Consider the following 229,090-nt stretch of genomic DNA (forward strand, 5'->3'; position numbering starts at 1 on the left):
TCCGCGATCACCATTTTTCTTATCGGCGCAGTTGAGGCCGTCCGAAACGCTTGGCGTCGCAGATGCGCTGAGCCTGCGTATCCCCTCGGCGCAGGCGGGTCCGCCAGCATCACTGCCTTATCGCCTGGGAGCGGCGACCGACCGGGCGCACTGGGGTCAGCATTGGCATTCCTAATCGTATGGATAACACTGCTCTCCTACCTATTCTCCCGATTTTTCGTGCCAATGCTCGCCCGCTTGATACCCCAATACGACCACGAGCCATTCGTACTGTTCCACCTAATCGACATTCTCTCAATCCTAAACGAGCCAAACGCCAAGATTCTCAGCTCACGTCGCCGATCGCGCCTAGCCGTCAGACTCCTCCGGGTCGGCCGCTCGATGGAGAGCGGGCTATTCGGGTCGCGATACATCTTCCAGAATGTGAATGATGATATTAGGCAGCATTTCACCCTCGCCGGCCTACATTTCTCCGAGATGGCAGGTTGGGTGACAGTACCTCAGCCGAGCACACGACGTGACATAGAAGATCAAATCCTAACAACGCTGGCAGCAGTCTTATCAGGCAATCTACACAAGCTGCCCATGGCTAACAAGGACTCGCTTCTCGTCGATAGTGGGCCAAGATGGAATTGGACATCACTATTGCGACGAATAATAGCATCTTTCGCTCCCGCGGCGATCATATTTCTGGCAGACGGCATGGGGCTTCTTCCAATTGAGCTACGACAGTGGCTGCTGACCGTTTCTATCCTGACTCTTGCATTGGGCGTGGCAGCTACCTTCGGATCCGGACGGCACACTGCATTCCTTACGGCGGTAAACTCTGTAGGCGCCGGGACGGCTGGAAAGAAGTGAGATCTCTCAGTGAAGTGCGGCGATCAAGATCAGCTCATGCCCCCGACTCAGCTGAGAGCGCGCCGCCACCTGACCGTGAGACGCCGAGCAAAGTCAGTCGACTCGACTAACTTCAACGACTCAGTCGAGGCCGGTTGTGTAGCAGTCGTGTAGCAACGGCCTCTGCTGCAGCTGCACGGCAACGGTCCTGTTCGACGTCCCACCGCAGGTGGCAGCCGACCTCACACCGTCTGCCAGGACTTTGGGAGCGAGGGGCCGTGGGTTCAAATCCCGCCACCCCGACCACTAGCGTCGGACCCGTGTTCGACGGTTTCCAGCGGCAGCGCATCGATACCGGCGAGGCGACCATCGCGGTCGCGCACGGGGGGTCGGGGCCGCCGGTCCTGCTCCTGCACGGTTTCCCGGAGTCGTCGGCGATGTGGCACGCGGTGGCGCCGCAGCTGGCCGACGACTTCACCGTGGTCGTCCCGGATCTGCGCGGGTACGGGGAGTCGTCGCGGCCGCCGTCGGGGCCCGACCACGCCGGCTACTCGTTCCGGGCCATGGCCGCCGACCAGGTCGCGGTGATGCGCGAGCTGGGGCACGAGCGGTTCGCGGTGGTGGGGCACGACCGGGGCGCCCGGGTCACGCACCGGATGGCGCTCGACCATCCTGCGCTGGTCGAGCGGGCCGCGGTGCTGGACATCCTGCCGACCCTGCACGTCTACGAGAACGTGGATCGCACGCTCGCCACCGCCTACTACCACTGGTTCCTCTTCATCCAGCCCGAGCCCCTCCCGGAGATGTTGATCTCCGGCGACCCGCTCCGCTACCTGCGGATGCTGCTCGGCTCGTGGGGCGGCAGCACGGACCACTTCGCCCCGGAGGCGCTCGCGGCCTACGAGCGGGCGTTCGCCGATCCCGAGGCGCGGCACGCGATGCTCGAGGACTACCGGGCCGGCGCGTCCGTCGATCTCGAGCACGACCGCGCCGACCTGGACCGCCGCGTCGACGTGCCGTTGCTGGTCATGTGGGGTGCCCGCGGCGTGGTCGGGAACCGGCCGCAAGATCCTGTCGACGTGTGGCGGGAGCGGGCGTCCGACGTGCGCGGCGTCAGCATCGACGCCGGGCACTTCCTCGTCGAGGAGCGGCCGGCGGAGACGCTGGCCGCGCTGCGGGAGTTCCTCAGCGCAGCGGGGTGAGCGCCCGACGGACGGCCGCCGTGGTGCGCTCCTCGTCGCCGGTGGCGAGCAGGTCCAGCAGCGCGCCGCGCAGCACGGCGAGTGCCGCCGTGGCCGCCACCGGGTCCGCCCCGGTGTCGCCGAGGATCGCGAGCCAGTCGGCGACGCTGCGCTGCGCGTAGCCGCCCCACGCCCCGTCGGGTTCGACGAGCGACCGCCCGTAGCCCTCGGCCCACAGCCGCAGGAGGTCCCGGTGAGCCGGGGCGGCGAGCCAGGACCAGATCCGCCAGGCTGCCTCAGCGGCGCCCCCGTCGCCGTCACGCACCTGCTGGACAAGCGCCACCTCGTCCGCCCGGCTGCGTTCCAGGAGGGCCTGCACGAGCCCGTCCTTGGAACCGAACAGGAAGAGCAGGACCCGCGGGCTGGAGCCGATCGCCTCCGCGAGCGGCCGCAGGGACATCCCGCCCATCCCGTGCTGCAGCACGTAGGCGTAGGCGAGCTCGAGCAGTTCGGTGCGCCGAGCGGAAGGCGCTTGCGGTGGAGCCGGCACGGGGCCATTCTGCACTGAAACACTTGTTTCAGTGGAGTGGCTCATGGGTGACGTGCGGATCAGGGAATGGGGAGCGCCGGGCGATCTCGGCTGGGTGGTGATGGCCCACGGCGAGCTGTACGCCGCCGAGTACGGCTTCGACGCCGGCTTCGAGCGGCACGTGGTGCGGGCCGTGGCCGAGATCGCCGGACCCGCCGACCGGGCACGCCAGCGCGGCTGGATCGCCGAGCTGGACGGGCACCGGGTCGGCTCGGTGGTCTGCACGCCGTCGGACGCCGGCCCGGAGGTCGCCCAGCTGCGGCTCCTGCTGCTGCACCCCGATGCCCGTGGTCTCGGGGTCGGCGGGCGGCTCGTCGACACGTGCGTCGCCTTCGCGGCCGGCGCAGGCTACCGGCGCATGCGGTTGTGGACCACCGACGTGCTCACCGCGGCCAGGGGGCTCTACGCGAGCCGCGGCTTCCGCGAGATCGCCCGCGCGCCGCACGACGGCTTCGGCGTGCCGGTGACAGGGCTGGACTACGAGCTGGATCTGGCAGTCTCGCTCGCGTGATCACGACCCGGCAAGCCGAGCTCTTCGACGACGACGCGCTGGTCGTGACCGACGACGCCACCTGGAGCACGCTGACGTCGCCGGCGCCGCACCCGGGCAGTCCGCGGTCGTTCTTCGCCCGTACGCCCGTCGAGGACGTCATCGTGGGCGAGCTGGACGGTCGGGTGGTCGGGTTCGTGGTGCTGCGCAACGTCTTCGGCGACGCGCCGTCACACCAGCACGTGCTCGAGATCAACGGGCTCGCGGTGCACCCGGACGCGACGGGCCACGGCCTCGGCGCCGGCCTGGTCGAGGCGGCCGTCGCCGAGGCCGAGGCACGGGGTGCGCGCAAGGTGACGCTGCGGGTGCTCGCCCACAACGACCGCGCCCGGCGGCTCTACGCGCGGTGCGGGTTCACCGAGGAAGGCGTCCTGCGCGAGGAGTTCCTCCTCGACGGCGCCTACGTCGACGACGTGCTCATGGCCCGGTTCGTCGGGTAGGCGCTCAGGCTGCCACTCCCCACGGCTGCCGTTCGAGCATCGGTTCGGCGCAGTCGGGGCAGGGTTGGGTGGTCGGCTCGGCGGCAACCGCATCGAGCTCCAGCTCGGCGTCGACGCCGCAGCCCGGGCAGTGCCACCATCCGGTCGTGTCCGTCGTCTCCATGCGAGCCACGGTAAATCACAGGTCTGTCATTTTCACGCACCCGGACACCACAGTAGGCTCTCGTAACGCCACTCCGATGTCGTACGAGTGGTCAGGCGGGGCGGTGGCGCACGATCCCGGGCACCCCCAGTGCGCGGTCGTGCACGTGCGCACCTGCGCTCGACACCGCCCAGACCGGTCACACCCTCCCGTGACCGGTCCCGGGTCCACGCCGGCGGTGCCAGTCGGCGTGGATCCGGTCATCCACGCTGGCAGGACGGACACCAGAACAGGTTCCGCGCAGCGTGTTCGGTGTGCGCCACCGGCGTGCCGCAGACCAGGCACGGCATCCCCGCACGCCGGTAGACGTACACCTCGCCGCCGTGCCGGTCCTTGCGCGGAGCCCGCCCCTGACGGCGGGGGTCGTGCTCCTTCTCCACCGTGTCGATCCGGCCGCGCCGCACACCGTCCTTCATCAGCGCGACCAGGTCGGCCCACAGCGCGTCCCACTGCTCGCGCGCCAATGCCGTCCCGGGCAGCTGCGGGTCGAGCCGGTGCCGGAAGAGCGTCTCCGCGCGGTAGACGTTGCCGACCCCGGCCACCACGGCCTGGTCCATGAGCAGCGTCGCCAGCGGCGCACGCGAGCGCGACACCCGTGCCCACGCCCGTTCCGGGTCGGCGTCGCGGCGCAGCGGATCGGGGCCGAGCCGCGCGCGGATCACCCGGGCCTCCGCCGCCGTGAGCAGCTCGCAGGCGGTCGCGCCGCGCAGGTCGGCGTACGCGGTCTCGCCGACCATGCGCATCCGCACCTGGCCGCGCGGCTCGGGCGCGGGCGCCGGCGCCTCGTCGAACGTGCCGTAGAGACCGAGGTGGACGTGCACCACCCGGTCGGGCGCGTAGTGGTGGAACAGGTGCTTGCCGTGCGCCTCCGCCCGCTTGAGCACCATGCCGTCGACGGCGGCGGCGCCCGCTGCGAACCGGCCCTGCGGGCTCGAGACGGCCACCGGCCGGCCGCCGAACAGCGCGCGGTGCCGGCGCGCCAGCCGGTGGAGGGTGTGCCCCTCCGGCATCAGCCGGGGATCTGGTCGACCGGCAACGCCGGCGGCACGCCCGTGCGCTCGTACTCGGCGAGCAGGTCGATGCGGCGCTGGTGGCGCGGCTCGTTCGAGAACGGGGTGGTCACGAACGCCTCGACGATCGCCGTGGCCTCCTCGGGCGTGTGCATCCGCGCACCGACGGCGACGACCTGCGCGTCGTTGTGCTGACGGCCCAGCGTCGCCGTCTCGACGCTCCAGGCGAGCGCGCAGCGGATCCCCGGCACCTTGTTCGCCGCGATCTGCTCGCCGTTGCCGGAGCCGCCGATGACGACGCCGAGGCTGCCGGCGTCGGCCAGCGTGCGGCGGGCCGCCTCGACGCAGAACGGCGGGTAGTCGTCCTGCGCGTCGTAGGTGGCCGGGCCGACGTCGATCGCCTCGTGGCCCAGGCTGGTCAGCTGCGCGACCAGGTGGGCCTTGAGCTCGAAGCCGGCGTGGTCGGAACCGAGGTACACGCGCACGGCAGGAAATCCTGCCCTACGCGGTGGTCGGGCGTGTCGGGGCCCTCAGCGGCGCCCGCCGCCGAGCAGCCCGCCGAGCAGCGAGCCCAGGTCCGGCATCCCCTGCTGCGGCTGCGGCGCGGTGCCCCCGCCGCCGAGGCCACCGGCCAGCACGCCGCCCAGCAGCCCGCCGAGCACGTCCCCGATGCTGCCGCCGGCCGGGGCTCCGGCGGGAGCCGCGGCGTTGCCCCCGAGCAGCTGCTTGGCCAGCCACGACATGACGATGGGGGCGAGGATCGGCAGCAGCTTGGCGATCAGTTCCTGCCCGATCCCGGAGCCGCCCTGGCCGATCCCGCCGAGCTGCTGCACGACCTGGCCCTCGTTGGCGCCGAACACGTGGCCGACGATCTTCTGACCCTCGCTGGTGTCGACCTGCGAGAGATCGACGCCGCCGTCGACGAGGTCGCCGCTGTGCTGCTGCACGGCCTCGGCGAACGAGGCCGCCCCACCCGGGTCGGCGGTGTTGGCCTGGATCCCGCCCAGCAGCGCGGGCACCGCGGCACGCGCCGCCTGCGCGGCGGTATCGACGTCGACGCCCAGCTGGCCGGCCAGCTGCTGCATCGGGATCTGGGACAGGATCTCGTCGACCGGACTCATGGCTGTCTCCTCGCTGCGCCACCCCCATGGCGGCGGACGCGAGGGAGCGTACTGACCGGTGGTTACTCTCGGCCGATGGCCACCGAACCCCGCGTGCCCGACGCCGCGGGGATCGTGCTGGCCGGCGGTCGATCCACCCGCATGGGCACCGCGAAGGCGGCGCTGGAGTGGCACGGCTCGACGTTGCTGGCACGGGTGACCGGGCTGCTGCTCCGGGCAGTCGCGGGTCCCGTGGTCGTCGCGCGGGCCCCGGGCCAGCCACTGCCGCAGCTACCCGGCGCGGTGGAGGTCGTCGACGACCCGGACGAGGGGCTCGGTCCGATGCACGGCATCGCGTCCGGGTTGGGCGCCGTCGCCGCACGGACCGCCCGTGCGTTCGTCTGCTCGACGGACCTCCCGCTGCTGCACCCGGCGTTCGTGCGGGCGGTGCTCGCGCGCCTGGGTCCCGGCGTCGACGTCGTCATGCCGCAGGCACTGGGGCACCCGCAGCCGCTGGCTGCGGCCTACCGGACGGCGATCGTCGGCCACCTGCACGGGCTGCTCGCGGCCGGCCGGGTCCGCCCGGCGCGCGATCTCACCGAGCTGCGGGTCGAGCGGCCGGACGCGGCCGTGCTGCTGGGTGATCCTGCGCTCGCCGCCGCCGACCCGCACCTGGACTCGCTGCTCAACGTCAACCGGATCGAGGAGTACCGGGCGGCGCGGGCCCGTCCGGCCCCGCTCGTCACCGTCCTGACCAGCAGCGGGCCGGTCGAGGTACGGGCGGCGACGCGGGGAGCCGCTTCCGCGGCCGTCGGCTGGGCGGTCGACGACCCCGACGCTCCGCTCGTGCCGGGCGACGTCGTGGATCTCCACGGTTGACCTGAACCTGACTTCAGCTCCTATCTTCTGTCGCGAGGACGCACGCCGCAAACCCGACCGGAACTGTCGGGGTATCGCGGCATGCTCACCGATGAGTTCGGGACGGCCGGCAGGTCATCTCCGGCGAACCCGCAGCAGGAGGCAGTCAGATGAGCATGGAGATGGTGGCGTGGCACTCGATGTACCACGCTGCGAACGCGCAGGAGGAGAAGCGGCCGTTCTCGCGGGCCACGCTGGCGCGGATCGGGCGGTTCGCCCGTCCGCACCGTCGGCTGATCGCGATGTTCCTCCTGGTCAGCGTGGTCGGCGCTGCGCTCGCGGTGGCGTCTCCGATCCTGGCGGGGCAGGCGGTCGACGCGATCGTCCGCGGCGGCCCGATCGAGGCCGTCGTCGGCATCGCGGTCCTGATCGCCGTGATCGCGGTGGCCGAGGCCGGCCTCGGCGTCCTGCAGCGCTACCAGTCGGCCACCCTCGGCGAGGGCCTGATCCTCGACCTGCGCACGGCGGTGTTCGACCACGTCCAGCGCCAGCCCGTCGCATTCTTCACCCGCACCCGCACGGGCGCGCTGGTGAGCCGGCTCAACAACGACGTGATCGGCGCGCAGCAGGCGTTCAGCGGCACGCTGTCCGGCGTCGTGGGCAACATCGTCACGCTGGCCCTCACGCTCGGGGTGATGCTCAGCCTGTCCTGGCAGGTCACCGCGCTCGCGCTGGTGCTGCTGCCGATCTTCGTGCTGCCCGCGCGGCGGATGGGCAGCAAGCTCGCCCAGCTCGAGCGCGAGGCCGCGGCGCACAACTCGGCGATGAGCACGCAGATGACCGAGCGGTTCTCGGCGCCCGGCGCCACGCTGGTGAAGCTGTTCGGGCGGCCCGCCGAGGAGACGGCCGAGTTCGTCGCCCGCGCGGCCCGCGTGCGCGACATCGGCGTGCGCACCGCGATGGTGCAATGGGTGTTCGTCTCGGCGCTGACGCTGGTGTCGGCGCTCGCACTGGCACTGGTCTACGGGCTCGGCGGCTACTTCGCCCTCACCGGTGGCATCGCGGCCGGCGACGTCGTCGCGCTGGCGCTCCTGCTCACCCGCCTCTACGCGCCGCTCACGGCGCTGGCCAGCGCCCGGGTCGAGGTGATGAGCGCGCTGGTGAGCTTCGAGCGGGTCTTCGAGGTGCTCGACCTCGCGCCGCTGGTGGCCGAGCCGGCCACCCCGGTCGACCTGCCGGAGGGTCCGCTGTCCGTCGAGTTCGACGCCGTGCGGTTCGCCTACCCGTCGGCGGAGAAGGTGTCGCTGGCGTCGCTGGAAGACGTCGCGCGGCTCGACGACCGCGGCGGCGAGGAGGTGCTGCACGAGGTGTCGTTCCGTGCGGAGCCGGGGCAGATGATCGCGCTGGTCGGTTCGTCGGGCGCCGGCAAGTCGACGATCGCGCAGCTGCTCCCCCGGCTCTACGACACCGACGGCGGATCCGTCCGGCTCGGCGGGGTCGACGTGCGCGGCCTCTCGTTCGACGACCTGCGCCGGGCGGTCGGGCTGGTCACGCAGGACGGGCACCTGTTCCACGAGTCGATCCGCTCCAACCTGCTGCTCGCGCAGCCGGAGGCCACCGACGAGCAGCTGTGGCACGCGCTGGAGCGCGCGCGGCTGGCAGAGCTCGTGGCGTCGCTGCCCGACGGGCTCGACACCGTCGTCGGAGAGCGCGGCTACCGGCTCTCCGGTGGCGAGCGGCAGCGTCTCACCATCGCGCGCGTCCTGCTCGCGAACCAGCGGATCGTGGTGCTCGACGAGGCCACCGCACACCTCGACTCCACGTCGGAGGCGGCGGTGCAGGAGGCACTCGGCGAGGCGCTCGACGGGCGCACCGCGATCGTCATCGCGCACCGGCTCTCCACGATCCGCAGCGCCGACCAGATCCTCGTGCTGGAGGCCGGCACCGTGGTCGAGCGCGGCACGCACGCGGAGCTGCTCGCCCGCGGCGGCCGCTACGCCGAGCTGCACCGCACGCAGTTCGACCAGCCGTCCACCTCGGAGGTCGCGCTGGCCGGCGCCTGATCGTTCCAGCGATCGCTAGCGATTGCTATGCTTTTGCGGTGCCGTCGGAACCGGACCTCACGGCGATCGCCGCCGCCCTGCGCCAGGTCGGCCGCAGCCTCGGCGCCCTCGCGGACGCGCTGACCGGCGCGGCCGGCGAGCCGACCCAGGACGAGCGGTACCGGGCCGCGATCCTCGAGTGGGGCGATCGCGCCCTCACCGGGCCGGAGTGCATCGCCCTGCTGCGGCGGCACGGCTTCGCGCCGCAGGCCGTCGGCGGCTGGGTCAAGGGCGGCTGGATGGAGACGGGCGCCGACGGGTTGCGCCGGATGACCGCCCGCTCGCGCGAGTTGGTGAGCGGGACATGACGGAGCCGTTCCGCCTGCGGATGGCCGTGCGCAGCTACGAGCTCGACCCGCAGCTGCACGTCAACGGGGCGGTGTACCACCAGTACGCCGACCACAACCGGTTCGAGTGCGTCCGCGCCGCCGGGGTCGTGGTGGACGACCTGATCGCCGACGGCATGGGTCCGGTGAACCTGGAGACCACCATCCGGTTCCTGCACGAACTGCGGGGCGGCGACGAGGTGGACGTGACGTGCGCGTTCGGCTGGGGCTCCGGCCGCACGCACACGGTCGAGCACGAGGTGCGGCGCACGGACGGCGTGGTGGCCGCCCGGGTGCGCACGGTCAGCGGGCTGCTCGATCTGCGCAACCGCACGCTGGTAGCCGATCCGGCGGCGGTGTGGCGTTCCCGCGCCACCCGTCCGGAACTGCTCGGGCTGACGCCCTGACGCGGGCGCGGTGCGGCGCAGACCTCGGCACTACGGCCGGACCTCCGTGTCCGCCAGCACGGCCATCGCGGCGTTGCGGCCGTTCACCCCGATGACGCTGCCGCCGGGGTGGGTGGCCGCGCCGCACAGGTACAGCCCGGGGATACCGGTGCGCGGGGTGAACCGGCGGTCGTACATCTGGTCGGGCAAGCAGTCGCCCTGGAAGATGTGGCCGCCGGCGAGGCCGATGCGCGCCTCCACGTCCGGCGGGCCGAGCACTTCGCGGTGCACGATCACGTCGACGACGTCGGGGGCGAACCGCGCCACCTCGGCGAGCGCGGCGTCGGCGATCTCGTCGCGCCGGCTCTCCCAGGTGCCGTCGGCGAGCGTGTAGGGCACGTACTGCGCGAACACGCTCATCACGTGCCGGCCGTCCGGGGCGAGCGTGCGGTCGTAGAACGACGGGAAGTACACCTCCGCCCACGACGGGGCGGGCTCGCCTGCGACGGCCCGGCCGAACGCCGCCTGGGTGGCGTCGATGCCGGTGGTGATGGTGGTCATCGCGCGGTAGGGCAGGTCGGCGCCCTGCGCCGCCGGGAAGACGGGGAGTCGCTCCAGCGCGCAGTTGATCTTGATGACCGGGCTGCTGCACTGCCACGCGTCCACCCGATGCTGCCAGGCGGCCGGTACTTCGGAGCACAGTGCGGTCGTGGTGACGGGGTCGGCGTTCGACACGACCGTCGCGGCGCGGATCAGCTCGCCACCGGCCAGCCGCACGCCCTCCCCCGGCTCGATCGCCGCGACCGCGACCCCGGTGGCGAGCACGGCGCCGTGCTCGACCGCCGCGTCGGCCAGCGCGAACGACACCCGACCGGTACCGCCGCGCACGTACCCCCACCGGCCGGCGTTCAGCGTGCCCAGCGCGTGCATCGCGTGGACGCCTGCGGTGCCCGGGTCGCGCGGTCCGGCCCAGGTGCCGATCACGCCCTGGCCGTGGAGGGCGGCACGCAGCCGCTCGTCCCGGACGTGCTCCTCGACGACGTCCGCGATCGAGCGGTGCAGCAGCACGTCGAGCGATTCGGGGTCGAGGAGCTCGGCCAGCTCGGCGCGATCCGGCGCCGCGCCGACCCAGGTGTCGCGCGCCTTCGTCCGCAGCCCGGCGCGGATGCGCTCGAACAGCTCCTCGTAGGCCAGGTAGCCCTCGACGTCGGCCGGGGCGAGCGCGGCCACCGAAGCGGCGGCGTCGGTCCCCAGCGCGAGCGACGTCCCGTCCTCGAACGGGCACCACAGGCTGGGGTCGAGCAGCACCACGTCGAACCCGTGCCGGCGCAGATCGAGCTCCTCCACGACGAGCGGGTGCAGCAGCCCGACCACGTACGCGCACGGGCTGACCAGGTACTCCGGCTCGGGGAACGGCCGGGTCAGGGTCGCGGCACCACCGAGCTGCTCGCGCGCCTCCAGCACCAGCACCGACCGGCCCGCTCTGGCGAGGTACGCCGCGGCGGCGAGCCCGTTGTGCCCACCCCCGACCAGCACCACGTCCCACGTGCGGGCCGAGAGCTCGGAGAGGGGCATCGGCAGGCCGACGCGGCCCAGCACGTCGTGGGTGGACATGTGCCACGACGCTACCGGCGCCGAGTGAACAGGGGGTGCGTTCAGCACGCCGCGTAGAGCACGTCCCGCAACCCCGGGACCTGCGCCTCGCGCGCCGCGTCCCAGACCAGGCGCAGTGCCAGCTCCCCCAACGGCAGCGGCAGTGCCACCAGGGTGCCGGCGGCGAGCGCATCCTCGACGGCGAACCGGGGCAGCACCGCGATCCCCAGCCGCTGCTCGGCCCACGCCCGCATCACCGCGACCCCACCGGCGGGCACCCGCGCCACGGCCGGGCCGAACACCGCCTCAGCCGCCATGCGGAACGAACAGCCGGGCGCGTTGACCAGCAGCTTCTCGCCGGCGAGATCGTCGGGCGCGAGATGGTCGCGGGCCGCGGCGGGGTGCCCCGGCGCGGCGACGAGCACCAGTGGAACGGCGTCGACATCGATGAACGCGAGCGGCTCGGCCGGCACGCCGAACCCGAGCTCGCCGAGCGCCGTGCCGCTGTCCAGCAGCAGGACCGCGTCGAGCGCTCCCGCGGCGAGATCGCCCAGCAGGACGTCGCGGCGGGCCTCGGCGTGCACGTGGACCGCGACGTCGGGCCGCCGGGCGCCGAGCCGGTGCAGGACCGCGGGCACGCAGGCGGCGGCGATGGTCTCGAGCGCGCCGAGCCGAACGGCGGTCGCGGCGCCGCGGGTCGCAGCCGCGGCCTGCTCGGCGTCGGTGAGAAGGCGCCGTGCCCACGGCCGCAGCCGTTCGCCGGCCGCCGTCGGCGTCATGCCACGGGCGGCGCGCTCGAACAATGCGGTGCCGAGCCCGGCCTCCAGCGCGCGGATCTGCGCGGACACGCTCGACGGCGCCAACCCCAGCGCCACCGCGGCCTCGGTGACCGACCCGTGCCGCAGCACCGCCTCGAAGACGCGCAGCTGCCGCAGCTCCACCATTGCCCCCCTGCGGACCGTTCGGATTCTCCGAACGCAGCGTAGTGCCGATCCGGTGGAGCGGGCCGGGGTCCGCGGTGAGCCTGAGCGCATGCGCACGAACGTCTCGCTGGTCGGGATCTCCCTCGGGTACTTCATGGTCCTGCTCGACACCACCGTCGTGGCCGTCGCCGAACCGGATCTCGCGGTGTCGCTCGGCGCGTCGGTGCGCGGGCTGCAGTGGGTGACGACGGCCTACACCGTCGTCTTCGCCGCCCTGTTGCTGTCGGCCGGCGCGGTCGCCGACACCGCCGGCGCCCGGCGGACCTTCCGCACGGCCGTCCTCTCGTTCGGCGCGCTCTCGGCGCTGTGCGCGGCCGCGCCCACGGTGGAGGTGTTGATCGGCCTGCGCGCACTGCTCGGCGCAGCCGCGGCGGCGTGCGTACCGGCGTCGCTGGTGCTGGTCGCGCGGCTGCACCCCGAACCGGCCCGGCGGGCCCGGGCCGTCGCGACCTGGGCGACGATCAGCGGCTCGGCGGTCGCGCTCGGCCCGGTGGTCGGAGGTGTGCTCGTGGGGGCAGCGGGCTGGCGGGCGGCCTTCCTGGTGAACGTGCCGGTGGCGATGGCCGTCCTCGCGGCGACGGCCGGGCGGGCCGGCGAGCAGCGGTCGGCGCGGCGGATCGACCTGCGCAGCCACGCCGCCGTGATCGCCGCACTGGCCCTCGGCACGGACGCCCTGATCGCGGCGGGCGCCGGCGCGTGGGCGCACGCGGGTCTGAGTGCCGTCGGCGCAGCGGTCATCGGGGCGGTGCTCGTCCGCGTCGACCGCACGAGCGACGCGCCCGCGCTGGACCCGGCGGTGCTCGGCGTGCGCGGGGTGCCGGCCGGGCTGATCGCCGGTGCGGCGGTCAACCTCACCCTGGCCGGCACGTTGTTCGTGCTGCCGCTGGTGCTGGCCGGGCGGTTCGGGCCGCTCGGCACCGGGCTGGCCCTGCTGCCGATGACCGTTCCGTTCGTGGCCAACCCGCCCGTGACCGCCCGGCTCGTCGCCCGGCGCGGTCCCCGGCCTGCGATCCTGCTCGGGCTCGGTCTGCTCGCGGCCGGCACCGCCGCGCTGGCCGGCGCGGTGGCCCTCGACGCGCCGTACCCGGTGCTCGCGGCCGGCCTGCTCGGCGTCGGGTTCGGGGTGTCGTTCGCGCTGCCGGCGCTGGCCGGCTCGACCGTCTCCGCGGTGCCCGCCGAGGTCGCCGGCGCCGCCGGCGGGATGCTGAACGCCGCCCGCCAGGCCGGCGCCACCGTCGGGGTGGCGGTGATGGGCGCGCTGCCCGGCGGCGCGAGCTTCCTCCCCGCGACTGCCGCCTGCCTCCTCGCGGCACTGGTGTACGCGCGCGCCCGCCGGGAGACCACCGAACCGGTGCGGTGACACGGCGGGAGCCACCGCTCCGGTCCTTCAGCGTGGATCCAGCGACGGGCGAGCGCGACGTGCCGACCCGTCATGGGAACGAGCGCGAACCGATGCTGGACGTCGGTGTGGGGGCGCGCGGCGAGGCCTTGGAAGGAGATCCGTCGCGCCCGTACCGGACGAGGCTGGAGATGTCGACGACCGTCTCAGCGGCGCCCGGCATCCACCAGCCGCGACCGTCAGCCCTGCGTCTTGATGCCGTCCAGTGCCATGCCCAGGACTCGTTCTCGCTGGGCATCGTCCGCGAAGTTCGAGCTCGCGATGCCGTTGATCAGAAGACGTACATCCTCGAAGCCGACGTCGTTGCGGGCCTTCCCCGCGTCCTGGGCGGCCTCGAGCAGCGGCTCGCCGGCGCGATGGATCAGGGCGATGCACGCGCCGAACATCGGCGAGTCGAGGTTGAGACCCTCCACAACGGCCCGCTTGGTGGTGGCGTACCCGACGAACTGGCGCAGCCAGATCGCCAGCGCCTCCCACGGGTCCAGATCCCTCAGCTCGTCGGCGACGCGGGCGAGGGCTTCGACCTCGTCGACGTACACGGCCTCGAGCAGCGCCTGCCGGGTCGGGAAGTTGCGGTAGAGCGTGCCGATGCCGACCCCGGCGCGCCGAGCGATCTCCTCCAGTGATCCGTTGACGCCGTCGCCGGCGAAGACGTCACGAGCTGCGGCGATGAGCGCCTCGAACTTCTGTCGGCTGCTGGCGCGCTGGGGCCGGGTCACCGCGACCCGGGGTGTTTCGGACGTGCCAGGGGCAGTCGCCATGACGCCTTCCTCTCGACGAGCGCTTGCATGCGGAGGCACCCCTCCGCTACCTTCGGAGGCACCCCTCCGCGGAGGGGTGCCTCCACCTTAGTGGAGGCACCGGTCCCGATCGAGAGCGAGCCAACGCCCATGCGGACTGTCGGAATCATCGGAAGCGGTCGAATCGGCGGCACGGTCGCGCGGCTCGCCGTCGCGGGGGGCTACTCCGTCGTCGTCAGCAACTCACGGGGATCGGAGACCCTCGCGGACCTGGTCGCTGAACTCGGTCCCCGAGCTCGGGCGGCCACCCCTGCCGAAGCAGCTGAGGCCGGCGATCTGGTCGTGATCTCCGTGCCGGTGCGGGCCTACACCGAGGTGCCGGTCGAGCCGCTCGAGGGCAAGACCGTGCTCGACACGATCAACTACGATCCTCGACTCCACGGCCACATCGCCGAACTCGACGCCGCACTCGCCGACGCCTCGATCACCACCAGCGAAATGGTGCAGCAACGCCTGCCCGGGTCGCACGTCGTCAAGGCGCTCAACAACATCTTCTTCCACACGCTGCGCACCCTCACCCGCCCGAACGGGGCAGCCGACCGCACCGCGCTGCCGATCGCCGGCGACGACCCCGACGCCAAGGCGGACGCATCCCGGTTCCTGGACGCCATCGGTTACGACACGGTGGACGCCGGCCCACTCGCCGAGGGCTGGCGCTGGCAGCCCGGCACCCCGGCCCACGTCATCTACGCCGGGGAGACGGTCCAGGTCGCTGTACCCGGCAACGCCGCGAGGGTGCGCGGCGCCCTCGCCGCCGCAACCCGCTGAACCATCGGGGCCTCCCGAGCCTCGAGTCCATCCCGTTGAGGAAGGAACACCATGACCGACGTACCCGACGGGCCCCAGGTCTTCGGCGCCACCGATGACGAACGACGAATCGTCGAAACGCTCTACCGGGCGGTCGGAGGGGAGCCGGACCTCTTGGACGACATACTCGCCCCCGACTGGGAGGACATCCCCAGCATCCCCGGTCAGCCTCCAGGGCCGGAGGGCCTCAAGCCGCACATCAAGGAGTTCCACGCGTGCTTCGCGAACGCGCGGGTCGTCCTGCACGACGTCGTCGCCGCGTCGGGGCGAGTGGCCGTGCGCGGCGCGCTGACCGGCACCCACCGCGGAGAGTTCCTCGGCGTCCCCCGGCCGGCAGACCGAGTTCGATCACGATCCACGAGTTCCACCAGATCAAGAACGGCCGCATGGTCCGCAGCTGGCACCTCGAGGATCTTCATGGGTGGACTCGGCAGATGACCAGGGCCGCCGTTCCGACGGACGGCGGCGACGCCCCACGCCGAACCCGATCCGGCGCCGGCGGTGCCACCGCCGGCTGACCGCCCGCGATCGGTCGGTCCTGGCGCTGCTGGAAGCGCACCGCGTGCTCACCACCGATCAGGTCTGGCGGCTCTAGTTCGACTCGCTGCGCCGAGCTCTCTGTGCCTGTGAAACTGATGGGGTGGACACGGACGTTTTCCTGGCCGACTGCCCCGCCCGCACCACGCTCGACCTGATCGCGGGCACCTGGTCCGTCGTCGTGGTGTTCGCGCTGCGCGAGGGTCCGCTGCGGTACGGAGAGCTCCTGGAACGCATCGGCGGGATCTCGAAGAAGGTGCTGACGCAGACGCTGCGGCGCCTGGAAACCAGCGGGCTGGTGCGGCGACGCTCCATCCCCTCGGCACCGCCGGGCGCGGAGTACGCGCTCACCGACCTCGGCGAGAGCCTGCTCGAACCGGTCACCGTGCTGGCCCGCTGGGCCGAGCAGCACGGCGAGCAGGTCGCCGCGGCCGTCGAACGCACCGCGTAGGGCACCGGGTGGTTCCCCACGGCTCTGCATCCTCGTAGCCGGCATCGGGCACGCGCCCCGGGCCGGGAGGAATCAATCATGAAGATCGGCATCATCGGTGCGGGCATGATGGCGTCCGTGCTGGCCGCACGCTGGACCACCGCCGGACACGAGGTCATGATCGGTGCCCGCGACGTCGGACGGGCCAAGGCACTCGCCACGCGGCTCGGCCCGGACGTCCCGAGCGGCACCCTGCGCGAGGCCGCGGTGTACGGCGACGCCGCCCTCCTGGCGATCTGGCCCACCGGCGTGATCCCCGCACTGCTCGAAGCCGGAGCAGCGGACGGGACGCTCGCCGGTCGCACCCTCATCGACTGCAACAACCCGGTGGAGACCGGCAGCTTCACCCTCACCACGGGCGACATCTCGTTGGCCGAGCAGATCGCCCGGCTCGCCCCGGGCAGCCGGGTCGTCAAGGCCTTCAACCAGTGCCACGCCGACGTGTGGGCCATGGAACCACCACGGTTCGACGACCGCTCGCTGGTCGTCCCGATCGCCGGTGACGACCCCGCCGGGAAGGACGTCGTGTCCGAGCTCGTCCGCGACATCGGGGGCGAGCCCCGCGACATCGGGCCGCTCCACCGCGCCCGCCACCTCGAGGCCATGGCCGCGGTGGTGATCGGCCTCCTGTACACCGGGGCGCCGTCACGCACCGTGTTCAATCTGGTGGAGGCCTGATCGTCGCGGCACTAGCGTCGTCCCCATGATCGTTCGGGACGAGCACCGGCAGCGCGGGCATCGGGTGCGTTTGGAGTGGGGCGCGGAGGGCGTCGGGGTGCTGGCTGCTGACTGCGCGGTCGTGGTGGTCGTCGACGTCCTGTCGTTCAGCACCTGCGTCGATGTGGCGACCGCGCGGGGCGTCGATGTCCTGCCCATGCCGCGCCGCGACGCGGCCGCCGCGGAGGCGGCCGGCGCGGTGCTGGCCGGTCCGCGGCGCAGCTCGGGGCCGTCCCTGTCGCCGGCGTCGTTGCGCACCCTGCCGGGTGGGACGCGGCTGGCACTCCCGTCCCCGAACGGGTCGACGCTCTGCGCGCTCGCGGCGGCCACCGGCACGGCGACGGTCTTCGCTGGGTGCCTGCGCAATGCCTCCGCCGTCGCCGCGGCGGCCGCGGAGGTCGCAGGCGACGGCGCGATCGGGCTGGTGCCGGCCGGGGAGCGGTGGCCGGACGGGACCCTGCGCGTCGCCGTGGAGGACCTGCTCGGCGCCGCGGCCATCGCCGCCGCGCTCGACGGGCGCTCGCCGGAGGCCGAGCTCGCCGTGGCCCAGTTCCGCGCGGTCGCCGACCGGCTGCCCGCGGTCCTCGCCGAGCTGTCGTCCGGGCGGGAGCTCGTGGCCGACGGCTTCGCCGAGGACGTCGCGATCGCCGCGGCGCACGACACGAGCGACACGGCTCCGCGCCTCGTCGACGGCCTCCTCAGGCGATCATGACCCCATGGACGGGACGTGGATCGAGCTGGCGGACGGTGTGTTCGCCCGCCGCTACGCGGAGCTGGACCTGACGGTCGGGCTCGTGCTCGGTGAGGAACGGGCACTGGTGGTCGACACCCGCGGCGACGTTGCGCAGGGCGCCGAGTGGGCGGCGGCGGTGCGGGAGCGGACCGCGCTGCCGGTCACCGTCGCGGTGACGCACGCGCACTTCGACCACTGCTTCGGTACGTCGGCGTTCGGCCCGGTGCCCGTGCTGGCGCACGAGGGGTGCGCGGCCGCGATCGCCCGCACGGCGGACGCGCAGCGCACGGAGTGGGTCGGGTACTACCGCGACCGCGGCGACGACGCGACCGCCGACGCGCTTGCCGGTTCCGCGCCCGTCCTGCCGTCGCCGGCGCCGCCGCAGGTCGACCTCGGTGGACGGGTGGCCGTCCTGCGCCACCTCGGGCGCGGGCACACCGACCACGACCTGCTCGTGGACGTGCCGGACGCCGGTGTCGTGTTCGCCGGTGACCTGGTGGAGCAGGGTGCGCCGCCCGACCTCGCCGAAGCCGATGTCGCCGCGTGGCCGGAGACGCTGACGGCGTTGCTGGCGCTCGGGCGCGCCGTGGTGGTGCCGGGGCACGGCGACCCGGTGGGACCCGCGTTCGTCGCCGAGCAGCGCGACCGGTTGGCCGAGATCGCCGAGCTGCACGTCCAGGTGCGGAAGGGGACGCTCACCGTCGCGGAGGCCGCGCGCCGCTCGCCCTATCCCGGCGTGCCCTGGGAGTAGTCAGCGCCCGCCGAGGAAGCCGCCGATGATCCCGCCGACGCCGCCCGCGCTGCCGGCCTGCTGGCCGCTGCCGGCACCGGCGACGAGGCTGCCGGGCGGCTCCTCCGACGGCTGCACCACGACGAACCCCTGACCGGCGAAGCTCATGGTGTAGCCCTCGCCGGTGGTGCGTCCCAGCAACGTGCCGAGACCGAGCTGGTCGGCCCGGTGGAACCCCGTGGAGAGGCCGGCCGACCAGCAGACCGCCGCCTGCGGGTCGGCGTAGGTGGGCTGGTCGACCGACAGCACCACCGGCGCACCCTTGCAGGTGATCGCGATGTGGCCGGCGCCGGTGAAGACGCAGTTGAACAGTCCCGCGCTCGACAGCACGCCGGCACCCTGCACCCGGCGGATGTCCCACCGCAGCCCGGGTTCGAACGCCAGCACGTTGGCGCCGTTGATGGTGAGCCCGCCGTCGGAGCCGTCCAGGTCGATGACGAAGACGTCGGAGGCGGTGTCGGCGAGGAACAGGTCGCCGCGCCCGGTCACCTTCATCAGCGGGATGCCCTCGCCGGTCAACGCCTGCGCGACGAAGCGCCCGACGCCGCCGGAGCCGAGTGCCTCGAACGCCATCTGCCCCTGGTAGGCGACCATCGCGCCTTGCCGGGCGACGACCTCGCCGTTCAGGGCGACCTTCAGCATCTTGGAGTTCTGCAGAACCATCCCGGGCCGGTCGGCGGCGGTCTCGGCGTGGTTCGCGCCGAACAGTTCACTGCGCATCGGCCCAGGGTCCGGCCCGCGGGTTGCAGGCGCGTTTCACGCGCCTCCCGTCAGCCGGCGAGCGCGGCGATGAGCGGGCCCGGGTTGGGGTGCTCCGAGGTGCACTGCAGGACCACGGTGTCGGCACCGGCGGCGGCGATCGCGGCGACGAGCTCGCGGGCGCGGTCGCCGAGCGCCGGCGTCTCCGGTTCGATCTCCGCGAAGGTGATGACCCGCGGCGCCGGACGGCCGGCCGCCGCGGCGGCCTCGCGCACGCGCGCGGACTCCGTCGCGAGGTACTCCGTGTCGACGCCGCCGTCCCGGGTCACCAGCCAGGCGTCGAGCAGCACGCCGTCTCCCACCTCACCGGCGAGCGCGACGGTCTTCGGCCCGCGGGCGCCGATGACGACGGGCGGGGCCACCGGCGGTGGCCACGCCAGCCCCACGTCGTCGAGGTGCACGTAGCGGCCCGACACGGTGAGCGTCTCCCCCTGCAGCAGGCGGCGGACGGCGTCGGTGTACTCGCGCAGCAACGTCATGGGCGACTCGACGCGCGCCCCGACCTGGCCCATCCAGTCGAGCACCCCGTGCCCGAGCGCCGGGGAGAACCGGTTCGGGAACGTCCGCGCGAGCGTGGCGATCTCCATGGCGGCGAGGGCCGGGTTGCGCAGCGGCACAGGCAGCAACCCGATCCCGACGGTGATCCGCTCGCTCCACGCGAGCGCGGCGGCGGCCGTGGTGAGGCCGCCCTCGAAGAAGCAGTCCTCCCACACCCACAGCTCGTCGATGCCGGCCTGGTCGGCCGCGACGACGGCCTCCCGCAGCTCCTCCGGCGGCGACTGCGGACGGAACACCACTCCCACGCGGACGTCGGTCATGATCGCCACGCTAGCCGGTGAGCCGGTCGAGCGGCTCCCCCATTCCGAAGTCGAGGGCGTGTCGCGCGACCGCGGCCGGCAGCCAGAAGAAGCTGCGTCCGGCCCGGTCCCAGGCCTGCCGCACCGCGCCGACGGGCCGGACGTGGAAGCCGCGCTCGCCGAGCGGAGCCACGAACTCGACGTCGAGCCCGGTCATCGCGTGCACCTCGCGGACGACGGCGGCCGCCGGGTCCTCGCCGTCGCGCAACGGCCCGCCGGGCACCTGCAGGCCGGCTCCCCCGGCACCGGGCCGGTGCGCGAACACGAGCACCGATCCGTCCTGGATCACGTAGGCCTCCACCCGCGGGCCGACCGGCGCCGCCGGCAGCAGGCCGTCGACCAGCGCAGCGACCACGTCGTCGGTGGACGTGTCGGGGTCGATGGACGTGGTGAGCCGGTCGAGCAGCAGCCCGTCGAGCGCGTAGTGGAAGAGCGCGATCTCCGCGCGCCCGCCCGGCAACCCGGCGGCGACGTTGAACGCGACGTCGCCCTCGAAGTTGGCGCGCAGCCAGTCGCCGATCACGGCGGCGAGGTCCGGCCGCCGGCCGGCCTCCAGCCGCAGCTCGAACAGGGCGAGCGACACGTCGCGGTGCAGGGTGAGCCGCCGGACGATGTCGCGGATGTAGGCCGCGAACAGCTCCCGCGACGGCGGCAGCGCGCCGAGCTCGTCGAGCGTGGCCTGCTCGGGCGCGAGCCGCACGGCCATCCGGTCGGCGATGGCGCTGATCAGGGCCGGCCGGTTGCGGAAGTAGTTCGACGCCGTGCCGGTGGGGACACCGGCCTCGGCGTCGACCGCGCGGTGGGTGAGCCCGCGGGTGCCCTCCCGGGCGAGGACGCGCAGGGCCGCGTCGGCCAGCCCTGCACGCCGCTCGTCGTTGCGCGCCATGCGCTCAGCGTCGCACGTACTGGTTCGCGATCACCCCGCTGGCGAACGGCCGGCTCTCCGTCAGCTCGAACCCCTGCACCGCGTACGGGCGCTGCGCGAAGAGCCGCTTGCCGTCGCCGAGCAGGAGCGGGTTGACCTTGAGCACCAGCCGGTCGATCTCGTCGACGAGCGTCGAGGCGAGCTGCCCGCCGCCGCACAGCCAGATCCCGCTGCCGTCGGTCTGCTTGAGCCGGCGCACGAGCGCCACCGGATCCTCGTCGGTGAACGTGATCGCGCCCGGGTCGCCGGGCAGCTCCCGGTCGGGCCGGTGGGTGACGACGTACTGCTCCAGGTGCGGGTACGGGTCCGTGACGCCGTGCGGGAACCCGGCGGCGTAGGTGCCCCACCCCATGACGACGGTGTCGAAGCGGGAGTTGTCGGCCTTCAGCCCGACCATCTCGAGGCCGACGCCGGGCAGCGTGTCGGTCCACTCCGCGAAGATCCAGTCGATGTGCTCGCCCTCCATCGGGAACGCGTCGAACGTGTCGTCCGGCGCGGCGATGTAGCCGTCGAGGGACACGGCCACGAAGTAGGTCAGTTCTCGCATGCGAACCCTCCGAACAACGACTGCTGTAGTGGTTGGGCAAGAGTACGACAGCTGTCGTGGTTCGACAAGGATGAATCAGGAGGACGGGCTGGTCTTCTCGAAGCTCTGCAGGACCTGCCGGCCGTCGGGGCCGACGCCCACGACGAACCGGTACGGCTCCCGGCTGACGGAGCCGTCGAGCTTGGTGAAGACGACGAACGCGGTGACCGAGCCGTCGGGCTCGTGGCGGATCTGTTCCAACCAGACCCGGCTGAGGCCGCCGTAGAAGTTGTTGAACGCCGCCCGGCCGCCCGAGGCGTTCTGGGCGCTGGGGCTGAGCTGCGCCCACGCCGCGTCGGTGTTGCCCGGGAGCAGGCCGTAGTAGTTCTGCATGAACGCGACGGCGGAGTCCGCTGGGACGGGTGTCACCGCTCCCGACGTCGTCGGCGCGCTGGTGGCACTGGTCGCGCTGGGAGCCGAGGTGCTGATGGCCGGGCTCGGCGCCGCGGCCTGCGGCTGCCCTGCCGGCTGCTGCCCGCCGTTGCTGGCCAGCACGATGGCGGTGGCGATGCCGCCCGCGGCCACGACACCGGCGGCGACGGTCGCCGCGACCCGGAACCGGCGGCGCGACCGACCCGGCGTCGGCGCCGACGGCACCAGCGCAGGGGCGGCGAGAGTGGGCGGTCCCGCAGGGGCCGGCGCGGCCAGCGGGCGACGCGAATCGACCTGCAGCGTGTCCGGGCCGGACGTCGCGAGTCCCGTGCGGACGACGGCGGCGAGCTCGTCGCGCGCCTCCATGGCGGTCGGCCGCTTCTCCGGGTCGGGGTCGAGCAGCCGCAGCACGATGCCGGTGAGCGGACCGGTGCGCTTCGGCGGGTCGATGACGCCGGTGGCGACCTTGTGCAGCAGCGCGTAGGCGTTCTCGTTGAGCCCGAACGGGGGGTGGCCCTCGATGGCGGCGTAGATCGTCGCGCCGAGCGCGAACACGTCGGCGGCGGGGGCGGGGTCGGCGCCGCGGGCCACCTCGGGGGCGAGGAACGCGGGCGTGCCGGCGATCAGCCCGGTGCGGGTGATCTGCACGTCGTCGACGGCGCGGGAGACCCCGAAGTCGGTGAGCTTGGTGCGCCCGTCGTCGCCGATCAGCACGTTGCCCGGCTTCACGTCGCGGTGGATGACGCCGGCGGCGTGGGCGGCGGCGAGCCCGTCGGCGACGTCACGGCCGATCGCGGCGGCGGCGAGCGGGTCGAGGGTGCCCTGGGTCGCGATGACGGCCGACAGCGACTTCGACTCGAGGTACTCCATGACCAGCCACGGCCGGTCGTCGTGCACCACGACGTCGAACATCCGGATGACGTGCGCGTGCTGCAGCCGGGCGGCGATGCGCCCCTCGCGGTGGATGCGCTGGCGCGACTCCTCGAGCGCGTCGCGGCCGCCGGCGGTGGTGCTGGGGGCCGCCGCGGCCAGCAGTTCCTTGATGGCGACGGTGCGGTTGAGCAGCTGATCGGTGCCCCGCCAGACCGCACCCATCGCCCCGGAGGCGATGCGTTCGTCAAGGCGGTAGCGGCCACCGATCAGGGTGCGCTCGTCACTCTCGGCCATCCTGCCCAGGGTAACGAGCCCGCCTGAGAGAGCGCCGATCGGTCGCGGCCGGCTCACACGTGAGCCGTGCCACCCCTACCGGTGGATGGCCTTGACCTCGCAGAACTCCTCCACCCCGAACCGCCCCAGCTCACGGCCGTTGCCGCTCTGCTTGTAGCCGCCGAACGGGGCCACCGGGTTGAACGCCCCGCCGTTCACGGTGACCTGGCCGGTGCGGATGCGCCGGGCCACCGCCAGCGCGTGATCGGGCTCGCCGAACACGCCGCCGGACAGGCCGTAGATGGTGGCGTTCGCGATCGCGACGGCCTCCTCCTCGTCGGCGTAGGGGATCACCGACAGCACCGGGCCGAAGATCTCCTCCTGCGCGATGACGGCGTCCGGCGCGACGCGGGCGAAGATCGTCGGGCGGACGTAGGCGCCGCGCTCCAGGCCGTCGACGGGGCCGGCGCCACCGAACGCGACGGTGGCCCCGTCGGCGATGCCGCGCTCGATGTAGCCGTGCACGCGCCGCTGCTGGGCCTGCGACGACATCGGGCCGATCCGGGTCGACTCGTGGGTCGGGTCGCCGACGGCGTACTTGCCGGCCGCCGCCACCGCCAGCTCGACGATCTCGTCGTGCCGGGCGGCCGGCACCAGCATGCGCGTCCACGCGGTGCACGTCTGGCCGCCGTTGATCCAGGCGTTGGCGAGACCGAGCTTCGCGGCCGTGGCGAGATCGGCGTCGTCGAGGATCACGTTGGCGGACTTGCCGCCCAGCTCCAGCGCCACCCGCTTCACGGTGCCCGCAGCCGCGACCGACACCCGCTTGCCGGCAGCCGTGGACCCGGTGAACGACACCATGTCGATGCCGGGGTGGGCAGAGATCGCCTCGCCGACCACGGGGCCGGTGCCGTGCACGACGTTGAGCACGCCGGCGGGCAGCCCGGCGTCCGCGGTCAGGCGGGCGAACAGGTCGGCGGTGAGCGGCGTGACCTCGCTGGGCTTGAGCACGATCGTGCAGCCGGCGAGCAGGGCCGGGGCGACCTTCGCGACGATCTGGTGCAGCGGGTAGTTCCACGGCGTGATCGCGCCGACCACCCCGATCGGCTCGCGCACGACCAGCGAGTTGCCCAGCTCCTCCTCCCACGCGAAGCCGTCGGCGAGCGCCGCGACGCTGCTCGCCACCGCGTACGGCAGCCCGGCCTGCACCGTCCTGGCGAACGTGATCGGCGAGCCCATCTCCGCCGTGACGGTGGCGGCGATGTCGCCGTTCGCCGCCTTGATGCCGTCGGCGATGCGGGCGAGCGTCGCGGCCCGTTCGGAGACGGGGACGGCCGACCACTGCGGGAACGCCCGCTGGGCCGCGGCGACGGCGCGGTCGACGTCGGCGGCGGTGCCGGCCGGCACGTCACCGATCACGGTGGCCGTGGCCGGGTCGACGACGTCGATGCGCTCGCTCCCGGCCCCCGCCACCGCGGCGCCGTCGATCCAGTGCTGGACAGCCATCGTCTCCGTCATGCCCGCCATCCTGACATCCGTCACGGTCGGATCCGGCGATTCGGCCCGGGTGCGCGCGCGTGAGCAGGGCGAGGCTCGACCCATGACCGAGACGATCGACCGGCCCCGCACCCTGCGCCGCGTGGCGCCGGCCGTGGGCCTGTTCCTGCTGGCCCCGCTCGTGGCGGAGTTCCTCCTGGGGAACCTGCCGATCAGCATGCTGCCGGCGATGGTGCTGCTCGCGCCGCTGTACGGCGGCGGGGCGCTGCTGGTGCGCGAGGTCGTGCGGCGCGCCGGACGCGGGGTGCCGACGATGCTCGTGCTGGGCCTCGCGTACGGGCTGCTCGAGGAGGGCATCGGCACCCAGTCGCTGTTCAACCCGAACTACGCGGGCGTGCACCTGCTGGCGGACGGCTTCGTCCCGGCGCTCGGCATCGCCGTCCCGTGGACGGTGTTCGTGCTGACGCTGCACGCGGTGTTCTCGGTGACCGCGCCGATCGTCGTCGTCGAGGCGCTGGTGCCGGACCGGGCGCGGACGCCGTGGCTGGGTCGCGTCGGCCTGGCCGTCGCGGCGGTGCTGTTCCTCGCCGGGCTGGCCGGGACGCTGGCCCTGTCGCTGGCGATGGACCCGTTCCTGGCGCCCGTCCCGTCACTGGTCGTGGTGGTGGTGCTGGCCGCGCTGCTCGTGGTGCTGGCGCTGCGGCTGCCGCGGCTGGACCGCCGCCCGGGCACGGTTCCGCCGGCCTGGGCGGTGCTCGGCGCGGGCCTCGTCGCCGGGGCGGTGTTCATGCTGGTGCAGGCGTTGCCCGGGGTTCCGGCGACGCTGATCGTGCTGCCCGTGGAGGCGCTGCTCGCAGCCGCCGCGGTGACCCTGTCGCTGCGACCCGGCTGGACGCCGCGACACACCTTCGCCCTCGCCGCGGCCGCCCTGCTCACCTACGCCTGGCACGCGTTCCCGCAGACCCCGATCGTCCCGGTGGCCCCGGCGGTGGACCTGGTGGGCAACGCGGTGTTCGCAGCAGCCGCGGTGGCCGTTCTGGTGGCGGCGGCCCGGCGCACGGCCCAGTCCCCCGTCGAGAACGAAGTTGTGGCGAACTGAACCGATTCAAAATCACCGCAACTTCGTTCTCGACGCAGCGGCCCCCGCGTCACTCGTTGACGGGGCTCTCCGTGCGGGTTCGCTTCAGCTCGAAGAAGTGCTCGTAGCCCGCGAGCGTGCGGGAGGCGTCCAGCAGCTGGCCGGCCAGCTCGCCCTTCGGCACCCGGGTGATGACGGGCCCGAAGAACGCGACGCCGTCGATGTGGATGGTCGGGGTGCCGACGTCGTCGCCGACCGGGTCCATGCCGCGGTGGTGGCTCTCCGCGAGCTCCGCGTCGTAGTCCGTGCTCTCCGCGGCCTCCGCGAGCTCCGGCGGCAGGCCGAGCTCGGCGAGCGACTCCTTGATCACGACGTCGAGGTCCTTGTTGCCCTGGTCGTGGATGCGGGTGCCCATGGCGGTGTAGAGCGGTCCGAGCACCTCCTGGCCGTGGTCGCGGGCGGCGGCGATCGCCACCCGCACCGGGCCCTTCGACGCCTCGGTGAGGCGGCGGTACTCGTCGGAGATGTCGCGGTCCTTGTTGAGCAGCCACAGGCTCATCACGTGCCACGAGAGGTCGAGGTCCCGCACCTTGGCCGCTTCGAGGATCCAGCGGGAGGTCACCCAGGCGAACGGGCAGCGGGGATCGAACCAGAACTCGACGCGGGCACGGTCGGTTGTTGCGTCCGAAGTCGTCACAACACCTCCAACGTGCGTGAGCCTTCACATCTTCCCGAACCCGGTTGCCGGGCATCCCGGGCGCGGTCATGGTTGGATCGCTCGACGCGACCTGCACGAACGAGGAGACCGGTACCCGCATGGCCCCGCCCAACCTGACCCGTGCCGACGCCGAGGCGCGGGCGGCCCTGCTCGCCGTCAGCGACTACACCGTCGAGCTCGACCTCACCGACGGCGGCGGCAAGCCGGGCGAGCACACGTTCGCGACCACGTCGACCGTGCGGTTCACCTGCCGGGAGCCCGGGGCGTCGACGTGGATCGACTTCGTCGGCGCCGAGGTGCTGTCGGCCACCCTCAACGGCACGCCGCTGGACGTCTCCGACTACCGCGAGGAGGACGGCATCGCGCTGCCGGCCCTCGCGGCGGACAACGAGCTGAAGGTCGAGGCCACCGGCCGCTACATGAACACCGGTGAGGGCCTGCACCGCTTCGTCGACCCGGTCGACGGCGGGGTGTACCTGTACACCCAGTTCGAGACGGCCGACGCGAAGCGCATGTACGCCTGCTTCGACCAGCCCGACCTGAAGGCGCGCCACCGGCTGATCATCACCGCGCCCGCGGAGTGGCAGGTCGTGTCGAACTCGGTCGTGGAGACCACCGTCGACGCCGAGGGCGGCGCGGTCACCCGCATCTTCGCGCCGAGCGAGATCATCTCCACGTACCTGGTGGCGGTCATCGCCGGCCCGTACGCGGCGTGGCACGACACGTTCTCCGACCAGGGCGGCGAGATCCCCCTCGGCCTGTACTGCCGCGCGTCGCTGGCCCCGCACATGGACCACGAGCGGCTGTTCACCGAGACCAAGCAGGGTTTCGAGTTCTACCACCGCAACTTCGGCGTGCGGTACCCGTTCGGCAAGTACGACCAGCTGTTCGTGCCCGAGTTCAACGCGGGCGCGATGGAGAACGCCGGCGCGGTCACGTTCCTCGAGGACTACGTCTTCCGCTCCCGCGTCACCCGCTTCCTGTACGAGCGCCGCGCCGAGACCGTGCTGCACGAGATGGCGCACATGTGGTTCGGCGACCTCGTCACCATGCGCTGGTGGGACGACCTGTGGCTGAACGAGTCGTTCGCCACCTGGGCGTCGGTGCTGTGCCAGGCCGAGAACACCGAGTACACGCAGGCGTGGACCACCTTCGCCAACGTGGAGAAGAGCTGGGCGTACCGGCAGGACCAGCTGCCGTCCACGCACCCGGTGGCGGCCGACATCCCCGACCTGCAGGCCGTCGAGGTCAACTTCGACGGCATCACCTACGCCAAGGGCGCCTCGGTGCTCAAGCAGCTCGTGGCGTACGTGGGGCTGGACAAGTTCCTGGAGGGGCTGCGCCAGTACTTCGCCGCGCACGCCTTCTCCAACGCCACGTTCGACGACCTGCTGGGCGCGCTGGAGCAGGCGTCCGGTCGCGACCTGTCCGACTGGGGCGCCCAATGGCTGCGCACCACCGGGCTCAACCTGCTGCGGCCCTCGTTCGAGGTCGGTGCCGACGGCACGTACACCCGCTTCGAGGTCGTCCAGGGAGGCGCCCGACCGGGTGCCGGCGAGCTGCGCACGCACCGCATCGCCGTCGGCATCTACGGCGACGACGAGGGCGGCAAGATCGTCCGCCAGCACCGGATCGAGCTCGACGTCGCCGGCGAGCGCACGTCCGTCGACGCGCTGGTCGGGCAGCCCGCGGGCAAGCTGGTACTCGTCAACGACGACGACCTCACCTACTGCGCGATGCGCCTCGACCCGGGCTCGCTCACCACGCTGATCGACCGGATCGGCGACATCGCCGAGCCGCTGCCCCGCACCCTGTGCTGGTCGGCGGCCTGGGAGATGACCCGCGAGGCCGAGCTCAAGGCCCGCGACTTCACCACGCTCGCCGCCGGCGGGTTCGGCGCCGAGTCCGAGATCGGCGTGGTGCAGCGGCTGCTGCTGCAGGCCCAGACCGCGATCGCGTCGTACGCCGACGAGCAGTGGGCGGCCGAGCGCGGCTGGCCCCTGCTGGTGCAGTCGCTGCTGTTCCGGCTCGACACCGCCCGTCCCGGCTCCGACGTGCAGCTGGCTTGCGTCAACGCGCTGGCCAGCAGCGTGCTCTACGGCTCGGTGCTCGACAGCTTCCGCCAGTGGCTCGACGACCCCGAGAGCGGCCCCGACGGGCTCGTCCTCGACACCGACCTGCGGTGGCGGCTGCTGCAGGCCCTCGTCGCGCACGGCCACGCCCGCGAGGCCGAGATCGACGCCGAGCTGGAGCGCGACCCCACCTCCACCGGGCAGCGGCAGGCCGAGCGGGCCCGCGCGCTCATCCCGACGGCGGAGGCGAAGGAACGCGCCTGGGACCGCGCCGTCAACGACGACGAGCTGCCGAACGCCATCCAGGAAGCGATCATCTCCGGGTTCAGCCACCCGGCGCAGCGCGGTCTCCTCGGCGGGTACGTGGAGCGCTACTTCGAGGTCGTGGCCGAGGTGTGGCAGCGGCGCACCAGCGAGCGGGCGCAGTCGGTCGTGATCAACCTGTTCCCGTCGTGGGCCGTCGAGAAGTCCACCGTCGACGCCGCCGACGCGTGGCTCGCCGGCGACCACCCGCCGGCCCTGCGCCGGCTGGTGTCCGAGGGCCGGGCGGGCATCGTGCGGGCGCTCGCGGCGCGGGAGTTCGACCGGTCCTGAGGCTGCCCGGCGATCTGCAAATCCCAACCTGACCGCCGCCGTGTCACCATGCGTCACCAACCGGTGACCAGGGGGACGACGCAGGTGAGCGACGGCAGAGGAACGGTGCGTCAGCGCATCGTCGGCAAGCGGCTGCGCCAGATGCGCGAGGAGCGCGGGCTGACCATCGAGGCGGCCGCGGTGGGGCTGGAGATCTCGGCCAGTCGCCTCTCGCGGATCGAGACCGCGCGGCAGGGCGTCGAGGTGCACATCGCCAAGAGCATGCTCGACCTCTACGACATCGGCGGCGACCGCTGGAACTCGACGCTGGACCTGGTGCGCGAGGCGCGCAAGAAGCGGTGGTGGCAGCGGTTCCCGCTCGGTGCGCAGTACAACTACGTGCGGTTCGAGGCCGACGCCGTCCTGGTGCAGGAGTACGCGAGCGGGTACGTGCCGGGCATCCTGCAGGTGCCCGACTACGCGGTCGCCCTGTACCAGTCGTCGTTGACTCCGCGCACCCCCGAGGTGCTGGCGGCCGAGATCGAGCTGCGCATGCTGCGGCAGCGCCGGTTGTCCGATCCGGCCGACCTGCTCCGGTTCGTCGGCATCGTCGACGAGGAGGTGCTGCACAACCCCATCGGCGGGCCGGACGTACTGCGGGCCCAGCTCGCCCACCTCGTCGAGCTGGTCGCGCTGCCAACAGTGACCCTGCAGGTGCTGCCCAGGCGCTCGGGGGCGCACGCGTCACTCGAGTCCGGCTTCTTCGTGCTGAGCTTCGGCGACCTCGGCGAACCGGACATGGCGTTCGTCGAGCACGCGCTCGGCGCCCTCCAGCTCGACCGACCGGACGAGGTTCAACTGGCCCGCAACAAGTTCGACCAGCTGCGTACCATGGCGCTGGGGCCGGAGGAATCGCTGGCGCTGCTGCGGGAGGTCGCCGCGGCGACCTAGACGCGGAGGGACCAGATCGATGGACGTCGAACGGCTCGCCTGGCGCACCAGCAGCTTCAGCGGCGGCGGCGGCAACGGCGGGGGATGCGTCGAGGTCGCCCCGCTCCCGTCCGGCGTGGCCGTGCGCGACACGAAGGACCGCACCCGCACCCCGCACGTCTACTCCGGCCCGTCCTGGACCGCTCTCCTGGGCGCGGTGCGCGCCGGCCGCCTGTCCGCCTGACCCCACTCGGAGCAGGGCATTGCTCCGCTGAGTGACAATCGGTTCGCTGGTGGTCACCTCGGATCACTTGCCGGCGCACCTATCGGCTAGCGTTCAGCCATGGCCCCCACCGACCGTCGCGCCGACACCCACCGGGTGACCCGACCGTCACTCGGTCGGGCGGTGATGCTGATCGTCGGGACGTGGGTCGCGGCGGCGGCGTTCGTGGTGACGGTCGCCTCCGACACCCGCATGGGGCCCGTGGTGTACCGGTTCACCGCGACCCACGGGGTGCACCTCGGCGACGTCTACGCCACCCTCGCGTGCGCGATCGTGGCCATGCTGATCACGGTGTGGATCATCGTCGACCACATGGGCCGCAAGCGCCGGTGGGCGAAGGCGCAGAAGACGGCACAGCGGCGGGCCGAGCGGGAGGCGGCGGCCGCCGAGGAGTACGAGGAGTACGAGGCCGAGGACCGCCCGGCCGATCAGGCGTACTACGACGAGTACTACGACGACTACCCCGACGACCAGCAGTACGACGACGAGTACTACGAGGACGAGCAGCCGGAGCCGCGCCACGGGCGGCACGCGGCCGACCCCGACCTCGTCGAGACCGTCTACATCGAGCGTCCGGACGACAGGGGCGGCCGGCACCACCAGTGGAGCTGAGCTTCACCACCCGTCCTTGCGGGCCCGCGCCTCGTAGAGCAGCACCGAGGCGCTGATCGACACGTTGAGCGAGTCCGCGGCACCCAGCATCGGTACGAACACGGCGCCGAACCCGTGCCCGTACCAGGGCCGGGAGATGCCGTAGCGCTCGTTGCCGAGCACGATGGCGGTGCGCCCGGAGTAGTCGACGTGGCGGTAGTGCTGCGCTGGCTGATCCGAGGCATCGGTGTCGGCCAGGTACACGGTGAACCCGCGCTCCTTGAGCCACTCCGCGGCGTCGTCGGGCTGCTCGAACTCCAGGTACGGGATGGTGAGGCTCATGCCGTGGCTGCCGCGGAACACCTTCGGGTGCGTCATGCGGGTGCGGCGGTTGGTGAGCACCAGGCACTCGGCGCCGCACGCGTCGAGGGTGCGGATGAGGGTGCCGAGGTTGCCGGGGATCTCGATGCCGTCGGCGACGACGACGAGCGCGCCGTCCGACAGCGGCACCGTGTCGGGCTCCCAGAACGGCATCTGCGCCACGGAGACGAGCCCGTCGACCTTGTCGCGCTCGCAGATGCGCGCCATCGTCTTCTCGGAGACGCGGTAGGCGACCTCGGCCCGCGCGGCGAGCTCGACGCTGCGCTTGCGCGCCTCGTCGGAGTAGATGGCCTCAGGGCACCAGAAGAACGTGCGGACGGGCAGCCCGGCCTCCAGCACGGCGTTGCTGGCCCACAGCCCTTCGGCCACGAACAGCCGGTGCCGGTTCGGCGCCGTGTTCTTGATCAGCTCCACGGCCTGCTTGATCCGGGGGTGGGAGAGGCCGATCTGCTGCAGGTCGAGATCGGAGGCGGGCGCCGGCACGGCGGTCGAGTCTACGGACTGGTGCCCGGCGGAGGCGGTGTCGGGCCGGTGCGGGTCTGCGGCCCGCGATCGGGCGCAGGGGCCGAGGTCGGCGACGGCGGCGCGTCCGCGAGCTGCGGTGTGCCGTCGTCGGTGTTCGCCTGCACGTCCGCCCGCGCGCTCGGTTCGACGGGTCGGGGTGCCTGCGTCGTGGCCGGGACCGTGGTCTGCACCGGCGGCGTGGTCGCGCGCACCGACCGCTTGACCGGCGCCGCCGACGTCGGGACCGGGGTCTCCGTCGCGGGCGGGATCGCCGAGGCCGGGAACGTCGCGGTCACGGCCGGCCCGACGGCCGCGGACGTCGCCGGGCCCACCGCGTGGCCGCGCAAACCGCCGATGCCGGCGACCGCGATGTAGCCGGCGCACGCCGTGACCACGAGTGCCCCCAGCGCCACGCCCCAGCGGCTGCCGCGGACGGGTGGAGCGGGCCGCTGCGCGTACCGCGTCTCCTGCTCCACCAGGCCGTCCCAGTCGTACGGGTCGTAGCCGGGGTCCGGTGGCACGACTACGTGCCGGATCACTTCGGTGGGCGGGTCGAGCGCCGCGCGCTGCGCGGGGATGTGCACGGTCGCCGGGTCGGTCGGGAAGGAGATCGTGCGCGGTGCGCCGATGTCCGGTTCGTGCATGCGGTGCCGGCCGCCGTCGTCGGGTGGGGAGCCCATGACGTCCTCCTGTGCCGGCCGCGGCGGAGTCGGGGGGTCCGCGGCCGTACTGCTGCGTGCGCGCCTGCGGGGAGCTGGGGATGGCGCGTACAACCCATACATTCGCGGTGTGACCCGACGCGTTACCGGTTCGTCGCAGGTGGGGCCGTTCGTCGCAACGCGGTTGCCCCCACGCGCGCTCCGGTAGCGTCGGAGCGTGCTTCGCGAACGGCCGGACGGCGATCTCCTCCCCGCGGGCGTCCGGCGATGGGTGGCGCTCGCCGTGCTGCTCGCCGCGGCCGCCCTCGCCGTGCTCACCGTCCGCTTCGCCGGCACCGGACCCGACGACATGAGCCGGCTGGACCGGGCGCTGCTGCGGCCGCGGTTCCGGGGGCGCTCGGCGTTGGAGGCGCTGGTCTGGATCGGGGCGCCGCAGACGGTCGTGGTGGTCGCGCTCGTCGCGGCGGCCGTCGCGTTCTGGACGGGGCGGCGCCGGCTCGCCGCGCTCGCCGTCCTGGGCCCTGGCATCACCGGGGTGGCGACCACACTGCTGAAGCCGGCGATCGACCGCACCATCGTCGACGGCGACCTCGCCTTCCCCAGCGGGCACACCGCCGGAGCGGCCGCACTGGGCCTGGTCGCCGCGATCGCCCTGATCGGCGTGCTGCATCCGACGCGGCTGGGAGCCGTCGGCCTGCTCGCGGCCAGCGTCGTACCGGCGGCGATCGCGGGCACCGGCATGGTCCTGCTCGGCGCGCACTACCCCACCGACGTGCTGGGCGGCTACGCCACCGCGGTGACGGCGGTACTCGGCACGGCCCTGCTGCTGGACGCGCTGGTCCGGTGGCGCTCCCGCACTTCGCAGAAGTGAGGACCACCTCGCAGAGGTTGCAACCCCTGCGAAGTGGTCCTCAGGTCTGCGAAGTCGGTCAGCGGTGGGCGGTCGTCGGGTGGACGCGCCGCCGGCCGCCTGCCTGCTCGGCCAGCATGCGCAGGCCGGACAGCAGGCCGCCGTGCAGGTCGTCCTCCTTGAAGGACGCGATCATGCTCATCACGGCGAGCTTCGCGCCGCGGTCGGGCAGCCGCAGCCGCGCCTCCGGGCCGGTGACGACCTCGACGATGCGCTGGTCCGGGCTGACGGCGACGAGCACGGCGTCCGTCGGGTTCTCCAGCTGGTCGTGCAGCTGCGCGGCCCGACCGGCCGTGTCGGGCCCCAGATCGCCGAGGTACAGGCTGAACAGGAGGCCGGTCTCGCGGCTGGCCATCGTCAGCGCGTCGTCGAGCCGGGAGAGCTGCGACGGGCTGAAGGGCACGTCGGAGCTCGTCGGCTCCTGGTAGGTCTGGGCGGCGGACACGCGCCCGGACCCGGTGACCACCGAGCCGAACGGCAGGTCGGCGGGGTCGATCGTGGCCACTGCGTGGCCGTGCTCACCAGTTGCCACGAGCGCCTCCTCGGTCGCCGGTGCGGGGGTGCTCGGCCGCGGCGGGCAGCTGGGCGCCGGCCGGGTTGGCCGTCCACCACAGCGGCGCGTAGTTCCACGGGTCACCGGGGCGGTGCTTGGGGCGCCGGGCCAGCTTCGGCAGGGCGACCAGCAGCGCGATGACCACGTAGATCACGACGGGCGCCACCGCGAGATAGAGGATCGTCTCGAGCACGGTCAACGTCACGTGCGGAAATCTAGCCGAGGCCGCCCGCTCGACGGGCGCCGGGTCGTAACGGCCCGGCCGTGACGCGCGAGGTCAACGTCGGCTGGAACCGGCGCTCGAGAAGGACTCCCCATGAAGGTCGTGCTGTTCTGCGGTGGCTACGGGATGCGCATGCGCGACGGGCAGACCGACCTGCCCAAGCCGATGATGACCGTCGGTCCCCGGCCACTGCTGTGGCACGTCATGCGCTACTACGCGCACTACGGCCACACCGACTTCGTGCTCTGCCTGGGCTACGGCGCCCAGCACATCAAGGACTACTTCCTGACCTACGCCGAGACGGCGTCCAACGACTTCGTGCTCTCCGGCGGGCAGGTCGAGCTGCTCGGCTCCGACATCCAGGACTGGCGGATCACGTTCGTCCACACCGGGCAGGACTCCCCCATCGGCGAGCGGCTGCGCCGCGTGCGCGAGCACGTCCAGGACGAGGAGATGTTCCTCGCCAACTACGCCGACGTGCTCACCGACCTCCCCCTCGACACCATGATCGAGGAGTTCGCCGCGAGCAACGCCGTCGGCTCGCTGGTGGCCGTGCCGCCGCAGGCCGCGTTCCACTGCATCGAGGTCGCCGACGACGGGCAGCTGAACGCGATCCACAGCCTCACCGACCTCCCGCTCTGGGAGAACGGCGGCTACTTCGTGCTGCGCCCGGAGATCTTCGACCACCTGCCGGAGAACGGCGACCTCATCGCCGACGCCTGCACGCCGCTGGCCAAGGCCGGCCGGATGCTCGCCTTCCGGCACAAGGGCTTCTGGCACGCCGCCGACACCATCAAGGAGCGCGCCGCGCTGGAGGCCCTGTACCGCTCCGGCCGGTCGCCGTGGATGGTCTGGCAGCCCGGCGACGACCGGGAGCCGCTGCAGCCGGCCATGGCGGGCCTGACGGTCAACACAGAGCACGAACGCTGAAGGCCACCGCGCTACCTTCGGCGCAGCGCTGCCCTGGCCGCTGCCGCGACCGTCCTGGCCGCCGCCGGTGCGGCGAGCCGCAGCAGCGCGAGGTGCAGCCCCGCGAGCAGCAGCGCCTCGGCGGTGACGAGGGCGAGGCCCGCCGCCACCGGGTGGTCGGCCGCGCGGATCACCGTGCGTTCCAGGGTCGCCACGATCGCCGTCGCGACGGCGGCTGCGGCCAGCGGGCCCAGCAGCCGCGCGCCCAGCTCCCGCCCCGCGACGCCGACGACGTCGCGCACCTGCCACAGCGCCGTGGCCGCGACGGCCAGCGCTGCCGCGGACATCGCCAGCCCCACCCCGAACAGCCCGAACCGCACCAGCACCAGCAGCAGCCCGGTCGCCGTGACCAGCCCGACGACGGTGAGCAGGTACAGCCGCTGCGGCGCGCCGGCACCCTTCAGCGCCTCGACGGCCACGGCGGTCACGGTCTGGCCGAGCCCGATGCCGGCCATCGCCGTCAGCGCGACACCGGCGGGGCGCCAGGGCTCGCCGAGCAGCAGCACGGCGACCGACTCGCCCGCGGCGACGAACAGGCCCGCCAGCGGCAGGGCCATGAGCCACGCCCACGTGAGCGCCGACAGGAACCCGTCCCGGAACCGTTCACGCTCGCCGGCGATCCGCGCGAACGCAGGGAACAGCACGAAGGCGCCGGCCTGCAGCACGACCATGCCGGGCAGGAGCGCGATCCGCTTCGCGTAGCGGTGGAACCCGAGCGCTGCGGTGTCGAGCGCCCGCCCGAGCACGACGAGCTCGGCGGTCTCCCGCAGCCGTTCACCGAGCGTGGCGAGCATCAGCGGTAGGCCGAACCGGGCCAGCTCCCGCCACATCGCGACGGTGGGCCGGCCCCGACCGGGCCGCCAGCCGGCGAGCGCCCAGCCCAGGCCCACCCACACCGCCAGCTGCGCGTACGAGCCGACGACCAGCGCCCACACCCCGAGCCCGGCCGCGGCGCACGACACCGAGACGACCGCGAACGTGAGGACCGTCGCCGGGTCGACGACGAGCCGCCTGCGGAAGTCGAACCGCCGCTGCATCAGCGTGTCCGGCACGTTCGTGAGCGCGTGCAGGACCAGGCCGCCCGATGTCACGGCCGCGACCGTGCCCGCCGTCGCGCTGCCGAACAGCGCGCCGACCAGCGGCGACGCGGCCAGCACCGCGAGGCTCATCACGACGCCGCCGGCGAGGGTGGCCCAGAAGACGGTGTCGGCCGCGTCGTCGAGGTCGGCGTCAGCGCGCTGGATCAGCGCCTGGGTCAGCGCCCCCTCGCCGATGGCTGCGAGCACCGTCGTGAGCAGCGTCCCCGCCGCGAAGACCCCGACCTCGGCCGGGCTGAGCAGGCGGGCGAGCACGAGCGTCTGCGCCAGCCCGACGGCCTGGACGACGACGAGCGCGGCCGTCGACATCAGCGCACCCCGGCGCAGGATCGCGCCGAGCCGCCCGGCCGGTGGCGTCATGTGGTGGAACGCCGCATGCCCTGCTTGAGCAGGCCGCGGGCGCTGCGCACCGTGACCACGGCGATCCGGGTGATGCGCTGCTTCGCCGGGTGGATCCGCCGCAGCACCCCCGGCGCCAGCATCAGCCCGGCCGCCACGGCGGCGGGCCGCGCCGAGCGCCGCTGCGCGAACGCGTGCTTGGCGTGCTCCAGCGCCGCGATCACGTCGTCGTTCAGGAGCGCGGCGCGGGCCCGGCGCATCGACTGGTCGTAGCGGATGCGCCGCAGGGTGGCGGTCAGCGCCAGGTGGACGTCCGGCGCGTCGCTGAACAGGGTGGCCTTGCGGAAGGCCCGCTCGAGGTTCTGCTCGAACAGCTCGACCTGCTCGTTCGAGCGGGAGGACGAGTCCCGGCGCACCCGGTACCGCGCGAGGCGCTCGTTCAGCACGCGGATGTCGCAGCCCGCGATCAGCATGCGCATGAACAGCGCCAGGTCCTCCACCTTCGGGGTGTCGCAGGTGTACCCCCGGCCCAGCGCCCACGCGTCGGCGCGGATCGCGGCCGTGTAGTAGAGCACCTCCCCGCCCACCATCTCGGCGAGCGTGACGCGCCGGTGCAGGCCCACCTCGGCGGTGGCGCCCACCGACCGGCGGTAGCTGCGGATCTGGTCGTGCGTGTCGCCGTCGGTGAAGATGGCGGCGTCGATGCCGACGGCGTCGATCGACGGGTGGGCCGCGAGCACCGCGGCGGTGCGCTCGCAGAACTGCGGCATGAGCAGGTCGTCGCTGTCGAGCACCGCGAAGTACTGGCCCCTGGCGGCGGCCGCCGCGGCGTCGACGCCACCGCCGAGACCGCGGTTCTCCTGCCGGAGGAGCCGGATCCGCGGATCGCGGGCGTAGCGCTCGACGATGCGGACGACCTCGTCCGACATCCCGTTGTCGACGACGATCAGCTCCCAGTCCGGCAGCGTCTGGGCCAGCACCGACTCGATGGTCTCGGCCAGGTAGCGCTCTGTGCGGTAGACCGACGTCAGGATGCTGAAGAGCGGACGTCTCCCGACTGCGTCAGGCTCGGGCAACTCGCTCATCGTCCACGATCACCAGGCGATGCCGACGTAGTCGTCGGATCCGCGCCGGGCCGCGGCGTCGGGGAGCCGGACGAGGTCGACGACCGTCTGGTGCGGTTGGATGCGCGCCGCGGCCGCCGACACCGCGGCGGCGCGCGAGCCGATGACGCAGACCTCGGCGTGGGCGAGCACCGCGTCGGCGTCGTCGGTCAGCAGCTCCGAGATGTGGGGCAACCGCTTGTCCAGGTAGGCGCGGTTGGCGCCCAGCAGCCGCGACAGCGCCACCGTCGGGTCGTAGATCCGCACGTCGTAGCCCTTGCCGACCAGCCGCTCCGCGAGCTCGACGAGCGGGCTCTCGCGCAGGTCGTCGGTGCCGGGTTTGAACGACAGCCCGAAGATCCCCACCCGGCGCCGGTCCTGCGACGTGATCAGATCGACGGCCCGGCGCAGGTGCGCCTCGTTGGACTGCAGGACGTTGGCGAGCACCGGCACGTCGACGTCGTGGCGACGGGCGGTGTGGAGCAGGGCGCGGACGTCCTTCGGCAGGCACGAGCCGCCGAACGCGAACCCGGGCCGCAGGTAGGCGGGCGACACGTTCAGCTTGGTGTCGGCGAGGAAGACGTCCATGACGGCGTGCGAGTCGAGCCCGGCGGCGGCGCAGACGGCGCCGATCTCGTTGGCGAAGGTGACCTTCAACGCGTGGAAGCTGTTGTCGACGTACTTCGTCATCTCGGCGACGGCGAGCGGGACCCGGAACTGCGGGCCCGGCAGGCCCGCGTAGAGACCCATGACGAGGTCGCCGCTGCGCGGGTCGGTCTCGCCGACGACCGTCTTCGGCGGGGAGAGGAAGTCGCTGACGCTGGTGCCCTCGCGCAGGAACTCGGGGTTGAGGCACACCCCGAAGTCGACACCCGCCCGCTTCCCCGACGTCCGCTCCAGGAGCGGCACCAGCAGCCCCTCGACGGTGCCCGGCACCATCGTGCTGCGGTAGACGACGACGTGCCAGCCGTCCTTCTGCGCGAGCGCGGCACCGATCTCCTCGCTGGCCCGCTCGAGGAACTCGGTGGAGAGCGAACCCCCCGACCCGGACGGCGTGCCGACGCACACGAACGAGATGTCGGACTCGAGCACGGCGTCCGCCGGGTCGGTGCGCACCTGCAACCGGCCGGCCGCGACCGACTCGGCGACGAGCTCGCCGATCCGTTCCTCGACGATCGGGGAACGCCCGTCCGCCACGAACGCGGTCTTCTGCGGATTGGCGTCGACGCCGAGCACGGTGTGGCCGCGGGCGGCGAAGCACGCCGCGGACACGCAGCCGACGTAACCGAGCCCGAAGACGCTCAGCCGCGGCAGACCGGATGCGCTCATGCGGTGGAACTCGCGGAACAGGCGCAGTCGTTACCTCCCCCGCGCGGCGATCAGGTAACGGGCCTGCCCGGCACGTCGAGTGCCACCACAGGCCATGTCCACGGAGGGTGCCGGCACCGATGACGACACGTGAGTTGCTTCGCTGCGCGGTGCCCGTCGCGCGGTACTACCTGCGCCCGCTCCGCCGGTCGCTCACCACGTTCCGACAGTGCGAGGGACGCACCTGGAACGTCGTGCTGGGGCCCGTGCGGGTCTGCGGGCACGACGTCGTCCTGCGGACCCCGCGCGTGGCCGATGCGGCCGAGTGGCGGGCCGCCCGGCTGCGCGAGCGGCGCCGCATCGAGCCGTGGTGGGCGTCGGATCCGCGCAGCTGGGCCGAGCGCCACACCGACGCGGCGTGGGTCACCGGGTGGCTGCAGGCCCGGCAGCAGGCGCGCGCCGGCCACGCGTTCCCGCTGATCATCGAGGTCGACGGCCAGGTGGCCGGCGAGTGCGGGCTCGCCTGGATCGCGCCGCACACCGCGACGGCCGAGATGAGTGCCTGGCTGGAGGCCGGTTGGGGCGCACTCGGCGTGTCCGGGGTGGCGGGCGGGCTCCTCCTCGACCACGCGACGTCGGTGCTCGGCGTCCAGCGCGTCATCGCGCCGATCGCGGCCGGCAACCGCGCCGCGGCGTGGGCGGTCGTGCGTCTGGGCCTGCGCAAGGAAGGGCGGATGGCGGGCTACCTGGAGGTCGGCGGCCGCCGCCTGGACCACGACCTCTGGGCGATCACCGCCGAGCAGCTGCCCGAGGGCGGCCTGGCCGAGGCGATGCGCGCCGCCGCGGAGAACGCGCCGCGGACGCGCGGTGCGCGCGTCACTCCCGCCGAATCAGCCGGAACACCTGCTCCAGCGCCGTCCGGCTCGCCGTGATCTGCGCGGCGGCGCGCGCGAGCAGCTGGTCGCGCAGCGCGGGCGCCGCCTCCCAGCTCGTCCGCACCGCCTTCGTCAGTGTCTCCTGGAGGGCCGGGTCGTCCAGGTGCACCAGCTCGATCCCGCCCTCGAACATCGCGGCGAGGCCGAGGAACTTGTCGTCGTAGTACTCCGACGAGGTCAGCGCGACGACCGGGATGCCCTGGGAGAGCGCGAACACGGCCAGGTGGTAGGCGCCCGTCACGACCACCCGGCACCGCGACACCCGGCGCGCGACGTCGCGGGCGCTCACGAACGGACCGAGCGGCGGCACGACCCGCGGCGCTCCCTCGACGAGCGGCAGCGTGGAGCGCCGGTCCTCGGAGCGGTACTCGGAGATGATCAACGGGACGAGTCCGGCCGAGAGCTCGTCGGCGAGCGCGTGCACGCTCGCGCGGACGGCGGCCGTCGCGGCGACGCCCACCGGTGAGTAGTCCGCGACCCGCAGGCAGATGCCGAGGTCGGTGCCCGGCCGCGCGGTGCGCACGCCGTGCGCCAGCTCGATGGCGTCGTCGCCCGTCACGACGACCCGCTCCGCCGGGACACCCAGCTCGGCCAGCAGCGCGGGACCCGCGCGGCCCTCGCGCAGCGCGATGAGGTCGACGTCCGGCAGCACCTGCGCGGCGCGGGCGACCAGCGCGGGATCCACCAGCGGCCCGAGGCCCTGGCCGACCATCGCCGCCGGGATACCGCGCTCCCGTGCGGCGGCGAGCACGTCGAAGGTGCGCAGCGCCTGCGCCGGGTCGACGTCGGTGACGTAGCCGCCGCCGATCGCGAGCACCAGCGACGCCGAGCGCACCGCGTCGGCGACGACCGGGAGGAGCGCCGGTTCGGCCGGTGCCTCGCCGGACGCGGGCTGCTCCGGTGCCTCCTCCGGCGCCGGGCGCCGGGCCGCGAGGTACTCCGACAGGCGTTGGCGCAGCTCCAACCACCGCGCCGACGCCGGCCCCACCACCGCGGGCCCGAGCTTCGCCGCGACCCGCCAGAACGGCGCGGCCAGCCCCGGCAACCGCCCGTCGGACAGCGGGTGGACACCGGGCAGGTAGGCCACGAGCAGCGACGGCGCACTGGTGATCACGCTGATGGTGGCCAGCGGCCAGCGCTCCCTGATCCGCGCGACCGTCACCTCCAGCATCGCGAGGTCGCCGTTGTTGCGCAGCCAGTACTCGCCGTTCTGCAGCACCACCCGCACCCCCGCTCCGGCGTCGGGTCCGCCCGGTGACTCGCCGTCAGGCGACATGTGTGTCCTCGATTCCTCGCCGATTCCCGGGTGCGGGCTCCGCGTGTCCAGTCGTTCCGCGGAGCGCGGGAGTTAACCGCCGGACGCGCTAACGAACGTGCGCGCCCGGTCGAGTCCACCCCTGTGGTGCCGCCGACGTCGATGAACGGCCGCGGCCCCGCCATCGGGCCGGGTCTGCGGTGAGCACCGTCGACCGCCCGGACGCGCCTCCTGCTCCCCGGCTGGCGCAGCGGATCAAGCGGGTGGCCTGGGCCTCCGCGGCGGCGCAGGCACTCGGCGAGACGATCTCGCTGCTCCAGACGGTCGTGGTGGCGCGGCTGCTCACGCCGGCGGAGGTCGGGCTGTTCGCCGCGGGCACCGTGCTCACCGCGTTCCTCGCCGAGTTCACCGAGGGCGGGCTGCGCTCGGCGCTGGTCAACCGCGGCCACGAGGTGGACGAGGCCGCCGAGACCGTCTTCTGGGCCACCCTGTGCGGCGGGCTGGCGCTGTGCCTGGGATCGCTCGCCGCGGCCCCGCTGATCGGGCTCCTGTTCGACGACCCGACGGCCGGGTGGATCGCCGCCGTGTCGTCGGGAGGGCTCGTCCTGTACTCGCTGGCCAACGTGCCGGAGGCGTACCTGCAGCGGGAGTTCAGCGTGTGGCGGCGGCTGGTGGTGGGGCCGGCGGTCTCCATCGCCTTCGCCGGGGTCACGATCGGGCTCGCCGCGGCCGGGGCCGGGGTGTGGAGCCTCGTCGCCGGCAACTACGCCTCGTACGTGACGCTCGTCGTGGCCGTGTGGTGCCTGTGCGGCTGGCGACCGGGTCGGGCGCGACCGAGCATCCGCCTGTGGCGGGAGCTCGCGCGGTACGGGTTCCCGCTCGTCGTCGGGTCGTTCGCGGCGAAGGCGCGCCAGCTGGCCGAGTCGGTCGTCGTCGGCCGCTTCCTCGACGTCGCCGCGCTCGGCCAGTACCGGTACGGCCTGCGGATCGCCCGGGTGCCCACCAACGCGTTGATCGAGATCGTCGCGAACGCGCTCTTCCCCGCCTTCTCCCGCCTCGCCGCCGACCGCGACCGGCTCGCGCAGGCCTACCTGCGGGCACTGGGCTGGGTCACCCTCTGCTCGGCGCCGGTGTCGGGCCTGCTGCTGGCCATCGGCGAGCCGGCAGCGGTCGTCGTCCTCGGCGAGCCGTGGCGCGGCGCCGGGATCGCGCTCGTCGCCATGGCGGGGCTCGGCCTGGGCAAGGCGTTCGCCTCGGTCAGCGAGGAGGCCATCAAGGGCTCCGGCCGCACGTCGGTGATCAACTGGTTCACCGCCGTCGAGGTCGTGCTGGGGCTCGGGCTGCTCCTGCTGGTGTTCCCGCTCGGACTCGTCGGGGTCGGGCTGGCGATCTCGATGACGGCGCTGGTGGTGGGCGTGCAGTGCGTGCTGACCGCGCGTCGGGTGCTGGGTGTGCGCGGCCGCGACGTCGCGCGCGCGACCGTTCCGGCAGTGCTCGCTGCCCTGACCGCGGCGGTCGTGACGCACGCCCTCGACGCCCAGGTGCTCCACCCCGATCAGCGGTCGACGGCGCTCGGGGTGGCCTTCCTGCTCCTGGACGCGCTCACCTTCCTCGTCCTGTACGTGAGCGCGTTCACGATGATCATGCCCCGGACCGTGTCCGAACTGCTCGTCTCGCTGCGCCGGAGGCGTTCGCGCGGAGCCCACCGGTTACGGTCGAAGCGAACCGCGAAGCGAACCGGGTGAGGTGCTGCTTCGCCGGGTGGATCCAGCGCAGCACCGCCGGGGCGAGTCCCAGCCCCGCGACCACCGCGACGCTGCGTGCCGTGCGCCGCTGCCGGAACGCCGCGCGCGCCGCCTCCCGCGCCCCCCTTGTGTCGCCGTTCACGAACGCCCAGCGCGCCCGCCGCAGCTCCCGCTCGTACCGCAGCCTGCGCAGCCTGCGGTCGAGGGCGCGCAGCGTCGCGGCATCGCCCGACTCGACCGCCGCCTCGGTGTAGACGCGCTCGCGGCTGAGCTCGAACGCCTCGACGGTGCTCGGGTCGCGGGACGCCGAGTCGTCCCGCATCCGGTAGCGGGTCAGCCGCTCCGGCAGGACCCGCACGTCGTGGCCGGACCCGACCAGCCGCAGGAACAGGGCGATGTCCTCGACGAGGTCCGTGCCGGCCGCGTAGCCGCCCGCGGCGAACCACGCCTCGCGGCGGAAGGCGGCGAAGTACGGCACGACGTCGTGCTGCCCGATCAGGTCGGCGAGGGTGAGCCGGTGCTCCAGGCCCGTCACGCGGCGCAGGAACGACCGGGCCAGGTCCTGCACCTGCCCGTCCTCGAACAGGGCGGCGTTGCAGGACAGGACGTCGATCTCCGGGCGCGCGTCCAGCACCTCGCCCATCCGCCGGCAGAAGTGCGGCGCCAGCTGGTCGTCGCTGTCCAGCGGCACCAGGTAGCGGCCGCGGGCCGCCGCGGCGGCCGTCCGGATGCCCCCGATGAGGCGCGCGTTCTCCTGGCGGATCAGCCGGACCCGGGGGTCCGCCGTGTAGCGCTCGACGATCTCGGCGACGGTGTCCGACGGCCCGTTGTCGACGACGATCAGCTCCCAGTCGGGCACGGACTGCGCGAGCACCGAGTCGATCGTCGCGGGCAGGTAGTCCTCGCACCGGTACGCCGAGCACAGGATGCTGAACGACGGCCGCGCAGCATCGGCCGCCCCGCTGCCACTCGATGGGTCGAGCATTCGGGTTGCCCTCCGCCCGGTCGGGTTGGAACCCGAGATTCCTCGGTGGAACTCGACGCCCATCGGCCCGGTGTTACGCACTGCAAGCGGCTCAGCCGACCGCTGCCGCCAATGTGGTGGAAATGCGCCAGTTGTCCAGGTACATGGTGGCGGGCGTCGTCACCGTGGGGTCCCGGTACGGGCCCGTCTTGACGTAACTGCCCGCCCGATCCCCGGTTCCGGGGTACAGGGTGCCCGTCTCCGGCGCGTACCGCGGCACGACCAGCTGCCCGTCCTGCCACACCTCGACGAACCCGATCCGCGGATCGGTCGAGAACTTCACGTGCCACACCCAGTCGACCCACACGTCGGTGGTGACGGGACCGATCGGCACCGCGAAGGGGTGCGGACCGAACGGGTACCCGTACCCGCCCTCGACCTTGTACTGCGCGTCCTCCACGTACAGCGCGAGCGGCGGGGAGCCGTCGAAGTTCTGCTTGAACTGGGTGATCAACTGCCATTCCGGGTGCAGCGCGAACCCCTTCTGCAGGTACGTGGAGAACCCGAAGTAGAGGTCGTCGCCTTCCTTCAGATCACGGAACTTCGGCAGGAGCTCGTTGCGGGAACCGCAGCAGATGCCGTCGGAGGCGTCCGTCGCGCCCGTCAGCTGCAGCCGGACGGCGTACCGGCCACTGCGCACCGGGCTCGTCACCACCTTGGGCGGGGTGCCGCCGACGTCGTTCCACGGGCCGTCCTGGAACTGCGACAGGTCGCCGGTCTCCAGGTCGCCGACCCACAGCGGCGGCCCCGCCGGCACCGCCGCGGGCGCGACGGCGTGGTCGACGTCGAGCGCGACCGCCGAAGCGCAGCCCGACAGGAGCAGCAGCGCGCACGCACCCGTCGCCGCGATCGCCCTGACCCGCATCACCGACCCTCCCAGCCGACGGTCACTGTAGTGGCGCGGGTGGCCGGGCCGGTGTCGTTCACGTGACAGCAAGGGCACCTTCACGACGAGATCGGTCCTGAAGGGGGCCTCGCTGACACCACCGTTCGGGCCGCCTCGTCCAGGAAGAAGCGCCGGTACCAGACCTCGAGCGAGAGCAGCGGCCAGATCCGGGCCTCCTCGTTGGCGACGCCGTCGCGGTGGCGTTCCAGCAGCCGCAGGACGGCCGGCCGGTTCATCAGGCTGCCGACCAGCGAGTCCCGCGACGTCAGCAGGTCCCACGCCATGTCCTCGAGCCCGCCGCGGAACCAGGCGTCCATCGGCACCCGGAAGCCCACCTTCGGCCGGTCCACGATGTCCGCCGGGAGGTGCTGCCGGGCGACCTCCTTGACCACCCACTTCGTCACGCCGCCGCGCACCTTCACCGACGACGGGAGGCTGAACGCGAGCTCCACGAGCCGGTGGTCGAGGAACGGCGGGCGCAGCTCCAGCGACGCCGCCATCGACATCCGGTCACCGCGTTCGAGCAGGTTGTCCGTCAGCCACGAGGAGACGTCGGTGGCGAGCATGCGGCGGATCAGGTCGCCGTCGTACGGGCCGGCGGTGCGCGGGTGCCGGGCGTGCAGGCCGACGAGTTCCCGCCGTTCCGCGGCCGTGAACGGGGCGAACCAGCTGCGGTTGCGGTCGTCCTCGGTGGCCTCGGTCAGCGTCCGCAGCGCGATCCGGGCGCGGGCCGCGACCGGCGGCAGGCGCCGCTGCAGGGCGTCGGCCAGCGGCACCCGCACGCGGGCCGGGAGCCGGGCGAGGCGCGCGACCGCGGCGGCGTAGCGGTACTTGGGGTAGCCGGCGAACAGCTCGTCACTGCCCTCCCCGGACAGGACGACCGTGACGTGCTGGCGCGCGACCTGCGCGAGCCGGTAGACGCCGAAGTCCGACGGCTCCGAGATGGGCCCGTCGCGCTGCCACGTCAGCGGCTCCCACAGCTCGACGAAGTCGGCCGGCCGCAGCGACACCTCGTGGTGCCGCGTGCCCAGCACCTCGCTGACCCGGCGGGCGTGCGGCAGCTCGTCGAAGCGCGGATCGCCGAAGCCCGCCGCGAACGTCTCGATCGGGGCGCCGTCGCGGTGCCGCCGCATCAGCGCCACGATCAGGCTGGAGTCGACGCCGCCCGAGAGGTAGGCGCCGAGCGGCACGTCGGCCACCATGGCGGCCTCGACGGCGCGGTCGAGCGAGTCCGCGACCTCCCGCACGGCCGCGGCGGGGTCGGTCCCGGCCCGGGTCCCGTCGGGGATGGACCAGTAGCGCTCCAGCCGGGCCGTCCCGTCGGCGCCGACGCGCAGCCGGTGCCCGCTCGGCAGCTTCCGCACCCCGACGAACAGCGTGTTCGGCGCCGGGACCGAGCGCAGCGCCAGGTAGTCGTCGAGGCTCGCCGTGTCGACCTCCGGCCGCCGGCCCAGCGCCGGGAGCAGCGCCTTCACCTCCGACGCGAAGGCGATCATCGTCGCGTCGACGGTGTAGTAGAGCGGGAGGATGCCCAGCCGGTCGCGCACCAGCAGCAGCTCGGCGCGGTCCGCGTCGTGCACCGCGTAGGCGAACTGGCCCTGCAGGTCGTCGACGGCGGCGGCGCCGCGCTCGTGGTGCGCCGCCAGCAGCGTCTCGGTGTCGCCCGAGGTGCGGAACTCGTGGCGCAGGCCGGCGCGCAGGTCGCGGTAGTTGAGGATCTCCCCGTTGAAGCACAGGTGGGTGCGGCCGTCCGGGGTCGCCATCGGCTGCGTCGAGGACGCCACGTCGATGATCGACAGCCGGCGGTGCCCGAACCCGATCGACCCGTCCACCCAGTGGCCGTCGGCGTCCGGGCCGCGATGGGTCAGCCTGTCCGTCATCGCTCTGATGAGCGCGGGATCTACCGGCGCTCCGTCGAAGCGCATGATCCCGACGATCCCGCACACTCCGCGTTCCCCCCGTCCGACCCGCCCAGCGGGTCCCACGCGACCGAGCCGTCTGCCCGGGCGTCGATCCGCACCACCGTGTGCGCCCAGCGCACCTCGATGACCTCGTCCTCCAGCGTGACCGTCAGGTCCGCCGGTCCGGCTCCCGTGGCCAGCACCGTCGCGACGGCGGCGGGCAGCGCGACGCCGTCCGCGACCGTGCCGACGAGCCAGGCCGGGCCCCACGACTCGAACCGCGTCGACCACCAGCCGAGCCGCTGTTCCTCGTCACCGCGCACGGCCCAGCTCTGCACGGGCACGGTCGCCGCCGCCGTGATCGAGACCGTCGCCCCGTCCCGCGTGCCGACGTGGGTGCGCCCGTCGGTGCGCACGTCGAGATCGGGGTGCAGCGGCCAGGACGTCCGCAACCGGTGCTCGCCGACCCCGGTGAACAGGTCGACGACGACGGCGACGTCCGACGACGGCGGCGCGACCAGCCACCGGCGGTGCGTCACCGGCCGGTCGCCGTGCGCGTACCCGTCGTGCCGGGCGTCGACCACACCGCGGGCGAGGTCGACCGCGAGCACCGTCGTGACGGCCTTGCGCCCCCACAGGAACGGGCCGGTCGCCTCGGACTGGTCCCGGTCGTCGACCGACGCGGTGGCGTGCATCCGGGTGCCGCGGAACGCGGCACGCCACGCGGGATCGCCGTAGTAGCTGCCCGTGCCGGGGTCGCCGATCAGGTCGTGCGGGCCGTCGGCGAGGGTCACGGCCAGCGCGTCGGCGTGCCCGTGCGCGGCGAGGGCGAGGTAGCCGAGCGGGCCGACGTCCATGCAGATCCGCCGCGACCCGCGGCGCAGCACGACGAACCCGCCGTCGCGCGCGTACCGGTCTCCGGGCGGGGCCGGCCGGGCCGCCGGAACCGCGCACGCGGTACCGCCGAGCCAGGCCGCGGCCAGGTCCGCGCCGGCGGGCGCCTCGCCGGCCACCGCGGCCACTGCGGCGAGGTGCCGCCCGGGCGACGGCAGCGGGTCGGCGTGCAGGCGCAGCGCGAAGCCGCCGTCGTCGTCGCCGAAGCGCTGCGCGGGCTCACCAGGAGCCGCGATCGACCGCAGGTGCGCGGCGCTGCGCCGCAGGGCCGCGCTGATCGGGTCATCCGACCCGGCGCCGCGCAGCCGGCGCAGCGCCGTCGGCACGAGCAGCAGGTCGGCGGCGAACACCTGGTAGGCCGCCGACTGCTCGGCGCCCATGCCGTCGGGCAGGATCTGCCGCTCGGCCTCGCGCGCCAACGCGGCCGACGCGCGCGGTCCGAGGCGCTGCGCGACGTCGAGCTCCGGGTGCAGGAGCGCGATCGTCACGATGCCGACCAGCTCGCCGAGCAGGTGGTTGTTGGCCGAGCTGTAGAGCGAGCGCTCCCGCCACGACCGGTCCGCGCTGGCCGCCAGCATGGTGACGGCCCGCCGGTAGCGCTCGGGGTTCATGGCGGGGGCGTCCCGCAGCCCCTGCAGCGCGACGGCGACCGAGATCGCCCGGACGCCGGCCTCGAACCCGCCGCGCCACGCGATGCCCCAGCCGACGGGGTTCTGCTCGATGAACCCGTCGAGGTCCGCGAGCGCGGCCTCCGCGTATCCGGCGTCCCCGGTGACGAGCCACGCCTGCGCGAGCCACGGCAGGTGCTGCAACCGGTTGAGCTCCCAGATCCACTTCGGGTCGCCGCCTGCGGATCGGTGGTCGATCCGGCCGGCCGGCCGGTGCGGCCAGCGGACGCCGTGCCGGGGGTCGAGGTTCCAGTCGACGACGCCGTCGGGGTAGCCGACGGGTTCCTCGCCGAAGAAGCCGAACCGGTGCTCGCGCACCGTGTCCGCGGCGGCGACCACCGCGGCGACGTCCCGCGGGCACGCCGCGACCACCTGCTCGACGCGCGCCGCGTCCAGCAGGACCGGGCGCCCGGACCCCCGGCGGAAGCCGTCGTACGCGGCGGCCCAGCCGATCCCGTCCGACAGCACCGGGACGGGCCAGAGCCGGTCCCGCACCGGCGCCGCGTGCGCCCCGGCGCGGGCCCGGAGACGCCACGCCACCTCGCGCGGGCTCATGGCCAGCGCGCGCGAGCGGTACCAGGAGAGACGGTGCTGGACCGTCGTCCCGATCAACGGCGGGCCACCGCGTACACGGACGGCGCGGCGACCTCACGGACCGGTCGCCTGCCGAGCACGGTCAGCACCCCGGCCGGCAGCCGCGAGCCGTACTTGAACGCGAGGTAGCCCGCGGTCAGGAACTCCACGTCGGTGAAGTTCCGCTCCAGCATCCGGCGCAGCTCCGTCTCGGCGAACCCCGCGTGCGCGCCCAGCTCGTTGCGGAACCGGCCGCGCAGCCGCGCCGTCCAGTCGGCCGCGTTCCACCGCAGCTTGTCGCGCAACGACGAGTCGTACGAGCCGATGTAGCCGACGGCCCGGTGCCGGTTGGGCGTGCCCACGTAGATCAGCCCGCCGGGGCGCAGCACCCGCGCCAGCTCGACGAGGCTCGCCGGCGGGTCGGGCACGTGCTCGATGACGTGGTGGTAGAAGACCAGGTCGAACGACTCGTCGGGGAACGGGAGCTGCTGCACCGATCCCTCGACCAGCTGGAACCGGCCGTCGTCCAGCGAGGCGAGCGCGGGGTCCCACCCGACCGCGACGTCGACGCCGACGAGCTCCACGTCGAGGGTGTCGTAGATGTACTTGGCCTCGTGCCCGAGCCCGCACCCCGCGACGAGCACGCGGCTGCCGGGGGCGAGCGGGCCGCGCGCGGTCACCGTGCGGCAGAAGTGCTGCGCCCCGGCGTGGGTGTCCTCGTGCGCGGAACCCTGGTAGGCGGGCTCGACGGTCATCGGGTGCTCCTTCGTGCTCGGTGCGAGCCGCTGGTAGAAGTCGAGGAGGTTGGCGCGCGACACGTCCCACGACAGGTGCCGGGCCACCCGCTCGCGGCCGAGCGCGCCCATCGCGGCACGCCGCTGCGGATCGTCGAGCAGCTCGACGACCAGCTCCGCGAACGCCCGCTCGTCGTCGTCGGCGGCGTAGACCGCGGCCTCGCCCGCGGACACCCGGGCCTCGACGAGCTCGAACGAGACGATCGGCAGGCCCATCGCCATGTACTCGACGACCTTGTTCATCGTCGAGACGTCGTTGAGCGGGTTGCACGGATCGGGTGAGAGCCCGACGTCCGCGGTGGAGAGGCAGCGCTGGAGGAACTCGTCGGACACCCGCCCGGGGAACTCGACGACGTCGTCGATCTTCAGGTCGCGGGCCAGCTCGATCATCTCGTCGCGGGCGTCGCCGGCGCCCATGAAGATCGTGTGCAGGTCGTCGCGGCCGAGGTCGTGGCGCACGTGGGCGAGTGCCCGCAACGCGTAGTCCACGCCGTCCTGCGGGCCCATCACGCCGACGTAGGCGGCCAGGTGGGCCTTGCCCCGGCGCAGCGCCGGGTCCGGGTCGCGGGGCACGAAGCGGGCGAGGTCGGGGGCGCTGCGCACCACCTGCACCTGGTCGGGGCGCTTGCGACCGCGGGTGAGCGCGACCCGCCGATAGCTCTCGTTCGTCGAGATCACGCCGGCGGCCAGGGCGAACGTGATCCGCTCCAGCACCACCGCCACCCGGAACAGCCACTCCCCACCGCGCGGGAACCGCGACCGGAAGAGCTCCGGTACGAGGTCGTGGTGGTCGAACACGAACCGCGCCCCGCGTGCCATCAGCGGCAGCGCGGCGAGGAACAGCAGGTCCGGCGGGTTGCACGCCTGCACGACGTCCACCGGCCCCTCGCGGCGGACCCGCAGGGCGAGCCGCAGCGTGTGCCACAGCGCGAGCCCGTACTCGCGGACGTACCCCGCCGGACCCCCGGTCGCAGCGCGCAGCGGGTAGCGCAGGATGCGCACGCCCTCCAGCACCTGCTCGGGCTCGGTGTCGCGCTTCGTGCCCATCGGGCAGATCACGACCACGTCGTACCCGGCGTCGACGAGTGCCCGGCACTCCTGCCACACCCTGCGGTCGAACGGCACGGACAGGTTCTCGACCAGGATCAGGACTCGGGTCATCGCGCTACCAGCTCTTCCAGGAGGGCCGTGTAGCCCTCGACGGTCCGGTCGATCGAGTGGCTGCGCTCGGCCCGCGCGCGTGCCCGAGCGCCCATCGCGGCCCGCAGCCGCGGATCGTCGACGAGGTCGGCGAGCGCCGCGGCCAGCGCGTCGCTGTTCCCGCTGGGCACGAGGCGGCCCTCCAGCCCGTCGGCGACGAGGTCGGCGATCGCCCCGACGTCGGTGGCCACGACGGGGACGCCGGCGGCCATCGACTCCAGCACGATCAGCGGCGCTCCCTCGTGCACCGACGACAGGCAGGTCACGTCGAACGCGGGAAGCAGGCGGTCGACGTCGCGGCGGACCCCGGTGAACAGCACGCGGTCGGCGATCCCCAGCTCGGCGGCCAGCGCCTGCAGCTCCGCCGCCCGCGGGCCCTCCCCGACGACGACGAGCCGCAGGCCCGCGCGGGAAGGGGCGAGCGCGGCGACGGCGCGCAGCAGCACCTCGTGCGCCTTCTGCGGGCTCAGCCGGGCCACGATGCCGATCACCTGCGCGTCGTCGTCCAGGCCGAGCAGGGCCCGGCCGGTGGCGCGGTCGGCCGCGGCCGGGAGCTCGACGCCGTTGCCGATGACCACCTCGCGGGTCCGCCGCCACGGCCTGCTGCCGACGCCCTCCTGCTCGCGCAGGTAGCGGCCCTGGCTGGGGGCGAGCAGGACCAGCGCGGACGACAGGAACAGCGTCTCGACGTCGTGGCGGGGCAGCACCCGCCCGCCCACCGCGGTGAGGTCCATGTCGTGCGCGGCCACGACGTTCGCCGGCACCCCGGCCAGCCGCGCCGCGAGCCGGCCGAGGGTGAGCGCGGCGCGGTGGTGGTGGTTGACCAGGACGACGTCGGTGCGGTCGGCGCGCAGCGAGCGGACCAGCCGCGGCACGGTCGAGAGGTCCCACCGACCGGTGCGCTCCAGCACCTCGACGGGGACGCCGGCCGCACGGAACTCGTCCGCCAGCGGGCCGGCCTCGCGCAGGCACACCAGCCGCGGCCGCACGGCGTCGCGATCCATCCGGCGCAGCACGTTGAGCAGCAGCATCTCCGCGCCACCGACGAACGTCAGGTCCATGACGACGGTCAGCCGCACCGGCCGTCCCCGGCCGGCGGTGCGCAGGAAGGCGTCCTGCGCCGCCCGCACCGACGCGTCCAGGGAGAACTCCGTCTCCACCCGGCGGCGCCCGGCACGGCCCATCGCCTCGGCGCGGGCGGGGTCGCGGAGCACGTCCAGCAGGGCCTCCGCCATCGCCGCCGGGTCCTGCTTCGGCACGACCCGGCCGGTGACGCCGTCGTCGACCAGCTCGGGCACCCCGCCGATCGCGGTCGCCACCACCGGCACGCCTGAGGCCATGGCCTCCAGCACGGCCATCGGGAAGCACTCCACGGTGTAGGAGCCCAGCGCCAGCACGTCGACGGCGCCGAGCAGGCGGGGCACGTCGGCGCGCGAGCCGGCGAACACGACCGCGGCGGCGATGCCCAGCTCGGCCGCGAGCTTCTCCAGCCGGGTGCGCTCGGGGCCGTCCCCGATCACCACCAGCCGGGCCTCGGGCAGCTCGGCGAGCACGGACCGGGTGGCCCGCAGGAGCATCGCGTGGTCCTTCTCGGGCCGCAGCACCGCGACCACCCCGATGACGGGCGCGGCGACGGGGATGCCCAGCTCGGCGCGGACGTCCGCGTCCCGGACGGGCGGCCGGGCCGGGTAGCGGTCGGGTTCCACCCCGTTGTGGATCACGGTGATCTTCGCGTCCGGGTAGCCGAGCTCGTCGGTCATGTACGGGCGCTGCCCGTGCGCCACCGCGTAGTAGGCGTCGGTGACGGGGTCGAGCACGCGGTCGACCAGCCACCGCACCCGGCCACGGGGCTCGACGTCGCCGCAGTTGTGCACCCACACGACCGTGCGCGGCACCCGCGTCAGCGCGGCGGCGATGCGACCGAGCGCCTCCGCGTTGTACCCGCGCGTGACGACCACGTCGGGCCGCTCGCGCAGCATGATCCGGACCAGTCCCAGCAGCGCCCGGACCGGGTTGGTGCGGCTCCGCAGCGCCGTGGCGGGCACACCGAGCCCGGCGAACAGCTCGCCCTCCTCGCCGATGCAGACGAGCGAGGCCGTGAACCGGGCCGGGTCCAGCGCCGGCGCCAGCGTGGCCGCGTGCCGCTCGGCGCCACCGACCCGCAGGTCGGGGACGACGAACAGCACCCGAAGCGGTCCGCTGGTCCGCGGCTTCCGGCGGAACGGGTTCATCGGGCCCGCACCTCCTCGTAGAGGGCGTCGAAGCGCCGCCACACGACGTCGACGTCGAACTCGGCGAGCACCCGCTTGCGGGCCGCGGCGCCCAGCCGGGCCGCCAGCTCCGGGTCGGCGAGCACCCGGCGCAGCGCGTCGGTGAGCGCCTCGACGTCGTCGGCGGGGACGAGCAGACCCGACGTCTCGTCGTCGACCATCTCGGGGATGCCGCCCACGTCGCTGACCACGACGCACAGCCCGTGCGCCATCGCCTCCAGCAGCGCCATCGGCTGTCCCTCGCTGCGGGACGGCAGGACGAACACGTCGGCAGCGGAGAGCAGGTCGGCCACCTCGGCCGGGGACAGCCAGCTGTGCACCGACACCGAACCGGCGAGGCCGCGCTCGGCCACGAGTGCGCGGGCGCGCTCGTGCTCCCGGTCCCCCGCCATCGTCAGGTGCGCGCCGCCGAGCCCCTCCGCGGCCAGCGCCGTCCACGCGTCGAGCAGCGCGAAGGCGCCCTTGCGCTCCCCGATCTCACCGAGGAACACCACCCGCGGCGGCCCGTTCCGGGGCTCGGCGGGCGGGGGCACGTGCACGGCGTTCGGGATCGTGACGACGCGGGCAGCCGGCGCGATGTCGCGCAGGCGCTGCGCCCACCGCTCGCCCAGCGCCACCACGACGGCGGCCCGCTCCAACGTCGCCCGGACCGTCGCGCGCAGCGGTCGCGGCAGGCGGTCGTGGAAGACGTCGAACTCCGACCCGTGCACGTGCAGGACCACGGGCACGCGCACCGCCCAGGCCGTCCAGCACACGACGGCCTTGCGCACGAAGCTGCCGTACGACGACATGTGCACGTGGACGACGTCGGGCCGGCGGACCGCGAGCGCCCCCAGGTAGCGCACCAACCCGACGGCGAACGCACCGACCTTCGCGCCGACCCCGCCGTCGCGGTGCGTCGCGATGTGCTGCACGTTCCAGCGCGTCCAGAGCTCGGTGCCGCGCAGCATCCGCACGTACGACGAGATGCCGCCGCGGGTCTGCAGGCTGGTGGACACGGCCAGCGCGCGGCGGCGGCCCCTCACGGTGCCACCTCGCGGGCGCAGCGGTCGGCGACCCCCACGGTCGCTCCGATCAGCAGGAAGGTGAGCAGGTTCGCGAAGTCGAAGAAGCGCAGGTCCGCGGTGAAGCCGCTGACCACCCACGTGCCGAGCACGGTGACCGACACCAGCCCGAGCGCGCGACCGGCGAGACCGTGCACCGGCAGCCTGCGCAGGGCCGCCACCAGCGTCCTCGCGATGAGCAGCATCACCGCGAGCCACAGCGCCAGCCCGATCAGCCCGAGCTCGGTCGCGATGCCGAGCTCGTTCTCGTGGGAGGCGATCGCGTAGCCGCGGCGGAAGTCGGTGCTCGGTGTCCACTGCTTGTGGTGCTGGGTGTTGACCTGGGCGAACCGGCCGATCCCCCACCCGAGCAGCGGCTTCTGCTCGATCGCCCAGAACGAGGTGGCGATCGAGTTGAGCCGGTCGTCCACCTCGCCGGCCGACGCGACCCCGCCTGCGGTCCGGTCGGAGCTGGTGAACGTCGACCAGTTCACGCCGATGAACAGCAGCGCCGCAGCGAGCACGGCGACGAACCCGGCCCGCGCGCCTCGGCCGAACAGCGCGCAGAGGATCACCCCGACGCCGAAGACGAGCCACGCCGCCCGCGTCTTCGTGAGGTAGATGCCGGGTAGGCACAGCACCGCGCACAGCAGCATCAGCAGCCGCGGCCCCGGCCGGAGCGCTCGCTGCTGCGCCAGGAACATCGCCATCACGAACCCGGCCACCATCACCAGCCCGTTCACCAGCGGCTGGTTGACCACACCGACGGCGCGTTCGGGGTAGCTGGGGGCCGTGACGATGTAGCGCGGCCACACCAGCGAAGCCGGGCCGGTGAACTGGAGGATGCTGACGACCGCCGAGTACGCGGCCGGCAGGACGAGCGCGATCATCAGCCGGCGGACGCGGTCCTCGCTCTGCAGCAGCGCGCGGCCCGCCAGGTACGCGACGAACGGGATCACGGTGCCGGTGAGCACGAAGCGGTAGACCGAGATCGCCTCGCCGTTACCCGGCACCTCCGCCGGGTACTCGTGCGGCAGCACGGCCGACACGACGTTCCACGCCAGGTAGGCGAGCATCGCCGCCTCCACCGCCCCGAAGGGCACGGTGACCGCGCCCCGCTGGATCGCCAGGGCCAGCGCGACGACCAGTGCGCACAGGACGAGCACCATCGGCTCGGCCGGCAGCCCGGGCAGCTGCAGCGCCAACCGCATGAAGGACGTCACGACCAGCAGGGTCAGCGCGACCAGGGGCGAGCTCAGCGTCAGGCACACCGCGAGCCCGCCGACGACGAGCACGACGAGCCCGAGCGGGCCGCGGACGGGCGCCGCGAGGATGCCCACCGCGATCACGACGACGGCGACGCCGAGCACCACCGCCACCCGGAGCGGGCTGTCCCGGTCGACGGCGAACCTGCCCTCGAGCCGGGACAGGGGGAGGATCTCGGGCACGGCGGGCGCCCGGGTCCGGATGAGCTGCGTGATCATTTCGCGGCGGGGCGCCTGCCGTCGCCGTCCGACGGCGCCGGGCGACCGCGGGCGGCCGTCTGCCCGACGAGCCGGCTGTCGGGCTCGCGGGCGACCGGCTGCTCTTTGGGCCCGGTCACCGGCAGCGTCACGGTCTGCGCGTCGACCGCGACCGCGGGCCGCCGGTCGACGGACGTGCTCGCGGGTTCCTCCGGCACCGGCGTGGGCTCGGCCGGCGACTCCGGCCCGGTCGGGTCGTCCAGAACGGCACCGCCGGCGGTGACCCCGACCTCCGCGAGCAGGGCCACCGCCTGGCGCAGGTCCGCGATGCGCGCGCTGCCCCGTTCGACGACGAGCACGACCCGGTCCGCAGCAGCGCAGACGACCTGCGACTCCGGCGCGACCTCCAGCGGCGCGGCCAGCACGACGGTCAACGCGCACGCGCGCCGGGCCTCGGCGACGAACTCGCGCACGCGGTCGGGGTCCATCGCCCGGAACGGGTCGCGCCCGGCGAGGTCACCGGCCGGCACGACACGCACCCCGTCGGCCTCGGGCCGGACCAGGTCGGTGAGGCGTGCCCCGCCGGCCAGGAACTCGGCGAAGCCGCGGGGACCGGCGGCCGCCGCGCTCCGCACGTCGGCGCGCACGAGCATGGCGCCGGCGCGCCGCGCGCCCGCCGCGCCGGCGAGGCTCCTGGCGAACCGGGTGGCCGCCGCACCGGTGCCGACCCCGACGACGGCGACGACGCTCGCCCGCGGGCCGTCGGTCACGCTGAGCGCGTTGACCAGCCGGTCGAGGGCGAGCCGCCGGTCATCCGGCCGCTGCTTGCGGCGGAGCTCCCCGAGCACGGTCAGGTCCAGCCGGCGCAGGTCGTCCGTTCGACGCACCCGCCCGTCCAGCAGCGCGAGCGCGAGCGCCGCGACCAGTCCGAGGAGGAGCCCACCGACGGCACCGGTCGCCAGGTCGACGACGTGGTTGCGGCTCGTGGACGCGACGCCGGCGACCGGCTGCAGCCGCTTGAGGTGGTTCGTCGCGTCGGAGGAGATGTCGGTGATCCGCCCCTGCAGCGACCGGATCTGGTCGAGGATCACGTTGCCCTCGGCCGAGGTGACGCCCGGACTCTGCAACTGCTTCACCGCCTCGTCGACCTGCGCCTGCAGGTCCCGCACCTCGCGCGCGCGCTCGTCCACGAGGCTGTTGCGGATGTCGTCGCGGAACGTCTCGGCGGCGGTCTCTGCGGACTTGCGCGCGAGGTCCTCGCTCGGCGCGGAGGCCTCGATGTAGATGATCGGGCTCGCGGCACCCGTCTTCGCCGTGAGGACGACACCGGCCGGGATCTGCGCCGCGGCGCGCAGCGTCTGCTGGTAGGCGGCCTGGTTGAAGTAGTCGACGTAACCGATCGACAGCACCGCGTCCTGCTCGGGCGCGCGGTTCTGCGACTGCGTCGTCAGTGCCGCGGTCGCGCTCCACGACGTCCGTGCCACGACGAAGGACCAGTACGCCGACCCGGCCAGCGCCAGCAGCGCGACGGCCAGCACGATCGGCCACCGGCGCAGGACCGGAAGGACGTAGGGACGGACGAGGTTCACCGGACACCACCACGGGACGAGATGTCGTCGACGGACCACGGGGCCGCGCCCGGTCGAGCCCGGTGCCGCCCCTCACCCCCGCCGACCTGCCGAGGCACACGAGGTGCCGAACGCCGCCGGCCGAGCGCCATCGTGGGCCGTTCGACCAGGTAGTAGCTGAGCGCGCCGAGCACGATCGCCGCGGCGGCGGTCACCAGGAACAGCAGGTAGCCGCTGTCACCGAGGCCCCAGTCGTCCCACCCCAGGTGGTGGAAGAACGAGGCCAGCGGCTCGTTCCACAGGAAGATCCCGAAGGACACCAGGCCCAGCCACTGCATCGGCCGGCTGCCCAGCGCGCGGCGGACGGGGTCGGTGCGCTCGCCGCCGAACACCGCGGGGGCGACGAGGAGCACGGCCGCGGCCAGGCTCGCGACGTGGACGACGTCGCCGGGGCTGCCGTGCACGAAGCCGAGGGCGAGGAAGAGCGCCACCGCGGCGACCCAGCAGCGGTTCGGGTGCCGCTCGACGAGCTCGACCCACCGCGGTCGCGCCTCGGCGCGGCCCCACAGGATGCTGGCCAGCGCGAGCGCGAGGCCGCCCGCGAACCAGTCGACGTGCCCGAGCACCGACCACACGAGGAAGCCGAGCGGCCCGTCCCCGCGGTCGAACACGAACCGCCGGGCGAGGTAGGTGCCGACCACCGCGGCCGCGAGCAGCCCGAACTCCAGGCGCACCTGCTGCCGCACCGGCAATCGGCCGAGCACCCGCTTCGCCACGAGCGCGTAGACGGGGAGTGCGAGGTAGAACGACATCTCCACCGACAGGCTCCACGCCGGCGACAGCCCGTCGAACATACGGCCGGGCACCCACGTCTGGACCAACCCGTAGAAGATCCACCAGTCCTGCACCAGCACGGGCACCAGCTGCGGCAGCAGCAGCCCGAACACGGTGATGGCCACCCAGTACCCGGGCAGCACCCGCAACCCGCGGCGCACCAGGTACCCGGGCACGTCCGGGGCGCGGGTGCCGGCGAGCCGGGCGGCCGCGAACGGCCGGTACAGCAGGAACCCGGACAGCACGAAGAACACCGTGACGCCCATGTTGAGCTGCTGCCCGCCGTCCCACAGGGACTGCCCGGCGGCCGGTGCGTCGAGCTGGAGACCCGGCGAGTGGGCGTGGTAGCCCACCACCATCAGCGCCGCGATCGCCCGCAGCCCGTCCAGCAGCGGAAACCGGTGCGGCGACCCGACCGGCGCGCCGGCGACGCTGGGTCGCGGCGCGGCCTCGGTCACGGCAGCCGCCGCGGCGCGGCGAGCAGGCGGTGCGCAGGCGCCACCGGACGGCCCGCGAAAAGGGCCTCCGGCCGGCCCGACTCCAGCGCCTTCCGGTATGCGGACATGGCGCCGACGGCCGCGTCGACGGTCTGGTCGACGTCACGGTCGTCGTGCGCGGCGGAGATCACGTACGACTGGCCGAGCACCCCGCGCTGCAGGATCTCCTGCAGGAACAGCGTCCGCATCGCCTGCGACGGCGCGCCGTCGGCGTCGGCGGTGCGGAAGACCAGGCACGACGGCCGTCCGGTCACCGAGAGGAACTCGCCGACGCCCGCCTCGGCCGCGGCGGCGTTGATCTCCGCCGCGAGCCGGCGGCCCTGCCGTTCCATCACGCCGACGGGGTCGCCGGTGCGGTACGCGGCGACGACGGCGCGGAACGCGGCGAGCGAGACGGTCTCGGCCCCGTTCGTGCTGGAGAGCAGGAAGACCCGTGGCCGGTCGGTCGCGAGCCCGCCCAGCTCCATCAGCTCGCGGCGGCCGGCGAGCGCCGCGATCGGGAACCCGTTCCCCATCGCCTTGCCCCACGTGGACAGGTCGGGCCGGACGCCGTACACGGACTGCGCGCCGCCCGCTGCCCACCGGAAACCGGTGATCGTCTCGTCGAACACGAGCACGACGCCGTGCTGGTCGCAGAGCGCCCGCACCCCTTCGAGGAAGCCGGGGTCGGGCTCGAGCTGCCCGGTCGCCGCCTCCAGCACGACGCAGGCGACGTCGGCGCCCTCGGCGTCGAGCACGGCGCGCAGCGACTCCAGGTCGTTGTACCGGAAGGTGCGCACGAGCGACCGGACCGCCTCCGGCACCCCGGTGCGGATGGGCAGCGTGCCCACGAACCAGTCCTGCGAGGAGAAGTACGGCTGGTCGTCGCACAGCACGACGAGGTCGCGGCCGGTGGCGCCGCGGGCCAGCCGGATCGCTGCACTCGTGGCGTCGGAGGCGTTCTTGCAGAACTTGACCATGTCGGCGCCCGGGACCAGCGACAGGAAGTCCTCGGCTGCGGCGAGCTCCAGCTCGGTGGGGCGGGAGAAGGAGACCCCGCCGGCCAGCGCGTCCCGCACGGCCTCGAGCACCGGCTCGTAGCAGTGCCCGAGGGTGATCCCCCGCATGCCCATCCCGTACTCGACGAACTCGTTGCCGTCGACGTCCCACACGCGCGCTCCGCGCCCGCGGGACAGCACCGGGGCCATCCCCTCCGGGTACTGGTCAGAGCCTTTCGCGAACGTGTGCGCACCACCGGGTACGAGCTCGTGCAGTCGGGCCTGCATCGCCGTGGAACGGTCGAACCGGACGTTCACGAACGCGCCTCTCGTGCTGGTCTGGGGGTGGATCAGTACGCGCCGCGGCGGGTCAGCACCGCGCCGACGGTCTTCCAGAGGATGTGGGCGTCCAGCGCCAGGTTCCAGTTCTCGACGTAGCGCAGGTCGAGCCGCACTGACTGCTCCCACGACAGGTCGCTGCGGCCGCTGATCTGCCACAGCCCGGTGAGACCGGGCCGGACGAGGAGCTTGCGCTGCGCCGCCGAGCCGTAGCTGGCGACCTCCTCCGGCAGCGGCGGGCGCGGCCCGACCAGCGACATCTGCCCGGTCAGGACGTTGATCAGCTGGGGCATCTCGTCGATCGAGAACCGGCGCAGCACCGCGCCGACCCTGGTGACCCGCGGGTCGGCGCGCAGCTTGAACATCGGGCCGGCACCGTCGTTGTCGGCGAGCAGGTCGGCCAGCCGCGCCTCGGCGTCGACGACCATCGAGCGGAACTTCAGCATCGTGAACTCGCGCCCGTGCCGCCCGACCCGGACCTGCCGGAAGAAGACCGGGCCGCGGCCGTCGAGCTTGATGGCGAGCGCGACCGCGAGGAAGAGCGGCGCCACCACCAGCAGCAGCAGGAACGCGCCCAGCCGGTCGACCACGTGCTTGGCGAGCCACGACATCCCGGAGAACGTCGGCTTGGTCAGCCGCAGCAACGGCAGCCCGTCCACCGGTTCGACGTGCAGCCGCGGGCCGGCGACCTCCATCAGGCCGGCGTCGACGACCAGTTCCGCATCGCTGCCCTCCAACTGCCACGCGAGCTGGTGCAGCCGCTTCGGCGACCAGCCAGGGGTGGGGCACACCGCGACGATGCGGTGCCGGCCGGCGTTCGCGACGTCGACGACGGCGTCCAGGTCGCCGAGGACGGGAACGCCGAGGACGTCGGTGTCGCCGTGCTGGGCCCGCCCGGTGGGCGTGCACGCACCGGTGATGACCCAGCCGCGGGTGCCGTCACGGCGGGTGCGGTCGACCAGGTCGCCGACGGCCTCCGGCGTGCCGACGACGAGGACGGGCAGCACGCAGCGACCGCGGGCCCGTAGCCGGCTCAGGTTGAACCGGAGGACCAGCCGGCCGCCCACGGCCAGCACACCGGCCATCGGCATCAGCCCGAACACCCACGGCCGGGCGGCCAGCGCCTGCAAGGCCAGGCCGAGGAGACCGAGCAGCACCGCGCTGGTGACGACGGCCCGCAGGAGCCGGCTGAACTCCTCCGAGCCCTGCCCGAGGATCCGCGGGTCCCATGCCCGGCACGCCAGCAGGCTGCCGATCATCAGCAGCCCGGCCACGACCCCGACACCCGGGGACACGTAACCGAGCTGCGGGATGTGGCTGCCCAGGCCGAGCACGTAGCCGACGACGACGCTGAGGGTGATCGCGGCGAGGTCCGCCGCGACCGTCGCGGCGACGTAGCGGGACTCCCACCGATCGCGTGCCGGGACCACCCGGTCGCCGTGCACGACCGGCCGGGCGCTCGTCGTCGACTCCTGAGGAATCGCCGGCGACGAGCGCTGAGCGTTCAAGCCGAGTTCGAAAGACACGGATCCCCTCGCTGGTGCCGCAGGTACTGCTCCGAATGCCCTACTGCCCTGAGACGTGACGATTGGGGCCTCCACTCACTCGTCCGGGAATGTCACGGCGTTACGCGAGAAGAAGGCAGTCGGATCACCCCGGGATCGATCCACCGACCGCCCTGTCGCTCGACTTCGGGCAATGCTCTGCGCACCTCGGCGAGCAGATCGGGGACGAACAAGATCACCAGCTCAGGGGCGGCGGCGACCAGTTCCGCGGGGGACACGACGGGAACGTCCGTGCCGGGCATTCGACAACCGTGCTTTCCCGGAGAGGAATCGGCGACGGCCGGAAGCCGGCGTTTCGAGACACCGGTCAAATGGAGCAACGCCACTGCGCGAGATGCCGCACTGTATCCGTAGACCACCCGGCCTTCGGCACTGCTCGTGTCCAATAGGTGCCCGAGCGTGCTCGTCGATCTGTCGACCGCATGCTGCAGCCCCGCGAGCGCGTCGGGGTCCAGCACGCCGGCGGCCACTTCCGCGCTGATGGTGCGCTCGACCGAGGCGTCCACCGCGGCCGCCGCACCCCGCCTCGCGGCGACCAGGACGGTTCCCCCGTACAGCGGGAAGGTCCACGCGTGGGTGAGGGTCAGACCGCGGTCACGGAGCATCCGCTGTATCACCGGAGTGGAGTAGTAGGCGTAGTGCCCATGGCGTACCGCGTTCCACTGCTCGTGACCGACGATCGCGGCGAGGCTGTGGAACTGGAGGAGCAATAACCCGTCCGGAGCGAGCCGCGCGAGCGATGCGTCGAGGGCCGCCGCCTGATCGACGGCGTGCATCATGCCGAACACCCCGTCCACGAAGACGTCGGCGGCGCGCTCGCCCTCGGCGATCGGGCGGAGCCCGAGCTCGGTGAGGTTCGGCAGCCAGGTGCCGCCGTGCGGCGTCGCCCCCTCGGCGACGGTCGCGCCGGCGCGCAACAGGCCCGCGGCACGGAGCTCGGCGACCGCGTCGCGGCGCTGGCGCACCAGCGCGTCGGGCTCGTCGCCCTCCGGCCGCTCGGGCAGGTCGGTGTCGTCGGCGAGTTGGGCGAGCCCGCAGCCGGCGCACCACCAGAGCCGCAGCGGCGACATCGGGTCCGGGCCAGGATCGGTCACGATCGGGAAGCATTCGGATGCGGGCTGTAACCCCAGATCGAGAACGTGTTTCCCTTCCGTGGACCGGCAGTACCGGCACACGACGGCGCCCCGGGTAACGGCCGCCATAACGAATCCTCCTCCACACGCGACGAACGTCGCGTGGACGTACTCGCCAAGTCGCTCGACGGGGTCGTGGTGTTTCGCCCGACTCCGCATCGGGACGAACGGGGCTTCTTCACCCGGACATTCGACGCAGAGCTCGCAACCGAACACGGTCTGCATCCGGCGTCGTTCCTCCAGGACAGCCAGTCCCGGTCGCGTCGCGGCACGATCCGCGGCCTGCACGGGCGCGGCGGGCGCGGCGAGGCGAAGCTCGTCCGGTGCGCCCACGGCGCGGTGCTCGACGTGCTCGTGGACGCGCGCCCGCACTCCCCCACGTTCGGGCAGAGCCTCACGGTGACGCTGGACGACGAGACGTTCGACCACCTGTACGTGCCGCCCGGGCTGCTGCACGGGTTCCAGGCGCTCACCGAGGTCGCCGACGTCTGCTACCGGATCGACCGGCCGCACGACCCGGCCGAGGACCTCGCCGTGCGCCACGACGACCCCGACCTGGCGATCGCGTGGCCCCTGCCCGTCACGGCGATCAGCGACCGGGACCGCACCGCGGGTACGTGGCGCGAGCTGGTGGCGAAGCTGGGAGCACCGGCCTCGTAGGGTGCTCTGTGTGCCTGACGTGCTCCCCCTGATCGAGCTGGCCGCTCCCACCCTCGGCGAGGCGGAGCGGCACGCGCTGGCCGAGGTGATCACGAGCGGCTGGCTCACGATGGGCGAGCGGGTCCGGGCGTTCGAGACGGCGTTCGCGCAGCTGCACGACGTGCCGGACGCCGTGGCCGTCTCCTCGGCCACTGCGGCACTGCACCTCGCGCTCGCCGCGCACGACATCGGTCCCGGTGACGAGGTGCTGGTGCCGTCGATGACGTTCGTCGCCACGGTCAACGCGGTCGTCGCCGTCGGGGCGAGCCCGGTGTTCGTCGACGTCGTCGCGCCCGACACGCCGCACCTGGACCTCGCGGACGCGCGCCGCCGGCTCACCGCCCGCACCCGTGCGGTCGTGGTGATGCCCTTCGGCGGCTACGCGATGGACCTCACCGCGTGGCGCGCCTTCGCCGAGGAGCACGACCTCGTGCTCGTCGAGGACGCGGCGCACTGCGCGGGCACCAGCGCGCCCACCGGGGTGCACGGACCGGCCGCGTTCAGCTTCTTCACCAACAAGAACATGACCACCGCGGAGGGCGGGATGCTGCTCGTGCCCGACCCGGACCGGCGCGAACGCGCCCGGCGGATGCGCGCGCACGGCATGACGGCGAGCACGCTGGACCGCGACCGGGGCCGCGCGGTCGGCTACGACGTCGTCGAGTGCGGGCACAACTTCCGCATGGACGAGCTGCGGGCCGCGCTGGGGCTGGTGCAGCTGGAACGGCTCCCGGAGTGGAACGCGCGCCGCCGCGAGCTGTCGGCGCACTACCGCGCGGCGCTCGCCGCCGAGCTGCCTGCCGTCACCGTGCCGTTCACCGCGGAGCACCCGACCACCGCGCACCTGCTGCCGGTGCTGCTGCCGGCCGGCACCGACCGGGCCGCGGTGATGGCGGCGCTGCGGGCCGCCCAGGTCCAGTCGAGCGTGCACTACCCGCCCGTCCACCTGTTCACCGCGTACGGCACGGTCGACCCGGCCCGCAAGCTGCCGCGGACCGAGGAGTTCGGGGCCCGGGAGCTGACGCTGCCCCTGCACCCCGCCCTCACGACCGGCGACGTGGACCGGGTCGTCGCCACCCTCGGTAACGCTTTGGCGGTCCAGCACCGAGTTTGAGGCCGTGATCGAAGCGTCTCGCGGGGGAACGGTCTGTCGGCTGTGCGGCGGCACGGAACTGACCACGATGGTCGACCTGGGCGCCACCCCACCGTGCGAGCTGTTCCTCACCGCCGCCGCGCTGGACGCCCCCGAAGCGACGTTCCCGCTGCACGTGCGCGTGTGCGACCGCTGCCTGCTGGCGCAGCTGCCGCCCACGATCACCCCGGAGGACACGTTCACCGAGTACGCGTACTTCTCGTCGTTCTCCACGTCGTGGGTCGAGCACGCCCGCCGGTTCGTCGACGACGCGGTGGCGCGGCTCGGGCTCGGCCCCGAGTCGTTCGTCGTCGAGGTGGCGAGCAACGACGGCTACCTGCTGCAGCACGTCGTCGCCCGGGGCATCCGCTGCCTGGGCATCGAGCCGTCGGCCAACGTCGGCGCGGCCGCGCGGGAGAAGGGCGTGCCCACGCACACCGCGTTCCTGGGCCCGGAGACGGGCGCCGCGGTGGCGGCCGAGCACGGCCGGGCCGACCTCGTGTGCCTCAACAACGTCTACGCTCACGTGCCCGACCTCGTCGGCTTCACCCAGGGCCTGCGCGCGCTCGTCGCCGACGACGGCTGGGTGTCGGTGGAGGTACAGCACCTGCTCACGCTGGTGGAGCGCAACCAGTTCGACACGATCTACCACGAGCACTTCCAGTACTACACGCTGCTCACCGGGCAGCGGGCGCTCGCGGCGGGCGGGCTCACCCTCGTCGACGTCGAGCTGCTCGACACGCACGGCGGCTCGATCCGCATGTGGGCCCGGCCGGACGCGGTGGCGGGAGAGCCGTCGCAGCGGGTGCGCGACGTGCTGGCCGCCGAGGAGGCCGCCGGCCTGCACACCGTGGCAGGGCACGCCGGGTTCGCCGACGCCGTCGCCCGCATCCGCGACGACCTCGTCGCGTTCCTCATCGAGGCCCGGCGGTCGGGCCGCAGCGTCGTCGGCTACGGCGCCCCCGGCAAGGGCAACACGCTGCTCAACTACTGCGGCATCCGGCCCGACCTCCTGCGCTACACGGTGGACCGCAACCCGTACAAGCACGGCCGGTTCACCCCCGGAACCCGCATCCCGGTGCTGCCGCCCGAGCAGATCGACGCCGACCGGCCCGACTACGTGCTGGTCCTGCCGTGGAACCTGCGCGCGGAGCTCACCGAGCAGCTCGCGCACGTCCGCGACTGGGGCGGCGCGCTGGTGTTCCCCATCCCGCAGCTGGAGATCGTGAAGCCGTGAGCGCATGCTGAACCTGCTCCCCGAACACCTCGAGCGGGTCGTGGCGCTCGGCGCGCACTGCGACGACATCGCGATCGGGGCCGGCGGAACCCTCCTGGAGCTGTGCCGGGCCCACCCCGGCGTCGCCGTCACCGCGCTCGTGCTCACCGGCGGCGGCTCGCTGCGCGAGGAGGAGGAACGCAGCGCGCTGCGCGCGTTCTGTCCCGGCGCCGAGCTGGACGTCACCGTGCTCGACCTGCCCGACGGCCGCGTGCCGACCCAGTGGGGCCGAGCCAAGCAGGCGCTGGAGGAGCTGCGCCGCGGCGGCGACCCCGAGCTCGTCATCGCCCCGTCGCCGCACGACGCCCACCAGGACCACCGGGCACTGGCGCAGCTCGTGCCGACCGTCTACCGCGACCACCTCGCGCTGGGCTACGAGATCCTCAAGTGGGACGGCGACCTCATCCAGCCGTCGGTGTACCTCCCGCTCGCCGAGCCGGTGCTGCAGGAGAAGGTGACCAAGCTGCACGCCCACTACGGCTCCCAGCACGGCCGCGGCTGGTTCGACGCGGAGACGTTCACCGGGCTGGCCCGCGTCCGCGGTGTGCAGTGCGGGGCGCGCTACGCCGAGGCGTTCCACGTCGCGAAGCTGGCGATCGGCTTCGGCCGGGTCGCCGGATAACGTCCGCGCCGGCGAGAACGACCCGATGGGCGTGCGTGTACTGCTGACCGGACATCAGGGTTACCTCGGCACCGTCATGGCTCCGGTGCTCACCGCCGCCGGACACGCGGTCACCGGGCTCGACAGCGGGCTGTTCGCCGCGTGCGTGCTCGGCGACCTCGACGTGCCCGACGTGCCTGGGCTCGCGAAGGATCTGCGCGACGTCACCGTCGACGACCTGCGCGGGTTCGACGCGGTGGTGCACATGGCGGCGCTCTCCAACGACCCGCTCGGCTCGCTCGCGCCGGAGATCACGTACGCGATCAACCACCACGCGTCCACCCGGCTCGCGCGCCTGGCGAAGGAGGCCGGCGTCACCCGCTTCGCGTACGCCTCCACGTGCTCGGTCTACGGCGCGCAGTCCGGTGACGAGCTGGTCGGCGAGGACGCCCCGCTCAAGCCGGTCACGCCGTACGCGATCTCGAAGGTGCGGGTGGAGGACGACCTCGTCGAGCTTGCCGACGACCACTTCGTGCCGGTCTCGCTGCGCAACGCCACGGCGTTCGGGTTCTCCCCGCGGCTGCGCGCCGACATCGTGCTCAACAACCTCGTCGGCCGCGCCGTGCTGACCGGTCGGGTCACCGTGCTCTCCGACGGCACGCCGTGGCGGCCGCTCGCGCACGCCGAGGACATCGCCGGCGCCGTCGTGGCGGCGCTGGCCGCGCCCGCCGACGTCGTCCGCGGGCGGGCCTACAACGTGGGCACCGAGCGCAACAACGCCACCGTCGCCGAGATCGCGCAGGCGGTCGTCGCTGCCGTGCCGGGCGCCGAGCTGGAGATCACCGGGGAGGCCGGCAACGACCCCCGCTCGTACCGCGTCGACTTCTCCCGCGCCCGCGCCGAGCTGGGGTTCGAGGCCGCGTGGTCGATCCCCGACGGCGCCGAGCAGCTCGTCACCGAGTACCGCAAGCGCGAGCTGACGCAGGAGGCGTTCGACCGCCGGTTCACCCGGCTCGCGGTGCTCACCGACCGCCAGGCCGCCGGCACCCTGGACGCGGACATGCGCCCGCTCGGCTGAGCCACTCACACAGCATCGAATGATCATCGACGTCCGCGGCCGCGCGATCGCCGTCCGGCGGGCGGGCAGCGGCCACCCGCTCCTGCTGCTGCACGGCGCGCTGAGCGACGGGCGGGAGTGGCGGGCGCAGCTCGCCGGCCTCTGCGACGAGTTCGACGTGATCGCGTGGGACGCCCCGGGGTGCGGCGACTCTGCCGACACCCCGCCGGTGGCCGGCATGGCGGACTACGCCGACGCCGTCGCCGGCCTGGTCGGCGCACTCGGTCTCGGGCAGGTGCATCTGTGCGGGCTGTCGTTCGGCGGTGGCCTCGCGCTGGCGGTGTACGAGCGGCATCCGCGCATCGTGCGGTCGCTGGTGCTGGCCTCGGCCTACGCCGGCTGGCGCGGATCGTTGCCGCCCGAGGAGATCGAGGCGCGCCGCGACCGGCTGCTGGGCGAGCTCGCCCGCCCGCCCGCGACCTGGATCGACAGCTACCTACCCGGGTTCTTCGCCGGAGCGGTGCCGCCGGAGACCCTCGACCTGGTCCGCTCGATCATGCTCGACGTCCGGGCCGCCGGGATGCGTCCGATGCTCGACGCGTTCGCCGCGGCGGACCTGCGCGCGGTGTTGCCGACCGTCGCGGTGCCCACGCTGCTGATCCACGGCGACGCCGACGTACGCGCGCCACGTCCGGTCGCCGAAGCGCTCCACGCCGGCATCGCGCACTCCGAGCTCGTCCTGCTGCCGGGAGTGGGCCACGCGTGCAACCTGGAGGCGCCCGACGCCTTCAACGCCGAGCTGCGCCGGTTCCTCCGCACCGTGCCGTGAAGCGGCCGGTCCCGAACGACGTCACACAGCCAGTGCGGTCCTCACACATGCTGGAACGTGTGTGCGGACCGCACGCGGTGTGTGAGGTCAGTTCTTGGCGTTCTTCGCCAGCTCCAGCGCGTACTGCGGCATCCACTGCCCCGCCCGCGGCTCGCCGGGGCGGCAGTCGCCGTCGCTCTCGCCGACGCGCTTGACCCACAGGTAGGCGTCGACGAGGGGCTCGCCGGTGGCGAACGTCGGCGCGACGCCCAGGGCGCGGCCGGGCGGGTTGCACCAGCCGGGGCCGCCGTTGACGTCCCCGGGGACGCCGCCGTTGCCGTTGCGGCCCGTGTCGATGACGAAGTGCTTGCCGCCGAGCGCGGACGACAGCTCCTTGCCGAACTCCAGGTTGTCCTTCGTCTCCCGGAAGTTGGAGACGTTGAGGCTGAACCCGTCGGCGCGGTCGACGCCGCTGCGCTTGAGCGCGTCGATCAGCTGGTCGGTGTCGTCGATGAAGCCGGGGTTGCCGGCATCGAGGTAGACGGTGGCGCCGGCGTCCTTCAGCTGCCCGATCGAGTCGCGGATGAGGTCCAGCCGGCTCTCGCCCTTGCCGCACGAGATCGTCTGCGGCACCCCGTCGGGCTCGACGATGATCAGCGCGTTCGAGCCGCGCACGGCGTCGGCGACCTCCTTCGACCACTGCCGGTAGTCGTCGCTGTCGTCGGCGCCGCCGCCGGAGTAGCTGTTGCAGTCCCGTCCCGGGATGTGGTACGTCACGAAGTAGGGCCGCTTGCCGGCCGCCTTCGCCTTCTCGACGTAGCTGCGGGCCTCGTCCTCGACGTGGCCGGTCGGCTTGGTCAGCCAGTCCGGCTGCGGCTGCGCGGCGATCTTCGCGACGAGGTCGGCGTCGGCCGAGCGGCCCTCGGCGCGCCATTGCTGCACCTGCTTGGCGGCCGCCGTGTCCGGGTCGACGAACAGGGCCGCGGCTCCGTCCTGCGTCGGGCCGGCGGTGGTCGGCGCGGGCGCGGGCAACGGCTTCGGCGGGGTGGTCGGCGACGAGCACGCCGTGACGGACAGGGCGACGGCGGCGGCGAGCAGGCCGGCCCAGCGGGGAACAGCAGTCACGATCAGACCTTGGAGACGAGCCCGAGCGCGTAGTCGGGCATCCACTGGCCGGCGGCGGGTTCGCCGTCGCGGCACGACCCGTCGGACTCTCCGGGTCGCTTGATCCACAGGTAGGCGTCGACCCGGTCCTCGCCGGTCGACAGCGTCGGCGCCTGCCCGATCTGGCGGCCCGGCGGGTTGCACCAGGCGGGTCCGCCGTTGATGGTGCCCGACGTGGTGGGCCGGCCGTTGCCGTTGCGGCTGGTGTCGATCACGAAGTGCGTGCCACCGAGGACGTCGGAGATCTTCCGCCCGTAGGTGATGTTGTCCTTCGTCTCGTAGAAGTTCGCGACGTTGAGGCTGAACCCGTCGGCGTGCTCGACGCCGCTGCGCTTCAACGCGTCCGCGATCGCCCCGGTGTCGGTGACGAAGCCGGGGTTGCCCGCGTCCAGGTACACCTTCGCACCGGCGCCCTTCAGCACCTGCACGGCGTCGGTGAGCAGGCCGTAGCGCTCCTGCGCCTTGCCGCCCGCGCAACCGGACACCTCGTGCGGGACGGCATCGGGCTCCACCACGACGAGCGCTTCGGTGCCCTGGATCGCGCCGGCGAGCTCCCGGATCCACGCCGCGTAGTCGCTCGCGTTCTCCGCCCCGCCCGCCGAGAAGCTCTGGCAGTCGCGGTTGGGCACGTGGTAGGCCACCAGGTACGGCCGTTGACCTGCGGACTTCGCCTTCTTCACGTAGGCCGTGACCTGCGCGGCGACGTGCCCGGTGGGCGCGGTCGCCCACAGCGGCACCGGCTGGGCGGCGATGGCGCCGATCCGCCGGGCGTCCTCGGCGCGGCCCTGCGCCTGCCACTCCTGCGCCTGCAGGGCGGCCGGCGAGCTCGGATCGACGAACAGGCCCGTCGCCGACGGCAGCGGTTTGCCGGTGGGACCGGGCTCCTCCTGCCCCCCACCGCTGAGGACGGTGATCAACACGACGACCAGCGCCACCGCGATCGCTCCGGCCACGGCTCCGAAGAGCAGCGCCTGGGGTCGACGGGTCCGCACGGGAGGCGAGTCTTCCAGAGCCAGCCGGCGGCGCGGACGGCGGTCCGCGTCGTAGCCGGGCGCGTACTCGGGCCCGTAGGCGATCTCGGGCCGCTCCTGCTCGGCGTCCACCGCGCTGCGCTCGTGGCGGCCGTGCCGGTTGGTCATCGCGTGACCTGCACCCACTTCGCGATCGACGGAACGCCCTGGTCGTCCACCAGGAACAGCATGTAGAAGCCGGGCGGGACGATCGTGTCCTCCTTCGGCACCCCCAGCGTCAGGGTGCCGTCGGGCTTCTTCGCCACGTCGAGCGCGACGGTGCGCTGCTCGAGATCGGTGACGTGCGTGGCGGCGCTCGGCCGCACCAGGCGGGCCTTCGTGATGCGGGCCGCGTCCGGGCTGGACACGGTCATCGAGCCGCCCAGCGGCACCGTCTTCGGCGCGTCGGCGATCGTCGGCTGCGGCGACTTGAACAGGTACGCCGGGGTGAAGATCTCCAGGCGCTTCTCGAACGTCGCCGGCTTCAGGTCCTCCGGGTCGCGGAACAGCGCGTTGCCACCCATGGTCATGACCTGCCCGTTCGGCAGGAGGATGCCCTCGGAGTGGTAGTCCCGGCCGACCGTCGGATCCGCCGCGGGCGTGATCGTGTTGGTGTCGGGGTGGTAGATGCTCGCGAGGTAGTTCCAGCTGGCGTGCTTGCCCCGGTAGTCCTGGGAGCCGTTGGAGATCAGCAGCGAGTCGTCGGGCAGCTGGACGACGTTCGGGTAGCGCGTGGGCGCCGGCAGGTTGGGTCCGGGCTTGAACTCCGGCTTGGCCGCCTTCAGGTCGATCACGTCGATGCGCGCCGTGGACTTCGGCGACTCGCCGACCCCGCCGCCGCCGAAGACCGCCACCTTCTGGTCCTGCACCGGCCCGACGAACGCCGACCCGCTGGTCTCCATCAGGTCGGGGTCGCGCAGCCCGGGCACCGTGGTGATGGTGTTCTTCTTCAGGTTCCAGAAGGCCGGGTCACGGCCCTTGTCGGCCGGCCCGTAGCCGGCGTTGGAGCCCGAGTAGAACAGCACGTCCGGCGTCGCGGTCTGGAACAGCGCCGGGTAGGTCGGGAAGTACTGGTAGAGGTCCTTGCGCTCGGTCCAGACCTTCGTGACGGGGTCGTAGGTCTCGTTGTCGCCGTTGAGGATCTGGCCGACGCCGTCGAGCCCGGAGACCGACAGGATCTGCCCGTCCGGCAGCCCCAGGAGCGACGGGTACCAGCGCTTGTACTTCATGTCGCCGACCCGGACGTACTGCTCGGTGAACGGGTCGAACTCGAACGAGTCGGCGATCCCCTGGAAGTCCTGCTTGTCGAGGTTGAGCTTCTCGGCGAGCCCGTACAGGTTGTTGACGTCGAGACCTTCGAGACCGGTGATCGTGTACTGCGCCGGCACGTCGGTGACGCCGGCGGGGCCCTCGGTCTCCGACTCCACGAACACCTTGGTCTCGCTGGCCTGGACGGTCACCGGCCCGTTGGGCTTGCGCGGGTTCACCGGCACCTTCGCCGCCGGCGGCACCGAGAACGCGTTGGTGGCCTTGTACCGGCGCCCGTCGGGCGAGACGAACTCGGTGCCCTTGGGGAAGTCGTGGCCCTTGTCGGGGCTCTCGTTCTTCACCCGCATCGCGCCGGCGGCGAACTTCACCGCGGGGGGCAGCAGTTCGAACCGCTGCGTGCCACCCGCGACGAGCAGCTTGCCGTCGGGCAGGAACGCGTGCCCGGCGCAGAACATGTCGGCCGGGGTCGGAACGAGCTTCGTCTGCCCGGTGACCGGGTCGTAGACCAGAGTGCGGAACTTGCCCGCGTCGAACTGCTTCTGCTCGTTGCCCGAACCGGCGATGAGCAGCAGCTTCCCGGTCGGCAGCAGGGCCGCGTGGATGGCGTTGACCTGCACGTCCTCCGGCAGGTCGATGACGTCCCACCGGCCGTACTGGCGCTTGTACTCAGGGCTGTCGATCAGCCACTGGTGCTGCATCTCCTTCACGAAGGCGATGGCCGGCGGCACGTTCACCGCGAGCAGCACCACCGGCAGCACGATCAGCGCGATCATCTTGCGACGCTTGTTGAGCTGCCGCAGCAGCCCGCGGATGGCCTTCCTCACGCGACCGCCCTGATCTTCACGGTCCGCTCGGGATCGAGCTCGTAGGCCAGCTCGGGCGACAGCTCGGTGCGCGGGGCCGGCACGACACCGGGCTGCGTCTCGGGCTTGTCGAGCCACGCCAGCACCATCGGGGTGACCGTGATCAGCAGCGCCAGCGACGGCCACATCAGCACGTCGAAGTTGGCGTAGCCGAGCACGAACGCGGCCGCGATCGAGCCGCCGATCAGGGTGGCCCACATGAGGTGCCGCCAGAACGTCCAGACCGTGTCGGTGGTGGACGCGAGCGCCTTCGGCGTGACGACGAAGCGGGCGGGCCGGCGCAGGATCGTCGCGATCATGCCGGCCGCGTAGATCGGCGAGGTGAGCACCGACATGACCATGCCGCGCAGGCCCGGCGAGCCGTCCGGCTCGAACGGGCTGACGTTGTACTTGCGGTTGCGCACGTACACCCAGAGCTGGAACAGGGTCGCGTCGACGTAGAGGGCGAGCCACAGCTGCGGCGGCACGACGATGCCGGTGGCACCGACCGTCAGGTAGATCATCGCGTTGACGCAGCCGAGGATCCAGCCCACCGCCATCGACGGGTAGAACGCCGCGATCAGCATGTAGTGCAGCGGGCGGAACTTGCCCAGCCGGTGCATCCGCCGCCAGAACGGGCCGATGAGCAGCTCGAACGTGCCCCGGCACCAGCGCAGTTGCTGGCCGAAGTAGTCGCCCCACGACGACGGGCCCTCGCCGATGGCGACGACGTCGGGGGTGTAGACCGACCGCCAGCGCCCGCCCGTGGAGGGGTTGCGCCGCGAGTGGATGGCGAGGCCGGTGGCCATGTCCTCGGTGATCGAGTCGATGAGGCCGCCGACGCAGCCCAGCGCCTCGATGCGCACGGCGTTGTTGGTGCCGACGAGCATCGGCGCGCCGTAGGCGTTGGCCGCGCGCTGGATCACCGAGTGGAACGGGAACTGCTGCGACTCCGCGGCCTTGGTGACGAAGCGCTCGTCGTTGGCGTAGCACTGCGGGCCGACGACGTAGCCGACGTCCGGGTCGCGGAAGTAGCCCAGCATCCGCTCGGCGTACTCCGGCACGGGCACGTGGTCGGGGTCGACCGACATGAAGACGTCGTAGCGGTGGCCGTGGCGGTCCAGCCAGGCGTTGTAGTTGCCGTGCTTCGTCTTCGCCTTGAAGGCGCCCTTCTTGGTGTTGTACTCGGCGATGCCCTTGCGGCTGAAGTGCCGCACGCCCTCCGCCTCGCACATGGCCTTGACGCCGGGGTCGTTGCCCTCGTCGAGCAACCAGACGTCCAGGCGGCCGGGGTAGCGGATGCGCCGCGCCGCGTGCAGGGTCTGGCGCACCATCTCGACCGGTTCCTTGCCCGGCACGATCGTGGTGATGAAGGCCACCCGCATGCGGGGGTCGGGACGGACCGGGATGGGGTCGCGGGCCAGCAGCGTGGCCAGCGACAGCGAGAACACGTTCACCAGGCGCAGGCCCTCGACCAGCGCGACCGAGCAGAGCACGAACATGTTGGCGGCGTTGACCCACCAGCGGTACTCGTCGTACTCGGGGTGGTGCGCGGGCGCGAGCAGCCAGATGACGAAGCCGACCTCGAGCGCGACGTTCGCCAGCACCACCAGCATGGTGCGCAGCACGCGACCCCTGCTCTGCGAGCCGACGCGCTGGTAGGCCACGCGGTACTCGCCCGGTGGCGGCTCCGTGATCGGCCCGGCCAGCGTCGTGAACGCACGGATCCGGCCCGGCGTGATCGTGGCCATTCTGGTCTATCCCCCGTTGTCCCTCGTGTCTGCGGTGCGGCTGGAAACGCTCAGCCCCCCGCGACGGGCGGGAGATCGCGCCTTCGTCGTCGAACAGCCTCCACCAGACCGATCGCCGACACTTCCGAGCCTGTTACGCCACCGGCGGCCACCGGTCGCGTCGCACGGTGCGTGACCGGTGAGACCGTCCCCGAAGATGACCTCGCCGTGCCGCCGCACGTCGCGCATACGTGAAGAGAGACGCCGCGGAGCCGCGAAAGGTTGCCCCTGAGATCGGCGGGAGAGCAGTCCGCCAGGGCCGAACGGAGCAACTTGCATCGGCGCGGAGCCTCGCCGTCGCCCCCTCCTTGCGCGGCCGGGGGATGCCGGCGGCAGCGTCCTGACCAGCCGGAACACGCCTCCTTGGCGGGGCCGCGCCGGCGCGGGGAGGCGGCGGAGCGCGCCGCGGGCGGCCGCGGCCGGGCGCGACACGCCGCGCAGCACACGCCGAGTGATCCGGCCCACGGTCTGCCCCACGCTCCTACAACACGGGCGGCGTGCGGGAGGTCACGGTGAACCACCCGGTCCTCGCAGAGGTTGAGACGTCCTCGCAGAGGTTCGAACTCGTGCGAGGACGACCTCGGCTCTGCGAAGTCGTCCGGCCGCGGGTCAGGCGTTGACGAGGCTGAACTCGCCGTTCCGCGCGCCGGCGACGAACGCGGCCCACTCGCGTGCGGTGAACTCGAGCCGGACGCCCGTCGACGCGACCAGCGCCCGACCGCCGTCGGCGCCCGGCACCACGGCCAGGTCGCCGCCGGCCGGAGCGCCACCCCCGACGACCGCCGCGACGAAGGCGTCCCACGCGGCGCGGGCGAACCGGATCTCCGGGCCCCGGCCGTGCTGCTTGGAGTCGGCGACGAGCACGTCGTCGCCGTCGAAGCGGACCTCGACGCACTCGTTGCCCCCGTTGCTGAAGCTGGAGGTGAACCAGCCGTCAGCCCTGCGAGCGGCGTCGACGTCCGCTGACATCACATCTCCGTCTCCACCCGGCGGATCAGCGCCAGACTCTGCTCCCTGTCCAGCGCGACCTGGGCGCCGTCGTCCCAGGCGACACTGTACTCGCGGACGAGCGCCGCCCTGTCGATCAGTTCGGCGTAGGAGACGCTCTCCTGGTACAGCACCGCGGGCAGCCGCGGGCTGTCGAACTCGTAGATGTGGAAGGTGCCCGCGCCGAGCGCGGAGTACCGCGAGGCCGTGAAGGGCACGATCCGCACGTCGACGTTCTCGTGCGTGTCGATCGTCGCGGCGAGGTGCTGGAGCTGGCGCCGCATCACCTCCGGTCCCCCGACCTGCTGGCGGAGTGCCCCCTCGCTCATGACCACGGAGAGCCGAAGCGGATCCTCGCCGTCGAGGCGGCGCTGGCGCGTCATGCGCGCCTCCATCCGGGGCTGCAGGTCGGCCGATCGGAAGATCGGGTCGCCGCCGCCGAGCGCGTGCGCGTACTCCGTGGTCTGCAACAGGCCGGTGATGAGGAGGCTCTGGTGAGCCCGCACGGTGACCGCCCCGTGCTCCAGCCCGAACATGCGCAGCACGACCGGGTCGAAGATGGCCGAGTACTCCTGCCACCATCCGCGTAGCAGCACCTCCTCGCGCAGCGCGCGGAGCTCGGCGGCCTCGCCCGCCTCGACATCGTAGATCCGCAGCAGGGCGTTCAGCTTGTCCAGGCTCACCCGGGTGTTGCCGCGCTCGACGTCGGAGACGTAGCCCTGCGTGCAGCGGGCCCCCTTGGCGGCCGTCGTCGTGGTCATCCCGGCGGCGTCCCGGCACTGCCGGAGCCGCACGCCCAGCTCCCACGCGGCCACTACTGGCGAGTTCGCCATCGTCCACCTTTCTCCACCGATATCGATGCGGTACCCTGCTCGACCTGGCGCCGAATGAGGGAGAGTAACGCATGAAGTGCGGCGACGAACTGGACGAACCCGTGCTGGCCCCACGGCACCGCACATTCCTCCGCGCCGAGTCCCTGCCCCGGCACCTCCCCGTCGCGGCGGTCCGGCTGCACCGCCAGGTGCGCCGGCGCCTGCACGAGCTGGACCTCGCCGCCGAGCACGGTCGGGACCGCTGGACGGCCCAGGAGCTGCGGCGGGCCGCATCCAGCCTGCGCGAGCTGCTGGCCATGCACATGCCGTTCCACGGCACCCACTGCCCCACCTGCCGCAGCCGATGGGGCCTGCCGTCGCGCTGGCCGTGCCACGTCTGGCAGGTCGTGCACCACCTCCTCGACGGGACGCGTGCCGCATGACCGGGCCGACCTTCGTCTGGTTGGAGATCGCCGGACCCGGGCCCAGCGCGGGCCCCGCAACGATGACCATCGAGGACTGGCACCGCGTGATCGAGGAGGCCGCCGCGCTCGGCGTCGCGATGGTGCAGTTCATCGGGGGCGAGCCGGCACTCCCCACGCTCGCGGACCACGCACTGCAGGCCGGCATGGAGGTCGAGGTGCTCAGCGACCTCGTCCGCGTCCCGGCACGGCTCCCCCGGGTACGGCTCACGACCAGCTACTACTCCGACGAGCTCGAGGAGCACGAATCGCGCATCCCGGCAGTGCGGGCCGGGCGCGGAACCGGGCATCGACCGTCCGGTGTCGACGCGCTCTGCGGCGGCTGCGCACAGGGCAAGGTCGCGATCGGGCCGACGGGCGACGTCTGGCCCTGCGTCTTCGCGCGCTGGCTGCCCGTGGGCAACGTCCGGGTCAGCCCGCTGCAGGAGATCGTCACCGGGCCCGCCCTGCGCTCGACCACGGACGCGTTGCGCCGCGCGTTCGAGGAGCGGAACGCGGCACCCTGCGGCCCTCGTCGTGGCTGAGGACAACCGCTCACGCACACCTCCTGGTGCCCACGCACATGGTCGGACGTGTGCGTGGGCACGTCAGGTTGTGCGTCAGCGCAGTCGGCCGCGCGGAGCACCTGCAGGGTGGATTCTGCCGAGTGCGATAGTGGTGGCCGGCCGGGCGGCCCGACGGGCCGTCGTCCGGCATCCGCATCGCCTGCCGAGAGGACCCACCGCGTGACCGCCGCCGCGACCACGGAATCCACGCCTCCGCGACTCGGTGTCGCGGTCATCGGCGCCGGCTACTGGGGGCCGAACCTCATCCGCAACGCGCAGGCGACACCGTCGATGCGCGTCGAGTACCTCTGCGACCTCGACGAGAGCCGCGCGCGGCGCGTGCTCGGCGAGTACTCCACCGTGAAGGTGTCGACGTCGGTGGAGGAGGTGCTGGCCGACCCGGCCGTCGACGCCGTCGCGATCGCCACGCCGGCCGCCACGCACTTCGCCGTCGCGATGGCTGCGCTGGAAGCCGGCAAGCACGTGCTCGTGGAGAAGCCGATCGCGCCCACCTTCGACGAGGGCCTCGCGCTCGCGGAGGCCGCCGAGCGGCTCGGCCTGGTCCTGATGGTCGACCACACGTTCTGCTACACGAACGCGGTGGCGAAGCTGCGCGAGATGGTGCGCGGCGGCGAGCTGGGGCAGCTGCAGTACCTCGACTCGGTGCGCATCAACCTCGGCCTCATCCAGCGCGACGTCGACGTGCTGTGGGACCTGGCCCCGCACGACCTGTCGATCTTCGAGAACATCCTCCCCGACGACGTGAAGCCGGTGGAGGTCGCCGCCCAGGGCTCCGACCCGGTCGGCGCCGGCCGGGCCTGCGTCGCCTACCTGACGGTGAAGCTGTCCAACGACGTGCTCGCACACGTGCACGTCAACTGGCTGTCTCCGACGAAGATCCGCAACATGATCGTGGGCGGGTCGGAGCGCATGGTGGTGTGGGACGACCTGTCGGTCACGCAGAAGCTGTCGGTGTACGACTCGGGCGCCGAGATCAGCGCCGCGAGCCTCGACACCGAGGGCCGCGCGGCCACGATCGTCGCCTACCGCAACGGCGACATGGTCGCGCCGGCGATGCCGAACAACGAGGCGCTGCGCGGCGTGATGGCCGAGTTCGTGGCCTCCATCAACGAGAAGCGCGCGCCGCTCACCGACGGGTGGGCCGGCCTGCAGGTGCTCGCCACGCTGGAGGCGGCGTCGCAGAGCCTGGCCAGCGGCGGGGCGTTCGTCCCGATCCGCGAGGTCGCGCGATCCAACGGAGGTGAGTGAGATGACCGCCGCACAGCCGATCAAGGGCCAGCGGATCCTGGTCACCGGCGGGGCCGGAACCATCGGCTCGGCCGTGGTCGACCAGCTGGTGGCCGCGGGCGCCGCCCAGGTCACGGTCCTGGACAACCTCGTGCGCGGCCGCCGGGAGAACCTCGCCGAGGCGTTCGCGGCGGGCGGCGACCGGGTCGTGCTCGTCGAGGGCGACATCGCCGACGTCGACCTGGTGCGCAAGCAGACCGTCGGCCAGGACGTGGTGTTCCACCTGGCCGCGCTGCGCATCACGCAGTGCGCCGAGGATCCGCGCCTGGCGCTGGAGTCGCTCGTCGACGGCACGTTCAACGTGATCGAGGCCGCGGCCGACGCCGGGGTCGGCAAGGTCATCGCGTCGTCGTCGGCCTCGGTGTACGGGCTGGCGGAGGAGTTCCCGACCACCGAGCGCCACCACCCGTACAACAACGACACGTTCTACGGCGCCGCCAAGGCGTTCAACGAGGGCATGCTGCGCAGCTTCAAGGCCATGCGCGACCTCGACTACGTGGCGCTGCGCTACTTCAACGTGTACGGCCCGCGGATGGACACCTACGGCCTCTACACCGAGGTGCTGATCCGCTGGATGGAGCGCATCTCCAAGGGCGAGCCGCCGCTGATCTTCGGCGACGGGCTGCAGACCATGGACTTCGTGCACGTCCACGACATCGCCCGGGCCAACATCCTGGCCGCGCAGGCCGACGTCACCGACGACGTGTTCAACATCGCGAGCGCCACCGAGACCAGCCTCGTCGGCCTGGCCAACGACCTGCTCGCCGTCATGGGCTCGGACCTCAAGCCGGAGCACGGCCCGGCCCGCGCCGTCAACGGCGTCACCCGCCGGCTGGCCGACATCAGCCACGCCGCCGACAAGCTCGGCTGGCGCCCCACGCTCGACATGAAGTCCGGGCTGCAGGGCCTGGTGGAGTGGTGGACGGCCGAGACGGCCGCCGGGACCAAGCTGTGACCACGACGACCTCACACACCGCTGGGCCCCCTCACACACGTTCGAACGTGTGTGAACGGGCCCAGCCATGTGTGACGTGCGCCCGAGGAGGCGACCTGTGAGCGGGGACCTGCCCGTCATTCCCGTCATGAAGCCACTCCTCGGCGAGGAGGAGGCCGCCGCCGTCGCCGAGGTCGTCCGCTCCGGGTGGGTGGCGCAGGGGCCGCGCGTCGCGGAGTTCGAGAAGGCCTTCGCCGCCACCGTCGGTGCCGCCGAGGGCATCGCGGTGTCCAACTGCACCACCGGCCTGCACCTCATGATCCACCTGCTCGGCATCGGCGCAGGTGACGAGGTGATCGTGCCCTCGTTCTCCTTCATCGCGACGGCCAACTGCGTGCGCTACGTGGGCGCCACCCCGGTGTTCGCCGACGTCCAGGCGTCGAACGGCAACCTCGACCCCGCCTCGGTCGCGTCGGTGATCACGCCGCGCACCAAGGCGATCCTCGCGGTGCACCAGGGCGGGCAGCCCGCCGACATCCCCGCCCTCAAGGCCGTCGCCGGCGACATCCCGGTGCTGGAGGACGCGGCCTGCGCCGCCGGCTCCACGCTCAACGGGGAGCCCGTCGGCACCGGCGCGCTGCTGGCCGCCTGGTCGTTCCACCCCCGCAAGCTCGTCACGACGGGCGAGGGCGGCATGATCACCACCGACGACCCCGAGTGGGCCACCCGCCTGCGGCGGCTGCGCGAGCACGGCATGTCCGTCTCGGCGGCCGACCGGCACGCCGCCGGGAGCGTGAAGCTGGAGCAGTACCTCGAGACGGCGTTCAACTACCGCATGACCGACATGCAGGCCGCGATGGGCCTGGTGCAGCTGCAGCGGCTGCCCGGCATGATCGCCCGCCGCCGCGAGCTGGCCGCCCGCTACGACGAGCTGCTCACCCCGCTCGGTGTGCGGCCGGTGCGCGACCCGGAGTTCGGCACCGCCAACTTCCAGTCCTACTGGGTGGAGCTGCCCGCGGACGCCCCCTCGTCGGAGGACGTGCTGCAGTCCATGGCCGCCGCCGGGGTCTCCGGCCGCCGCGGGATCATGGCCGCGCACCTCGAACCCGCGTACGAGGGCCACCCGCACGTCGAGCTGCCCGTCACCGAGCACCTCACGCGCCGCACGGTGATCCTGCCGCTGCACCACGAGCTGACCGAAGCCGACCAGCACCGCGTCGTCGACGCCTTCGCGTCCGCGGTGCGCGTCCCCACCGGAGTGTCCCGATGACTGACCCCACCCCGATCCCGCTCGTCGACCTGGGCGCCCAGCGCGACCAGATCCAGGACGAGGTCGCGGCCGGCTGGGAGCAGGTCCTCGCCCGCACCGCGTTCATCAACGGGCCGGCCGTCGGCGCGTTCGAGCAGGAGTACGCGCAGTTCCTCGGCGCGAACCACGTGATCGGCGTCGGCAACGGCACCGACGCCATCGAGTTCGCGCTGCGCGCCCTCGGCGTCGGGCACGGCGACGAGGCGATCATCCCGGCCAACACGTTCATCGCCACCGCGGAGGCCGTGGCCCGCGCCGGTGCCACCCCGGTGCTCGTCGACTGCACCGACGACACCGCGCTGCTGGATCCGACCAAGGTCGCCGCCGCCGTCACCGACCGCACGAAGGTCGTCATCCCGGTGCACCTGTACGGCCAGGCCGCCGAGGTGGAGAAGATCAAGGAGGCCGCCCCCGGCCTGCCGATCCTCGAGGACGCCGCGCAGAGCCAGGGCGCCACGCGCAACGGGGTGCCCGCCGGCACCCTCGGCGACATCGCCGCCACCAGCTTCTACCCGGGCAAGAACCTCGGCGCCTACGGCGACGCCGGGGCCGTCATCACCAACTCCGACGCGCTCGCCGAGCAGGTCCGGCTCATCCGCGACCACGGCTCGCCGCGCAAGTACGAGCACACCGTGCTCGGCTTCAACTCCCGCCTCGACACGCTGCAGGCCGTCGTGCTCTCGGCGAAGCTCAAGCGCCTCGCCGGCTGGAACGCCGCCCGCCGGGCCGCAGCCGAGCGCTACGACACGCTGCTCAAGGGCGTCGAGGGCGTCGTCACGCCGACCGTCGCCGCCGGCAACGAGCCCGTCTGGCACCTGTACGTCGTGCGCGTGCAGAACCGCGACGGCGTGCTCGCGAAGCTGCACGAGGCCAAGATCGGCGCCGGCATCCACTACCCGGTGGCGGTGCACCTCACCGAGGCGTTCGCCGGCCTGGGCAAGGTCCGCGGCGACTTCCCCGTCGCCGAGAAGATGGCCGACGAGATCCTCACGCTGCCGCTCTACGCGGAGATCACCGAGGAGCAGCAGCAGCGGGTCGTCGAGGTCCTGACGGCTGCCGTCTCATGACGGTCAAGGTCCACCCGCAGGGGCTCTGCGAGTCCGACGAGGTCGGCGACGGCACCCGCGTCTGGGCGTTCGCGCACGTCCTGAAGGGCGCCGTCGTCGGCCGGGACTGCAACATCTGCGACGGCGCGTTCGTCGAGGACGGCGCGGTGCTGGGCGACCGCGTCACCGTGAAGAACGCGGTGCTGGTGTGGCGCGGCGTGACCGTCGAGGACGACGTGTTCCTCGGCCCCAACGTGCTGTTCACCAACGACCTACGGCCGCGCTCCGGCACCGCGTTCGGCCCCGACGACGTCGTGCCCACCACCGTGCGGCGCGGTGCGTCGCTCGGGGCGGGCGTCGTGGTCGTGTGCGGCACCGAGATCGGCGAGTACGCGTTCGCCGGCGCCGGCGCCGTGATCACCCGCGACGTCGCGCCGCACTCGTTCGTGGCGGGCAACCCGGCCGTCCACAAGGGCTGGGTCGGGAAGTGCGGCGCCCGCCTCGTGGCCGACGACGCGGGCGTGTGGCGCTGCGCCGACGGCGACGAGGCATATGTCCTCGACGACTCCTCTGGTCGACTTCAGGCGGTTTCGTCGTAGACTCCGGGCTTCCCCGCTCAGCGCAGCTCCCCCGGATCCCCCGCCCGGAGGTTCGTCAGTGAATTCCGTCGACGTCGTCGTGCCCTGCTACCGGTACGGCCACCTCCTCCCCCACTGCGTCAACAGCATCCTCAGCCAGGAAGACGTCGAGGTCCGCGTCCTGATCATCGACGACGCGTCCGGCGACGGCAGCGCCGACGTGGCGCGCGAGCTGGCCGCAGCCGATCCTCGCGTCGAGGCCCGCGAGCACACCGAGAACAAGCGGCACATCGCGACGTTCAACGAGGGCGTGCTCGAGTGGGCCGAGGCCCCGCTCACCCTGCTCATCTCCGCCGACGACGAGCTCAACGCCGGTGCGCTGCGCCGCGCCACCGAGCTGATGGACGCCAACCCCAGCGTCGCGTTCTGCTACGGCCACGCCCCGCGCTGGGAAGTGCAGAACCCGCGCCCGCAGCTGCGGCAGGGCGCGTGGCGGCCGATCGTCTACGACGGCCACTCGTGGATCAAGGGCCGGTTCGACGCGGCCTCGAACCCGGTGTTCTCCCCCACCGTGGTGGTGCGAACCGACCTGCAGAAGAAGGTCGGCGGCTACAACCCGAAGATGCTGCACACCTCCGACCTGGAGATGTGGCTCAAGCTCGCCCTGTACGGCGACGTGGGCTTCGTCTCCGGCGCCGACCAGGGCGTGTTCCGGGTGCACGAGTCGAACATGTCGAGCGACTACTACGACCACGACCTGGGCCTCAAGGACCTCCAGATGCGGTCGCTCACGTTCGAGGAGATCCTCACCAACCACGGCGACCTGCTGCCCGACGTGCCCGAGCTGGACCGGCTGTTCCGCCGCCGCCTGGCCAAGGAGGCGCTACTGCGCGCCGGGCGCGCCTACGATCGCGGCAACGGTGGCACGCAGGCCGTCGACGAGCTCGTCACGTTCGCGCGGGACACCTGCGAGGATGCGCAGCGCCTGCCCGAGTGGGGCACCCTGCAGCTGCGCAAGGCGGTGGGCCCGCGGGTCGCGCCGCTGCTCTCGCCGCTCGTGCTCACCGCGGTCGGGCGCAAGCTCCGCCAGCGCGGCCGGGACCAGAGATTGATCGACGAAGGAGTCTGACGGTGGGGCTGGTGGAGCGGGCGCGCAAGTCCGCGCAGTGGCGGATCGAGGCGGCGTGGGACCGCGCCTCGCAGGTGCGGGCGTTCGCGGAACGCCAGGCGATCGCGCGCACCACGAAGAAGACCACGCCCACCAGCCGCATCCTCTGCTACCACACCGTCGGCATGCCGAAGATGGGCATCAACGACGTCTCCCTGCGCCGCATGGAGGCGCAGCTCGCGGCCGCGAAGGACGCCGGCTACCGGTTCGTGCCGGCCCGCGAGCTCGCCGACGTCGACCAGGCCGTGCCCGTCGCCGGCGACATGCGGCTCGCGCTGACCTTCGACGACGGCTTCCGGTCGATCCTCACCACCGTGGCGCCGCTGCTGCGCGACCTCGACATCCCGTGGACGGCGTTCGTCGTCAGCGGGTTCGCCGACGGCCGCAAGGGCCACGAGGACTTCCTCGACTGGGCGGAGATCGAGAAGCTGGCCGGCGACGGCGTCACCATCGCCAGCCACTCGGTCACCCACCCCAACTTCTCCACGCTCACCCCGCGGCAGATCGTCGACGAGATCCAGCAGTCGCGCATCGCCCTGCGCGAGCGGATCGGCATCGAGACCACCGAGTTCGCCATCCCGTTCGGGCAGTCCGGGAACTGGCCCGTCGAGGCCCAGTCCGCGGCGATCGAGGCGGGCTACGACACCGTCTACGCGCAGTCGGTGGAGCGTCGCTCCCCCGGCACCGTCGCCCGCACGTTCGTCACCAAGTTCGACGACGACCGCATCTTCCGCGCTGCGCTCGCCGGGGCCTTCGACCGCTGGGAAGAGTGGTTCAAGGCCTGAGCAGCCTGCTTAGCGGCGGTCGTCCGGGCGGGCGTCGTCGTCCTCGATGTAGCGATGCCGGCGCGGCTCCTCGTTGACGGGCTGCGGGCCGCTGTCGTCCAGGTAGCGGTGGCGGCGCGGAACGGGCTGGCCGGCCGGCGGGCTCTGTGGCGGCATCGGGGGCGGCACCGGGCGCGGGAGCGGCTGTCCCGGCACGCCGCGCGGCGGCGTCGGGGGCCGCGGGCCGCGACCGCCGTTGGGCGGGGCCTGCCGCGGGGAGTGCCGGCCGGGAGGAGGCACGGGCCCACCGCCCTGCGCCCCGTTCCTGGGGGCGCCGTTCGGAGCACCGTTGCGGGGAGGGCCGTAGGGGCGGCCAGGGGGGCCCTGCGGGACCGGCCGGGGCCCGGGATCACCGTCGCCGGGCGGGACCGGACCGGCCGGTCGTCCAGCGGGCGGGAACGGGCGCGGGCCGGGAGCCGGCTCGGCGGGACGGGGACGGCCGGGCCGCGGCGGACCGGGCTCGGGACGCGCTGCCTGCGGGCCGGGCCGGGGCGGGCCGGCGGGGCGTGGACCAGCCGGCGGAGCCCCGGACGGGCCGGGACCGGGCGGACGGCGCAGGCCGGCGTCGGCGCGGGCGTCGTAGAGCGGCACGCCTCCCGGGGGGAGCGACGACGCGCTGTCGCGGGTCGGGGCGGGACCGGGCGGCACGGGACCGGGCGGCACGGGCACCGGCATGGGCGGGACGGACGGCGGGCCGCTGCGCCCACCGGGAGCCGGTCGCCCCGACGCCGGGCGGCGGGCCGGGATGGCCAGCTCGGTGGGACCGTCGACGGGCGCCATCGGCGACGCGGGCGGGATGCGTTCGCCGGAGATGATCGCGTCCTCCGCGCGGTCGACCGCGGCGTCGGCCTCGGCGACCCGGGCCGGCAGCTTGGTGGTCTCGGCCGCCACGGGGGACGGGCGCCGCGGCTGCGCGGGCCGGATGATCGGCATGATCATCGTCTGGGCGGTGGGAGAGCCCCAGTCGCGGATCGGCCGGCGCCCGAACTCCATCGTCTCGTCGGCGCGGAACGTCGGCAGGAACATGGTCGGCGGGTCGAGCATCGGGTCGCGCCGCTCGATGCCGTCGTCCTCCTCGTCCTCCTCGTCCTCCTCGTCCTCGCCGCCGCGACGCAGCTTGGACTTGACGGCCTTGACGGCACGGCGGGCCAGCTTGGGCTCCACCAGCGCCATGCCGGCGAGGAAGATCACCATGAAGAGGAGCGACTCGCCGATCAGGGCGAGCACGGCGAGCAGGTGGCCGACCACGCCGCCGTCGGCGACGAACCGGTCGGCGTGCAGGACGGCGTGCTCGACGAAGCCGGTGACGGCGCCGGCGATCGCGGCGATGACGAGCGGCGGCACCAGCGTCCGCAGCATCGTCGGCACGGAGTACGGGATGACCTTGTAGGTCAGCAGCAGGATCACCGCGCCGACGGCCAGCTCGGTGACGGACGCCGCGAGCCCCACACCGACCAGCCCCAGCGGCGGCATCAGGACGAACAGCAGCCCGAGGCCGAGCACCACGCTCGTGGCGGTGGTCCAGTTGAGCAGCTGCGACCGGCCGGTGGCCTTGATGGCCTCGCTGCCGGCCGCCTGCAGGGCGATGCCCGGGCCGAACGCCGCCAGCGCGACGAACGCGAGCCCGGCCCCGCGCCACTTCTCGCCCAGCAGCACCACCACGGCCGGCTCGCCGATCGCGACGACGAGCCCGGCGACGGCGACCGACGCGATCCACGCCCACTGCAGGCCGCGCAGGAAGGCGTTGCGCAACCGGTCGGGGTCGCTGGCCAGACGGGCGAACGCCGGGAAGAGGACGTACGAGCCGATCTGGACGACCGCGTTGCCGGGGATCAGCGAGAGCCGCTGCCCGTAGCGGTAGTTGCCGACGCCGTCCGCGTCGAGGCCGTGCCCGATCAGGACGGTCTCGATGCCCGTGCGGACCTTCTCGACGAGCCCTTCGAGCATGAGCGGGAAGGCGAACTTCGCCATCTCCCGCCACATCCGGTAGGACGGCTTGGCGAAGCCGGGCCACCAGCCGGCGAACCACCACGACAGCACGAGCCACGTGAGCATCGCCGCGTAGTTGCCGATCACCTGGGCCCACGGCCCGTAGTGCATCGCGGCGAACGCGATCGACACGACGGCGAACACGAGCATGCGGGCCGGGTCGACGATCAGCCGCCTGCGGAAGTTGAACTGCCGCTGCATGAGGCCGTCGGGCACGTTGGTCAGGGCGTGGATGATCATCACGCCGGAGTTGGCGGCCGCGATGGCCGTCACCGTCGAGACGAAGTCCGGGTTGGCGAAGCCCGACACCATCCCGACGATCGGCGCGGTGCCCAGCGCCACGAGGGCGAGCAGCACCCCGGTGCCGCCCGTGGCCCAGAAGACCGTGTTGGCGGCCCTGGGGACGTCGTTCTCGCGCTGGATGAGCGCGCCGCGCAGCCCACCCTCCGAGACGCTGATGAGGAAGCCGGACAGCAGCGCACCGGCGACGTAGATGCCCATGTCGTCCGGCCCGAACAGGCGGGCGAGGATGAGCGTCTGGACGAAGGAGACCAGCTGCCCGAACAGCAGCGCGATGGCCGAGTAGGTGGCCCCACGCTTCAGCGTGGAGTTCAACCCCTCCATGTCGGGCGGGGAGGTGGCCTTCTCCGTGGAGATGCGGGCGCGTTCCCGCCAGCCCCTCGGGCGCTTCCCGCCCGGCCGTTTCTCCGTGTCGGCGGGGGCGGTCACCGCACTCCCTCGATGCGCCGCATCGGCGCGTGTCGAGGTGCCGCCGCAGCGCTGGTCACACGGTCCCCTCGGTCGTCATCGCCCGCCGCAGCCGGTTCAGCGCGACGCCCCCACCATGAGGGTAACGGCGTTGCCGGGGCGACGGTCACCCGAGAAGCGTCACGGTCCCCCGAACGCGCCGGCGCCGCGGCTCACGACCGGGCCGTGACCTCGCGATAGATGCGTTCCAGACTGCGCGCCGTTACCTCCGCGGAGAAGTGCTCCTCCGCCCGCTCGCGACCGGCGTCACCCATCGCGCGGCGGGCGCCGGCGTCGGCGAGGAGCTTCTCCAGCGCGTCGGCGAGGCGCTCGGGGTCCTTGACGGGCACCACGAACCCGGTGCGGCCGTCCTCGACGAGCCGTCCGACGTCGCCGACGTCGGTGGCGACGACGGGCAGCCCCGAGCCCATGGCCTCCAGGATCGACAGCGGCTGCGCCTCCCACCAGGAGGGCAGGCAGAAGATGTCGGCGTCGGAGTAGACACCGGGCACGTCCTCCGGCTCGCGGCGGCCGAGCAGGTCGGCCCACTCCGGGAGGTTGTCGCGCACCTCGGCCTCGGCAGCCGGGCCCTCGTCGGGGGTGCCGCCGAGCATGCGCAGCTCGTGGGGGACGCCGCGCTCGCGCAGGATCTTCGACGCCTTCGCGAGGTCGAGCACGCCCTTGCGCGGGGTGAGCAGGCCGACGTAGAGGATCCGCGGCGGCGAGTGGTCGCGCGGCCCCGGGTGCCAGCGCTCCAGCTCGATGCCGTTGTCGACGAGCACGGAGCGCTCGCCGGGGAACACCTCCTGCAGCATGTCCAGGCCCGCGCTCCAGACGGCCACGACCTTGGCCACCGGGCGCAGGGCCCGCCGCAGGAACCGCCGCCGCCGGTCCGAGGACAGCCAGCTGCGCAGCTCCCCGCCGTGCGCGTGCATGACGACGGCGGCACCCGCGCTCCGGCCGGCCGCGGCGAGCAGCGCGGCCCGGATGATGGTGACGGTGGGCGCGAGCGCCGAGTGGATGTGCACGACGTCGCGGCCCTTGGCCATGCGGCGCACCGCCCGCGCGTCGGCCAGCGTGCGCCGGATGTTGCCGCCGGTGAACTTGCCGCCCTCCGGGGTGCCGGCGTGCGCGACGTTGAGCAGCTCGACGTCGGCGAGCCGGGAGAGCTCCCCGGTGCGCAGCATCTCCAGGAAGGTGGGGATGCCGCCGCGGTCCGGGGCGGCCTTGCCGACCAGCAGGACCTTCAACTTCTGGGGCTCGTCCATTAAGCCTTCCGATCGTCGGAACGGGTCAGGCGCTGTCGGATCGCCGATGCGACCCCGGCCCAGAACCCGACCCCCCAACCGATGTGCATGGCGAGGAACGCGGGCGCGACGGTGCGCCGCTCCTCCGCGGTGGCGAGCTCCCGGCCCGTCTTCACCGACGCCGCGGCCAGCGCGGCCGCGTACGGCGCGACCATCACGGCCGCGAGCTTCGGCCGGCGCAGCGCGACGAGCCCGGCGGCGACCAGCCACGCCAGGAACGCGGGCACGAGCACGTGCCGGGGCCGCATCGACGCCGGGTGCTTGAGCGCGACGGCGACCTTGCCGTGGCCGTAGCGGCGGTACTGCTTGTAGAGGTCCCCGACCGTCTGGCGGGAGTGCCAGGCGATCTTGATGTCCGGGTCGAACAGCAGCTTGTGGCCCGCCATCCGCAGCCGGTAGTCGAACTCGTAGTCCTCGTTGGCGACCAGGCTCTCGTCCCAGCCACCGAGCTCGCGCAGGAGCGCGACGGGGTAGGAACCGAACGGGATGTGGTCGACCTCCTGCTCGGCCTCGCCGTGGTGGTAGACCGATCCACCGACCCCGAACGGGCTACCGAGCGCCGCAGCTATCGCCCGGCCGGCTGGTGTCACTCCGTGACCGTCCTTGCGGCCGCCTACGCCGCCCCACGCGCCTTCCCGCAGACGTGCGACGTTGCGCCGCACGTAGTCCGTGCCGACGGTCGAGTGCGCGTCGACGCGGACCAGCCAGCGTCCGCGGGCCGCGGCGAGGGCGATGTTGAGCGAGCGCGGGATGCCGCCGTCGGGGTTGTGGTGCAGCTCGATCCGCGGGTCCGCCGCGGCCCGGCGGGCCACGATGTCGGCCGTGTCGTCGCGCGTGGCGCCGTCGACGACCACGACGATCTGCAGGTTGGCGTAGTCCTGGGCCTGGATGCCGTCGAGCGCGGCGCCGATGAACCCGGACTCGTCGCGCGCCGGCATGATGACCGTGACCAGGTCGGCGTCGGTGTCCCGGCCGGCCGCCGCGGACGTCTCCGGTGTGGTCATGGTGTGCGCTGCCCCGCTCGGGTCGGTCGGGTTCGTCACGTGCTCCACCTTCTCGCGCTCGTCCGGGGGCCAGGACGGCCCGTGACCGCCGCCGCTGCGCCGACCGGCGCGGCGGGACCGTGCGGGTGCCGGTGGGCCCGGAACTCGTCGGGGGAGACCGTACCCAACCGGACGAGGTGGCCGGCCGCCGGCCCGAACCGTCACCGGATGGCCGCTGACCAGCTCGTACGGCCGAATGCCGCAGCGGTTTCGGCATCCTCAGGAACGTTTCAGGAAGGTTGGTGCAACCTCGATGGGAGGTAGACGTCCATCACGGTGAGGAGCCGGGTCTCATCGGGTGAGGGAACACATTCACCTGATCGAGTCTTGGCCGCCCACTCGGAGTATCCCGAGACGTGAAACGTCTTTGGACAGGGTGGCGATAGGCGTGATGGATGCGTGGCCCTCGCCCGGCTCGGGCCGGGGCGGGGGGACGTCCACGCGGTACGCAGGAGGACAGGTTGACCGAGGTGTTCGACTCCACCGGGACGCGGGGTACGTCCGGTGTGAGGACCGGCGGCCCCGTTCATGCGGGGGACCACTCGTCGCGCTCCACGTTCGGCGCGATCGTCTTCTCCGCCGAGCTGGTGGCGCTGGTCGCCGGCGCGGCGGTCGGCGCGCTGCTCGTCGGGCCGGTCCCGGCCGTCGCCGTGGGCGCCGCCACCCTGGTCGGTCTGCTGCTCGCCGGCCGGCGGGCCTGGCGCTTCCACCCGCTCGTGCTGGCCGACCTGCCGGCCATCGCGCTCGTCGTCGCCGTGCCGACGCTGCTCGTCGAGGTCGCGCTGCCCGCGCTCGGCCTGGCCGGGCGCTCGGCCGCCCTGCTCGTCGGCGCCATCGTCTTCCTGCTGCTCGTCGCCGCCCGCTTCGGCGCCTTCGCCGTGATCCGCAGCCGCCGCCGCGCCGGCCGCGACGCCCTGCACGCGCTCGTCGTCGGCTGCGACGACGCCGGCGTGCGGCTGGGCCACAGCCTCGACTGCAACCCCGAGTACGGGGTGGAGGTCGTCGGCTACGTCGACGACGACCGCCCGCTGCTGGCCGACCTGGGCCCCAAGCTGGGCTCGGTCGAGTCGCTGCCGGAGCTGGTGCAGGAGCACCGCATCGAGCTGGTGCTGGTCGCCTTCGGCGCCCACCCCGACGACCACGTCGTCGACGCCATCCGCGACCTCGGCGACGCTCCGTGCGACGTCTACGTCGTGCCGCGGATGTACGAGCTCAACCAGCACAGCGGCGCCACCGAGCTGATCGACGGCGTGCCGGTCGCCAAGCTGCGCCGCCCGGCCTTCCGCAGCCCGACGTGGCGGCTCAAGCGCGTCGTCGACGTCGTGGTCGCGGGGATTGCGCTGCTGCTGGTGAGCCCGGCGCTCGCCGTCATCGCCGCAGCCGTGCGTCGCGAGACCGGCCCCGGCATCATCTTCAAGCAGGAGCGGATCGGCCTGCGCGGCAAGCCGTTCACGCTGTACAAGTTCCGCTCGCTGCAGCTCGCGGCCGGCGAGGGCGACGTGCGCTGGAACATCGACACCGACACCCGCCTCGGGCCGGTCGGCAAGTTCATCCGGGCCACCAGCCTCGACGAGCTGCCGCAGCTGTTCAACGTGCTCAAGGGCGACATGAGCCTGGTCGGGCCCCGGCCGGAGCGGCCGTACTTCGTCGAGCGCTTCAACGAGACGATCCCCGGCTACCGCTACCGGCACCGCGTCCCCGTCGGGCTCACCGGCTACGCGGCCGTGAACGGGCTGCGCGGCGACACGTCGATCCACCAGCGGGCGCACTACGACAACCTCTACATCGAGTCGTGGTCGCTGTGGCTCGACGTCAAGATCGCCATCTGGACCGTCCAGCAGCTCATCCCCCGGCGCACGCCGGAGGCCGTCCTGCCGGTGCCGAACCCGCCGGCGCTCACCGAAGCCCCTGCTGAGGGTGCCGACGTGGACGACAGCCCGACGCGCGAGACGCACCGCACGTCCTGACCGGCAGAATCCCACCGTGCGGATCCTCCAGATCATCGACTCGTTCAGCTACGGAGGAGCCGAACGGCTCCTCGCCACGCTCAACTCCGTGGCGCCCGCCGCCGGGCTGGACATGACCGTGACCAGCCTCGCGCCGGCCTCGCAGGGCCGCAACGCGAGCCTGCCGGTGCTGGAGGCGGCCGGGTTGCGCCCGGCGTACGCCGACGTGCACAAGCTGCTCGACCCGGGGGGCGTGCCGAAGCTGACGCGCGCCATCCGTGAGTCCGGCTGCGAGGTCGTGCACGCCCACCTGGGCACGTCCGCCACGCTGGTGCCGATCGCGGCCAGGGTCGCGGGCGTGCCGTGCATCAGCACGCTGCACCACCTGCCGCGGCGCAAGGAGCAGCTGTCGGACCGGGTGAAGAACTGGCTGCAGATCCAGTCCGCGGAGCGCGGCCACGCGCTGGTGTTCGTGTCCGACGCGGCCCGGCACGCCGCCGCGGCCCTCTACCGCCCGCACCGCTCGTGGCGGACCCTGCACAACGGGGTGGACCTCACCTCGTTCAACCCCGTCGACGGCCCGCCCGAGCCGATGCCGGAGGGCATCGACGTGCCGCCCGGCGCACCGGTGGTGTCGATCGTCGCTGCGGTGCGCGAGCCGAAGGGTCACGAGTACGCCATCGCCGCCTGGCCGAAGGTGCGCGCGCAGGTGCCCGACGCCACCCTCCTGATCGTCGGGGACGGGCCGCACCTGCCGGCGCTGCGCGCGCTCGTGGGTGACGATCCCGACACCGGGATCGTGTTCGCCGGCGCCCGCGAGGACGTGCCGGCGATCCTGCGCGGATCGACGCTCGCCCTGCTCCCGTCGCTGACCGAGGCGCTGCCGACCTCCCTGATCGAGGCGGCGGCCACGGGCCTAGCAGTCGTCGCCACGACGGTCGGCGGCACCCCGGAGACCGTCGAGCACGGGCAGACGGGCATCCTGGTGGAGCCCAGGGACGCCGAAGCGCTCGGCGCAGCAGTCACCGATCTGCTGATTGACAGCGCACGGCGAGCCCAGTACGGAGCCGCGGGCCGTAGACTCGCGGAAGACAGATTCGACCTCAGGCGGTGGGCCGGCCGGCTCGCCGATCTGTACGCCGAGGCACTCGGCGCCGACCAACGCCGCAGCACGCCGGCGTCCCGCGCGACCGCGAAGCCGGAGGAGTGACGTGAACGAGGAGCGGCTTTCCCGCCGGTCGATCATCGCCATCATGGCGGCCGGCCTCATCGTCGGCGTCGTCGCGCTGCTCGCGACGATGTTCGTCGTCGGCAACGCCAAGCCCACCTACACGGCGTCGGCGCTGCTGTCGGTCACCCCCAGCCCGGCGGTCCAGTCCTCGCCGCAGGCCGGGGACCAGCTGTCGGTGTGGGAGGCGCTCAACGGCGGCCAGGCCGGCAAGATCGCCAGCGAGGTCTACTCGCAGCCGAGGTTCTCCGACGCGGCGGCGCAGGCCCTCGGTGTCGCCGGCGGTGACCTGAAGGTCACGGCCGGCCCGCCGCCGGAGGCCACCACGCTGATCAAGCTCTCGGTGGAGGCGCCGGCACCGCAGGTCGCCGAGCAGGCCGCCGCCCAGATCATCAAGGACGGCCAGAAGGAAGCCACGCAGGCGGCAGGCGGCACGCTCGTCGCCATCAACGTCATCCAGGCGCCGGAGGGCACGGCCGTCTCGTCCGGCGTGCCCGCCAGCCAGCTGCTGATCGTCGTCTTCATCGGTGGTCTGCTGGTCGGCTCCGGCGCTGCGCTGATCATCGCCCGGGCCCGTTCCCGGTCCGACGACGAGCCGGAGTACCTCGACAGCGGCGAGTTCCGCGCGGTGCAGAGCAGCGGCTACGGCCGCCCGGTCGGCCCGCCGCAGGGGCGTCCGCTCAACGGTGGACCGGGCAGCAACGGCGGTGGCCAGTACGGCCCGCCGCGGCGCCCGGCCGGTGACCCGCGGGCCCAGCAGCCGCCGCGGTGACCGCAGCAGCGTCGCTGCCCCTGCGGGGGCGCAACCGCCTGCCCCTGGGCCTGACCCCGCTGCACGTCGGCGTGCTCGCCGTCGGCATCGGCGTCCTCGCGGTCTTCCTGTCGCTGGCGGTGAACCCGCTGGCCGGGCTGCTGGCCATCGGCGCGGTGATCGGCGTCGCCGTCGTCGGGTACGCGGTGTGGAACCCGACGATCGCGCTCTCCCTGCTCGTCGCCGGCGAGTTCTGCAACCTCAGCGGCGTGCTCGAGCTCAAGGTGCCCGGCGTCTACGTCGGATTCCTGGGCCTGGCGATCGCCGCCGCGGTGGCCGCCCTCGCCCGCCCGCAGTACCGCTCCCGGATCCGCCGCAACTGGTGGGTCCCGGTGGCGCTGGTCGTCGTCTACCTGGTCTCGGTCGTGCCGGCCGCCATCGAGTCGCAGAACCCCCTCGCCACCGCCGCCACGCTGGACGACTGGGTCAAGAACCTGCTCATGCTCGCGGTCATCCTGCTGCTGCTGCAGATGTCGGACCGGCCGTGGGCGTTCGCCGTCGCCGCGATCCTGCCGATGTCGGTGATCTGCGTGATGATGGCGCTCAACGAGTGGGTCGTCGGCAACAACGTCACCTTCGGCGGGTTCTCCACGATCGCCTCCGCGGTCGGCGCGGGCGCTGCCGCGGCTCGGCACTCCGGCCCCACCCCTGACGCGAACTACTGGGGTCGCTTCCTGCTGATCGGGCTGCCGCTGGCGATGGCACTGGCGCACTGCGCGTGGAAGGGCAAGCGCCGCATCCCGATGCTGTGGTGGATCGGCCACACGTTCCTGCTGCTTCTCGGGATCTACCTCACCCAGTCCCGCGGCACCCTGCTCGCGGCCGGCATCGTGGTCGTCGTCTGGATCATCGCAGCGGGTCCGCAGATGCGCCGCATCGCGCTGTTCCTGCTCCCGCTGTCGCTCGTGGCACTGGTGCTGCCGGGCATCGGCGACCGGCTGCTCACCCTCACCGAGGCGTTCAGCGGCCCCAGCTACGCCGCCGACCAGTCGCTGCTCGAGCGGGGCAACGTCGGCAAGGTCGCGCTCAAGGTCTTCGAGCTGAACCCGATCATCGGCACCGGACCGAGCACGTTCCGCTCGGTGGTCGGGCAGTACGCGCCGCTGTCGAACGCCGGTTCCATCGGCGACATCACCGCCACCCACAACCTGTACCTGGAGATCCTCTCCGAGACCGGCATCGTCGGGATGGCCGGCTGGATCGTGCTCGTCGGCGGCGCGATGCTGCTGGCCATGCGCGCGGTCGCGCGCATGGCCGGCGCCCGTCCCGACGGCGGACGCGACGGCCGGCCCACGCGCGCGCTGGCCGCCGCCGTGCTGGCCGGGCTCGTCGGCTGGTCCGTGGCCAGCGCCTTCCTGCACATCGCCTACCCGCGCATCCTGCTGCTCGCGTGCGCGCTGGCCGGGCTGCTGTTCTCCGTGTCGGCAGCCGACCGGCGCCTCGACCGCCCGTACGCGGCCGCCGCCACCCGGCGGGCGGAGCGCGGCTTCCGGTTCGGCCTCGTGGCCACCATCGCCACGACGATCGCCGCCGGGCTCGTCGCCGGCACGCTGCTCACCGCGCTCTCGCGCACCACGTACGTGGCGACGACCGACCTGACGCTGCTGCCCTCGAACGATCCGGGCAACTTCCCGGGGTACGCGCTGAACATCCGCAACCGGCAGGACGTGCTGCCCACCTACGCGGCGGTGATCCAGCACCTCGCTCCGCAGCCGGAGACCACGGTATCGGCCGACCCGCCGCGCGGTGTCATGGCCGTCACCGCGGTCGCCGACAGCCCGGACGAGGCGATCGCCCGCCGCGACGCCGTCGTGCGCGACGCGCAGGCCTCGATCGACAAGGTCAAGATGAACGCCATCTTCAGGACGCAGCTGGTGGACACCAAGCCGCCCACGTCGAAGCTGGAGATCACCACCACGACCATCCGCATCGTGCTCATCGCGACGATCGTGGAGATCCTCGTGGTGATCTCGCTGTCGGCGCGGATCCGGCGCGAGGAACGCAGACAGGGCGCGCTCGTCTGACCCGCGCGACGTCACACAGCGCGTGGCCACCTCACACACCTCGCAACATGTGTGACGTGGCCGTGCGCTGTGTGAGGTCGGCTATTCGTCGTCGCGGCTGCCCGTGCCGAGGCTCTGCCCGTGCACGGCGTCCTGGGTGCAGCGATTGAGCACCGGCCCGCCGGTGGGCTTGCGGGACGGCGTGGGGAGGGTCAGCACCTGCATGCGGTCGAACGGGATCGCGTCGATCGACGCCCACGTGCCCTTCGCCCACTCCGCCGGGTACGGGAACGTGAAGTAGCTCTGCGGCGCGCTGGCGTACAGCGTGAGCCCGCTGCCGGACGTGTCGCCGAGGATCATCCCGTACCTCTGCAGCGCGACGGCGATGGTGCGCTGCTCCGGGGTGAGCCCGAGCGCGTCGACGTCGACCGCCGGGTCGAGGCGGAGCCGGGCTCCTGCGGGCAGCGCGGCGATGTCGGGGCCGCTCTGGCCGTCGCTGGTGGTGGCGGGCGGCACGGCGGCGTCACGGCGCGTCCAGGGCGTGGCGAACACGAGGGCGTGGTCGATGCGGCCGGCGGCGAGCTCCTGCGGCCAGATGAGCCCCGCGGCGGCGGAGATGCCGGTGCCGCGGGCGGCGAGCCCGTCCGGGTAGACGCCGGTGCCGTCGACGGGGGTGGCGTTGACCCACGACGCCGTCCACACCGAGCCCTTGACCTGCGCGCCCCAGAACTCGTAGACGCAGCCGGCGGAGCGGTCCACGACCACCATGTGGTGGTCGTCGCGGCTGTCGGGCGCTGCAGTAGCGGGGATCGGCACGGCCGGCAGCGTCCACCCGCCGGAGACGAACTGCTCCGTGGCCTCGACGCGGTAGCGCGGGGTGCTCGCGTCCGCGTCGTAGACGGGGACGGTGTACCCGTTCACCGAGACGACGGGCAGCACCCTCGGCTTGTCCTTGTCCTTGCTGACCATCAGCTGGCGCACGTAGTCGGCCGAACGGGGGTCGATCGAGGCACCATCGGGCACCGGCTGGTGCCAGACGCTGCCCGCGCCGGAGAACAGATCCGCGCCGTTCGGGCCGTCGATCGGGCCGCCGTGCGTCGGCTCGCGACCCCCGCAGCCGGCCAGTGCCGGTCCCGCGACCAGCGCGATCCCGGTGACCAGCGCAAGGAGCCTGCGCCTCGTCAGGTGTCGCGCACCCGCAGCACTCATCCACGTTCCTTCGACTCGCCGTACCCCGCCGTCACGGTACCCACCGTGCCCACTGGTGCGGAGCGCGGCGAAAGTCAACCCGTCCGCGTGGCATCCACGCCATCAGCCGCGTCGTTGTTACTCTGAACGGGCGTGCCGGTCGTCGATCCGTTCACAGCGTGTCGCCGATGGGGTGGGTCGTCACCCGTTCGCGGAGCAACCGGTTGGCACACTGAGGGCCTCTCGGGGGAGAGACCGCCGGCGCACGGGACCGGGCCGGCCACACGAAGGGGACAGGACGCGTGACTCGACACCGGGCGCCCGATGCGTCCGCGCGCCGACCGAGCCGCCACCGTTCGTCTCGCCACTCCGGTGATCACGACGACCGGGACCTGGCCGGCTCCATCGTCGCCGACGTGATCGGGACGTCCCACGACGAACCGGCCGCCGCCACCGCCCTCCTCGATCGTGAGGCCGACACCGGCACCGCCGTCGTCGTCCAGGACGGGCCCGCGCACCGCAGTCCCGCCGCCGAGCGTTCCCGCGGCCGCCGGCAGCTGGCGTTCTCCGCGGTGTCGGCGCTGTGCGTCGCCGCGCTGGTCGGGGTGCTCGTGCACGTGGCGGAAGGCGGGAAGTCCCCGGTCGGCATCGACAACACCGGGTTCGGCATCTTCCCCGACGCGCCGCCGCCCGCCGAGCTGCCGCGCACCCTGCTCGACCCGCCGTCCGCCGGCCAGCAGGCGGCCGCCCCCGGGGTGAACGGGCTCGGCGACGCGCTCGGGCAGGGCGTCGCCACCGTCTTCGCCGGCGCCAACAGCCCGTGGGTGCAGCGCGCCACCGGCGCCATCGACCCCAACTCCGCGGCCATGGTGGCCGGCCTCGCCGGCGAGAAGTTCCAGATGTCCACCGGCATGTGGACGGTGCCGGTGTACTACGCCGACGCCAGCACCCCGCGCCACGACGTGCCGATCACCGCCGGCTGGACCGAGTTCAGCTCGCTGCCGAACGTGCCCGTCCCGCCCAACGCGAAGCCCGACCCGTCGGAGGACGCGCACCTCACGATCATCGACCGGTCCAAGGGCTGCGTCTACGACTTCTGGGGCGCCTCGGGCAGCGGCGGCAACCTGTCGGCCAAGCTGGGCAACGCCATGCCGACCACCGCCAACGGCATCGACCCTGGCGGGCTCGGCGCGCGCGCGTCCGGCTTCTCCGGTGCCGCCGGGCTCATCACCTACGAGGACATGAAGCGCGGCTCGATCGACCACGCGCTCGTGTTCGCCTACCCCAAGACGCGGTCGGGCGGCCCGGTCTCCCCCGCCACCAAGAGCGACGGCTCGTCCGGTGGCGACGACGCCATCCCGGAGGGTGCGCGGCTGCGGCTCGACCCGTCGATCAACCTGGCGAGCCTGGGCCTCAACCGCTACGAGATGATGATCGCCCGCGCCCTGCAGCAGTACGGGATGATCCTCGGCGACACCAGCGGTGGCTTCACGATCTACGCCCAGCACCCGCAGAGCGTCCCCGGCGGCAGCTACGGCGGGATGCTGCCGGACAACACGTGGGTCGACCTCAGCAAGATCCCGACGGACCGGCTGCAGGTCATGAAGATGGGCCCGCAGAAGGACAACGCGTCGGGCACGGTCGGCAACCGGTGCAACGGGCACTGACCGGGCACGTCGTCGTCCTGCACCCCGGCGAGATGGGTGCGGCGGTGGCGGCCGCCGCCGTCCGCTCCGGCGCGCGCGTCGTCTGGAGCGCCGACGGGCGCAGCGCGGCCACCGCGGCGCGCGCCGAAGAGGCCGGTCTCGTGCGCGTGGAGAGCCTCGCAGCGGCCCTGGAGGGTGCCGGGACGGTCCTGTCCGTCTGCCCGCCCGCCGCGGCCGACGAGACGGCCGACGCCGTACTGGCACTGGGCTTCACCGGCACGTTCGTCGACGCCAACGCCGTTGCGCCGGACCGGGCGCGGCGCATCGGCGAGCGCGTGACGGCGGCCGGCGGCACGCCCGTCGACGGTGCGCTGTTCGGTGCCCGCCCCAACCGTCCGGGGGTGCGCTTCGCGCTCTCCGGCCCCGGCGCGCCCGCCGTGGCGTCCCTGTTCGCGGCCGGCTCGGGTGTGACCCCCGCCGTGCTCGACGAGGCCATGGGCACGGCCAGCGCACTGAAGATGGCCCACTCCACGTTCCAGAAGGCGGCCCGCCCGCTGGCGGCACTGGCGTTCGCGCTGGCCGCCGAGCACGGCGTCACCGAGCAGCTGCTCGACGAGGCCGACGGCACCGGCTCGCCCCTCGCCGAACCCCGCATGGTGGCGGTGGCCGCGTCGAAGGCGTGGCGGTGGGAGCCGGAGCTGCACGAGGTGATCGCGACGCTCGACGCGAGCGGCCTGCCGTCCGGCATGGTGGCCGAGGCGGCCGCCCTGCTCACTGCGTGGGAACCGCTGCGCGACGACCGCACCGCCCCCACCGAGGCCGCGCTCGCCGCGCTGAAGCGTCCTACCTGCTGAGGAGGCGCTGGCGGGCTCGCCGCACGGCGACCCCGGAGCGGTGCACGGCCCGCGCCACCGCAGGCAGCGGGTCGGTGGCGGCGAAGTAGGCGAACGTCTGCGGTGCGACGAGGCTGCGCAGCCAGCCGCCGAACGTCAGCTCGCCGCGGGCGGCCAGCGCGCGGTAGGCGCGGAAGTCGTTCGACGGGTACAGCAGGTGCAGCCCGCGCCGGTACGTGCCGGGCAACGTGATCGGGTCGCCGGTGAGCCGCCGGTAGACGAACCGGGCGAGGTCGAGCCCGGCCGCCGCGACGAGCGGGTTCGCCGCGGTGAACCGCGCGTTGCACTCGATCAGCTTCAACGTGCCGTCGCGGGTGTCGCGGATGAACTCGGCGTTGGCAAGCCCGCGCAGCCCGACGTGCTTGAACAGCCGCAGCGAGACGTCCTTGACCTCGGGGTTCCAGTCGGTGGCGTGGTGCGAGCCGACGCCCATGCCGGGCGGGTTGCGCCGGATCACCCGCTTGGTGAAGTCGAAGCACGGCGTGCCCGACTCGTCGAGGTAGGTGTAGTAGCTGCACAGCTGCTCGTCGGAGCCCGGGATCTGCTCCACCAGCATCACGGCGAGCCCGCGCTCGGTGAGCTCGCCGTGGTGGCGGCGCAGCTCGGCCTCGTCGGCGACGATGCGGAACTTCGACAGGCCGGGGAACATCGCCTGGTACAGGTGCGACAGCAGCGGCTTGACGATCATCGGGTAGACGTACTCGTCGAGGTGCTCGTCGAGGTCGGCCGCGGTGTCGATGCGCCAGAACTTCGGCGTGGGCACGCCCGCCTTGCGCGCGAGCTCGTACGTCGAGAGCTTGTCCAGCAGCGCCCGCTGCGCCGCGACGTCGCAGATGTCGAGCACGTAGTGCTGCTGCAGCTCGTCGCGGTGGTCGAGCAGCACCGTCAGGCCCACGTCGCTCGCCGCGAGCACCACCGCACCGCGCAGGTGCTCGGTGGCCGGGCCCAGCAGGACGTCGGCCCAGGCCTTCTCCGGCTCGCCGGGCGGCACCGGCAGGTGCGACGCGAAGTGGCGGGACCGCGTGACGAAGCGCGGCACGCCGAGCCCGTGGACCTCGATCCCGTCCCGGCCGAGGCTCCGGGCGATGGACAGCGCGTTCGAATCGCCGCCCAGGACGATGACGGGGGGTCGGGACGGGTCCATGGCTCCCAATTCAGCCTGCGGTGGTCGGGTGGTCGATCCCGGCTTCGAGCGGCAGCTCCGCGATCGGGTCCGGCTCCGCGCCCGTGACCGGGCAGCCGTGCTCGGTGAGGTAGTCGTCCACCCAGGCGTTGGAGAACTCGCCCTTGCGGACCTTCGCCAGGTAGGACGTGACGCCCGCGGTGTGCCGGGCGAGCCGCTCGAGCAGCTCCTCCGCCACCTGCTGCGGCACGATCACGACGCCGGCGTCGTCACCGACGACGATGTCGCCCGGGTTGACCACGACGCCTCCGCAGGCCACCGGGAAGTTGATCTCACCGGGGCCGCGGTGCAGCGGGCCGACGGGCGTGGTGCCCCGGGCGAACATCGGGTAGTCCAGCTCGCGCACCGCCGGCAGGTCGCGCATCAGACCGTCGACGACGAAGCCGGCGATCCCGCGGTGCATCGCCTTCATCGCGACGGTGTCGCCGATCACCGCGTTGTTGCGGCCGGCGCTCGCCGCCACCACGACGACGTCGCCGGGGTGCGCGATGTCCAGCGACTTGTGGACCATCAGGTTGTCGCCCGGGAAGGTGCGCACCGTGCACGCCAGCCCCACGGTCGGGCGACCGCCGCCACTCATGCAGACGATCTCGGAGTCGAGCGCGTACAGCCGGTTGAGGAGGTCGGAGATCTCCGGAGTGGCGTACTGCTCGAACGCCTTGACGATCCCCGCGTCGAGCCGCGGGAAGTCGGTGCGGATCCGGAAGCCCGGACCTGGGTGGATGGCCGCCGATCGTGGCGGTTTGGCGCCTTCCTGAGCATCGCCCGAGTTCCCCATGGCGGCCATTCTTGACCACGACGGGCGGGCGGCCGTCACCGGGAGGTATGACAGACTCGCGACCGCCAGAGGGTGGCCACGAGGATCGACACAGCGCCTCGGGGGCGCGGGCCACGGGGACCAGGAGAGGACCTGCTCAGGATGAAGATGTTCACGTTCGACCCGGCGGAGCACCGTGCCGCCTACGCCGAGCAGGGCTACGTCCACATCCGCGAGGGCATCACGCCGGAGTTCCACGCCTACCTGCTGTCGTACGTCGAGAAGGAGCTGAACGCGCACCTGCTCGACGACTACGCGATCGCGGGCAAGAAGGAGCAGGCGCTCTTCGACTTCCCCGACGCGGAGGAGAGCCAGGCCGAGCTGTTCGACGCCATCTCGTCGATGTGCGGGCTCGTGCGCGAGCGCATGGTGCTCTCGGAGCGGCACATCCAGGCGTACGAGCCGAACGCCAACCCGGAGCCGCACGCGCACAAGGACCGCTACCCGTCGCAGGTCTCGGTCGGGTTGTCGATCACGATCCCGTCCGAGTCGCGGCTGGTGCTCTACCCGTCCGACCAGCGGGAGATCAACCCGTTCAACAAGGCGGCCGACTACAACCGCTACCTCCAGCCCGAGGACAAGCCGGAGAACACGCTGCCGGCCGCGCGCGAGGTCGAGCTCGCCGACACCGACCGCGACGTCGTCATCTTCCCCGGGTCCACCACCTGGCACCTGCGCCGGCGCGCGGCCCGCTCGGTGAACGTCTACTTCAAGATGAACGACTTCGGCTGCGACCCGCTGGGCGAGGACCTCACCACCGCCGGTGTCCGGGCCGCCACCGTGGCCGCCCTCTCCAGCCCCGGCGTCGACGCGCTCGTGCCCGTCGTGTCCCGCCGGCTCGACTCCGTCGCCCGCGTCGCCACGCGCAACGACTGGCAGGAGGTGCTGCTGGCGAAGGTGTACGGCGAGGAACCCGTCGGCGTCACCGAGCTGCAGTACGCGGTGCTGCGCGACCTCGGCGCGGAGGTGCCGCTGGCCGAGGTCGCCGAGAAGCTCGCCGGGCCGGACCGCTCCGCGGCCGAGGTCCGCGCGGCCATCCTGCGCCTCGCCGAGATCGGCGCCGTCGACCTCCTCCAGGCCTGAGCACACCCGTGGGCACGCGGCGGGTCGCCTTCGTCGAGTTCACCCCGTCCGGAGGGCTGTTCCAGTTCTCCGCGCAGCTGGCGGGCGGTATGGCCGCCGTCGGCGACGAGGTGCACTTCTACACAGGGCCCGATCCCGAGCTGGGCGCGCAGCACCCCGGGGTGGCCCTGCACGCCGTGCTGCCCACGTGGCACCCGGCCGACACCGAGCCGGTCGGGAAGCTGGTCAAGAAGGTCCGCCGCGCGCTGCGCGCCGGGCAGCTCGCGCTGGCCTGGGTGAAGGTGCTCTGGCTGCTGGCGCGGCTGCGCCCGGACGCGGTGATCTGGTCGTCGTGGCGGTTCAGCATGGACGCCGCCGGCGTGCTCGCGGTGCGGCGGCTGCTGCCGAAGGCGGCGCTCGCGCTCGTCGCGCACGAGCCGGTGCCGCGGGTGCGCGCCGACACGACCAAGGAGCGCCACGGCCGCGTCCTCGACCCGGCGTTGAAGAAGGCCTGGCAGAGCATCGACGCGGTGTTCGTGCTGGGTGAGGCGGCCAGGGCGAAGGCGATCGAGCGCTGGGAGATCACCTGCCCCGTGCTCGTGATCCCGCACGGCGACGAGGCCGCGCTGCGCGGCGCCGGCCCGCTGCGCGGCGCCGCGGAGACCGAGCCGGTCGTGCTGTTCTTCGGCGCCTGGACCGCCTACAAGGGCATCGACCTGCTCTTCGACGCCGTCCCGGCGGTCAAGGAGAAGGTGCCCGACGCGCGGTTCGTCGTCGCCGGGTCCGTGCTGGGCGTGGACGGGCCGGGGCTCACCGCGCGGGCGCGGGCGCTCGGCGTCGACGCCCGACCGGGATACGTGGCCACCGAGGACATCCACGGGCTGTTCGCCGACGCGCGCGTCGTCGTCACCCCGTACCGGCGGGCGACGCAGAGCGGCGTGGTCCACCTCGCGTACACGTTCGAGCGGCCCGTCGTGGCGACGGCGGTCGGCGACATCCCGTCCGTCGTGCAGGACGGGGTGACCGGTCTCCTGGTCACCCCGGACGACCCGGCGGCGCTGGCCGACGCGCTGGTCCGGCTGCTGGCCGACCCCGCGCTGGCCGGGAAGCTAGGCGCGGCCGGGGCGGCCTGGCTGGCCGAGGTCGCGTCGTGGCCGGCGGTGGCGCAACAGGTGCACGACGCGCTGGAGTCGGCCCGCCCCTGACGTTCGACCTCACACACCGCCGGGCCCGTTCACACATGTCAGAACGTGTGTGAACGGGCCCGACGATGTGTGACGTGGGTCGTGTCACCTCGCCGAGAATTGGGGCCCGCCTAGCTACGCTTTGCCTTCCGCTTGCTTGCGCCCGCACACAATTGACGCATGGCTTCGGTACACCGTGACGTCCGCCGCGCCGGCCGCGCACTCGTCAGCAGCGTGCTGCGCGCCAAGCTCCCGGCGGCCCGTGCCGTGCAGGCCCGCCGCGACGCGTTCAACCGCGAGCTGTGGCTGGCCGCGGCCAGCCGGCTGGGCCTGCCCGCGACCGCCACCGGTGGCTCCGCCGTCACCGTGCAGCTGCCCGACCGCCCGTTCTCGATCAGCCGCGGCGGCAGCACGATCGAGGACGCCGACGCGCTGGAACGCGCCGGCGACAAGGAACGCACTGCGGCTGCCCTGGCTGAGCGCGGCATCCCCGTCCCCGAGCACGTCGTCACCACGCTCGCCACGCTGTCCGACGTCGAGCCGTTCCTCGCCCGCTGCGGGACGGTCGTGGTGAAGCCCGCCCGCGACACGTCGGCCGGGCGCGGCGTCACCACGTCCGTGCGGGACGCGGCGGCCCTGCGCACGGCCGCCGTCGCCGCGGCCGCGGCGGGTTCACGGGCCGGGCGCACCAGCCGGTCCGGCTCGCTCCTCGGCCGGTTGCGGGCCAAGTACCGCGACCTCGCCGACGTGCCGCTGCTCGTCGAGCAGCAGGTGCGGGGCGCCAACTACCGCCTCCTCTACCTCGACGGGGAGCTGCTCGACGCCGTGCGCCGGGCCGTGCCGACCGTCGTCGGCGACGGGCACAGCACGGTTCGCGCGCTGGTGGCGCGCCTGGCCGCCGACCGTGCAGCGGACCCCGGCGAACACGGTGGCCTGCCCGTCACGATCGACGAGGACATGCGCCGCACCCTCGCCGACCAGCGCCTCACCTTGGCGTCGGTGCCCGCAGCCGGCACCGTCGTCGCGCTCAAGACGGCCGTCAACGAGGGCGCGATCGCCGAGCAGCAGCCGGCCTGGCACCTGCTGTGCCCCGAGATCGTCCGCGAGGGCGCCCGGGCCGCGCGCCTCGTGGGCGGCCGCCTGGTGGGCGTCGACATCATCACGCCGGACCCGAGCGTCCCGCTCGCGGCCGCCGGCGGGGTGGTGCTGGAGGTCAACACGACCCCCGGGCTCGCCTACCACTACCACGGCAACCCGGGCGGCGTGGACGTCGCGCAGGGCGTGCTCGAGCGGCTCGCCGGGGTGCGCGTCCCCACTTCCTGAGAACGTGTAACCCTTGCCCGGTGAGCATCCTGTGCTACCACTCGGTGACCGACGGCTGGGACGATCCGGTGTCGGTCGAGACGGCCGATTTCAGGCAGCAGTGCGCGATCCTGCAGCGCAGCACCACCGTCGTCCCGCTCTCGGGGGTGCTCGACCGGCTGGCCGCCGGTAGCGACTGCCCGGCCGGCACCACCGTGCTCACGTTCGACGACGGGTTCGCCGACTACGTCGAGCACGCGGTGCCGATCATGGAGCGGCACGGGCTCACCGCGACGATGTACATCGTCGCCGGCTCGCTGCAGCCCGGCGGCATCGCCGTCGACTGGATCCGCGGCCTCGACGCGGCCGACGCCCCGCCGCTGATGACGCCGGAGCAGATCCGCGAGCTGCACGACCGCGGCTGGGACATCGGCAGCCACACCATGCGCCACTCCGACATGCCGACGCTGTCGGAGGCGGAGTGCCTGGCCGACTTCACCGAGTCCAAGCAGCTGCTGGAGGACCTCCTGGAAGCGCCCGTCACCACACTGGCGTACCCGTTCGGTCACCACGCCGAGCACGTGCGGCGGGCGGCCCGCCGAGCTGGGTACCGTGTGGCTGTAGCGCTGCCCGAGGGCCCGGAAGAGGCCGGTCCGTTCAGCGTGCCGCGGACCGGTGTGTACCGGGGGAACCCGGCATGGAAGTTCCGCGTCAAGAACAGTGAGTGGTACGCACGCGTCCGCACATCGTCGCTCTACCAGCGGGTGGCGGGCCGTACCTGAGGGGAACGGCGATGTCTCGCACCGACCAACTGGCCACGCTCCTGCAACGCACCCGGCTCGACCGGCTCGCGCGGCTGTCGTGGCGCGGGCTGCTGGTGCTGAACTACCACCGGTTCGGCCGGCCGACCGACGCCGACGACCCGGACCTCTACAGCTGCACGCCGGAGGACTTCGCCGAACAGGTGCGGTTGCTCTCCGACCGGTTCGAGATCGTCCCGGCGGGCAGCACCGAGTGGCAGCACGGCGGGCCGGCCCGCCGCATCGCCATCACCGTCGACGACGGGTACGCCGACCAGATGCTGGCCGCCGAGATCCTCGCCGAGCGCGGCCTGCCGGGCACGTTCTTCGTCACCACCGGTTTCGTCGACCGGCCGCACCACGCCTGGTGGGACGAGATCGCCTGGCTGACCCGGCAACCCGTCGACCTGCCCCCGTCGCCGTGGCTGCCCGACGGGCTGCACCCGACGTCGGCGACGCAGTTCCGCAAGGTGGTCAACGCCGCGTACAAGGCGAAGGCGGGCACGCAGGGCGAGGAGTTCCTCGATGCGCTCGCCGGCTGGACCGGCCGCCCGCGGCTGGACCGCGAGAAGGCCGCCGACAGCTGGATGACCTGGGACGACGTGCGGAAGCTGCGCGGCATGGGCATGGAGGTGGGCGCGCACAGCGTCACGCACCCGGTGCTCGCGACGCTGTCGGCCGAGCGGCAGGCCGACGAGGTCACCGGCTCCGTGGAGCGGCTGCGCGCCGAGCTCGACGAGCGCATCGACCTCTTCGCCTACCCCGTCGGCGCGAAGGTGAGCTTCGACGAGCGCACCCGTGCCGTCATGGCCGAGAGCGGCATCCGTCGGGCGTTCAGCTTCTACGGCGGCGTCAACGACCGCAGCGGCGGTCGCGACCAGTTCGACATCGCCCGGGCCGGCGTGTTCTCCAGCCACACCCCCGCGGTGGTGGCCGCGATGGGCGCCCTGCCCGCGGTGCTCTGCTCGCCGGCGAAGCACGCGTAGCGCCCGTCCCGACGACGTCACACAGCGCTGGGCCCGTTCACACACGTTCGGACGTGTGTGAACGGGCCCGACCGTGTGTGAGGTCGGGCGGGCGACCGGCAACGGTTGACTCTCACATCGATGTGAGACTCTACGGTCCGCGGCATGACCACCACCGCGACGTCGGCGCGCACCGGACGCGCCGTCCCCGTCATCGCCGGCTTCCTCCTCTGCATCTTCGCCGTCGCCACGGCCGAGCTGCTGGTGGGCGGGCTGCTCCCGCAGATCGCGGCCGACCTGGACGTGTCCGTGGCCGGCTCCGGCCAGCTCGTCACCGCCTACGCGCTGGGGGTCGTGATCGGCGGCCCGGTGATCACCGTCCTCACCGCCCGCCTGCCGCGCAAGGGGCTGACCCTCGGCCTGGTCGCGCTGTTCGTGGCCGGGAGCGTCGTCAGCGCGCTGGCGAGCTCCTACGGGCTGATGCTGGCCGGGCGGGTGCTGGCCGCGCTCGCCCAGGGCACGCTGTTCGCCGTCTCCCTGGTCGTGGTCACCGCCGTCGTGCCGCCCGAGCGGGCCGGGCGGGCCATCGCGGTCGTCGTCTTCGGGCTCACCGTCGCGACGGTGCTGGGCGTGCCGCTGGGCGCGCTGCTGGGCCAGGCGTTCGGGTGGCGGACGCCGTTCCTCGCCGTCGCGGTCGTCGCGACGGTGGGCGGGGCCGTGCTCGCCGCGGCCATGCCGCGCACTCCGGCACCGACGACCGGTGCCCGGTCCGAGCTGCGGGTGCTGCGCCGCCGCCCGGTCCTGCTGGCCATCGCCACCACGGCCGTCGGGTTCGCCGGGGTCGGCACCGTGCTGACGTACCTCGTCCCGCTGTTGACCGAGGTCAGCGGCTTCTCAGCCGGTGCTGCGTCGCTGCTGCTCCTGGCCTACGGCGTGGGCAGCCTGGTGGGCAACCTCGTCGCCGGCCGGCTGACCGACGTCTCGCCGACCGTGACCGTCCGGCTCGTCTTCCTCGGCCTCACGGTGGTGCTGGCCGCGCTGCCGTTCGCGGCGACGTCACAGCCGGCCGTCGTCGTCACGGTGCTGGTGTTCGGCCTGCTGGCGACCGCGACGATCGCGCCGCTGCAGGGCCTGATCCTCCGGCACGCCGCCGAGGCGCCGACGCTGTCGGTCGCCGTCAACGTCAGCGGGTTCAACCTCGCCAACGCCCTCGGCGCCGCGCTCGGCGGCGGCCTCGTCGCCGCGGGCGCGCTGCGCTGGAACGGCCTGGCCGGCGCCGCGCTGGCGCTGGTCGGCCTCGGCCTGGCCTGGCTGGCCGCGTCCCGGACGAACTGAGCCCGGGATCAGGAGCGCAGACGGCGAGCGGCGTGCACGCCGGCCCGCGCCAGCCGCTTGGCCCGCCGCGGCAACGACGCCGCGACGGGCGCGTCCACCGATCCCGTGACGACGGTCAGCTCACCCGTCTTCGTCGCGTCCTTGTAGTCGTGCTGGCCGCGGCCGAGGTCCACCAGGCCGATGCCGTGCGCGGCCGCACCCTCCAGCAGGTGCAGCAGCACGAGGATGCCCGGCGAGTACTTCCCGTACTCCGGGTCGTAGGCGGGGAACCACCACGACAGCACGGAGTCCGAGTGGATGCCGGCGTGCGCGGCCACCGGCACGTCACCGGCCCACAGCACCGACAGCGCGCCCGAGCACGCCGGCGCCGAGCTGCGCATCAGGCCGCTGACCAGCGCGACGATGCCCGGGTCAGCGAACCGGTCCCACTCGTCGAGCTGCGCGTACTGGCCCGATTTCCAGCGCATCAGCGACCGCAGCGCGGCCTCGTCGCCGGACGCGAACTCGAACCGGATCTCGCCGACCTCGCGCTCCATCTTCCGCTGCTTGCGGAACATCGAGGCCAGCCACTTCTTCGACCGCCCGCGCACCTGTTCGAGGTAGGGCTCGTACCCGTCCGGCATCGCGACGACGGGTGAGCGCTCGCGCCGCAGCCGATACGCGCCGTCGGGCACCTGCTCGTCGAGGAGGGTCTCGAAGTCCCAGCCGGTCAGGCCCGCGGCGCGCAGCGCCTGCCCGACCGGGAGGTCCACGCCCGCGGCGAGCGTCCAGCCCTCGCAGTCCGACAGCCCCGACCCGATCGGACGCGCGATCCGCCCGTCCACCTCCACGGCGAGGAACCCGACGAGCTGCCCGGCGTCCTCCGCGACGAGCACGCGCGCGGCCGGGCGCACCTCGCCGACGGCGAGCGCGTACTCCGGGGCCAGGAACGGGTTGCGCGGGCCCGGCGTCGCCGCGGCGAGCTCCCGCCAGCGCGCCAGCTCGGTGCTGCCCAGCTCGGCGGGGCGGACACTGGTGCAGCGCACGGGCAGCACTCCTCGGGGTCGACGGCAGGGCCGCCGGAAGTCTCACACGCCCCGGACAGGGGCCGTGCATCGCCCGGCCCGGGGCCGACGGGCATCATGGAGCCACCCGATCGCCTGGAGTCGACCGGTGAGGAGGTCGGCGTGCGCAAGCGGATCGTCTGGCTGACCGTCGCGGTCGCCTCGGTCGCCATCGGGCTCTTCGTCATCCCGCTCGCGCTGGTCGCGGAGCGGTTCTACATGAACACCGAGGTCTCGGAGCTGGAGCGGCAGGCCAGCTCGGTCGTCTCCGACGTCAGCGGCGACGTCCAGCGGGGTCGCGCGCCGTCCCCCGCCTGGATCAACGACGAGATCGACGCCGCCGTCTACGACGACCGCGGCGTCAAGATCGCCGGCGACGGGCCCGGGCTCGGCGGCGACACCGTGCTCGCGGCCATCCGCAAGGGCGAGGTCGAGCATTCCGACGAGAACCTCAAGGAGCTCGTCGTCGCCATCCCGATCTTCCACGACGGCGACGTCAAGGCCGTGGTGCGGTCCACCCGCAGCGGCGAGCAGGTGATCGAGAACCTCGCCTACCGGTACGCGCAGATCGCGCTGCTCGCCATCCTCGCCGTGCTCGTCACGTGGCTGCTCGCCTGGCGGCAGGCGGCGAAGCTGGGCGGCAGCGTCGAGGACCTGTCGCGACGGGCGCTGCGCCTCGGCGACGGCGACTTCACCACGGAGGACCGCGTCACCGGCATCCCCGAGATCGACGAGGTGCGCTCCGCCCTGAACGCCACCGCCACCCGGCTGGACGCCCTGCTCGCCAGGGAGCGGGCCTTCTCCGCCGAGGCGTCCCACCAGCTGCGCACCCCGCTCACCGGGCTGCAGCTGCGGCTGGAGGCGGCGCTGCGGTCCGGGCGCACCGACCACACCCCCGCCATCCTCGCGAGCCTCGCCGAGGTCGACCGGCTCGAACGCACGATCACCGACCTGCTCGCCCTCGCCCGCGGCACCCGGCAGAAGGGCATCCTCGACCTGAACGGCCTGCTCAGCGAGGTCGACCAGGTGTGGGGTCCACGGCTGGGCAGCCAGCAGCGCGCCCTGCGCATCCGCGTCGAGGACGACCTGCCGCCCGTCGAGGCGTCCACGGCGGCCATCCGGCAGGTGCTCACGGTGCTGATGGGCAACGCCGTCGAGCACGGCCGCGGCACCGTCACCGTCTCCGTGCGCGACATCGAGGACGCCGTCGCGATCGACGTCGCCGACGAGGGCAGCGTGTCCGAGGGCGCCGGCCAGGACCTGTTCGACCGCCGCGAACCCGACGCCGAGGGCCACGGCATCGGGCTCGCGCTGGCCCGCCGGCTCGTCGAGGCCGAGGGTGGCCGGCTGCAGCTGCGTTCCCCCGACCCGACCACGCTCACGATCTTCCTGCCGGTCACGGCACCCCCGGTCGTCGATCCCGGGCCGAGCACCCCGGAGCGCGGGGTGCAGAGCGTCCTGCAGCTGCCGTCCGGCTGGACCAGGCCCTGACGGGGCGCCCTAGGCTGGAGGCGTGGCCCGCATCCTGCTCGTCGAGGACGACCCGACGATCGGCAAGGTTCTCGAGACCAGCCTCGCGTCGTCGGGCAACCAGACCACCTGGGTCACCCACGGGCGGCAGGCGCTGGACGTCGCCGCCGCCGGCGCCGTCGACCTCGTGCTGCTCGACCTCGGCCTGCCCGACATGGACGGCATCGACGTGTGCCGGCGGATCCGCTCCCTGCAGCCCGCCTGCGTCGTCGTGATGCTGACCGCGCGGCAGGAGGAGATGGACGTCGTCGTCGGGCTCGAGGCCGGCGCCGACGACTACCTCACCAAGCCGATCCGGCTCGGCGAGCTGTTGGCTAGGGTGCGGGCGCACCTGCGCCGCGGCGGCGCCAACGCGGTGCCCGCCGGCGTGCTGGTGTTCGGCGGGCTGACCGTCGACACCGGCAGCAGGCGCGTGCTCGTCGGCGATCGCGAGGTGCCGCTGCGCGCCAAGGAGTTCGACCTCCTGTCCCGGCTCGCCGCCGAGCCCGGCGTGGCGCTGTCCCGGGCCACCCTCATGGCCGACGTCTGGGACGACCACTGGATGGGCTCCACCAAGACCCTCGACGTGCACGTGGCCGCGCTGCGGCGCAAGCTGGAGTCGGCCGGACCGGTCACCGCTCCGCTGCCCCGCATCGTCACGCTCCGCGGGTTCGGCTACCGGCTCGAGGACGCTTCCGTCGAGTCGTGACTACCGTCCACCGCTCCTGAAGGACGTGCCGTCGTTTTTTTGCTGTCCGCTAACCCACCTCGGGACAACATGGACGTCGGCCGCTCCCCAACCACCCCACCCGGGTGTCGCCCGGCCCGGTCCCCTCGGTCACCCGATGGGATCGCAGAGGACCCGTTCGCGGTGACGGATGATTACCGTCGCCGCACGAGTTCCGACCGTGCAGGACCCCGGAAGGATTTGAAAGACCCATGCGCGCACAGCGAGTGACGGACACCGGCCGCGCGGCACGCCGCCGTGCAGCCCGCCGGAAGGGCCGGTCGCTGCAGGCCGGGCTCGGTGGCGCCGTCGTCGCGGGCGTCGCGCTGTTCGCGCTCGGCCTGCAGGACGCCACCCCGGCACCCCTCGCCGAGCTCTTCGACACCAGCCGCACCCGCGCCGTCGCCGACCAGCAGGAGGCCGAGCAGCCCGCCGCCGAGCCGGCCGGCCAGCTCGCCCCCGCCCTCGCGGCTCCCGCTCCCGCGGCCGCCCCGCAGGTCGTCGAGCAGGAGAAGCCGGTCGGACCGGTCCCGCCCCCGCTGCCGTCGATGCCCACCGGACCGGTCATCAACGTCGCCAAGGGTGGCTCCATCTCCGCCGCCCTCGCCAAGGCCAAGCCCGGCGACACCGTGCTCGTCCCCGGCGGCACCTACTCCGGCGGTCTCGACGTCGGCGTCAACGGGGCACCCGGCAAGCCGATCACCATCCAGGCCGTGCCCGGCCAGAAGGTCACCATCACCGGCGGTGGCGGCGGCAACGGGCTCATCGACCTCGGCGGGCGCTCCAACATCACCATGATCGGCATCGGGGTCAAGGGCTCCGACAGCCACGGCATCTTCGCCCAGGGCGCCAAGAACATCGTGCTGCGCGACTGCGAGGTCGCCGACTCCCAGGACGGCGGCATCGTCTTCCTCGAGTCGTCCAACATCAAGGTGCAGCGCTGCGACATCCACGGCAACAACGCCCGCGGCACCAGCGCGTCCAACGAGGCCATGAGCTTCGACCACACCGACAACTTCGAGATCAGCTTCTCGAAGGTGCACGGCAACGGCGAAGAGGGCATCGACGCCAAGTACGAGTCCAGCGCCGGCAAGATCTTCTCCAACACCGTCGACGGCAACCGCGGGCCCAACATCTACGTCGACTCCGCCAAGGACGTCGAGGTCTTCAACAACACCGTCACCGGCACCACCGAGGAGTCCAAGGCGGGCATCTCCATCGCCGTCGAGAACCTCTCCGACACCAAGCGCGCCGCCAACATCAAGGTCTACAACAACGTCGTGCGCGGCAACGCGGGCGGCGGCATCGGGTTCTGGACCGAGTCGAGCGGCACGTTCTCCGGGATCCAGATCCTCAACAACACGGTCGTCAACAACTCCGGGTCGGACCTGAAGATCGACGGCGGCAACTTCTCCGGCCTCAACATCCTGCGCAACAACATCCTCGGCTCGGCCGGCGGCACCGGTAGCTTCACCGCCGACCACAACATCATCGGCAGCATCGGCGGTCTGCTCGACAACGCGCTCAAGGTCGTCGCGGGCTCCAAGGCCATCGGCGCCGGCAGCCCCGACGGCGCGCCCATCTTCGACATCACCGGCGCCAAGCGCACCGGCGGCATCGACATCGGCGCTTTCGAGCACGTCACCGAGAACCCCGCCGTGGCGCTCACCGGGCTCGTCAACGAGATCCAGGCGGCCACCGGACAGCTCACCTCCGGCCTCGCCACGGCCGTCCTGGGCTCGGCCACCCGCGCCCCCACGGACGCGTCCGACGCCTCGGCGGCGCAGCCCGCGCAGCCGCAACCGCCCGCCCAGCAGGACCCGGCCCCACCGGCCGACGCCGCGTCCAGCGGCTACTGAGCTCGCACGTCCACCCTCCCGAACTCGCGCGGAGCCCACCGAGGCCCCGCGCGAGTTCGGACTGTGCCGTGCCCCGACCTCCGCGAGTCGCCCGTCCTGACAGCGCGAGTTGCCCGGTTCGACTCGGCGAGTTGGCCATTCCATCAGGGCGAGTTGGCCATCCCGGCCGCATCGGTCGCCGCCGCTCCCGCCTGCTGGACGGGCCGACTCGCCCTGCCGAACCGGCCGACTCGCCCTGCCGAACCGGCCAACTCGCCCTGCCGAACGGGCCAACTCGCGGGACGGCCTCAGCGGCGGCTGGGGGCCTCGTTGCGGGGGCGCGGGCGGGCGGTCTGGGCCGGGTGCGGGGTGCGCGGCACCGGGCGGGACGCCGCCTGGTGCACCGCCGCGGCCTGCGAGATGACGGCCTGGCTGCCCGTGACGGGCGGGGCGTCGGAGCGGTCGGACTCGAGCAGCCAGATCGCGATCGGCGTGAGGGAGATGACGAGGGCCAGCGCCGGCCACATCATGACCTCGACGCTCGCGTAGCCCAGCCACACCGATGCGGCGAGCGCGCCGCCGAGCACGACGGCCCACTGGATGTGCCGGCGGAAGGTGATGAGCCGGTCGCGGGTGCGGGCATCGCTCTTCGGGGTGACGACGAACCGGGCGGGTCGGCGCAGCAGCGTCGCGATGAGCGAGCTGGCGTAGATGGGCGCCGAGAGCACCGACATGGCCATGCCGCGCAGGCCCGGCGAGTCCTCCTGCTCGTACGGGCTGACGTTGTAGCGCCGGTTGCGGATGTACACCCACGCCTGGAACAGGGTGGCGTCGATGTAGAGCGCGAGCCACAGCTGCGGCGGCACGACGATGCCGGTGACGCCGAAGACGAGGAAGAGGATGGCGTCGATCGCGCCGAGGATCCAGCCCAGCGCCATGGACGGGTAGAACGTGGTGATGAGCAGGTAGTGCAGCTTGGCGCCGGTTGAGAGGCGGTGGAACCGCGGCCAGAACGCGCCGGTGAGGATCTCGAACGTGCCGCGGGACCAGCGCAGCTGCTGGCTGAAGTAGTCGCTCCAGGACGACGGTCCCTCCCCCACCGCGACGACGTCGGGGGTGTAGACCGAGCGCCACTTGGCGCCGGTGGCCGGGTTGCGCCGGGAGTGCATGAGCAGCCCGGTGGCCATGTCCTCGGTGATGGAGTCGGCGAGGCCGCCGATGCAGAAGAGCGCGTCGAGCCGGACGGCGTTGTTGGTGCCGACGAGCATCGGGACGCCGTAGGCGTTGGCGGCGCGCTGGATCACGGAGTGGAACGGGAACTGCTGGGACTCCGCGGCCTTCGTGACGAAGTTGTCGAAGTTCGCGTAGCACTGCGGACCGACGACGTAGCCGACGTCGGGGTCGCGGAAGTAGCCGAGCATGCGTTCGGCGTAGTTGGGCAGCGGCACGTGGTCGGGGTCGACGGAGAGGAACACGTCGTAGCGGTAGCCGTGGCGGTCGACCCAGGCGTTGTAGTTGCCGTGCTTGGTCTTCGCCTTGAAACCGCCCTTCTTGCGGTTGTACTCGGCGATGCCCTTGCGCGAGAAGTGCCGCACGCCCTCGGCCTGGCACATGGCCTTGACCTCGTCGTCGTCACCCTCGTCGAGCAGCCACACGTGCAGGACGCCGGTGTGCCGGATGCGCCGCGCGGCCCGCAGGGTCGCGCGGACCATCTCGATGGGCTCCTTGCCCGGCACGATCGTGGTGAGGAACGCGACGCGCAGCCGCGGGTCGGGCCGCACCGGGATCGGGTCGCGGGCGAGCGCGGTCGCGATCGACAGCGAGATCACGTTGATCATCCGCAGGCCCTCGACGATCACGATCGTCGCGATCACGAAGATGTTCGCGTAGATGGCGAACGGCTGGTTCTCGTCGATGTCGGGGCGGTGCGCCGGCAGCAGCAGCCACACCACGAACGCGATCTCGATGGCCATGTTCGCCGTGATGATCAGCAGCGAGCGGATCCACGGCCCGCGCCCGCGGGACTGGTGCACGCCCTTGAAGGCGACCCGGTAGCTGCCGTCGGTGGGCGCCTCGGTGATCGGTCCGGCCAGCGTGCTGAAGTCGCGCACGGCCGCTGCGGCGATCTTGACCGTCGGCGAGTCGACGGACATGGCAGCGCCCGGTGGGAGCTTCTCGGCCACGCTTCTCCCCCTGAGTTCACCCGCCCCGATCCGAGCCGCGGACGGCGGCGCGTGATCCCGATCGTGGTCGAGCGTCACCCTAACGGGCCATCGACACGCAACCGGCCCCAGGGTCACCCCTGGGGCCGGATGTCCGGTATGCGCGTTCGGGCCGGTCAGGCCGTCACGTCAGGCGGCTGACAACCACGGCTCCCACGCCGGCAACGGCTCCGACGCCAGCACGAGCACCCCACCGGCCGCGCGGCTGGGCGCCCGCGGCGGCGCGACGAGCTCCCAGCCCAGTTCCTCCAGGAGCCGGTCGGCCTTGCGGGAGTTGCACGCCTTGCACGCCGCCACGCAGTTCTCCCACGTGTGCCCGCCCCCGCGGCTGCGCGGGACGACGTGATCGATCGTGTCGGCGCGGCGCCCGCAGTAGGCGCACCGGCGCCCGTCGCGGCGGAGCACCCCGGCACGGGTCATCGGGACGGCCCGGCGGTAGGGGACGCGGACGTAGCGCGAGAGGCGCATGACCGACGGCGCGACGATCGTGAGGTTCTCCGAGTGGAACGCGACGTCGAGCGACGCCTCCACGCACTCGGCCTTGCCGGAGAGCATGAGCACCACCGCACGCTTCGCCGTGACGACGGCGAGCGGTTCGAAGGTGGCATTGAGAAGTAGGACCCGGGACCCCGTCGGGAGCACGCCCGGGTAAGGCGGACTCCCCGGCACCGGCTCCTGGATGGAGTCGACGCCGTTGGGGTCGGGTTGTCGGTGCTTCACCTCGACCACCTCCTCGCGCAGATCAGACCATAGCGAGGCTGGGTTACGCACGTGTGATATGGGTCCGCTTCCGCGCGCCCGGGCGCGTCGCGCAGATCACAGGTGACGATCACCCGACCGGCCGATGACGATCAGGTTGCAGAGTCCATTGCGGAGTCCAGTGCTCGGGCCACGTCGGCGACGAGGTCGGCGGTGTCCTCGCATCCGGCGGAGAAGCGCAGGGTGCCGGGATCGACGGCGTCGCCCCACCGTGCGCGGCGGTCGGCGCTGCTGCGCAGGCTGCCGAAGCTCGTCTCGGAGGCGACGAGCTGCGCCGCGTCGAGGAACCGGCCGACTGCCTCGACGGACGGGAGCGTGAACCGCAGCAACCCGTTCCAGCGCCGCATCTGACGCGCGGCGACGGCGTGCGCGGGGTCGGACTCGAGCCCCGGCCAGCGCACGTCGCTCGCCGCGGGGTGGGTGAGCAGCAGCTCGGCGACGGCGCGGGCGTTCTCGGCCTGGCGGGCGAGCCGCAGGTCGAGGGTGCCGAGCCCGCGGTGCAGCAGCCACGCCTCCATCGGCCCCGGCACCGCCCCGGACCGGGACCTGGACTCGCGCAACGCAGCGGCCAGCGCCGGGTCGCGGGTGCTCACGTGCCCCATGACGACGTCGCCGTGCCCGGAGAGCGCCTTCGTGTCGCTGGCGACGACGAGGTCGGCGCCCAGCTCCAGCGGCCGCTGCCCCAGCGGCGTGCAGGTCGTGTTGTCGACGGCGAGCAGCGCCCCGGCGGCGTGCGCGACGTCGGCCGCGGCGGCGATGTCGGCGACGTCGAGCCCGGGGTTGGACGGGGTCTCGACCAGCACCAACCCGGCGCCGGCCGCGTCCGGCGGAGGGCCGGTGGGCACCTCGCGCACCACGACGCCCAGCGGCGCGAGCTCGGCCAGCGCCAGCGAGCGGGCCAGGTAGTACCCGTCGGACGGCAGGACGAGGTCGCCCTTCAACGCGCCCAGCCGCAGCACCGCGCCCATGGCGGCCATGCCGGACGCGAAGAGCACGCACTCGCCGCCGTCGAGGTCGCCGATGGCCGCCTCCGCGGCCCGCCAGGTGGGGTTGCCGGCGCGGCCGTAGAAGTCGGTGGGCAGGTCCGGGCCGGAGCCGAGGTCGAACGTCGAGGAGAGGACGGGCCCGGCGTGCGTCGGCGCGCCCGGGCCGGCGTGCGGGCGTCCACCGTGGACGCAGCGGGTGCCGTCGCCGCTACTCGGGACGGGGTGCACGGCTGATCAGCTCCTTGCCCATCTCCGCAACCGAGAGGCCCTCGTGGCAGACCCGCCGCACGGCGTCGGCGATCGGCAGCTCCACCCCGTGCCGCTCGCCGAGCTCGCAGATCGACAGGCACGACTTCACGCCCTCGGCGACCTGACCGTGGTTGGCCTCCTCGGCCTGGGCGAGCGTCTCGCCGCGGCCCAGCCGTTCGCCGAACGTCCGGTTGCGCGAGAGCGGCGACGAGCACGTCGCGACGAGGTCGCCGAGCCCGGCCAGTCCCGCGAAGGTGAGCGGGTCGGCGCCCAGTGCCACCCCGAGCCGGGCGGTCTCGGCGAGCCCGCGTGTGATCAGCGACGCGCGGGTGTTGTCGCCGTAGCCCATGCCCGCGGCCATGCCGCAGGCCAGCGCGATCACGTTCTTGCCGGCCCCGCCCAGCTCGCAGCCGACGACGTCGGTGTTGGTGTAGGCCTTGAAGTACCCCGACGTGCTGGCGTGCTGCAGCGCGACCGCGCGGTCGTGGTCGGCGCAGGCGATCACCGTGGCGCTGGGCTCCTCCGCGGCGATCTCGCGGGCCAGGTTGGGCCCCGACACCACGGCCACCTGGTCGGCCGGCACACCGGTGATCTCGACGACGACCTCGCTCATCCGCTTCAGCGTGCCCAGCTCGACGCCCTTGGCCAGGCTCACCAGCGTGACCCCGGACGGCAGCAGGTCACGCCATTCCGCCAGGTTGGCGCGCAGCGTCTGCGACGGCACGCCGAACACCACGGCGTCGGCGGCGTCCAGCGCGGCCTTGGCGTCCGTCGTGGCGGAGACGGTGGGCGGCAGCACGATGCCCGCCATGTAGTCGTGGTTGATGTGCCGCTCGTTGATGCCGGCCGCCACCTCGGGACGGCGCGCCCACAGCACGACGTCGCGGCCGGCGTCGCCGAGCACCTTCGCGAACGCCGTGCCCCACGAACCGGCGCCGAGCACGGCGACCCGCTGCACGTCCTGCGTCATGAAGCGCTCCGGCGGTAGAACTCGGCGGGGGCGGCCTCGCCGCGGACCTCGGCGAGGAGGTCGCGGACGCGTCCCATCAGCATGTCGGTGACCTCCCGCAGCAACGCGGCGTCGATCGGGCGGTCCCGGTAGGCGGACATGTCCACCGGCGGACCGAAGCGTGCCGTGATCGGCTTGCGCGGCAGCGGGCGGAACTTCTTGTTGTAGCCGTCGTAGACCTCGCGGGTGCCCCAGATCACGCACGGCACGACCGGGACGTCCGCGCCGAGCGCGAGCCGCGCGACCCCGGTGCGCGAGTGCATCGGCCAGCCGTCCGGGTCCTTGGTGATCGTGCCCTCCGGGTAGATCAGCACGACCTTGCCCTCGTCCAGGGCCGCGATCCCGTCACGCAGGCTCTGCTGCGCGTCGGCGGTGTCGCGGTGCACGGGGATCTGCCCGGAGCCGCGCAGGGCGCCGCCCAGCACGGGCACCTTCCACAGGCTCTCCTTGGCGAGGAACCGCGGCACCCGGCGGGCGCGGTGCACGATCAGGCCGGAGATGACGGGGTCCAGGTGCGACACGTGGTTCGACACCACGAGCGCCCCACCCGTCGGGGGCAGGTACTGCTTGCCCTCGTACCGGGTGCGGCCCACCAGCCAGCCGATCGGGTAGAAGAAGACCGCGCAGAACGCGATCCAGAACCCGCCCTTCTCACGCTTCACGAGCGCAGAGTCTCCCGGCCCCGCCGCCCGTGGTCCACTACGGGCCCTGTGCGGTGCACCATGGTGGGGTGAGGACGCCTCCCCCGCCCTTCGGCCTCGTCGTGCCGGTCAAGTCGCTCGACGCCGCGAAGACCCGGCTGCGCGGCGCCGCCGACGACGGCGTCGGCGAGCCCACCGCGCACGCCCGACTCGCGCTCGCCCTCGCGCACGACACGATCGCCGCCGTCCGCGCGGCCATCGGCGTGGGCCGGCTCGTCGTCGTGAGCGCCGACCCGGTCGTCGCGGCCGAGCTCGCCGCCGTCGGCGTCGAGGTGGTGCCGGACGGACCCGTCGCGGGGCTCAACGAGGCCTACCGGCACGGCGCCCGGCTGCTCGGCACGAGCGGCCCCGTCGCGGCGCTGCAGGCCGACCTCCCGGCGCTGCGTCCCGCCGAGCTGGACGCGGCCCTCGACGCGGCGTGGCGAGCGTTCACCGCCGGTGCCCGCGCCGCCTTCTGCGCCGACGCGGACGGCACCGGCACCACCATGCTCGTCACCGCGCCGGGGCACGAGCTGGACCCGCGGTTCGGCGTCGGATCGGCCGCGCGGCACCGCGCGGCCGGCGCCGTCGAGCTCGTGGGCGAGTGGCCGGGCCTGCGCCGCGACGTCGACACCGCCGACGACCTGCGCGTCGCCGCCGAACTGGGCCTGGGCCCGCACACCCGCTGCGTGCTGGCCCCGAGCGCCCCCGGCTGCTGACCCACCGGGCATATCCCGAAGCGGCCAACTCGCGATCCCGATCCGGGCAACTCGCCGTCCCAAGACGGCCAACTCGCCGACCCGATCCGGGCAACTCGCCGTCCCGAGAGGGGCAACTCGCGGCGAGTCACGAGCGCGGCCCCGCGAGTTGCCCGGGTCGGGATCGCGAGTTGCCCTGATCGGGACCGCGAGTTGCCCGGATCGGGATCGCGAGTTGCCCGGATCGGGATCGCGAGTTGCCCCGTTCACGACGGCGAGTTGGCCCGTGGGCGACGGGGGTTGCGCCGCGGCAACGCCTTCGGGGGCGGGCCATAGACTGGACGGGCTTTCGACCACGCACCCGAGGAGAGACCCGACCGTGACGGACATCGTCGACGAGCTGCGGTGGCGCGGGCTGCTGGCCCAGTCCACCGACGAGGACGCCTTGCGCAAGGCGCTCGCGGCCGGTCCGGTCACGTACTACTGCGGGTTCGACCCGACCGCGGCGAGCCTGCACGTCGGGCACCTGGTGCAGGTGTTGACGATGCGCCGGCTGCAGCAGGCCGGGCACCGGCCGATCGCGCTGGTCGGCGGGGCAACGGGGCAGATCGGCGATCCGCGTCCGACGGCCGAGCGCACGCTGAACGACCCCGAGGTGACGGCGGGGTGGGCGCGGCGGCTGCGCGCGCAGATCGAGCCGTACCTGTCGTTCGAGGGCGCGAACGCCTGCACGATGGTCAACAACCTGGACTGGACGGCGGGCCTGTCGGCGCTGGACTTCCTGCGTGACGTCGGCAAGCACTTCCGCGTCAACAAGATGCTCACGAAGGACTCGGTGGCCCAGCGGCTGCAGTCCGAGCAGGGCATCAGCTACACGGAGTTCAGCTACCAGCTGCTGCAGGCGTTCGACTACCTGCAGCTGTTCCGCCGCTACGGCTGCACGCTGCAGCAGGGCGGCAGCGACCAGTGGGGCAACCTCACGGCCGGCCTCGACCTGATCCACCGGTTGGAGCCGCAGGCGGAGGTGCACGCGCTCGCCACCCCGTTGCTGACGAAGGCGGACGGCACCAAGTTCGGCAAGACGGAGACGGGCACGCTCTGGCTCGACCCGGAGATGACCTCGCCGTACGCCTTCTACCAGTTCTGGCTCAACACCGACGACCGCGACGTGGCCCGCTACCTGCGGGTGCTGTCGTTCAAGTCGCGCGACGAGCTGGACGAGCTGGAGAAGGTGACGGCGGAGCGGCCGCAGGCCCGGGCCGCGCAGCGCGCGCTGGCCGAGGAGCTCACGACGCTGGTGCACGGCGCCGAGCAGTGCGCCGCGGTGATCTCGGTGTCGCAGGCCCTGTTCGGGCGCGAGGACATGTCCGACCTGGACGAGGCGACGCTGGCGGCGGCACTCGCCGAACTGCCGTCGGCCACGGTCGGCGAGCTGGGCGAGGTGGTCGACCTGTTCGTCGCGACGGGCCTGGCGCCCAGCCGGTCGGCCGCGCGGCGCACGGTCAACGAGGGCGGCGCCAGCGTCAACAACGTGAAGGTCGCCGCGGAGGACGCGGTGGTGTCGCCGGCCGAGCTGCTGCACGGCCGCTGGCTGGTGCTGCGACGCGGACGGCGCAACCTGGCCGTGATCGAGTACGCCGGGGCGTGACCGCGAGCGCGGTCACCCGGAAGGTAGGTGTGGGACCCGACGGATCCGGCTCGCGTGGGGAAGAATCAGCGTTGTGGGTGAGGAGAACGACGCGAGGAAGGCCCGGTCCGGCCGGCGGCCGCCACGGCCGACGACGCGCAGGATGGCGGCAGCGGCCGTGCCGGCGACCGAGGCGCAGGCCCGGCCGGTGACCGCGCCCGTCCCCGATCCGGTCCCTGCGGTGCCCGCACCCCGCACCGACGGTGCCGCACCGTCGGCCGCCGTGCCGGTCAGCCCACCGGCCCGTACCCCCGCTCCGGTCTCCGAGCTGCCCGACGACCGCTACCTGAACCGCGAGCTGTCGTGGCTCGACTTCAACGCGCGCGTGCTGGCGCTGGCGGAGGACCCGAGCCAGCCGCTGCTGGAGCGGGCGAAGTTCCTGGCGATCTTCGCGTCGAACCTCGACGAGTTCTACATGGTGCGGGTGGCGGGCCTGAAGCGTCGCGACGAGACGGGCCTCGCGGTGCGCAGCGCCGACGGCCTGTCCCCGCGCGAGCAGGTGACGCGCATCGCGGCGCGCACGCAGGCGATCGCCGACGCGCACGCGCACGTGTTCCTCGACCAGGTGCGGCCGCAGCTGGAGGAGCAGGGCATCCACATCCGACGCTGGGACGAGCTGTCCGACGACGAGCGCGAGCGGCTGTCGGAGTACTTCTCCGCGCAGGTTTTCCCGGTGCTCACGCCGCTCGCCGTCGACCCGGCGCACCCGTTCCCGTACATCTCGGGGCTCTCGCTCAACCTGGCCGTCACCGTGCGCGACCCGGAGGGCGGCACCGAGCGGTTCGCCCGCGTGAAGGTGCCCAACAACGTGCCGCGGCTGGTGCGGGTGGCCACCGCGCCGGGCGGCGACCGCACCGAGATCACGTTCCTGCCGATCGAGGACCTGATCGCCGCGCACCTCGACCAGCTGTTCACGGGCATGGAGGTGGCGGAGGTCGGCGAGTTCCGGGTCACCCGCAACGCCGACCTGGAGGTGGAGGAGGACCGCGACGAGGACCTCCTCCAGTCGCTGGAGCGGGAGCTCGCGCGCCGCCGGTTCGGTCCGCCGGTGCGGCTCGAAGTCACCGACCAGATGAGCGAGCACGTGCTGGAGCTGCTGCTGCGCGAGCTCGACGTGGACCCCGCCGACGTGATCACCGTGCCGGGCCTGCTCGACCTCACCGCGCTGTGGGCCGTGCACGCCGTGGACCGGCCCGACCTCAAGGACGAGCCGTTCGTGCCGGCGACGCACCCGGCGTTCGCCGACCGGGAGAACCCGCAGAGCATCTTCGCCACCCTGCGCGAGGGCGACGTGCTGGTGCACCACCCGTACGACTCGTTCTCCACGAGCGTCCAGCGGTTCATCGAGCAGGCCGCCGCCGACCCGAACGTGCTGGCGATCAAGCAGACGCTCTACCGCACGTCCGGCGACTCCCCGATCGTCGACGCGCTGGTCGACGCCGCGGAGGCCGGCAAGCAGGTCGTCGCGCTGGTGGAGATCAAGGCGCGGTTCGACGAGCAGGCCAACATCCGCTGGGCGCGCGAGCTGGAGAAGGCCGGCGTGCACGTCGTGTACGGCCTGGTCGGGCTGAAGACGCACTGCAAGACGTCGATGGTGGTGCGGCAGGAGGGCGGAGCGATCCGCCGCTACTGCCACATCGGCACCGGCAACTACCACCCCAAGACCGCGCGCCTGTACGAGGACATCGGCGTGCTCACCGCCGACCCGACGATCGGCGCCGACCTCACCGACCTGTTCAACACGTTGACCGGGTACTCGCGGCAGACCAGCTACCGCAGCCTGCTCGTCGCCCCGTACGGGGTGCGGCGCGGGATCGTGCGCCGGATCGAGGAGGAGATCGAGGCCCACCGGGCGGGCAACTCCCACGCGCGCGTCCGTATCAAGGTCAACTCGCTGGTCGACGAGCAGGTGATCGACGCGCTCTACCGGGCGTCGCAGGCCGGCGTGCCGGTCGACGTCGTGGTGCGCGGCATCTGCGCGCTGCGGCCCGGCTACCCGGGGCTCTCGGACAACATCCACGTCCGGTCGATCCTGGGCCGGTTCCTCGAGCACTCGCGGATCTTCCACTTCGGGGCCGCGGACGAGTACTGGATCGGCAGCGCCGACATGATGCACCGCAACCTGGACCGCCGGGTGGAGGTGCTGCTGCGGGTGTCGGAGCGCCCGGCCAGGCGGCTCGCGGAGGTGCTGGACTCCTGCCTGGACCCGGCCACCCGCTGCTGGGTCCTGCACGCCGACGGCTCGTGGGTGCCCTCGCCCGAGGCGGACTCGGGCATCTCCCCGGTCCGCGACCACCAGTCCGAGATGATGATCGTGCACGCGCCGGCCGCGGTCGAGACGGACGACGAGTCGGCGTGAGCCGCACGGCGAGCGCGGCGGCGGTGCAGGCCGCCGGGTGCGTGGCGTGGCGGGTGGGCCCGGCCGGCGTCGAGGTGGCGCTGGTCCATCGGCCCCGCTACGACGACTGGTCGCTGCCGAAGGGCAAGCTCGATCCCGGCGAGACGCTGCTGGCGTGCGCGGTGCGGGAGACGGCGGAGGAGGCCGGTCTGGCGGTGCGCCTCGGCGCCCGACTGGGCCGCGTGTCCTACACCGGTCCGACCGGCCCGAAGGTGGTGCACTACTGGGCCGCGGAGGTGCGCGGCGGCGCGTTCACCCCCAACGACGAGGTCGACGAGCTGCGCTTCGTCGACCTCGCCAAGGCGGCCCGGCTGCTGAGCTACCCGCACGACGCCGGCGTGCTGCGCCGGTTCGCCGCCATCGGTGTGCCCGGGTCGACGGTGCTGCTCGTGCGGCACGCCAAGGCGGGCAGCCGCAGCCAGTGGGACGGCGACGACGACCAGCGCCCGCTGTCGAGCACGGGCCGCGACCAGGCGGCCCAGGTGACGAAGCTGCTGCCGCTGTTCGGCCCGGACCGGGTCAGCAGCGCCCCGCCCGTCCGGTGCATCGACACCGTCGCGACGTTCGCCGCGGCGGCCGAGCTGACCATCGGCATCGAGCCGCTGCTCGGTGAGGCGGGCTACTGGGCCGATCCCGACGCCGGCGTGGACCGGGTGCGGGCGCTCGCGGCCGCGCCCGGCGTCACCGTGCTCTCCAGCCAGGGCGGGGTGATCCCGGACGTGGTGGCGGCGCTGGTCGAGGAGAGCGGCCAGGACCTGGGCGTCGACCTGGCGGACGTGCCGTCGCGCAAGGCGAGCGTGTGGGTGCTGACGTTCGCCGGAGGCCGGCTGCGGGCGGCGGACTACTACCCGACCCCGACGGGCTGAGATCGGCGAATCCGTGGTTCCGGCCAGCCGACTGCGTCGATCAGGCTCAAACTGTGGCGCATCACGGAGGAAGGGACAGTGCATGCTCGCCACCATCCGGGCCGACGCCCTCGCCCTGCAGGACGATCTGGCGCAGTTGCGCCACGCGCTGCACGCGGAGCCCGAGCTGGGTCTGGACCTGCCCCGCACCCAGGAGCGGGTGCTCGCCGAGCTGGCTGGGCTGCCCCTGGAGGTGTCCACCGGCACCGACACCACCTCGGTGGTGGCGGTGCTGCGTGGCGGCGCCTCGACGACCGAGCCGCGGACCGTGCTGCTGCGCGGCGACATGGACGCGCTGCCGGTCGTGGAGGAGAGCGGGGAGGAGTTCGCGTCCGCGAACGGCGCCATGCACGCGTGCGGCCACGACCTGCACACCACCGCGCTGATCGGGGCCGCCCGGTTGCTGGCGCAGCACCGCGACCGGCTCTCCGGGGACGTCGTGTTCATGTTCCAGCCCGGCGAGGAGGGCTACGACGGGGCCTCCGTGATGCTCCGCGAGGGCGTGCTGGACGCGGCCGGCCGCCGCGTCGACCACGCGTTCGGCATGCACGTGTTCTCCAGCCTCGTGCCGAAGGGAACCTTCGTCGGCCGGCCGGGGCCCATCCTCGCTGCGTCGCACGGGCTGCAGGTGACCGTGCACGGATCGGGTGGGCACGGTTCGGCGCCGCACCTGGCCCGCGACCCGATCACCGCCGCCGCCGACATGGTGACCTCGCTGCAGACGATGATCACCCGGACGTTCGACGTCTTCGACCCGGTGGTGCTCTCGGTCGGGGTGATCAACGGCGGTACCCGGCGCAACATCATCCCCGACACCGCGTCGTTCGAGGCCACCGTGCGGCGCTTCAGCGAGGTGAACGCCGATCGGCTGCGCACGGTCATCGGCCGGGTGCTCGACGGGGTGGCTTCGACCCACGGGGTCACCGCCGAGTGGGAGTTCGTCGGTGAGTACCCGCTCACCGTCAACGACACCGAGCAAGCGGGCTTCGCCGCGGACGTGATCCGTGAGCTCGTCGGGGAGGAGCGCTACATGGAGCTGGAACGGCCGATCAGCGGTTCAGAGGACTTCTCCCGCGTGCTGCAGGCGGTGCCCGGCGCTTTCGTCGGGCTCGGTGCCTGCCCGCCGGACGTCGATCCGCTCCAGGCGCCGTTCAACCACTCGCCCCGGGCCCGCTTCGACGACAGCGTCCTGGCCGACGCGGCAGCCGTGTACGCGGGGCTCGCCGTCGCGAAGCTGGCGGTGCGGTCGTGAGCGCGCCGGGCGCCACTCAGTCGAAGGCGCGCACCATCGTCGGGATCGGCGTCGGCAACGCGCTGGAGTGGTACGACTGGAACATCTACGCCACGTTCACGGCGTACCTCGCGGCGCAGTTCTTCCACAGCGGCGACACGACGTCGGACGTGCTGAAGACGCTCGCGGTGTTCGCGGTCGGCTTCGTCGCCCGCCCGTTCGGCGGGTTCGTGTTCGGCTGGGTGGCCGACCGGCGCGGGCGGCAGCTTTCGATGATGCTGGCCGTCGGGCTCGCAGCGGCCGGCAGCCTGGTCATCGGGCTCACGCCGACCTACGAGACGATCGGCGTCCTCGCGCCGGTCGTGCTGGTGGTGGCGCGGCTCGCGCAGGGCCTCGCGCACGGCGGCGAGCTGCCGGCGGCGCAGACCTACCTGTCCGAGATGGCGCCGCGCGAGAAGCGCGGCCTGTGGTCGAGCCTGATCTACTTCTCCGGCACCTGCGGGATCATCGTCGGCACGCTGATGGGTGCCGTGCTCGCCACCGTGCTGACCAAGGACGAGATGGCGGCGTACGGCTGGCGGATCCCGTTCGTCCTGGGCGGCGTCTTCGGCCTCTTCGCGCTGTGGATCCGCTCGCGGATGCACGAGACCGACACCTACACCGCGGCGGCCGCGGCGATCGCGCCCGTCGAGCGGCCGGCGCTGTGGCGGCAGATCGCGGGGCACCGGATCCTGCTGCTGCGCGTGATCGGCCTGACGATGGGCGCCACGGTGATCTACTACGTGTGGGCCGTCGCCGCGCCGTCGTTCGCCATCACCAACCGCGGCATCGACGCGCGGGGCGCGCTGTGGGCGGGCGTGGTCGCCCAGGTGATCTTCGTGGCGGTGCTGCCGCTGTGGGGCATGCTCTCCGACCGCATCGGGCGCCGGCCGGTGCTCCTGATCGCGTGCGCCGCGATGGGCCTCCTGCTGATCCCGTTGAACGCGATGATCGGCAACAGCGCCGTGATGCTGGCCGTGGCGATGTCCATCGCGCTGATCATCATCGGCGGGTTCTCCTCGATCGGCCCCGCCGTGTACGCCGAGATGTTCCCGACGTCGATCCGGGCCGCCGGGCTGGGCGTGCCGTACTCGATCGCGGTCGCGCTGTTCGGTGGCACCGCGCCCTACCTGCAGGCCTGGTTCGCCTCGATCGGCGCGCCCGGCGCGTTCTACTGGTACGCGATCGGCCTCGCGGTCATCTCCGTCGTCACCGTGGTGCTCATGCCGGAGACGAAGGGGCGCGACCTCTCCTCGGACGACCACCTGGAGCTGCTCGACCGCCCCGCCCGCTGACGGACCTCACACAGCGCGCGGCCGCCGCACACAGGTTGCACCTTGTGTGCGGCGGCCGCGCGCTGTGTGACGTCGTTCGTCGCGCTACTTCTTGCCCTTCTTCGCCTTCGCCTCGCCCTTCTTCGCCTTCTTCTCCGGCTTCGCTTCGGCCTTCTTGGCCGGCTTCGCGGGGGCTGCGGCGAAGGACTGCTTCGACTTGGCCTTCTTCGCCGGCTTGGCCTCCGCGACGGGCTCGGCGGCCGCGACCGGCTGCGGTGCGCTGCCGTTGCCGACCGCGCTGCGGAACCCGGCACCTGGCCGGAACGCGGGTACCGTGGCCGCCGGGACGGCGATCGGCTCGCCGGTGCGGGGGTTGCGGGCCGTCCGGGCAGCGCGGGCCCTGCCCTCGAACACGCCGAAACCGGTGATCGACACGGTGTCTCCACCGCGGACGGTGTCCACGATGGTCTCGAGCAGCCCGTCGACCGCGGTGGCCGCGGTGCGCCGGTCGCCGAGGCGCTCGGCGAGCGCGTCCACGAGCTGGGTCTTGTTCATGCCGCCGACCGTAAGGCCTGGTCGGGGCCGGACGCCACGTGACACGCGCCGCTGAACCCGTTGGGGCACAACGGATTCACCGACGTGCGGGGTTCGTCAGACCTGCGCGGTGGTGGGCAGCCGGGACGGGCGGGCCGCCTCGAACGCGGCGATCTCCTCGGCGTGCCGCAAGGTCAGCCCGATGTCGTCGAGCCCTTCGAGCAGCCGCCAGCGCGTGTAGTCGTCGATGCGGAACGCCACCGTGAGATCGGCCGCGTGCACCGTGCGTTCCCGCAGGTCGACGGTGACCTCGGTGCCCGGCTGGTTCTCCAGCAGCTTCCACAGCAGCTCGACGTCGTCCTGCGCCACCTGCGCGGCGACGAGGCCCTGCTTGGCGGAGTTGCCGCGGAAGATGTCGGCGAACCGCGACGAGATGACGACGCGGAACCCGTAGTCCATGAGCGCCCAGACCGCGTGCTCGCGCGACGAGCCCGTGCCGAAGTCGGGGCCGGCGACCAGCACCGACCCGCGGTTGAACGGCTCCTGGTTGAGCACGAAGTCCGGGTGCTGACGCCACGCGGAGAACAGGCCGTCCTCGAAGCCGGTGCGCGAGACCCGCTTGAGGTAGACGGCCGGGATGATCTGGTCGGTGTCGACGTTGGAGCGGCGCAGCGGCACGCCGATACCGGTGTGGGTGGTGAAGGGTTCCATCAGACCAGGTCCTCCGGGCTGGAGAGGGTGCCGCGGACGGCGGTCGCAGCGGCGACCAGCGGCGAGACGAGGTGGGTGCGGCCGCCCTTGCCCTGGCGGCCCTCGAAGTTGCGGTTCGACGTCGACGCGCTGCGCTCACCGGGCGCGAGCGTGTCGGGGTTCATGCCCAGGCACATCGAGCAGCCCGCCGAGCGCCACTCGGCGCCGGCGGCGGTGAACACCTTGTCCAGGCCCTCGGACTCGGCCTGGAAGCGCACCCGCATCGATCCCGGCACGACCAGCATGCGCACGCCGTCGGCCACAGTGCGGCCGTCGAGGATCTCCGCGACGGAGCGCAGGTCCTCGATCCGCCCGTTGGTGCACGAGCCGACGAACACCGTGTCGACCTTGATGTCGCGCAGCGGCATCCCGGCCTCGAGCCCCATGTAGGCCAGCGCGTTCTCCGCGGCGATCCGCTCGTTCTCGTCGACGATCGTGGCCGGGTCGGGCACCCGCTCCGACAGCGGCAGGCCCTGGCCGGGGTTGGTGCCCCAGGTGACGAACGGGGTGAGCGCGTCGGCGTCGATGTCGACCTCGGCGTCGAACTGCGCGTCGTCGTCGGTGCGCAGCTGCCGCCACGCCTCGACGGCGGCGTCCCATTCCGCGCCCTGCGGAGCCCGGTCGCGGCCCTTCAGGTACTCGAACGTGGTGTCGTCCGGCGCGATCATGCCGGCGCGGGCGCCCGCCTCGATCGACATGTTGCAGATCGTCATGCGGGCTTCCATCGACAGGTTCTCGACGACGTTGCCGCGGTACTCCAGCACGTAGCCCTGGCCACCGCCGGTGCCGATCTTCGCGATGATCGCGAGCACGACGTCCTTGCTGGTGACGCCCTCGCGCAGCCGGCCGTCGGACGAGTTGATGTTGATCGCCATGGTGCGGAACGGGCGCAGCGGCAGCGTCTGGGTGGCGAGCACGTGCTCCACCTCTGACGTGCCGATGCCGAACGCCATCGCCCCGAACGCGCCGTGCGTGGACGTGTGCGAGTCGCCGCAGACCACGGTCAGGCCGGGCTGGGTGAGTCCCAGCTGCGGGCCGACGACGTGCACGATGCCCTGCTCGGCGTGGTTCATCGGGTAGAGCGGCACGCCGAACTCGGCGCAGTTGCGGCGCAGCGTCTCCACCTGCGTGCGCGAGACCGGGTCGGCGATCGGGAGCTCGACGTCGGTGGTGGGGACGTTGTGGTCCTCGGTGGCGACGGTGAGGTCCGGGCGGCGGACCTTGCGGCCCGCGAGCCGCAGCCCCTCGAAGGCCTGCGGGCTGGTGACCTCGTGCACCAGGTGCAGGTCGATGTAGAGCAGATCGGGCTCTTCACCCTCGCCCTTGCGGACGAGGTGGTCGTCCCACACCTTCTCCGCCAACGTTCTCGGGCGAGATTCGCGTCCCACGTCGGCCGCCTCCTCTGGACGTCTCACATTTCGGGAAGTTAATATCGTTTCGTGAGACAGTCTAGCGGCATCGGGGTGCTCGACAAGGCGGTAGGGGTGCTGCGTGCCGCAGCCGCCGAGCCGTGCGGCCTGGCCGAGCTCTGCCAGCGCACCGGGCTGCCCCGCGCCACCGCCCACCGGCTCGCCGTCGGCCTCGAGGCGCACGGGCTGCTGCACCGCGGCAACGACGGCCGCTGGCGCCCCGGCCCCACGCTGGCCGAGCTCGCCGCGGGCGGCGCCGACCCGCTCGTCGAGGCCGCAGGCGCCGTGCTGCCGCGGCTGCGCGACATCACCGGCGAGAGCGTGCAGCTCTACCGCCGCGACGGCAACCAGCGCGTCTGCATCGCCGCCGCCGAGCCGGCCAGCGGGCTGCGCGACACCGTGCCCGTCGGCAGCCGGCTGCCGATGACCGCAGGCTCCGGCGCCCGGGTGCTCGCCGCGTGGGCCGAGCCCGCCGTGCAGCGCGCCGTGCTGGCCGAGGCGTCGTTCGGCGAACGGGTGCTCGTCGACGTGCGCCGCCGCGGCTGGGCGCAGAGCGTCGCGGAGCGGGCGACGGGCGTGGCGAGCGTCTCCGCGCCCGTGCGCGACGGTTCGGGCCAGGTCATCGCGGCGGTGTCGGTGTCGGGGCCGATCGACCGCATCGGCCGCCGCCCCGGCGTGCGCTGGGCCGCCGACCTCCTCGCGGCCGCGGAGGCGTTGCAGCACAGGCTGTAGCCGGGCACTCGTCGAGAACGACGTTGCGGTGATCAACAAGGCTATTTGATCACCACAACGTCGTTCTCGACGCATTTGTGCAACCCGGAGACGGCCGTTACGGTGCGCCGCCCGTCCGTCGCGCAGCGCAGTGCCGCTACCGTGTGCCTCGACCTGGCCGAATGGGAGAGCGATGAGTTACGTGATCGGCATCGACGTGGGCACCACGCGCACGTCGGCGGCGATCTCCCACGCCGGTAGCGGACCGGGGGACATCGAGGTCGTCGCACTCGGCGACCGCGCCAGCTCCGTGCCGTCGGTCCTCTACCTCGGCGACGACGGCTCGATCGTGGTCGGCGAGGCCGCCGAGCGCCGTGCGGTCACCGACGTAGACCACGTCGTGCGCGAGTTCAAGCGGCGCATCGGCGACCCCACCCCGATCGTCGTCGGCGGCCGGCCGTGGGCGCCGGAGGACCTCTCCGCCCGGCTCGCCCGCTGGACGGTCGACCGGGTCGCGCAGCGCGAGGGCGGCCCGGCCACCCGGATCGCGGTCACCCACCCCGCGTCCTGGGGCGGCCACAAGATCGAGCTGATGGGCAACGCGCTGGCCGCGCAGGGCCTGCAGGTGATGTTCCTCGCCGAGCCGCAGGCCGCCGCCCTGCACTACGCCGCGGCCGAGCGGGTCGAACCGGGCTCCACGATCGCGGTCTACGACCTCGGCGGCGGCACGTTCGACGCCGCCGTCGTCCACAAGGACCCGATGGGCACGTTCACCCTGCTCGGCCGGCCGGAGGGCGTGGAGCGGCTCGGCGGCGTCGACTTCGACGACATGATCTTCGACCACGTGCGCGAGGCACTCCCCGACGCGTTCGACGCGCTGGACGACGACGATCCCGCGGCGCTCGCCGCGGTCGCGGCGGTGCGTCGCGACTGCCGGGAGGCCAAGGAGGCGCTCTCGTCCGACACCGAGGTGACGATCCCGGTGCTCCTGCCGGGCGCTCGCGGCTCGGTGCGGCTCCACCGCAGCGAGTTCGAGGCCATGATCGGCCCGCAGATCGAGGAGACCGTCGCGGCCCTGCGGCGCGCGATCAACTCCGCCGGTCGCACCCCGGAGCAGCTGACGGCGGTGCTGCTCGTCGGCGGCTCCTCCCGGATCCCGCTGGTCGGCGAACTGGTGTCGCAGCAGCTCGGACGGCCCGTCGCCGTCGACGCCGACCCGAAGAACGCCATCGCGAAGGGCGCTGCGCTCGCCCTCACCCCGGCCGCGGCGTCCGCCACGGGCGGGCACGCGCGGCGCCCGCTCGGCCCGCCCGTCGCCGGGCTGCCCGGTGGCACCGGCGCCTGGCCGGGCCCGTCGGGCACCGGTGGCACGCCGCCGCTGCGAGCTGCCGCGCCGATGCCCGCCCCGTTCCCGGACCGCCCGCCCGTGGGCGCCGCCGGGTACCGCAACGGATCCAACGGCCACGCCGGCGGGTACGGGTACGACCAGGGCGACGCCTACGGCGACGACTACGGCCCGTACGCCGAGGACTACGGCGTCGCCTACGCCGAGTACCCCGACGAGCCCCCGACCCGGCGCAGGTCACCTGCCCTGCTCGTGGGCGTCGGCGGTGCGGCCGCTGCGGTGGCGGTGATCGGGGCGGCGTTCCTGCTGCCGCACACGTCGGCGGTGATCACGCCGGCCGGGAAGGTCGCGGTGGACCTGCCGAACACCCCGGCACCGACGACGGTGGTGCCCACCTCGGAGCCGCGGCCGACGCCTACGCCGAAGCCGAAGCCTCCGGCGCCGCGCACCACCACCGTCGCGCCCACCACGACCGTGCCGCCCACGTCGAAGGAGCCGCCGCCCTCGTCGGAGCCGCCGTCGGCGAGCCCGTCGGCGTCGGCATCGGCGACGAAGACGCCGAATCCCGATGGCGAGGGCGGAACCGTCGGCCGCAACCGCGAGTAGCGGCTCGCTCGGACCAGGCGCAAATGACGAAAACGCCCGGGCTCGCAATTCTGCGAGCCCGGGCGTTTCGGTGTAGCCCCGACGGGATTCGAACCCGCGCTACCGCCTTGAGAGGGCGGCGTCCTAGGCCACTAGACGACGGGGCCTCTGAAACAAGCTCCGCAATCGTACAGCAGGTGATTGCGAGGAGTTTCGCTGGGGTACCAGGACTCGAACCTAGACTAACTGAACCAGAATCAGTCGTGCTGCCAATTACACCATACCCCAAGGGATCCGCGACCTGGCCCGGTCGCGCCCTGTGTGCACCACTGTAGCCGAGCGGTCGAGCCGGTTGCACACCGGCCCGGCGTCACCCGTCCGACCAGGTGAGCGGTCTTGTGGCAGACCTCCTGCCGCGCTAAATTCAACACATGACGAATATGGAGCGCACGACCTGCCTCGTCGTCGGCGGTGGCCCTGCGGGGATGGTGCTCGGCCTGCTCATGGCGCGGGCCGGCATCGAGGTCACCGTGCTGGAGAAGCACAAGGACTTCCTGCGGGACTTCCGCGGCGACACCGTCCACACCTCCACCCAGAACCTCATCGACGAGCTCGGCCTCGGCCCACGCTTCGCGCAGGTCCCGCACCGGCGCATCGAGACGATGCGCATGCAGTTCGACGAGGGCGCCATCACCGTGGCGGACATGCGCCGGCTGCCCGGCGCGCACCCGTACATCGCGCTCGTCCCCCAGTGGGACTTCCTCGACGTGCTCGCCGACGCGGCGGCCGAGGAGCCCACGTTCACCCTGCGCCGCAACGCGGAGGTGATCGACGTCGTCCGCGACGGCGACCGGGTGGTCGGCGTCCGGTACCGCGACCGCGTGGCCGGCACCGAGCACGAGATCCGCGCCACGCTGACCGTCGCCTGTGACGGGCGGGGTTCGGCCGTGCGCGCCGCGGCCGGGCTGGCGCCGCGCTCGTTCGGCGTGCCGATGGACGTCTGGTGGTTCCGGCTCTCCCGCCGTGACGGCGACCCCGTCGGCGGCGTCGGGCGGATCTCCACGGGCCAGATGTGCGTGATGATCGACCGCGGCGACTACTGGCAGTGCGCCTACCTGATCCGCAAGGGCAGCGACGGCGAGCTGCGCGCCGCCGGCATCGAGGAGCTGCGCCGCCGCTTCGCCGCGCTGCTGCCGTGGATGGCCGACCGGATGGCGGAGCTGGAGTCGTTCGACCAGGTCAGCCTGCTCGACGTGCAGCTCAACCGGCTCCGCCGCTGGGACCTCGACGGGCTGCTGCTCATCGGCGACGCCGCGCACGCCATGTCGCCGGTCGGCGGCGTCGGGATCAACCTGGCCGTCGCCGACGCCGTCGCCGCGGCCCGGATCCTCGCCCCGGCCCTGCGGTCGGGCGGCATCGTGCCGCGGTCGCTGCTGCACCGCGTCCAGCGCCGGCGGCTGCTCCCGACCGCGATCATCCAGGGCGTGCAGCGCGCAGCTCACAAGGGACTGTTCGGCCAGATCATGCGCGACGAGCCGACGCAGCTGCCGCACACCGCCACCGCCGCCGGGATGGCCGACGCCGTCATCCCCGACGCGCCGCTCGAGAGCCTCCCCCTCCCGTTGCGGCTGCTCCAGCGGTTCCCGGTGCTCCAGGGTCTGCCGGCACGGCTCGTCTCGATCGGCCCGCTGCCCGAGCACGCGCCGGAGTGGGCCCGCCGCCCCGCGACCCCGGCCCGCACCTGAGGACGTCACACAGCGCACGGCCCCGTCACACAGGTTGGGCGGTGTGTGCGGTGGCCGCGCGCTGTGTGAGGTCGCGCTGCTACGGCTCTGCGATGCCGCAGCGGCCCACCTGCCGGAAGCCGACGCGCTCGTAGACCCGCGTCGCGGACGCGTCACCGGCCGACAGGAACACCAGGTCCACGCCCGCCTTACGGGCCACCTCGGCCAGCCGCGCGGTGACGGCCGCCCCGATGCCCAGCCCGCGGTGGGTGGCCGCGGTGGCGATGCCGACGAGCTCCGCCACGTCGCCGCTGCGCTGGATCGACCCGGCCGCCACCACGCCGTCGGGGCCCGTGACGAGCAGCCGCGCGATCCGCCCCGCCGCCAGGTCGGCGGCCAGCGCGGCCACCGTCTGCGCCGTCGGCGCGGCCGGGATCGGCGCGCCGAACGCCGTCGACGCCACGATCAGGTGCGCGTGCGCCGCGGCGGCCAGATCACCGTCGGCCGGGCCGAGCAGCCGGGCCCTGAACCCGTCGGGGAACGGCATCGGGCGGGGCATCCCGTCCAGCACCATGATGGGGCACACCTGCACCGACAGGCCCGCCGCGCGCACCGCGGCGTCCATGGAGGGAGCCGTCGCGAACACCCACTCGAACGTCTCCGGCACACCCAGCCCGCGCTGCGCCGCCCGCACGCGGGCGACGTCCTCCGCGGTCACCGGGCCGGCACCGGGGATCGGGCGGGCGTAGAACGGGAATCCGGGCGTGGTCCGCGTGAAGATCCGCAGCGGCCCGGTGTCGGTCACCGTGGCCCACTGGCGCGGCACGGTGTCACAGAACAGGTCGATCCGCTCCATCACGAGCCCGATCCAACCCGATGCCGGTCGCGTCGGCGACGAGACCACCCACCAGCTCGGCCCGTGCACCGCTCGGGGATCAGCGGGCCGAGGTCGCCACCGGCCTCCTGGCCCGCAGTGCGGCGTAGGCCAGCGCGTCCACCAGCGCCAGCCAGGACGCCTCGACGACGTTGCCGTGCACGCCGACGGTGGTCCAGGCACCGTCCCGGTCCGCGCTCTCCACGAGCACGCGGGTGACGGCGGCGGTGCCGTGCTCGTCCTGCGCGCCGCCCGGGGTCAGGATGCGGACCTTGTAGTCGGCCAGCTCCACGTCCTGCAGCCACGGGCACGACGCGGTGAGGGCCGAGCGCAGGGCCGCGTCGAGCGCGTTGATGGGACCGTTGCCCTCCTCCGTCGCGATCAACCGCCGCCCGTCCACCAGCACCTTGACGGTGGCCTCGGCGACCACCTCCCCGTCGGCCCGGCGCTCGGTGATCACCCGGTACGACTCGAGCGTGAACGGGGCGGGGGCGCGGTCGCCGATCGCGGCCCGCATCAGCAGCTCCAGCGACGCGTCGGCCGCCTCGAACGACCAGCCCTGCGCCTCGCGCTCCTTCACGGTGGCGACGACCGCCGACGTGGCGTCGGGCCGGCCGGCCAGGTCCAGGCCGAGCTCGGCACCCTTGAGCTCGACACTGGCCCGGCCGGCCATCTCCGTGACCAGCACCCGCTGCCCGTTGCCGACGTCCACAGGGTCCATGTGGTTGTACAGCTCGGGGTCGACCTTGATCGCACTCGCGTGCAGTCCCGCCTTGTGGGCGAACGCTGACGACCCGACATAGGCCTGGTGGGTGTCGGGTGCGATGTTGGCGATCTCCGCCAACGCGTGCGAGGTGCGGGTGAGTTCCGCCAGGGCGCCGTCCGGTAGGACGGGCATCCCCAGCTTGGTCACGAGGTTCCCGACGACGGGGAACAGGTCGGCGTTGCCGGCCCGCTCGCCGTAGCCGTTCGCGGTGCACTGGACGTGCGTCGCGCCGGCCTGCACGGCGGCCACGGAGTTGGCCACCGCGCAGCCGGTGTCGTCCTGGCAGTGGATGCCCAGCCGGAAGCCGGTGCGGGCGGCCACCTCCGTGACGACCTCGGCGATGCCCAGGGGGAGCATGCCGCCGTTGGTGTCGCAGAGCACCGCCACGTCGGCGCCCGCGGTGACGGCCGCGTCGAGCACCCGCAGCGCGGTGTCGGGGTCGAACGCGTAGCCGTCGAAGAAGTGCTCGGCGTCGACGAAGACCCGGCGGCCCTCGCCCACGAGGAACGCGACGGTGTCCGACACCATCGCGCAGTTCTCCGCGACATCGGTGCGCAGGGCGCGCTCGACGTGGCGGCGGTCGGACTTCGCCACCAGCGTGACGACCGGCGCCTGGCTGTCCAGCAGCGCCCGCACCTGGGGGTCCACGGCCGCGGTCGTGCCGGCCTTGCGGGTGGCGCCGAACGCGACGAGCGCCGCGTGCCGCAGCTGCAGCTCACCGGCCGCGGCCCTGGCGAAGAACTCGGTGTCCTTCGGCAGCGCCCCCGGCCAGCCGCCCTCGATGAACCCCACCCCGAGCGCGTCCAGGTGCCGGGCGACGGCCAGCTTGTCGGCGACCGAGTAGCTGATCCCCTCCCGCTGGGCGCCGTCGCGCAGGGTCGTGTCGTAGACGTGGAACGCGTCTCCGAGCGGCGTACCGGCAGGCTGCGTGCGGGACATCCGGGGGCTCCAGTGATGGTTGCTGTGGTGGGTCGGGCAACAAAAAAGACCCCCCGCGGGTGCGAGAGGTCTGCGCGTCGGCCGGGTCCTGCTAGCCGACGCGCCTGCCGATAATGAGCGCTGCGAACTGCGTCATAGCGCAGAGAGTGGCACGGGCCGTCCCGCTGTGTCACATCTCGTTCCCACATCGTGGGAGATCCGCAGGTTGTAGTAGGGAGGGCGCATGTTCCGGACCACGGTGCTCCAGGTCCGCGCGCCCCTCGCTCCGAGAGTCCCCGGGCTGCAGCGCTACCGCCGCGGCTCGTCCTGCGGGAGCTGACGGCCGGGCGGTCGGCAGCGGAACGCGACGCGAGGCGGCTGTGGGCGTCGACCGGTCTCCCCGACGCCGAGTGGAACGTCCCCGTCCACCAGCTGGGGCGGGCGAGTTGCGGTGATCATGGGCAAAACGTCGCTTGTCGATCTCCGCGGACGACGTTTTGCCCATGATCACACACCGCTGGACCGCGGGAGGCCGGGCCGCCGCACCTCGGTGGCGGGAGGAGGCGGCCGGGGTCGGGCGAGCGGTTGTGCGGTGATCAAGGGCGAGATGTCGCTTGTCGATCTTGCTGAACGACATTTTGCCCTTGATCACCGCCACACCCACCACACGGGACCGTCAAGACACCGCCCGGCCTGGGATCGCGGCGTCTCCCGCCGCGAGAGGGCGGTCGGGGCGGGCTGTGCGGCTATACGTGCCGGGTTGGCGCCGGGGATTGTGGTGATCATGGGCAAAACGTGGCTCGTTGATCTCTGTGCGCCACGTTTTGCCCATGATCACCATGCCGACTGGCTGCGCTGGCTCCGTTGCAGCCAACCTGCGACGGCCTCAGCTCGTCGGCGCCGCCACGTGCGTGCTGACGAGGGCGGCGAGGCGGTCGCCGATCGAGCGGGTGTGGCCGGTGGCGCTGTGGTCGCGGGTCGCCAGGTCGAAGGCGACGGCGGCTTCGACGCGGCGGGCGGCGTCGACCTGGCCGAGGTGGTCGAGGAGCAGTGCCACGGACAGGATGGCGGCGGTGGGGTCGGCGATGCCCTGACCGGCGATGTCGGGGGCACTGCCGTGCACCGGCTCGAACATGCTCGGGTTGCGCCGCGAGACGTCGAGGTTGCCGCTGGCGGCGAGCCCGATGCCACCGGTGACGGCGGCGGCGAGGTCGGTGAGGATGTCGCCGAAGAGGTTGTCGGTGACGATGACGTCGAACCGGCCGGGGTCGGTGACCAGGTGGATCGTGGTGGCGTCGACGTGCTGGTAGGCCACGGACACCTCGGGGTGCTCCAGCGACACCTCCTCGACGATGCGCGACCACAGCGCGCCGGCGAAGGTGAGCACGTTGGTCTTGTGGACGAGCGTGAGGTGCTTGCGGGGGCGGCGCTCGGCCCGCGCGAAGGCGTCGCGGACGACCCGCTCGACGCCGAACGCGGTGTTGGTGGACACCTCGGTGGCGATCTCGTGCTCGGTGTCCTTGCGCAGGATGCCGCCGGTGCCGACGTAGGGACCCTCGGTGCCTTCGCGCACGACGACCATGTCGATCTCGTTGACGCCGGAGAGCGGGCCGCGCACGCCGGGGTAGAGCTTCGCGGGGCGCAGGTTCACGTGGTGGTCGAGCTCGAACCGCAGGCGCAGCAGCAGGCCGCGTTCGAGGATGCCGCTGGGCACCGACGGGTCGCCGACGGCGCCGAGCAGGATCGCGTCGTGCTGCTGGAGCTCGGTGAGCACCGTCTCGGGGAGGAGCTCGCCGGTGGCGTGCCAGCGGGCTGCGCCGAGGTCGTATGTCGTGGTCTCGGCGCCCGGGGAGACCTCGTTGAGGACCTTGAGCGCCTCCTCGATGACCTCCGGCCCGATTCCGTCCCCCGGGATGACCGCAAGGCGCATCCTGTTCCCTCTTCTCCTGCTCAGTTCCGTCTCGGCGGTCCCGGCTCGGGACAACCCGCCGCACGCTACCCGTAGCGACGGCGCGTGCCGGCGCTTCCTCACCCGTTGGTGGTCGCCCTCACGGGTGAACGGGGCGCCTGGGACGGCGCCGGTGCCCGACCGCGGGAGCGACACACCCCCTGAGCGGGCCATTGTGCCCCTGCCCGACGGCACACCGTCACCAGCCCCCCACTTGTCGTGACGGGATCAGCGCGGTGGCGGCACCACGAACGCGCGGCCACCGGTGGGGTTGCGATCCACGATGACCAGGGCGGATGTGCTCACCGGAGCCAGGAGCCGGGTGCCGTCGGTCACCGGGACGAGTGACGCCGCCGGCGGCGGCCCGAGGGTTCGGGGATCGATCCGGACGGCACCGGGCATCGCATCCACCACCCGATCGGGCGAGTCGGGGGGTCCGTAGTCGCCGCGGACGAGGGCGAGCATGCGGATCGGCCCGGCCCCGAGCACCCCCGGCCCGACGGGCAGCACCCACGAGTCGGTGTCGAACGTGTGGGTGTCGGTGCTGCCGTCGAACCCGTTGACGGGTTGCACGTCGACGACCCGCCCGTCGCTGGTGACCGTGCGGCTGACCAGCACGTCGGTGTCGGGGAGGGTGACGAGCTCGGTGGCGCGGTCCGGCCGGTCGTCGCCGTCGAGGTCCCACAAAACGGTCGGGTTGGTGGTCGTGCCGACGCCGGCCAGGTCGGCCCACGTGACGAACGCGACGGCCGTGGTGCCGTTCGCGGTGCGGGTGATGCCGACGTAGCGCAGGTCGGCGCCGCTGCCGGTCCCGTTGACGACGCAGCCGGAGGTCTGCTGCGCGGTGCACCGCGGCAGCTGCGGGCTCTGCGCGACGAGGGTGAAGACGCCGGCGCGGGAGACGTAGGCCTCCGGCCCGGTGCCCTGGTCGACGCCGCGGCCGCTGAACGCGAGGCGGTCCCCGTCCCGGGCGACGTGCAGCCTCGACGCCGGCCGCGGCGCCACCCCGACCGGCACGCGGATCGTGGTGCCGCCACCGGTGAGCTCCAGCCGTCCGGCGGCGTCGGCGAGGTACTGCCGCGCCCCGCCGCCCAGGTCGCCCTTCTGGACGAGCGCGAGGGTCGGGTCGGCGCTGCGGCGCAGCGCCGCCGGGTCGGGCACGCGCACCGTCACGTCCACCAGCGCGGCGCCGCCGGCCGGCACGCTGATCCGGGCCGGCGCGGCAGTGATCGTCACGCCGGGGGTGGTGGTGATCGGCCGGTAGCCGACGTCGAGGGTGACGGCCGCGCCGGTGCTGGTGACGCGGACGCGCCGGGTCGCGGTGAACGGCGCCCCCGGCGGCACGTCGACGGTGCCGAACCCGACGGACACCGCGCCGGGGCGATCGGCGTCCGTGGCCAGCACGGGCGGGGTGAGGGCGGCCCGGGCGTCGATGCGCCCGGCGCCGGCGCGCATCGGCGGCACGGGCCGCCGCTGCGGGCCCGTCACGACGTCGCCGTCGGCCGTGTTCATGATCGCCGCCTTGACCTGCGCCGGGTTCCAGTCCGGGTGCGCCTCGCGGACCAGCGCAGCGACACCGGCGACGAACGGCGAGGCCATCGACGTGCCCGTCTGGACGATGCGGCCGGTGCCCGAGCCGGACAGGGCGGACGTGATCGTGTCGCCGGGCGCGGACACGTCGGGCTTGATGATCGGGCCGTGCAGGCCGCGGGCGGAGAAGTCGCTGAGGGTGTCGGCGATCTCCGGCAGCACGACGGGACGGCTCCCGGCCAGCACCCCGGCCATCCGCACGCGCAGGCCGGTGGCGAGCAGCGGGCGCAGCGCGGCGGTCGTGGCACCGGTCATGCGGAACACGGGCACCTGCGTGTCGCCGCCGATCTGGCTCTCGCCGAACTCGGCCGTCCCGGCCGCGAGCAGCACCCCGGCTGCACCCGCGGCGGCCGCGCGGTCGGCGCGCTGCTTGGACTTGCACGTGCGGGCCGCCGGGTCGTCCGGCCACTCCAGCCAGACGATGTTGCCGCGCGCGCGGGCGGCGGCCTGCGCGTCGTACGGGCTGCAGCCCTGCGGGTCGCCGCCGGGCACGACGACGGGCAGCGTGCGGTCCAGCGTGGCGTAGTCCGGGTAGTCGGCGCTGTAGTCGCCGGCCAGTGGCGGGAGCCCGGCCACCTCGACGGCGTCGAGCAGCACGCCCGGATCGCGGACGCTCGCGACCGCGATCGCGTCCGGGCTGGTGCCGGGGGCCCCGCCGGAGTCGTAGACGTCGCCGGTGTTGCCGGCCGACGCGACGACGAGGACACCGTTCTCGGTGAGCGCGCCGACGAAGTCGTTCACCGGGTCGTCGACGGCGCCGTGCGGGGCGCCCAACGAGAGGTTGACGACGTCGACGCGGTCGCTGAAGTCGCCGTCGCCGTTCGGGTCGAGTGCCCGGTCGAGGCCTTCCGCGGCCAGCGCGGTGCCGCCGGTGCAGCCGAACACCTTGATCGCGTAGAGGGATGCGCCGGGTGCCGCGCCGGGTCCGATGCGCATGCGGTCGAGGTCGGCCGGCGTGAGGGTGCGGTGGTCGCCGCGGAACGTGCTGCCGTCCGGGCTCTCCCCCAGCCCGGCGGCGGTGCCGGCGACGTGGGTGCCGTGGCCCTCGCAGTCCAGCGGGTTGTCGTCGGGCTGCGGGACGGTGCGGGCGGGGTCGGTGGAGTCGGCGTCGTAGTCGTTGCCGGCGAGGTCGACGCCGCCCAGCACCTTCGCCGTGGGGAACGTCCTCGGGTCGGTCTCCGTCGGGTCGATCGCGGCGTAGGCGGCGGGGGTGCCGGGGCCGCCGAGGTCGGCGTGGGTGTAGTCGATGCCGGTGTCGACGATGCCGATGCGCACCCCGGTGCCCAGCCGGCCGGTCTGCTGCCAGGCGTTGACCGCGCGGCCGAGCTGGTCGGCGCTCGCGTTGCCCGGACGGACCGTCGCGAGCCGGCGGACGGACCGCACCCCCGGCTCGCGGGCCAGCTCGCGGGCGGTGGCCGCAGTGGCGTGCACGGCGACCCCGGGCACGGCGTTGGCGGTGCGGAACACGACGTCGCTGATCTCGCCGCCGCGGAACCGGGCCAGCAGGGCGTCGGTCTTCGCCCTGATCGCCGCCTTGGCGTCGGCGGCGGCGCGCCGGGCGGCGTCGCGGTCCTGCTGCGCCTTGGCGCGGTAGGCCTGGTAGGCCGAGGGCTGGTCGAACTGGACGAACAGGGTGACGGGCGGGGAAGCGGCGCGCGCCGGCGGTGTGGGGGCTACCACGGTGCCGGCCAGCACGACGGCCAGCACGAACACGCCCCGACGCACCACTGCTCCCCCTCGCCGCGCCCCACGTGCGGCCGCGGGAGAACGCTAGGGACGCCGGGGACGGCCGCCCGGCAGGCGAGGCCGCGCAGACCCCGCATCGGGTGGCGCGGTTCACCCGCCGGGGTTCCGGCGCGTTGATCATGGGCAAAACGTCGTCAGTCGATCTTGATCAGCAACGTTTTGCCCATGATCAACGCAACCCCGGTCGGCCGCACTACTCGTCGAACGAGATCAGCCGGGTCGTCGCCGCGCCCACCGATGCGCCGATCGGTTCCAGCACCGCCGGGTCGACGGGGCGGTCGACGCGCAGCAGCATGAGCGCGTCGGTGCCGTCGGTGGTCTGGCTGATCTGCGCGGCCTCGATGTTGACGGCGGCCTCGCCGAGCAGGGAGCCGACCCGGCCCATCACGCCCGGCCGGTCGGCGTACTCCAGGAGCAGCACCTCGCCCTCTGCGCGCAGGTCGAAGTGCCGCCCGTTGATCTCGACGAGCTTCTGCACCTGGTTGCGCCCGCTGAGGGTGCCCGAGACGGTGACGGCGGTGCCATCGGGCATCGCGCCGCGCAGCTGCACGACGCTGCGGAAGTTGGTGCTCTCCGCAGCGGTGGTGAGGTTCGCGGACACGCCCCGCTCGGCGGCGAGCGCAGGCACGTTGACGAACGTGACCTGGTCCTCGACGACGTGGGTGAACACACCGCGCAGCGCCGCGAGCCGCAGCACCGAGACGTCCTCGGCGGCGAGCTCGCCGGCCACGTCGACGGTGACGGTGCTGGGCACGCCGCCGGCGACCGCGTGCAGCACGATGCCGAGCTTCTGCACCAGAGCCAGCCACGGCCGGACCTCCTCGCCGACCACGCCCCCGACCTGCACGTTCACCGCGTCGGGCACGAACTCGCCGGCCAGCGCCAGCTGCACCGACCGCGCGACGTCGGTGCCGGCACGGTCCTGCGCCTCCGCCGTCGAGGCGCCCAGGTGCGGGGTGACGACGATCTGCGGCAGCTCGAACAGCGGGCTGGCGGTGGCCGGCTCGGTGACGTAGACGTCGATGCCGGCACCGCCGACGTGCCCGGACCGCACCGCCTCGGCCAGCGCGTCCTCGTCGACGAGCCCGCCGCGGGCGGCGTTGACGATGATCACGCCGGGCCGGGTGAGCGCGAGCTGGTCCTTGCCGATGAGCCCGAGGGTCTCCGGTGTCTTCGGCAGGTGGATGGAGATGAGGTCGGCGCGGCTCAGCAGCTCGTCCAGCTCGACCAGCTCGATGCCGAGCTGCGCGGCACGGGCCGGCGCGACGTACGGGTCGTAGGCGATCAGCGACGTGCCGAACGCGGCGAGCCGCTGCGCCACCAGCTGCCCGATCTTGCCCAGCCCGACGATGCCGGCGACCTTGCCGTTGATCTCAGTACCGGTGAACGCGCTGCGCGCCCACTTCCCGGCACGCAGGCTCGCGTCGGCGGCCGGGATGTTCCGGGCAGCGGCGAGCAGCAGTGCGACGGCATGCTCGGCGGCGCTCACGATGTTGGACGTCGGTGCGTTGACCACCATGACGCCGCGCGCGGTGGCGGCCTGGACGTCGACGTTGTCGAGGCCGACACCGGCCCGGCCGACCACCTTGAGGCGAGGCCCCGCGGCGAGCACCTCGGCGTCGACGAGGGTGGCGGAGCGCACCAGCAGCGCGTCCGCGCCGGCGACGGCGGCGAGCAGTGCCGGCCGGTCGGTGCCGTCGACGTGGCGGATCTCGACCCCGGTCCCGAGCTGGGCCACCGCGGACGGGGCGAGCTTCTCGGCGAGCAGGACGACAGGGGGTGTGGAGGCGGTGCTCACGGCGGTGTGCGCTCCCGGGTCGACGGACTGGTCCCGCGATCGTAGGACCGGGGCCCGTGGCTACTGTCGCCGCCGTGGAGCTGCACGTGAGCCTATCGGGTCGCACCGACCTCACGGGCCAGGTGTACCGGCAGATCCGCGCCGCGGTGCTCGACGGGCGGCTGCGCGACGGCGACCCGCTGCCGTCGGTGCGCCGGCTGGCGTCGACGCTCGGTATCTCCCGCACCACCGTCGGCACGGCCTACGAGCGGCTCGCGAGCGAGGGCCACGTGCGCACGCGTGGCGGCGCGGGCACGTACGTCGAGGTCCCGCACGAGGTGGCCGCCCGCTCGGCGGCCGGCTGCTCGCCGCTGCGGGCCCGGCCGGTGTGGGACCTCGTGGCCGAGCCGCCGGTGCTCGCGGTGCTCGACGTGCCGTACGACTTCCGGCTCGGCATGGTCGACGTGACCGAGTTCCCGTTCGCCGCGTGGCGGTCGCTCGTCGCCCAGCAACTGCGGCCGGGCCCGATGGGCAACGGCGGACACATCGACCCGGCCGGGCTGCCCGAGCTGCGCGCAGCGCTCGCCCGGCACGTCGGGGTGTCCCGCTCGGTCCGCGCCGCGCCGGAGGACGTCGTGGTGACCAACGGCAGCCAGCAGGCGATGGACCTGCTCGCCCGGTTGCTGGTCGAGCCCGGGGCTGTGGTGGCCGTGGAGAGTCCGGGCTACCGCATCTCCCGGCAGGCGTTCATCGCGGCCGGAGCGGACCTCGTCGCGGTGCCGGTCGACGGCGAGGGCCTGGTCGTCGACGCCCTGCCGGACGCCGCCGTGGCCGTGGTGGTGACCCCGTCGCACCAGTTCCCGATGGGTCCGGTGATGTCGCGGCGACGACGGGCCGCGCTGCTGGCGTGGGCCCGCCGCACGGGTGCCGCCGTGATCGAGGACGACTACGACAGCGAGTTCCGCTACGGCGGGCGGCCGCTGGAGCCGCTGCACGCGCTCGACCAGGACGGGCACGTGATCTACGTCGGCTCGCTGTCGAAGGTGCTGCTGCCGACGCTGCGGCTCGGGTTCGCCGTGCTGCCGCCCTCGCTGGTGCCGGCGATGCGCCGGGCGAAGCACGTCACCGACTGGCACACCGAGGTGCCGCTGCAGGCCGCGGCCGCGCAGTTCCTGCAGGACGGGCGCTTCGCCCGGCACGTGCGCAGGATGCGGACGATCTACGCGCGGCGCCACCACGCGGTGCGGGCCGCGGTGGCCGAGCACCTGGCCGGCCACGTCGCGGCGGTGCCGTCGCACGCCGGGCTGCACATCGCGACGGTGTTCCACCGACCGCGCGACCCGGACGCCGTCGCCGCGGCCGCGCTGGAGCACGGCATCGCGCTGCACCCGCTGCCCGCCGTCGTCGGGAACGGGCCCGGGATGCTGCTGGGCTACGGCGCCACCGCGCTGGACCGCATCGAGCCGGGGCTGCGGCTGCTCGCCCAGGTGCTGGACACGCTCCCGGCGCCGTGACCCTTCCGTGACCGTCCTGTCGAACCGGGCGCCTTCCGCACCTGCCGCCGGACACCTTGCCGGACGGAGACTGCCTGCGCCGTCCCGGCGCGGGGAAGCCGGGGGGAGTTCCCCCGCCGGGCGGCGATCAGCGTTCGGCCGGTCGGCGCGGGGGTTGAGGGTCGCCGCCGAGGTTGCGTTGATCATGGGCAGAACGTCGTTGCGGGATCGATCCAGCACCACGGTTTGCCCATGATCAACACCCCAGCCGCCCGCCCACCGCGGACGCCGAGGCGCCGGCGATCAAGGGCTAATTGTCGTTGCGGAATCGGTCCAGAACGACACTTTGCCCTTGATCAACGCAACCCCGGGCGGCCGACCCCTCAGCCGGGCCGGGTGGCCGTCACGAGCGACGTGCGCACCCACGGCCCGCCGAACCAGAACCGCGGGCCCAGGTCGCGCACCTGCGGTTCCAGGCCGAGCCCACGCAGCCGCTCGGCGTAGGCGGAGGTGTGCTGGATGTCGGCGACGGCGAGCCGGCCGCCGGGCCGCAGCACCCGCACGGCCTCGCTGATCGCCGCCGCGCGCCCCTCGGGGGTCGGGATGTTGTGGATCGCCAGGCTCGACAGCACCAGGTCGAACGAGCCGTCGGGGAACGGCAGGTCGGTCATGTCGGCGGTGCGCAGCTCCACCCGGTCGGCGACGCCCTCGGCGCGGGCGTTGGCGAGGGTGGTCGCCTCGGCGTTGCCGGACTGGTCGACGCTGCGCCACAGGTCGACGCCCACCGCCTGCCCACCGTCCCCGAGGCGGCGGGCGGCCGCCAGCAGCACCGCGCCGCGGCCGCACCCCATGTCGAGCACGCGCTCGTCCCCGCGCAGCCCCAGCTCGTCCAGCACGTCCGCCCAGGCGGCGAACTTGCCGCTGCGCGTCGCGTACAGGTACGACGCGGCGGAGCCGCCGAGGAGAGCAGCCAACGCGACCCACAGCGGGCGCAGCGCCCGCACCGGATAGCCGGTGACCGCCGGCACGAGCGCTGCCGCACCTAGCCCGACGAACGTGGCCGGCACGGCCGGCGCATCGATCCCGTACTCCCCGTGCCGCACGACCATGGTCTCGATCATGCCCGAATGCGGGCAAGGCCACCTCCAGGACCGATCCGGTCGTGAAGGTGGCCTTGCCGGCACGGGTGCGGCGGCTCAGGTGGCCTTCGTGCCCACCCAGCTCATGAGGCCGCGCAGCTTCTCCCCGACCTGCTCGATCGGGTGCGCGGCACCCTCCTGCTGCAGCTTGGTGAAGTTGGGGCGCCCGGCCTCGTCCTCCGCGACCCACTCGGCGGCGAAGCGGCCGTCCTGGATCTCGGCGAGGATCTTGCGCATCTCGTCCTTGACCGCCGGCGTGATGACGCGCGGGCCGCGGGTGAGGTCGCCGTACTCCGCGGTGTCGGAGATGGAGAACCGCTCGTTGGCGATGCCGCCCTCGTACATGAGGTCGACGATCAGCTTGAGCTCGTGCAGGCACTCGAAGTACGCGATCTCCGGGGCGTAGCCGGCCTCGGTGAGCACCTCGAACCCGGTCTGCACCAGCGCAGCGGCGCCACCGCAGAGCACCGCCTGCTCGCCGAACAGGTCGGTCTCGGTCTCCTCCTTGAACGTGGTCTCGATGACGCCCGCGCGGGCACCACCGATCGCCGCCGCGTAGGAGAGGGCGAGCGCCTTGGCGTTGCCGGACGCGTCCTGCTCGACGGCGATGAGCGCCGGTACGCCCTTGCCGTCGACGAACTGGCGGCGCACGAGGTGGCCGGGGCCCTTCGGCGCCACCATCGCGACGTCGACGTCGGCCGGCGGCTTGATCAGCTCGTAGCGGATGTTGAAGCCGTGGCCGAAGAAGATCGCGTCGCCGCTCTTCAGGTTGGGCGCGATGTCCTCGGCGTAGATGAAGCGCTGCTTCGTGTCCGGCGCCAGGATCATGATCACGTCGGCCCACTCGGACACCTCGGCGGGTGTGCCCACCGTGAGGCCCTCGTCGGTCGCCTTCTGCCGGCTCTTCGAGCCCTCCGGCAGCCCGATCCGCACGTCGACGCCCGAGTCGCGCAGCGACAGCGAGTGGGCGTGGCCCTGGCTGCCATAGCCGATCACGGCGACCTTGCGTCCCTGGATGATCGACAGGTCGGCGTCGGCGTCGTAGTAGATGTTCACACTCATGACGGTTCCGGTGGTTCCTTTCCTACGGGCGGATCGCGGCGGCGGTGATCGAGCGGGGACCGCGGCCGACCGCGACCATCCCGGACTGGACCATCTCGCGGATACCGTACGGCTCCAGGTTCTTGAGCAGCGCGGCGAGCTTCTCGGTGGTGCCGGTGGCCTCGATCGTGACGGCCTCGGGCGCCACGTCGACGGCCTTGGCGCGGAACAGGTTGACGATCTCCAGCACCTGACTGCGCACGGTCGGGTCGGCGCGCACCTTCACCAGCAGCAGCTCCCGCTGCACCGACGCGGCCGGCTCCAGCTCCACGATCTTGATGACGTGGACGAGCTTGTTGAGCTGCTTGGTGACCTGTTCGAGCGGGAAGTCGTCGACGGCGACGACGATCGTCATGCGGGAGACGGCCGGGTGCTCGGTCGGCCCGACGGCGAGCGACTCGATGTTGAACCCGCGCCGGGAGAACAGGCCCGCGACGCGGGCGAGCACGCCGGGCTTGTCCTCGACGAGGACGGAGAGGGTGTGGCGCTCGATCATGACTCCGCCTCGTCGTTCAGCAGTTCCGCGGTGACGGTGGAGACCTTGGCCTCGTCCGTGACCGTCCCCTTGATCACCGGCTCGTCACCGTCGAACAGCGGCCGGATGTGCCGGGCCGCCATGATCTCGTCGTTGCTGGTGCCGGCGGCGACCATGGGCCAGACCTGCGCGTCCGCGCCGACCACGAAGTCGATGACGACCGGCTGGTCGTTGATCTCCATGGCCTGCTTGATCACGCGGTCGACGTCGTCCTTCGACTCGGCGCGCAGCCCGACGCAGCCCATCGCCTCGGCGAGCAGCTTGAAGTCGGGGATGCGGTGCTTGTGCGTGCCGAGGTCGGTGTTGGAGTACCGCTCCGAGTAGAAGAGGTTCTGCCACTGCCGGACCATGCCCAGGTTGCCGTTGTTGATGATGGCGACCTTGATCGGGATGCCCTCGATCGCGCAGGTGGCGAGCTCCTGGTTGGTCATCTGGAAGCAGCCGTCGCCGTCGATGCACCACACGACGTCGTCGGGGCGGGCCATCTTGGCGCCCATCGCGGCGGGCACCGCGAAGCCCATGGTGCCCAGGCCGCCCGAGTTGAGCCACGAGCGCGGCTTCTCGTACTTGATGAACTGCGCGGCCCACATCTGGTGCTGCCCGACGCCCGCGGTGTAGACGGCGTCGGGGCCGGCGATGGCGCCGATCCGCTCGATCACGTACTCGGGCGAGAGCGATCCGTCGGCCGGCCAGTCGTAGCCCAGCGGGAAGGTGGAGCGCAGGTCGTCGAGGTAGGACCACCACTCGGAGATGTCGGCGCGCCCGTTCTCGATCTCCGCGCGCACCGCGTCGATCAGCTCGGTGATGACGTCCTTGCAGTCGCCGACGATCGGGACGTCGGCGCGGCGGTTCTTGGAGATCTCCGCCGGGTCGATGTCGGCGTGCACGATCTTCGCGTTGGGCGCGAAGCTCGCGAGCTGGCCGGTGACCCGGTCGTCGAAGCGCGCACCCAGCGCCACGAGCAGGTCCGCCTTCTGCATCGACCCGACGGCCGCCACGGTGCCGTGCATGCCGGGCATGCCCAGGTGCAGCGGGTGGCTGTCCGGGAACGCGCCGCGCGCCATGAGCGTGGTGACCACCGGGATCCCGGTGAGCTCGGCCAGCTCCTTCAGCTCGGCCGACGCCTCGGCCTTGAGCACGCCGCCGCCGACGTACAGGACGGGCTGCGCCGCCGAGGTCATCAGCTTCGCGGCCTCCCTGATCTGCTTCCCGTGCGGCCGGGTCGTCGGCCGGTAACCGGGCAGCTCCATCTCGGCGGGCCAGGTGAAGGTCGTCTGCTCCTGCAGCACGTCCTTCGGGATGTCGACGAGCACGGGGCCGGGCCGGCCGGTGCTCGCCAGGTGGAAGGCCTCGGTGATGGCGCGCGGGATGTCCTCCGCCCGGGTCACCAGCATGTTGTGCTTGGTGACGGGCATCGTGATGCCGGTGATGTCGGCTTCCTGGAAGGCATCCGTGCCGATCAGCGGGCGGGATTGCTGCCCGGTGACGGCGACGATCGGGATCGAGTCCATGTAGGCGTCGGCGATGGGGGTGACGAGGTTGGTGGCGCCCGGACCCGAGGTGGCCATGCAGACCCCGACCTTGCCCGTGGCCTGCGCATACCCGGTGGCCGCGTGCCCGGCGCCCTGCTCGTGGCGGACGAGCACGTGCCGGACGCGCGTCGAGTCCAGCAGCGGGTCGTACGCCGGGAGGATCGTGCCGCCGGGGATGCCGAAGACCACCTCGCACCCGATCTCCTCGAGCGACCGCACGAGCGACTGGGCGCCGGTCATCGGCACCCGGTCGAAGCGCTTCTGCGCCGGCTCGACGCGGTGGGTCTGCTCGGTGCGCGCCGGGGGCGGCCCCGGGCGGGGCGGCGGCGCCGGCTTGGGCGCGGACCGTTGGTTGGCGGTGGTCATCTGCGGTCAGCCTCGCTGGGTTCGGCTCGTGGCGTCATGGGTGGCCTGGGCATGAAAAAACCCTCGCCGCACGCTGGCGGAACGAGGGTCGGCGCGTCGTCGGCGGGGACTTGCTCAGGCGGCGACGCGCCGGAGAAGTACGAGGCCGATGAACGAACGCATGCGCCGGACGGTAGCCGCAGTCGTCCGCGGCCGTCAATTCTCTGGGAGGGCGGTACCAGATCGTGGGACGTGCGGGCGGGCGGGACCTGGCTCGCGCCGGATGCCATGCTGGTGACGTGAGCAGGGAAGAGAGCAGCGAGGCGCCGCACGCGGTGTTCCGTCCGTCACCCCTGGTCGTGCTGGTCGCGTTCGCCTTCGCGTTCTGCGCCACCCCGTTCGCGTTCGGGGCGCCGCTGTTCTGGCTGATCTACCTGATCCCGGTCGGGATGATCGTGTGGGCGGTGCGCACCCGCACCGTCGTCGACCCGGACGCGCTGACCGTGCGGCGCGTGCTGGGCGGGCGCACCGTGCCGTGGTCGGAGATCGCCTCGCTGCGGCTCACCAAGCGCACCCGGGTGCGCGCGGTCCTGTCCGGCGGCGACGAGTTCACGCTCCCGGCCGTGCACGTCCGCAACCTCCCGGCGCTGGCGGCGGCGAGCGGCGGCCGCCTGCCCAACCCGTCGGGCTGACGACGTCACACATCGCCGGGCCCGTTCACACACGTCCGAACGTGTGTGAGGCGGCCCAACTGTGTGTGAGGTGGTGGTGTGGGCCTGGACGCCTGCGGCGGGCTGTTCGGGCGGGCTCCGCCCGCCGCGACCTCACACACCGGGGGGCCCGTTCACACACGTCCGAACGTGTGTGAAGGGGCCCAGCCGTGTGTGACGTCGGTCCGTGGCCCGCTGGACACTGCCCCGGCGTAGCGTGGACGGGCAACGATCCCGCCACCTCTGGAGGCAGAGCCGATGCCGGCCCTCCGTTCCCGCGTCACCACCCACGGCCGCAACGCTGCCGGCGCCCGCTCCCTGTGGCGCGCCACCGGCATGACCGACGACGACTTCGGCAAGCCGATCGTCGCGATCGCGAACTCCTACACGCAGTTCGTGCCCGGGCACGTGCACCTCAAGGACCTCGGCGACATCGTGGCGGAGTCGATCCGCGCCGCAGGTGGGGTGGCGAAGGAGTTCAACACGATCGCCGTCGACGACGGCATCGCGATGGGCCACGGCGGCATGCTGTACTCGCTGCCGTCGCGCGAGGTGATCGCCGACGCCGTCGAGTACATGGTGAACGGGCACGCCGCCGACGCGCTGGTGTGCATCTCCAACTGCGACAAGATCACCCCGGGCATGCTCAACGCCGCGATGCGGCTCAACATCCCCACGGTGTTCGTCTCCGGCGGGCCGATGGAGGCCGGCAAGGCCGTCGTCGTCGACGGGGTCGCGCACGCGCCCACCGACCTGATCACCGCGATCTCCGCGTCCGCGTCGAGCCAGGTGGACGACGACGGGCTGGCGCTCGTCGAGCGCTCGGCGTGCCCGACCTGCGGCTCGTGCTCCGGCATGTTCACCGCGAACTCGATGAACTGCCTCACCGAGGCACTTGGCCTCGCGCTGCCCGGCAACGGCTCCACGCTGGCCACGCACGCCGCGCGGCGGGCCCTGTTCGAGCAGGCCGGGCGCACCGTGATGGACCTGGCGACGCGCTGGTACCGCGACGACGACGCGTCGGCGCTGCCGCGCAACATCGCCACGCGCGATGCGTTCGAGAACGCGATGGCGCTCGACGTCGCGATGGGCGGATCCACCAACACGGTGCTGCACATCCTCGCCGCCGCGCAGGAGGGCGAGGTCGACTTCGACCTGGCCGCCATCGACGCCGTCTCCCGCCGGGTGCCGTGTCTGGCGAAGGTGTCGCCCAACTCGGACTACCACATGGAGGACGTGCACCGGGCCGGTGGCATCCCCGCGATCCTCGGCGAGCTGCGCCGGGCCGGGTTGCTGCACGAGGACGTGCACACGGTGCACTCGCCGACGATGGCGGAGTGGCTCGACACGTGGGACATCCGCGCCGAGTCGCCCTCCGAGCAGGCCGTCGAGCTGTTCCACGCCGCGCCCGGCGGGGTGCGCACCACGCAGGCGTTCTCCACGGAGAACCGCTGGTCGTCGCTCGACACCGACGCCGAGGGCGGGTGCATCCGCGACGTCGCGCACGCCTACACCAAGGACGGCGGCCTCGCCGTGCTGCGCGGCAACATCTCCCCCGACGGCGCCGTGATCAAGACGGCCGGCATCCCCGAGGAGCTGTGGCACTTCGAGGGCCCGGCGCTGGTCGTGGAGTCGCAGGAGGAGGCCGTCTCGGTCGTCCTCACCAAGAAGGTCAAGCCCGGCGACGTGATCGTCGTGCGCTACGAGGGCCCGTCGGGCGGGCCGGGCATGCAGGAGATGCTGCACCCCACCGCGTTCCTCAAGGGCGCGGGCCTGGGCAAGGTGTGCGCGCTGATCACAGACGGCCGGTTCTCGGGCGGCTCGTCCGGCATCTCGGTGGGGCACATCTCCCCCGAGGCCGCGGCCGGCGGCGTGATCGGCCTGATCGAGGACGGCGACCACGTCGTCATCGACGTCGCGAGCCGCACGCTGAAGGTCGACGTGCCCGACGAGGTCCTCGCCGAGCGCCGCGCCAAGATGGAGGCGAGCGAGCGGCCGTGGCAGCCGAAGGACCGCGACCGCCCGGTCAGCAAGGCCCTGCGCGCGTACGCGGCGCTCACCACGAGCGCGGACAAGGGCGCGGTGCGCCGGGTCCCCTGACCTGCTCGCTATACGCAGGTGTCCTTACGCAGGAAGAAGACCGTACTTGCCGGTCCCGCACCTGCCGGCCGACGCTGCGGTGGTGAACGACTCCGCAGTACGTGAGCAGATCAGCACCGATCCCGACTGGTACGAGCCCCACGCGATCTCGCAGGCGATCCGCGTCGGCGACGTCGTGCACGTCTCCGGGCAGGCCGGCATCGACGAGCACGGCGCGACGGTGGCGACCGACTTCGACGGGCAGGCCCGGCAGGCCTTCGCCAACCTCGACCGGGTGCTGCGCGCCGCCGGGTCCGGGCTGGAGCACGTGGTCAAGGTGACGATCCTCGTCACCGACATGTCCGTGATCGACCAGGTGATCGCGCTGAGCCGCGAGTTCTTCACCGAGCCGTACCCGGCCGACACGATCGCCCAGGTCGTCGCGCTCGCTCGGCCCGACTGGCTGATCGAGATCGAGGCCGTCGGGCTGGTGGCGCGGGGGTAGGGTCGCGGGTGTGCGCGACACCGTCCGCAAGGCCGCGCAGAGCTGCCCCACCGAGCTCGCGATGGAGGTCGTGGGCGGCAAGTGGAAGATCGTCATCCTGGAGCACCTCGGGTCCGGCACGCTCCGGTTCGGCCAGCTGCAGCGGTCCCTGCCGGGCATCACCGCCCGGATGCTGACCCGCCAACTGCGCGAGCTGGAGTCCGACGGGCTCGTCACGCGCACCGTCCACGCCGAGGTGCCGCCCCGGGTCGAGTACGCGCTCAGCGAGCGCGGCGCGAGCCTGGCGCCGATCATCGCCCAGCTGCGCAGCTGGGGCGAGGACTACCGCACGGAGGTCGGAGTTGACTGATCCGCGCAGGTCCCGGGTGCGCGGGTGCCTGCTCGGCGGCGCGGTCGGGGACGCCCTCGGCGGGCCCGTCGAGTTCCACTCGACCGCGCAGATCCTCGCCGAGCACCCCGACGGCGTGCGGACGTTCGTCGACGGCGGGGCGGGCTGGCCGCCCGGCACGGTCACCGACGACACCCAGATGACGATGTTCACCGCAGAAGGGCTGATCAGCGGGGACGTCCACCGCGCGTACGACCGGTGGCTGGACACGCAGCTCCTTCCCGGACCGCCGGCCGACCCCGACGGCCGGCTGGCCGCCCTGCCGTGGCTCTACGCGCGCCGCGCACCCGGCACGACCTGCCTCGACGCGCTGACCGCCCGACGCAGGGACGGCCGGTTCGGCGCCGCCGCCGTCAACGACTCGAAGGGCTGCGGCGGCGTCATGCGGGTGGCCCCGGTCGGGCTGCTGAAGGACGCCGACGACGGGTGGGTCTTCGACACCGCCTGCACGTTCGCCGGCTACACGCATGGCCACCCGACCGGTCAGGTCGCGTCCGGTGCGCTCGCGGTGCTGGTCAGGCACCTCGTCGACGGCGCCGAGCTGCACACCGCGCTGGACACCGTCGACGCGCTGCTCGCCGAACGCCCCGACAGCGGCGAGACCGTCGCGGCGCTGGCCCTGGCGCGCCGGTCCGCAGCCCGCGACGTACCCGGCCCCGGCGCCGTCGAGACCATCGGTGGCGGCTGGATCGCCGAGGAGGCACTGGCGATCGCCGTGTACGCGGCGCTGTGCCACCCGGGCCCCGACGCGGTGCTCGACGCGCTGGCGCTCGCGGTCACCCACTCCGGCGACAGCGACTCGACGGGCGCGATCTGCGGCAACATCCTCGGCGCCGAGCACGGCGAGGCGGCGCTGCCACCGGCGCTCGTCGATGGTGTGGAGGGCCGCGCGGAGCTGCTGCGGCTGGCCGACGAGCTCGCCTGAGACTACGGGCGCAGTCCGCGCAGCAGCACCTCCTGCAGCCGCGTGGCGCGCTCGTCGCCGCCCTCCCCCGCCGCGGACTGCGCGACGCCGTGCGCCATCCACAGCAGGTCCCGCTCCTGGATGTCGTCGCGGACGGCGCCGGCGGCGCGGGCGGCGTCGACGAGCAGGGCGCCCGTCTCGTGCATCAGCCGGTGGCAGTCGACGAACACCTCGCCCTCCTTGCCGAGCGACTCCACGAGCGCGCCGGCCAGCGCGCTGCGCTCGCGCATGTGCGCGACGACGAGCGCCACCCAGCCCTCCAGCGCCGGCCCGGGCGGCAGCTCGTCGGCGAGCTTCCGCCCGCGCTGCGCGAGCTCGGCGACGGCGTCGCGGTAGGCGGCCTCCTGCAGCGCCTCCCGGGTGGGGAAGTGCCGGTAGAGCGTGCCTGGGCCGACCCCCGCCCGTTTTGCGATGTCGTCGAGGGACGCGCCGGCGCCCTGCTCGGCGAACACCTCCTGGGCGACGGCGACGAGCCGGTCTCTGTTGCGGCGTGCGTCGGCGCGCACCGGTACCCCCTTGCACAAACGGAGACTGTCTCCGTATGGTCTCTGGCGTTGAACGGAGACTACCTCCGTTTCTTGTCGAGGGGGACCCACCATGCCCGTCGTGCTCGCGGTCATCGTGATCGCGCAGCTCATGCTCGGCATCGACGCCACGGTCGTGGTCGTCGCGATGCCCACCATCGGCGCCGAGCTCGGCCTCGACGTCGTCGACCAGTCCTGGATCCAGACCGCCTACGTCGTCGCGTTCGGCGGGTTGCTGCTGCTCGGCGGCCGTCTCGGCGATGTGCTGGGCCGCCGCCGCGCGCTCGTCGGCGGCATCCTGCTGTTCACGGCGGCGTCCGCGCTCGGCGGGCTCGCCGACGCCGGGCCGTGGCTCGTCGCCGCCCGCGCGCTGCAGGGCGCCGGCGCCGCAGTCATCGGACCGAACGCCATGGCGCTGCTCATGCTGAGCTTCCCCACCGGCCCGGCGCGCGACCGCGCCCTCTCGATCATGTCCGCCGTGCTGAGCTCCGGCGCCGTGGTCGGCCTCGTGGTCGGCGGCGTGCTCACCTCGTCGGCCAGCTGGCGGTGGGGGCTGCTGATCAACCTGCCGATCGGCCTCGCCGTCGCGCTGCTGGCGCCGCGCGTGCTGCCCGAGACGCCCCGCACGTCCGGCGCGCTGGACCTGCCCGGTGTCGCGACCTCGGCCCTCGGCCTCGGCGCGCTCGTGTTCGGCCTGACCCGCGCGGCCGAGCACGGCTGGACGGCACCGGACGCGGTCGGCGGGCTCGTCGCGGCCGTCGTCCTGCTCGCGGCGTTCGCCGTGATCGAGCAGCGCGCCGCCCGGCCCGTGCTGCCGCCGGAGCTGCTGCGCGACCGCGGCCGGTCGGCCGGCTACCTGGCGTCGATGCTCGCGGCGGCCGCGATGTTCGGCACGTTCTTCCTGCTCACCCAGTTCCTGCAGGAGGTGCTCGGCTTCGACGCGCTCGCCGCCGGGCTCGGCTTCCTGGCGCTCATGCTGCCCCAGCTGGTCACCGTGCGGCTGGTGCCGCGGCTGCTCGCCCGGTGGCGCCCCCGCGTGCTCGTTCCGACGGGCGCGGCGCTCGCGGGAGCGGCTGCGCTGTGGCTCTCCCGGCTCGACGCGTCGTCGACGTACGCCGGCGGGCTGGTCGGGCCGATGCTGCTCATCGGGATCGGTGGCGGCCTGGTCTTCGTGCCGCTGACCCGCACGATCCTGGCCGCGGTGCCGCCGGAGCAGGCGGGTGCGGCGTCCGGGACGCTGCAGGTCACCCAGTACACCGGCACCGCGCTGGGGGTCGCCGTGCTGGTCGGGGTGTACGCCGCGGCCGGCCGCGCCGGGCTCGCCCTCCCGTCGGCGCTCGCCACCGGGATGCTCGCCGCCGCCGCGTTCGTCGTCGCGGTCGCGGTGCTGGCCCGGGCGGCGGACAGCGCCCGCATCACGTCAGAGCCTGGCGCAACCGGAAGTGCGCCGACCTCGCCGTCTCGATCATCTCGGCGACCCTGGCCGCGCCGAGGTGGTCGGCGGCGAAGCCCAGGTACTGCACGTGGACGTGCAGCTGCGCCCACGGCTCCTCGATCGCCCGCAACCGGTCCGCATGGTCGGTGAGCTGCGCGAACTCCCGCTCGTACGCGTCCGGCGAGCACTCGCCCTCCGCGACGGGCACGGCAACGTCGACGCCGGCGGGTGCGACTCGCGCGTTGCCCCAGTCGATGAGCACCGGCCCGTCGTCGTCGACGAGGACGTTGCCGCGGTGCGCGTCGGAGTGGGTGAGCGTGCGCGGCAGCAGGGCCAGCGCGGCCGTGATCGCGGGATCGGCGTGCCACCCGTCGAGCACGGCGGCCGCGGCCCGGTACTCCGGCTCGCCGGTGCGCTCGGCGCCACCCCGCACCGCGACGAGCGTGTGGTCGACGAGGCCGCGCCACCACCGCGCATCGACGACGGGCAGCCCGCGCGGGCGGCGGCGCCACCAATGGGCGTGCACGCGGGCGAGCACGGCCCAGATCTCGTCGGGGATCGGGTCCGCAGGCGTCAGCGCGACGCCGTCGACGTGCTCCAGCACGATCCAGTCGGCCCCGACGGCGAGCGCCTGCCCACGCCGGATCCCGCGGACCACCGCCAGCGCCCGCATCGCCGCGACCTCGGCCGGTCCGGTGCGCTTGAGCACGACCGTGCGCGGTCTGCCGTCGACGTCGAGCTCGACCCGCTCCACGCTGGACGCCACGTACCCACCGGCCAGCGGCCGGCGGTCGAGCACCTCCACCCGCGCGTCCCACCGCCGGGCGAGGGCGTCCGACCAGGTCACAGCACCTCCTCGCTGGCGCTCGTCGGCGCCGTGCCCGGCGGTGCTGCGCTGAATGGTGCCCTCGCAAGCTCGGTCACACCACCTCCTCGCTGGCGCTCGTCGGCGCCGTGCCCGGCGATGCTGCGCTGAATGGTGCCCTCGCAAGCTCGGTCACACGGCAGGACGGCGCAGCAGCACGTAGACCAGCACCCCGACCGCGACGCCGAGGATCAGCGCGAGCACGCCCCACGGCGCGGGCCGGCGGTGCCACGTGCGCCCGTTGTCGAGCGCGATGTGCCCGGGCCCGGTCAGCACGAGCGCGGCCGCGGCGAGCCCCAGCACCACGTCGCCCTCGACGGTGACGGGCGCGGTCTGCGCCAGCAGCGCCGCGCCCGTCGTCAGCGCGAGCGTCACCGTGTTGATCTTGACGGCCAGGATCGCGGCCGCGGCCAGCGGTGTGATCACGCCGAGCACCACGAACGCGCCCGCGACCACCTCCGCGACGCCCGTGGCCCACGCCAGCGCCGAGGCCTGCTGGTAGCCGGCCGCCTGCACGGACCGCGTGAACTCCCCGATGCCCGGGTAGCCCCACATCCCGAACACCTTCTGCACCCCGTGCGCGAACACGATCCCGCCGACCCCGAACCGCAGCAGCAGCAGGCCGAGGTCGGCCGCCGGGTTCCACGCCAGCTTGCGGCGGTTGTCCCGCGACGGCGTGGAGTCCGAGGCACCGAACCCCTTGCTGAAATCGGGGATCGTGGTCGTGGGGTCCGTCATGCCGGGGAGGGTAGCCGGATCGCCCCTCACCCGCCGCTTACCTCGCCGGTCCTACGCTCGGCCGAGTGGGACGTATGCGACGCGCCATTGCCGCGCTGGCGCTCACGCTCCTCGTCACCGGCTGCGCGACGTTCCCCGACAACGGCCCCCGCGAGTGGCACGAGAAGGTCGAGGACCAGGGCGAGCTCGGCGGGCCGCCCACCATCCCCGACCCCGCGCAGCCCCCGTCGACGATCCCCGGGCAGCCCGGCCGGCCGGGCCAGAGCGGGCAGGCGCCCCCGCCGGTGCGCTGCCCCGACCCGGACCCCCAGGTCGTCGCGACCTGCCTCGAACCCGTCGGCGCCGTCGCGCCGCTCCCCGAACCCGACACCGCGATCGTCGGCGAACGCACGACGGGCCGCGTCCTCAAGGTGCAGAAGGGCCGCGACCCCGAGCTGATCACGACGCTCGACGTCGACCCGGTCGGCGGCGGCGGCCTCACCGGACTGGTGCTCTCCCCCGGCTACGACGAGGACCAGCTGCTCTACGCCTACGTCACCACCCGCACCGACAACCGCGTGGTCCGCATCGCACGGGGCGAGCCGGCCAAGCCCGTCCTCGCCGGCATCCCGCGCGGGAGCGTGCACAACGCGGGTGCGCTCGTCGTCGACGTGGACGGGATGCTGCTCGCCGCCACCGGGGACGCCGGCGGGGCCGATCCGCGCTCGCTCGCCGGGAAGGTGCTGCGCATCGACACCCTCGGCAAGCCCGGCGAGGGCAACCCCGACGCCGCGTCGCCGGTGCTCTCGTCGGGGCTCACCGACCCGGGCGGGATCTGCGTCGAGCCGCAGACGCAGGTCGTGTGGGTCACCGACCACGCCGGCAGCCAGGACGTCCTGCACCGCGTCCAGCCAGGGGCGCTGCCCGCGCCGGCGTGGACGTGGCCGAACCGGCCCGGCGTCGCCGGCTGCATGGCCGTGCCCGGCGTGCTCGCCGTCGCGCAGACGCAGGGCGCCGCGCTCTTCGTGCTGCGACCCGGGCCGACCGGCGGCTTCACCGGCGACCCGGAGACGCTGCTGGTCAACACCTACGGACGGCTGTCCGCCGCGGCACCCAGCCACGACGGCCTGCTCTGGCTCGGCACCGTCAACAAGGCCGGCGGCAGCCCCGGCAAGACCGACGACCGCGTGATCCACATCCAGCCGCCGTCCGGCGGGGCGAGCAAGGCCTGAGAGGATCCGCTCACCATGAACACTCGCACCATCCGCACTGCGGCCATGGCCGCCCAGTTCGTGTTCGCCGTGGTCGGGCTCGCGCTGGTGCTCGCCGGCCTCCAGCTGCCCGGGTTGGTGCTCTTCGGCATCGGGTTCCTGCTGGCCGTGGTGCCGATCGTGCTGCCGAAGCCGCCCCCGTTCACTGTGCGGCTCACCCCGGAGCAGGTGGCGGCGATCCGCGAGGAACGCGACACCCGCGGGAAGTTCGCCGCGGCGCGCAGCCTGCGCAAGCAGTACCCGGGGATGCCGCTGGCGCAGGCGCTCGCGATGGTCCAGTACGCCTGACGTCACACATCGAGCAGGGACCGCACACACGTTCCAGCATGTGTGAGGTCCACACACGGTGTGTGACGTCGCTCTAGCCGGCGAGCACCGCCGCCGTGGCGTTGTCCCGCGCTCCGGCGGCCAGCGCCGCGTCCACCAGCCACTGTGCCGCGCGCTGCGGATCCGCCGAACCCGAGACGATCCGGGCGATCTCACCCGGCTCCAGCGTCCGGTGCACGCCGTCCGAGAGCAGCAGCAACGTGCCCGCCGGGCTCGACGCCGTGCCGACCGCGTCCGGGCGGACGGTGCGCAGGCTCGTCGTCACCACGTTCTCCCAGCGCCGGGCCACGCGCACGCCCTGCGCGCGCAGCTGCGCAGCCACCGTGTGCTCGTGGGTCACGGGCCGCACCACCCGCCCGTCGTGCAGCAGCGCGGCGGCGTCGCCCACCCACGCGACGTCCCAACCGTCCGGCCGGGCCGCGGCGACGACCAGCACCGCGTCACCCGCGGCCGGTGCCGCACGCACCGCCGCGGCCGCGGCCAGCACCGCGGCCAACGGCCCGCGGCCGGACGCCGCGACGTGCACCGCGACGTCGACCGCGCCCTGCGCGGCCAGCGCCGCTGCCGCCGTGTCACCGATCCCGTCGGCCACCGCGGCGACGCCGTCGCGCACCGCGACCGCGTCGGCGGCCACCGTCCGCAACCCCTGCCGCGTCGCCGATCCGAAGAGCAGCCGCCGCGGGTGGTCGAGGATCGTCATGACCCCAGGGTGCCCGCGGTACCTGTGGGGAGCCTGTGCGCGCGGTGAGGGTTCCCAGCGGGGGGCGTTGCCGGATGGTGAGGGCGGCGACCCTGCCACGGAGCAGGGCTGACGCGGGGGTCGACACCCGGTTGTCTGGTGCCAGGCCGGAAGCAGCAGCGACCGGCACACAGCCACCCGAGGAGCACCCGCCATGTCCCGCATCGCCGCCACCAGCACCGCCGCCCGCATCGCCCGCCGCACCGCCCAGGGCGCACTCGGCCTCGTCATCGCCGCCGCGGCGATGGCCGCCACCGGCACCGCCTACGCCGACGCCCCGCCGGACGCCCCGGTCGCCCCGGTCGCTGCGGCCGACGCCGACCTGACCATCACCGGCGACATCACGGGCCCGATCACCGACGCCTCCGCGACCTGCCACGACTTCGGCAACGGCGCCTACGGCTTCGAGCTCAAGGGCCTGGTCAACGGGGCCCCGGTCACCCTGACGTTCGACACCGCCTTCTTCAAGGGCGCCCACACCTACAACGCCACCGGCATCACCGACGACGACGGCGGCCTGGTCACACTGCAGACCGACCAGGTCCAGGTCGTCACGAACGGCGCCAGCAGCGGCACCTTCACCATCGACAAGGGCGAGCTGACCGGCTCGATCGACACCGACCTGAGCAACGACGGCCTGACCGCCCACATCAACGGCACGTGGTCCTGCACGACGTCGTGACCGTCCGCTCACCTCACACACCGCTGGGCCCGTTCACACACGTTCGGACGTGTGTGAACGGGCCCAGCCGTGTGTGAGGTCCAGTGTCCCGCGGGACACCTAGCTGCAGCGCTCGATGACCAGCTCGCGGACCCGCTTGGCGTCGGCCTTGCCCCCGGTCGCCTTCATGACCGCGCCGACGATCGCGCCGGCGGCCGCCACCTTGCCGCCGCGGATCTTGTCGGCGACGTCGGGCTGCGCGGCCAGCGCCGCGTCGACGGCGGCGACGAGCTCGCCCTCGTCCGACACGACCGCCAGCCCGCGGGCAGCCACGACCGCGTCCACTCCATCAGGACCAGGACCGCCCTCGCCGGCGAGCACGCCGTCGACGGCCTCCCGGGCCAGCTTGTTCGTCAGCTCGCCGGAGCCGACCAGCGCGATCACCCGCGCCACCTGGGCCGGGGTGATCGGCAGCTCGTCGAGGGCGACCTCGCGGGCGTTGGCCTGCTGGGTCAGGTACGCGACCCACCAGCCGCGGGCGTCACCGGCCGGCGCGCCGGCGGCCACGGTCTGCTCGATGAGGTCGAGCGCCCCCGCGTTGACGAGGTCGCGCAGCTCGGCGTCGGAGAGCTGCCACTCCTGCTGCAGCCGCGCCCGCCGCGCCCACGGGAGCTCCGGCATGGTGCCGCGCAGCTCCTCCACCCACTCCGCGGGCGGGGCGATCGGGACGAGGTCGGGCTCGGGGAAGTAGCGGTAGTCCTCGGAGGTCTCCTTGCGCCGCCCGGGACGGGTGCTCGCCGTGTCCTCCAGGAAGTGCCGGGTCTCCTGCACCACGGTGCCACCGCCGAGCAGCACGCCGGCCTGCCGCGACATCTCGTGGCGCACCGCGCGCTCCACCGACCGCAGCGAGTTGACGTTCTTCGTCTCGCTGCGCGTGCCGAGGATCCCGGAGTCCCGCGGCGACAGCGACAGGTTCACGTCGCAGCGCATCGAACCCTGGTCCATCCGCACGTCGGAGACGCCGAGCGACTTCACCAGGTCGCGCAGCGCGGTGACGTACGCCCGCGCGATCTCCGGCGCCCGCTCGCGGGTGCCCGGGATCATCTTCGTGACGATCTCGATCAGCGGCACGCCCGCCCGGTTGTAGTCGAGCAGCGAGTACTCGGCCCCGTGGATGCGCCCGGTCGCGCCGCCGACGTGCAGCGACTTGCCGGTGTCCTCCTCCATGTGCGCCCGCTCGATGCCGACGCGGAACGTCTCGCCGTCGTCGAGCACGACGTCGAGGTAGCCGTCGAACGCGATCGGCTCGTCGTACTGCGACGTCTGGAAGTTCTTCGGCATGTCCGGGTAGAAGTAGTTCTTCCGGGCGAACCGGCACCACGGCGCGATCGAGCAGTTCAGCGCCAGCCCGATGCGGATCGCCGCCTCGACGGCGCTGCGGTTCACCACCGGCAGCGAGCCCGGCAGGCCCAGGCAGGTGGGGCACACCTGGGTGTTCGGCTCGGCGCCGAACTCGGTGGAGCAGCCGCAGAACATCTTGGTCCGCGTCGACAGCTCGACGTGCACCTCGAGCCCGAGCACCGGGTCGAACTTCTCGACGACCTCGTCGAAGTCGACCATGTCGTAGGTCGGCGCGGTCATGCCTTCACCTCCGGCATCGGCGCGGGCCCGCGCGCGGCCTCATAGGCCGCCGCGACCCGGTACATCACGGCCTCGCCCAGCGCGGGCGCCATCACCTGCAGGCCGGTCGGCAGGCCGTCGGCCAGGCCGCACGGCACCGACAACGCCGCGGTGCCGGCCAGGTTCGTCGGGATCGTGGCCAGGTCGTTGAGGTACATCGCGACCGGGTCGTCGATCTTGTCGCCGATCGGGAACGCCGTGGTGGGCGTCGTCGGCGACACCAACACGTCGACCTGCTCGAACGCGGCCGCGAAGTCGCGCGCGATGAGCGTGCGCACCTTCTGCGCCTGCCCGTAGTAGGCGTCGTAGTACCCGGCAGAGAGCGCGTACGTGCCGAGCATGATGCGCCGCTTCACCTCCGGCCCGAAGCCGGACTCGCGGGTGGCCGCCATGACCTCCTCGGCGGAGGCACCCTGGTTGACGCGCAGGCCGTAGCGCATGGCGTCGAACCGCGCGAGGTTCGACGACACCTCGCTCGGCAGGATCAGGTAGTAGGCCGAGATGCCCGTGGTGAAGTGCGGGCAGCTCACCTCGACGACGTCGGCGCCGAGCTTCTCCAGCTGCTGCACGGCCGCGTCGAACGTCGACTGCACACCCGCCTGGTAGCCCTCGCCCGTCAGCTCGCGGACGACGCCGACGCGCAGCCCGGACAGGTCGCCGGACGCGCCCTGCTTCGCCGCGGCGACGACGTCGGGCACCGGCCGGTCGATCGAGGTGGAGTCGAGCGGGTCGTGGCCGCCGATCACCTCGTGCAGCAGCGCCGCGTCCAGCACGGTGCGCGCGCACGGCCCCGCCTGGTCGAGCGACGACGCGCAGGCGATCAGCCCGTAGCGCGACACCCCGCCGTAGGTCGGCTTGACGCCGACGGTGCCGGTGAACGCGGCCGGCTGGCGGATCGAGCCGCCGGTGTCGGTGCCGATCGCGAGCGGCGCCTCGAACGCGGCCAGCGCCGCCGCCGAGCCACCGCCGGAGCCGCCGGGCACGCGGTCGAGGTCCCACGGGTTGCGGGTGACGCCGTACGCCGAGTGCTCGGTGGAGGAGCCCATGGCGAACTCGTCCATGTTGGTCTTGCCGAGGATCGTGATCCCGGCCGCGCGCAGCCGCGCCGTGACCGTCGCGTCGTACGGCGGGCGCCAGCCCTCGAGGATCTTCGAGCCGGCGGTGGTCGGCATGTCCGTCGTCGTGAAGACGTCCTTCAGCGCCAGCGGCACCCCGGCCAGCGGCGACACCGGCTCGGCCGCGGCGTCGACGAGCGCGGCCGACTCCAGCGCCGCCTCGCCCGCGACGTGCAGGAACGCGTGCACGGCACCGTCGACCTCGGCGATCCGGTCCAGGTGCGCCTGCGCGACCTCGACGGCCGAGACCTCCTTGGTGCGGATCAGCTCGGCCAGCTCGGCCGCGGTCCTGCGGATGAGCTCCGACATCACTGCTCCTCGCCCAGGATCCGCGGGACCCGGAACCGGCCGTCCTGGCTCGCCGGCGCACCGGCCAGCGCCTGCTCCTGGGTCAGGCCCGGACGCAGCTCGTCGGGCCGGAACACGTTCTCCAGCGGCACGGCGTGCGACGTGGGCGGCACGTCGACCGCGGCGATCTCGCCCACCTTCGCGACCCACTCGATGATCGTGTCGAGCTGGCCGGCGAACAGGTCGAGCTCGTCCTCGGTGACGGCTAGCCGGGCCAGCCGCGCCAGGTGCGCGACGTCGTCGCGCCCCAGCGTCGGGCCCGCGGCTCCGGGATCGGCGGACATGTCCCTCCAAGGGGATCTGCACGGCAGGGGGGTTGCGGCGGAGGCTGCAGCGCCGGATCCGCCGTCGTCACAGCCAGTCTAGGCCCGGGCACCACAGGGTTCCGTGGCGGCCCGGGCCGCCAGCCCCGCTCAGGGCTCGATCGGCATCCGCGGATCGGGCTTGCCACCGGGCAGCTCGTCAGCAGGCACGACGAGCTCACCGGACAGCCGCAGCGGTGCCGAAGCGGTACGGGTGACACCGAGCCGGTCGGTGGCCGTGACCTGCACCGTCGTGTCGACGTCCGCGCCGGACACGCTGCGCACGACGCACGTCGGGCCGGTGATCGTCGTCGCCGCGATCCCGACGACGGGCGCCGGCAGGTCGGGCCGGCCGGTCAGCTTCCCGCCGATCCGCCACTCGTAGGTGACCGGTGCCTCCAGCCGCGTCGGCACGGCCCGGAACCGGACGGTGGTCGCGAGGTGGAAGACCGTCCCGGCGGCGGTCGTCCCGGCCTGCTCGCTGCTGTGGTCGAGCACCTGCTGGACGAGACGCACCCGCCGCGGGGTCGCCACCAGCGTGCCGTAGACCTCCAGGTCGTCGAGCACCACCGCGTCCACGGCGAGCGCACCGAACAGCTCCACGAGCGGCCTCGGGATCACCTGCACCGGCTCGATCGGCTTGGACGTGGCCGCCGTGATCGCGGCCCCGATCTTGCGGCGCACCGCGATGACGAGCGCAGCGATCAGCGCGGCGAGAACGCCGACACCCACAGCCCCGCCGGCGATCACGCCACCGATCAGCCAGGCGATCACACCGGCCACGATCGCGAGCACGCCGCCGAGCAGGATGCCGAGCAGCCTCAGCCGCACGTGCACGGAATGCGTCACCTCCCCCACGTCGACGTGCAGCGCGCCGTCCTGCGGGCGCAGCGTGAACGGCACGCGCAGCGACACGTCCGCCCTGAACAGGGGATGCACGACCGTCAGCTCGGCCGTGACGACGAACGACTTGGCGAGCGGGTCGGCGCCGTCGATGGCCACCTTCAGCTCGTGGATCACGATCGTCCGCCCGTCGGCCTCCTGCTCCAGCGACAGCCCCGCCCACTCGACGAACGGGACGGGATCCGTGCGCTGTGCCTCGTGCGTCGGCGCGGGCAACCCGGCCAGCTGCTCCGCGTGCTGCACCTCGCAGGCGATCGAGCGCAGCAGGAACACGTTGTCGAGGAACAGGCCGGCGGTGCGGTCCGCCGGCAGCGGCGAGCGCACCGCGGCGACATCACCCTCGGCGTCGGCGAGCAGGCTGGTGAGCACGGCGAGGCAGGCCTGCGTGTCGTCCTGCGCAGCGAGGAGGGCGACGGCGAGATCACGCATCCCGATGTCGCAGGTGTCGGGGCTCCCGCCGGGCAGATCGAACGGGAACGGGCGGGGGAAGATCCCGCCCACGGCGTCGGCGATCAGCTCCACCACCGGATCGAGCAGCAGCGGGACCAGCGGCAGGGGCAGGCCGAGCAGGGTGACCTCGACGCTCGCCCGGTCGATCACCATCTCCCGGTCGGTGCCGGTGCCCGTCGTGCCGAACGCGACGTCGAGCGTGATCTCGACCGTCAGCCCCGGCACCGGCGCGTCCGAGCCGAGCACGATCAGCACGACGCCGGCCGTCACCTGCAGCCGGACCCGGCCCTGTACCGCGTCGATGGCCGCCGTCGGTGCAACGACGACGTCGACGAGACCGAGGGAGCCCACGCCGTCGGTGGGCCCGAGGTCGGCGAGCGCCTCGGACAGGAACGGGCCGAGCAGGTCGGCGAGGATGCTGCCGAGCTGGTCGCCGCCGACGGCGAGGCAGGCGTCGAACCCGCCGAGCGGGTGCGTGGCCGGCGCCGCGGCCGGCTGCGCCACCGGCCGGATCGGGCGCGGTCGGCCGACCGTGACCGGCAGGCGGTCGAGCGCCAGGCCGGCCGGCAGGGCGGGCGCGCTCCGCCGGCTGGCGGCGACGGCGGCCAGCAGGGCAGGCGCGGCATCGGGCACGGCGGCGCGGAGCACGGCCTCCGGGTCGCGCAGGAACGCGGCGCGCGCCCGGGGGTCGCGTTCCAGGTGTGCGCGGAGGCGGGCGGTGACCCGGTCCTGCTCGGCGCGGCGCACGCCGGGCAACGTGGGCGCGCCGGCGTCGGTGTCGAGGTCGATCTCGAGACCGGTGAGCCGGGACGCGGGACGGGTGGTCGTCACGGTCATGGAGCACTCCTTCGCTGGTCGGACGGGGCAACCAGCGTCGAGCGGCGGGCCGGCGGCCGGTATCGGGGGAATTGACCGAAACCGGCGCCGCTGACGACACTCGGCAGGTGACGCTCGCCGCGGCCCGCTCGGCGTTGGCGCGCGTGTTCGCCGGCGCCGGCCTCGTCGTCGAGCTGACCGGCGAGCCGGGCATCGGGCGCACCCACCTCCTCGACGCGATCGCCGCCGAGGCCGGCGCGCGGGCAGCCGTGCGGCGCGGGGCGGCCGCCGGGCCGGACGCGTCCGGTGCGGAGCTCGCTGCCGCGCTGGGCGACGCGACGGTGCCGGCGCTGCTGGCCGGCCGATCCGATCGGCGCCCGCTCGTCCTGCTCCTCGACGACCTGCAGTGGGCCGATGCCGCCACCCACCACCTGCTCGCCGGTCTCGTGGCCGCACCGCGCGTGCCGGGGGTGCTCGTCGTGCTCAGCCGCCGGTCCCCGTCGGCGCGCGTGGCCTGGGCGGACGGTGTGGACGAGCGCTGGACGCTCCCGCCGCTCAGCGTTGCCGAGGCCGCGCCCCTGCTCGCCGGGCTGCCGCCGGAACGGGCGGCCGCCGTCCACCGGCGGGCGGGCGGGAACCCGTTCCTGCTGACGCACCTCGCCGCCGCAGCCGACGACGGCGTGCCCGCCGCCGTCGTGGAGGAGATCCGGGCCGAGGTCGAGTCGTTGCCGCCGACGGCACGGAGGTGGGTCCGCACGGCGGCCGTCATCGGCGAACCCGTCGATCCCGATCTCCTCGACGCGGTGGCGGAAGGCGGCCTCGACCCGGCTGGGCACGGGCTGCTGGTCGCCGACGCGGCCGGGCTGCGGTTCCGGCGTCCCGTCGTCGGGGAGGCCGTCTACGCCGGGACCGGTCCGGCGTGGCGGCTGGCCGCGCACGAGCGGGTCGCCGGCGCGCTGCAGGCACGAGGCGCGTCGGCCGCCCGGGTGGCGCCGCACCTGGAGCTGAGCGCGCGAGCGGGCGACGTCGACGCCGCCGCCGTCCTGGTGGAGGCGGGCGCCGCGGAGCCGGTCGTCACGACCGCAGCCCGCTGGTACGCAGCCGCGGTGCGGTTGCTGCCCGACGAGACGCCGCAGCGTTCCGCCGCGGTCGTCGCGCACGCGATCGCGATCGGCCGGTCCGGCCGGCTCGGGGAGGCGCGGCAGGCGCTGCGGTCGGCCGGATCGACCGACGCCGACGCCGTGCGGATGCTGGCCGAGCTCGACCGGCTACTGGGCGGACCCGATCACGGCACCGGCTCGCCGGGCCTGCACCTCGTCCGGGCGGACAGGCTGTCCGACGCGTGGGCCGGCCCCGCTGACCACGCCGCGGCGCTGCACCACGCCGTCGAGGCGCTGGTCGGTGGTGATGCCCGGGTCGCAGCGGAGGCCCGCGTCGCGGTCGCGGCGGCGGAGCTGGCGTGTGGCCGCACACCGGTCGTCGACGGCCCCGTCGATGACACCGTCGAGCTGCTGGAACGGCTCAGCAGGCTGGAGCTCGGTGCCGAGCGGCTCGCCGAGGCGACGCGGCACGCGCGGTGCGGCGTGGCTGCTGCCGAGCGGACCGGGCAGCCACTGGCCGCTGCCCGCGTGCACGCCACGTTGGCGACGTGTCTGCTGCGCTCCGGCCGGCTCGCCGAGGCCCGCGCCGCCGCGGACGCCGCCCGGGTCGCGCTGGCCGGCGTGCACCCGCCGCCGGCGCGCGACGTCGCGCGGACCACCGCGGTGGCGCTGCGCGTGGCCGTCGCGACGGGTGACCGGGCATCCACCGACGCCCGCATCGCCGAGCTGGACGCCGGCCCGTGCCCGCCGCGGGTGGCGCTGGAACTGGCCGCCGCCCGACCCGAGCGGGCGGCGGCGTTGCTCGTCGACGGGCCGGGGCTGCCCGGGCTCGCGCGCATCGACCGGCCCCGCGCGTACGCGCTGCTCGCCGCGGCCGACCCCGACCGCGCCCCGGAATGGGTCGCGCGTGCGGAGCTGGCCGCGCGGGGCGTCGACCTGCCGGGGCGTCAGGCGCAGGTGCTGCGGGCCCGGGCCGAGCTGCACCTGAGCACCGGCCGGGTCGCCGACGCCGTCGCCGATGCCCGCGCGGCGCTGGCCGCCTGCGCGCACCTGCCGGCCGACGCCGGACTGTCCGGCCTGCTCCTCGGCAGGGCACTGGCCGCGGCCGGTGATCCGGCAGCAGCCAAGGAGGCGTGGGAAGCGGCCCGCCCGCTGCTAGCCGGCAGCGCGGCCGACGCCTGCGCGCACCTGCTGCGCTCCGTCGGTGCGCGCCCGACCGGCCCGCGAACCGCCGCGAAGACCGGCGGAGACCCGTTGAGCCGCAGGGAACGTCAGGTCGCCGAGCTCGTCGGCGCGCAGCTCACCAACCGGGAGATCGCCGCCGCCCTGTTCCTGTCGGAGAAGACCGTGGAGACCCACCTCGCCGCGGTGTTCCGCAAGCTCGGCGTCCGCAGCCGCACCGCCGTCGCCGCCCACCTCCGCCGCCCCTGACCTACCACGCGCGAGTTGCCCGGATGGGGACCGCGAGTTGCCCGGGTCAGGACCGCGAGTTGCCCGGAGACCAGGGTCACGTCCACGGAGGTGGTGTACGACTTCGTCGCTGATCAGCGGCGTGGTGTCGGGGTGTGAGACGGCCATCGCGTGATCCTTCGAGTGCTCAGGTTCTCGAGGGAGGAGACGCGATGGCCGCGTTGGACAGTGTGGACGATGTCGCGGGCTGGCTTGATGACCGGCTCGCCGGGGCGGGCCCGGATCTGTTGCGGGCGATGGTCAAGCAGTTCGCTGAGGCGTTGATGGCTGCGGAGGCTGACGCGGTGTGCGGGGCGGGGTATCGCGAACGCAGCGTTGCGCGGGTGAACTCGCGCAACGGGTATCGGCACCGGGACTGGGACACCCGGGCGGGCAGCATCGAGTTGTCGATCCCGAAGTTGCGCTCGGGCAGTTACTTCCCCGACTGGTTGTTGCAGCGGCGTCGCCGCGCCGAGCAGGCGTTGGTGTCGGTGGTGGCCACGTCGTATCTGCTCGGGGTTTCCACCCGGCGGGTGGAGAAGTTGGTCGCTCAGCTGGGGATCGAGGCGTTGTCGAAGTCGCAGGTGTCGGAGATGGCCAAGAGCCTTGATGCCCAGGTCGAGGCGTTCCGGTCCCGGCCACTTGACGCCGGCCCCTACACGTTCTTGTGGCTGGACGCGCTGACTCAGAAGGTGCGCGAAGGCGGGTGCACGGTGTTGGTGCACGCGCTGGTCGCGGTGGGGATCACCGAGGGTGGGCAACGCGAGGTGCTTGGTGTGGACGTGGCCTCGGGCGAGGACGGGGCCGGCTGGTTGGCGTTCCTGCGTTCGTTGGTGGCCCGGGGCTTGTCCGGGGTGGCGTTGGTGGTCTCAGATGCCCATGCCGGGCTGGTCGAGGCCATCGGCGCCACCTTGAGCGGGGCCAGTTGGCAACGGTGTCGCACCCACTACGCCCGTAACTTGGCCACCAAGGTGCCGAAATCGGCGCAGCCGTGGGTGCTGACGCTGTTGCGCACCATCTTCGACCAACCCGATGCCGACGAGGTCCACGCCCAGTTCGATCGGGTCGTCGAGGGCCTGGAGGCGAAGTTCCCCGCCGCAGCCGAGCATCTGGACTCCGCGCGGGCCGACCTGTTGGCGTTCACCCCGTTCCCGCGGGTGATCTGGCGCCAGATCTGGTCGAACAACCCCCAGGAACGGTTGAACAAGGAGATCCGCCGCCGCACCGACGTGGTCGGGATCTTCCCCGACCGGGCCGCGGTCATCCGCCTGGTCGGGGCCGTGCTGGCCGAGCAGACCGACGAATGGGCCGAGCAACGCCGCTACATGGGCGTGGAAGTCCTCGCCAAAGCCCGCCAAACCCGCCAACCCGCACCACCACCGCCAGAAGAAGTGGTGACACCGACCGCGATCAGCGCCTAACCTGCACCCACGAAGGACACGAGGTGGACCGTCTCCATCCACCACTCCCGTGGACGTGACCCGGACCAGGACCGCGAGTCGCCCAGCCTCGGCCCGCGAGTTGCCCAGATCGGGACCGCGAGTTGCCCGGTCCGGCCCGCGAGTTGCCCAGATCGGGACCGCGAGTTGCCCGGATCGGGGCGGCGAGTGCGGCTCACGCGCCGGCGAGTCGTGGCTCTCAGGCCCGCGAGTCGCGGATTTCGGAACGGCGAGTCGCGGATTTCGGGACGGCGAGTCGCGGATTTCGGGACGGCGAGATGAGGAATCCGCGACGGCGATCGGTTCCGAGGGCAGCCAACTCGGCGTCCTGATCCGGGCAACTCGCGGTCCTGACCCGGGCAACTCGCGGGCCCCATCCGGGCAACTCGCGGGCCCTATTCGGGCAACTCGCCGGGCCCCATCCGGGGCAACTCGCCGGACCGATCCGGGCAACTCGCCGGACCGAGAACCACGACTCGCCGGACCGAGAACCACGACTCGCGGGCTACTCCCCGGTGGTGAGGGCCTCGACCAGGCCGGTCCGGGTGCGGGCGCCGAGCTTGCTGCGGGCGCGGGCGAGGTGGCCGGCGACCGTCCGTTGGCTGACGACCAGCCGGGCGGCGATCTCGCGGTCGGAGAGCCCGGCCGCGGCCAGCGCGGCGACCTCCTTCTCCCGGGCCGACAGGCCCGCTGCGCCGCGACGGGGGCGCCTGCCCAACGCGCGCAATGCCTCAACCGCGGGTTTCCGCACGCTCTCCGCCCCGGCCGCGGCCGCAGCCGACTCGGCCGCCCGCAGCTCGCGGACCGCGCCGTCGCTGCGGCCGCACGCCGCCAACGCCTGCCCCGCGAGTACGCGGCTGCGCGCCACCTCGAGCGGGCACCCTGCGACGCCGAACAGCTCGACCGCCTCGGCCAGCGCCTCGACCGCCCGGACCGGGTCGGCGCCGGCCAGCAGCACCGCACCGCGGGCTCGGGCTGCGGCGGCGGTCCGGCCGGCGAGGCCGAGGCCGGCGGCAGCCCGGGCGGCGCGGTCGGCCCAGTCGGCGGCGGCCGCGTGCTCGGCGCGGGCCAGCGCGGCGTGGGTGAGGATCTCGTACCAGCGTGGCTGCCACGTCGGCTCGACGTGCACGAGGTCGGCACCACCGCCGATGTCGAGCAGCGTCGCCGCGGCCGCGCGCGCTCCGCCCGCTGCGAGGTGCGCCTCGGCGAGCACCGGCCCGCAGACCACCCGGCCGGCCACGTCGGACGGCGCGAGCTCGGCAGAGGTCCTGCTGCTGAGCGCGAGCGCGACGTCTGTGTCACCGCGCAGGAGCGCGGCTTCGGCGCGGGTCATGGTCGCCATGCCGAGTGCCAGGCGCGCGCCGGTCAGCTCCGCGGCGTCTCCGGCGTCCTCGGCCTCCCGCGCCGCGTCGGCGATCCGCCCGCGGGACAGCAGCGTGCACGCGAGCCCTGCCTGCAGCTCGGCCAGGACGAAGCCGAGCCCGCGGCGCCGGGTGACCTCGCAGCCCAGCGTGAACGTGGCCTCGGCCGCCGCGTAGTCCTCGGTGAACCACTGCGCCCAGCCGAGCCAGGCGATCACCCCGATGCGGCGGGCCACCTGCGCCTCGTCGAACCCGGCGGCGAGCAGCCCGGCCTCCGCGGCGCACGCACGGGCCGCCGGGACGTCACCGACGTGGTACTCGGCGACGGCCAGGGTGGCCGCGGCCAGCGCACGGAGGCCCGGATCCCCGCCGGTGCGGGCGCTCGCCATGGCCTCCGCAGCCGCGGCTCGCATCGCGCGGTAGTCGCCCGCGTGCATGCCCACGGCCGCGAGGGCGACCTGCAGCCGGGCCGCCGCTGGTGACCGCGGGTCGGCCTGGCCGGCGAGCGCGTCGTCGAGCAGCGCCCTGGCCGCGTCGTGGTGGCCCAGCTGGAGGTCGAGGTTCGCGGCGAGGACGACGACGTCGGCGCGCTCGCTGCCGGGTGGCACCAGCGCCGTCAGCTCGGTCAGCGCCTCCCGGGCAGCGGGCAACCGGCCGGCCGTGCCGAGCACCTTCGCGAGCTTGCGCAGGAGTCCGGCTCTTTCGGCCGCGTCGGACCCGACGAGGTCCACGGCCCCGCGCAACCAGCGTGCCGCGGTCGCGGGTGAGCGGCCGGTCACCTCGGCGGCAGCGGCCGTGAGCAGCGCGATCGCGTCCCGGTCACCCGGTCGGGCCGCAGCCAGCACGTGCGGGGCCCGCTCAGCGGGCGCCGCGCCCTGCGCCGCGAGCGTGGCTGCGAGCCGCGCGTGCGCCGCGCGTCGCCAGCGCGTCCCGGCGAGTTCGTGGACCGCTTCACGGACGAGCGGGTGTCGGAACCGGAACCGGCGCGGGTCGGGGGTCACCGTGACGAGATCGACGCCGACCAGTTCGTCGACCGCGTCGAGCGCCTCGTCGACGTCCAGCCCGGCGGCCGCGGCGGCGAGCACCGGATCGAACGGTTCCCCCGTCACCGCGGCCCCCTGGGCGGCCAGCCGGACCGGCTCGGACAGCGCGGCGAACTCCGCCCGGAGCGCGGCGAGCACCGACGTGGGCACCGATCCCCCGCGGTGTCGAGCCAGTTCACGCAGGTAGAACGGGTTCCCTCCACTGGACGCGACGAGCTCGGCCCGGCGGTTGGCGGGCACGCCGACGAGCAGGGCGGCCGCCACGTCCGCCGGTAGCGGTCCGAGCCGGACGTGGACGTCGCCGTCGATGGGCACGAGCGCCCGCCGCAGCAGCGGTGCGAGCCGACCGGTGCGGTGGCCGACGGCCAGCACCATGCCCGGTACCCGGTGGCGCAGGAGGTGCGCGAGCACCTCCGCCGTGGCCGGGTCGGCCCAGTGCACGTCGTCGACGACGACGAGCAACGGCTCGCGCGCCGCGATCCGGGCTGCGATCCGGGCGACGGCGCGGGCCGTGCGGTAGCGCTCGTCACCCAGCGACCCGAGGTCCACGCCGAGCGCGTCCGACCCGAGCTCGGCCCGTTCGGCGGCGCTCAACGCGTCCGTGAGACCGGCGGTGACAGTGACCAGCGGGCCGAGCGGGGCCCCGTCGTACTGGGTCGCCGCCCCGGCCACCACCCGGAAGCCCCGCGTCGCCGCGTCCGCGGCGAGCGCCGCGAGCACCGCCGACTTGCCGATCCCCGGTGCGCCTGACACCACGACCGCAGGGCCGGCATCCGCGCCGGTCAGAGCGCCGGAGAGCCGGTCCATCACGTCCTCCCGGCCGGGGAGGGGATCGACCCGCACGACTGCGCAGCGTAGAGAGCGTGACACCGGCCGGTCGAGAGATTCTGCGGCGCAGCATGCCGGTTCGGCCGCGGCCTGACAGAATCACGGGTCGGCGTGCCCGTGGACGCCGGCTGCAGCGGCGCGGCCGCTACGAGCAGCCTCTCCGACGAGCAGCGGTGGAAGGACGGGCGGCGTGTCGTTCCTGCTCCGGGTGGTACTCCCGGACCAGCCCGGCAGCCTGGGTGCGGTGGCCACCGCCCTCGGCGTTGCCGGAGCCGACATCCTCGGCGTGGACGTGGTGGAGCGGTCCGGCGGTCACGCCGTCGACGACCTCGCGGTCGAACTGCCCCCCGAGCGACCACCCGACGTGCTCATCACGGCCGCGGAGTCGGTGCCCGGCGTGCAGGTGGAGTCGGTGCGGCCGCACTCGGGGCACCTCGAGACCCACCGCGAGCTCGAGCTCATCGAGGCCGTCGCGGCCGACCCCGGCAACGGGTTGAAGCTGCTCGCCGACGGCGTGCCGCGCATCTTCCGCGCCGGCTGGGCGCTCGTCGCCGTCCGCGAGGGCACGCGCTCCTACCGGCTCGCGGAGAGCAACGCCGCGCCGGAGACGCGGGCCGGCGACCTCCCCTGGCTGCCGCTGGAGCGCGCCACCGTCATCGACCCGGCGAAGCACTGGGTGCCCGAGCCGTGGACGGACCTGGACACCGAGCTCGCCGCCGCTCCCATGGGCGGCGCACCGCAGGCGCTCGTCGCCGGCCGGGTCGGCGGGCCGGCGTTCCGTCCGTCCGAAGTGGCCCGTCTCGCACACCTCGCCGGGATCGTCACGACGATACTGGCGACGTGACCGAGCTTGCGAGGTCACCATTCAGCACAGCACGGCCCGTCATGACGCCGACGAGCGCCAGCGAGGAGGTGACGTGACGGCGAAGACCGCTGCCGACGGATTGGACCGGCCGTGGGCCCGGGTCCCCTCCTGGGTGGCCGGGGCGCTGCGCCCGGAGCTCGACGGCGCGTCCGACGAGATCATCGCGGCCGTGCGCGCCGAGGTGCCCGACTTCGCGCGGCCCATGACGGGCCGCTTCGGCATGCGCATCACCGAGGGCGTCACGGTGGCGCTCAACCAGTTCCTCGACCTCCTCGGCCGCGACGTACCCCTCACCGACGTGCGCATCTACCGGTCCCTCGGCCAGCTCGAGCACGGCGAGGGCCGCACGCTCGCCGCTCTGCAGGCCACCTACCAGGTCTCCAGCCGCACGCTGTGGCGCCGGCTCGCCGCGAGCGACACCGCCCGCACCCTGCCTCCTGAAGTGATCTTCCGGCTCGCGGAGGCGCTGTTCACCTACATCGAGGCGGTCTCCGCGGCGTCCGCCGAGGGGTGGGCCGCCGAGGAGACCGGACGCGTGGGCTCCGTGCAGGCACGCCGGCGCGCACTCGTCGAGGTGCTCGCCCGGCGGCCACCCGCGCAGGCGTCCGTCGCCGAGATCGAGGCGGCCGCCGCCGACGCCGGCTGGCACGTGCCGGCGAAGATCGTCGCACTCGTCGTCGAGGACGCCGTGGCCGTCGCCGGCCGGCTGCCCGGCGCCGTCGGAGCCGACCTCGGCCCGTCCGGGATCGTCGTGGTCGCCGCCCCCGACGAGGCCGGGATGGACCGCATCACCGTCGGGCTCCGCGGCCGCTCCGCCGTGCTCGGACCGGCTGTCGAACCGGCCGAGGCGCACCGCTCCATCGCCCGTGCCCGCGCGGTGTGGGCGCTGCACCGCGCCGACCTCGTCGAACCCGACGCGCTCATCGTGCACGCCGAGGAACACCTGCTCGCGCTGCTCGTCCACGGCGAACCGGAGATCGCCGACGACCTGCGCGAACGTGCCCTCGGCAAGCTCCGCGACCTGCCCGCCGGCGGCTCGGCCCGCGCCGAGGAGACGCTGCGGGCGTGGCTCGACGCGCACGGCGACGTCACCGCCACCGCCGGCCTCCTGCACGTCCACCCGCAGACCGTGCGCTACCGCCTCGCCGGCCTGCGCGACCTCCTCGGCGAGGCGATGGACGATCCGGTCCGCAGGTTGGAGCTGGCGCTCGCCCTGAGGTTCCCCGGAGAGCAACCGCCCGAGCAGTGACCCGCCCGCCGGCGCCCGCGAACCGCGGAGACCGCGACGGCGAGATGCGGGAACCATGACGGCGAGTGACCGGCTGCTGCTCCGTTCGGGCAGGAGCCGATCCGCCGTGCGCGCACACGCTCACCTTGCCCGACGGACACCTGTTACGCGGCAGGGCTGACGTTCGACGTCAGCGCTGATGTTCTTGCTCCTGCCAGACCGAGAACGCGTAGCCAACTACGCATGACCGCCATTTCCGCACGTGACAGCGTCGGCGCCGGCCATCCCGGCGCTTCCACCATGCTTCCCATCACAGAAGGGCCGAGCCCATGTCTCGCCGAATCACCTGGAGCGTCGCCGCCGGCGCGACATTCCTGTTCGCCCTCACCGGCTGCACGCAGCAGATCGGCGGCGCGTCCGCCGCCCAGAACGCAGGTCAGGGGCGCAGCCTCTGCGCGATCGTGACCGAGCCCGTCAGCAAGGCGCTGGAGCAGGCCGGCGTCCACTCGGTCGCCCCGGCTGCGGGCGGCACCACCTGCACCTGGACGGACTCGCAGTCCGGGACGAGCGTCACGCTCACCCAGGTGGCGGACCAGCGCCCGGAGAAGGACGCCGAGACGACGGCGGTGCCGGGTGCCGGGACCGTCACGATCGTCGGCCCGCAGGAGGTGCGGTTCACCGTCGACGGCCGGCAGTTCCAGCTCAAGCTGGACTCGAAGGGTCCCGTGGACCCTGCGGTGCTGTTCCGCATCCTGACCGCCGTGTCCACGGCGCTCTCCGGCCAGAGCGGCGCCCTCCCGGCCGCGCCGGCTCCGCAGCAGGCCGGCAGCACCGCACCCTCCTCCGGCACCGGCGCCAGCACCACGCGCGGCGACTCGTCGGTCACCGTCACCGACGACAAGGGCCGTACCGTCGTCCTGCGCAACTCGTCGACGCGGGTGCTGGGCGGCGAGAAGATCGACCTCGATTCGGGCCAGTCGGTGCCGCTGCGCACCATCGCGACGGTCGACGCGACGAAGACGTCGACCGGTACCTCGCTCGTCATCACCCTCGCCGACGGCACCAAGGTCACCGGGCCGACGGGCAGCTACGTCACCGTCTCCGGCGACTCCGACGCCGGCAAGTACGAGCTGCCCTGGGTGAACATCACGAAGGTCGAGTTCCAGCGTGACCACCCGTTCGTCACGACACCGGACCCGAAGCTGGGCCCGTGGACGGCCGCGAAGGTCACGATCGCCGCCGAGGACGGCACGTCGAAGACGGTGACCGGCCCGAGCTTCCGGGTGCTGGGCGGCGAGGAGATCCGCCTCGACACCGGCCAGCAGGTGTCGCTGCAGCGGATCGCCAAGATCGAGACGACGCATCCGACCACCGGCACCGAGCTGCAGATCACCTTGGCGAACGGCAAGCAGGTCACCGGGGCCATCGGCGACTACATCGAGTTCACCGGCGACGCTCCGGGTGGCGGGCAGATCAAGCTGATGTCCTCCGAGGTGAAGACGGTGGAGGTCAAGCGCTGACCGAGAGGGGAGCACCCCGAGCGCGGGCCTTGCCCGGCTCGGGGTGTTCGGCGTACCGGCACCGGGGGTGGGAGTGGTGTGGCAGCATGCACCGGTCGGCGCGCGTGGCGCCGGGTCCGACGACGGGGACCAGGTCATGACCCAGGACGCCACCGCGGAGATGTTCGGCCCGTACGAGCTGCGCTCGCTGCTGGGCCGCGGCGGCATGGGCGAGGTGTTCCGCGCCTACGACACCGTCCGCAAGCGCACGGTGGCGCTCAAGCGGCTACCGCGCAACCTCGCCGGCGACGCCGACTACCAGGCGCGCTTCCGCCGCGAGGCCGAGATCGCGGCGCGCCTGACCGAGCCGCACATCATCCCGATCCACGACTACGGCGAGATCGACGGCCAGCTCTACATCGACATGCGGCTGATCGCCGGCACCGACCTCGCCGACGTGCTCGCGAAGGAAGGCCCGCTGCCGCCCCGGCGGGCGGTGGGGATCGTGGGGCAGGTGGCCAGCGCGCTGGCCGCGGCGCACGCCGAGGGCCTGGTCCACCGTGACGTCAAGCCGTCCAACGTGCTGATCAGCGTCAACGACCGAGGCGAGGACTTCGTCCACCTCGTGGACTTCGGGATCGCCCGCGACGAGAACGCGACCGGGCTCACCGTCACCGGCACCACCGTCGGGACGATCGACTACATGGCGCCCGAGCGGATCGAGCACGGCGAGTGCGACCACCGCGTGGACGTGTACGCGCTGGGCTGCGTGCTCTACGAGGCTCTGACCGCGGCCAAACCGTTCCCCGTCTCCGGGGCGGCGGCGAAGATGTTCGCGCACATCTACACGCAGCCGCCGCGGCCGTCGCAGAGCCGGCCCGGCATCCCGCCCGCGTTGGACGAGGTCGTCGCGATCGCGATGGCCAAGGACCCCGGGCACCGGTACCCGACCGTCACCGACCTCGCGACCGCCGCGCAACGCGCCCTCGACGGGCGTCCCGCGACGCAGGTCCGGCCGCCGACGGCCGCCCCGCCGCCGACCCGGATCTCGCCTCCCCAGGGCCACTCGGCGCCGCCTCGCACCGCCACAGCGGGCGTCGGGTGGACCACCGGTGGGCCGCCGACCGCGCGACCGCCGCAGCCCGCCAACACCCGGATCGCGTTCCCCGCCGGCCCTGGCACATCGACCGCGCACCACGAACCGCAGCAGGCTCCCGAGCGACGGACCGGTGGACGCCGCACCATCTACCTCGTGCTGGCCGCCATGCTCGTCATCGGCGGCATCACCGCCGCGGTGCTGCTCAACCAGCGGACCGGAACGGTGACCGGGCTGGGCACCACGGGTACCAGCGCTGACGTGACGCCGCCCGCGAGGGCACCGTCCGCCGCGTCGAGCGACACCGGGGGCGCCGCGCCGGTCGGTGTCCCCGCGGGCACGACGACCGTGACCGATCTGAACGGCAACGAGGTCCAGCTGCAGACCGCCTCCCTCGAGATCTGCACCTCCGACGGGCTGACGCTCACGACCGGTCAGCAGGTGCCGACCTCGCAGATCAGCCGGATCGACGTCACCGAACCCGAGGCGCGTGAGTTCGCAGTGTCGGTCACGCTGACGAGCGGGGAGCAGGTGGCGGGTCGGATGACCGCCGGCTGCCAGGTGTCGGGCACCAACAGCGTCGGCCCGTACGCCCAGCCGCTGGAGCGCCTGCAGACGGTCGTCGTCGGCCGCTGAGCCCGCCGCCGATCGGCGATACCGCAACGGCAAGAGGCCTGATCCGGGCGCTCCGGCCTGGCCTTACCACCTCGGCACCTGCCACACGGCAGGGCTGACGGGCACCTCTTCCGACGGTCTCCTTATGGCAGCGCAGCCGCACCGAGCGGCAATCGCCCAGCCCCCAAGGAGCCATGATGACCAGCACATTCGTTCGACGGTCCGCCGGAGTCGCGGTCCGCGGGATCGCCGCCTCCGCCATCGCCGGTGTCGCCCTGCTCGCCCTGGGCGGCCCCGCCCTCGCGGCGACGCCCGGGCTCGTCCCGGCCCTGGACGCCACCCAGCAGCAGGAGATGCTCGCGAAGCACAACGCGGCCCGCGCGGACGTCGGCGTCGCGGCGCTGGCGTGGGACGCGGGTCTCGCCGCCGACGCGCAGGCGTGGGCCGACCACCTGGGCCGCGACCTCGGCGGCAAGCTCCAGCACGCGCAGGGCACCGGCCAGGGCGAGAACCTCTACTGGAACTCGGATGCCGGATCGGACCCGTCGGCCGCGGTCGACAGCTGGATCGCCGAGCGGCCCAACTACGCCGCCGCTGCGAACAAGACCGACTACAACTCCCAGACCAACCCCGCGGCCAAGGGCTTCGGGCACTGGACACAGGTCGTCTGGCAGAACACCACGAAGGTCGGGTGCGGCACCGCGACGGGCGACTTCGGCGCCGTCACGGCCTGCCGGTACGCCCCGCCGGGCAACTACCAGGGCCAGCTGCCGTACCCGGGTGCCGACCAGACCACTCCCGCGAACCCGCAGAAGCCGGCCGTGAACGAGGCCGACTGCGCCTACAACCCGCAGGGCCGCGGCGGCTACGGCTCCTACGTCGACGGGCTCGCGCTCGACGTGCGTGACTGGGAGCAGGAGCTCACCACCGCGATCAACAAGTTCCGCAGGGACAACGGCGTGGCGGAGCTGACCTACTCCCGCCAGCTGGCCCGCCCGGCGATGTGGGCGAGCCTGGACGACTTCAACCGCGGCGACGGCCCGATCGGCGCCGGCCACCTCGACAGCCGCGGCATGGACGTGCCGGCGCGCGTGAAGTACTGCTCCGGCTACGAGGGCCGGATCTACGAGGTCGCCTACTTCGCCAAGAACGTGGAGGCCGCGAAGTGGCAGGCCGCGTTCGACTTCTGGACGTCCCACTCGCGTGACGCCCTGCTCGACCCGTCGTACACCACGTTCTCCGGTGTGCAGATGGCGTACGGGGGCGACGACGTGAACCGCAACCCCGCGTACTACACGCTGCTGCTCGGCGACCACTGAGCCCGAGCTCGACACCTGATGCCCGCCTCCCGGCCAGGGAGGCGGGCATCAGTCGTATCAGCGGTGCGCCGGATCGGCTCTACGATGTCGCGGTCGCGGACCCGAGAGAGGAGCACCGTAGGTATGGCCGGATCCGGTGCCTGGGTGCTCGTGCGGGAGAGCGGACCCACGTTCTCGCTGGTCCCAGCCGGTGTCCCGGCGGGGTCGGAACCGGTGACGGCCGGCCGCAGCGGGACGGTGCCGGTCGGGGTCCACCTGGTGGACGAGGGCATCTCGCGCATCGCCGTCACGCTGACCGCGCGCCCCAGCGGGTGGACGATCGACGTCGGCAACCGCAACGGCGCGGTGCTGCACCCGTGGGGGCTGGCGCCGCAGCGCGCACTGGCGACCCAGACCGTGCGGTGGCCGCTGGTGGCGGTGCGGATCACCGGGACGCGACCGGACCAGCAGCACCTGCTGCTGCTGGAGAACGACGAGTACGCGAACGAGGACGGTTCGACCGAGGGCGGGACGGTCATCACGCGGCTCAGCAACCCGCCGCCGCCGCTCGCGCCGGCGGAGCGGCAGATGCTGCAGCTCACGTTCCGCGATTTCCTCGCCTGGCCCCCGCCGACCACTCCCCCGCAGGCGCAGCAGCTCAAGCAGGTGGCGACGCGATCGGGCAAGAGCCTGTCGGGCGTGCAGGACCGGCTGCGCAGCGCGATGGAGAAGGCGTTGCGGTTGGGCCTGCCGAGCCCGACGACGCTGACCAACCCGGACTACCTGCACGTGCTCGTCGCCGCAGGTTATCTGCTGCCGCCGCGGCGCCCGCCGTTCCGCCGGACGGTGCGGTCGGATCAGGGCACGGCGGTACGACCCGGCTGAACCGCGACCGTAACGATCCGCGGCGGATCGCGAGTCACGGCATGATCGGACGACCCGAGCGGTGGGGGCATGGACAGACGGAACGCACCGGCACCGCCGCTTCAGGTGTTGTGGGCAGGCCGGTGGCACGACGCCCGCGCCGGCCAGCCGTTCGTCATCGGCCGGGCACCGGAGGCGCAGCTGCAGATCGACGATCCCGACGTGTCGCGGCGCCACATCGCCGTGATCCCGGTCGGGTCCGGCTGGGAGCTGCACGACACCAGCCGCAACGGCACCTTCGTCGCCGGCCGGCGCATCACGTCGATGCCGGTGGCCGGCGAGCTGTCGCTCACGCTCGGTTCCGGGCCGCAGGCGCCGCACGTCGTGATCCGGGCACCGGGCGGGCAGCCACCGCTGCGCCCGGCGCCGACGAAGCCGCTCGCCCAGGGCGTGCTGACCGGGCTGCACGACGTCGGCGGGCCGGTGGGTCGCCTGCGCATCGGGCGCGCACCGGACAACGACGTCGTCATCGACGACCTGCTGGTCTCGCGCTACCACGCCGAGCTGCGCCGTGGGCCGCAGGGCTGGCAGCTGGTCGACATCGGGCGGCGCAACGGCACGTTCGTCAACGGCCGCCCGGTCTCGCAGGCCCCGATCGGGCCCGGTGACGTGATCGGCATCGGGCACGCGCTGCTGCAGCTCGACGGCGACCGCCTCGTCGAGTACGCGGACGTCGGCGAGATCAACTTCCGGGCCGAGGGCCTGACGGTGCGCGCCGGCGACAAGGTGCTGCTCCGCGACGTCGGGTTCGCGCTGGAGGAGCGCAGCCTGCTCGCAGTGGTGGGGCCCAGCGGCGCCGGCAAGTCGACGCTGCTGCGCGCGCTCACCGGGTTCCGGCCGGCCGACGAGGGCCGCGTGAGCTACGCCGACCGCGACCTCTACGCCGAGTACGACGAGCTGCGCGCGCGGATCGGGCTGGTGCCGCAGGACGACATCCTGCACAAGGAGCTCACCGTGCGCCGCGCGCTCGGGTACGCGGCCCGGCTCCGGTTCTCGTCCGACGTGAGCCGGGCCGACCGCAACCGGCGCATCGACCAGGTGCTGCACGAGCTCGGGCTGGAGCAGCAGCGCAACCAGCGGATCTCCACCCTCTCCGGCGGCCAGCGCAAGCGCACCAGCGTGGCGTTGGAGCTGCTCACGCGCCCGTCGCTGCTGTTCCTCGACGAGCCGACGTCGGGGTTGGACCCCGGCCTCGACAAGTCGGTGATGCAGACCCTGCGCCGGCTGGCCGACGACAGCCGCACGGTCGTCGTGGTGACGCACAGCGTCGCCCACCTCGACGTCTGCGACCGGCTGCTGCTGCTCGCACCCGGCGGCACGGTGGCCTACTTCGGACCGCCGGCGGAGGCGCTGACCTACTTCGGCCAGCGCGACTTCGCCGACCTGTTCCTGCTGCTCGAACGCGACCGGCAGACCGACTGGGCGGAGCGGTTCCGCCGCTCGCCGCAGTACGCGCGCTACCTGGGCCGCGCGGCCACACCCGCGCGGCGTCCACCGGCGCCGCCCGCGCCTGCTCCGCGGCGCCAGTCGGGGCTGTCGCAGTTCGCCATCCTCTGCCGGCGCTACCTCGCCGTGATCGCCGCCGACCGGCAGTTCGTGCTGTTCATGGCCGGGCTGCCGCTGGTCCTCACGCTGCTCATGCACGCACTACCCGGTGACGCCGGGTTGTCGCTGCGCGAGCAGCTGTCCGGCGTGAAGGGCCAGCCCAACCTGCTGCTGCTCGTGCTGATCGTGGGCGGGGCGCTGATGGGCACGAACTCGTCGATCCGGGAGCTGGTCAAGGAACGCGAGATCTACCGGCGGGAACGGGCGATCGGCATGTCCCGGGCGGCGTACCTGGCGTCGAAGGTCGTGGTCCTCGGGATCATCACCGGGGCGCAGGCGGTAGCGCTGAGCGTGCTCGGCAACCTCGGCCGCCCCGGCCCCGACGATCCGCTGCTCCTCCAGCAGCCGATGGCGGAGATCGTGCTCGCGATGATCGCGATGACGGTCGCGAGCATGACGCTGGGTCTGCTGGTGTCGGCGGCGATCTCCAACGAGGACCGCGGCATGCCGCTGCTGGTGCTGCTCGCGATGCTGCAGTTCATGCTGTCGAGCGCGATCATCCAGGTGCAGACCGTGCCCGGGCTGGGTCAGCTGTCGTGGCTGATCCCCGCCAGGTGGGGGTTCGCCATGGGCGCATCGACCATGGCGATCCCCACCGGGCCGGAGTTCGTCCCGTACAGCGACAACGACCCGCTGTGGGACCACGACGCCGAGACCTGGCTGTTCGACCTGGCCGCGCTCGGCGCCGTGGCGGTGCTCTTCGTCGTCCTCACGGGTCTGCTGCTGCGCCGGCTGGAACCCAGGCGGCGCTGACGGTCACCGCCCGCCGGGGAGGGCGAGGCGGGCGATCTTGCGCAGCACCTTGAAGTACTGCTTGGGCAGGGGCCCGGTGGTGTAGTGCAGGCCGTTGCGCTCGCAGATCTCCCGCACCTTCGGGGCGATCTTGCGGTAGCGGTTGCTCGGCATGTCCGGGAAGCAGTGGTGCTCGATCTGGTGCGACAGGTTGCCGGTCATGATGTGGAAGATCGGGCCGCCGGAGAGGTTCGCCGAGCCCAGCATCTGGCGCACGTACCACTCGCCGCGGGTCTCGCCCTCGAGCCGCTCCTCCTCGAACGTCTCGGTCGGCTCGGGGAAGTGCCCGCAGAAGATGACGGCGTGCGACCACACGTTGCGCACGAGGTTCGCGACGAGGTTGGCCGCGGCCGTGGCGAGGAACCCGCGCGGGCCCTGCACGGCCGACAGGGCCGGGAACAGCACGAAGTCCTTGGAGAACTGGCGGATGGCCTTCTTGCGGAAGGCCTTCATCTGCGCCTTCGCCTCGGCCTCCGGCATGTCACCGGAGGCGCGGCGGTCCCACTCGAGGTCGTAGAGCGCGATGCCCCACTCGAAGATCAACGACAGCCCGAGGTTGGTGAGCGGCTGGATCAGCGCGATCGGCTTCCACTCCTGCTCGGGGGTGATGCGCAGGACCGTGTAGCCGAGGTCGCGGTCCTTGCCGCGGATGTTGGTGAACGTGTGGTGCTCGTAGTTGTGGGTCTTCTGCCACGCCTTCGCGGGCGTCGCGTGGTCCCACTCCCACGTCGTCGAGTGGATCTTCGGGTCGCGCATCCAGTCCCACTGCCCGTGCAGGACGTTGTGCCCGATCTCCATGTTGTCGAGGATCTTCGCGATCGACAGCGCGGCGGTGCCGAGCAGCCACGCCGGGGGGAACCGCGAGAACAGCAGCGCCGCGCGGCCGCCGACCTCGAGGCCGCGCTGCACGGCGATGACCCGGCGGATGTAGCGGGCGTCGGCCTCGCCGAGGGAGTCCATGACCTCGGCACGGATGGCGTCGAGCTCGACGCCGATGGCCTCCACCTGCTCGGGGGTGAGGTGGGCGGCGGAGCTCATGCGGGTGGTGTCGGCAGGGCCTACGAGGGCCAGGGGGGTCACGGTCATGGTGTTTCCCTAAAGGTCGATCTCGATGTCGCCCACCGCGCCGGAGACGCAGGTCTGGACGGACTGGCCAGGGGTGTCGCGCAGGTCGCCGGTGCGCAGGTCGCGCACGGCACCGGAGCGCAGGGTGCCGACGCAGGTGTGGCAGATGCCCATGCGGCAGCCGCTGGGCAGCAACGCCCCCGCGGCCTCGCCGGCCTCCATGAGTCCCTGCCCCGGGGCGGCCACAGCCGTGAGGCCGCTGGCGGTGAACCGCACCCGGCCACCGGGCACGCCCTCCGCGGCGACGGGCGGCGGGACGAACCGTTCGATGCGCAGACTGTCGGGATCACCGGAGCGGTCCCACAGCGCCGTGAGCGTGTCGAGCAGGCCGGCCGGCCCGCAGGCGTAGGCCTCGCGGGCCGCCCAGTCGGGCACGACGTCGGTGAGCCCGTCCGCGGTGAGCCGCCCGGCGGTGCCGGAGAGCCACGGCACGAGCCGCATGCCGGTCGCGGCGGAGATGCGGCGCAGCTCGGCGCCGAAGACGAGGTCGGCGCTGGTGCGGTCGGCGTGCACGAGCACGGACCCGTCCAGCGCGTCGGGCCGGCGGGCGGCGAGCTCCCGCACGATGCCCATGATCGGGGTGATGCCGCTGCCGGCGCCCACCATGAGGAGCTTCTCCGGCGGCGGTTCGGCCAGCACGAACTCGCCGGCGGGCGGCCCGATGCGCAGCACCGTGCCGACGGGCGTGGCGTGCGCCAGGCGGCCGGACACGACGCCGCCGGGCACCGCCGTGACCGTCACCGCGAGGAGCGGGTCATCGGGTCGCGACGTGACCGAGTACGTGCGCCACTGCCAGACGCCGTCGACGCGCAGCCCGATGCCGACGAACTGCCCGGGCAGGTGCCGGGGGTGCACCCGCCCGGTGCGCAGCACCAGCGTCGTGGTGTCGGCGGTCTCGCGGCGCAGCGCCACCACGCGGGCGTGCGGCTCGCTGCGCGACCACAGCGGGTTGACCGTGCCGAGCAGATCGTCGGGGAGCATCGGGGTGGTGAGCCAGCCGGCAGCGTCGCGCGCGCGGCGGCCAAGAGCAGCCAGGACACCCATGGCTCCCAACGGTATTGCGCACATCCCACAACCGGCCACGGCCTCGGCCACGGTCCACCGGGAAAATCTGTTGCGGAACCAACAAGGAAGGTCTAACGCCGCTCGGCGCCGAGCTCCTTCTTGATCCGCAACGCCTCGCGGACGAGGTCGTCGTTGCCGGTGGCGAGCCAGCCGGTGGGGCGGACGAGCACGTCCTCGAACCCGATGCGGGTGTCGAGGTGGTGGCGCAGCGCGTACTCGAGGACGGGCCAGCAGCCGTCCTCCTCGCCGTGCAGCAGGATCGGCACCTCGACGGGTCCGAGCGCCCGCATGATCCGGACGGCCTCTGCCGTGGCCGTCTCGGGATCCGACACGGTGGACTCGGCCAGCACGCGGGTGGTGCCCGGTGGCACGCCGTTGTTGCGCAAGGTGACGGCGTCGCCCATCGTCCAGACACCGAGCTCGACGCCGATGCCGACGGACGTCGCGGCCTTGCAGACCTCCACCCAGCCGCGCTCGTGCACGTTCACCGAGCACACGTCGGGCTTGCCGACACCGAGGTGGCCCCACGCCTGCACCGCCTGCACGCGGCGGGCCGGGTCGGGCTCGATCCAGCGGCCGGTGGTGACCCCGATCTCCATGCCGGGCACCTCGGCGCGGATCGCGGCGACGACGTCGCCGACGTACATCGGGTCGAGCGTCTCCTGCTGGTGCGGGTCGCGCGGGTGCACGTGCACCGACGAGATGCCGAGGCGGGCGACGTCGCGGGCGTCGCGCGCGAGGTGTCGCGCCAGCACCGGAAGGGCCGGGTGCGCGTCGGCCGGACGCGACCCGTTCAGGACTGCTTGGAGCATCGGGTCACCCCCATGACCGGCGAGACTAGTCGGTGCCTGAGCAGCGCCGTCACGGCAGGGGTACCGACCCGCCAAGATCATACCGCGCGGTATTCAGCCCTCGACGGTGGCGACCTCCCGCGCCGCTTCCGGACCCTTCTCCAGCAGCACCCGGAAGCCGTTCTCGTCGAGCACCGGCACCCCGATCTCCAGCGCCTTGTCGTACTTCGAACCGGGTGCCTCGCCGGCCACCACGAATGCGGTCTTCTTCGACACCGAGCTCGCCGCGCGGCCGCCACGCGACGTGATGGCCTCCTTGGCCTCGTCGCGGGAGAAGGAGTCCATCGATCCGGTGACGACGATCGAGAGACCCTCCAGCGTGCGCGGCACGGACTCGTCGACCTCGTCGACCATGCGCACGCCCGCGGCCCGCCACTTCTCGAGGACCTCCCGGTGCCAGTCGACCGAGAGCCAGTCGCGCAATGCCGCCGCGATCGTGGGCCCGACGCCTTCGACGTCGGCGAGCGGGCCGAGCGCCTCCCGCAGCGCCTTCGCCTGGGCGCGGGCGGCGGCGCGGGCGGCCTTGTCGGCCGCGGCCGCGCGCTCCTCGGCAGTGCCCTCGGCGGCTTCGGCCGCCTCCTCGCCCGCCTCGGCGGCAGCCGCCTCCACCTGCTCACCGAGGGGGTCGTCCGCATCGTCCGACCCGTCGGACGTGATCGCGAGACCGGCCGCCTCGGTGGCCACCCGGACCCGCTCCGCCGCCTCCTCGATCGCCTCCATGGAACGGAACTCGCGGGCCAGCGCCTGCGCCGCCGTCGGCCCGACGTGCCGCACCGACAACCCGACGAGCACCCGCCACAGCGGCCGGTCCTTCGCGGCCTGCAGGTTGTCGAGCAGCCGCTGGCCGTTGGCCGACAGGGTGCCGTCCTTCTTGCAGAACAGCGGCACCTGCAGCAACTGCTCCTCGGTGAGCCCGAAGACGTCGCCCTCGTCGCGGATCACCCCGGACGCGAGCAGCGCGGTGGCGGCCTCGTAGCCCATGCCCTCGATGTCGAACGCGCCGCGCCCGGCGACGTGGAAGAGCCGCTCCCGCAGCTGCGCCGGGCAGGAGCGCGAGTTGGGGCAGCGCAGGTCGACGTCGCCGGCCTTCTGCTGCGCCAGCGCGGTGCCGCACTCCGGGCAGTGGGTGGGCATGACGAACTCGCGCGCGTCGGGCGGTCGCACCTCGATCACCGGGCCCAGCACCTCGGGGATGACGTCGCCGGCCTTGCGGATCACCACGCGGTCGCCGATCAGCACGCCCTTGCGCTTGACCTCGCTGGCGTTGTGCAGCGTGGCCATCGCGACCGTCGACCCGGCGACGACGACGGGCTCCATCACCGCGAACGGGGTGACGCGGCCGGTGCGCCCGACGTTGACCTGGATGTCGAGCAGCGTGGTGGTGGCCTCCTCGGGCGGGTACTTGAACGCGATCGCCCAGCGCGGCGCCCGCGACGTGGAGCCAAGGCGCCGCTGCAGCGCCACCTCGTCGACCTTGACGACGATGCCGTCGATCTCGTGCTCGATGTCGTGGCGGTGCTCGCCCCAGTACGCGGTGTGCGCGATGACCTCGTCGATGCCGGTGAGCACCACGCTGCGCTCCGAGACGGGCAGGCCCCAGGCGCGCAGCGCGTCGTAGCCCTGCGACTGCCGCTCCAGGGCGAAGCCCTCGCGCTTGCCGAACCCGTGGCAGATGAGCCGCAGGTTGCGGGACGCCGTGATCCGCGGATCCTTCTGCCGCAGCGAACCGGCCGCGGTGTTGCGCGGGTTGGCGTAGACGGGCTTGCCCGCCTCCACCATCTGGGCGTTGAGCGCCTCGAAGTCCTCGAGCCGGAAGTAGACCTCGCCGCGCACCTCGACCAGCGCCGGCACGGGGAACTCGGCGGTGCCCGTGAGCTGCTCGGGCACCTCCTTGAGGGTGCGCATGTTGAGCGTGATGTCCTCGCCGGTGCGGCCGTCGCCGCGGGTGAGCGCGCGCGTGAGCCGGCCGTTCTCGTACAGCAGGTTGACGGCGAGGCCGTCGATCTTCAGCTCGCACAGGTAGTGCACCGCGCCGGGCTCGACGCCGCTGCCGAGATCACGCGCGACCCGCTCCGCCCAGCCGCGCAGGTCGTCGGCGGAGAAGGCGTTGTCGAGGCTCAGCATGCGCTCGAGGTGGTCGTACGCGGCGAACTCCGTGGCGAAGCGCCCGCCGACCTTCTGCGTCGGCGAATCCGGCGTGACCAGCTCCGGGTGCGCCTCCTCGATCGCCAGCAGCTCCCGCCACAGCGCGTCGAACTCGCCGTCGGTGATGATCGGCGCGTCGAGCACGTGGTAGCGGAAGAGGTGATCGGCCACCTCGGTCGAGAGCGCGGCGTAGCGCTCCTTGATCCCCGGCGTCGGTTCGGTCACCTGCGCAGACTATCCAGCCCCACCGACAGGTCGACCCCGCGTTTCCGACGGCGAGTCGCGCGTTCCGCCGCGGGGAGGTCCCACCCGGCCATGATCAATGACCGCATGGCAGAGGCCTTACAGGAGCTTTCCTGAGCGACGGAGCTGCTGGCGGATCACCAGCGCAACTGCGCGGCGGCCGTGACGAACGACCGGATCAGCGGGTCGGCGTCGACGTCTTTCCAAGCCACCACGAGACGACAGGGCGGGTGGTCGATGAGCGGGACGGTGGTGAGACCGTTGGGAACCTGGTGGGTTCCCGGGATGAGCCCGACGCTGCGGTTCCACAGCACCGCCTGAAGGCACTCGTGGGCGGTGCGCACGGTCGGGCCGGTGCGCTGCCCGGTCCAGAACGCGCTCCACACCGGGTCGGTGGCGGGTGGGAAGCGGAACCACTGGCGGTCGGCGAGCTCCGCGCCGGTCAACTCTGCGCGGGTGGCGAGCGGGTCATCGGCGCGCATCACGACCGCGACGGCGTCGGACCGCAGCTCGTGGACGCGCAGCCCGGAGGCGTCGAACGGGGCCATCGTGATCGAGACGTCGACGAGGCCGGCGCGCAACCCGCAGCTCGGGTCGGTGAAATCGCTCTCGCGCACCCGCACCTCGACGTCGGGATGGCTCTCGCGGAAGGCCTCCATCAGCAAGGAGCCGGCATCGCCGAGGACGCCGGCGAGGCTACCGACCGTCAGCGTCGACGGGCCGGATGCCGCTGCGGCCACGCGCTCGGTGGCGTGCTCGACCTGGTCGAGCACCGTGCGGGCCTCGTCGTAGAGCGCGGCACCTGCCGGGGTCATGCTCACCCCGGCCGCGGAACGGAGGAGCAGTGTGGCGCCGAGCTCGCGCTCGAGTCGTTGGACGGCGCGGCTGAGCGAGGGCTGCGCGATCCGTAGCCGCTCCGCGGCTCGACCGAAATGGCGCTCGTCGGCGATCGCGACGAAGTAGCGCAGCAGTCGTAGCTCCACGACCAGCGATGATAGGCAGCCGACATCGACGTGGCGGCGGCGGTCTTGGACGTCGGATGCGCGGCGGCGGAGCGTGTGAGGCATGAAAGAGGTAGCGATCGTCATGCCGACCGACGGGGAGATCCTCGAGCTCGGAGCGGGGGTGGTGATGCGCGTGCTCGAGGACGGCGGCACCACCGACCATCGCCTCGGCCTCACCGAGAGCACGCTCGCTCCGTGGACCGACGGCCCGCCGCAGCACCGCCACGGGTCCCACGACGAGGCCTTCTACGTGCTCTCCGGCGTGATTCGGTTCTCCGTCGGCCCCAAGGACGTCGACGCCGAGCCAGGGACACTGGTGATGGTGCCGCCGGGTGCACCGCACACCTTCGCCAACCTGACCGGCGATCCCGCGCGGATGCTGACCGCGTTCACGCCGTCGGGCTACGTCGATTTCTTCCGCGAGGCTCGCGACATCGATCCGGCGCGGATGCTGGAACTGCGGGCCAAGTACGACACCGTTCACAGCAACGAGTACGCACCGTGAGCATCGGCTACTGGATCGCCGCAGGACCGCTCGCGCTGTTCTTCCTGTACGCAGGCGCCATGAAGCTGGTGCGCAGCCGCGAGCAGCTTGAACCGATGATGGGCTGGGTCGACACAGTTCCCATGGCAGGAGTCCGCGCACTGGGCGTCGTCGAGGTGCTCGGCGCGCTCGGCCTCGTCCTGCCGCGGCTGACCGGCATCGCACCCGTGCTGACCCTCGCGGCCGCGACAGGCCTGCTCGTGCTGCAGGTCCTCGCGGCGGCGTTCCACCTGTCCCGTCGCGAGACCTCCGACATCTGGCTCAACGTCGTGCTGATCGTCATCGCCGCGATTGCGGCTGGGACCGACCTGATGAGCCGGTGACGACCCGCCGACGACCGATGCTCCGCGTACGCGCTGCGCCAGACTCCTGTCGGTGGCGCCGGGGCGCGCCGCGGGGCTCGCGCGCGTCGCACGTGGTGCGACCCCGACCAGACCGTCTGACACCGGGACCTCGACCTTGACCGCGTCGGCCCTTGCGCAGGGTGTCCTGCACGTGGTTCTCGACGGTCCGCGGCGAGAGCCGAGCCGCTCGTAGGCGCGCACGATCTCCCCCCGCAGCACCGGCGGGATCTCACCCGAGCTCGCCGTCACGAGCTCGTGGGCGGTGGTGGTGATGCACCCGGCCGCGATCAGCCTCGCCGGCCCGGCAGCCTTACCGCCGACCAGCTCGATCTGATCACCGGGAACCTCGGCCAGGTCGAGCACCATCCCGGCGACGGACCCGGGCGCTGTGCGCGGCTCTGGCGGCTGAACTGAGCCTCGGTCCGAACGATCTCCGTCGGCGTCTTCTCCACCGCCGTTGACATCGGCAGCCCGGCAGGATCGAATCCGCTGTGGAGACATGGGTGGTCGTCCTTCTCTGCGTGGCGGCGGCGGTCGTGATCGGTGTGCCGGTCGCGGTCACGGCGATCCGCGCGCCGCAGCGGTTCCTCGCGCAGGCTGCGCGGCAGTTCGAGGAGCACAAGTCGGAGGTCGGCGCGGTGCTCGCCGAGGACCTGGAGCGGATGCGCGCGGCCCTGGCGGCGGCCGCGGACACGTCCGTCACGGCAGCAGCGCTGGGGAAGGCCCGCGATCACCACGACACGGCGGCCCACCACGCGGTGACCGCGGCGGCCGCCGACGGCAGGACGCACTCGGCCGAGATCGCCGCGAGCACCATGGCGCTCGCGGCTGCGGCCCGCGAGTTGGCCGCCGCAGAAGCCTCGGCGGCGGGAACGGCCCCGCCGGACCTCGCGCCCCCGTGCATCCTCGACCCTGCCCACGGACCGTCGAGCACGACGGTGAGCTGGACGCCGTCGGGTGGCCGTCCTCGACCGGTGCCGGTCTGCCCGGCCGACGCGGACCGGATCGCGTCCGGTGGACGTCCCGAGGTGCGGATGGTGGTGACCGAGGGCGAGGTGGTCCCCTACTTCGAGGCGAACGGCCAGTTCGTCGACTGGCTCCTGGGCTACTACGCCGAGTTCGACCCCTACCTCACCGCGCGCCTATTGGCCGGGACACCGATCGGTGCCCACCTGCCCGACCGCATCCGGGCGCGGCACGGCGTCGCGAGTGACCCCATCGGCGAGTTCGGCCGCCCGTCGACGTAGCGGCGGCACCGGCTCGGGTTGCGGCTCCTGGAACAGGGCCGGCTGTCTGCTCAGCGGGCATCAGTGGCGCAATCCTGCTGAACAGTGCGCACGAGGATCGCGTCGTGGACGGAACCTCGGACGCGCGTAGGCCGAACTGGCTGCTGCTACTCGACAACGAGACCCGGAACCAACGACCGCCACCGACGGTGACAGAACGCGCTAAACGCGCGAGCTCGAACGTTCACATGCGGCAGAACTTCACCGCAGTTCTGCCGTCACGTCGGGCGGTGAAGCACTTGCTCCCCGACTTCGCGAGGTTGGTGAAGCTGTGTCGCCCCAGCACACCGATGTTGATCGTGGTTCCACTCACGGTGTAGCTGTTGCTGCGCAGTGGTGCGGCCACGCCGTTGTCCAGTGGGTCGTTGAGCTTGTATCCGCGCGGCCAGTACTGCGTGTTCACCGTGCCCAGCTTCGAGTTGAAGCTGTAGAACTCCTCGCCAGGCCGGCCCGACTCCTTCATCAGCCAGATTCCGTGGATGTAGCGATCCCAGTTCGTGCCGCTGCTGGAGTTCGTGGTGGAGGTCCGACCCGAACCGCTGCTCGACGGCGCGGCCATCGCGGATGTCGACGCAACGCCCCGCACGTCCGTGGGCGTCTGGGGAACGGTCGTGCCGCCTCCGGCAACGAGCAGCGCGATGATCGCGGCGCCGATGACCGTCACGTACGGGGGTCGGTTCACCCGATTGCTCCTTAGGGACCCTGAATGTCTCAGCTCGCCTCGGGGCTCGGGATTTCGCGAACGATCGTTACGCACGGTGAGAGGCACGACAAGTGCAGGTCATCGCGTCGCGTTCCGCCGGCCACGATCATGAAGGCCTGAGCTGCGGCGATGAGGGTCGATCGTGCCATCCCGGTTCGGTCATGCGGCGGGATGGATGACGATGTCGTCGAGCCGGGTCCGGGCGTGGACCTCCGGGTGCTCGCCGGTGCCCGCCGGGGGAATGCTGTTGCGCACGTGGGCGTCACGCCTCGTCGGTGTCCGGTGGGTCGACGAAGCCCTCGCCGATCTCGCGGGCGAGCTTCAGCGCCTGCCGTGCCCAGGTGGGGTCGGCGCCGGCCAGGCCGCACGCCGGGGTCGGGACGGCGAGCTCGGCCAGCCGTTCGCGCGCGAAGCCGAGGCGGCCGGCCAGCTCGAACGCGGTGTCGGCGAGCCGGCGCGAGGTGACGGGCCGTCGCGGGTCCTTGTTGGGGACGAGGCCCAGCAGCAGCGGCATCCCGGCGTCCCAGACCTCCCCGACCGCGTCGAGCGCCGTGACCTGGGCGGACGGGCCGGTGAGCGAGGGCAGGGTGGCGTCGATCCCGAGCGCGGTGGCGCCGGTGTCGCGCAGGAGGGCGAGCGGCGGGCGGTCGGCGCAGCAGTGCACGACGACGGGCGAACCGAGCTTCGTCAGCGCCCCGATGACGCCGCGCAGCAGTTCCTGCGCCTCCGGCTCGGGCACGGCCGCCACGGTCCCCAGCTTCGACGGGGTGGGCAGCGTCCCGGCCAGCACGGCGGGCAGCCCCGGCTCGTCGAGCTGGACGACGACGGCCGCGCCGGTGCGGGCGGCCACCTCGGCGACGTGCTGGCGCAGGCCTTCGGTGAGGCTCTCGGCGAACTCGCGGACGGCGCCGCGGTCGGTGAGCACCCGGTGCCCGCTGGTGAGCTCGACGGCGGCCGCGAGCGTCCACGGGCCGGTCGCGGCGATCTTGACGAAGCCGGGCTGGACGGGGTCGCACGCCTCGTCGAACGCGTCCATGTCGCCACGCAGGAGGTCGACCGCGCGGCGGCGATCGGCACCCGGCCGGGACGCCACGGTCCAGCGGGCGGCCTTCAGCTCCACCGGGATGTCGACGAGCAGGGCGGCCGTGCGGCCGATCATGTCCGCGCCGGCGCCGCGGGCGGGCAGCTCGGGCAGGGCGGGCATGCCCGGCACCTCGCCGGCGACGATCGCGGCCGCTTCCCGCGGATCCGTGCCCGGCATGGACCCGACGCCGGTCGCGGTGCCGGCGGGCCAGCGCGGCACGGGGACCGTCCCGTCGTCGGTCGCGACCCGTTCGGTGACGACGGCCGGGCGCCGGGCCGCGAGATCAGCGAGCGCCTCCTCGACCTGGTCCTCCGTGGTCGGCTCCGGCTCGGGCACCGTCAGCCCGGCGGCCGCGAAGGCGCGCGCCAGCGGGTCGTCGGTGCCGCCGCCGGGGAGCTCCGTCGAGAGCCCGGCCTCCGCGAGGGCCTTGGCGATGAGGTCGTCGGGATCGGGCATGCCGCGTGTCTACCAGCACCGCGGCCAAGGGGGCGCCGCAGGAGTCGCGCCGGCGACCTCACACACCGCTGGGCCCCTTCACACACGTCCGAACGTGTGTGAACGGGCCCGGCGATGTGTGACGTCGGGCTGCACGTCAGGCGTGGGTCGCGGCGATGCGCGCGCTGCCCAGCACCACGTCGTCGCGGTAGAACGCCGCCGTCTGGCCGGGGGCCACGCCGCGCAGGGCCTCCCCCAGCTCGATCGTCACGGTGTCCCCGTCCTCGTGCACGGTGGCGGGCGCGAGGCCGCCGTGCGCACGCACCTGGACGGTGCACGCGAACGGCCCGGCCGGTGCCGCGCCGGCCGCCCAGACGGGGGCGACGCCGTCGATCCGCCGCACGTCCAGGTCGGTGGCCGGCCCGACCGTCACGGTGCCCGTCGCCGGCTCGATCGCGGTGACGTAGCGGGGACGGCCGTCGGCGGCCGGGGCGCCGACGCCCAGCCCCTTGCGCTGCCCGACCGTGAACCCGTGCACGCCGTCGTGGCCGGCCAGGCGCTCGCCGCTCGCGCCGTCGACGATCGCGCCGGGGCGCACGCCGATGCGCTCGGTGAGGAAGCGGCGGGTGTCGCCGGAGGGGATGAAGCAGATGTCGTGGCTGTCGGGCTTGTCGGCCACGCGCAGCCCGCGCTCGGCCGCCTCGGCCCGGACCTGCGGCTTGGGCGTGTCGCCGATCGGGAACATCGCGTGCGCGAGCTGGTGGCGGCCCAGGACGGAGAGCACGTAGGACTGGTCCTTGTCGGCGTCGACGGCGCGGCGCAGCTCGCCGGCCTGCAGCCGGGCGTAGTGGCCGGTGCAGACGGCGTCGAAGCCCAGCGCGAGCGCCCGGTCCAGCAGCGCCGCGAACTTGATCTTCTGGTTGCAGTTGAGGCACGGGTTCGGCGTCTGCCCGGCCGCGTAGGCGGCGACGAACTCGTCGATGACGTCCTCGGCGAACCGGGCGGCGAAGTCCCACACGTAGAACGGGATGCCCAGGACGTCGGCGGCGCGGCGGGCGTCGCCGGCGTCCTCCTTGGAGCAGCAGCCGCGGGCCCCGCTGCGCAGCGTCGCGGGCATCTCCGACAGCGCCAGGTGCACACCGACGACGTCGTGGCCGGCGTCGACCGCCCGCGCCGCCGCCACCGCCGAGTCGACCCCACCGCTCATGGCGGCCAACACCCGCATCAGAGCGTCACCCCGGCCCGCCGGGCGCGCTCGACGACCTGCCCGATCACCGCCACGACGGCGTCGACGTCGGCCTGCGTGGACGTGTGCCCGAGCGAGAACCGCAGCGAGCCGCGGGCCACGGCCTCGTCGGCACCCATCGCGAGCAGCACGTGGCTGGGCTGCGCGACGCCGGCAGTGCACGCCGAACCCGTCGAGCACTCGATGCCCTGCGCGTCGAGCAGCATGAGCAGGCTGTCACCCTCGCAGCCGGGGAACGACAGGTGCGCGTTGCCGGGCAGCCGCGACGGACCGCCGTCGATCTCGCCGGTGCCGGGATCGCCGTTGAGGTGCGCGCCGGGCACCGTGGCCAGGACGCGGTCGACCAGGTCGGTGCGCAGCGCGGTGAGCTGCTCGCAGCGCCGGCGCGCGTCGGCCACGGCCATCTCGACGGCCGTGGCGAGCCCGACGACACCGGGGGTGTCGAGGGTGCCCGAGCGCACGTCGCGCTCCTGGCCACCGCCGTGCAGCAGCGGCGTCAGCTCGACGGAACGGCCCAGCAGCAGCGCGCCCACGCCGTACGGGCCGCCGAGCTTGTGGCCCGTCATCACCAGCGCGTCGGCGCCCGACGCGGCGAAGTCGACCGGCAGGAGGCCCGCGGCCTGCACGGCGTCGGTGTGGAACGGGATGCCGGCCGCGTGCGCGACGGCGGCCAGCTCGCGCACCGGGTTCACCGTGCCGACCTCGTTGTTGGCCCACATCACCGACGCCAGCGCGACCCGTTCCGGGGCGCGCCCGATCGCCTCCGCGAGCACCTCCGGCAGCACGCGGCCCACCGCGTCGACGGGCAGCAGCTCCACCTCGGCGCCCTCGTGCGCGCCCAGCCACTCCGCGGCGTCGAGGACGGCGTGGTGCTCGGTCGCCGACACCAGCACGCGGGTGCGGGCCGGGTCCTCCGCGCGGCGCGACCAGTACAGGCCCTTCAGGGCGAGGTTGTCGCCCTCCGTGCCGCCCGTCGTGAACACGACCTCGGACGGGCGGGCGCCCAGCACCGCCGCGATCCGCTCCCTGGCCTCCTCCACCGCGCGCCGGGCCCGGCGACCCGAGCCGTGCAGGGACGACGCGTTGCCGGTGCGGCGCATCGCCGCGGCCATCTCGGCCACGACGGCGTCGAGCATCGGGGTGGTGGCGGCGTGGTCGAGGTAGGTGGTGGTCACTGGCTCACTCGGTCCGGGGGTGCGGTGCAGTCGTTCCCCAGGGTAGACGCCGGGGTCGGCAGCCTGGCCCGGTGCAGCCCCGACGGCGTTGATCATGGGCAGAACGCGGCTTTCCAAGATCGGCGAGCAACGGTTTGCCCATGATCAACCTCCGCTGGGCCTAGCCGGGGGTTCGATGATCAAGGGCAAAATGTCGCTGGGCAAGATCAACGAACGACATTCTGCCCTTGATCACCGCCACACCGCGGCGGCAGACCCGGCTACGCCGCGGCGGGCACCCGCGCCGGAACCACCCCGTGCGGCACCCCGGTCGCCGCACCGACGGCCTCCGCCGCCCGCGCGGCCAGCGCGCGCCGCGAGCCGTCCACGTCGACGGGGATCAGCGGCAGCAGCGTCAGCTCGCACACGAGCCCGCGCAGCTCCACGACCCGGCGCATGGAGTCGAGCAGCGTCTGGTCGCCGACGAACGTCGCATCCGGCACGTGTGCGCCGTCGCCAGTGCGCAGCGCGATCGCCACCGGCCGGACGGGCACGGCGGCGTCGATCGCGGCCTGGAACGGGGCACGCCGGAACGTGCCCGCCGCGGCCCCGCACCACGTCGTGCCCTCGGGGAACACGCCGACGGTGGCGCCGGCGCGCAGCGCCGCCGCCGTCTCGGCGACCGTGACGGGCAGCGCGCGCAGGCCGGCCCGGTCGACGAAGAGCGCGCCGGTGCGGGCGGCGAGCCCGCCGATCACCGGCCACCCGCGCACCTCGCGCTTGGCGAGGAGCCGCACCGGCGACACCGCACCGAGCGCGACGACGTCGATCCACGACAGGTGGTTGGCGACGACGAGGACGCCCTGCCCGCGCGGCGCGTACTGCTCCCCGTGCACGACGAGCCGCACCCCGGCCAGCGCGAGGAGCAGCCGCGCACCGCGCACCAGCACCCACTCGCGCGGCCGCCGGGGCAGCACGAACGCCGCCCCTGCCGTCACGGCGAGCAGCGCGGCCATGGCGGCGAGCCGCCAACCGCCGCCGGAGCCGGTCCGTGCGGGCAGGCAGTCGGGCGTGCACGGGGAGGTGGGCGCCCATCCGGTGAGCCCGACCGCGTGGTCCGTCACCGGGCCCCCAGGAAGAACCTCAGGTAGCGCTGGTCGAGCTGCTCCACGTCGAGCAGGACGAGGAAGTCGGCGCAGTCGAAGTCGGGGTCGAACGCCGGCGCCCCGCAGACCGTGGCGCCCAGCCGCAGGTAGCCGCGCAGCAGCGGCGGCAGCGCCTGCTTGACGGGCGCGACCGGCTGCCACGGCTTGCGCGGCACGACCCGGCGCTCGACGGGACCGAGGTGGCGGCCCTGCACCTGCCGCCACACCTCCGCGGCGAGCCCACCTCCGTCGGCGAGCGGCACCGACGCGCAGCCGACGAGCCAGCGGTTGCCGGTCAGCAGCATGTAGCGGGCCAGACCCGCCCACACCAGCCCGATGACGGCACCGTTGCGGTGGTCGGGATGCACGCACGACCGCCCCGTCTCCACCATCGACGGGCGCAGCGGCGCGAGCGCGTCGATCGCGAACTCGCTCTCGCAGTACAGCGATCCTGCGGCCGCGGCCCGTTCGGGCGGCAGCATCCGGTAGGTGCCGACGATCTCGCCGGTCGCGTCCTCGCGCACCACCAGGTGGTCGCAGTGGGCGTCGAACCGGTCCCGGTCGAGGAAGGGATGGGGCAGGGTGGCGCCGAGCTCGCCCGCGAAGACGCGGTGCCGCAACCGCTGCGCGGCGTCCACCACCGCGGGTTCGGTCGACAGCAGCAGCGAGTACCGCTCGGACGTGGTCGACGGGCTCTGGACGAGTACCTGCGACGAGGTCACACGCGTTTCGTACGCCGGAAAGACGAACACCCGGCCCCACCGGCCCCGAAGGGTCGATGGCGGCCGGGTGAACAGGTCCTGCGCGGGCTCAGCCCTTGCGCTTCTGGATCTCCTCCTGCAGCTGCGGCGCGACCTTGAACAGGTCGCCCACGACGCCGAAGTCGGCGATCTCGAAGATCGGGGCCTCGGGGTCCTTGTTGACCGCGACGATCGTCTTCGACGTCTGCATGCCGGCGCGGTGCTGGATGGCGCCGGAGATGCCGAGCGCGATGTAGAGCTGCGGGGACACCGTCTTGCCGGTCTGCCCGACCTGGAACTGGTGCGGGTAGTAGCCGGAGTCGACGGCGGCGCGGGAGGCACCGACGGCGGCGCCGAGGGAGTCGGCGAGCGCCTCGACGACCGAGAAGTCCTCGGCCGACCCGACGCCGCGGCCACCGGACACCACGACGGACGCCTCGGTGAGCTCCGGGCGGTCGCCGCCCGTGATCGGCTCCCGGCTGGTGACCGTGGCCGACTTCGCGCCGGACGCCTCGACGGAGACGGTCTCCTCGGTGCCCGCACCGGCGGACTGCTCGACCTCGACCGAGCCCGGGCGCAGCGTGATGACGGGGTGCTCGCCCTTCCAGGACGCCTCGGCGGTGAACGCGCCGCCGAACACCGAGTGCGTGGTGCCCGACTCCGACACCGCGACGACGTCGCCGAGCAGCGCCGAGTTGGTGCGGATCGCGAGCCGGCCGGCGATCTCCTTGCCGTCGGCGGACACGCCGATCAGCACCGCGGCCGGGTTCTTCGCCGCCACCAGCGACGCCAGCGCGTCGACCTCGGGGGTCAGGAAGTCGGTCGAGTCGCTCTCGGCGACGTAGATCTTCTCGGCACCGTGCGCCTTGAGCCCGTCGGCCAGCTTGCCGGCGGTGCCGGCGGGGCCGACGACGACCGCGGCCGGCTCACCGAGCGCGCGGGCCGCGGTGAGCAGCTCGTAGGTGGACTTCTTCGCCTCGCCGTCGACGTGGTCGACGAGGACCAGGACCTCTGCCATGGGAGTTCTCCTCTTCTCGTCGAGACGTCTCAGATGAGCTTCTGCGCGACCAGGAACGCGGCGACCTTCGCGCCGCCGTCGCCCTCGTCCTCGACCTTCTCGCCCGCGCTCTTCGGCGGCTTCGGCGCGGCCGAGGTGACCGTCGAGAGCGCGTTGGCCAGGCCGACCTCGGACGCGTCGATGCCCGCGTCGGCGATCGAGAGGGTGGCGACCGGCTTCTTCTTCGCCGCCATGATCCCCTTGAACGACGGGTAGCGCGGCTCGTTGATCTTCTCGCCGACGCTGATCACGGCCGGCAGCTCGGCGGTCAGCTTGGTGATGCCGTCGTCGGTGGCGCGGGTGACGTTCACCGTGGTGCCCTCGATGGACACCTCCTGCGCGTGGGTCAGCGCCGGGATGCCCAGCACCTCGGCCACCATCGCCGGGACCGCGCCACCGCGACCGTCCGACGCCTCGTTGCCGGCGAAGACCACGTCGTACTCGACGGTGCCCAGCGCCTTGGCCAGCGCCTTCGCCGTGCCGACGTAGTCGGTGCCGGCCAGCGCCTCGTCCGACAGGTGGACGGCCTTGTCCGCGCCCATCGACAGCGCCTTGCGGATCGCGTCGGTCGCGCGGTCCGGGCCCATCGTGAGGACGGTGACCTCGGACCCGTCGTTGGCTTCCTTGAGCTGCAGCGCCGCTTCGACCGCGCGCTCGTTGATCTCGTCGAGGACCGCGTCGGTCGCATCCCGGTCGAGGATCCCGTCGGATGCGTTCAGTTTGCGTTCCGAGTAGGTGTCGGGCACCTGCTTGACCAGCACCACGATGTTCATCGGATCTGTTCGACCTCCTGCCGGTGACGCTCTGCCGAGCGACGCTGGATCGGACTGTGCCACCGCCGGCGTCCGGGGTCGCGACGGGGCCTGCACCTGCTCGCAATTGTTACCAGCGAGTAAGCGCCCAGCAACCGAAACCGCAGGGTGAAACTGCTCACGACGGCCGTCGTGGGGCCGGATAGAGTTCGTCGTCTGTCTCGTTCCAGCCCCCACCTCATCGGAGCCGCCGACCATGGTCGTGACCGGGTACGACGACCGTTTCGGCTGTGGTTACGTGCTCAGCACCGGGCCGGACCTCGCGACGGCAGCACCGGGATCGCAGCGCGTCTCGCACCAGAACGTGACCGTGGCCGCCACCCCGGAGCTGGCCGCCAGCCTGCGCGACGCTCTGGCGAACCACCGCACCGCCCAGCTGGTGCTCGGTGGCCCGCACGTGCCGCTCGCCCTGGACGACCGGACGGTGCTGGGCTGGCTGCGGCACTCCGTGGGTGGCGTCCTCACGGTCACGAACGGGCCGCGTTGACCCCAGCGTTGAGCCTGCTCCGCAGCAGCCACAGCGACACCAGCACGAGGGCGACCCCGACCACCCCGACCACGTTGTAGGCGCTGGTGAACGCCGAGCGCACGGCGTCGAGCAGCACGCCGTCGCCGGCCGCGTGCGCCCGCTCCACGCCGCTCACGACGTCCGCGGCAGCCGGGCCGTCGAGCCCGAGCACGGCCCGGTAGACCACCGTGCCGAGGGACCCCAGGAGGGTGAGGCCGAGCGCGATGCCCAGCTCGTTCGACACCTGGGCGAGCGCCGCTCCGGCACCGGCCCGCTCCGGCGGCGAGGTGCGGATGACGGCGTCCATGAGCAGCGGGAACGCCGCCCCGATGCCGAACGTGGCGAGCGCGGCACCGGCGGCGACGAGCGGCCGCCCGATCGCCGAGACGGGCGCGAGCACGTAGAGCACCATGCCGGACGCCATGATCAGCAGCATCACCGTCACGACGGGCCCTGACGCGTACCGCCGGTACAGCAGCGGGCCGACGTTCGACGCGGCGATCATCAGCAGGATCTGCGGCAGCGTCCACCACGCCGCCTCCAGCGGGGTGAGGCCCTGCACCTCCTGCAGGTAGAGACCGAAGAACAGCGACGTGCCGCCCATCACGAGCGCGGTGAGGAACAGCGCGGCCAGGCTGCGCCCGACCTGCGGCTTGGCCAGCAGCGCCAGGTCGACGAGCGGGTCGGCGAGCCGGCGCTGCCGGCGCACGAACAGGACGGCGAGCACGACCCCGGCGACGAGCGCGACCCACACCGTCGGGCCGACACCGTCGTTCACCGCGGTCTTGAGCCCGTGCACGATCCCGAGCACCGCTCCGATGCTCTGCCCCGCGCTGACCAGGTCGATCCGGGCCGTGGAGCCGGCGGTGCGACCCTCGGGGAGCAGCAGCGGCACCGCGATCATGGTCACGACCATCACGGGCACCCCGACGAGGAACACCGAGCCCCACCAGAAGTGCTCCAGCAGCAGCCCGCCGATGAACGGCGCCACCGCCATGCCGCAGAGGAAGACCGTCATGTACCCGCCCATGGCCTGCACGCGGGCCTTCTCCTCGGTGAACAGCTCCCCGATCAGCGCCATCGACGCGGGCATGATCGCCGAGCCGGCCACGCCCATCACGGCCCTGGCGACGATCAGCATCGCCACGGTCGGCGCGAACGCCCCGGCGGCCGACGCCACGGCGAACACCGCGGCGCAGACGATGATCGTGCGGCGGCGGCCGTAGCGGTCGGCCACCGCACCCATGGTGAGCATGGCGCAGGCGACCAGGTAGTTGTAGCTGTCGGCGATCCACAGCAGCCCGGCGGCGCTGGGTTCGAGCGCCCGGGCGATCGAGGGCAGCGCCACCGTCATCACGGAGATGTCGACGGCGATGAGCAGCGTGGGCAGCGCCAGCGCGGCGAGGGCGAGGTACCGGTGGCCGCGACGGGCCGTCGGTGGCGAGGCGATCATGACGACTCCAAGGTGTGGGACGGGCGGACGGTCGGGCGGATCGCGAGCAGCGCGAGCGCCATCAGCGCCGCCGTGACGAGGAAGGCCGGCGGGAAGCCGGTGAGCGGGACGAGCAGGCCGACGGCGAAGGCGCCGGCGGCCATGCCGCCGTCGTAGGCGGCGTTCCAGATGGCGGCGACGGCCCCGTACGCGGACGGGTCGGCGCCGGCGTACATGACGGTGAGGCTGGCGTTCTGCAGCACGCCGAACCCGGCGCCGAAGACCGCGGCACCGGCGACGACCAGCGGGGCGGATCCGGTGGCGGCGAGCGCCGCGGTGCCGGCCGCGGCGACCAGGAGTGCCGGGACGAGCAGGGTGGCGTGGCCGCGGCGGTCGCCGAGCCGGCCGGCGACGAGCTTGGCGCCCGTCGCAGCCGCGGACTGCGCGAGCAGGGCGGCCGGTACCGCCCACGCCGCGGTACCAGCCTGCGGCAGCGCGATCGGCACGAAGGTGGCGACCACTCCGGCGCCGGCGGCCGAGGCCGCGAAGCCGGTGGCGGGCCGCATCAGCGCTGCGGAGCGGAGCCCGGCCACGATGCCCCCGCCGGGACCGCGCAGGGCCGCGTTCTCCGGCAGCAGGGGCACCGTCACGATCGCGGCGGCCGGCACCAGCGCCGTGAGCAGCAGCATCGCGCCGGCGCCCCACAGCTGCGTGACCAGCGTGCCGGCCGGGAGGGCGAGCAGCGCGGGCACGCCGCTGACCAGCCCGACGATCGCGAGCCCCTCCCCGCGCCGGGACGCGGGCAGCAGTGCTGCGGTGAGGGCGCCGCCGGCCACGACGGTGATCCCGAACGCGGCCCCGCGGACGGCGCTGACCGCCAGCACGAGGGCGGCGTCGGGCGGGCCGAGCAGCAGGAGCGTCGGCAGCCCCATGCCGGCGAGCCCGACGGCCAGCCCGGTGCGGTAGCCGCAGCGGGCCAGCAGCCGGGGCGCGCCCAGCTCGGCGACGACCGTGGCGACCAGCAGCGCGGCGGTGGTGGCCCCGGCCAGGCCTGTGCCGCCGATCCCCTCCACGATCGCGGGCAGCGCCGCGAAGGGCAGGAAGAAGCCGATCGACGACGCCGCCACCGTCACCATGCGGAGCACGAACGGGCCGGTGACGAGCCGTTCCGGCGCCACTGCCGGCGAGATCATCCCCGGACCGCCCGCCAGGTGACGTGCGTGACCTCGGGGGTGGTGCGCGACGAGACGGGCGTCCAGGTGCCGTCCTCGACGCCGTCGAACACCCGGATGCCCTCGCCGATGACGATCGGCACGACGTGCAGGCGCAGCTCGTCGACGAGCCCCGCGCGCAGGTACGCGTTGAGGGTGCTGGGGCCGCCGGCGATCGACACGGTGCCGTCGCCGGCCGCCTCGCGCGCGAGCTTCAGCGCGGCCTCGATGCCGTCGGTGACGAAGGTGAAGGAGGTCCCGCCGGCCAGCTCGACCGTCGGGCGCGGGCGGTGCCCGAGCACGAACACCGGGGCGTGGTAGTCGGGCTCCGGTCCCCACCAGCCGGTCCAGTCGAGGTCCCAGTCGCCGCGGTCGGGACCGAACATGTTGCGGCCCATGACGTAGGCGCTCGCGGCGTTCAGGGCCGCGAGCTCCTCGGGGTGGTCCTCGGCGTGCTCCATGATCCAGGTGTGCAGCCGGAACCCGATCCGGCTGCCGAACGGGTGCTCGACGGACTGGTCGTGGCCCGCGGCGATCCCGTCGAGGGAGACGCAGAGGTCGGCGGTGACGCGGGTGGCGTTGCTCATCGTGATCAGCTCCGTGCTTCGGTGCGTTCTTCGTGGACACCCCAGGGTCGGAGCCGGACCCGGGTTCTCGACACTGCCGGCGAAACCGGTTCGCCGTGAGTTCCGCACCCCGGCCGTGTGCGTTCCGCACATTCCGCAGTTCAGCTGCGCAGCGGGCCCGCGTACCGTGCGTTCGTGCGACTGGGGGCGATGCGGCTGCGCGGGCCGGTGCTGGCCTTCCTCGCGCTGTCCGTGGTCGCTCGCTCGGCCGACGCCGTGCCGCACTCGGACCTGTCGTACGTGCCGTTCGTGGTCGCGCTGTTCCTGCTGCCGGCCTGGTACGGCTCGGGCATCGCGCGGCAGGTGTGGCAGCAGCACCGGTGGTGGCTGCTGGGGACGCAGGCGCTGCTCCTCGTGCTCCTGTTCGCCCTGTTCGGGCCGGCTGCGCCCGGCGGGTTGTCCTACCTGCTCGGCAGTCTGGTGCTGCTCGCGGTGCGGGCGCCGTGGTCGTGGTTGCTGTTCGCCGCGATCGGCGCGGCGGAGCTGGGGCTGCGGTTGCGGGTGGGGCTGCCGGTCGACCCGCCGGTGACCGGTGCCGGCTGGGTGATCATCACCTACCTCAACAGCGGTTTGATGATCTTCGGGCTGGCCCGGCTCGGCGACATGGTGGCCCGCCTGGACGCGGCCCGGTCCGAACTCGCCGACGCTGCGGTTACCCGGCAGCGTCTGGCGACCGCCGACCGGTTGCGCGCCGTGGTGGACAGCCGCCTCGACGACGTCGTCCGGCGCGGTGCCACGGCACTCGCGACCCTCGCCGCCGCGCCCGACCGGGCACGGTCCGCGCTCGCGGAGGCCGGCGAGGTGGCCCGGCTCGCGGCGGCCGACGCGCGACGGATCGTCGCCGGTTCGCCGGCCGAGTCGACCGCCGCGGGTGCGGGTGAGGAAGTGGTCGCACCGCAGATCGCCCGCGGCATCGTCGCGCTCGTGATCGTCTTGTTCGGAGTGCAGGCGCTGCTCAACGCGCTGGCGCCGACCGGGACCAACCTGCTCGACACGGCCGGCTCGGTGGTCGTGCTGCTCACGATCCCCGTCGTCCTCGCGCTCGTGCTGTGGCACACCGGCCTCTACACGGGTGGTCGGCGACCGCGCGGCTGGCAGTGGACGCTCGCCGCCCAGGCGGTGGCCACGTGCGGACCGTACTTGTTCGACTCGACCCGCGGCGCGATCTTCGCCGGGTTCCTCGGCGGCTCGGCGCTGCTGCTGATCCGGCACCCGCTGCGCTGGGCAGCGTTCGCCGCCGCCGTCGCATATGTCCCGTTCACCTCGATCTTCGCGCCGCCGCCGCTGGAGCACCCCACCGTGTCGTGGACGATCTACGCCACCGCCGTGGTCGCGGCCAGCGGGATCGCCGTGTTCGGGCTCTCCCGCCTCGCCGTCGTCGCGGCCCAGCTCGCGGTCGCCGGCACGGAGCTCGCCGAGCTGGCGGCGGTGCGCGAACGGCTGAGGATGGCCCGCGACACCCACGACCTGCTCGGTCTCGGACTCTCCGCCGTCGCGTTGAAGACCGACCTCGCGGCCGCGCTCGTCGAGGTCGACCCGGCCAGAGCCGGCAGGGAGATCGAGGAGCTGCTGCGCGTGGCCGCCGCCGCGCGCGCGGATGCACGCTCCGTCACCGACGGCTCGTTGCGACCGGACCTCGCCACCGAGCTGCGGATCGCGTCCGACGTGCTGGGCGCGGCCGGGATGGACGTCCACGTCGAGGGTGGTCCGGCCGGGCTGCCCGCCGAGGTGGACGGGATAATGGCGACCGTGCTGCGCGAGGCCGTCACCAACGTCCTGCGGCACAGTTCCGCCCGCCGCGTCGACGTGCTCATCACGACGGACGCGCTCACCGTGCGCAACGACGGCGCCGGCCGGCCGGGCCGGCCAGGCCGCGGATTGGCGAACCTGGAGGACCGCGTCCGCGACGCCGGCGGCACCTTCGCCGCCGGGCAGGACGGCGACCTGTTCGAGCTGCGGGCACTGATCCCGGCCACGCGGGCGGTGGCCGCCTCGTGATCCGCGTACTGGTCGCGGAGGACACCGGCATCCTGCGCGACACCCTCGTCGCCGTGTTCGACCTGCAGCCCGACCTCGAGGTGGTGGCGCAGGTCGCGAAGGGCGACGCGATCGTGCCGGAGGCGCGGCGGCACCGGCCCGACGTCGCCATCGTGGACATCGACCTGCCCGTCGTCGACGGGCTGACGGCGACCGCCCAGCTGCGCGCCGAGGTCCCCTGCTGCCGGGTGCTGATCCTGACGGCGTTCGCGCGGCCCGGGCACCTGCGCACGGCGCTGGCCGCCGGCGCCACCGGGTTCCTCGGCAAGGACACTCCCGCGGCCGAGCTGATGGCCGCGGTGCGCCGGGTGGCTGCCGGCGAGCAGGTGGTGGACCACGACCTGGCCGTGGCGGCGCTGCAGAGCCGGGACAACCCGCTGACCGCCCGCGAGGTGGACGTCCTGCGCAGCTTCGCCGCGGGTGGTTCGCCGCCCGACATCGCCCGCGAACTGCACCTGACCGTGGGTACCGTCCGCAACTACCTGGCGGCGGCGATGGTGAAGCTGGACGCGCGCAACCGCGTCGACGCCGTCCGCATCGCGACCGAGCAAGGATGGATGTAGCACGTGCACCGGGACGACATCGACGCCACGCTCGCCGCGAAGCTCGTCGCCGAGCAGTTCCCCGAATGGGCGGAGCTGCCGGTGGAGCCGGTGCAGCTCTCCGGCTGGGACAACCGCACCTTCCGCCTCGGCGACGAGCTGCTGGTGCGGCTGCCGTCGGCGGAGGCGTACGTGGCGAGCGTCGCGAAGGAGCACGAGTGGCTGCCGCGGCTGGCCCCGCAGCTGCCGGTGCGGATCCCGGAGCCGGTGGCGCTCGGCGCGCCGGGGGCGGGCTACCCGTGGCCGTGGTCGGTGCGCCGGTGGATCGCCGGGCGGCCGGCCGAGGCGTCCCGGATCGCCGATCTGACGGCGTTCGCGCAGGACCTGGCCGGGTTCCTGAACGCGCTCATGCGCGTCGACCCGACCGGCGGGCCGGCCGCGGGTCCGCACAACTTCCACCGCGGCGGCCCGCCCGCGTTCTACGACGGGGAGACCCGCGCGGCCCTGCGCGAGCTGGCCGGCCGGATCGACACGGCCGCGGCGACCGCGATCTGGGAGGCGGCGCTGGACGCGACCTGGACCGGTGACCCCGTCTGGTTCCACGGCGACGTCGCGTTCGGGAACCTGCTGGTCGACGACGCGGGCCGGTTGACCGCCGTGATCGACTTCGGCACGTCGGGCGTGGGCGACCCCGCGTGCGACCTCGTCGTCGCGTGGACGCTGCTGGACGGGCCGGCGCGGGCGGCGTTCCGGGCGGCGATGCCGGCGGACGAGGCGATGTGGGCGCGGGCGCGCGGCTGGGCGCTCTGGAAGGCGTTGATCACGCTCGCCGACCCGGGGAGCACGCGCTGGCACCCGGAATCGCAGCGGGTCCTGGACCTGCTGCTGGCGGAAAGAGGCTGACGTCGCAGAGGCGAGGTCGTCCTCAGGAGCTGACGGAGGGAGCCTCCGTGACGCGCAGCGACGGCGGCAGCGGCCGCCGGTCGGCGTCGTCGATCACCGGGATGGCGGCCAGCGGGTCGCGGGAGCGGAGCAGGCGACCCAGCAGCAGCGCGGCCGGCAGGCTGAGGAGCAGCCAGGACCCGAGCACGACCCCTGTCCACTGCATCCAGTTCACCGCCACACCACCTTCCGTTCCCCCGGTGACACCGACGGTACGGAACAGGATCCGCAGGCGGGACCCTTCTTGCCGATTTCTAACCTTAGGTGGCCGAAGGTCTCACCTAACGGACCAACGCCACCCGACGGGGACCATTCGGACCACCCGATCGGGGCGTTGGCAGGGCGGCGAAAATCCGGTTAGGACCGTTGCCGCTCTGCCTCGTACAGCGCCAGCGCGGCGGCCGTGGCGGCGTTGAGCGAGTTGACCCGGCCGCGCATCGGGATCACGACGCGCGCGTCGGCTGCGTCGAGCCACAGGTCGGTGACCCCGCTGCTCTCCGCGCCGACGACGATCGCGACCGGTCCCGTCAGATCGGTGGCGCCGATCGGCGCGTCGCCCTGCGGGGTGGTGACGACGACGGCGAGCCGGTGCGCGCGCAGCCACGCGAGCACGTCCGCGCTCGGCGCCGCGGCCACCGGCACGGCGAACACGGTGCCCTTGCTGGCTCGCACCACGTTGGGGTTGCCGAAGTCGGTGACGGGCGATGCGGCGACGACGGCGGCGACGCCGAAGGCCTCCGCGGTGCGCAGCATCGCGCCGAGGTTGCCTGGCTTCTCGATGCCCTCTCCGACGAGCACGACCGCGTCGGGCGGCAGGTCCAGCCCCGCGAGGGGTCTCCCCGGCGCGTCGGCGACGGCGAGGAGGCCGTCGGGCGACTCGCGGTAGGCGATCTTCGCGAACACCGCGTCGCTGACCCCGACGACGGGCACGCCGGCGTCGGCCAGCTCGTCGACGACGCCGCGCCGCTCGGCCGAGACGAGGCCGGGCGCCCAGTAGAGCGTGCGCGGCACCACCCCGGCGCGAAGGGCGAGCCGCAGCTCGTCGTGGCCTTCGACGAGGGTGACGCCGAGCTCGTCGCGGGCGCGCCGGGTGCGCAGGCGCACGAGGTCCTTGACCCGCCGGTTCGCGACGCTGGTGAGCGCGAGCGCGTCGACGGCGGGCATGCCCGGAGGCTACGACCGGATCGATCCGGCCGGCGATCCGGGGAAGACCTCTTGCCAGTAGAACGTTCTAGTGTATGGTTCTACTAGAACGTTCTACTAGAGGAGATGAGGATCATGGACGGTCTCGGCACGCTGCTCACCAACCCTGGCCACGCGCTCGCCACCTCGGCCCTGCCGAACGCGCCCGTCGTGGAGGAGCCGGAGCGCCGGCCCGGCGCGGTGCGCGTCGCGGTCGCGGCGACGCTGCGCAGCGCAGCCAGTGGGATCCGACGGCTCGCCGACCGCGTGGAGCCTGCCTGCTCCCGCCGCTCCGCCACCGCGTGAGCGACCCGTGACGGCATCGAGCGCACCTCCCGCGCTCCCGTGGGATCCTGGACACGGAAGCGCGGGAGGTGCGATGCGGGGCAAGCCGAGCCTGAAGACGGTCGCCGCGGCCGCCGGGGTGTCGGTGTCGTCGGTGTCGAACGCCTACAACCGGCCGGGCCAGCTGTCCGACGAGGTCCGCGAGCGCATCCTGCGCATCGCCTCCGAGCAGGGCTACGGCGGCCCGGACACCGCCGCCCGCACCCTGCGCGGCAAGCGTGCGGGCGCCATCGGCGTGCTCGTCACCGAAGGCCTCACCTACGCGTTCAGCGACCCGTACACCGTGCGGATGCTCGCCGGGCTCGCCGAGGTCGCCGAGCAGTCGCAGACCGCGATCACCGTCATCCCGATCGCGTCCACCAAGGGCCGCGACGGCGACGGTGCCGCGGCGATCGAGCAGTCGGTGCTCGCCGTGCAGCAGGCGGTCGTCGACGGGATCCTCATCTACTGCGTCGACACCGACCACCCCGCCCGCGAGGTCCTGCGCCGGCGCGACCTGCCCGTCGTCACCAACTTCGACCTGGGCGAGCCCGACCACGGGATGGTCCTGATCGACGAGGCGGCGGCCGCGGAGCCGGTCGGCAGGCTCATCCGCGACCTGGGTCACCGGAACGTCGCCGTGCTGGTGGAGACCCCGTCCCGGCCGGGAGCGGGACCCGAGATCGTCCCGCCGGAGCGGGTGCCCGAGCAACTGAACCTGCTGGAGCTGCAGCGCATCTCCGGGTTCTCCCGTGGGCTGGGCACCGATGTGCGGGCCACCACCATCGCGAGCGGCGGCAACACCGACGAGCTCGGCTACGCGGCCGCCAACCTGGCCCTCGACCTCGATCCCCGGCCCACCGCGATCCTCACGATCGCCGACGTGCAGGGCATCGCCGCCGTGCGCGCGATCCGCGACCGCGGCCTCGAACCCGGCGTCGACGTCTCCGTCACCGGGTTCGACGACATCCCGGAGGCCGCGGCCGCCGGGCTCACCACGGTGCACCAGCCCATCCACGAGCGCGGCCACGTGCTCGGCCGGATGCTGCTCGACCCCGAGTTCACCGAACGCCGGGTCGTGCTGCCCACCGAGCTCGTGGTGCGGACGTCGACGGGTCCGGTCAGCTCATCTTGATGTTCTTGTCGATGAAGTCGTTGGTGTAGAGCGTCTGCGGGGCCGGGACGTCCTTGATCGCGCCCTGGGCCTGCAGGATCGGCGCGAACGTGGACACGATCTGCTGCACGCGCGCCGGGTCGAACTGCCCGAACACGCCGGAGGCCGGGTCGTTGGTGACGAGCTTCTGGTCCCGCAGCACCTTCACCGCGTTGTCCGCGACGCCCGGCGAGTAGCTCCACCCCGTCTGGTACGCCTCGACCAGCTGCACGATCAGGGCGTTGGTGGGGGCCGGGTTCGCCAGGTAGTCCAGCTGCGCCCGCTGCAGGATCGGGACGAGCTTCGCGAGGCACGGGCGCAGCTGCTCGAGCTTGTCCGCGCGCACCGACAGCGACGACGGGTAGACGGTGTAGCCGAGGTCGACGAGCTTCTGGCTCGCCACCGGCTTCTTCCACTGCGCGATCTCGTTCTCGTACAGGTAGGGCTCGCTGGTGATGTAGCCCTGCTGCAGGATCTTCGGGTCGGCCACGAACCGGGCCGGGGAGCCGTCGTAGCTGGCGTCGACCTGGGCCTTCGCGACGATGCCCTTCGACTCCAGCAGCGCCGAGACCACCGGGTCGGACGTCAGCACCGGCACGCCGCTCGCGGCGACGTCCTTGACCGTCGTCGCGCCGGGGTGCGACGCGGGGTCCCACATGAGGATCACCGGGCTGGTCGTCAGCTGCGCGACGACGCCGACCACCGGCTGGTCGTCCGAGCTCGAGATGGCGACGTCGGAGTAGACGGTGCCGAGCGTGATGCTCTCGTCCAGCTTCATCAGCGCCGGGACCGGCTGGAACCCGACGTTGGGGCCGCCGGTGCGCACCTCGATGTCGACGCCGGTGTCGACGCCCTGCGCGACGAGCGACCCGCGCACCTTCTTGGCGTTGGTGTCGATGGTCCGGTCCGGCCCGACCAGGCTGTACGCGCTGCCGTGCTCGGCCTCCGGCTGCCAGTCCTCCTGCACGACGACGGTGGCCGGGCAGGCGCCGGCGAGGTTGAGCGGGCTGTCGGCCGGAGCCGCCGTCGCCGTCGCCTGCGGCGCGGACGGGGCGGTGCCGCCGCCACCACACGCAGTGAGCACGAGCGCCGCCGCGATGGACGTTGCGAGGGTGGTGGTACGCAGGACGGTCGTACGTCTCACGTGGCGGCGCTCCTTGCAGTTACCGGCAGAGATCATGAATGTACCGATCGTGGATACCCGCGTGGAGCCGGATGGGCGGACGCGCAAGGATGCGTCCGTGACCGACGCCATGCCGGACCCCGACGCCAACACCGGGATCGACACGACCGTTCCGCACTCGGCGCGGGTCTGGAACTACTGGTTGGGCGGCAAGGACAACTACGCCGTCGACCGGGAGACGGGCGACGCCGTGATCGCCGTCTTCCCGCAGATCAGGACGAACGCGCGCGAGTCCCGCAAGTACCTCGGCCGGGTCGTCACCTTCCTGACGCGCGAGGCCGGCATCCGGCAGTTCCTCGACATCGGCACCGGCCTGCCGACGGCCGGCAACACCCACGAGGTCGCCCAGGCCGTCGCGCCCGAGGCGAAGGTCGTCTACGCCGACAACGACCCGCTGGTCCTCGCGCACGCGCGGGCGCTGCTCACGGGCGCCGGGACCACCACCTACCTGCACTCCGACATCCGCGAGGTCGACGACCTGATGGCGCGGGCAGCGGAGACCCTCGACTTCTCCCAGCCGATCGCCGTGCTGATGCTCGGGGTGCTCGGGCACGTCCACGACGCGGACGAGGCGCGGGCGCTGGTCGCCGACATCGTGTCCCGGCTCTCGTCGGGCAGCTACGTCGCGATGAGCGACGCTGTCCTGACCGAGGAGCGGCGCAAGGCCGAGGAGGCCATCGCCGACACCGGCGGCGTGCACTACCACGCGCGCGACCCGAAGGACCTCGAGTCGTTCTTCGCCGGGCTGGAGTGGGTCGAGCCGGGGTTCACCTCGGTCTCGCTGTGGCGACCCGACATCGCGTCCGCCGTCCAGCCGGACAACGTGCTGCCGCACACCGCGCCGACGCCCGTCGGCCAGTGGGGCGGGGTCGCCCGCAAGCCGTAGCGATTCGATCACGGCCCCCCGAGGTGGCCGGCGCCGGGCGGGCGCGCAAGTATGGGTTCCGTGACCGACGCGACGACGAACCCCGACGCCAACACCGGGATCGACACCACCGTTCCGCACTCGGCGCGCGTCTGGAACTACTGGTTGGGCGGCAAGGACAACTACGCCGTCGACCGCGAGACCGGCGACGCCGTGATCGAGGTGTACCCGCAGATCAAGACGAACGCGCGCGAGTCCCGCAAGTTCCTGGGTCGGGTGGTCACGTTCCTGACCGCGGAGGCCGGCATCCGGCAGTTCCTCGACATCGGCACCGGCCTGCCCACCGCGGGCAACACCCACGAGGTCGCCCAGGCCATCGCGCCGGAGGCGAAGGTCGTGTACGCCGACAACGACCCGCTGGTCCTCGCGCACGCCCGCGCGCTGCTCACCGGTGCGCCGGAAGGCACCACCACCTACCTGCACTCCGACATCCGCGACGTCGACGAGCTGATGGCGCGCGCCGCGGAGATCCTCGACTTCTCCCAGCCGATCGCCGTGCTCATGCTGGGCGTTCTCGGCCACATCCACGACGCCGACGAGGCCAGGGCGCTGGTCGCGGACATCGTGTCGCGCGTGTCGTCGGGCAGCTACGTCGCGATCTGCGACGCGATCATGACCGAGGAGCGGCGCAAGGCCGAGGAGACCTACGCCAACCGGGACGGCGTCCACTACCACGCCCGCGACCCGCAGGACATCGTCACGTTCTTCGACGGGCTGGAGTGGGTCGAGCCGGGGTTCGCCTCGGTGTCGCTGTGGCGCGCCCCCGTCGCGCCCGTCGATGCCACGGGCAACGTGCGCGCGCTGGCCATGACGACGCCCGTCGACCAGTGGGGCGGGGTCGCCCGCAAGCCCTAGGCGTGAGCGTCCGCGGCGCGAGGCCGCAGACCTCACACAGCGCTCGGCCCCCTCACACACGTCACAACCTCTGTGACGTGGCCGTACGCTGTGTGACGCCGGCTTGCGCGCCAGCAGACACTGCCGGGACCGCTCCGCCTCCGCCGGCCTGGTCGGCCAGCACGAACTCGACGTCCTTGTCCCCCCGCCCCGACAGGTTGACGAGTATCCGTTCGGTGGGTGGCCGCTGCGCCGCCAGGCGCAGCGCGAACGCGAGGGCGTGTGCGCTCTCGAGTGCCGGGATGATCCCCTCGGATCGGGCGATGCGGAGGAACGTGGCGACCGCTTCGCCGTCGGGAACGGTGCTGACGGACAGTCGGCCGGAGGCGCGCAGCATGGCCACCTCAGGGCCTACCCCCGGATACGCCAGCCCGGAGGCGATCGACGTCACCGGGGCGGGGGCGCCGTCGTCGTCCTGCAGGACGACGGACCGGGCTCCGTGCAGGATCCCGGGCCGGCCGAACGTGAGCGAGGCCGCGTGCTGCCCGGGTCGGGCACCCGTGCCCAGCGGTTCGACGGCGTGCAGGGAGACCTGGGGGTCGCCCAGGAACCCGGAGTACACCCCGAGTGCGTTGGAACCACCGGCGATGCAGGCGACGACGTGGTCGGGCAAGGCCCCGCCGGTGACGGCGCGGAACTGCGTCCGCGCCTCCTGCCCGACGACCGACTGGAAGTCCCGGACGATCATCGGGAACGGGTGTGGGCCGATGGCCGAGCCGATCGCGTAGAGAGCGTGGTCGTGCTGCTCGCTGTAGGCGTCGAACGCCGAGTCGCTGGCCTCCTTCAACGTCGACTGCCCCGCCGTCACCGCGACGACCTGCGCGCCCAGAAGGCGCATGAGGCGCACGTTGACGTCGACCTTGGCGAGGTCGACCGCCCCGATGTGCACCTCGCACTCGAGCCCGAAGCAGGCGGCCGCGGTGGCGAGGGCGACGCCGTGCTGGCCGGCGCCGGTCTCCGCGATCAGTTTCCGCTTGCCCATCCTCCTGGCCAGCAGCGCGAACCCCACGCAGTGGTTGATCTTGTGTGCCCCGGTGTGGTTGAGGTCCTCCCGCTTGACGTAGATGGCTGCGCCACCCAGCTGGTCCGAGGTGTTCCTCAGGTGGTGCACGGGTGTGGGTCGGCCCTGCAGCCCGCTCCGCACCGCGTCGAGTTCGCGTCGGAAGTCCGGTGACGCCCGCAGCTCCTCGTACGCGACGGCGAGCTCGTGCAGCGCGGGCGCCAGGTGCGCCGGCCAGTGGTTGCCGCCGAAGTCCCCGTAGTAGCCGGCGGCGTCGGGGAAGCGGCTGGTGTTCGGCATGACGACCACCTTCCGGGCGGTCGAACCCGACGTCTTGAACAGGATGTGCGTTCGCCTACCGAGCAGGGACGCTGCGTGACAGCGCACCGGGCGGCACGCCGAACACCTTCTTGAACTCGCGCGTGAGGTGCGGCTGGTCGCTGAAGTTCGCCATCTGCGCCACGTCGTCCAGTGCGAACCCGGCGCAGATGAGCTCCCTGGCCCGCGCGACCCGCAGCTGCCGGACGTAGGTCTGCGGCGGGATGCCGATCGCCGTGGTGAAGGACCGGACGAGGTGGCTCGGATGGACTCCGAGCTCACGCGCGAGGTCGGCGGTGCGGGTCGAGCCCGTGCCGCCGCGCCTGAGCCGCCGACACACCGCCTGCGCGACCGACGCGGGCGTCGCCGCGACGGGCTCGACGGCGAAGGTGCATTCCTGCACGACCCTGCGGAGGGCCTCCTCCACCGACGCGTGCTCGACGACCGGTGCCGACAACGCGTCGACCAGCTCGCGAGCGGTTCGGCTCCGCGGCAGCACGTCCGTCCGTACGGTGCGGTCCTCGCCCGGCGGGCTCGCTCCGAGGCAGCTGTCGAGGAACGCGTCGGACGGGTAGAGGACGTGGTACCGGGCAGACCCACCCGCGCCGCTGCCGGCGTGCACCTCGAACGGGTTGAAGAAGAACACCTCGCCGGCGTGGACGGTCCTGCTCCACCGGCCGGACCGGATGTCCGCGCTCCCGTTCGTCACCACGACGACGGAGTACGTGCTGTGCAGGTGCGGGTCGAACTCCACCGCCGTCGCCAGCGCCCGCAGGACATGTGCGTGCTGGAACGCGAACGTCATCGACTCGACGCGGGTCACGGTGACCAGTCTCCCGGCTCGCGACCATCGTGGACACTGGGCCGGCGGCGCTACCCTGCCCCGGTGCCGGACCTGTCCTTGATCACGACGGTGGCTGACGTCACCGCCACGATCGCCGTCCGCGGCGACGTGGACATGGCCTCCGCGGATGAGCTCCGCGCCGCCATCGCCGCGGTCACGGACCAGCCGCACGTGGTGGTCGACCTCACCGCGACGGGCTTCTTCGACAGCTCCGGGATCCGCGTGCTGTTCGAGTTCGCCGATCGCATCACCGAGGTCGTCGTCGTCCGGGACGGCATCGTGGCGCGCGTGCTCGACATCGCATCGCTGGACGACGTCATACCGCTCCGTGTCGTCGAGCAGGCCTGATCAGCTGCGGTAGCGCGGGTTCGTGGAGTGCCACGCGAACCCGCCCGCCATCCAGCCCCGCACACCGCGCAGGAAGCGCTGCAGCTCGAGTGACGGGGCGGCGCGCAGGGCCGCGTGGCTGCGGGCGAAGTCGCGGACGAGGTCGTTGTGCAGCTCGACGGTCGCCTCGGTGGCCTCGCGGATCGAGCAGTCCCGGTCGGCCGCGATCTGCAGGACCATGTTGCAGACCGGGTTCTCGTCGGCGGCGTCCTTCGCCACCGAGTAGAGGTCGTTGACCATGACGGCAGCCGTGCCGGCCTGCATCAGCGCGCGACGCACGTCCGGCTGGTAGAAGAGCGCGGCGTCGAGCTCGTAGCCGCCGACGACATCGATGAGCGTCATCGAGGTGTAGAAGCTGTCGTGCTGGCGAGCGGCCAGGTACTCCCACGCCGGCGGGTAGACACCGGTGTGCCGCCAGGCCGCGTAGGTGTTCCAGATGACGAACATCGACGACGTCGCGTAGCAGACCCGCTGCAGCTGGGCCGGGCCGGCGTGCCGGGCCATGTGCGACATGCCCGAGCGCAGCGCCACGAGGACGCGATCCGCGCGGATCGCCTCCTCGAGCGGCTCCGAGAACTCGCCGGCCGGCGCGACCGGGTCCATGGCCGCCGTGACGAGCGCGAGCCGCGGCGGCAGCTCGGACGGGACGGCCCCCAGCTCGGTGTCGTCGGCGTAGAGGTCGTCGGCGGCCCACCAGGCCGCGTTCATCTGCGCCGCGATCAGCAACCGGTCCGGGTCGTCGGTGTCGGGGTGGACGAGCATGGCCTGGCGGCCGAAGCCCGTCGCCCGGATCTGCTCGCGCACGTCCTCGGCGAAGCCGCAGCCCTCGGCCCAGGCGACGAGCCGGTCGTCGACCTCCTGCCCCAACGCCTCGTCGTCGCGTTCCAGCACCGGGCAGTACAGCGGCGACGCCGTCCCGTCACCCCACTCGGTCAGCACGTAGGCGGGGTCGGGTCCGGTGGCGGCGGCGAGGTCGGCGACCAGCCGGGCCGCTGCCGTGCCCACGCCGGTCGGATGGCGGGGAAGGGACGGCTGAGGTGCGGCGACCTGTGCCCGGGCGCCCACGACCGGCGCCGGCGCGCGACAACCGTCCGCGGTGGTCACGCCCGTGGCCACCGCGGTCACGCCCGGTCGGCGGCGATGAGCAGGTAGTGGAAGCTGCCCTCGCGGTAGGCGGTGAGGAACGCGTCCTCGATGCCGCTCGCGACCGATGACCGTGCCCGCAACTCCCAGTAGGGGATCGTGGCGGCGGTGAGGTCGACGACGTTGATCGGGACCAGCCCGTTCGCCGCCATCGCCTTGAAGTACGCGCTGCGTGGGTGGATGTTGCAGATGTAGTGCTGATCGATCTGGCTCACGGCCCGGGAACGGCCGCCGGTCACGTCGTTGTAGCAGCCCGTGATGCAGACGTACCGGCCACCGCGGGTGAGCAGTCGCCCGAACTCCGCGTAGAGCTCGTGGAGATCGACGTACATGGTCGTCTCATTGGTCCATATTCCTCGAATGGCGCCGCTCTCGAATCCCGTGTCGAGCATGTTGGCGAAGTGGAATCGCACCGAATCGGCCACACCGCGTTCAACGGCCTGCGCGTTCGCGAATGCGACCTGGGATTCGGAGATGGTGACGCCGTCGACGCGGCAGCCAAAGCGCTGGTGGGCCATGAAGCTGGTGCCACCGCGGCCGGACCCGCCGTCGAGGAGCCGGTCGTTCGGCCCGATGTCGCCCAGGTGGTCCAGCAGGACGTCGGCCTGCGCCGTCTCCAACCGGTGCATCTCGACGATCATCGCCTCGTCCCGCAGGTCGGCCCGGGTCTCCAGCACCGCCGGGTCGTAGTCGCCGATGCCGTAGTGGTGGTGGTACAGGCCGTCCACCTCGCCGAGCCGGATGTTGACCGGGGCCCGCTCGGCGTTCCAGTACGAGGCGATGGACCGCTGGTAGTCGGTGCGCAGGACCGGCTCGGCGCCGACGTGAGCCGGTCGGATCGCACCCTCGGTCGCAGTCATCAGCACTACTCCTCACATCGTTTCGGCACGCCAGGACGACATCCACCGGCCCAAGGGTCGAACGCGTCGACGCGCCGGTAGCAATTTGAAATGATCACTTTCCGCAATTCCCGGGGGCACCACGACCGCGCCGGACGAATAGCGACGTGTGCACGTTAACAGAGGATCAAGAAACCGCGCGGGATCGTTCACTCGATGGTGTGAATAAGTCTCGCGCACTCTGTACACGTCCGCTCCGGCACCACTACCAACGTTTAGGGCGCAGGGTGTCGCGCACTGGTCACGCGCCAGCGAGAATTGCACCGAACGGGCCATCGACCGGCCCGCGAAACGATCAGATCAAACAAACCTGACCGCTCAACCGGAATTCACCTGAGGATGGTGTTTGTGCTGTGACCGTCACCGATCCGGCCGAGTCCGTCGCGGAGGGAGATGCCGCGCTCACGAGCCTCAGCACAGCCGCGGCGCGGAACCTGGCCACCACGACCAAATCGGTTCCCCAGATGCAGGGGATCACCTCGCGGTGGCTCCTGCGGATGCTGCCATGGGTGCAGGCCGATGGTGGTGTGTACCGGGTCAACCGGCGGTTGAGCTACACCGTCGGTGACGGCCGGGTCGAGTTCATCAGCACCGGCGCCGACGTCCGGGTGATCCCCCGCGAGCTCGGCGAGCTGAGCCTGCTGCGCGGCTACGACGACGAGGCCGTGCTCACCGCGCTGGCCGACCGCTTCGTCCAGCGGGAGTACGAGCCCGGCCAGGTCCTCGCCGAAGCCGGCCAGACCGCCGACCAGGTCTTCCTCATCGCCCACGGCAAGATCAACCAGACCGGTCGCGGCCCCTACGGCGACGAGGTCGCGCTGGGCGTCCTCGCCGACGGCGACCACTTCGGCGGGCAGGTGCTGGCCGACGCGAACGGGCGCTGGGACGTGACCTACACCGCCGTCACCGCCTGCACGGTCCTCACCCTGAGCCGGCAGGCCTTCGAGTCGCTCAACGGCGACGCCGGCGGGCTGCGCGAGCACATCCAGCACCGGCTCAGCGCCGCCGACCGGCCGCAGAACACCGCCGGCGAGGCCGCCGTCGAGGTCGCGGCCGGGCACGAGGGGGAGGTGCCGCTCCCGCAGACGTTCGTCGACTACGACATCAGCCCGCGTGAGTACGAGCTCAGCGTCGGCCAGACCGTGCTGCGCGTCCACACCCGGGTGGCCGACCTCTACAACAAGCCGATGAACCAGCTGGAGCAGCAGCTCCGGCTGACGGTGGAGGAGCTGCGGGAGCGCCAGGAGCACGAGATGCTCAACAACCGCGACTTCGGGTTGCTGCACAACGCCGACTTCGGCAACCGGATCACCGCTCGGACCGGCGCGCCGACCCCCGACGACTTCGACGAGCTGCTGTCGATCGTCTGGAAGGAGCCGGACTTCTTCCTGGCCCACCCCAGGACCATCGCCGCGTTCGGGCGGGAGTGCACCAGGCGGGGCATCTACCCGCAGGCCACGGTCGTGCACGGGCACCAGGTGCCGTCGTGGCGCGGCATCCCCGTGCTGCCGTGCGGCAAGATCCCCATGAGCGACGACCGGACGAGCTCGGTGCTGCTCATGCGGACCGGCGAGCAGCGCCAGGGCGTCATCGGCCTGCACCAGACCGGTCTGCCGGACGAGTACCAGCCCGGCCTCAACGTCCGCTTCATGGGCATCGACGACAAGGCCGTCATGTCCTACCTGGTGAGCGCCTACTACTCGGCGGCGGTGATGGTCCCCGACGCGCTCGCGATCCTCGAGAACGTGGAGACCGGGCGCGAGGAGTGAGCCGATGACCGCCATCGACGAACCCGAACTCGACGAACCACCCGCGCCGACCAGTCTCGCGACCGCCGCCGCCCGGCAGCTGGCGACGACGACGAAGTCGACCCCGCAGATGCGCGGCACCACACCGCGCCATCTGCTGCGCAAGCTCGCCTGGGTCGACGTCGACGCCGGCACCTACCGGGTGAACCGGCGGCTGACCTACGCGCGCGGCGACGGCAGGCTCGCCGTCGTCCAGACCGGTCAGGAGGTCGCGCTGGTTCCGGCGGAACTGGCCGAGCTGCCCGGTCTCGGATCGTTCGACGACCCCGACGGCGCGGTCCGCCTCGCCCTCGCCGCCCGGTTCACCACGCGCCACGCCGGCGCGGGCGAGGTGCTCGCCGAGGCCGGCCGCGCCGTCGAGGAGATCCTCGTCCTCGCCCACGGCAAGATCACGGGGCGGCGGGCAGGGTCCTACGGCGACCCGGCCGTCCTCGGCACCGTCGGCGACGGCGACCACCTCGGCGGGCGGCTGCTGACCGAGCCGGCCGCGACCTGGGACGCCACCCTCGTCACCGCCACCCCGTGCGTCCTGCTCGTCCTCACCCGCGCGGACCTGCAGGAGTTCCTCGACGCGACCCCTCGACTGCGGACCCACCTGGAACGGCTGGCCGCAGCCCCGACGCCGCCGCAGACCCGCCACGGTGAGGCGGCGGTGCACATCGCCGCAGGCCACACCGGCGAGCCCGCCCTGACCCCGACGTTCGTCGACTACGACCTCGCGCCGCGCGAGTACCCCATGTCCGTCGCGCAGACCATGGTGCGGGTGCACACGCGCGTCGCGGACCTCTACGACGAACCCATGGACCAGACCGAGCAACAGCTGCGGCTGGCCATCGACGAGCTGCTGGAGCACCAGGAGCACGAGCTGCTCCACCACCGCGACTTCGGGCTGCTCAACAACGTCGCGTTCAACCAGCGCGTGCAGACCCGCACCGGCCCACCCACCCCCGACGACCTCGACGATCTGCTGACCAGGCGGCGCAGCACGAGGTTCTTCCTCGCCCACCCGCGCGCCATCGCCGCCTTCCACCGCGAATGCACGCGGCGCGGCGTCCACCCCGACCCGGTCGACGACGACGGCCGACCCCGCGCGGCATGGCGCGGCGTCCCGATCCTGCCCTGCGACAAGATCCCCATCAGCCGGGCGGGCACCAGCTCCATCCTCGCCATGCGCACCGGCGAGGCGTCCAGCGGCGTCGTCGGCCTGCGCCCGGGGTCCGTACCCGACCAGGTCCGTCCCGGCGTGAGCGTCCGCAGGACCGGCATCGACGGCTCGGCCGTCACGACCTACCAGGTCAGCGCCTACTTCTCGGCGGCGGTGCTGCTCCCGGACGCGCTCGGCGTCCTCGAGAACGTCGAGCTCGGACGCTGAAAGGGGAACCGTGATGGCCACCGACGAGGTACGGACCGTCCTGCTCGCCGCGCCCCGCTCGTTCTGCGCCGGTGTCGAACGGGCCATCGCCGTCGTCGAGGACCTGCTCCGCGACCGCGGCGGCCCGATCTACGTCCGCCGGCAGATCGTCCACAACACCCACGTCGTCGCCGACCTCGAAGCCAGGGGCGCCGTGTTCGTCGACGAGCTCGACACCGTCCCGGACGGCGCCACCGTCGTCTTCTCCGCCCACGGTGTCGCACCCCAGGTCCGCGCGGACGCCGCGGACCGGCGGCTCGACGTCGTGGACGCGACCTGCCCGCTCGTCGCGAAGGTGCACAGCGAGGCCCGCCGGTTCGCCGCCCGCGGCGACACCGTCGTCCTCATCGGACATCCCGGCCACGACGAGACCGAAGGCACCCTCGGCGAGGCTCCCGACCGGATCACCCTCGTCCAGACCGCGCAGGACGTCGCGGCGCTCGCCCCGCCCGATCCCACCCGCATCTCCTACATCGCCCAGACCACCCTCGCCGAGGACGAGACCAGCGAGATCATCGCGGCGCTGCGCGCCCGGTTCCCGGACGCGCGCGGGCCCGGCGCCGACGACATCTGCTACGCCACCACCAACCGGCAACGTGCGCTCGCGGCGATCGCCGCCGACGCCGACGTCGTGCTCGTCGTCGGCTCGCCCAACTCCTCGAACTCCCAGCGCCTCGCCGAGCTGGCGCGGCGGCTCGGCACCCCGGCGCACCTCGTCGAGGACGCCGACGCGATCGACCCGCAGTGGCTCCGCGGGGTCGGCGTCGTCGGTCTCACCGCAGGCGCATCGGCACCCCCGCACCTCGTCGACGGCGTCGTCGCGGCCCTGCGGGCGCTCGGCCCGATCGAGGTGCGCGAGCACGAGTACACCTCGGAGACGGTGCGGTTCGCGCCACCGGTGGTGAGCAGCGACCGGCCAACCGAGCCACGCGGCTACCGGTCGGGGCGTCCGTAACCGGAGACGTCGGCGACCACCACGGGTTCCGCCGAGAGCACGAACCCCGCCGCCATGATCGCCGCCACGGTGGCGCGGTAGCGCGGCGAGGTGTCGAGCCGATCGGCATCGGCCGCGCTCTCCCACAGGGTCAGGACGCTGCGATCGGCCCCGTCACCGAGGAAGGCGCAGCCGCGGAAACCGGCGTGGGCGGCGAAGGTGGGCAGCGACCGTTCCCGCGCGAAGGTGTCGTACTCCGCGCCGCGCGCCGGGTCGATCCGGGCCCGCCACAGGCGCGCGATCACGAGGCCACCCCTGCGCATCGGGACCGAGGACAGGTCGTGCACGCACCCCGCACAGCGGACGGCTCGTCCAGGTGCTCCGGTCGCCGCCTCACGTGCCGCACCGGCCGGCCGCCGTCATGGCCTCCGTCAGGACGTCGGCGATGAGCGCGGCGCCGACGCCGTCCTCGTCCAGGTCCGGGTCGTAGATCGCGACGTCGATCCCGACCGTCCGCGGATCGGCGAGCAGCGGCACGAGCACCTCGACGAGCTCTGCGGGATCCAACCCGCCCGGATCGGGGCTGTCGACGGCCGGCATGACCGACGGATCCAGGACGTCGACGTCCAGGTGCACCCACACGGTGTCGGCGCCGATCCCGGCGAGCGCGGTCCGCGCCGCGGCCGCCATGCCGACCGCGCGCATCTCGCCGACGTCGTGGAGGCTGCCCACCGCGGCGCGCGCCTCGGGCAGCAGCTCGTCCCCGGGTTCGTGCATGCCGAGCGCAGCCACGTCCGCTCCGTCGACGTAGGGGCCGAGCCCGTCGATGTCGGCGATGTCGGGCTGGCCACGGCCGGTGACGATGGCCAGTCCCTCGCCCGCTGCGGCGCCGACGTGCGGCGAGTTCCCGGCGTGCCGGAAGTCGGAGTGCCCGTCGACGTAGACCAGACCGACCCGGCCGCTGCGACGCAGGGCCAGCACCGCGCCGAGCAGGATGCTGCAGTCACCGCCGAGCAGCACCGTCAGATCGCCCGGCGCCCGCAGCGCGGCGACCCGGTCGGCGAGACGGCGGGTGTACCGAGCCAGCGCAGCGGCGTTGAACACCCCGTCACCGGGCGCCCAGCCCGACGTGTCGTAGCGGGGCGGCACCACGACGCCGGCGTCGCGGGCCCCCAGCCGCGCAACCAGCCGCTGGTCGCGCAGCGCCCCGGCCAGCTTGTAGCAGCCGGGGACGACCCCGGGAGCCGGCATCCGCAGCCCGAGGTTGGACGGCGCGTCGAGGACGTGGACGATCACGCCGCCACCGTAGCCAGCGGCGGCGCCATCGGCTCCCGCCTACCCGGACGTCAGCTGCTGATGGGGATCCTGCGCTGCCGGGCGTGCTCGGCCTTCGGGACGCGCACGGTCAGCACGCCGTCGGTGAGCGACGCCGTGACCTGCTCCTCCTGGACCTCGGCCGGCAGGGCCACCCGGAAGTCGAACCGGCCCACCGGCCGGGTCCGCTTCCGCAGGAAGCCCACACGTTCGCGTTCCTTGACCTCGCCCGTCACTGCCAGCTCGCCGCCGCCGAACTCGACCGAGACGTCCTCCCGCTGCACGCCGGGCAGCTCCACCTCGACGACGTAGGCGTCCCCGGTCTCCTCGACGTCGGCCGCCGGCAGCCAGCCGGAGCCGAACACGCCGCCTGCGCCGATCGGGCCGAACGCCTCCTCGAGCAGCCGGCCCATCTGGTCGTGCAGCTCGGTGAACTCCGCCCACGGCGAGCGGCCAGGACGGGTGGCCGGCGCCGAACCCGACCGTGCGGCATTGCGGCCGGGTCGGTGGTCACGGCGCAGGATCGGAAGCGCCATCTCTACCTCCCAGTGCGTTCTCCATCGGTTCTGATCAGGGGGTGAGCTGCTGGCGGAGCCGCCACGATCTGCTGCGCCCGCAGCCGTTATCTACAACGAACAGTATAGATTTATTGTTCCCGCCAGACGCAACTCGCGAAGCGGTCTCAGGCGCTGCGTCCACACGGCCGATGCCACCGTGCGTGAGGAGGCCCACCCCGACGACCCGACTCGTACCCCAAACGGCTGATCCTCGTTGTCACCAAGGGTGATTGCCGGCGGTTGCTCGCCGGCCTCGCGCCATCGACGTCACGTGCCGGCGCGGATGCGTCGCTGGACCTGCTGTGGGGGCATGTCGTATGCAGTTTCTTGCCGGACTCGCCGAGCACTGGCAGCTGTTCCTGCCGCTCGGGGTCATCGGCGTCATCAGCTGGGCGGTGTGGCTGGTCCGCAAGCTGATGTCGATGGGCTACCGCCCCCTGGTCAACGACTTCCGCACCACCACCAGCGTGGTCGTGCCCTCCTTCCACGAAGACCCCGACGTCATCGCCCGCTGCCTCGACACCTGGCTGGCCGAGAACCCCACCGAAGTCATCATCGTGCTCGACGTCGCCGACATCGAAGCCCGCGACCGCCTCATCGCCCGCGCCGACCGACGCATCCACGTCATGATGTTCGCCCACGCCGGCAAACGCTCCGCCCTCGGCGTCGGCATCCGCGCGGCGAAACACGACATCCTCGTGCTCACCGACTCCGACACCGCCTGGCAACCCGGCCTGCTCGCCGCGGTGCAGATGCCCTTCGCCGACCCCCGCGTCGGCGGCGTCGGCACCCGCCAGAACGTCTACCACCCCCACACCAGCATCTGGCGCCGCGTCGCCGACTGGATCATCGACCTGCGCTACCTCGACTACGTCCCCGCCACCGCCCGACGCGGCGGCGTGGTCTGCCTCTCCGGGCGCACCGCCGCCTACCGCCGCTCGGCCGTCCTGCCCGTCCTCGACGACCTCGAACACGAGTACTTCCGCGGCCGCCGCTGCGTCGCCGGCGACGACGGCCGGCTGACCTGGCTCGTCCTCGCCCAGGGCTACCGCACCGAACACCAGGACTCCGCCCGCGCCCTGTCCATGTTCCCCGCCACCTTCAAAGCCTTCTGCAAACAACGCGTCCGCTGGAGCCGCAACTCCTACCGCTGCTACCTCACCGCCATCACCAACGGCTGGCTCTGGCGCCAACCCCTCATCTCCCAACTCACCGTGTTCCAGATCCTGTTCACCCCGGTCACCATGTTCGCCACCGTCTGGTTCCTCGTCGCCGCCGCCTGGAACCCCCACCCCGGGCTCGCGCTGGCCCTGGGCGGCGCCTGGCTGCTCGTCGGGCGGGCCATCCGCTCCTTCTCCCACCTGCGCCGCCGCCCGGCCGACCTGCTCATCCTCCCCCTGGTCACCGCCGTGATCATGATGGTCGCCCTGCCCATCAAGACCTGGGCCTTCCTCACCATGAACAAACAAGGCTGGCTCACCCGCCACGCCGACCAGATCGGCGGCGAAGGACAGGACGAAGCCAGCCTGACCGTCGGACAGGCCGATGCGGCCACGTCGTGATCGCCGCGCGCGGCTCCTGGCCACGACCGCCGCGCTCGCGGTTCTGACCGGCGCCGCCGCGTGCACGTCCGGTGGCGCGCCGGCGACGGGAGCGGGCCCGGCCGCGTCCGGCACGCAGGCCGAGGTCGACCCGGTCGCCGGTGATCGCGCGCAGGAGCGGTCGGCCCAGCTCGTGACGGCCGAGGAGAAGCGGATCTACGCCGTCTCGGCGCTGGAGCCCGGCGACCACCCCGCCTACGTCGCGCCCGCCGTCGCACCCTCGACGATCTCGACCGTGGTGCTCACCGCCCGCCCGCTCCCCTACCGGCTGGAGAGCCTCGCGAACCTGGGCGCCGCCACCCGCCGTGCCGACGGCGGCTGGGACCTGCTGATGTCGGTCGTGGTCGAGCGCGGCGCCACCCTGCACGTCGAGGCGCCCGGCACGCAGCTGCGCATGGTCAGCGGTCCCGCGGGCTTCACCTCGATCGTCGCGGTGAAGGGCACCCTCGAGATGGTGGGCGAGCAGGGTCGCCCCCTGGAGGTCACCAGCTGGGACCCGGTGTCCGGCCACGCCGACGAGGACACCACCGACGGCCGCGCCTACCTGCGCACCGCGGGTGGCCGCCTCGACCTCACCGACGTCTCGGCGTCGTCGCTGGGATTCTGGAGCGGCCGCACCGGCGGGATCTCGTGGACCGGCAGCAACAGCCAACCCAGCACCGGCACCGCGCTGCGGACCGCCGTCCAGCGCAGCCACTTCGGGATGTTCGCCGCCCGCACCGACGGCCTCGTGATCGACAGCGGGTCGCTGCGCGACAACGAGCTCGACGGGCTGCTGGTGCACCGTCGCTCCAACGGGATCACGGTGCGGGGCACCGAGATGGTGCACAACGGCCGCAACGGGGTCACCGTCGCCGCTGGAGCGAGCCAGGTGACGCTCAGCGGGATCACCGTGCACGACAACGCCGTCGACGGCATCCGCATCGACGGGACACCGCGGACGGATCCCGCCGGCGCAGACCCGAACGCCGCTCCCGGGCACGCGTTCACCGTGGAACGCAGCGTGCTGGACGGCAACGGCGAGTCCGGCATCGTCGCCAACGCTGCCGCCGAGCTGACGCTGGTGGACAACAACGTCGTCGGCAGCCCGGACGGCATCGTCGTCAGCGGCGCCGCCGCACGCCAGGAGGTGCGCGGCAACACCGTCGAGGCCCGCGGCTTCGGCATCGCCGTGCGGAACGGAGCCACCGAGGCGCAGCTCACCGGCAACACCGTGCGCACCGCCACGATCGCGCTGCAGGTGTCCGACGCCCGCGCCGACCTGCGCCAGAACGTGGTCGGCGCCGCCCACCGGTACGCGGTGTCGCTGACCGGCAGCTCCGGCGGCTCCACCGTGAGCGGCAACCGGCTCGGTGGCCGCGGACCAGCTGCGATCGACACCGTCAGGGTCAGGTCCGGCACTGCCGTCCAGGTCGGCCCGAACGACGACTCCGGCTGGGTGGTCGACCGGGACGAGACCGGCCGGTACCTGGCCTACGTCGCCGACCACCCGCTGCTGCTGCTGTGGTTGCTGATCCTGGTCGTGCCGGTCGCGGCCGGCCTCTGGACCCGGCGCAGGCGGCAGGTGCCCGCCGCCGTCGCCGACGAGGACGAACCCGAGGACCCGATGCGGACCACGCCCCTTCCCGTGGTGCGGCGGCGGGACACGGAGGCGACCTTCGCCATGCCGGTCACGCGCGTGACGATCGTGTCGGAGCCGGACCGTTGAGGCCCCGCTCGTTCGGGGTTGCCGTCCTGCTCGCCGCCACTCTCGCCGGCTGCGCCGGGCCACCCCCGGCCGCGACGCGGCCGCCGGATCGGGCGGGCCCGACGCCGCCCGTCGCGACCGTCGCCGACTGCGGCACCACGGGCGTCTCCGTGGTGCGCGACACCGCGGCGCTGACGGCGGCGATCGCCGCGGCCCGGCCCGGGTCGGTGATCGCGCTGGCCCCCGGCACCTACGGCGCTGTGGAGGTGGCGAGTGCGGGCAGTGCCGACGCCCCGATCACGCTGTGCGGGCCGCGCGACGCCGTCGTCGACGGGGGTTCGACCACGGACGGCTACACGGTGCACGTCGAGGATGCGCGGTACTGGACGCTGCGCGGGTTCACCGTCCGGGGCGGGCAGAAGGGCGTGATGCTCGACGGCGCCCAGCACGTGGTGCTGGACGGGCTGCTGGTCACCGGCACCGGCGACGAAGGCGTGCACCTGCGCCGCAACAGCACCGACAACGTGGTGCGCGGCCTGACCGTGCGCGACACCGGGCTGCGCCAGGCGAAGTTCGGCGAAGGCATCTACATCGGGTCCGCGGAGAGCAACTGGTGCGAGCTCACCGACTGCCGACCCGATCGCAGCGACCGCAACGTCGTCGAGGACAACACGATCTCCGAGACCACCGCCGAGTCCGTCGACGTCAAGGAGGGCACCACGGGCGGTGTGGTGCGCGGCAACACCTTCGACGGCGCCGGGATGAGCGCCGCCGACGCCTGGGTCGACGTCAAGGGCAACGGCTGGACCATCACCGGCAACCGCGGCACCGCAGCCCCCACCGACGGCTTCCAGGTCCACGAGATCACCGACGGCTGGGGTGTGGACAACACCTTCTCCGCCAACACCGCCTCGGTCGCCGCCGACGGGTACGTCGTCAACGTCACCCGCAACGCCGACCGCAACACCGTCACCTGCGACAACGCCGCCGTCGGTGCCGCGAAGGGGATCTCCCGCGGGCGCTGCAGGTGAGATCCCTGCGCGTCCCGCCACACCTACCGAGGAGCTGAGAGTTGTTCGCACGACGGATCGCCGTCATCGGGACCGGTTACGTCGGGCTCACCACCGGAGCCTGCCTGGCCTCACTCGGCCACCACGTGGTGTGCGCCGACATCGACCCCACCAAGATCGAACGCCTGCGCGCCGGGCGGGTGGACATCCTCGAACCCGGCCTGGCCGAGCTGGTCGGCGAAGGCATCGCGGCGGGTCGGCTGCGGTTCGTCGTCGGCGCCAGCGCCGCGGTGACCGGCGACGACCGGGGTGCGGAACTGCCCGCCGAGATCGTCTACCTGTGCGTCCCCACCCCCATGGGCGAGGGTGGCGCCGCCGACCTCGCGGCCGTGCGCGCCGTGGCCGACGAGGTGCGCGATCTGCTGCCACCGGGCTGCGTCGTGGTCAACAAGTCGACGGTGCCGGTCGGCACCGCCGCCACCACCCTGCAGATCCTCCGCCGCACGGACGTCGCCGTCGTGTCCAACCCGGAGTTTCTGCGCGAGGGCAGCGCCGTGCACGACTTCCTGCACCCCGACCGCATCGTCGTCGGCAGCGCCTCCCAGGAAGCCGCCGAACGCGTCGCCGCGCTGTACTCCCGGTTGGGCGCTCCCACCCTGCTCACCGACGCCGCCAGCGCGGAGATGGTCAAGTACGCCGCC

The 229,090-nt window shown here is 73.2% G+C and carries 200 protein-coding genes, 2 tRNA genes and 1 pseudogene (1 of these 203 cut by a window edge); 100 read left to right on the forward strand and 103 right to left on the reverse strand.

The window, feature by feature from the left end; genetic code table 11:
• The first annotated feature begins 1,157 nt into the window (after positions 1–1,157).
• The gene (locus tag ACQEVB_RS00005; protein WP_432962913.1) at positions 1,158–2,039 is read left to right on the forward strand and encodes an alpha/beta fold hydrolase; all 882 of its coding nucleotides are present in this window, start codon (positions 1,158–1,160) and stop codon (positions 2,037–2,039) included.
• Here the strand turns inward: ACQEVB_RS00005 and ACQEVB_RS00010 are convergent.
• Positions 2,023–2,568, reverse strand: coding sequence for a TetR/AcrR family transcriptional regulator (locus ACQEVB_RS00010; protein WP_432962916.1), 546 nt, complete (start codon positions 2,566–2,568; stop codon positions 2,023–2,025). The two genes, ACQEVB_RS00005 and ACQEVB_RS00010, sit on opposite strands and share 17 nt — an antisense overlap.
• A gap of 43 nt (positions 2,569–2,611) precedes the next feature.
• On the opposite strand from ACQEVB_RS00010, the gene ACQEVB_RS00015 reads away from it, so the two are divergent.
• Both ACQEVB_RS00015 and ACQEVB_RS00020 read left to right on the forward strand, forming a co-directional pair.
• On the forward strand, positions 2,612–3,118 hold the full coding sequence (locus ACQEVB_RS00015) for a GNAT family N-acetyltransferase (RefSeq protein WP_432962919.1): 507 nt from the start codon (positions 2,612–2,614) through the stop codon (positions 3,116–3,118).
• A complete protein-coding gene (locus ACQEVB_RS00020; protein WP_432962922.1) occupies positions 3,115–3,597 on the forward strand; it encodes an N-acetyltransferase family protein in 483 nt (160 codons plus the stop codon). Before ACQEVB_RS00015 ends, ACQEVB_RS00020 begins: the two co-directional genes overlap by 4 nt.
• A 4-nt stretch (positions 3,598–3,601) precedes the next feature.
• Here the strand turns inward: ACQEVB_RS00020 and ACQEVB_RS00025 are convergent, their stop codons facing one another.
• The 4 genes from ACQEVB_RS00025 to ACQEVB_RS00040 form a co-directional block, all read right to left on the reverse strand.
• Complete coding sequence (locus tag ACQEVB_RS00025; protein WP_432962925.1) at positions 3,602–3,760, reverse strand: hypothetical protein; 159 nt, start codon at positions 3,758–3,760, stop codon at positions 3,602–3,604.
• A 239-nt stretch (positions 3,761–3,999) separates the two neighbouring features.
• Positions 4,000–4,809, reverse strand: coding sequence for an Fpg/Nei family DNA glycosylase (locus ACQEVB_RS00030; RefSeq protein WP_432962928.1), 810 nt, complete (start codon positions 4,807–4,809; stop codon positions 4,000–4,002).
• A complete protein-coding gene (locus ACQEVB_RS00035; protein WP_432962931.1) occupies positions 4,809–5,294 on the reverse strand; it encodes a ribose-5-phosphate isomerase in 486 nt (161 codons plus the stop codon). Before ACQEVB_RS00035 ends, ACQEVB_RS00030 begins: the two co-directional genes overlap by 1 nt.
• 45 nt (positions 5,295–5,339) lie before the next feature.
• Positions 5,340–5,930: a DUF937 domain-containing protein gene (locus tag ACQEVB_RS00040; protein WP_432962934.1), complete on the reverse strand. Its 591-nt coding sequence runs from the start codon at positions 5,928–5,930 to the stop codon at positions 5,340–5,342.
• Positions 5,931–6,005: 75 nt separating this feature from the next.
• Between ACQEVB_RS00040 and ACQEVB_RS00045 the strand changes: the two genes are divergently transcribed.
• From ACQEVB_RS00045 to ACQEVB_RS00060, 4 genes are all read left to right on the forward strand, one after another.
• Complete coding sequence (locus tag ACQEVB_RS00045; protein ID WP_432962937.1) at positions 6,006–6,788, forward strand: molybdenum cofactor guanylyltransferase; 783 nt, start codon at positions 6,006–6,008, stop codon at positions 6,786–6,788.
• A 179-nt stretch (positions 6,789–6,967) separates the two neighbouring features.
• A complete protein-coding gene (locus ACQEVB_RS00050; RefSeq protein WP_432980008.1) occupies positions 6,968–8,830 on the forward strand; it encodes an ABC transporter ATP-binding protein in 1,863 nt (620 codons plus the stop codon).
• A 38-nt stretch (positions 8,831–8,868) separates the two neighbouring features.
• Positions 8,869–9,177 carry a hypothetical protein gene (locus tag ACQEVB_RS00055; protein WP_432962940.1) on the forward strand — a complete coding sequence of 103 codons (309 nt, stop codon included), beginning with the start codon at positions 8,869–8,871 and terminating at the stop codon, positions 9,175–9,177.
• Positions 9,174–9,602 (forward strand): acyl-CoA thioesterase, encoded by a 429-nt coding sequence (locus tag ACQEVB_RS00060; protein ID WP_432962943.1) that lies wholly within the window; start codon positions 9,174–9,176, stop codon positions 9,600–9,602. Before ACQEVB_RS00055 ends, ACQEVB_RS00060 begins: the two co-directional genes overlap by 4 nt.
• Before the next feature lie 30 nt (positions 9,603–9,632).
• On the opposite strand, the gene ACQEVB_RS00065 is transcribed toward ACQEVB_RS00060, so the two are convergent.
• Both ACQEVB_RS00065 and ACQEVB_RS00070 read right to left on the reverse strand, forming a co-directional pair.
• Positions 9,633–11,195: a phytoene desaturase family protein gene (locus ACQEVB_RS00065; protein WP_432962946.1), complete on the reverse strand. Its 1,563-nt coding sequence runs from the start codon at positions 11,193–11,195 to the stop codon at positions 9,633–9,635.
• A gap of 41 nt (positions 11,196–11,236) precedes the next feature.
• A complete protein-coding gene (locus ACQEVB_RS00070; RefSeq protein ID WP_432962949.1) occupies positions 11,237–12,115 on the reverse strand; it encodes a LysR family transcriptional regulator in 879 nt (292 codons plus the stop codon).
• Between the two features lie 91 nt (positions 12,116–12,206).
• Here ACQEVB_RS00070 and ACQEVB_RS00075 point away from each other — a divergent pair, with 91 nt between their 5' ends.
• Positions 12,207–13,517 (forward strand): MFS transporter, encoded by a 1,311-nt coding sequence (locus ACQEVB_RS00075; protein WP_432962952.1) that lies wholly within the window; start codon positions 12,207–12,209, stop codon positions 13,515–13,517.
• Between the two features lie 218 nt (positions 13,518–13,735).
• Here ACQEVB_RS00075 and ACQEVB_RS00080 read toward each other — a convergent pair whose 3' ends face one another.
• A complete protein-coding gene (locus ACQEVB_RS00080; RefSeq protein WP_432962956.1) occupies positions 13,736–14,317 on the reverse strand; it encodes a TetR/AcrR family transcriptional regulator in 582 nt (193 codons plus the stop codon).
• Between the two features lie 129 nt (positions 14,318–14,446).
• On the opposite strand from ACQEVB_RS00080, the gene ACQEVB_RS00085 reads away from it, so the two are divergent.
• The 6 genes from ACQEVB_RS00085 (at position 14,447) to ACQEVB_RS00110 (ending at position 18,391) form a co-directional block, all read left to right on the forward strand.
• Positions 14,447–15,124 (forward strand): NADPH-dependent F420 reductase, encoded by a 678-nt coding sequence (locus ACQEVB_RS00085; protein ID WP_432962959.1) that lies wholly within the window; start codon positions 14,447–14,449, stop codon positions 15,122–15,124.
• Positions 15,125–15,175: 51 nt separating this feature from the next.
• Positions 15,176–15,601, forward strand: coding sequence for an ester cyclase (locus tag ACQEVB_RS00090; RefSeq protein WP_432962962.1), 426 nt, complete (start codon positions 15,176–15,178; stop codon positions 15,599–15,601).
• 202 nt (positions 15,602–15,803) lie between these two features.
• A complete protein-coding gene (locus ACQEVB_RS00095; protein ID WP_432962965.1) occupies positions 15,804–16,151 on the forward strand; it encodes a winged helix-turn-helix transcriptional regulator in 348 nt (115 codons plus the stop codon).
• 78 nt (positions 16,152–16,229) lie between these two features.
• Positions 16,230–16,868, forward strand: a complete 639-nt coding sequence (locus tag ACQEVB_RS00100; protein ID WP_432962968.1) for an NADPH-dependent F420 reductase — start codon at positions 16,230–16,232, stop codon at positions 16,866–16,868.
• A gap of 25 nt (positions 16,869–16,893) precedes the next feature.
• Positions 16,894–17,619 (forward strand): 2-phosphosulfolactate phosphatase, encoded by a 726-nt coding sequence (locus ACQEVB_RS00105; protein ID WP_432962971.1) that lies wholly within the window; start codon positions 16,894–16,896, stop codon positions 17,617–17,619.
• A gap of 4 nt (positions 17,620–17,623) precedes the next feature.
• The gene (locus tag ACQEVB_RS00110; protein ID WP_432962974.1) at positions 17,624–18,391 is read left to right on the forward strand and encodes an MBL fold metallo-hydrolase; all 768 of its coding nucleotides are present in this window, start codon (positions 17,624–17,626) and stop codon (positions 18,389–18,391) included.
• Here ACQEVB_RS00110 and ACQEVB_RS00115 read toward each other — a convergent pair whose 3' ends face one another.
• The 6 genes from ACQEVB_RS00115 to ACQEVB_RS00140 all read right to left on the reverse strand — a co-directional run bounded on the left by ACQEVB_RS00115 (position 18,392) and on the right by ACQEVB_RS00140 (position 24,593).
• Positions 18,392–19,150, reverse strand: a complete 759-nt coding sequence (locus ACQEVB_RS00115; protein ID WP_432962977.1) for an AIM24 family protein — start codon at positions 19,148–19,150, stop codon at positions 18,392–18,394.
• A gap of 50 nt (positions 19,151–19,200) precedes the next feature.
• Positions 19,201–20,007 (reverse strand): LLM class flavin-dependent oxidoreductase, encoded by an 807-nt coding sequence (locus ACQEVB_RS00120; protein ID WP_432962981.1) that lies wholly within the window; start codon positions 20,005–20,007, stop codon positions 19,201–19,203.
• Between the two features lie 10 nt (positions 20,008–20,017).
• Complete coding sequence (locus tag ACQEVB_RS00125) at positions 20,018–20,932, reverse strand: NUDIX domain-containing protein (RefSeq protein ID WP_432962984.1); 915 nt, start codon at positions 20,930–20,932, stop codon at positions 20,018–20,020.
• A 4-nt stretch (positions 20,933–20,936) separates the two neighbouring features.
• A complete protein-coding gene (locus tag ACQEVB_RS00130; protein WP_432962987.1) occupies positions 20,937–21,518 on the reverse strand; it encodes a dihydrofolate reductase family protein in 582 nt (193 codons plus the stop codon).
• Between the two features lie 75 nt (positions 21,519–21,593).
• Positions 21,594–23,096, reverse strand: coding sequence for a serine/threonine-protein kinase (locus tag ACQEVB_RS00135; RefSeq protein ID WP_432962990.1), 1,503 nt, complete (start codon positions 23,094–23,096; stop codon positions 21,594–21,596).
• A 75-nt stretch (positions 23,097–23,171) separates the two neighbouring features.
• Entirely contained in the window at positions 23,172–24,593 is a 1,422-nt protein-coding gene (locus tag ACQEVB_RS00140) for an aldehyde dehydrogenase family protein (RefSeq protein WP_432962993.1), read from the reverse strand.
• Between the two features lie 82 nt (positions 24,594–24,675).
• Here ACQEVB_RS00140 and ACQEVB_RS00145 point away from each other — a divergent pair, with 82 nt between their 5' ends.
• Positions 24,676–25,671: a hypothetical protein gene (locus ACQEVB_RS00145; RefSeq protein ID WP_432962996.1), complete on the forward strand. Its 996-nt coding sequence runs from the start codon at positions 24,676–24,678 to the stop codon at positions 25,669–25,671.
• Positions 25,672–25,720: 49 nt separating this feature from the next.
• On the opposite strand, the gene ACQEVB_RS00150 is transcribed toward ACQEVB_RS00145, so the two are convergent.
• Positions 25,721–26,347 carry a mycothiol-dependent nitroreductase Rv2466c family protein gene (locus tag ACQEVB_RS00150; RefSeq protein WP_432962998.1) on the reverse strand — a complete coding sequence of 209 codons (627 nt, stop codon included), beginning with the start codon at positions 26,345–26,347 and terminating at the stop codon, positions 25,721–25,723.
• 119 nt (positions 26,348–26,466) lie between these two features.
• On the opposite strand from ACQEVB_RS00150, the gene pepN reads away from it, so the two are divergent.
• The 4 genes from pepN (at position 26,467) to ACQEVB_RS00170 (ending at position 30,838) form a co-directional block, all read left to right on the forward strand.
• Positions 26,467–29,034 carry an aminopeptidase N gene (pepN, locus tag ACQEVB_RS00155; protein WP_432980010.1) on the forward strand — a complete coding sequence of 856 codons (2,568 nt, stop codon included), beginning with the start codon at positions 26,467–26,469 and terminating at the stop codon, positions 29,032–29,034.
• An 84-nt stretch (positions 29,035–29,118) separates the two neighbouring features.
• Positions 29,119–29,964, forward strand: coding sequence for a helix-turn-helix domain-containing protein (locus tag ACQEVB_RS00160; RefSeq protein ID WP_432963001.1), 846 nt, complete (start codon positions 29,119–29,121; stop codon positions 29,962–29,964).
• Positions 29,965–29,983: 19 nt separating this feature from the next.
• Positions 29,984–30,187 (forward strand): DUF397 domain-containing protein, encoded by a 204-nt coding sequence (locus tag ACQEVB_RS00165; protein ID WP_432963004.1) that lies wholly within the window; start codon positions 29,984–29,986, stop codon positions 30,185–30,187.
• A 99-nt stretch (positions 30,188–30,286) separates the two neighbouring features.
• Positions 30,287–30,838: a hypothetical protein gene (locus tag ACQEVB_RS00170; RefSeq protein ID WP_432963007.1), complete on the forward strand. Its 552-nt coding sequence runs from the start codon at positions 30,287–30,289 to the stop codon at positions 30,836–30,838.
• A gap of 3 nt (positions 30,839–30,841) precedes the next feature.
• On the opposite strand, the gene ACQEVB_RS00175 is transcribed toward ACQEVB_RS00170, so the two are convergent.
• Complete coding sequence (locus ACQEVB_RS00175; protein WP_432963010.1) at positions 30,842–31,681, reverse strand: TrmH family RNA methyltransferase; 840 nt, start codon at positions 31,679–31,681, stop codon at positions 30,842–30,844.
• An 11-nt stretch (positions 31,682–31,692) separates the two neighbouring features.
• Positions 31,693–32,382 (reverse strand): hypothetical protein, encoded by a 690-nt coding sequence (locus ACQEVB_RS00180; protein ID WP_432963013.1) that lies wholly within the window; start codon positions 32,380–32,382, stop codon positions 31,693–31,695.
• Positions 32,383–32,578: 196 nt separating this feature from the next.
• On the opposite strand from ACQEVB_RS00180, the gene ACQEVB_RS00185 reads away from it, so the two are divergent.
• Entirely contained in the window at positions 32,579–33,232 is a 654-nt protein-coding gene (locus ACQEVB_RS00185; protein WP_432963016.1) for a phosphatase PAP2 family protein, read from the forward strand.
• Positions 33,233–33,290: 58 nt separating this feature from the next.
• On the opposite strand, the gene ACQEVB_RS00190 is transcribed toward ACQEVB_RS00185, so the two are convergent.
• Together ACQEVB_RS00190 and ctaJ are read right to left on the reverse strand one after the other, a co-directional pair.
• Positions 33,291–33,803 (reverse strand): DUF5130 family protein, encoded by a 513-nt coding sequence (locus ACQEVB_RS00190; protein ID WP_432963019.1) that lies wholly within the window; start codon positions 33,801–33,803, stop codon positions 33,291–33,293.
• Positions 33,790–34,029: an aa3-type cytochrome oxidase subunit CtaJ gene (gene ctaJ / locus ACQEVB_RS00195; RefSeq protein ID WP_432963022.1), complete on the reverse strand. Its 240-nt coding sequence runs from the start codon at positions 34,027–34,029 to the stop codon at positions 33,790–33,792. Before ctaJ ends, ACQEVB_RS00190 begins: the two co-directional genes overlap by 14 nt.
• 111 nt (positions 34,030–34,140) lie before the next feature.
• Between ctaJ and ACQEVB_RS00200 the strand changes: the two genes are divergently transcribed.
• Positions 34,141–34,977 (forward strand): sugar phosphate nucleotidyltransferase, encoded by an 837-nt coding sequence (locus ACQEVB_RS00200; RefSeq protein ID WP_432963025.1) that lies wholly within the window; start codon positions 34,141–34,143, stop codon positions 34,975–34,977.
• An 11-nt stretch (positions 34,978–34,988) separates the two neighbouring features.
• On the opposite strand, the gene ACQEVB_RS00205 is transcribed toward ACQEVB_RS00200, so the two are convergent.
• From ACQEVB_RS00205 to ACQEVB_RS00215, 3 genes are read right to left on the reverse strand one after another with little or no spacing between them, the layout of a single operon-like run.
• Positions 34,989–36,473 (reverse strand): oligosaccharide flippase family protein, encoded by a 1,485-nt coding sequence (locus tag ACQEVB_RS00205; RefSeq protein WP_432963028.1) that lies wholly within the window; start codon positions 36,471–36,473, stop codon positions 34,989–34,991.
• A complete protein-coding gene (locus tag ACQEVB_RS00210; RefSeq protein ID WP_432963031.1) occupies positions 36,470–37,528 on the reverse strand; it encodes a glycosyltransferase family A protein in 1,059 nt (352 codons plus the stop codon). The genes ACQEVB_RS00205 and ACQEVB_RS00210 overlap by 4 nt, the downstream gene beginning before the upstream one ends.
• Positions 37,529–37,546: 18 nt before the next feature.
• Entirely contained in the window at positions 37,547–38,884 is a 1,338-nt protein-coding gene (locus tag ACQEVB_RS00215) for a nucleotide sugar dehydrogenase (protein ID WP_432963033.1), read from the reverse strand.
• Positions 38,885–39,003: 119 nt separating this feature from the next.
• Here ACQEVB_RS00215 and ACQEVB_RS00220 point away from each other — a divergent pair, with 119 nt between their 5' ends.
• Complete coding sequence (locus ACQEVB_RS00220) at positions 39,004–39,795, forward strand: GNAT family N-acetyltransferase (protein ID WP_432963036.1); 792 nt, start codon at positions 39,004–39,006, stop codon at positions 39,793–39,795.
• On the opposite strand, the gene ACQEVB_RS00225 is transcribed toward ACQEVB_RS00220, so the two are convergent.
• A complete protein-coding gene (locus ACQEVB_RS00225; RefSeq protein ID WP_432963039.1) occupies positions 39,740–41,074 on the reverse strand; it encodes a polysaccharide pyruvyl transferase family protein in 1,335 nt (444 codons plus the stop codon). The genes ACQEVB_RS00220 and ACQEVB_RS00225 overlap by 56 nt on opposite strands.
• A 179-nt stretch (positions 41,075–41,253) precedes the next feature.
• On the opposite strand from ACQEVB_RS00225, the gene ACQEVB_RS00230 reads away from it, so the two are divergent.
• A complete protein-coding gene (locus ACQEVB_RS00230) occupies positions 41,254–42,798 on the forward strand; it encodes a lipopolysaccharide biosynthesis protein (RefSeq protein WP_432963042.1) in 1,545 nt (514 codons plus the stop codon).
• On the opposite strand, the gene ACQEVB_RS00235 is transcribed toward ACQEVB_RS00230, so the two are convergent.
• The 13 genes from ACQEVB_RS00235 to ACQEVB_RS00295 all read right to left on the reverse strand — a co-directional run bounded on the left by ACQEVB_RS00235 (position 42,695) and on the right by ACQEVB_RS00295 (position 62,496).
• Entirely contained in the window at positions 42,695–43,783 is a 1,089-nt protein-coding gene (locus ACQEVB_RS00235) for a glycosyltransferase family 2 protein (protein WP_432963045.1), read from the reverse strand. The genes ACQEVB_RS00230 and ACQEVB_RS00235 overlap by 104 nt on opposite strands.
• A gap of 91 nt (positions 43,784–43,874) precedes the next feature.
• Entirely contained in the window at positions 43,875–44,687 is an 813-nt protein-coding gene (locus ACQEVB_RS00240) for a polysaccharide lyase (protein ID WP_432963048.1), read from the reverse strand.
• Between the two features lie 80 nt (positions 44,688–44,767).
• The gene (gene asnB / locus ACQEVB_RS00245; protein WP_432963051.1) at positions 44,768–46,633 is read right to left on the reverse strand and encodes an asparagine synthase (glutamine-hydrolyzing); all 1,866 of its coding nucleotides are present in this window, start codon (positions 46,631–46,633) and stop codon (positions 44,768–44,770) included.
• Entirely contained in the window at positions 46,609–48,783 is a 2,175-nt protein-coding gene (locus ACQEVB_RS00250; RefSeq protein WP_432963054.1) for an alginate lyase family protein, read from the reverse strand. Before ACQEVB_RS00250 ends, asnB begins: the two co-directional genes overlap by 25 nt.
• Positions 48,780–50,699: a glycosyltransferase gene (locus ACQEVB_RS00255; protein ID WP_432963057.1), complete on the reverse strand. Its 1,920-nt coding sequence runs from the start codon at positions 50,697–50,699 to the stop codon at positions 48,780–48,782. The genes ACQEVB_RS00250 and ACQEVB_RS00255 overlap by 4 nt, the downstream gene beginning before the upstream one ends.
• Complete coding sequence (locus tag ACQEVB_RS00260) at positions 50,696–52,969, reverse strand: glycosyltransferase (RefSeq protein WP_432963060.1); 2,274 nt, start codon at positions 52,967–52,969, stop codon at positions 50,696–50,698. The genes ACQEVB_RS00255 and ACQEVB_RS00260 overlap by 4 nt, the downstream gene beginning before the upstream one ends.
• Positions 52,966–54,033, reverse strand: coding sequence for a glycosyltransferase family 4 protein (locus ACQEVB_RS00265; RefSeq protein WP_432963063.1), 1,068 nt, complete (start codon positions 54,031–54,033; stop codon positions 52,966–52,968). Before ACQEVB_RS00265 ends, ACQEVB_RS00260 begins: the two co-directional genes overlap by 4 nt.
• Complete coding sequence (locus ACQEVB_RS00270; protein ID WP_432963066.1) at positions 54,030–55,535, reverse strand: O-antigen ligase family protein; 1,506 nt, start codon at positions 55,533–55,535, stop codon at positions 54,030–54,032. Before ACQEVB_RS00270 ends, ACQEVB_RS00265 begins: the two co-directional genes overlap by 4 nt.
• Positions 55,532–57,103: a hypothetical protein gene (locus ACQEVB_RS00275; protein WP_432963069.1), complete on the reverse strand. Its 1,572-nt coding sequence runs from the start codon at positions 57,101–57,103 to the stop codon at positions 55,532–55,534. The genes ACQEVB_RS00270 and ACQEVB_RS00275 overlap by 4 nt, the downstream gene beginning before the upstream one ends.
• A complete protein-coding gene (locus ACQEVB_RS00280) occupies positions 57,100–58,374 on the reverse strand; it encodes an acyltransferase family protein (RefSeq protein ID WP_432963072.1) in 1,275 nt (424 codons plus the stop codon). The genes ACQEVB_RS00275 and ACQEVB_RS00280 overlap by 4 nt, the downstream gene beginning before the upstream one ends.
• Positions 58,371–59,708, reverse strand: coding sequence for a glutamate-1-semialdehyde 2,1-aminomutase (locus ACQEVB_RS00285; RefSeq protein ID WP_432963075.1), 1,338 nt, complete (start codon positions 59,706–59,708; stop codon positions 58,371–58,373). The genes ACQEVB_RS00280 and ACQEVB_RS00285 overlap by 4 nt, the downstream gene beginning before the upstream one ends.
• Positions 59,709–59,740: 32 nt before the next feature.
• Entirely contained in the window at positions 59,741–61,255 is a 1,515-nt protein-coding gene (locus tag ACQEVB_RS00290; RefSeq protein WP_432963078.1) for a sugar transferase, read from the reverse strand.
• Between the two features lie 92 nt (positions 61,256–61,347).
• On the reverse strand, positions 61,348–62,496 hold the full coding sequence (locus tag ACQEVB_RS00295; RefSeq protein ID WP_432963081.1) for a transferase: 1,149 nt from the start codon (positions 62,494–62,496) through the stop codon (positions 61,348–61,350).
• 33 nt (positions 62,497–62,529) lie between these two features.
• On the opposite strand from ACQEVB_RS00295, the gene ACQEVB_RS00300 reads away from it, so the two are divergent.
• The 6 genes from ACQEVB_RS00300 to ACQEVB_RS00325 are packed head-to-tail and all read left to right on the forward strand — an operon-like array spanning position 62,530 to position 68,021.
• A complete protein-coding gene (locus ACQEVB_RS00300) occupies positions 62,530–63,087 on the forward strand; it encodes a dTDP-4-dehydrorhamnose 3,5-epimerase family protein (protein WP_432963084.1) in 558 nt (185 codons plus the stop codon).
• A 10-nt stretch (positions 63,088–63,097) separates the two neighbouring features.
• Positions 63,098–64,240 (forward strand): DegT/DnrJ/EryC1/StrS family aminotransferase, encoded by a 1,143-nt coding sequence (locus ACQEVB_RS00305; protein WP_432963087.1) that lies wholly within the window; start codon positions 63,098–63,100, stop codon positions 64,238–64,240.
• Between the two features lie 7 nt (positions 64,241–64,247).
• Positions 64,248–65,495, forward strand: a complete 1,248-nt coding sequence (locus ACQEVB_RS00310; protein ID WP_432980013.1) for a methyltransferase domain-containing protein — start codon at positions 64,248–64,250, stop codon at positions 65,493–65,495.
• 4 nt (positions 65,496–65,499) lie between these two features.
• Positions 65,500–66,156 (forward strand): PIG-L deacetylase family protein, encoded by a 657-nt coding sequence (locus ACQEVB_RS00315; RefSeq protein WP_432963090.1) that lies wholly within the window; start codon positions 65,500–65,502, stop codon positions 66,154–66,156.
• 31 nt (positions 66,157–66,187) lie between these two features.
• A complete protein-coding gene (locus ACQEVB_RS00320) occupies positions 66,188–67,213 on the forward strand; it encodes an NAD-dependent epimerase/dehydratase family protein (RefSeq protein ID WP_432980016.1) in 1,026 nt (341 codons plus the stop codon).
• Between the two features lie 19 nt (positions 67,214–67,232).
• Positions 67,233–68,021 carry an alpha/beta fold hydrolase gene (locus ACQEVB_RS00325; protein WP_432963093.1) on the forward strand — a complete coding sequence of 263 codons (789 nt, stop codon included), beginning with the start codon at positions 67,233–67,235 and terminating at the stop codon, positions 68,019–68,021.
• Between the two features lie 87 nt (positions 68,022–68,108).
• Here ACQEVB_RS00325 and ACQEVB_RS00330 read toward each other — a convergent pair whose 3' ends face one another.
• The 6 genes from ACQEVB_RS00330 to ACQEVB_RS00355 form a co-directional block, all read right to left on the reverse strand.
• Positions 68,109–69,125, reverse strand: a complete 1,017-nt coding sequence (locus tag ACQEVB_RS00330; RefSeq protein ID WP_432963096.1) for a glycoside hydrolase family 6 protein — start codon at positions 69,123–69,125, stop codon at positions 68,109–68,111.
• Between the two features lie 2 nt (positions 69,126–69,127).
• A complete protein-coding gene (locus ACQEVB_RS00335; RefSeq protein WP_432963099.1) occupies positions 69,128–70,303 on the reverse strand; it encodes a glycoside hydrolase family 6 protein in 1,176 nt (391 codons plus the stop codon).
• A complete protein-coding gene (locus tag ACQEVB_RS00340) occupies positions 70,300–72,267 on the reverse strand; it encodes a galactose oxidase-like domain-containing protein (RefSeq protein WP_432963102.1) in 1,968 nt (655 codons plus the stop codon). Before ACQEVB_RS00340 ends, ACQEVB_RS00335 begins: the two co-directional genes overlap by 4 nt.
• A complete protein-coding gene (locus ACQEVB_RS00345; protein ID WP_432963105.1) occupies positions 72,264–74,036 on the reverse strand; it encodes a glycosyltransferase family 2 protein in 1,773 nt (590 codons plus the stop codon). Before ACQEVB_RS00345 ends, ACQEVB_RS00340 begins: the two co-directional genes overlap by 4 nt.
• Before the next feature lie 648 nt (positions 74,037–74,684).
• Positions 74,685–75,044, reverse strand: a complete 360-nt coding sequence (locus ACQEVB_RS00350; RefSeq protein ID WP_432963108.1) for a DUF397 domain-containing protein — start codon at positions 75,042–75,044, stop codon at positions 74,685–74,687.
• A complete protein-coding gene (locus ACQEVB_RS00355; RefSeq protein ID WP_432963111.1) occupies positions 75,044–75,895 on the reverse strand; it encodes a helix-turn-helix domain-containing protein in 852 nt (283 codons plus the stop codon). The genes ACQEVB_RS00350 and ACQEVB_RS00355 overlap by 1 nt, the downstream gene beginning before the upstream one ends.
• 71 nt (positions 75,896–75,966) lie before the next feature.
• Between ACQEVB_RS00355 and ACQEVB_RS00360 the strand changes: the two genes are divergently transcribed.
• From ACQEVB_RS00360 to ACQEVB_RS00400, 9 genes are all read left to right on the forward strand, one after another.
• Positions 75,967–76,317, forward strand: coding sequence for a hypothetical protein (locus tag ACQEVB_RS00360; RefSeq protein WP_432963114.1), 351 nt, complete (start codon positions 75,967–75,969; stop codon positions 76,315–76,317).
• Positions 76,314–76,880: an SPASM domain-containing protein gene (locus ACQEVB_RS00365; RefSeq protein ID WP_432963117.1), complete on the forward strand. Its 567-nt coding sequence runs from the start codon at positions 76,314–76,316 to the stop codon at positions 76,878–76,880. The genes ACQEVB_RS00360 and ACQEVB_RS00365 overlap by 4 nt, the downstream gene beginning before the upstream one ends.
• 201 nt (positions 76,881–77,081) lie before the next feature.
• Positions 77,082–78,170, forward strand: coding sequence for a Gfo/Idh/MocA family protein (locus ACQEVB_RS00370; protein WP_432963120.1), 1,089 nt, complete (start codon positions 77,082–77,084; stop codon positions 78,168–78,170).
• 1 nt (position 78,171) lies between these two features.
• Positions 78,172–79,164, forward strand: coding sequence for an NAD-dependent epimerase/dehydratase family protein (locus tag ACQEVB_RS00375; RefSeq protein ID WP_432963123.1), 993 nt, complete (start codon positions 78,172–78,174; stop codon positions 79,162–79,164).
• Positions 79,165–79,291: 127 nt separating this feature from the next.
• The gene (locus tag ACQEVB_RS00380; RefSeq protein ID WP_432963126.1) at positions 79,292–80,413 is read left to right on the forward strand and encodes a DegT/DnrJ/EryC1/StrS family aminotransferase; all 1,122 of its coding nucleotides are present in this window, start codon (positions 79,292–79,294) and stop codon (positions 80,411–80,413) included.
• On the forward strand, positions 80,410–81,519 hold the full coding sequence (locus ACQEVB_RS00385) for a DegT/DnrJ/EryC1/StrS family aminotransferase (RefSeq protein WP_432963129.1): 1,110 nt from the start codon (positions 80,410–80,412) through the stop codon (positions 81,517–81,519). The genes ACQEVB_RS00380 and ACQEVB_RS00385 overlap by 4 nt, the downstream gene beginning before the upstream one ends.
• Positions 81,516–82,097, forward strand: a complete 582-nt coding sequence (locus ACQEVB_RS00390; RefSeq protein WP_432963132.1) for an acyltransferase — start codon at positions 81,516–81,518, stop codon at positions 82,095–82,097. The genes ACQEVB_RS00385 and ACQEVB_RS00390 overlap by 4 nt, the downstream gene beginning before the upstream one ends.
• A gap of 58 nt (positions 82,098–82,155) precedes the next feature.
• Positions 82,156–83,205 (forward strand): glycosyltransferase family 2 protein, encoded by a 1,050-nt coding sequence (locus ACQEVB_RS00395; RefSeq protein ID WP_432963135.1) that lies wholly within the window; start codon positions 82,156–82,158, stop codon positions 83,203–83,205.
• 2 nt (positions 83,206–83,207) lie between these two features.
• Positions 83,208–84,029 (forward strand): polysaccharide deacetylase family protein, encoded by an 822-nt coding sequence (locus ACQEVB_RS00400; RefSeq protein ID WP_432963138.1) that lies wholly within the window; start codon positions 83,208–83,210, stop codon positions 84,027–84,029.
• A 9-nt stretch (positions 84,030–84,038) separates the two neighbouring features.
• Here ACQEVB_RS00400 and ACQEVB_RS00405 read toward each other — a convergent pair whose 3' ends face one another.
• The 3 genes from ACQEVB_RS00405 to ACQEVB_RS00415 all read right to left on the reverse strand — a co-directional run bounded on the left by ACQEVB_RS00405 (position 84,039) and on the right by ACQEVB_RS00415 (position 89,154).
• A complete protein-coding gene (locus ACQEVB_RS00405; RefSeq protein ID WP_432963141.1) occupies positions 84,039–86,786 on the reverse strand; it encodes an oligosaccharide flippase family protein in 2,748 nt (915 codons plus the stop codon).
• 191 nt (positions 86,787–86,977) lie between these two features.
• Entirely contained in the window at positions 86,978–88,072 is a 1,095-nt protein-coding gene (locus ACQEVB_RS00410) for a glycosyltransferase family 4 protein (RefSeq protein WP_432963144.1), read from the reverse strand.
• Entirely contained in the window at positions 88,072–89,154 is a 1,083-nt protein-coding gene (locus ACQEVB_RS00415) for a glycosyltransferase family 2 protein (protein WP_432963147.1), read from the reverse strand. Before ACQEVB_RS00415 ends, ACQEVB_RS00410 begins: the two co-directional genes overlap by 1 nt.
• A gap of 470 nt (positions 89,155–89,624) precedes the next feature.
• Between ACQEVB_RS00415 and ACQEVB_RS00420 the strand changes: the two genes are divergently transcribed.
• From ACQEVB_RS00420 to ACQEVB_RS00435, 4 genes are read left to right on the forward strand one after another with little or no spacing between them, the layout of a single operon-like run.
• Positions 89,625–91,121, forward strand: coding sequence for a sugar transferase (locus ACQEVB_RS00420; RefSeq protein WP_432980019.1), 1,497 nt, complete (start codon positions 89,625–89,627; stop codon positions 91,119–91,121).
• Between the two features lie 16 nt (positions 91,122–91,137).
• Entirely contained in the window at positions 91,138–92,310 is a 1,173-nt protein-coding gene (locus ACQEVB_RS00425) for a glycosyltransferase family 4 protein (protein ID WP_432963150.1), read from the forward strand.
• Position 92,311: 1 nt separating this feature from the next.
• On the forward strand, positions 92,312–93,100 hold the full coding sequence (locus ACQEVB_RS00430; RefSeq protein WP_432963153.1) for a hypothetical protein: 789 nt from the start codon (positions 92,312–92,314) through the stop codon (positions 93,098–93,100).
• Entirely contained in the window at positions 93,097–95,163 is a 2,067-nt protein-coding gene (locus ACQEVB_RS00435; protein WP_432963156.1) for an O-antigen ligase family protein, read from the forward strand. The genes ACQEVB_RS00430 and ACQEVB_RS00435 overlap by 4 nt, the downstream gene beginning before the upstream one ends.
• Before the next feature lie 81 nt (positions 95,164–95,244).
• Here ACQEVB_RS00435 and ACQEVB_RS00440 read toward each other — a convergent pair whose 3' ends face one another.
• Positions 95,245–96,351, reverse strand: a complete 1,107-nt coding sequence (locus tag ACQEVB_RS00440; protein WP_432963159.1) for a hypothetical protein — start codon at positions 96,349–96,351, stop codon at positions 95,245–95,247.
• Positions 96,352–96,746: 395 nt separating this feature from the next.
• Here ACQEVB_RS00440 and ACQEVB_RS00445 point away from each other — a divergent pair, with 395 nt between their 5' ends.
• Together ACQEVB_RS00445 and ACQEVB_RS00450 are read left to right on the forward strand one after the other, a co-directional pair.
• Positions 96,747–97,997: a hypothetical protein gene (locus ACQEVB_RS00445; RefSeq protein WP_432963162.1), complete on the forward strand. Its 1,251-nt coding sequence runs from the start codon at positions 96,747–96,749 to the stop codon at positions 97,995–97,997.
• Complete coding sequence (locus ACQEVB_RS00450) at positions 97,982–98,830, forward strand: DUF1932 domain-containing protein (protein WP_432963165.1); 849 nt, start codon at positions 97,982–97,984, stop codon at positions 98,828–98,830. The genes ACQEVB_RS00445 and ACQEVB_RS00450 overlap by 16 nt, the downstream gene beginning before the upstream one ends.
• Here ACQEVB_RS00450 and ACQEVB_RS00455 read toward each other — a convergent pair.
• Both ACQEVB_RS00455 and ACQEVB_RS00460 read right to left on the reverse strand, forming a co-directional pair.
• Positions 98,820–100,013 carry a hypothetical protein gene (locus ACQEVB_RS00455; protein WP_432963168.1) on the reverse strand — a complete coding sequence of 398 codons (1,194 nt, stop codon included), beginning with the start codon at positions 100,011–100,013 and terminating at the stop codon, positions 98,820–98,822. The two genes, ACQEVB_RS00450 and ACQEVB_RS00455, sit on opposite strands and share 11 nt — an antisense overlap.
• Positions 100,014–100,023: 10 nt before the next feature.
• A complete protein-coding gene (locus ACQEVB_RS00460) occupies positions 100,024–100,830 on the reverse strand; it encodes an RraA family protein (protein ID WP_432963171.1) in 807 nt (268 codons plus the stop codon).
• 141 nt (positions 100,831–100,971) lie between these two features.
• Here ACQEVB_RS00460 and ACQEVB_RS00465 point away from each other — a divergent pair, with 141 nt between their 5' ends.
• The 6 genes from ACQEVB_RS00465 (at position 100,972) to ACQEVB_RS00490 (ending at position 107,517) form a co-directional block, all read left to right on the forward strand.
• The gene (locus tag ACQEVB_RS00465; RefSeq protein WP_432963174.1) at positions 100,972–101,952 is read left to right on the forward strand and encodes a hypothetical protein; all 981 of its coding nucleotides are present in this window, start codon (positions 100,972–100,974) and stop codon (positions 101,950–101,952) included.
• 8 nt (positions 101,953–101,960) lie between these two features.
• The gene (locus ACQEVB_RS00470) at positions 101,961–103,136 is read left to right on the forward strand and encodes a glycosyltransferase family 4 protein (RefSeq protein WP_432963177.1); all 1,176 of its coding nucleotides are present in this window, start codon (positions 101,961–101,963) and stop codon (positions 103,134–103,136) included.
• 159 nt (positions 103,137–103,295) lie between these two features.
• Positions 103,296–104,438 carry a hypothetical protein gene (locus ACQEVB_RS00475; protein ID WP_432963180.1) on the forward strand — a complete coding sequence of 381 codons (1,143 nt, stop codon included), beginning with the start codon at positions 103,296–103,298 and terminating at the stop codon, positions 104,436–104,438.
• 20 nt (positions 104,439–104,458) lie between these two features.
• Positions 104,459–105,199, forward strand: a complete 741-nt coding sequence (locus ACQEVB_RS00480; protein ID WP_432963183.1) for a polysaccharide deacetylase family protein — start codon at positions 104,459–104,461, stop codon at positions 105,197–105,199.
• Between the two features lie 11 nt (positions 105,200–105,210).
• Positions 105,211–106,203, forward strand: a complete 993-nt coding sequence (locus ACQEVB_RS00485; RefSeq protein ID WP_432963186.1) for a polysaccharide deacetylase family protein — start codon at positions 105,211–105,213, stop codon at positions 106,201–106,203.
• A gap of 144 nt (positions 106,204–106,347) precedes the next feature.
• Positions 106,348–107,517, forward strand: coding sequence for an MFS transporter (locus ACQEVB_RS00490; protein ID WP_432963189.1), 1,170 nt, complete (start codon positions 106,348–106,350; stop codon positions 107,515–107,517).
• A gap of 8 nt (positions 107,518–107,525) precedes the next feature.
• Here the strand turns inward: ACQEVB_RS00490 and ACQEVB_RS00495 are convergent, their stop codons facing one another.
• A complete protein-coding gene (locus ACQEVB_RS00495; RefSeq protein ID WP_432963192.1) occupies positions 107,526–108,542 on the reverse strand; it encodes a GNAT family N-acetyltransferase in 1,017 nt (338 codons plus the stop codon).
• 96 nt (positions 108,543–108,638) lie between these two features.
• Here ACQEVB_RS00495 and ACQEVB_RS00500 point away from each other — a divergent pair, with 96 nt between their 5' ends.
• The 3 genes from ACQEVB_RS00500 to ACQEVB_RS00510 all read left to right on the forward strand — a co-directional run bounded on the left by ACQEVB_RS00500 (position 108,639) and on the right by ACQEVB_RS00510 (position 112,655).
• The gene (locus tag ACQEVB_RS00500) at positions 108,639–110,051 is read left to right on the forward strand and encodes an ATP-binding protein (protein WP_432963195.1); all 1,413 of its coding nucleotides are present in this window, start codon (positions 108,639–108,641) and stop codon (positions 110,049–110,051) included.
• A 22-nt stretch (positions 110,052–110,073) separates the two neighbouring features.
• A complete protein-coding gene (locus tag ACQEVB_RS00505; protein ID WP_432963198.1) occupies positions 110,074–110,778 on the forward strand; it encodes a response regulator transcription factor in 705 nt (234 codons plus the stop codon).
• A gap of 230 nt (positions 110,779–111,008) precedes the next feature.
• Positions 111,009–112,655: a right-handed parallel beta-helix repeat-containing protein gene (locus ACQEVB_RS00510; RefSeq protein ID WP_432963201.1), complete on the forward strand. Its 1,647-nt coding sequence runs from the start codon at positions 111,009–111,011 to the stop codon at positions 112,653–112,655.
• A gap of 287 nt (positions 112,656–112,942) precedes the next feature.
• Here ACQEVB_RS00510 and ACQEVB_RS00515 read toward each other — a convergent pair whose 3' ends face one another.
• The 5 genes from ACQEVB_RS00515 to ACQEVB_RS00535 form a co-directional block, all read right to left on the reverse strand.
• On the reverse strand, positions 112,943–114,817 hold the full coding sequence (locus ACQEVB_RS00515) for a glycosyltransferase (RefSeq protein ID WP_432963204.1): 1,875 nt from the start codon (positions 114,815–114,817) through the stop codon (positions 112,943–112,945).
• Positions 114,818–114,985: 168 nt separating this feature from the next.
• Complete coding sequence (locus tag ACQEVB_RS00520) at positions 114,986–115,576, reverse strand: HNH endonuclease (RefSeq protein ID WP_432963207.1); 591 nt, start codon at positions 115,574–115,576, stop codon at positions 114,986–114,988.
• A 131-nt stretch (positions 115,577–115,707) separates the two neighbouring features.
• Positions 115,708–116,829: a cystathionine gamma-lyase gene (locus tag ACQEVB_RS00525; RefSeq protein ID WP_432963210.1), complete on the reverse strand. Its 1,122-nt coding sequence runs from the start codon at positions 116,827–116,829 to the stop codon at positions 115,708–115,710.
• Positions 116,810–117,820 carry an NAD(P)H-dependent glycerol-3-phosphate dehydrogenase gene (locus ACQEVB_RS00530; protein WP_432963213.1) on the reverse strand — a complete coding sequence of 337 codons (1,011 nt, stop codon included), beginning with the start codon at positions 117,818–117,820 and terminating at the stop codon, positions 116,810–116,812. The genes ACQEVB_RS00525 and ACQEVB_RS00530 overlap by 20 nt, the downstream gene beginning before the upstream one ends.
• Positions 117,817–118,521 carry a lysophospholipid acyltransferase family protein gene (locus ACQEVB_RS00535; protein ID WP_432963216.1) on the reverse strand — a complete coding sequence of 235 codons (705 nt, stop codon included), beginning with the start codon at positions 118,519–118,521 and terminating at the stop codon, positions 117,817–117,819. Before ACQEVB_RS00535 ends, ACQEVB_RS00530 begins: the two co-directional genes overlap by 4 nt.
• A gap of 68 nt (positions 118,522–118,589) precedes the next feature.
• On the opposite strand from ACQEVB_RS00535, the gene cofC reads away from it, so the two are divergent.
• The 6 genes from cofC (at position 118,590) to ACQEVB_RS00565 (ending at position 126,792) form a co-directional block, all read left to right on the forward strand.
• A complete protein-coding gene (gene cofC, locus ACQEVB_RS00540) occupies positions 118,590–119,258 on the forward strand; it encodes a 2-phospho-L-lactate guanylyltransferase (RefSeq protein ID WP_432963219.1) in 669 nt (222 codons plus the stop codon).
• A gap of 358 nt (positions 119,259–119,616) precedes the next feature.
• Positions 119,617–120,885, forward strand: coding sequence for a tyrosine--tRNA ligase (tyrS, locus tag ACQEVB_RS00545; RefSeq protein WP_432963222.1), 1,269 nt, complete (start codon positions 119,617–119,619; stop codon positions 120,883–120,885).
• 142 nt (positions 120,886–121,027) lie between these two features.
• Entirely contained in the window at positions 121,028–123,283 is a 2,256-nt protein-coding gene (locus ACQEVB_RS00550; RefSeq protein ID WP_432963225.1) for an RNA degradosome polyphosphate kinase, read from the forward strand.
• Positions 123,280–124,188, forward strand: coding sequence for an NUDIX hydrolase (locus ACQEVB_RS00555; RefSeq protein ID WP_432963228.1), 909 nt, complete (start codon positions 123,280–123,282; stop codon positions 124,186–124,188). Before ACQEVB_RS00550 ends, ACQEVB_RS00555 begins: the two co-directional genes overlap by 4 nt.
• Before the next feature lie 82 nt (positions 124,189–124,270).
• A complete protein-coding gene (locus ACQEVB_RS00560; protein WP_432963231.1) occupies positions 124,271–125,479 on the forward strand; it encodes a M20 metallopeptidase family protein in 1,209 nt (402 codons plus the stop codon).
• Complete coding sequence (locus tag ACQEVB_RS00565) at positions 125,476–126,792, forward strand: MFS transporter (protein WP_432963234.1); 1,317 nt, start codon at positions 125,476–125,478, stop codon at positions 126,790–126,792. The genes ACQEVB_RS00560 and ACQEVB_RS00565 overlap by 4 nt, the downstream gene beginning before the upstream one ends.
• A gap of 84 nt (positions 126,793–126,876) precedes the next feature.
• On the opposite strand, the gene ACQEVB_RS00570 is transcribed toward ACQEVB_RS00565, so the two are convergent.
• The 3 genes from ACQEVB_RS00570 to leuC form a co-directional block, all read right to left on the reverse strand.
• Positions 126,877–127,326 carry an HU family DNA-binding protein gene (locus tag ACQEVB_RS00570; protein ID WP_432963237.1) on the reverse strand — a complete coding sequence of 150 codons (450 nt, stop codon included), beginning with the start codon at positions 127,324–127,326 and terminating at the stop codon, positions 126,877–126,879.
• Positions 127,327–127,422: 96 nt separating this feature from the next.
• Complete coding sequence (leuD, locus tag ACQEVB_RS00575; RefSeq protein ID WP_432963240.1) at positions 127,423–128,016, reverse strand: 3-isopropylmalate dehydratase small subunit; 594 nt, start codon at positions 128,014–128,016, stop codon at positions 127,423–127,425.
• Entirely contained in the window at positions 128,016–129,443 is a 1,428-nt protein-coding gene (gene leuC / locus ACQEVB_RS00580) for a 3-isopropylmalate dehydratase large subunit (protein WP_432963243.1), read from the reverse strand. The genes leuD and leuC overlap by 1 nt, the downstream gene beginning before the upstream one ends.
• Before the next feature lie 51 nt (positions 129,444–129,494).
• Here leuC and ACQEVB_RS00585 point away from each other — a divergent pair, with 51 nt between their 5' ends.
• Together ACQEVB_RS00585 and ACQEVB_RS00590 are read left to right on the forward strand one after the other, a co-directional pair.
• Positions 129,495–130,196 (forward strand): IclR family transcriptional regulator, encoded by a 702-nt coding sequence (locus tag ACQEVB_RS00585; protein WP_432963246.1) that lies wholly within the window; start codon positions 129,495–129,497, stop codon positions 130,194–130,196.
• A gap of 172 nt (positions 130,197–130,368) precedes the next feature.
• A complete protein-coding gene (locus ACQEVB_RS00590) occupies positions 130,369–132,126 on the forward strand; it encodes an Hsp70 family protein (protein WP_432963249.1) in 1,758 nt (585 codons plus the stop codon).
• 73 nt (positions 132,127–132,199) lie between these two features.
• Here the strand turns inward: ACQEVB_RS00590 and ACQEVB_RS00595 are convergent.
• Positions 132,200–132,272 (reverse strand) — tRNA-Glu (locus ACQEVB_RS00595).
• 49 nt (positions 132,273–132,321) lie between these two features.
• Positions 132,322–132,393, reverse strand: a tRNA-Gln gene (locus ACQEVB_RS00600).
• A gap of 143 nt (positions 132,394–132,536) precedes the next feature.
• On the opposite strand from ACQEVB_RS00600, the gene ACQEVB_RS00605 reads away from it, so the two are divergent.
• Positions 132,537–133,850: an FAD-dependent oxidoreductase gene (locus tag ACQEVB_RS00605; RefSeq protein WP_432963252.1), complete on the forward strand. Its 1,314-nt coding sequence runs from the start codon at positions 132,537–132,539 to the stop codon at positions 133,848–133,850.
• Positions 133,851–133,929: 79 nt separating this feature from the next.
• Here the strand turns inward: ACQEVB_RS00605 and ACQEVB_RS00610 are convergent, their stop codons facing one another.
• The 5 genes from ACQEVB_RS00610 to serA all read right to left on the reverse strand — a co-directional run bounded on the left by ACQEVB_RS00610 (position 133,930) and on the right by serA (position 143,469).
• The gene (locus ACQEVB_RS00610) at positions 133,930–134,685 is read right to left on the reverse strand and encodes a GNAT family N-acetyltransferase (RefSeq protein ID WP_432963255.1); all 756 of its coding nucleotides are present in this window, start codon (positions 134,683–134,685) and stop codon (positions 133,930–133,932) included.
• Between the two features lie 79 nt (positions 134,686–134,764).
• A complete protein-coding gene (gene cimA / locus ACQEVB_RS00615; RefSeq protein WP_432963258.1) occupies positions 134,765–136,408 on the reverse strand; it encodes a citramalate synthase in 1,644 nt (547 codons plus the stop codon).
• An 865-nt stretch (positions 136,409–137,273) separates the two neighbouring features.
• Positions 137,274–138,317: a 3-isopropylmalate dehydrogenase gene (locus ACQEVB_RS00620; RefSeq protein WP_432963261.1), complete on the reverse strand. Its 1,044-nt coding sequence runs from the start codon at positions 138,315–138,317 to the stop codon at positions 137,274–137,276.
• 246 nt (positions 138,318–138,563) lie between these two features.
• On the reverse strand, positions 138,564–141,650 hold the full coding sequence (locus ACQEVB_RS00625) for a S8 family serine peptidase (protein ID WP_432963264.1): 3,087 nt from the start codon (positions 141,648–141,650) through the stop codon (positions 138,564–138,566).
• A 214-nt stretch (positions 141,651–141,864) separates the two neighbouring features.
• Positions 141,865–143,469, reverse strand: a complete 1,605-nt coding sequence (gene serA, locus ACQEVB_RS00630) for a phosphoglycerate dehydrogenase (protein ID WP_432963267.1) — start codon at positions 143,467–143,469, stop codon at positions 141,865–141,867.
• An 86-nt stretch (positions 143,470–143,555) separates the two neighbouring features.
• Here serA and ACQEVB_RS00635 point away from each other — a divergent pair, with 86 nt between their 5' ends.
• Positions 143,556–144,962 (forward strand): PLP-dependent aminotransferase family protein, encoded by a 1,407-nt coding sequence (locus ACQEVB_RS00635; protein WP_432963270.1) that lies wholly within the window; start codon positions 143,556–143,558, stop codon positions 144,960–144,962.
• A 362-nt stretch (positions 144,963–145,324) separates the two neighbouring features.
• Here the strand turns inward: ACQEVB_RS00635 and ACQEVB_RS00640 are convergent, their stop codons facing one another.
• The 4 genes from ACQEVB_RS00640 to ACQEVB_RS00655 form a co-directional block, all read right to left on the reverse strand.
• Positions 145,325–146,062 carry a class I SAM-dependent methyltransferase gene (locus tag ACQEVB_RS00640; protein WP_432963273.1) on the reverse strand — a complete coding sequence of 246 codons (738 nt, stop codon included), beginning with the start codon at positions 146,060–146,062 and terminating at the stop codon, positions 145,325–145,327.
• Between the two features lie 75 nt (positions 146,063–146,137).
• Positions 146,138–147,142, reverse strand: coding sequence for a ketol-acid reductoisomerase (gene ilvC, locus ACQEVB_RS00645; RefSeq protein WP_432963276.1), 1,005 nt, complete (start codon positions 147,140–147,142; stop codon positions 146,138–146,140).
• Positions 147,143–147,164: 22 nt separating this feature from the next.
• On the reverse strand, positions 147,165–147,674 hold the full coding sequence (ilvN, locus tag ACQEVB_RS00650; protein ID WP_432980022.1) for an acetolactate synthase small subunit: 510 nt from the start codon (positions 147,672–147,674) through the stop codon (positions 147,165–147,167).
• On the reverse strand, positions 147,674–149,614 hold the full coding sequence (locus ACQEVB_RS00655) for an acetolactate synthase large subunit (RefSeq protein ID WP_432963279.1): 1,941 nt from the start codon (positions 149,612–149,614) through the stop codon (positions 147,674–147,676). Before ACQEVB_RS00655 ends, ilvN begins: the two co-directional genes overlap by 1 nt.
• A gap of 278 nt (positions 149,615–149,892) precedes the next feature.
• On the opposite strand from ACQEVB_RS00655, the gene ACQEVB_RS00660 reads away from it, so the two are divergent.
• The 5 genes from ACQEVB_RS00660 (at position 149,893) to ACQEVB_RS00680 (ending at position 154,200) form a co-directional block, all read left to right on the forward strand.
• Positions 149,893–150,285, forward strand: a complete 393-nt coding sequence (locus tag ACQEVB_RS00660; protein WP_432963282.1) for a PH domain-containing protein — start codon at positions 149,893–149,895, stop codon at positions 150,283–150,285.
• 276 nt (positions 150,286–150,561) lie between these two features.
• Positions 150,562–152,403, forward strand: a complete 1,842-nt coding sequence (gene ilvD / locus ACQEVB_RS00665) for a dihydroxy-acid dehydratase (protein WP_432963285.1) — start codon at positions 150,562–150,564, stop codon at positions 152,401–152,403.
• A gap of 46 nt (positions 152,404–152,449) precedes the next feature.
• Complete coding sequence (locus ACQEVB_RS00670; protein WP_432963288.1) at positions 152,450–152,887, forward strand: RidA family protein; 438 nt, start codon at positions 152,450–152,452, stop codon at positions 152,885–152,887.
• Between the two features lie 10 nt (positions 152,888–152,897).
• Complete coding sequence (locus ACQEVB_RS00675) at positions 152,898–153,236, forward strand: winged helix-turn-helix transcriptional regulator (protein ID WP_432963291.1); 339 nt, start codon at positions 152,898–152,900, stop codon at positions 153,234–153,236.
• On the forward strand, positions 153,229–154,200 hold the full coding sequence (locus ACQEVB_RS00680; RefSeq protein WP_432963294.1) for an ADP-ribosylglycohydrolase family protein: 972 nt from the start codon (positions 153,229–153,231) through the stop codon (positions 154,198–154,200). The genes ACQEVB_RS00675 and ACQEVB_RS00680 overlap by 8 nt, the downstream gene beginning before the upstream one ends.
• Positions 154,201–154,202: 2 nt before the next feature.
• Here ACQEVB_RS00680 and ACQEVB_RS00685 read toward each other — a convergent pair whose 3' ends face one another.
• Positions 154,203–154,745 carry a TetR/AcrR family transcriptional regulator gene (locus ACQEVB_RS00685; protein ID WP_432963297.1) on the reverse strand — a complete coding sequence of 181 codons (543 nt, stop codon included), beginning with the start codon at positions 154,743–154,745 and terminating at the stop codon, positions 154,203–154,205.
• Between the two features lie 91 nt (positions 154,746–154,836).
• On the opposite strand from ACQEVB_RS00685, the gene ACQEVB_RS00690 reads away from it, so the two are divergent.
• Positions 154,837–156,348 (forward strand): MFS transporter, encoded by a 1,512-nt coding sequence (locus ACQEVB_RS00690; RefSeq protein ID WP_432963300.1) that lies wholly within the window; start codon positions 154,837–154,839, stop codon positions 156,346–156,348.
• Positions 156,349–156,409: 61 nt separating this feature from the next.
• On the opposite strand, the pseudogene ACQEVB_RS00695 reads toward ACQEVB_RS00690, so the two are convergent.
• Together ACQEVB_RS00695 and ACQEVB_RS00700 are read right to left on the reverse strand one after the other, a co-directional pair.
• Positions 156,410–156,871: pseudogene (locus tag ACQEVB_RS00695) on the reverse strand (phosphotransferase); the annotation flags it as partial.
• Positions 156,872–157,195: 324 nt separating this feature from the next.
• Positions 157,196–157,801 carry a DoxX family protein gene (locus ACQEVB_RS00700; protein ID WP_432963303.1) on the reverse strand — a complete coding sequence of 202 codons (606 nt, stop codon included), beginning with the start codon at positions 157,799–157,801 and terminating at the stop codon, positions 157,196–157,198.
• Positions 157,802–157,875: 74 nt separating this feature from the next.
• Between ACQEVB_RS00700 and ACQEVB_RS00705 the strand changes: the two genes are divergently transcribed.
• Positions 157,876–159,012, forward strand: a complete 1,137-nt coding sequence (locus ACQEVB_RS00705) for a PQQ-dependent sugar dehydrogenase (RefSeq protein WP_432980025.1) — start codon at positions 157,876–157,878, stop codon at positions 159,010–159,012.
• A 15-nt stretch (positions 159,013–159,027) separates the two neighbouring features.
• Positions 159,028–159,339, forward strand: coding sequence for a hypothetical protein (locus ACQEVB_RS00710; protein WP_432963306.1), 312 nt, complete (start codon positions 159,028–159,030; stop codon positions 159,337–159,339).
• Positions 159,340–159,412: 73 nt separating this feature from the next.
• Here the strand turns inward: ACQEVB_RS00710 and ACQEVB_RS00715 are convergent, their stop codons facing one another.
• On the reverse strand, positions 159,413–160,078 hold the full coding sequence (locus ACQEVB_RS00715) for a PP2C family protein-serine/threonine phosphatase (RefSeq protein ID WP_432963309.1): 666 nt from the start codon (positions 160,076–160,078) through the stop codon (positions 159,413–159,415).
• A gap of 193 nt (positions 160,079–160,271) precedes the next feature.
• Between ACQEVB_RS00715 and ACQEVB_RS00720 the strand changes: the two genes are divergently transcribed.
• Entirely contained in the window at positions 160,272–160,799 is a 528-nt protein-coding gene (locus tag ACQEVB_RS00720; RefSeq protein WP_432963312.1) for a hypothetical protein, read from the forward strand.
• Positions 160,800–160,898: 99 nt separating this feature from the next.
• Here the strand turns inward: ACQEVB_RS00720 and gatB are convergent, their stop codons facing one another.
• From gatB to ACQEVB_RS00740, 4 genes are all read right to left on the reverse strand, one after another.
• Positions 160,899–162,419 carry an Asp-tRNA(Asn)/Glu-tRNA(Gln) amidotransferase subunit GatB gene (gene gatB / locus ACQEVB_RS00725; RefSeq protein WP_432963315.1) on the reverse strand — a complete coding sequence of 507 codons (1,521 nt, stop codon included), beginning with the start codon at positions 162,417–162,419 and terminating at the stop codon, positions 160,899–160,901.
• Positions 162,416–163,882 carry an Asp-tRNA(Asn)/Glu-tRNA(Gln) amidotransferase subunit GatA gene (gene gatA, locus ACQEVB_RS00730; RefSeq protein ID WP_432963318.1) on the reverse strand — a complete coding sequence of 489 codons (1,467 nt, stop codon included), beginning with the start codon at positions 163,880–163,882 and terminating at the stop codon, positions 162,416–162,418. Before gatA ends, gatB begins: the two co-directional genes overlap by 4 nt.
• Positions 163,882–164,205: an Asp-tRNA(Asn)/Glu-tRNA(Gln) amidotransferase subunit GatC gene (gene gatC / locus ACQEVB_RS00735; RefSeq protein WP_432963321.1), complete on the reverse strand. Its 324-nt coding sequence runs from the start codon at positions 164,203–164,205 to the stop codon at positions 163,882–163,884. The genes gatA and gatC overlap by 1 nt, the downstream gene beginning before the upstream one ends.
• A 129-nt stretch (positions 164,206–164,334) precedes the next feature.
• The gene (locus ACQEVB_RS00740) at positions 164,335–166,413 is read right to left on the reverse strand and encodes a hypothetical protein (RefSeq protein ID WP_432963324.1); all 2,079 of its coding nucleotides are present in this window, start codon (positions 166,411–166,413) and stop codon (positions 164,335–164,337) included.
• Positions 166,414–166,520: 107 nt separating this feature from the next.
• Between ACQEVB_RS00740 and ACQEVB_RS00745 the strand changes: the two genes are divergently transcribed.
• Together ACQEVB_RS00745 and ACQEVB_RS00750 are read left to right on the forward strand one after the other, a co-directional pair.
• Complete coding sequence (locus tag ACQEVB_RS00745; RefSeq protein ID WP_432963327.1) at positions 166,521–168,923, forward strand: LuxR C-terminal-related transcriptional regulator; 2,403 nt, start codon at positions 166,521–166,523, stop codon at positions 168,921–168,923.
• A 191-nt stretch (positions 168,924–169,114) separates the two neighbouring features.
• A complete protein-coding gene (locus tag ACQEVB_RS00750; protein WP_432963330.1) occupies positions 169,115–170,362 on the forward strand; it encodes an IS256 family transposase in 1,248 nt (415 codons plus the stop codon).
• 523 nt (positions 170,363–170,885) lie between these two features.
• Here the strand turns inward: ACQEVB_RS00750 and ACQEVB_RS00755 are convergent.
• The gene (locus ACQEVB_RS00755) at positions 170,886–173,627 is read right to left on the reverse strand and encodes an AAA family ATPase (RefSeq protein WP_432963333.1); all 2,742 of its coding nucleotides are present in this window, start codon (positions 173,625–173,627) and stop codon (positions 170,886–170,888) included.
• 175 nt (positions 173,628–173,802) lie between these two features.
• Between ACQEVB_RS00755 and ACQEVB_RS00760 the strand changes: the two genes are divergently transcribed.
• From ACQEVB_RS00760 to ACQEVB_RS00790, 7 genes are all read left to right on the forward strand, one after another.
• Complete coding sequence (locus tag ACQEVB_RS00760; RefSeq protein ID WP_432963336.1) at positions 173,803–174,456, forward strand: amino acid-binding protein; 654 nt, start codon at positions 173,803–173,805, stop codon at positions 174,454–174,456.
• 73 nt (positions 174,457–174,529) lie between these two features.
• Positions 174,530–175,726 carry a PucR family transcriptional regulator gene (locus ACQEVB_RS00765; protein ID WP_432963339.1) on the forward strand — a complete coding sequence of 399 codons (1,197 nt, stop codon included), beginning with the start codon at positions 174,530–174,532 and terminating at the stop codon, positions 175,724–175,726.
• 308 nt (positions 175,727–176,034) lie between these two features.
• Positions 176,035–177,225 carry a hypothetical protein gene (locus tag ACQEVB_RS00770; RefSeq protein ID WP_432963342.1) on the forward strand — a complete coding sequence of 397 codons (1,191 nt, stop codon included), beginning with the start codon at positions 176,035–176,037 and terminating at the stop codon, positions 177,223–177,225.
• 136 nt (positions 177,226–177,361) lie between these two features.
• Positions 177,362–178,936 (forward strand): protein kinase domain-containing protein, encoded by a 1,575-nt coding sequence (locus ACQEVB_RS00775; RefSeq protein WP_432963345.1) that lies wholly within the window; start codon positions 177,362–177,364, stop codon positions 178,934–178,936.
• Between the two features lie 176 nt (positions 178,937–179,112).
• A complete protein-coding gene (locus tag ACQEVB_RS00780; RefSeq protein ID WP_432963348.1) occupies positions 179,113–180,234 on the forward strand; it encodes a CAP domain-containing protein in 1,122 nt (373 codons plus the stop codon).
• A 123-nt stretch (positions 180,235–180,357) separates the two neighbouring features.
• A complete protein-coding gene (locus tag ACQEVB_RS00785; RefSeq protein WP_432963351.1) occupies positions 180,358–181,098 on the forward strand; it encodes a hypothetical protein in 741 nt (246 codons plus the stop codon).
• Between the two features lie 69 nt (positions 181,099–181,167).
• Entirely contained in the window at positions 181,168–183,495 is a 2,328-nt protein-coding gene (locus ACQEVB_RS00790; RefSeq protein ID WP_432963354.1) for an FHA domain-containing protein, read from the forward strand.
• Positions 183,496–183,498: 3 nt separating this feature from the next.
• Here ACQEVB_RS00790 and ACQEVB_RS00795 read toward each other — a convergent pair whose 3' ends face one another.
• The 5 genes from ACQEVB_RS00795 to ACQEVB_RS00815 form a co-directional block, all read right to left on the reverse strand.
• Positions 183,499–184,620, reverse strand: a complete 1,122-nt coding sequence (locus ACQEVB_RS00795; protein WP_432963357.1) for a fatty acid desaturase family protein — start codon at positions 184,618–184,620, stop codon at positions 183,499–183,501.
• A 9-nt stretch (positions 184,621–184,629) separates the two neighbouring features.
• Positions 184,630–185,703 carry a ferredoxin reductase gene (locus ACQEVB_RS00800; RefSeq protein ID WP_432963360.1) on the reverse strand — a complete coding sequence of 358 codons (1,074 nt, stop codon included), beginning with the start codon at positions 185,701–185,703 and terminating at the stop codon, positions 184,630–184,632.
• A gap of 92 nt (positions 185,704–185,795) precedes the next feature.
• Positions 185,796–186,536: a 3-keto-5-aminohexanoate cleavage protein gene (locus tag ACQEVB_RS00805; RefSeq protein WP_432963363.1), complete on the reverse strand. Its 741-nt coding sequence runs from the start codon at positions 186,534–186,536 to the stop codon at positions 185,796–185,798.
• A 93-nt stretch (positions 186,537–186,629) separates the two neighbouring features.
• A complete protein-coding gene (ligA, locus tag ACQEVB_RS00810; RefSeq protein ID WP_432963366.1) occupies positions 186,630–188,945 on the reverse strand; it encodes an NAD-dependent DNA ligase LigA in 2,316 nt (771 codons plus the stop codon).
• A 155-nt stretch (positions 188,946–189,100) separates the two neighbouring features.
• Entirely contained in the window at positions 189,101–189,946 is an 846-nt protein-coding gene (locus ACQEVB_RS00815) for a LysR family transcriptional regulator (protein ID WP_432963369.1), read from the reverse strand.
• A gap of 82 nt (positions 189,947–190,028) precedes the next feature.
• On the opposite strand from ACQEVB_RS00815, the gene ACQEVB_RS00820 reads away from it, so the two are divergent.
• The 3 genes from ACQEVB_RS00820 to ACQEVB_RS00830 all read left to right on the forward strand — a co-directional run bounded on the left by ACQEVB_RS00820 (position 190,029) and on the right by ACQEVB_RS00830 (position 192,102).
• Positions 190,029–190,472 (forward strand): cupin domain-containing protein, encoded by a 444-nt coding sequence (locus tag ACQEVB_RS00820; protein ID WP_432963372.1) that lies wholly within the window; start codon positions 190,029–190,031, stop codon positions 190,470–190,472.
• Positions 190,469–190,834, forward strand: coding sequence for a DoxX family protein (locus ACQEVB_RS00825; protein WP_432963375.1), 366 nt, complete (start codon positions 190,469–190,471; stop codon positions 190,832–190,834). The genes ACQEVB_RS00820 and ACQEVB_RS00825 overlap by 4 nt, the downstream gene beginning before the upstream one ends.
• A 524-nt stretch (positions 190,835–191,358) precedes the next feature.
• Positions 191,359–192,102 carry a hypothetical protein gene (locus ACQEVB_RS00830; RefSeq protein ID WP_432963378.1) on the forward strand — a complete coding sequence of 248 codons (744 nt, stop codon included), beginning with the start codon at positions 191,359–191,361 and terminating at the stop codon, positions 192,100–192,102.
• A gap of 223 nt (positions 192,103–192,325) precedes the next feature.
• Here ACQEVB_RS00830 and ACQEVB_RS00835 read toward each other — a convergent pair whose 3' ends face one another.
• From ACQEVB_RS00835 to ACQEVB_RS00870, 8 genes are all read right to left on the reverse strand, one after another.
• Positions 192,326–192,823, reverse strand: coding sequence for a hypothetical protein (locus ACQEVB_RS00835; RefSeq protein WP_432963380.1), 498 nt, complete (start codon positions 192,821–192,823; stop codon positions 192,326–192,328).
• A 283-nt stretch (positions 192,824–193,106) separates the two neighbouring features.
• Positions 193,107–194,384, reverse strand: coding sequence for a methionine synthase (locus ACQEVB_RS00840; protein ID WP_432963383.1), 1,278 nt, complete (start codon positions 194,382–194,384; stop codon positions 193,107–193,109).
• A gap of 136 nt (positions 194,385–194,520) precedes the next feature.
• Positions 194,521–195,588: a tRNA 2-thiouridine(34) synthase MnmA gene (mnmA, locus tag ACQEVB_RS00845; protein WP_432963386.1), complete on the reverse strand. Its 1,068-nt coding sequence runs from the start codon at positions 195,586–195,588 to the stop codon at positions 194,521–194,523.
• Entirely contained in the window at positions 195,588–196,880 is a 1,293-nt protein-coding gene (locus tag ACQEVB_RS00850; protein ID WP_432963389.1) for a cysteine desulfurase family protein, read from the reverse strand. The genes mnmA and ACQEVB_RS00850 overlap by 1 nt, the downstream gene beginning before the upstream one ends.
• Positions 196,881–197,044: 164 nt before the next feature.
• The gene (locus ACQEVB_RS00855; protein WP_432963392.1) at positions 197,045–197,887 is read right to left on the reverse strand and encodes a lysophospholipid acyltransferase family protein; all 843 of its coding nucleotides are present in this window, start codon (positions 197,885–197,887) and stop codon (positions 197,045–197,047) included.
• Positions 197,884–198,630: a GNAT family N-acetyltransferase gene (locus ACQEVB_RS00860; protein ID WP_432963395.1), complete on the reverse strand. Its 747-nt coding sequence runs from the start codon at positions 198,628–198,630 to the stop codon at positions 197,884–197,886. Before ACQEVB_RS00860 ends, ACQEVB_RS00855 begins: the two co-directional genes overlap by 4 nt.
• Before the next feature lie 88 nt (positions 198,631–198,718).
• Positions 198,719–199,666 carry an electron transfer flavoprotein subunit alpha/FixB family protein gene (locus ACQEVB_RS00865; protein ID WP_432963398.1) on the reverse strand — a complete coding sequence of 316 codons (948 nt, stop codon included), beginning with the start codon at positions 199,664–199,666 and terminating at the stop codon, positions 198,719–198,721.
• A gap of 29 nt (positions 199,667–199,695) precedes the next feature.
• A complete protein-coding gene (locus tag ACQEVB_RS00870; RefSeq protein WP_432963401.1) occupies positions 199,696–200,478 on the reverse strand; it encodes an electron transfer flavoprotein subunit beta/FixA family protein in 783 nt (260 codons plus the stop codon).
• A gap of 235 nt (positions 200,479–200,713) precedes the next feature.
• Here ACQEVB_RS00870 and ACQEVB_RS00875 point away from each other — a divergent pair, with 235 nt between their 5' ends.
• Positions 200,714–201,004, forward strand: coding sequence for a hypothetical protein (locus tag ACQEVB_RS00875; RefSeq protein ID WP_432963404.1), 291 nt, complete (start codon positions 200,714–200,716; stop codon positions 201,002–201,004).
• Here the strand turns inward: ACQEVB_RS00875 and ACQEVB_RS00880 are convergent.
• Genes ACQEVB_RS00880 through ACQEVB_RS00890 form a run of 3 tightly spaced genes read right to left on the reverse strand, consistent with a single transcriptional unit; the run spans position 200,985 to position 204,255 of the window.
• A complete protein-coding gene (locus ACQEVB_RS00880) occupies positions 200,985–202,478 on the reverse strand; it encodes an MFS transporter (protein ID WP_432963407.1) in 1,494 nt (497 codons plus the stop codon). The genes ACQEVB_RS00875 and ACQEVB_RS00880 overlap by 20 nt on opposite strands.
• The gene (locus tag ACQEVB_RS00885; RefSeq protein WP_432963410.1) at positions 202,475–203,650 is read right to left on the reverse strand and encodes an MFS transporter; all 1,176 of its coding nucleotides are present in this window, start codon (positions 203,648–203,650) and stop codon (positions 202,475–202,477) included. Before ACQEVB_RS00885 ends, ACQEVB_RS00880 begins: the two co-directional genes overlap by 4 nt.
• Positions 203,647–204,255 (reverse strand): dihydrofolate reductase family protein, encoded by a 609-nt coding sequence (locus ACQEVB_RS00890; RefSeq protein ID WP_432963412.1) that lies wholly within the window; start codon positions 204,253–204,255, stop codon positions 203,647–203,649. Before ACQEVB_RS00890 ends, ACQEVB_RS00885 begins: the two co-directional genes overlap by 4 nt.
• A 174-nt stretch (positions 204,256–204,429) precedes the next feature.
• Between ACQEVB_RS00890 and ACQEVB_RS00895 the strand changes: the two genes are divergently transcribed.
• The 3 genes from ACQEVB_RS00895 to ACQEVB_RS00905 are packed head-to-tail and all read left to right on the forward strand — an operon-like array spanning position 204,430 to position 207,776.
• On the forward strand, positions 204,430–206,292 hold the full coding sequence (locus ACQEVB_RS00895) for a sensor histidine kinase (RefSeq protein ID WP_432963415.1): 1,863 nt from the start codon (positions 204,430–204,432) through the stop codon (positions 206,290–206,292).
• Positions 206,289–206,894: a response regulator transcription factor gene (locus ACQEVB_RS00900; RefSeq protein ID WP_432963418.1), complete on the forward strand. Its 606-nt coding sequence runs from the start codon at positions 206,289–206,291 to the stop codon at positions 206,892–206,894. Before ACQEVB_RS00895 ends, ACQEVB_RS00900 begins: the two co-directional genes overlap by 4 nt.
• Before the next feature lie 3 nt (positions 206,895–206,897).
• On the forward strand, positions 206,898–207,776 hold the full coding sequence (locus ACQEVB_RS00905) for an aminoglycoside phosphotransferase family protein (protein ID WP_432963421.1): 879 nt from the start codon (positions 206,898–206,900) through the stop codon (positions 207,774–207,776).
• A gap of 22 nt (positions 207,777–207,798) precedes the next feature.
• Here the strand turns inward: ACQEVB_RS00905 and ACQEVB_RS00910 are convergent, their stop codons facing one another.
• Together ACQEVB_RS00910 and ACQEVB_RS00915 are read right to left on the reverse strand one after the other, a co-directional pair.
• Positions 207,799–207,981 (reverse strand): hypothetical protein, encoded by a 183-nt coding sequence (locus ACQEVB_RS00910; protein WP_432963424.1) that lies wholly within the window; start codon positions 207,979–207,981, stop codon positions 207,799–207,801.
• Between the two features lie 191 nt (positions 207,982–208,172).
• Entirely contained in the window at positions 208,173–208,979 is an 807-nt protein-coding gene (locus ACQEVB_RS00915; RefSeq protein WP_432963427.1) for a TrmH family RNA methyltransferase, read from the reverse strand.
• Between the two features lie 105 nt (positions 208,980–209,084).
• Between ACQEVB_RS00915 and ACQEVB_RS00920 the strand changes: the two genes are divergently transcribed.
• Together ACQEVB_RS00920 and ACQEVB_RS00925 are read left to right on the forward strand one after the other, a co-directional pair.
• Positions 209,085–209,303, forward strand: coding sequence for a hypothetical protein (locus ACQEVB_RS00920; RefSeq protein WP_432963429.1), 219 nt, complete (start codon positions 209,085–209,087; stop codon positions 209,301–209,303).
• Between the two features lie 73 nt (positions 209,304–209,376).
• On the forward strand, positions 209,377–210,456 hold the full coding sequence (locus ACQEVB_RS00925) for a LacI family DNA-binding transcriptional regulator (protein ID WP_432963432.1): 1,080 nt from the start codon (positions 209,377–209,379) through the stop codon (positions 210,454–210,456).
• Here the strand turns inward: ACQEVB_RS00925 and ACQEVB_RS00930 are convergent.
• A complete protein-coding gene (locus ACQEVB_RS00930) occupies positions 210,443–211,618 on the reverse strand; it encodes an ABC transporter substrate-binding protein (RefSeq protein ID WP_432963435.1) in 1,176 nt (391 codons plus the stop codon). The genes ACQEVB_RS00925 and ACQEVB_RS00930 overlap by 14 nt on opposite strands.
• A gap of 97 nt (positions 211,619–211,715) precedes the next feature.
• Between ACQEVB_RS00930 and ACQEVB_RS00935 the strand changes: the two genes are divergently transcribed.
• Entirely contained in the window at positions 211,716–212,543 is an 828-nt protein-coding gene (locus tag ACQEVB_RS00935; RefSeq protein ID WP_432963437.1) for an SAM-dependent methyltransferase, read from the forward strand.
• Between the two features lie 60 nt (positions 212,544–212,603).
• Positions 212,604–213,437: an SAM-dependent methyltransferase gene (locus tag ACQEVB_RS00940; protein ID WP_432963440.1), complete on the forward strand. Its 834-nt coding sequence runs from the start codon at positions 212,604–212,606 to the stop codon at positions 213,435–213,437.
• A gap of 61 nt (positions 213,438–213,498) precedes the next feature.
• Here the strand turns inward: ACQEVB_RS00940 and trpB are convergent, their stop codons facing one another.
• Positions 213,499–214,776, reverse strand: a complete 1,278-nt coding sequence (gene trpB, locus ACQEVB_RS00945; protein WP_432963443.1) for a tryptophan synthase subunit beta — start codon at positions 214,774–214,776, stop codon at positions 213,499–213,501.
• A gap of 55 nt (positions 214,777–214,831) precedes the next feature.
• On the reverse strand, positions 214,832–215,617 hold the full coding sequence (locus ACQEVB_RS00950) for an AraC family transcriptional regulator (protein ID WP_432963446.1): 786 nt from the start codon (positions 215,615–215,617) through the stop codon (positions 214,832–214,834).
• 63 nt (positions 215,618–215,680) lie between these two features.
• Between ACQEVB_RS00950 and ACQEVB_RS00955 the strand changes: the two genes are divergently transcribed.
• The gene (locus tag ACQEVB_RS00955; RefSeq protein ID WP_432963449.1) at positions 215,681–215,986 is read left to right on the forward strand and encodes an STAS domain-containing protein; all 306 of its coding nucleotides are present in this window, start codon (positions 215,681–215,683) and stop codon (positions 215,984–215,986) included.
• On the opposite strand, the gene ACQEVB_RS00960 is transcribed toward ACQEVB_RS00955, so the two are convergent.
• Positions 215,987–217,090 (reverse strand): family 2 encapsulin nanocompartment cargo protein terpene cyclase, encoded by a 1,104-nt coding sequence (locus tag ACQEVB_RS00960; RefSeq protein ID WP_432980028.1) that lies wholly within the window; start codon positions 217,088–217,090, stop codon positions 215,987–215,989. It lies immediately after the preceding gene.
• Positions 217,091–217,146: 56 nt separating this feature from the next.
• Positions 217,147–218,028: a geranyl diphosphate 2-C-methyltransferase gene (locus ACQEVB_RS00965; RefSeq protein WP_432963452.1), complete on the reverse strand. Its 882-nt coding sequence runs from the start codon at positions 218,026–218,028 to the stop codon at positions 217,147–217,149.
• Between the two features lie 392 nt (positions 218,029–218,420).
• Here ACQEVB_RS00965 and ACQEVB_RS00970 point away from each other — a divergent pair, with 392 nt between their 5' ends.
• Genes ACQEVB_RS00970 through ispH form a run of 3 tightly spaced genes read left to right on the forward strand, consistent with a single transcriptional unit; the run spans position 218,421 to position 222,241 of the window.
• Positions 218,421–219,836 (forward strand): family 2B encapsulin nanocompartment shell protein, encoded by a 1,416-nt coding sequence (locus ACQEVB_RS00970; protein ID WP_432963455.1) that lies wholly within the window; start codon positions 218,421–218,423, stop codon positions 219,834–219,836.
• A 4-nt stretch (positions 219,837–219,840) separates the two neighbouring features.
• On the forward strand, positions 219,841–221,247 hold the full coding sequence (locus ACQEVB_RS00975; RefSeq protein WP_432963458.1) for a family 2B encapsulin nanocompartment shell protein: 1,407 nt from the start codon (positions 219,841–219,843) through the stop codon (positions 221,245–221,247).
• A gap of 13 nt (positions 221,248–221,260) precedes the next feature.
• Entirely contained in the window at positions 221,261–222,241 is a 981-nt protein-coding gene (gene ispH, locus ACQEVB_RS00980) for a 4-hydroxy-3-methylbut-2-enyl diphosphate reductase (RefSeq protein WP_432963461.1), read from the forward strand.
• Here the strand turns inward: ispH and ACQEVB_RS00985 are convergent.
• The 3 genes from ACQEVB_RS00985 to ACQEVB_RS00995 all read right to left on the reverse strand — a co-directional run bounded on the left by ACQEVB_RS00985 (position 222,220) and on the right by ACQEVB_RS00995 (position 224,070).
• Complete coding sequence (locus ACQEVB_RS00985; RefSeq protein ID WP_432963464.1) at positions 222,220–222,525, reverse strand: hypothetical protein; 306 nt, start codon at positions 222,523–222,525, stop codon at positions 222,220–222,222. The two genes, ispH and ACQEVB_RS00985, sit on opposite strands and share 22 nt — an antisense overlap.
• An 88-nt stretch (positions 222,526–222,613) precedes the next feature.
• On the reverse strand, positions 222,614–223,516 hold the full coding sequence (locus ACQEVB_RS00990; protein ID WP_432963467.1) for an arginase family protein: 903 nt from the start codon (positions 223,514–223,516) through the stop codon (positions 222,614–222,616).
• A 50-nt stretch (positions 223,517–223,566) separates the two neighbouring features.
• Complete coding sequence (locus tag ACQEVB_RS00995) at positions 223,567–224,070, reverse strand: Hsp20/alpha crystallin family protein (protein WP_432963470.1); 504 nt, start codon at positions 224,068–224,070, stop codon at positions 223,567–223,569.
• 338 nt (positions 224,071–224,408) lie between these two features.
• Between ACQEVB_RS00995 and ACQEVB_RS01000 the strand changes: the two genes are divergently transcribed.
• The 4 genes in view from ACQEVB_RS01000 to ACQEVB_RS01015 are tightly spaced (at most 41 nt apart) and all read left to right on the forward strand, a layout consistent with a single transcriptional unit that may run on beyond the window.
• The gene (locus ACQEVB_RS01000) at positions 224,409–225,653 is read left to right on the forward strand and encodes a glycosyltransferase (protein WP_432963473.1); all 1,245 of its coding nucleotides are present in this window, start codon (positions 224,409–224,411) and stop codon (positions 225,651–225,653) included.
• Positions 225,637–227,400 carry a right-handed parallel beta-helix repeat-containing protein gene (locus ACQEVB_RS01005; RefSeq protein ID WP_432963476.1) on the forward strand — a complete coding sequence of 588 codons (1,764 nt, stop codon included), beginning with the start codon at positions 225,637–225,639 and terminating at the stop codon, positions 227,398–227,400. The genes ACQEVB_RS01000 and ACQEVB_RS01005 overlap by 17 nt, the downstream gene beginning before the upstream one ends.
• On the forward strand, positions 227,397–228,410 hold the full coding sequence (locus ACQEVB_RS01010) for a right-handed parallel beta-helix repeat-containing protein (protein WP_432963479.1): 1,014 nt from the start codon (positions 227,397–227,399) through the stop codon (positions 228,408–228,410). The genes ACQEVB_RS01005 and ACQEVB_RS01010 overlap by 4 nt, the downstream gene beginning before the upstream one ends.
• Before the next feature lie 41 nt (positions 228,411–228,451).
• Positions 228,452–229,090 carry the beginning of a UDP-glucose dehydrogenase family protein gene (locus ACQEVB_RS01015; protein ID WP_432963482.1) on the forward strand. 675 nt of this gene lie beyond the right edge of the window, so only the first 639 of its 1,314 coding nucleotides appear in the window; it begins with the start codon at positions 228,452–228,454; its stop codon lies off the right edge, out of view.

The organism is Pseudonocardia sp. CA-107938, assembly GCF_050936315.1.
Lineage (GTDB): Bacteria > Actinomycetota > Actinomycetes > Mycobacteriales > Pseudonocardiaceae > Pseudonocardia.

Excerpts from the sequence above, each read along its gene's own strand:
- ACQEVB_RS00235 (WP_432963045.1), bottom strand. The coding sequence starts at position 43,783 with ATGCTCGACCCATCGAGTGGCAGCGGGGCGGCCGATGCTGCGCGGCCG.
- ACQEVB_RS00410 (WP_432963144.1), bottom strand. The coding sequence starts at position 88,072 with ATGGACGAGCCCCAGAAGTTGAAGGTCCTGCTGGTCGGCAAGGCCGCC.
- ACQEVB_RS00145 (WP_432962996.1), top strand. The coding sequence starts at position 24,676 with ATGACCGAGACGATCGACCGGCCCCGCACCCTGCGCCGCGTGGCGCCG.
- ACQEVB_RS00060 (WP_432962943.1), top strand. The coding sequence starts at position 9,174 with ATGACGGAGCCGTTCCGCCTGCGGATGGCCGTGCGCAGCTACGAGCTC.
- ispH (WP_432963461.1), top strand. The coding sequence starts at position 221,261 with ATGGCCACCGACGAGGTACGGACCGTCCTGCTCGCCGCGCCCCGCTCG.
- ACQEVB_RS00225 (WP_432963039.1), bottom strand. The coding sequence starts at position 41,074 with ATGTCGCCTGACGGCGAGTCACCGGGCGGACCCGACGCCGGAGCGGGG.
- ACQEVB_RS00165 (WP_432963004.1), top strand. The coding sequence starts at position 29,984 with ATGGACGTCGAACGGCTCGCCTGGCGCACCAGCAGCTTCAGCGGCGGC.
- ACQEVB_RS00385 (WP_432963129.1), top strand. The coding sequence starts at position 80,410 with ATGACTGACCCCACCCCGATCCCGCTCGTCGACCTGGGCGCCCAGCGC.
- ACQEVB_RS00995 (WP_432963470.1), bottom strand. The coding sequence starts at position 224,070 with ATGGCGCTTCCGATCCTGCGCCGTGACCACCGACCCGGCCGCAATGCC.
- ACQEVB_RS00220 (WP_432963036.1), top strand. The coding sequence starts at position 39,004 with ATGACGACACGTGAGTTGCTTCGCTGCGCGGTGCCCGTCGCGCGGTAC.
- ACQEVB_RS00355 (WP_432963111.1), bottom strand. The coding sequence starts at position 75,895 with ATGGCGAACTCGCCAGTAGTGGCCGCGTGGGAGCTGGGCGTGCGGCTC.
- ACQEVB_RS00790 (WP_432963354.1), top strand. The coding sequence starts at position 181,168 with ATGGACAGACGGAACGCACCGGCACCGCCGCTTCAGGTGTTGTGGGCA.
- ilvD (WP_432963285.1), top strand. The coding sequence starts at position 150,562 with ATGCCGGCCCTCCGTTCCCGCGTCACCACCCACGGCCGCAACGCTGCC.
- ACQEVB_RS00140 (WP_432962993.1), bottom strand. The coding sequence starts at position 24,593 with ATGACGGAGACGATGGCTGTCCAGCACTGGATCGACGGCGCCGCGGTG.
- ACQEVB_RS00510 (WP_432963201.1), top strand. The coding sequence starts at position 111,009 with ATGCGCGCACAGCGAGTGACGGACACCGGCCGCGCGGCACGCCGCCGT.
- ACQEVB_RS00750 (WP_432963330.1), top strand. The coding sequence starts at position 169,115 with ATGGCCGCGTTGGACAGTGTGGACGATGTCGCGGGCTGGCTTGATGAC.
- ACQEVB_RS00500 (WP_432963195.1), top strand. The coding sequence starts at position 108,639 with ATGGAGCCACCCGATCGCCTGGAGTCGACCGGTGAGGAGGTCGGCGTG.
- ACQEVB_RS00090 (WP_432962962.1), top strand. The coding sequence starts at position 15,176 with ATGACCGACGTACCCGACGGGCCCCAGGTCTTCGGCGCCACCGATGAC.
- ACQEVB_RS00215 (WP_432963033.1), bottom strand. The coding sequence starts at position 38,884 with ATGAGCGCATCCGGTCTGCCGCGGCTGAGCGTCTTCGGGCTCGGTTAC.
- ACQEVB_RS00100 (WP_432962968.1), top strand. The coding sequence starts at position 16,230 with ATGAAGATCGGCATCATCGGTGCGGGCATGATGGCGTCCGTGCTGGCC.
- ACQEVB_RS00915 (WP_432963427.1), bottom strand. The coding sequence starts at position 208,979 with ATGCCCGCCGTCGACGCGCTCGCGCTCACCAGCGTCGCGAACCGGCGG.
- ACQEVB_RS00115 (WP_432962977.1), bottom strand. The coding sequence starts at position 19,150 with ATGCGCAGTGAACTGTTCGGCGCGAACCACGCCGAGACCGCCGCCGAC.
- ACQEVB_RS00050 (WP_432980008.1), top strand. The coding sequence starts at position 6,968 with ATGTACCACGCTGCGAACGCGCAGGAGGAGAAGCGGCCGTTCTCGCGG.
- ACQEVB_RS00850 (WP_432963389.1), bottom strand. The coding sequence starts at position 196,880 with ATGATCAACGCCGTCGGGGCTGCACCGGGCCAGGCTGCCGACCCCGGC.
- mnmA (WP_432963386.1), bottom strand. The coding sequence starts at position 195,588 with ATGCGGGTGTTGGCCGCCATGAGCGGTGGGGTCGACTCGGCGGTGGCG.
- ACQEVB_RS00075 (WP_432962952.1), top strand. The coding sequence starts at position 12,207 with ATGCGCACGAACGTCTCGCTGGTCGGGATCTCCCTCGGGTACTTCATG.
- ACQEVB_RS00255 (WP_432963057.1), bottom strand. The coding sequence starts at position 50,699 with ATGACCCGAGTCCTGATCCTGGTCGAGAACCTGTCCGTGCCGTTCGAC.
- ACQEVB_RS00315 (WP_432963090.1), top strand. The coding sequence starts at position 65,500 with ATGCTGAACCTGCTCCCCGAACACCTCGAGCGGGTCGTGGCGCTCGGC.
- leuD (WP_432963240.1), bottom strand. The coding sequence starts at position 128,016 with ATGGAACCCTTCACCACCCACACCGGTATCGGCGTGCCGCTGCGCCGC.
- ACQEVB_RS00295 (WP_432963081.1), bottom strand. The coding sequence starts at position 62,496 with ATGGCGGCCGTTACCCGGGGCGCCGTCGTGTGCCGGTACTGCCGGTCC.
- ACQEVB_RS00260 (WP_432963060.1), bottom strand. The coding sequence starts at position 52,969 with ATGAACCCGTTCCGCCGGAAGCCGCGGACCAGCGGACCGCTTCGGGTG.
- ACQEVB_RS00705 (WP_432980025.1), top strand. The coding sequence starts at position 157,876 with ATGCGACGCGCCATTGCCGCGCTGGCGCTCACGCTCCTCGTCACCGGC.
- ACQEVB_RS00455 (WP_432963168.1), bottom strand. The coding sequence starts at position 100,013 with ATGGACCCGTCCCGACCCCCCGTCATCGTCCTGGGCGGCGATTCGAAC.
- ACQEVB_RS00590 (WP_432963249.1), top strand. The coding sequence starts at position 130,369 with ATGAGTTACGTGATCGGCATCGACGTGGGCACCACGCGCACGTCGGCG.
- ACQEVB_RS00040 (WP_432962934.1), bottom strand. The coding sequence starts at position 5,930 with ATGAGTCCGGTCGACGAGATCCTGTCCCAGATCCCGATGCAGCAGCTG.
- ACQEVB_RS00740 (WP_432963324.1), bottom strand. The coding sequence starts at position 166,413 with ATGACCGTGACGACCACCCGTCCCGCGTCCCGGCTCACCGGTCTCGAG.
- ACQEVB_RS00570 (WP_432963237.1), bottom strand. The coding sequence starts at position 127,326 with ATGAACAAGACCCAGCTCGTGGACGCGCTCGCCGAGCGCCTCGGCGAC.
- ACQEVB_RS00715 (WP_432963309.1), bottom strand. The coding sequence starts at position 160,078 with ATGACGATCCTCGACCACCCGCGGCGGCTGCTCTTCGGATCGGCGACG.
- ACQEVB_RS00335 (WP_432963099.1), bottom strand. The coding sequence starts at position 70,303 with ATGACCAACCGGCACGGCCGCCACGAGCGCAGCGCGGTGGACGCCGAG.
- ACQEVB_RS00690 (WP_432963300.1), top strand. The coding sequence starts at position 154,837 with ATGCCCGTCGTGCTCGCGGTCATCGTGATCGCGCAGCTCATGCTCGGC.
- ACQEVB_RS00840 (WP_432963383.1), bottom strand. The coding sequence starts at position 194,384 with ATGCCCGATCCCGACGACCTCATCGCCAAGGCCCTCGCGGAGGCCGGG.
- ACQEVB_RS01005 (WP_432963476.1), top strand. The coding sequence starts at position 225,637 with ATGCGGCCACGTCGTGATCGCCGCGCGCGGCTCCTGGCCACGACCGCC.
- ACQEVB_RS00560 (WP_432963231.1), top strand. The coding sequence starts at position 124,271 with ATGCTCGCCACCATCCGGGCCGACGCCCTCGCCCTGCAGGACGATCTG.
- asnB (WP_432963051.1), bottom strand. The coding sequence starts at position 46,633 with ATGCGCTTCGACGGAGCGCCGGTAGATCCCGCGCTCATCAGAGCGATG.
- ACQEVB_RS00015 (WP_432962919.1), top strand. The coding sequence starts at position 2,612 with ATGGGTGACGTGCGGATCAGGGAATGGGGAGCGCCGGGCGATCTCGGC.
- ACQEVB_RS00085 (WP_432962959.1), top strand. The coding sequence starts at position 14,447 with ATGCGGACTGTCGGAATCATCGGAAGCGGTCGAATCGGCGGCACGGTC.
- ACQEVB_RS00875 (WP_432963404.1), top strand. The coding sequence starts at position 200,714 with ATGGTCGTGACCGGGTACGACGACCGTTTCGGCTGTGGTTACGTGCTC.
- ACQEVB_RS00205 (WP_432963028.1), bottom strand. The coding sequence starts at position 36,473 with ATGACGCCACCGGCCGGGCGGCTCGGCGCGATCCTGCGCCGGGGTGCG.
- ACQEVB_RS00795 (WP_432963357.1), bottom strand. The coding sequence starts at position 184,620 with ATGACCGTGACCCCCCTGGCCCTCGTAGGCCCTGCCGACACCACCCGC.
- ACQEVB_RS00350 (WP_432963108.1), bottom strand. The coding sequence starts at position 75,044 with ATGTCAGCGGACGTCGACGCCGCTCGCAGGGCTGACGGCTGGTTCACC.
- ACQEVB_RS00065 (WP_432962946.1), bottom strand. The coding sequence starts at position 11,195 with ATGTCCACCCACGACGTGCTGGGCCGCGTCGGCCTGCCGATGCCCCTC.
- ACQEVB_RS00785 (WP_432963351.1), top strand. The coding sequence starts at position 180,358 with ATGGCCGGATCCGGTGCCTGGGTGCTCGTGCGGGAGAGCGGACCCACG.
- ACQEVB_RS00870 (WP_432963401.1), bottom strand. The coding sequence starts at position 200,478 with ATGAACATCGTGGTGCTGGTCAAGCAGGTGCCCGACACCTACTCGGAA.
- gatA (WP_432963318.1), bottom strand. The coding sequence starts at position 163,882 with ATGTCGGAGCTCATCCGCAGGACCGCGGCCGAGCTGGCCGAGCTGATC.
- ACQEVB_RS00080 (WP_432962956.1), bottom strand. The coding sequence starts at position 14,317 with ATGGCGACTGCCCCTGGCACGTCCGAAACACCCCGGGTCGCGGTGACC.
- ACQEVB_RS00780 (WP_432963348.1), top strand. The coding sequence starts at position 179,113 with ATGACCAGCACATTCGTTCGACGGTCCGCCGGAGTCGCGGTCCGCGGG.
- ACQEVB_RS00180 (WP_432963013.1), bottom strand. The coding sequence starts at position 32,382 with ATGGGCTCCCCACCCGACGACGGCGGCCGGCACCGCATGCACGAACCG.
- ilvC (WP_432963276.1), bottom strand. The coding sequence starts at position 147,142 with ATGAGTGTGAACATCTACTACGACGCCGACGCCGACCTGTCGATCATC.
- ACQEVB_RS00120 (WP_432962981.1), bottom strand. The coding sequence starts at position 20,007 with ATGACCGACGTCCGCGTGGGAGTGGTGTTCCGTCCGCAGTCGCCGCCG.
- ACQEVB_RS00530 (WP_432963213.1), bottom strand. The coding sequence starts at position 117,820 with ATGACGCAGGACGTGCAGCGGGTCGCCGTGCTCGGCGCCGGTTCGTGG.
- ACQEVB_RS00440 (WP_432963159.1), bottom strand. The coding sequence starts at position 96,351 with ATGAGTGCTGCGGGTGCGCGACACCTGACGAGGCGCAGGCTCCTTGCG.
- ACQEVB_RS00325 (WP_432963093.1), top strand. The coding sequence starts at position 67,233 with ATGATCATCGACGTCCGCGGCCGCGCGATCGCCGTCCGGCGGGCGGGC.
- ACQEVB_RS00025 (WP_432962925.1), bottom strand. The coding sequence starts at position 3,760 with ATGGAGACGACGGACACGACCGGATGGTGGCACTGCCCGGGCTGCGGC.
- ACQEVB_RS00170 (WP_432963007.1), top strand. The coding sequence starts at position 30,287 with ATGGCCCCCACCGACCGTCGCGCCGACACCCACCGGGTGACCCGACCG.
- ACQEVB_RS00800 (WP_432963360.1), bottom strand. The coding sequence starts at position 185,703 with ATGGGTGTCCTGGCTGCTCTTGGCCGCCGCGCGCGCGACGCTGCCGGC.
- ACQEVB_RS00365 (WP_432963117.1), top strand. The coding sequence starts at position 76,314 with ATGACCGGGCCGACCTTCGTCTGGTTGGAGATCGCCGGACCCGGGCCC.
- ACQEVB_RS00550 (WP_432963225.1), top strand. The coding sequence starts at position 121,028 with ATGGCGGCAGCGGCCGTGCCGGCGACCGAGGCGCAGGCCCGGCCGGTG.
- ACQEVB_RS00475 (WP_432963180.1), top strand. The coding sequence starts at position 103,296 with ATGGCTTCGGTACACCGTGACGTCCGCCGCGCCGGCCGCGCACTCGTC.
- ACQEVB_RS00105 (WP_432962971.1), top strand. The coding sequence starts at position 16,894 with ATGATCGTTCGGGACGAGCACCGGCAGCGCGGGCATCGGGTGCGTTTG.
- ACQEVB_RS00045 (WP_432962937.1), top strand. The coding sequence starts at position 6,006 with ATGGCCACCGAACCCCGCGTGCCCGACGCCGCGGGGATCGTGCTGGCC.
- ACQEVB_RS00345 (WP_432963105.1), bottom strand. The coding sequence starts at position 74,036 with ATGGCCACGATCACGCCGGGCCGGATCCGTGCGTTCACGACGCTGGCC.
- ACQEVB_RS00720 (WP_432963312.1), top strand. The coding sequence starts at position 160,272 with ATGTCCCGCATCGCCGCCACCAGCACCGCCGCCCGCATCGCCCGCCGC.
- ACQEVB_RS00700 (WP_432963303.1), bottom strand. The coding sequence starts at position 157,801 with ATGACGGACCCCACGACCACGATCCCCGATTTCAGCAAGGGGTTCGGT.
- ACQEVB_RS00880 (WP_432963407.1), bottom strand. The coding sequence starts at position 202,478 with ATGATCGCCTCGCCACCGACGGCCCGTCGCGGCCACCGGTACCTCGCC.
- ACQEVB_RS00110 (WP_432962974.1), top strand. The coding sequence starts at position 17,624 with ATGGACGGGACGTGGATCGAGCTGGCGGACGGTGTGTTCGCCCGCCGC.
- ACQEVB_RS00460 (WP_432963171.1), bottom strand. The coding sequence starts at position 100,830 with ATGGGGAACTCGGGCGATGCTCAGGAAGGCGCCAAACCGCCACGATCG.
- ACQEVB_RS00640 (WP_432963273.1), bottom strand. The coding sequence starts at position 146,062 with ATGATCGAGACCATGGTCGTGCGGCACGGGGAGTACGGGATCGATGCG.
- ACQEVB_RS00375 (WP_432963123.1), top strand. The coding sequence starts at position 78,172 with ATGACCGCCGCACAGCCGATCAAGGGCCAGCGGATCCTGGTCACCGGC.
- ACQEVB_RS00030 (WP_432962928.1), bottom strand. The coding sequence starts at position 4,809 with ATGCCGGAGGGGCACACCCTCCACCGGCTGGCGCGCCGGCACCGCGCG.
- trpB (WP_432963443.1), bottom strand. The coding sequence starts at position 214,776 with ATGCCGAACACCAGCCGCTTCCCCGACGCCGCCGGCTACTACGGGGAC.
- ACQEVB_RS00885 (WP_432963410.1), bottom strand. The coding sequence starts at position 203,650 with ATGATCTCGCCGGCAGTGGCGCCGGAACGGCTCGTCACCGGCCCGTTC.
- ACQEVB_RS00775 (WP_432963345.1), top strand. The coding sequence starts at position 177,362 with ATGACCCAGGACGCCACCGCGGAGATGTTCGGCCCGTACGAGCTGCGC.
- ACQEVB_RS00130 (WP_432962987.1), bottom strand. The coding sequence starts at position 21,518 with ATGCGAGAACTGACCTACTTCGTGGCCGTGTCCCTCGACGGCTACATC.
- ACQEVB_RS00610 (WP_432963255.1), bottom strand. The coding sequence starts at position 134,685 with ATGGAGCGGATCGACCTGTTCTGTGACACCGTGCCGCGCCAGTGGGCC.
- ACQEVB_RS00240 (WP_432963048.1), bottom strand. The coding sequence starts at position 44,687 with ATGCGGGTCAGGGCGATCGCGGCGACGGGTGCGTGCGCGCTGCTGCTC.
- cimA (WP_432963258.1), bottom strand. The coding sequence starts at position 136,408 with ATGTCCCGCACGCAGCCTGCCGGTACGCCGCTCGGAGACGCGTTCCAC.
- ACQEVB_RS00485 (WP_432963186.1), top strand. The coding sequence starts at position 105,211 with ATGTCTCGCACCGACCAACTGGCCACGCTCCTGCAACGCACCCGGCTC.
- gatB (WP_432963315.1), bottom strand. The coding sequence starts at position 162,419 with ATGACCGCGCCGACCTACGACATGGTCGACTTCGACGAGGTCGTCGAG.
- pepN (WP_432980010.1), top strand. The coding sequence starts at position 26,467 with ATGGCCCCGCCCAACCTGACCCGTGCCGACGCCGAGGCGCGGGCGGCC.
- ACQEVB_RS00770 (WP_432963342.1), top strand. The coding sequence starts at position 176,035 with ATGTCTCGCCGAATCACCTGGAGCGTCGCCGCCGGCGCGACATTCCTG.
- ACQEVB_RS00710 (WP_432963306.1), top strand. The coding sequence starts at position 159,028 with ATGAACACTCGCACCATCCGCACTGCGGCCATGGCCGCCCAGTTCGTG.
- ACQEVB_RS00490 (WP_432963189.1), top strand. The coding sequence starts at position 106,348 with ATGACCACCACCGCGACGTCGGCGCGCACCGGACGCGCCGTCCCCGTC.
- ACQEVB_RS00865 (WP_432963398.1), bottom strand. The coding sequence starts at position 199,666 with ATGGCAGAGGTCCTGGTCCTCGTCGACCACGTCGACGGCGAGGCGAAG.
- ACQEVB_RS00380 (WP_432963126.1), top strand. The coding sequence starts at position 79,292 with ATGAAGCCACTCCTCGGCGAGGAGGAGGCCGCCGCCGTCGCCGAGGTC.
- ACQEVB_RS00965 (WP_432963452.1), bottom strand. The coding sequence starts at position 218,028 with ATGACTGCGACCGAGGGTGCGATCCGACCGGCTCACGTCGGCGCCGAG.
- gatC (WP_432963321.1), bottom strand. The coding sequence starts at position 164,205 with ATGTCCGCCGATCCCGGAGCCGCGGGCCCGACGCTGGGGCGCGACGAC.
- ACQEVB_RS00890 (WP_432963412.1), bottom strand. The coding sequence starts at position 204,255 with ATGAGCAACGCCACCCGCGTCACCGCCGACCTCTGCGTCTCCCTCGAC.
- ACQEVB_RS00465 (WP_432963174.1), top strand. The coding sequence starts at position 100,972 with ATGAAGATGTTCACGTTCGACCCGGCGGAGCACCGTGCCGCCTACGCC.
- ACQEVB_RS00805 (WP_432963363.1), bottom strand. The coding sequence starts at position 186,536 with ATGCTCCAAGCAGTCCTGAACGGGTCGCGTCCGGCCGACGCGCACCCG.
- ACQEVB_RS00390 (WP_432963132.1), top strand. The coding sequence starts at position 81,516 with ATGACGGTCAAGGTCCACCCGCAGGGGCTCTGCGAGTCCGACGAGGTC.
- ACQEVB_RS00655 (WP_432963279.1), bottom strand. The coding sequence starts at position 149,614 with ATGACCACCGCCAACCAACGGTCCGCGCCCAAGCCGGCGCCGCCGCCC.
- ACQEVB_RS00920 (WP_432963429.1), top strand. The coding sequence starts at position 209,085 with ATGAGGATCATGGACGGTCTCGGCACGCTGCTCACCAACCCTGGCCAC.
- ACQEVB_RS00125 (WP_432962984.1), bottom strand. The coding sequence starts at position 20,932 with ATGGCGCGCAACGACGAGCGGCGTGCAGGGCTGGCCGACGCGGCCCTG.
- ACQEVB_RS00135 (WP_432962990.1), bottom strand. The coding sequence starts at position 23,096 with ATGGCCGAGAGTGACGAGCGCACCCTGATCGGTGGCCGCTACCGCCTT.
- ACQEVB_RS00820 (WP_432963372.1), top strand. The coding sequence starts at position 190,029 with ATGAAAGAGGTAGCGATCGTCATGCCGACCGACGGGGAGATCCTCGAG.
- ACQEVB_RS00200 (WP_432963025.1), top strand. The coding sequence starts at position 34,141 with ATGAAGGTCGTGCTGTTCTGCGGTGGCTACGGGATGCGCATGCGCGAC.
- ACQEVB_RS00270 (WP_432963066.1), bottom strand. The coding sequence starts at position 55,535 with ATGATCACGCAGCTCATCCGGACCCGGGCGCCCGCCGTGCCCGAGATC.
- ACQEVB_RS00925 (WP_432963432.1), top strand. The coding sequence starts at position 209,377 with ATGCGGGGCAAGCCGAGCCTGAAGACGGTCGCCGCGGCCGCCGGGGTG.
- ACQEVB_RS00975 (WP_432963458.1), top strand. The coding sequence starts at position 219,841 with ATGACCGCCATCGACGAACCCGAACTCGACGAACCACCCGCGCCGACC.
- ACQEVB_RS00910 (WP_432963424.1), bottom strand. The coding sequence starts at position 207,981 with ATGCAGTGGACAGGGGTCGTGCTCGGGTCCTGGCTGCTCCTCAGCCTG.
- ACQEVB_RS00360 (WP_432963114.1), top strand. The coding sequence starts at position 75,967 with ATGAAGTGCGGCGACGAACTGGACGAACCCGTGCTGGCCCCACGGCAC.
- ACQEVB_RS00620 (WP_432963261.1), bottom strand. The coding sequence starts at position 138,317 with ATGCGCCTTGCGGTCATCCCGGGGGACGGAATCGGGCCGGAGGTCATC.
- ACQEVB_RS01000 (WP_432963473.1), top strand. The coding sequence starts at position 224,409 with ATGCAGTTTCTTGCCGGACTCGCCGAGCACTGGCAGCTGTTCCTGCCG.
- ACQEVB_RS00605 (WP_432963252.1), top strand. The coding sequence starts at position 132,537 with ATGACGAATATGGAGCGCACGACCTGCCTCGTCGTCGGCGGTGGCCCT.